The sequence below is a fragment of the Iodobacter sp. CM08 genome (assembly GCF_033446605.1).
Lineage (GTDB): Bacteria > Pseudomonadota > Gammaproteobacteria > Burkholderiales > Chitinibacteraceae > Iodobacter.
In genome coordinates this window covers 1-201,950 of sequence record NZ_JAWQUO010000002.1, presented here as the reverse complement: position 1 = coordinate 201,950, position 201,950 = coordinate 1, and the positions used below count along the sequence as shown (strand labels likewise).

152 protein-coding genes and 8 tRNA genes are annotated in these 201,950 nt (G+C 47.6%); 71 read left to right on the top strand and 89 right to left on the bottom strand.

From position 1 onward, the window contains the following. Nucleotides 1-394: 394 nt before the first annotated feature. Nucleotides 395-964 carry an ankyrin repeat domain-containing protein gene (locus tag R6242_RS01820; RefSeq protein WP_318423161.1) on the bottom strand — a complete coding sequence of 190 codons (570 nt, stop codon included), beginning with the start codon at nt 962-964 and terminating at the stop codon, nt 395-397. Between the two features lie 852 nt (nt 965-1,816). Here R6242_RS01820 and R6242_RS01815 point away from each other — a divergent pair. Beyond that, nucleotides 1,817-2,152 carry a DOPA 4,5-dioxygenase family protein gene (locus R6242_RS01815; RefSeq protein ID WP_318423146.1) on the top strand — a complete coding sequence of 112 codons (336 nt, stop codon included), beginning with the start codon at nt 1,817-1,819 and terminating at the stop codon, nt 2,150-2,152. Nucleotides 2,153-2,533: 381 nt separating this feature from the next. Here R6242_RS01815 and R6242_RS01810 read toward each other — a convergent pair whose 3' ends face one another. From R6242_RS01810 to R6242_RS01780, 7 genes are all read right to left on the bottom strand, one after another. Continuing rightward, nucleotides 2,534-2,995 (bottom strand): DUF4149 domain-containing protein, encoded by a 462-nt coding sequence (locus R6242_RS01810; protein ID WP_318423144.1) that lies wholly within the window; start codon nt 2,993-2,995, stop codon nt 2,534-2,536. 129 nt (nt 2,996-3,124) lie between these two features. Next, on the bottom strand, nt 3,125-4,093 hold the full coding sequence (gene lipA / locus R6242_RS01805; protein ID WP_318423141.1) for a lipoyl synthase: 969 nt from the start codon (nt 4,091-4,093) through the stop codon (nt 3,125-3,127). A 28-nt stretch (nt 4,094-4,121) separates the two neighbouring features. Continuing rightward, the gene (lipB, locus tag R6242_RS01800; RefSeq protein ID WP_318423138.1) at nt 4,122-4,754 is read right to left on the bottom strand and encodes a lipoyl(octanoyl) transferase LipB; all 633 of its coding nucleotides are present in this window, start codon (nt 4,752-4,754) and stop codon (nt 4,122-4,124) included. Further along, nucleotides 4,755-5,042, bottom strand: coding sequence for a DUF493 domain-containing protein (locus R6242_RS01795; protein ID WP_318423135.1), 288 nt, complete (start codon nt 5,040-5,042; stop codon nt 4,755-4,757). Then, entirely contained in the window at nt 5,043-5,921 is an 879-nt protein-coding gene (locus R6242_RS01790) for a D-amino acid aminotransferase (protein ID WP_318423132.1), read from the bottom strand. Between the two features lie 482 nt (nt 5,922-6,403). Continuing rightward, nucleotides 6,404-7,549, bottom strand: coding sequence for a D-alanyl-D-alanine carboxypeptidase family protein (locus R6242_RS01785; RefSeq protein ID WP_318423130.1), 1,146 nt, complete (start codon nt 7,547-7,549; stop codon nt 6,404-6,406). A gap of 194 nt (nt 7,550-7,743) precedes the next feature. Continuing rightward, nucleotides 7,744-8,571, bottom strand: a complete 828-nt coding sequence (locus tag R6242_RS01780; RefSeq protein WP_318423128.1) for a PhzF family phenazine biosynthesis protein — start codon at nt 8,569-8,571, stop codon at nt 7,744-7,746. Between the two features lie 208 nt (nt 8,572-8,779). Here R6242_RS01780 and pcnB point away from each other — a divergent pair, with 208 nt between their 5' ends. The 11 genes from pcnB to R6242_RS01725 all read left to right on the top strand — a co-directional run bounded on the left by pcnB (nt 8,780) and on the right by R6242_RS01725 (nt 23,960). Beyond that, entirely contained in the window at nt 8,780-10,105 is a 1,326-nt protein-coding gene (pcnB, locus tag R6242_RS01775) for a polynucleotide adenylyltransferase PcnB (protein WP_318423125.1), read from the top strand. 127 nt (nt 10,106-10,232) lie between these two features. After that, complete coding sequence (gene folK, locus R6242_RS01770) at nt 10,233-10,733, top strand: 2-amino-4-hydroxy-6-hydroxymethyldihydropteridine diphosphokinase (protein ID WP_318423123.1); 501 nt, start codon at nt 10,233-10,235, stop codon at nt 10,731-10,733. A gap of 51 nt (nt 10,734-10,784) precedes the next feature. Further along, nucleotides 10,785-11,576, top strand: a complete 792-nt coding sequence (gene panB / locus R6242_RS01765) for a 3-methyl-2-oxobutanoate hydroxymethyltransferase (RefSeq protein WP_293936823.1) — start codon at nt 10,785-10,787, stop codon at nt 11,574-11,576. Between the two features lie 104 nt (nt 11,577-11,680). Further along, on the top strand, nt 11,681-12,520 hold the full coding sequence (gene panC, locus R6242_RS01760; protein ID WP_318423117.1) for a pantoate--beta-alanine ligase: 840 nt from the start codon (nt 11,681-11,683) through the stop codon (nt 12,518-12,520). A gap of 182 nt (nt 12,521-12,702) precedes the next feature. Beyond that, the gene (locus R6242_RS01755; RefSeq protein ID WP_318423114.1) at nt 12,703-15,234 is read left to right on the top strand and encodes a serine/threonine-protein kinase; all 2,532 of its coding nucleotides are present in this window, start codon (nt 12,703-12,705) and stop codon (nt 15,232-15,234) included. An 89-nt stretch (nt 15,235-15,323) separates the two neighbouring features. Further along, on the top strand, nt 15,324-16,154 hold the full coding sequence (locus R6242_RS01750; RefSeq protein ID WP_318423111.1) for a Stp1/IreP family PP2C-type Ser/Thr phosphatase: 831 nt from the start codon (nt 15,324-15,326) through the stop codon (nt 16,152-16,154). 169 nt (nt 16,155-16,323) lie between these two features. After that, complete coding sequence (locus R6242_RS01745) at nt 16,324-17,007, top strand: FHA domain-containing protein (RefSeq protein WP_318423108.1); 684 nt, start codon at nt 16,324-16,326, stop codon at nt 17,005-17,007. 2 nt (nt 17,008-17,009) lie between these two features. Beyond that, nucleotides 17,010-19,220: an adenylate/guanylate cyclase domain-containing protein gene (locus R6242_RS01740; RefSeq protein ID WP_318423104.1), complete on the top strand. Its 2,211-nt coding sequence runs from the start codon at nt 17,010-17,012 to the stop codon at nt 19,218-19,220. 15 nt (nt 19,221-19,235) lie between these two features. Then, the gene (locus R6242_RS01735) at nt 19,236-20,000 is read left to right on the top strand and encodes a 3',5'-cyclic-nucleotide phosphodiesterase (protein ID WP_318423100.1); all 765 of its coding nucleotides are present in this window, start codon (nt 19,236-19,238) and stop codon (nt 19,998-20,000) included. Between the two features lie 7 nt (nt 20,001-20,007). Continuing rightward, nucleotides 20,008-22,362 carry a GspE/PulE family protein gene (locus R6242_RS01730; RefSeq protein WP_318423097.1) on the top strand — a complete coding sequence of 785 codons (2,355 nt, stop codon included), beginning with the start codon at nt 20,008-20,010 and terminating at the stop codon, nt 22,360-22,362. A gap of 8 nt (nt 22,363-22,370) precedes the next feature. Then, entirely contained in the window at nt 22,371-23,960 is a 1,590-nt protein-coding gene (locus tag R6242_RS01725) for an HD domain-containing phosphohydrolase (RefSeq protein ID WP_318423095.1), read from the top strand. A 23-nt stretch (nt 23,961-23,983) separates the two neighbouring features. On the opposite strand, the gene R6242_RS01720 is transcribed toward R6242_RS01725, so the two are convergent. Further along, nucleotides 23,984-25,555, bottom strand: coding sequence for a hypothetical protein (locus R6242_RS01720; protein WP_318423092.1), 1,572 nt, complete (start codon nt 25,553-25,555; stop codon nt 23,984-23,986). Then, nucleotides 25,552-25,968 carry an HIT family protein gene (locus R6242_RS01715; protein ID WP_293935786.1) on the bottom strand — a complete coding sequence of 139 codons (417 nt, stop codon included), beginning with the start codon at nt 25,966-25,968 and terminating at the stop codon, nt 25,552-25,554. Before R6242_RS01715 ends, R6242_RS01720 begins: the two co-directional genes overlap by 4 nt. Nucleotides 25,969-26,164: 196 nt before the next feature. Between R6242_RS01715 and cysS the strand changes: the two genes are divergently transcribed. After that, nucleotides 26,165-27,541: a cysteine--tRNA ligase gene (gene cysS, locus R6242_RS01710; RefSeq protein WP_318423088.1), complete on the top strand. Its 1,377-nt coding sequence runs from the start codon at nt 26,165-26,167 to the stop codon at nt 27,539-27,541. A gap of 449 nt (nt 27,542-27,990) precedes the next feature. After that, nucleotides 27,991-30,195 carry an OsmC domain/YcaO domain-containing protein gene (locus R6242_RS01705; RefSeq protein ID WP_318423085.1) on the top strand — a complete coding sequence of 735 codons (2,205 nt, stop codon included), beginning with the start codon at nt 27,991-27,993 and terminating at the stop codon, nt 30,193-30,195. Between the two features lie 300 nt (nt 30,196-30,495). Here R6242_RS01705 and R6242_RS01700 read toward each other — a convergent pair whose 3' ends face one another. After that, nucleotides 30,496-31,134 (bottom strand): TetR family transcriptional regulator, encoded by a 639-nt coding sequence (locus tag R6242_RS01700; protein WP_293935789.1) that lies wholly within the window; start codon nt 31,132-31,134, stop codon nt 30,496-30,498. Between the two features lie 121 nt (nt 31,135-31,255). Between R6242_RS01700 and R6242_RS01695 the strand changes: the two genes are divergently transcribed. From R6242_RS01695 to ntrC, 7 genes are all read left to right on the top strand, one after another. Further along, nucleotides 31,256-32,611 carry an MATE family efflux transporter gene (locus R6242_RS01695; protein ID WP_318423082.1) on the top strand — a complete coding sequence of 452 codons (1,356 nt, stop codon included), beginning with the start codon at nt 31,256-31,258 and terminating at the stop codon, nt 32,609-32,611. A 159-nt stretch (nt 32,612-32,770) separates the two neighbouring features. Next, on the top strand, nt 32,771-33,223 hold the full coding sequence (locus R6242_RS01690) for a GNAT family N-acetyltransferase (RefSeq protein WP_318423079.1): 453 nt from the start codon (nt 32,771-32,773) through the stop codon (nt 33,221-33,223). Between the two features lie 248 nt (nt 33,224-33,471). After that, on the top strand, nt 33,472-34,089 hold the full coding sequence (locus R6242_RS01685; protein ID WP_293935792.1) for an HAD family hydrolase: 618 nt from the start codon (nt 33,472-33,474) through the stop codon (nt 34,087-34,089). Next, nucleotides 34,089-34,382, top strand: a complete 294-nt coding sequence (locus R6242_RS01680) for a SelT/SelW/SelH family protein (RefSeq protein WP_293935793.1) — start codon at nt 34,089-34,091, stop codon at nt 34,380-34,382. Before R6242_RS01685 ends, R6242_RS01680 begins: the two co-directional genes overlap by 1 nt. Nucleotides 34,383-34,732: 350 nt before the next feature. Then, on the top strand, nt 34,733-35,212 hold the full coding sequence (locus R6242_RS01675; RefSeq protein WP_293935794.1) for a DUF4124 domain-containing protein: 480 nt from the start codon (nt 34,733-34,735) through the stop codon (nt 35,210-35,212). Between the two features lie 191 nt (nt 35,213-35,403). Continuing rightward, complete coding sequence (glnL, locus tag R6242_RS01670) at nt 35,404-36,456, top strand: nitrogen regulation protein NR(II) (RefSeq protein WP_318423075.1); 1,053 nt, start codon at nt 35,404-35,406, stop codon at nt 36,454-36,456. 38 nt (nt 36,457-36,494) lie between these two features. Continuing rightward, a complete protein-coding gene (gene ntrC / locus R6242_RS01665) occupies nt 36,495-37,901 on the top strand; it encodes a nitrogen regulation protein NR(I) (RefSeq protein ID WP_318423073.1) in 1,407 nt (468 codons plus the stop codon). 43 nt (nt 37,902-37,944) lie between these two features. On the opposite strand, the gene R6242_RS01660 is transcribed toward ntrC, so the two are convergent. The 6 genes from R6242_RS01660 to R6242_RS01635 form a co-directional block, all read right to left on the bottom strand. Continuing rightward, nucleotides 37,945-38,646: a glycine zipper 2TM domain-containing protein gene (locus tag R6242_RS01660; protein ID WP_318423071.1), complete on the bottom strand. Its 702-nt coding sequence runs from the start codon at nt 38,644-38,646 to the stop codon at nt 37,945-37,947. A 246-nt stretch (nt 38,647-38,892) separates the two neighbouring features. Next, nucleotides 38,893-40,512 carry a methyl-accepting chemotaxis protein gene (locus R6242_RS01655; RefSeq protein WP_318423069.1) on the bottom strand — a complete coding sequence of 540 codons (1,620 nt, stop codon included), beginning with the start codon at nt 40,510-40,512 and terminating at the stop codon, nt 38,893-38,895. A gap of 149 nt (nt 40,513-40,661) precedes the next feature. Further along, nucleotides 40,662-41,516: a Rossmann-like and DUF2520 domain-containing protein gene (locus tag R6242_RS01650; RefSeq protein WP_318423066.1), complete on the bottom strand. Its 855-nt coding sequence runs from the start codon at nt 41,514-41,516 to the stop codon at nt 40,662-40,664. Between the two features lie 146 nt (nt 41,517-41,662). Continuing rightward, entirely contained in the window at nt 41,663-42,124 is a 462-nt protein-coding gene (locus R6242_RS01645) for a DUF1456 family protein (RefSeq protein ID WP_293935800.1), read from the bottom strand. A 175-nt stretch (nt 42,125-42,299) separates the two neighbouring features. Beyond that, nucleotides 42,300-45,122, bottom strand: a complete 2,823-nt coding sequence (locus tag R6242_RS01640) for a valine--tRNA ligase (RefSeq protein WP_318423060.1) — start codon at nt 45,120-45,122, stop codon at nt 42,300-42,302. 69 nt (nt 45,123-45,191) lie between these two features. Next, nucleotides 45,192-46,109 carry a LysR family transcriptional regulator gene (locus tag R6242_RS01635; RefSeq protein ID WP_318423057.1) on the bottom strand — a complete coding sequence of 306 codons (918 nt, stop codon included), beginning with the start codon at nt 46,107-46,109 and terminating at the stop codon, nt 45,192-45,194. Nucleotides 46,110-46,247: 138 nt separating this feature from the next. Here R6242_RS01635 and R6242_RS01630 point away from each other — a divergent pair, with 138 nt between their 5' ends. The 3 genes from R6242_RS01630 to glnA all read left to right on the top strand — a co-directional run bounded on the left by R6242_RS01630 (nt 46,248) and on the right by glnA (nt 49,652). After that, nucleotides 46,248-47,018 (top strand): SDR family oxidoreductase, encoded by a 771-nt coding sequence (locus R6242_RS01630; RefSeq protein ID WP_318423056.1) that lies wholly within the window; start codon nt 46,248-46,250, stop codon nt 47,016-47,018. Nucleotides 47,019-47,227: 209 nt separating this feature from the next. After that, nucleotides 47,228-47,653: a hypothetical protein gene (locus tag R6242_RS01625; RefSeq protein ID WP_318423054.1), complete on the top strand. Its 426-nt coding sequence runs from the start codon at nt 47,228-47,230 to the stop codon at nt 47,651-47,653. Nucleotides 47,654-48,242: 589 nt separating this feature from the next. Further along, nucleotides 48,243-49,652, top strand: coding sequence for a type I glutamate--ammonia ligase (glnA, locus tag R6242_RS01620; protein WP_046350316.1), 1,410 nt, complete (start codon nt 48,243-48,245; stop codon nt 49,650-49,652). A 266-nt stretch (nt 49,653-49,918) separates the two neighbouring features. Here the strand turns inward: glnA and R6242_RS01615 are convergent, their stop codons facing one another. From R6242_RS01615 to R6242_RS01605, 3 genes are all read right to left on the bottom strand, one after another. After that, nucleotides 49,919-50,410, bottom strand: a complete 492-nt coding sequence (locus R6242_RS01615; protein ID WP_318423052.1) for a flavin reductase — start codon at nt 50,408-50,410, stop codon at nt 49,919-49,921. A gap of 180 nt (nt 50,411-50,590) precedes the next feature. After that, nucleotides 50,591-51,619, bottom strand: a complete 1,029-nt coding sequence (locus tag R6242_RS01610) for a methionine synthase (RefSeq protein ID WP_293934544.1) — start codon at nt 51,617-51,619, stop codon at nt 50,591-50,593. Nucleotides 51,620-51,641: 22 nt separating this feature from the next. Next, nucleotides 51,642-52,625, bottom strand: coding sequence for a DUF1852 domain-containing protein (locus R6242_RS01605; RefSeq protein ID WP_318423050.1), 984 nt, complete (start codon nt 52,623-52,625; stop codon nt 51,642-51,644). Nucleotides 52,626-53,347: 722 nt separating this feature from the next. Between R6242_RS01605 and R6242_RS01600 the strand changes: the two genes are divergently transcribed. Beyond that, nucleotides 53,348-53,761 carry a GFA family protein gene (locus R6242_RS01600; protein ID WP_318423048.1) on the top strand — a complete coding sequence of 138 codons (414 nt, stop codon included), beginning with the start codon at nt 53,348-53,350 and terminating at the stop codon, nt 53,759-53,761. A gap of 411 nt (nt 53,762-54,172) precedes the next feature. Continuing rightward, on the top strand, nt 54,173-54,499 hold the full coding sequence (locus R6242_RS01595; protein ID WP_318423047.1) for a hypothetical protein: 327 nt from the start codon (nt 54,173-54,175) through the stop codon (nt 54,497-54,499). 468 nt (nt 54,500-54,967) lie between these two features. Here the strand turns inward: R6242_RS01595 and R6242_RS01590 are convergent, their stop codons facing one another. From R6242_RS01590 to R6242_RS01555, 8 genes are all read right to left on the bottom strand, one after another. Further along, complete coding sequence (locus R6242_RS01590; protein ID WP_318423045.1) at nt 54,968-58,873, bottom strand: FAD/FMN-binding oxidoreductase; 3,906 nt, start codon at nt 58,871-58,873, stop codon at nt 54,968-54,970. A gap of 284 nt (nt 58,874-59,157) precedes the next feature. After that, nucleotides 59,158-60,732, bottom strand: coding sequence for a diguanylate cyclase (locus R6242_RS01585; protein WP_318423043.1), 1,575 nt, complete (start codon nt 60,730-60,732; stop codon nt 59,158-59,160). A gap of 118 nt (nt 60,733-60,850) precedes the next feature. Next, entirely contained in the window at nt 60,851-61,867 is a 1,017-nt protein-coding gene (locus tag R6242_RS01580; RefSeq protein ID WP_318423042.1) for a tetratricopeptide repeat protein, read from the bottom strand. A 61-nt stretch (nt 61,868-61,928) separates the two neighbouring features. Beyond that, the gene (locus tag R6242_RS01575; RefSeq protein ID WP_318423040.1) at nt 61,929-62,960 is read right to left on the bottom strand and encodes a tetratricopeptide repeat protein; all 1,032 of its coding nucleotides are present in this window, start codon (nt 62,958-62,960) and stop codon (nt 61,929-61,931) included. A gap of 298 nt (nt 62,961-63,258) precedes the next feature. After that, entirely contained in the window at nt 63,259-63,960 is a 702-nt protein-coding gene (mtgA, locus tag R6242_RS01570) for a monofunctional biosynthetic peptidoglycan transglycosylase (protein WP_293934529.1), read from the bottom strand. Continuing rightward, complete coding sequence (aroE, locus tag R6242_RS01565) at nt 63,960-64,766, bottom strand: shikimate dehydrogenase (RefSeq protein ID WP_318423037.1); 807 nt, start codon at nt 64,764-64,766, stop codon at nt 63,960-63,962. Before aroE ends, mtgA begins: the two co-directional genes overlap by 1 nt. A 130-nt stretch (nt 64,767-64,896) precedes the next feature. Further along, the gene (locus tag R6242_RS01560; RefSeq protein ID WP_318423035.1) at nt 64,897-65,850 is read right to left on the bottom strand and encodes an MBL fold metallo-hydrolase; all 954 of its coding nucleotides are present in this window, start codon (nt 65,848-65,850) and stop codon (nt 64,897-64,899) included. Between the two features lie 539 nt (nt 65,851-66,389). Continuing rightward, complete coding sequence (locus R6242_RS01555) at nt 66,390-67,007, bottom strand: LysE family translocator (protein WP_318423033.1); 618 nt, start codon at nt 67,005-67,007, stop codon at nt 66,390-66,392. 122 nt (nt 67,008-67,129) lie between these two features. Here R6242_RS01555 and R6242_RS01550 point away from each other — a divergent pair, with 122 nt between their 5' ends. After that, nucleotides 67,130-67,354 carry a hypothetical protein gene (locus tag R6242_RS01550; protein ID WP_318423031.1) on the top strand — a complete coding sequence of 75 codons (225 nt, stop codon included), beginning with the start codon at nt 67,130-67,132 and terminating at the stop codon, nt 67,352-67,354. A gap of 137 nt (nt 67,355-67,491) precedes the next feature. Beyond that, nucleotides 67,492-67,896: a hypothetical protein gene (locus tag R6242_RS01545; protein WP_318423029.1), complete on the top strand. Its 405-nt coding sequence runs from the start codon at nt 67,492-67,494 to the stop codon at nt 67,894-67,896. A gap of 106 nt (nt 67,897-68,002) precedes the next feature. Here R6242_RS01545 and R6242_RS01540 read toward each other — a convergent pair whose 3' ends face one another. After that, a complete protein-coding gene (locus R6242_RS01540; protein WP_318423027.1) occupies nt 68,003-68,452 on the bottom strand; it encodes a hypothetical protein in 450 nt (149 codons plus the stop codon). A gap of 132 nt (nt 68,453-68,584) precedes the next feature. Then, complete coding sequence (locus tag R6242_RS01535; protein WP_318423024.1) at nt 68,585-69,451, bottom strand: YicC/YloC family endoribonuclease; 867 nt, start codon at nt 69,449-69,451, stop codon at nt 68,585-68,587. Between the two features lie 86 nt (nt 69,452-69,537). Here R6242_RS01535 and R6242_RS01530 point away from each other — a divergent pair, with 86 nt between their 5' ends. From R6242_RS01530 to R6242_RS01510, 5 genes are all read left to right on the top strand, one after another. Continuing rightward, nucleotides 69,538-70,506, top strand: coding sequence for a serine/threonine protein kinase (locus tag R6242_RS01530; RefSeq protein ID WP_293934511.1), 969 nt, complete (start codon nt 69,538-69,540; stop codon nt 70,504-70,506). After that, nucleotides 70,503-71,408 (top strand): PP2C family protein-serine/threonine phosphatase, encoded by a 906-nt coding sequence (locus R6242_RS01525; RefSeq protein WP_293934509.1) that lies wholly within the window; start codon nt 70,503-70,505, stop codon nt 71,406-71,408. Before R6242_RS01530 ends, R6242_RS01525 begins: the two co-directional genes overlap by 4 nt. Before the next feature lie 3 nt (nt 71,409-71,411). Continuing rightward, complete coding sequence (locus R6242_RS01520) at nt 71,412-72,095, top strand: heparan-alpha-glucosaminide N-acetyltransferase (RefSeq protein WP_318423020.1); 684 nt, start codon at nt 71,412-71,414, stop codon at nt 72,093-72,095. 717 nt (nt 72,096-72,812) lie between these two features. Continuing rightward, nucleotides 72,813-73,529, top strand: coding sequence for a ribonuclease PH (rph, locus tag R6242_RS01515; RefSeq protein WP_293934499.1), 717 nt, complete (start codon nt 72,813-72,815; stop codon nt 73,527-73,529). A 283-nt stretch (nt 73,530-73,812) separates the two neighbouring features. Continuing rightward, entirely contained in the window at nt 73,813-75,081 is a 1,269-nt protein-coding gene (locus R6242_RS01510) for a nitronate monooxygenase (protein WP_318423014.1), read from the top strand. A gap of 94 nt (nt 75,082-75,175) precedes the next feature. Here the strand turns inward: R6242_RS01510 and tgt are convergent, their stop codons facing one another. Both tgt and queA read right to left on the bottom strand, forming a co-directional pair. Beyond that, on the bottom strand, nt 75,176-76,291 hold the full coding sequence (gene tgt, locus R6242_RS01505) for a tRNA guanosine(34) transglycosylase Tgt (protein WP_318423011.1): 1,116 nt from the start codon (nt 76,289-76,291) through the stop codon (nt 75,176-75,178). Nucleotides 76,292-76,423: 132 nt separating this feature from the next. Further along, on the bottom strand, nt 76,424-77,452 hold the full coding sequence (gene queA, locus R6242_RS01500; RefSeq protein WP_318423008.1) for a tRNA preQ1(34) S-adenosylmethionine ribosyltransferase-isomerase QueA: 1,029 nt from the start codon (nt 77,450-77,452) through the stop codon (nt 76,424-76,426). Nucleotides 77,453-77,657: 205 nt separating this feature from the next. Between queA and aroQ the strand changes: the two genes are divergently transcribed. From aroQ to accC, 3 genes are all read left to right on the top strand, one after another. Beyond that, a complete protein-coding gene (gene aroQ, locus R6242_RS01495) occupies nt 77,658-78,113 on the top strand; it encodes a type II 3-dehydroquinate dehydratase (protein ID WP_318423005.1) in 456 nt (151 codons plus the stop codon). A gap of 45 nt (nt 78,114-78,158) precedes the next feature. Beyond that, the gene (gene accB / locus R6242_RS01490; RefSeq protein ID WP_318423003.1) at nt 78,159-78,617 is read left to right on the top strand and encodes an acetyl-CoA carboxylase biotin carboxyl carrier protein; all 459 of its coding nucleotides are present in this window, start codon (nt 78,159-78,161) and stop codon (nt 78,615-78,617) included. A gap of 74 nt (nt 78,618-78,691) precedes the next feature. After that, nucleotides 78,692-80,059 carry an acetyl-CoA carboxylase biotin carboxylase subunit gene (gene accC / locus R6242_RS01485; RefSeq protein WP_318423000.1) on the top strand — a complete coding sequence of 456 codons (1,368 nt, stop codon included), beginning with the start codon at nt 78,692-78,694 and terminating at the stop codon, nt 80,057-80,059. A 67-nt stretch (nt 80,060-80,126) separates the two neighbouring features. On the opposite strand, the gene R6242_RS01480 is transcribed toward accC, so the two are convergent. Then, nucleotides 80,127-86,657 carry a response regulator gene (locus tag R6242_RS01480; RefSeq protein WP_318422996.1) on the bottom strand — a complete coding sequence of 2,177 codons (6,531 nt, stop codon included), beginning with the start codon at nt 86,655-86,657 and terminating at the stop codon, nt 80,127-80,129. A 274-nt stretch (nt 86,658-86,931) separates the two neighbouring features. Further along, nucleotides 86,932-87,129, bottom strand: a complete 198-nt coding sequence (locus R6242_RS01475) for a hypothetical protein (RefSeq protein WP_318422993.1) — start codon at nt 87,127-87,129, stop codon at nt 86,932-86,934. A gap of 91 nt (nt 87,130-87,220) precedes the next feature. Between R6242_RS01475 and R6242_RS01470 the strand changes: the two genes are divergently transcribed. Beyond that, entirely contained in the window at nt 87,221-88,141 is a 921-nt protein-coding gene (locus R6242_RS01470; protein ID WP_318422991.1) for a LysR family transcriptional regulator, read from the top strand. 75 nt (nt 88,142-88,216) lie between these two features. On the opposite strand, the gene R6242_RS01465 is transcribed toward R6242_RS01470, so the two are convergent. From R6242_RS01465 to alr, 9 genes are all read right to left on the bottom strand, one after another. Next, nucleotides 88,217-88,291: transfer RNA gene (locus tag R6242_RS01465), tRNA-Glu, on the bottom strand. 25 nt (nt 88,292-88,316) lie between these two features. Then, a tRNA-Arg gene (locus R6242_RS01460) sits at nt 88,317-88,393 on the bottom strand. A gap of 27 nt (nt 88,394-88,420) precedes the next feature. Continuing rightward, nucleotides 88,421-88,495 (bottom strand) — tRNA-Glu (locus R6242_RS01455). A gap of 24 nt (nt 88,496-88,519) precedes the next feature. Next, a tRNA-Arg gene (locus R6242_RS01450) sits at nt 88,520-88,596 on the bottom strand. Between the two features lie 76 nt (nt 88,597-88,672). Further along, nucleotides 88,673-88,747, bottom strand: a tRNA-Glu gene (locus R6242_RS01445). A 56-nt stretch (nt 88,748-88,803) separates the two neighbouring features. Continuing rightward, nucleotides 88,804-88,880: transfer RNA gene (locus R6242_RS01440), tRNA-Arg, on the bottom strand. A 7-nt stretch (nt 88,881-88,887) separates the two neighbouring features. Further along, nucleotides 88,888-88,980: transfer RNA gene (locus R6242_RS01435), tRNA-Ser, on the bottom strand. 248 nt (nt 88,981-89,228) lie between these two features. Continuing rightward, a complete protein-coding gene (locus R6242_RS01430) occupies nt 89,229-90,455 on the bottom strand; it encodes an aspartate kinase (protein WP_318422987.1) in 1,227 nt (408 codons plus the stop codon). A 227-nt stretch (nt 90,456-90,682) separates the two neighbouring features. Next, on the bottom strand, nt 90,683-91,756 hold the full coding sequence (gene alr, locus R6242_RS01425; protein WP_318422985.1) for an alanine racemase: 1,074 nt from the start codon (nt 91,754-91,756) through the stop codon (nt 90,683-90,685). Between the two features lie 132 nt (nt 91,757-91,888). Here alr and lplT point away from each other — a divergent pair, with 132 nt between their 5' ends. Genes lplT through R6242_RS01410 form a run of 3 tightly spaced genes read left to right on the top strand, consistent with a single transcriptional unit; the run spans nt 91,889 to nt 97,333 of the window. Next, the gene (gene lplT, locus R6242_RS01420) at nt 91,889-93,181 is read left to right on the top strand and encodes a lysophospholipid transporter LplT (RefSeq protein ID WP_318422983.1); all 1,293 of its coding nucleotides are present in this window, start codon (nt 91,889-91,891) and stop codon (nt 93,179-93,181) included. After that, nucleotides 93,174-94,280, top strand: a complete 1,107-nt coding sequence (locus tag R6242_RS01415; protein WP_318422981.1) for an efflux RND transporter periplasmic adaptor subunit — start codon at nt 93,174-93,176, stop codon at nt 94,278-94,280. The genes lplT and R6242_RS01415 overlap by 8 nt, the downstream gene beginning before the upstream one ends. Then, nucleotides 94,277-97,333, top strand: coding sequence for an efflux RND transporter permease subunit (locus tag R6242_RS01410; RefSeq protein ID WP_318422979.1), 3,057 nt, complete (start codon nt 94,277-94,279; stop codon nt 97,331-97,333). The genes R6242_RS01415 and R6242_RS01410 overlap by 4 nt, the downstream gene beginning before the upstream one ends. Nucleotides 97,334-98,017: 684 nt before the next feature. Here R6242_RS01410 and R6242_RS01405 read toward each other — a convergent pair. The 5 genes from R6242_RS01405 to R6242_RS01385 all read right to left on the bottom strand — a co-directional run bounded on the left by R6242_RS01405 (nt 98,018) and on the right by R6242_RS01385 (nt 106,832). Beyond that, entirely contained in the window at nt 98,018-99,331 is a 1,314-nt protein-coding gene (locus R6242_RS01405) for a sodium-dependent transporter (RefSeq protein ID WP_318422977.1), read from the bottom strand. Nucleotides 99,332-99,720: 389 nt separating this feature from the next. After that, nucleotides 99,721-101,034, bottom strand: coding sequence for a sodium-dependent transporter (locus tag R6242_RS01400; RefSeq protein WP_318422974.1), 1,314 nt, complete (start codon nt 101,032-101,034; stop codon nt 99,721-99,723). A 448-nt stretch (nt 101,035-101,482) separates the two neighbouring features. Continuing rightward, complete coding sequence (locus R6242_RS01395; RefSeq protein ID WP_318422973.1) at nt 101,483-102,799, bottom strand: sodium-dependent transporter; 1,317 nt, start codon at nt 102,797-102,799, stop codon at nt 101,483-101,485. 473 nt (nt 102,800-103,272) lie between these two features. Beyond that, a complete protein-coding gene (locus R6242_RS01390; protein WP_318422970.1) occupies nt 103,273-106,065 on the bottom strand; it encodes a collagenase in 2,793 nt (930 codons plus the stop codon). A gap of 179 nt (nt 106,066-106,244) precedes the next feature. Further along, nucleotides 106,245-106,832 carry a HutD family protein gene (locus tag R6242_RS01385; RefSeq protein ID WP_318422968.1) on the bottom strand — a complete coding sequence of 196 codons (588 nt, stop codon included), beginning with the start codon at nt 106,830-106,832 and terminating at the stop codon, nt 106,245-106,247. Between the two features lie 68 nt (nt 106,833-106,900). On the opposite strand from R6242_RS01385, the gene R6242_RS01380 reads away from it, so the two are divergent. From R6242_RS01380 to sbcC, 3 genes are all read left to right on the top strand, one after another. Further along, on the top strand, nt 106,901-107,269 hold the full coding sequence (locus R6242_RS01380) for a YkgJ family cysteine cluster protein (protein ID WP_318422965.1): 369 nt from the start codon (nt 106,901-106,903) through the stop codon (nt 107,267-107,269). Nucleotides 107,270-107,357: 88 nt separating this feature from the next. Continuing rightward, nucleotides 107,358-108,566 carry an exonuclease subunit SbcD gene (sbcD, locus tag R6242_RS01375; protein ID WP_318422963.1) on the top strand — a complete coding sequence of 403 codons (1,209 nt, stop codon included), beginning with the start codon at nt 107,358-107,360 and terminating at the stop codon, nt 108,564-108,566. Continuing rightward, on the top strand, nt 108,563-111,940 hold the full coding sequence (sbcC, locus tag R6242_RS01370; protein ID WP_318422960.1) for an exonuclease subunit SbcC: 3,378 nt from the start codon (nt 108,563-108,565) through the stop codon (nt 111,938-111,940). The genes sbcD and sbcC overlap by 4 nt, the downstream gene beginning before the upstream one ends. A 606-nt stretch (nt 111,941-112,546) precedes the next feature. Here the strand turns inward: sbcC and R6242_RS01365 are convergent. Genes R6242_RS01365 through R6242_RS01355 form a run of 3 tightly spaced genes read right to left on the bottom strand, consistent with a single transcriptional unit; the run spans nt 112,547 to nt 116,330 of the window. Then, complete coding sequence (locus R6242_RS01365) at nt 112,547-113,014, bottom strand: YfiR family protein (protein ID WP_318422957.1); 468 nt, start codon at nt 113,012-113,014, stop codon at nt 112,547-112,549. Between the two features lie 26 nt (nt 113,015-113,040). Further along, nucleotides 113,041-115,011 carry a TonB-dependent receptor plug domain-containing protein gene (locus R6242_RS01360; protein WP_318422955.1) on the bottom strand — a complete coding sequence of 657 codons (1,971 nt, stop codon included), beginning with the start codon at nt 115,009-115,011 and terminating at the stop codon, nt 113,041-113,043. A 2-nt stretch (nt 115,012-115,013) separates the two neighbouring features. Then, complete coding sequence (locus tag R6242_RS01355; RefSeq protein WP_318422953.1) at nt 115,014-116,330, bottom strand: diguanylate cyclase domain-containing protein; 1,317 nt, start codon at nt 116,328-116,330, stop codon at nt 115,014-115,016. Nucleotides 116,331-116,971: 641 nt separating this feature from the next. Here R6242_RS01355 and R6242_RS01350 point away from each other — a divergent pair. Then, nucleotides 116,972-117,298: an FKBP-type peptidyl-prolyl cis-trans isomerase gene (locus tag R6242_RS01350; protein WP_412099405.1), complete on the top strand. Its 327-nt coding sequence runs from the start codon at nt 116,972-116,974 to the stop codon at nt 117,296-117,298. 81 nt (nt 117,299-117,379) lie between these two features. On the opposite strand, the gene aceK is transcribed toward R6242_RS01350, so the two are convergent. The 4 genes from aceK to R6242_RS01330 all read right to left on the bottom strand — a co-directional run bounded on the left by aceK (nt 117,380) and on the right by R6242_RS01330 (nt 123,003). After that, nucleotides 117,380-119,161, bottom strand: a complete 1,782-nt coding sequence (aceK, locus tag R6242_RS01345) for a bifunctional isocitrate dehydrogenase kinase/phosphatase (protein ID WP_318422947.1) — start codon at nt 119,159-119,161, stop codon at nt 117,380-117,382. 234 nt (nt 119,162-119,395) lie between these two features. Further along, nucleotides 119,396-120,574: an acetyl-CoA C-acetyltransferase gene (locus R6242_RS01340; RefSeq protein ID WP_318422944.1), complete on the bottom strand. Its 1,179-nt coding sequence runs from the start codon at nt 120,572-120,574 to the stop codon at nt 119,396-119,398. 175 nt (nt 120,575-120,749) lie between these two features. Then, nucleotides 120,750-122,471 (bottom strand): class I poly(R)-hydroxyalkanoic acid synthase, encoded by a 1,722-nt coding sequence (locus tag R6242_RS01335; protein ID WP_318422941.1) that lies wholly within the window; start codon nt 122,469-122,471, stop codon nt 120,750-120,752. 238 nt (nt 122,472-122,709) lie between these two features. Then, nucleotides 122,710-123,003, bottom strand: a complete 294-nt coding sequence (locus R6242_RS01330) for a hypothetical protein (protein ID WP_318422939.1) — start codon at nt 123,001-123,003, stop codon at nt 122,710-122,712. On the opposite strand from R6242_RS01330, the gene pbpG reads away from it, so the two are divergent. Beyond that, nucleotides 123,002-123,784: a D-alanyl-D-alanine endopeptidase gene (gene pbpG, locus R6242_RS01325; RefSeq protein ID WP_293937816.1), complete on the top strand. Its 783-nt coding sequence runs from the start codon at nt 123,002-123,004 to the stop codon at nt 123,782-123,784. The genes R6242_RS01330 and pbpG overlap by 2 nt on opposite strands. Before the next feature lie 70 nt (nt 123,785-123,854). Here pbpG and apbC read toward each other — a convergent pair whose 3' ends face one another. Continuing rightward, nucleotides 123,855-124,946, bottom strand: a complete 1,092-nt coding sequence (gene apbC / locus R6242_RS01320; RefSeq protein ID WP_293937838.1) for an iron-sulfur cluster carrier protein ApbC — start codon at nt 124,944-124,946, stop codon at nt 123,855-123,857. Between the two features lie 303 nt (nt 124,947-125,249). Next, nucleotides 125,250-126,116, bottom strand: a complete 867-nt coding sequence (locus R6242_RS01315) for a penicillin-binding transpeptidase domain-containing protein (protein WP_318422935.1) — start codon at nt 126,114-126,116, stop codon at nt 125,250-125,252. A gap of 236 nt (nt 126,117-126,352) precedes the next feature. On the opposite strand from R6242_RS01315, the gene R6242_RS01310 reads away from it, so the two are divergent. Beyond that, the gene (locus tag R6242_RS01310) at nt 126,353-127,912 is read left to right on the top strand and encodes a hypothetical protein (RefSeq protein WP_318422932.1); all 1,560 of its coding nucleotides are present in this window, start codon (nt 126,353-126,355) and stop codon (nt 127,910-127,912) included. Between the two features lie 109 nt (nt 127,913-128,021). Here R6242_RS01310 and R6242_RS01305 read toward each other — a convergent pair whose 3' ends face one another. Together R6242_RS01305 and R6242_RS01300 are read right to left on the bottom strand one after the other, a co-directional pair. Continuing rightward, a complete protein-coding gene (locus tag R6242_RS01305; protein ID WP_318422929.1) occupies nt 128,022-128,300 on the bottom strand; it encodes a PsiF family protein in 279 nt (92 codons plus the stop codon). A gap of 25 nt (nt 128,301-128,325) precedes the next feature. Beyond that, complete coding sequence (locus R6242_RS01300; RefSeq protein WP_318422927.1) at nt 128,326-130,530, bottom strand: patatin-like phospholipase family protein; 2,205 nt, start codon at nt 130,528-130,530, stop codon at nt 128,326-128,328. 54 nt (nt 130,531-130,584) lie between these two features. Between R6242_RS01300 and R6242_RS01295 the strand changes: the two genes are divergently transcribed. The 3 genes from R6242_RS01295 to R6242_RS01285 all read left to right on the top strand — a co-directional run bounded on the left by R6242_RS01295 (nt 130,585) and on the right by R6242_RS01285 (nt 134,672). Beyond that, complete coding sequence (locus tag R6242_RS01295) at nt 130,585-131,259, top strand: glycerophosphodiester phosphodiesterase (protein ID WP_293932517.1); 675 nt, start codon at nt 130,585-130,587, stop codon at nt 131,257-131,259. Nucleotides 131,260-131,401: 142 nt separating this feature from the next. Beyond that, nucleotides 131,402-132,106: a substrate-binding periplasmic protein gene (locus R6242_RS01290; protein WP_293932518.1), complete on the top strand. Its 705-nt coding sequence runs from the start codon at nt 131,402-131,404 to the stop codon at nt 132,104-132,106. Between the two features lie 259 nt (nt 132,107-132,365). Continuing rightward, the gene (locus R6242_RS01285; protein ID WP_318422920.1) at nt 132,366-134,672 is read left to right on the top strand and encodes a Tex family protein; all 2,307 of its coding nucleotides are present in this window, start codon (nt 132,366-132,368) and stop codon (nt 134,670-134,672) included. A gap of 68 nt (nt 134,673-134,740) precedes the next feature. On the opposite strand, the gene R6242_RS01280 is transcribed toward R6242_RS01285, so the two are convergent. Beyond that, entirely contained in the window at nt 134,741-135,148 is a 408-nt protein-coding gene (locus tag R6242_RS01280; protein WP_318422918.1) for a hypothetical protein, read from the bottom strand. 75 nt (nt 135,149-135,223) lie between these two features. Next, nucleotides 135,224-136,537, bottom strand: a complete 1,314-nt coding sequence (locus R6242_RS01275) for an anaerobic C4-dicarboxylate transporter (protein WP_318422915.1) — start codon at nt 136,535-136,537, stop codon at nt 135,224-135,226. Between the two features lie 186 nt (nt 136,538-136,723). Between R6242_RS01275 and R6242_RS01270 the strand changes: the two genes are divergently transcribed. Then, complete coding sequence (locus R6242_RS01270) at nt 136,724-137,539, top strand: flagellin (RefSeq protein WP_318422912.1); 816 nt, start codon at nt 136,724-136,726, stop codon at nt 137,537-137,539. 47 nt (nt 137,540-137,586) lie between these two features. Here R6242_RS01270 and R6242_RS01265 read toward each other — a convergent pair whose 3' ends face one another. Both R6242_RS01265 and R6242_RS01260 read right to left on the bottom strand, forming a co-directional pair. Continuing rightward, nucleotides 137,587-138,495 carry a diguanylate cyclase domain-containing protein gene (locus R6242_RS01265; protein ID WP_318422910.1) on the bottom strand — a complete coding sequence of 303 codons (909 nt, stop codon included), beginning with the start codon at nt 138,493-138,495 and terminating at the stop codon, nt 137,587-137,589. Between the two features lie 84 nt (nt 138,496-138,579). Next, nucleotides 138,580-142,368, bottom strand: coding sequence for a response regulator (locus tag R6242_RS01260; protein WP_318422907.1), 3,789 nt, complete (start codon nt 142,366-142,368; stop codon nt 138,580-138,582). 180 nt (nt 142,369-142,548) lie between these two features. Between R6242_RS01260 and R6242_RS01255 the strand changes: the two genes are divergently transcribed. The 3 genes from R6242_RS01255 to R6242_RS01245 all read left to right on the top strand — a co-directional run bounded on the left by R6242_RS01255 (nt 142,549) and on the right by R6242_RS01245 (nt 146,086). Next, nucleotides 142,549-144,180 (top strand): flavin monoamine oxidase family protein, encoded by a 1,632-nt coding sequence (locus tag R6242_RS01255; RefSeq protein ID WP_318422906.1) that lies wholly within the window; start codon nt 142,549-142,551, stop codon nt 144,178-144,180. A gap of 10 nt (nt 144,181-144,190) precedes the next feature. Further along, a complete protein-coding gene (locus tag R6242_RS01250; RefSeq protein WP_318422904.1) occupies nt 144,191-145,231 on the top strand; it encodes a TRAP transporter substrate-binding protein in 1,041 nt (346 codons plus the stop codon). Between the two features lie 285 nt (nt 145,232-145,516). Further along, complete coding sequence (locus R6242_RS01245) at nt 145,517-146,086, top strand: DNA-3-methyladenine glycosylase I (protein WP_318422902.1); 570 nt, start codon at nt 145,517-145,519, stop codon at nt 146,084-146,086. 89 nt (nt 146,087-146,175) lie between these two features. Here R6242_RS01245 and R6242_RS01240 read toward each other — a convergent pair whose 3' ends face one another. The 4 genes from R6242_RS01240 to R6242_RS01225 form a co-directional block, all read right to left on the bottom strand. Continuing rightward, on the bottom strand, nt 146,176-147,828 hold the full coding sequence (locus R6242_RS01240) for a methyl-accepting chemotaxis protein (RefSeq protein ID WP_318422900.1): 1,653 nt from the start codon (nt 147,826-147,828) through the stop codon (nt 146,176-146,178). A gap of 239 nt (nt 147,829-148,067) precedes the next feature. Beyond that, on the bottom strand, nt 148,068-149,441 hold the full coding sequence (gene yegQ, locus R6242_RS01235) for a tRNA 5-hydroxyuridine modification protein YegQ (RefSeq protein ID WP_318422898.1): 1,374 nt from the start codon (nt 149,439-149,441) through the stop codon (nt 148,068-148,070). A gap of 408 nt (nt 149,442-149,849) precedes the next feature. Continuing rightward, nucleotides 149,850-150,119: a DUF2798 domain-containing protein gene (locus R6242_RS01230; protein WP_293932542.1), complete on the bottom strand. Its 270-nt coding sequence runs from the start codon at nt 150,117-150,119 to the stop codon at nt 149,850-149,852. Nucleotides 150,120-150,278: 159 nt separating this feature from the next. After that, the gene (locus R6242_RS01225; RefSeq protein WP_293932544.1) at nt 150,279-150,566 is read right to left on the bottom strand and encodes a hypothetical protein; all 288 of its coding nucleotides are present in this window, start codon (nt 150,564-150,566) and stop codon (nt 150,279-150,281) included. A 192-nt stretch (nt 150,567-150,758) separates the two neighbouring features. Between R6242_RS01225 and R6242_RS01220 the strand changes: the two genes are divergently transcribed. Next, nucleotides 150,759-152,201, top strand: a complete 1,443-nt coding sequence (locus R6242_RS01220) for a PLP-dependent aminotransferase family protein (protein WP_318422894.1) — start codon at nt 150,759-150,761, stop codon at nt 152,199-152,201. An 11-nt stretch (nt 152,202-152,212) separates the two neighbouring features. Here the strand turns inward: R6242_RS01220 and R6242_RS01215 are convergent, their stop codons facing one another. From R6242_RS01215 to R6242_RS01200, 4 genes are all read right to left on the bottom strand, one after another. Beyond that, a complete protein-coding gene (locus R6242_RS01215; protein ID WP_318422891.1) occupies nt 152,213-153,502 on the bottom strand; it encodes an HD-GYP domain-containing protein in 1,290 nt (429 codons plus the stop codon). 207 nt (nt 153,503-153,709) lie between these two features. After that, complete coding sequence (gene dxs, locus R6242_RS01210) at nt 153,710-155,557, bottom strand: 1-deoxy-D-xylulose-5-phosphate synthase (RefSeq protein WP_318422889.1); 1,848 nt, start codon at nt 155,555-155,557, stop codon at nt 153,710-153,712. Between the two features lie 117 nt (nt 155,558-155,674). Then, on the bottom strand, nt 155,675-156,568 hold the full coding sequence (locus tag R6242_RS01205; RefSeq protein WP_318422887.1) for a farnesyl diphosphate synthase: 894 nt from the start codon (nt 156,566-156,568) through the stop codon (nt 155,675-155,677). After that, on the bottom strand, nt 156,569-156,799 hold the full coding sequence (locus R6242_RS01200; protein ID WP_293932554.1) for an exodeoxyribonuclease VII small subunit: 231 nt from the start codon (nt 156,797-156,799) through the stop codon (nt 156,569-156,571). A gap of 285 nt (nt 156,800-157,084) precedes the next feature. On the opposite strand from R6242_RS01200, the gene R6242_RS01195 reads away from it, so the two are divergent. The 3 genes from R6242_RS01195 to R6242_RS01185 all read left to right on the top strand — a co-directional run bounded on the left by R6242_RS01195 (nt 157,085) and on the right by R6242_RS01185 (nt 161,625). Next, complete coding sequence (locus R6242_RS01195; protein WP_318422885.1) at nt 157,085-157,936, top strand: beta-1,6-N-acetylglucosaminyltransferase; 852 nt, start codon at nt 157,085-157,087, stop codon at nt 157,934-157,936. Nucleotides 157,937-158,030: 94 nt separating this feature from the next. Further along, a complete protein-coding gene (glmS, locus tag R6242_RS01190; protein WP_318422882.1) occupies nt 158,031-159,812 on the top strand; it encodes a glutamine--fructose-6-phosphate transaminase (isomerizing) in 1,782 nt (593 codons plus the stop codon). A gap of 157 nt (nt 159,813-159,969) precedes the next feature. Next, the gene (locus R6242_RS01185) at nt 159,970-161,625 is read left to right on the top strand and encodes a methyl-accepting chemotaxis protein (RefSeq protein ID WP_318422879.1); all 1,656 of its coding nucleotides are present in this window, start codon (nt 159,970-159,972) and stop codon (nt 161,623-161,625) included. Nucleotides 161,626-161,663: 38 nt separating this feature from the next. Here R6242_RS01185 and R6242_RS01180 read toward each other — a convergent pair whose 3' ends face one another. The 7 genes from R6242_RS01180 to R6242_RS01150 form a co-directional block, all read right to left on the bottom strand. Continuing rightward, entirely contained in the window at nt 161,664-161,930 is a 267-nt protein-coding gene (locus R6242_RS01180; protein WP_318422877.1) for a hypothetical protein, read from the bottom strand. After that, on the bottom strand, nt 161,927-162,313 hold the full coding sequence (locus R6242_RS01175; RefSeq protein ID WP_318422874.1) for a phage holin family protein: 387 nt from the start codon (nt 162,311-162,313) through the stop codon (nt 161,927-161,929). Before R6242_RS01175 ends, R6242_RS01180 begins: the two co-directional genes overlap by 4 nt. Nucleotides 162,314-162,315: 2 nt before the next feature. Next, nucleotides 162,316-162,615, bottom strand: coding sequence for a DUF883 family protein (locus R6242_RS01170; RefSeq protein ID WP_293932565.1), 300 nt, complete (start codon nt 162,613-162,615; stop codon nt 162,316-162,318). 260 nt (nt 162,616-162,875) lie between these two features. After that, nucleotides 162,876-163,709 carry a carboxylating nicotinate-nucleotide diphosphorylase gene (nadC, locus tag R6242_RS01165; RefSeq protein ID WP_318422871.1) on the bottom strand — a complete coding sequence of 278 codons (834 nt, stop codon included), beginning with the start codon at nt 163,707-163,709 and terminating at the stop codon, nt 162,876-162,878. Nucleotides 163,710-163,771: 62 nt separating this feature from the next. Beyond that, on the bottom strand, nt 163,772-165,118 hold the full coding sequence (locus R6242_RS01160; RefSeq protein WP_318422868.1) for a phosphomannomutase/phosphoglucomutase: 1,347 nt from the start codon (nt 165,116-165,118) through the stop codon (nt 163,772-163,774). Between the two features lie 12 nt (nt 165,119-165,130). Further along, nucleotides 165,131-166,129 carry a YheT family hydrolase gene (locus R6242_RS01155; protein ID WP_318422866.1) on the bottom strand — a complete coding sequence of 333 codons (999 nt, stop codon included), beginning with the start codon at nt 166,127-166,129 and terminating at the stop codon, nt 165,131-165,133. A 299-nt stretch (nt 166,130-166,428) separates the two neighbouring features. Beyond that, on the bottom strand, nt 166,429-168,033 hold the full coding sequence (locus tag R6242_RS01150) for an ABC-F family ATPase (RefSeq protein WP_293932574.1): 1,605 nt from the start codon (nt 168,031-168,033) through the stop codon (nt 166,429-166,431). Between the two features lie 776 nt (nt 168,034-168,809). On the opposite strand from R6242_RS01150, the gene R6242_RS01145 reads away from it, so the two are divergent. Continuing rightward, complete coding sequence (locus tag R6242_RS01145; protein ID WP_318422863.1) at nt 168,810-170,333, top strand: hypothetical protein; 1,524 nt, start codon at nt 168,810-168,812, stop codon at nt 170,331-170,333. 148 nt (nt 170,334-170,481) lie between these two features. Continuing rightward, nucleotides 170,482-170,571, top strand: a tRNA-Ser gene (locus R6242_RS01140). Nucleotides 170,572-170,725: 154 nt separating this feature from the next. Here R6242_RS01140 and R6242_RS01135 read toward each other — a convergent pair. From R6242_RS01135 to edd, 5 genes are all read right to left on the bottom strand, one after another. Beyond that, nucleotides 170,726-171,799, bottom strand: a complete 1,074-nt coding sequence (locus R6242_RS01135) for a porin (protein ID WP_318422860.1) — start codon at nt 171,797-171,799, stop codon at nt 170,726-170,728. A 284-nt stretch (nt 171,800-172,083) separates the two neighbouring features. Then, a complete protein-coding gene (locus tag R6242_RS01130) occupies nt 172,084-173,190 on the bottom strand; it encodes a porin (protein WP_318422856.1) in 1,107 nt (368 codons plus the stop codon). A 1,247-nt stretch (nt 173,191-174,437) separates the two neighbouring features. Further along, nucleotides 174,438-175,454 (bottom strand): type I glyceraldehyde-3-phosphate dehydrogenase, encoded by a 1,017-nt coding sequence (gene gap, locus R6242_RS01125; protein ID WP_318422853.1) that lies wholly within the window; start codon nt 175,452-175,454, stop codon nt 174,438-174,440. A gap of 228 nt (nt 175,455-175,682) precedes the next feature. Further along, nucleotides 175,683-176,306 carry a bifunctional 4-hydroxy-2-oxoglutarate aldolase/2-dehydro-3-deoxy-phosphogluconate aldolase gene (eda, locus tag R6242_RS01120; protein ID WP_293932585.1) on the bottom strand — a complete coding sequence of 208 codons (624 nt, stop codon included), beginning with the start codon at nt 176,304-176,306 and terminating at the stop codon, nt 175,683-175,685. A gap of 84 nt (nt 176,307-176,390) precedes the next feature. Then, entirely contained in the window at nt 176,391-178,217 is a 1,827-nt protein-coding gene (edd, locus tag R6242_RS01115) for a phosphogluconate dehydratase (protein ID WP_318422850.1), read from the bottom strand. 335 nt (nt 178,218-178,552) lie between these two features. On the opposite strand from edd, the gene zwf reads away from it, so the two are divergent. The 10 genes from zwf to R6242_RS01065 all read left to right on the top strand — a co-directional run bounded on the left by zwf (nt 178,553) and on the right by R6242_RS01065 (nt 191,808). Further along, entirely contained in the window at nt 178,553-180,007 is a 1,455-nt protein-coding gene (zwf, locus tag R6242_RS01110; RefSeq protein WP_293932590.1) for a glucose-6-phosphate dehydrogenase, read from the top strand. A 61-nt stretch (nt 180,008-180,068) separates the two neighbouring features. Continuing rightward, on the top strand, nt 180,069-180,770 hold the full coding sequence (pgl, locus tag R6242_RS01105; RefSeq protein WP_318422846.1) for a 6-phosphogluconolactonase: 702 nt from the start codon (nt 180,069-180,071) through the stop codon (nt 180,768-180,770). Nucleotides 180,771-180,854: 84 nt separating this feature from the next. Then, the gene (gene hexR / locus R6242_RS01100) at nt 180,855-181,706 is read left to right on the top strand and encodes a transcriptional regulator HexR (RefSeq protein ID WP_130106764.1); all 852 of its coding nucleotides are present in this window, start codon (nt 180,855-180,857) and stop codon (nt 181,704-181,706) included. Between the two features lie 18 nt (nt 181,707-181,724). Beyond that, nucleotides 181,725-183,371, top strand: coding sequence for a glucose-6-phosphate isomerase (gene pgi / locus R6242_RS01095; protein ID WP_318422840.1), 1,647 nt, complete (start codon nt 181,725-181,727; stop codon nt 183,369-183,371). Nucleotides 183,372-183,498: 127 nt separating this feature from the next. Further along, nucleotides 183,499-186,159 carry a pyruvate dehydrogenase (acetyl-transferring), homodimeric type gene (gene aceE, locus R6242_RS01090; RefSeq protein WP_318422837.1) on the top strand — a complete coding sequence of 887 codons (2,661 nt, stop codon included), beginning with the start codon at nt 183,499-183,501 and terminating at the stop codon, nt 186,157-186,159. A gap of 99 nt (nt 186,160-186,258) precedes the next feature. Continuing rightward, complete coding sequence (gene aceF / locus R6242_RS01085) at nt 186,259-187,866, top strand: dihydrolipoyllysine-residue acetyltransferase (protein ID WP_318422835.1); 1,608 nt, start codon at nt 186,259-186,261, stop codon at nt 187,864-187,866. Nucleotides 187,867-188,003: 137 nt separating this feature from the next. Continuing rightward, a complete protein-coding gene (lpdA, locus tag R6242_RS01080) occupies nt 188,004-189,773 on the top strand; it encodes a dihydrolipoyl dehydrogenase (RefSeq protein WP_318423158.1) in 1,770 nt (589 codons plus the stop codon). Between the two features lie 152 nt (nt 189,774-189,925). Further along, the gene (locus R6242_RS01075; protein ID WP_318422832.1) at nt 189,926-190,276 is read left to right on the top strand and encodes a lytic polysaccharide monooxygenase; all 351 of its coding nucleotides are present in this window, start codon (nt 189,926-189,928) and stop codon (nt 190,274-190,276) included. After that, nucleotides 190,273-191,220: a lytic polysaccharide monooxygenase gene (locus tag R6242_RS01070; protein WP_318423155.1), complete on the top strand. Its 948-nt coding sequence runs from the start codon at nt 190,273-190,275 to the stop codon at nt 191,218-191,220. The genes R6242_RS01075 and R6242_RS01070 overlap by 4 nt, the downstream gene beginning before the upstream one ends. 66 nt (nt 191,221-191,286) lie before the next feature. Continuing rightward, nucleotides 191,287-191,808: a glutathione peroxidase gene (locus R6242_RS01065; protein WP_318422829.1), complete on the top strand. Its 522-nt coding sequence runs from the start codon at nt 191,287-191,289 to the stop codon at nt 191,806-191,808. A 34-nt stretch (nt 191,809-191,842) separates the two neighbouring features. Here R6242_RS01065 and ahpF read toward each other — a convergent pair whose 3' ends face one another. Together ahpF and ahpC are read right to left on the bottom strand one after the other, a co-directional pair. Further along, nucleotides 191,843-193,387, bottom strand: coding sequence for an alkyl hydroperoxide reductase subunit F (ahpF, locus tag R6242_RS01060; RefSeq protein WP_318422827.1), 1,545 nt, complete (start codon nt 193,385-193,387; stop codon nt 191,843-191,845). Nucleotides 193,388-193,690: 303 nt separating this feature from the next. Further along, nucleotides 193,691-194,254, bottom strand: coding sequence for an alkyl hydroperoxide reductase subunit C (gene ahpC / locus R6242_RS01055; protein WP_318422825.1), 564 nt, complete (start codon nt 194,252-194,254; stop codon nt 193,691-193,693). Between the two features lie 207 nt (nt 194,255-194,461). On the opposite strand from ahpC, the gene R6242_RS01050 reads away from it, so the two are divergent. Next, the gene (locus R6242_RS01050; RefSeq protein WP_318422823.1) at nt 194,462-195,049 is read left to right on the top strand and encodes a TMEM175 family protein; all 588 of its coding nucleotides are present in this window, start codon (nt 194,462-194,464) and stop codon (nt 195,047-195,049) included. Nucleotides 195,050-195,248: 199 nt separating this feature from the next. Here R6242_RS01050 and R6242_RS01045 read toward each other — a convergent pair whose 3' ends face one another. Both R6242_RS01045 and R6242_RS01040 read right to left on the bottom strand, forming a co-directional pair. Beyond that, on the bottom strand, nt 195,249-195,524 hold the full coding sequence (locus tag R6242_RS01045; RefSeq protein ID WP_293933943.1) for a YkgJ family cysteine cluster protein: 276 nt from the start codon (nt 195,522-195,524) through the stop codon (nt 195,249-195,251). Nucleotides 195,525-195,554: 30 nt separating this feature from the next. Further along, nucleotides 195,555-198,236: a bifunctional acetate--CoA ligase family protein/GNAT family N-acetyltransferase gene (locus R6242_RS01040; RefSeq protein WP_318422818.1), complete on the bottom strand. Its 2,682-nt coding sequence runs from the start codon at nt 198,234-198,236 to the stop codon at nt 195,555-195,557. Between the two features lie 152 nt (nt 198,237-198,388). Here R6242_RS01040 and ppa point away from each other — a divergent pair, with 152 nt between their 5' ends. After that, nucleotides 198,389-198,916, top strand: coding sequence for an inorganic diphosphatase (gene ppa / locus R6242_RS01035; protein WP_318422816.1), 528 nt, complete (start codon nt 198,389-198,391; stop codon nt 198,914-198,916). A 528-nt stretch (nt 198,917-199,444) separates the two neighbouring features. Here the strand turns inward: ppa and fghA are convergent. Beyond that, the gene (gene fghA / locus R6242_RS01030; protein WP_318423152.1) at nt 199,445-200,278 is read right to left on the bottom strand and encodes an S-formylglutathione hydrolase; all 834 of its coding nucleotides are present in this window, start codon (nt 200,276-200,278) and stop codon (nt 199,445-199,447) included. 221 nt (nt 200,279-200,499) lie between these two features. Beyond that, the gene (locus tag R6242_RS01025; RefSeq protein WP_318423149.1) at nt 200,500-201,612 is read right to left on the bottom strand and encodes an S-(hydroxymethyl)glutathione dehydrogenase/class III alcohol dehydrogenase; all 1,113 of its coding nucleotides are present in this window, start codon (nt 201,610-201,612) and stop codon (nt 200,500-200,502) included. Nucleotides 201,613-201,950 lie beyond the last annotated feature (338 nt).

Sequence of the window (201,950 nt, the reverse complement as noted above, 5' to 3'; positions counted from 1 at the left end):
CGTATAAACGGTGCTGATTTAATTCAAGCGCCAATGAGCAAGCGGATTCGCCACGCTGATTACGTAAATAGGGGTCAGCGCCGTGTTCAAGCAGCCAGAGCGCTGCACTCACTTTTTTATTCACAAATAACTGGGGTCAGGGTAAAGTTAAATTTGCTTGCTTTGGCTCTGAGGATATTAAACATAACTCATAAGTCGTAATGAATTCCTAGGGCGTAATAAGTCTGGGCAATTTTCCAGACGCATTACACCGTATAAAGCAACGGCGGTGTAATGCGCTCTCGCTGGGCGACGTAAATGTTGCACCCAGAGCTTATTGGCATCCTACAAAAACCATACGACTTACGGCCTTGGGGAGGGCCGATGGGGGGCTAAATCAATCTGTTTTGGGTGGTCATTTACCTGCATGACGATCGGCCCATCCACTCAGTAAATCGTATAAACGGTGCTGATTTAATTCAAGCGCCAATGAGCAAGCGGATTCGCCACGCTGATTACGTAAATAGGGGTCAGCGCCGTGTTCAAGCAGCCAGAGCGCTGCACTCACTTTTTTATTCACTGTTGCCTTATGTAGCGCCGTCCAGCCCTCTTTACATTCAGCGTGAATAGCCATCATGCCGCATTCCGCAACGATGCGTTTCATCACCGCAACATGATCGCCTGCCGCCGCCTGCATCAGTGGCGTAATCCCTTTATTGCTGGTTTGCTGCGGATCTAAATCATAAGTCATTAAGAGCGTAACCAGATTGGCATTGCCATTGAGCGCAGCCCAATGCAGCAAGGTATAACCATAGCAATCTGTAAGCAAAAGATTGGCATTAAGCTCAATCAGCTCAATGACAATATCCATTTTCCCCGCAAAGCAAGCGTGCATAACAGGCGTCCAACCCGCCTCATCTGCCAGCTCAATCGGCATCCCCGCACGGATAAATTGCGGTAGCAAATTATAGTGGCGCTGCTCAATGGCTTGATGTAAACCATTGGAATTTACCCTAAACCCGTATTGAGCCAGAATGGCTTGGGCATTCAGACGGGCCTTGGCTTGCAGAGCGGCCTTAGACAGAGGAGTAGCCTTAGCCTCTGGATTAACTTTGGCTTCTGAATAACTGGGGTCAGAGTAAAGTTAAATCTGCTTACGTCAGCTATGAGCCCTTGCAGCCATGTAGGCCATGGTTAGGTTTATCAACCCGCCCTGAAATATCTCCACCAAACAAGCACTCGATTACTGCCCAGCTTGCCATACCTGAACGCGGGTTACGCCTGCGGCTAAGCCGCCCTACTGCACTAAACTCGTAAGTCGTAATGAACTCCTAGGCCGTAATAAGTCTGAGCGTTTTTGCAGACAAATTACGCTGTAGAGAGCAAAGCGGTAATCCGCTTACTTTTTAGTGCCTACGGCACATCGATTTTGGAGCGGTAGCCACCGCAGGGCCTTCCTTTCTTGCTTCGCCAAGAAACGAAGCCAAAGAAGGCGACCCCGGCCAGCACGAAACCCCTCACTGCGGACAATCGAGGCGGCGGCTGCGGGACTCGCTTCGCTCAAACATCCTCGCCGAAACCCCGCCCCGCTTGTTCCTCGCTTCGGCGTGCTTCAAGGGGACACTAAAGCCCCGTGCAAAGAGCGCGTTTATTGCATTCCCAACTGTTTGCTAATAAAAAAACCTAGATTTCAGTTTTAAACTATTAACTCAGATATAGCCAAAGAAAAACCATACGGCTTACAGCCTTACACCAAATATAAAATATGCCATTTAACTGTATAAATCCCGCATAATTCGCCCCCTTGAATCGCTAAGCCATATCTACGGATTTTTATATGTCTGTTATCTATCACGCCCACGTTTATTTTTTACCCGAGCAAATCATCGCCGCAGAAAAGCTGCACGCCCGGCTTCGAGCTGCATTAAGTACTGATTGCTGGATGGGTGAATTAATCCACCGCGAAGTTGGCCCGCATACTCAGCCGATGTTTGAAATCAATTTTGATGAAAGCTTACTAAGCGAAGTCCGCGCCCTGCTTGAAACGCAGCGTGGTGAACTATCCGTCTTGATCCACCCAGAGCTGAACGACGATGTAGAAGCCCATACCAATGGCGCAAGCTGGTTAGGCGAAGAGTTAGCCTTGAAAATCCATACGCTATCGCGGGGGTAGTGATTGTGGGACGGGTAAAACCCCATGTACGCTAAGCAGTTTGTTTTTGCATTAGCAAACAACAACACGACATGACACGCTCTCAGCATGGGGCTTACATCCCCCTTGAAGCACGCCGAAGCGAGGAATAAGCGGATCGGGATTTCGGAAAAGGGGTAGCGAGGCAGCGAGCGCGCAGCCTTTTTCGCCGAGCCGATTATCCGCAGTGAGGGGCCTTCGTGCTGGCTGGGGTCGCCTTCTTTGCTTACTTTCTTGGCGAAGCAAGAAAGTGAGTCCCAGCGGGGATGCCGCACCAAAATCGACGAGCCGAAGGCACTAAAAAGATCTTTTTGATTTTGCCTAGCGCACATAGGGCTTCTTCCACCCTGCATAAAACCCCAATCAAAACCAAGCCCCGCCATGCGCGCCCAGTACCCCACCGAATGTAGCAATCAGGCCCAAAGCCAGTAGGGCGTAATGTAAGCGTTGCAATAGCAGCAATGTGCCCTGTGGGTCTTGCTCTGCACGCCGGTGCAACCAGCGATGAATCACAAAGGGTTCTAGCACAAACAGCATCAGGGTAAACACTGCCCAAGTGATGATCATCGCCCACAGCCACCAGCTGTCTAATAAGCGACTCCAGCTATCCGTCAGCCACAACATGGCCACGCCAGACAACATAGCCAGCTGCGTCATCCACTTGGCCTGATGGCCAAAGCGATGCTCCAGCAGCTCAAAGGTGGCGTAATCCTGCTGATGGCGGCGCAATGCGGGCAGCAGCACCAACGTAACAAAAGCCACTCCGCCTATCCATAGCAAGATGGAGAGCACATGCACGGCGCGAAGTATGGCGTAGCTATTCATGATCATAAGATGGCTTTGCCTGAAAAAAACGAATTGTACCCATGTGCAATGATCCGGCCTTTGAGCTGGATTGAAGTTGGGCCAAAAAAAAACGCCACCTTTATAGGTGGCGCTTTTGATCGCTAACGCTTAAATCCCAGCGCCGTGCGCTTGCTCATCGGCATGGTAGCTCGATCGCACCATTGCGCCCACGGCGGCGTGTTTAAAGCCTAGCTCGTAAGCAAGTTTTTCAAACACTTTGAACTGATCCGGGTGTACATAGCGCAGCACCGGCAGGTGGCCGGTGGCCGTGGGTTGCAGATACTGGCCGATGGTGATCATGTCTACATCGTGCGCGCGCAGATCATGCATCACTTGGATAACTTCTTCATCGGTTTCGCCCAGGCCCACCATAATGCCGGATTTAGTCCGCACATCGGGGTACATGGCTTTAAAGCGTTTCAGTAGATCTAAGGAGTGCTGGTAATCCGAGCCTGGGCGCGCTTGTTTATACAGGCGCGGTGCGGTTTCTAGATTGTGGTTCAGCACATCTGGCAGCGCTTTAGCAAATAGATCCAAAGCAACATCCAAACGGCCACGGAAATCAGGCACGAGGACTTCTACTTGAGTCGCTGGCGATTGCACACGTGATTGGGTGATGCAATCTACAAAGTGCTGCGCGCCGCCATCCCTTAAATCATCGCGGTCTACCGAGGTAATTACCACGTATTTAAGCTTAAGCGCGGCAATGGTTTCGCCCAAATGCACTGGCTCTTGTGGGTCTAGCGGGTTGGGCCGGCCATGGCCCACATCGCAGAAGGGGCAACGACGGGTGCAGATATCGCCCATGATCATAAAGGTGGCGGTGCCCTTACCAAAGCATTCACCAATATTGGGACAGGCGGCTTCTTCGCACACGGTGTGCAGCTTTTGGCTACGCAGGATTTGCTTGATTTCGCCAAAGCGGCCATTTAAAGATGGCGCTTGCACGCGGATCCAATCTGGCTTTTTAATGCGCTGATCCAGCTGCACAATCTTAATCGGGATGCGGGCCGTCTTGGCTTCGCCCTTGAGCTTAACGCCCACTTCTTTCGATGGCTGTTTAGTGTCTTGAGTCATGGAGGATCGCTAGCTGAGCAGGATAACCCTACTCTGTTAAGGGTTTGATTTGTTGCGTGATTTTTTCGGCAAGTTTACCGGCAATTGCTGCTGATGTCGCATCGGCCACAAAATCGGCCAATTGTGTCACGCGCAAACCGGCATAGCCGCAGGGATTAATCCAATCAAATGGGGTTAAATCCATGTTTACATTCAGCGCTAAACCGTGAAAGCAACAGCCGTTACGAATCCGTAATCCTAGAGAGGCAATTTTTGCCTCGCCGAGCTCTGGATTAACATACACGCCAGGCGCATCCACCTTGCCGTAGGCGGTAACGCCATAATCGGCGAGGGTATCGATCACGCTTTGCTCTAGTTTGCGCACTAGCTCGCGCACGCCTATGCCTAGGCGGCGCACATCCAGCAGCACATAGGCCACCACTTGGCCTGGGCCGTGGTAAGTCACCTGCCCGCCGCGATCGATCTGCACCACGGGGATATCCGTTGCAGCAATCAGATGCTCCGGCTTGCCCGCTTGGCCTTGGGTGTAAACCGGTGGATGCTCTAGCAGCCAGATTTCATCGCTGGTGTCTGCGCTGCGGCTATCGGTAAAAGCCTGCATGGCCCGCCAAGTTGGCTCGTACTCCACCATGCCCAGCTGTTTCACAATGAGTTCAGGCACTCACATCACCATCTTCACGAGCGGATGCGCGCGTAGTGCGGTATCTAGCGCATTCACTTCGTCGGCAGATTGGTAAGTGGCTGATAGCGTTACCGAAATAAAGCTGCCGCCGCTGCTGGTGCGTATCGAAATCCATTCTTCTTTAAAATCGGTGATATGCAATACCGCCAGCTCTTTCACCGCGGCATGAAATTCATCATGCGGCACGTCTTTGTGGCTGATCGCTTTCATGGGTAGCTCGGCCGGAAACTCAACTAGATCGGCGAGATTGGGGGCATCCTGACTCATTTACTTATCCTTACCGAGGCGCATTGCCTCGTTTTTAAACACTTGAAAATAATCGTACATTATTGGGTAAAGCGGCCCCGGCAAGCCATTTGCAACCGGCTTGCCATCTAAAGACACCACGGCCAATACTTCTTTAGAAGAGGAAGTCAGCCATATTTCATCGGCATCCAGCACTTCTTGCTGAAGGATGGCGCGCACTTCAAGCGGCATATTATGCTGCTTAGCTAGCTCAATCACCAAATCATAAGTAATCCCCGTAAGCATTAGATTGCTTGGGGGCGGGGCCAGTAATACGCCCTCTTTGACTATTAAGATGTTGCTGGAGGCGCCCTCTTGCAAGTAGCCATCACGAAAAAGAATGGTTTCCGCCACGCCAGCGTCCACTGCCTGCTGCTTCAACAATACATTCGCCAGCAGTGAAATCGCCTTGATATTGCACTGCAGCCAGCGGATATCAGCAGCAGACACCGCCGCCACGCCGTTTGCTACCGCCTCTTTACTGGGTGGCAGTAATTCATCGGCAAACATAAATACCGTTGGCTCGGTTACGGTTGGAAAAGCATGATTGCGCGGAAAAGCAGGGCCACGAGTGATTTGCACATACACGCTTTGATCCGCAAAACTTTGCTGAGCGATCAGCTGTTGAATCAAGCTCGCCCACTCTGCGGCCCCATAAGGGTTGGGCATATTAATCGCCGCCAAACTGCCTGCCAAGCGGCGCAGATGTTCGGTCAACCTTAAAGGGTGGCGATTGTAGACAGGAATCGCTTCATAAATCCCATCACCAAACAAAAATCCGCGATCTAAAACAGAAATCTGTAAATCGGCCAACGGCGCAAAGCGACCATTTAAAAAGCCAACTAAGGGAGGGAAATCCATAAAGTATCTCCAAAAAAAGCTTAAAAAATTCTGTAAACACAGAGCGCGCAGAGAACACAGAGGACGGGGAGAAAACATTGTTGAGCATGCGCTTTAAAATCACCCTCAAGGGCATCTCAACACCGTCATCCCCGAGTGTTTTTATCGGGGATCCAGCAGCGTAACTGGATTCCCGCCAAACACATGCGGGAATGACGCGTTTCGCAGCGCCGTAAATTAAATACTAATCGAGTGCTGATTAGTATTTAACGCCCCATTCGTTTCTGCGCACTTGGTTTACCTCTGTGGCTACAGATCTTTTTCTGGCCGTTCGCGTGGGCACAAAAACGTGCCCACCCTACATGAGCAAAAAAACCATCCATCTTTAGCACGGAGAAAAACGAGTTAAAAACAGAAAACCCTCAAGGTTTTCTCCGTGAAACTCCGTGTTCTCCACGCTCTCCGTGGTTCAAGATTTGGGTTTTAAAGCAATCGTACCAACATCAACCAAAAATCGATTTAAACCACATACGGATTGAATCCCATGCGCGGCCAAAGATATTGGCTTCGGGTACTTCTGCTAAGGCCACCACCGGCAGTTCAACCAATTGCTTACCATTTAAGCTCACCGCCAGCTTGCCCACACTTTGGCCTACTTTAATGGGGGCAATCAAAGGCTGGGTGCTGGTAAACGCCATTTTCAGGTTTTTAGCATCGCCACGCGGCACGGTGATAAAGCGGTCTTCTAAAAAGCCCACATTTACTTTATCTGATTTACCTTTCCAAACCGCCACATTAGAAACCGCCTGTTTGGCAGCGTATAAACGCGGGGTTTCTTGAAATTGAATCCCCCAGTTAAGTAGCTTGCTCGATTCGCTAGCGCGCACTTCATCGCTAGCCGTACCCACCACTACCGAGATCAAACGGCGACCATCACGCTTAGTGGATGCAACTAAGTTAAAGCCTGCGCTGGCGGTATGGCCAGTCTTCATGCCATCCACAAAAGGATCGCGGTACAGCAGCAGATTGCGGTTTGGCTGCTTGATATTGTTGTAGGCGAATTCCTTCATCGAGTAGATGGGATAGAACTCAGGGAAATCATGGATTATTGCCGTGGCTAACTTAGCTAAGTCGGCCACCGTCATATAGTGATCAGCATCAGGCAAGCCGGTACTGTTTTTAAAGTTAGTACCATTCATGCCAAGGCGCTTGGCTTCACGTGTCATCAACTGGGCAAATACTTCTTCGCTACCGGCAATGGCTTCGGCTAGCGTAACGCAAGCATCATTACCACTTTGTACGATCATGCCCTTAATCAAATCATCTACGGTGACGGGCTTTTTAGGATCAAGAAACATGCGCGAGCCTTCGGTGCGCCAGCCTTTGTCCGAAACGGTGAGCTGTTGATCCAGCTTTAACTTACCTTCTTTTACCGCTTTGAAAGTCAGATAAGCCGTCATTAGCTTAGTTAAAGAAGCGGGCTCAACACGCGTATCTGGATCACGCCCAGCAAGCGCAATGCCGCTTTGATAATCAGTGAGTAAATAAGCCTTGGCTGCAATATCCGGCACCGGCGGTACAAAAGCCTGAGCAGAAGTTGCAATTAAGAGGGAGAAAATAATAGGTGCGGCAGAAAGACGGGAGATCATGGCGGGCGATTTCTATCAAGGCTCAGAAAAATAAGATTATAAAGGCAAGCAGCGGCTGATAACTGCCTGCCTTGCAGATTATGCTTTGATCTTTCAGGTAATAATTTGCCAATCTTTGTACTGGCAATTACGTAGGCATGAAATTCCCGTATTTCATGCCTATATGTAAGTAAGGCTAGAGGTGCAAAAGCGGGCTAAAGATCAAACTCCCCTCGCCCGATATTCACCACCCGCCCACCGACTTCTACTTGGCGATCTGCTGTAATACTCAAATGTAAGTGCGCTAATCGGCCCGCTGTATGCCCCTGAATCATGGTTGCCGCAAAGGGCAGCTGTACGCCTTGCTTAAGTAAATAAGCCCCCAAATTAGCGCAGGCCGAGCCAGTGCCGTTGTCTTCCATGATCTGCCCATGCTTCGACCAAAAATAACGGGCGATGATTTCATCATTTTGCCAAGCCCACACCAAGGTGCCATCACGATTGCGGCCTTGCTGCACCAAATCACTCAAACGCTTTGCATCGGGCTGGCATGCCCTTACATCATCAACGCTATTTAAAGGCACAATCAACTGCTCGGTGCCGTTATCCACCAATTGAGCGGCCTCTGCAAATGCGCTTAAGGGCAAACCCAATGTACTTGCCAGATCAGCAGATGATGGGCCAGCACGGTGCTCGGCCACGTTCGCCGTTAAAGTGACCACATCGCCATGGAAACGCAGCGGAATAATCCCTGCCTTTAACTCTAAAGAAACATTAGCCCGCCCGTCCCGAATCACCGCAGCCGTGCCTAAGCTAGGATGGCCAGCAAAGGCAATTTCATTAGTCGGGGTAAAGATTCTCACTTTGGCACTGGCCACCTTCGATGGAAAAACAAAGGTGGTTTCAGATAAATTAAGCTGCGCCGCCAATAATTGCATCGTGGCATCGTCCAGCCCCGTGGCATCGGTAAACACGGCAAGCTGATTGCCCGAAAAAAAATTCTCAGCAAAGACATTCACTACGCGGTATGAATAAGTAGGCATGGTTCACTCTGTTTGTTTACAAATAACTTGCACTAGCATGCAGCATTTATTAAATAAGTAACAGCTACAGATCAGACCAAAATCGGCGTAGCAGTAGAGGCAAAAGCAGCGCCCACAAAACAATTGCCAACGGCTTTATCAGACATCGGGGCTAAGGTCTGTATAATGCCGCCGGACGCTTCGCAATTCGCACTTACTTGGTTCAAAGATGATTCGTAAATTGATCGGCAAAGTTTTACGCCGCCCAGGCAAACGTGTGCTTCACGCAAAACACTACGGCATTCGCCGTGACCAACTTCATTCTGGCGCACTTAAAGTGTGTGACCGTCTGCAAGATGCTGGCTTTGAAGCCTACATCGTAGGCGGCGCAGTACGCGACTTGATGCTGGAAAAATCACCCAAAGATTTTGACGTTGCCACCAGCGCCACGCCAGAACAGGTGCGCCATGTGTTTCATCGCTCGCGCATTATTGGCCGCCGCTTTCGCATTGTGCATGTGCCTTTTGGTGAGGAAATCATCGAAGTCACCACCTTTCGCGGTGCCAGCGAAGCCCCGACCGATGCTTCTGGCCGCATTCTGCGTGACAATGCCTACGGCAATATTGAAGAAGACGCATCCCGACGTGATTTCACCGTCAATGCGCTGTATTACAACCCGCGCAGCGAAGAAATTTTAGATTTCCACCACGGTGTGGCCGATCTAGAAAACAAACGCCTCACCATGATTGGTGATCCAGATTTGCGCTACCGCGAAGATCCGGTACGCATGCTGCGCGCGATTCGCCTCTCCGCCAAGCTGGGCCTCACCATTGCACCGGCGACTAAAACACCGATTCTGGTTCACGCTAAGCTGCTAGAAAACATCCCGCAAGCGCGTTTATTTGATGAAATGATGAAGCTGCTGTTATCGGGTAGCGCTTGGGCTTGCTTGATGGCGCTGCGTGAAAACGGCCTGCATAAGCTGCTGTTCCCGCTCTTAGATAAGCTGCTTTCCAAGCCTGAAACCACTAAATTCTTGCGTATCGCGCTAGAAAACACCGATCAGCGCCTGAACGAAGACAAACCTGTTTCAGCCGGATTCTTGTTTGCAGCGTTGCTATGGCACGAGGTAGAAGCCGATTGGATTAAACGCCAAGCTGCAGGTGAATATCCTGTGCCAGCCTTAGTTGAAGCCATGAATACCGTGGAAGACAAGGTGCAAAAGCGTATGGCGATTCCGAATCGCTACGGCGCAGCCATGAAAGAAATCTGGCTATTGCAACCGCGCTTCGAGCAGCGCACGGGTACGCGTCCGTGGCGCTTAATGGAGCAGCAACGCTTTAGAGCCGCTTATGATTTCCTGATGCTGCGTGTTGAGTGCGGCATGGTAGAGCAATCACTGGGTGATTGGTGGACACGTTTTCAAAACGCCAGCGAAGATGAGCGCATGGCCCTGATGACGGCAGCAGCCGATAACGGCAAGCCTGCAGCCACCAGCAGCACCGCAGCGCGTAAACGCCGCCGCCGTAAGCCGACCGGCCCTAAGGCCGAATAAAGCTTTCTAAAACCAAGCAAAAGCCCCACTCTTTAATCACAGCGTTGACGCGCGTTTGTTATAAAACGCCCTATTCATCTCAACGCAGTGGTACAAGATTGGGGTTTCATTTTTTTACGGATACCTAATGAGTACGATCGCTTTTGTGGCTCTCGGTGCCAATCTTGGCAACCCAGTCAAACAGCTGCAAGAAGCCTTGGCCCTAATCGCCGCCTTGCCTGATAGCCAGCTGCTACTTCAATCTAGCTTTTATAGCAGCAAAGCCGTTGGTTACACCGACCAACCTGACTTTATCAACGCCGTTGCTAAGCTTGAAACCAGCCTAAGTGCCGCACAACTACTGCACTGCCTGCTAGAAATTGAAGCGCAATGCGGGCGGCAACGCACTTTTCAAGACGCGCCCCGCACGCTAGATCTGGATTTACTGCTCTACGGCAACGCCTGCATTGTGCAAGATCACCTGATTGTGCCGCATCCACGCATGCATCAACGCGCCTTTGTCTTACGGCCATTATTAGAAATTGCCCCTGATATCAGCATTAGCGGACTTGGCCCAGCGGCCGTTTTTTTAGCTCTGCTTGCTGATCAACAACTTTCCGTACTTACAGAGAGTAAGCCACTGGGGTAGACTTGCTGCATTGCGTCATCAACGCCAAACTCCCATGGACCATCCAATACCATGAAAACCACTGTTAGTACCTTGCAGAATATGAAGCAAGCTGGGCAAAAAATCACCATGCTCACTTGTTATGACGCCAGCTTTGCTACACTTTTAGACGATGCTGGGGTAGAAATTCTCCTGGTTGGCGATTCACTCGGCAACGTTATTCAAGGGCACAGCTCTACCCTGCCTGTTAGCTTAGAAGATATGGTTTACCACACCCGCTGTGTAGCGCGTGGCAGCAAAGATGCCTTAGTTTTGGCTGACTTGCCCTTTGGTAGCTATCAAGTATCCCCACAGCAAGCCTATGCCAGCGCCGCCAAATTGATGGCTGCGGGTGCTGAAATGGTGAAGCTAGAAGGCGGCATGATTATGGCCGAAACCGTGGATTTCTTGGTTAACCGTGGCATCCCTGTTTGCACCCATATTGGCCTACAACCGCAATCAGTGAATGTCTACGGCGGTTATAAGGTACAAGGTAAAAGCGAATTTGATGCCGAAGTGCTTAAACGCGATGCCCTTGCCCACCAAGCCGCAGGCGCTGCGCTGGTACTGATGGAAATGGTGCCCGCCCACGTTGCCAAAGCCGTGACCGAGGCGCTAATCGTTCCAACCATCGGTATTGGTGCAGGTGTGGATGTGGACGGCCAAGTGCTGGTCTTACACGATATGCTGGCCGTATACCCAGGCAAAAAAGCCCGCTTCGTAAAAAACTTTATGGCAGGCAGCCACAGTATTCAAGCTGCGGTAGAGGCCTATGTGAAAGCGGTCAAAGCCATGAGCTTTCCGGCGGACGAACATAGCTTTTAAGCACCTGTCACTCTACACCTAGGGTGGGTGAAATCCGCGTATTTTTCAGCATTACTCGCGGGCTGCACCCGCCCTAAGTTCTGTATTTCTAACCACGGTTATTTATGAAAATCATCCATAGCATTGAAGAACTGCGCGCTTGGCGTGCCACCGTTGGCAGCGTAGCTTTTGTGCCAACCATGGGCAATCTACACGCCGGACACATGACCTTGATTGATGCAGCGCGTGCAGAGGCTGAGCATATTGTGGTCAGCATCTTTGTGAACCGCCTGCAATTTGGTCAGGGCGAAGATTTTGAAGTCTACCCGCGCACCTTAGAGCAAGATGCGGCACTGATTGCCGCCCAAGGTGGCGTGGATGTGATCTTTGCCCCCGATGAAAAAGTGCTCTATCCCAAGGTGATTCAGCAGTATCAAGTTGAGCCACCCGCAATACAAGATGAGCTATGCGGCGCGTTCCGCCCGGGGCATTTCCGTGGTGTAGCCACGGTAGTCAGCAAGCTCTTCAATATTGTGCAGCCGAATGTGGCGTGCTTTGGCAAAAAAGATTACCAGCAGCTGTTTGTGATTAAAAGCATGGTGGAAGACTTAAACCAAGCCGTTAGAATTGTAGCTGTCGATACCGGCCGCGCCAACGATGGCCTAGCGCTGTCATCTAGGAACGGCTACCTCAGTGTCGAGCATAAGCAAGAAGCCACGCGCATCTACTATCACCTCAGCCGCATGAAAGCTGCCATCGAAGCAGGCGAGCGTGATTACGAGCGCCTCAGCGCAGAAACAACAAACGATTTGCTCGCGCGTGGTTGGGTCAGTGTCGATTACGTAGAAATGCGCAACGCCCTGAGCTTGAAGCCCGCAGCAGTAACAGATCACCAGCTCGTGATTCTCATTGCCGCCCGCCTAGGCCATACTCGTTTAATTGATAATATTGAAATTGCACTGTAGACAACCGCGCTAAGCGCAGCTAAAAACAGTGTTTTTTTAAAAGCAAGCCACGCGGCTTGCTTTTTTTTGGCTTGCAAATTTCTTAACCAAGAGAAAGCAAGATGATGCTTCTTCTACTAAATTGAAAAGGATATCGACAGCCTACGCAGATCCAGCATGTCTATTTTTATATTGATCTCACCATGAAAACGGCCTTTTGGAAGAAAGATTGGGTGATCGGTGTAGCCGTATTCTTGCTGTATATGGCGACCTTACTGTTTACCTCGTTGATTTCCAGCTTAGAGCAACGTGCTTACGATGCAGGAGTGCGGCTGACTACCCGTAATGTGGACGAGCGGATTGCGGTGATTGCCATCGATCAAACCAGTATCGACAATATTGGCCGCTGGCCGTGGTCGCGGGAGATTCATGCCGAGTTGATTGATAAGCTAGCGGGCGCTGGGGCCAAGGTGATTGCCACCAGCGTCTTCTTTACCGAGCCACAGCAAGATAAAGGCCTTGCCTATATCGAAAAGCTGCATCGTCTCTATAAAGAAGACGCCAGCGCACCTGATAGCGTCACGTGGGCGGCCATGGGATCGGTGTTTAAAGAGGCGGAGAGTAAACTCAATGTTGATCAACAGCTGAGTCTTAGCGTTGCCCATGCAGCTAATGTGATTTTGCCGATGCTGTTTGAGCTGGGAGAGGCTCAGGGCGAGCCAGATAAACCCCTCTTGCCTGCGGTTAAAAAATGGGAACTAGAAGCCAGCGGCAACCCAGCCAATGGCTGGCCTATGTCGGCCAAGGGGGCAACCCAGCCCTTAAGTAAACTCGCTGAAAGCGCGGCGGGGATAGGCAGCGAAAACATCACGCCCGATGATGATGGCGTGGTGAGGAGCATTCCCTTGGCGGTGCGTTATTTCGATCAAATCTACCCCACCTTCCCCTTAGTGGCCGCAGCCAAAATCCTGAATTTATCGCCTAAGCAAATCAAACTCAGTTTGGGCGAATCCATCACGCTGGCCAATGTAAAGCTCCCTATCAGCAGTAATGCCTCATTCCGGCCTTATTTCTATCCTAGCCCCAGTGGCAAAGCGGCTTTCCCCGTTGATTCTTTTTATGACGTCAAAGCGGGTAAGATTCCGCTGGAAAAATATCGTGGCAAGATTGTGATGATAGGCGCAACGGCGCTGGGCATCGGCTCGTCTTTAGTCACGCCAATCTCGCCCTCAGAAGCACCGGTGATGATTGCAGCACATACGCTCTCTAGCCTATTACAGCAGCATTACTATGTGTCCCCTAACTGGAACAGCCTACTCTCGCTAGGGCTTGCACTGTGTATCACGCTGTATCTTTGCCTGCTGCTGCCTAGGCTAAAGGCGGGCGCTGCCGCTATTTTGACCAGTGTTTTATTTGGCTTGCTGCTGATCAGCCATTTTGTGTTGATGACGCAAGCCATGCTGTGGATTCATCTGATGGGGCCCGCTAGCTTATTGCTGCTAGGGCATGGCTTGCTGACCACCAAGCGCTATCTGGTTAGCGAGCAAAAAGAAGAAAAATCCAGCGCAGAATCTGCCGAATCAAACCGCATGCTAGGCATGGCATTTCAAGGCCAAGGCCAACTGGATATGGCCTTTGAAAAGCTCTCTAAAGTGCCTTTAGACGATGGCTTAATGGGCGTTTTATATAATCTAGCGCTGGATTTCGAAAGAAAACGCCAGTTCAATAAGGCCGAATCGGTTTACCAATACATGGCAGGGCATAACCCCAAATACCGCGATCTAGAAGCCAAGCTAAAACGCGCGCATCAAATGTCAGAAACGGTTATCTTGGGCGGTGCAGGCGGCGGGGTAAATGGCAGCATGCTGCTCACCGATGGCAGTATCGAAAAACCGATGTTGGGCCGTTATCAGGTAGAAAAAGAATTAGGTAAGGGCGCGATGGGGATTGTTTATTTGGGCAAAGACCCTAAAATTGGCCGCGATGTGGCGATTAAAACCATGTCGCTCTCGCAAGAATTTGAAGCCGATCAGCTGGACGACGCAAGGCAGCGTTTTTTTAGAGAAGCCGAAACCGCTGGGCGGCTTAATCACCCCAATATTGTTACCATTTTTGATGCAGGTGAGGAACACGACCTTTGCTATATCGCTATGGAGTTTCTCAAAGGTAAAGATTTGCTGGCTTATACAAAGCCTACACAACTCTTACCTTTATTGGAATGCATCAGCATCGTCAGACAAGTCGCAGAAGCCTTACAATACGCCCATGGTCAGCATGTGGTTCATAGGGATATCAAGCCCGCCAATATCATGTATGAGCCCAACGAAAAAATCGTGAAAGTGACTGACTTTGGGATTGCTCGCATTACGGACTCCAGCAAAACCCGCACCGGCATGGTACTTGGCACGCCATCTTATATGTCACCAGAGCAATTATCGGGCAAGAAAATTGATGGCCGCTCCGATTTATTTTCACTCGGAGTAATGCTCTACCAGCTCAGCACCGGCAGCCTGCCTTTTACCGGTGAATCAATGGCGGAGCTAATGTATAAGATCGCCAACGACACGCCACAAGATCCTCGGCACTTAAACCCAAAACTACCGCCCATGTTGGCCGCTATTATTATGAAAGCATTACAAAAAGATGAAACAACCCGCTTTCAAACTGGCGCGCACTTTGCGGCAGCAATGGCTAAGCTAGAAGCAGGGCTAAAAACCAGAGAAGCGAATGCTTAATATTTCCAGAGCAATAGCCCATAACCATAACAGTAGCTATGCCGCAGCAAGGGCTCAGTTAAATACAGCTGCACAGACCAGAGAAGCGCATGCCTAATCTCTCACAAGCATTAGAAATGGCAGGATTAACCGATGCCGGCCTGATTCGTGACCATAACGAAGACACCATCCATTTCGATGCCGAAAAAGGCTTAGTGGTGCTGGCCGATGGCATGGGCGGCTATAACGCAGGAGAAGTGGCCAGCGGCATTGCCGTAGAAATGGTCTGTCATGTTGTACACGACGCCATGCAATCCAATGCCCCCTTACATTTACAAAGGCCAGATAGCCTCTGGCCTGCTGCCCACGATGTACTGATGGCCGCTGTGCACTACGCCAATCAATCTATTTATGGCACCGCCCAAAGTCAGCCACAATGCGCAGGCATGGGTACCACGCTCATTTGTGCTTTATTTTATGACTCTAGAGTTGCGGTGGCGCATGTCGGTGACTCAAGGGTTTATCGTCTGCGCGCAGATGAGTTTTTACAACTCACTCGTGATCACTCCTATCTACAAGAGCAAATTGATAGTGGGCTGATTACGCAAGACGAAGCGAAACATTCGGAGCATAAAAATTTAGTCACGCGCGCCGTAGGCATTGATAGTGGTGTACAAGCTGAGCTACACGAATACCCCGTACTACCAGGAGATATTTATTTATTTTGCTCTGATGGCCTTAGCGATATGGCCGATGAAACCGATATTGCCGATACCATCATTGCGTTTAATAATAATTTAGCGCTTAACGCGACACAATTAGTTCAACTTGCCAATGACATGGGGGGTAGAGACAATATTTCCGCTATCTTAGTCAAGATTAAAGCAGACTTTCCTGCTAGCAGCGGCCTTTGGTCAAAAATGAGCGCATGGTTTACTTAGCATGGATCTGATTATTTTTATGCGGTTCTCTCTTGTATCAATAGAGAAGCAAAAAATTTCCAGCAAGGTGCAGCAATAATACATCGAGTACTTTGAGGCGACACAACGATGCAAAAAAACATTCGTCTAAGCTAGGCAGTACAGGTTCAAATATAAAAGAGATAGAACAATGGCAAAAATAACACTTAGCCTTGATGGAAATTTAATTAAAGAAATTAAACTTAATCGTGAAATCTTTACGATTGGCCGTCGCCCAAATAATGATATACAAATCGATAACCTTGCGGTATCCGGTGAGCATGCAATCATCACAATGCGGGGTAGCGAGGCCTTTATTGAAGACCTAAACAGCACCAATGGCACTAAAGTAAACAATCAGGATGTACACAAACAACATTTAAAAGAAGGTGATGAAGTTTTGATTGGCAAACATATTTTGCATTATTTCAGTGAAAAACCAACTGAAAATACCGATTTTGAAAAAACCATGATGCTAGGGCGTCCGCCCATTGCCAGCACCCCCAAACCAGCAGCAGCGCCCCCCAAATCAACCATAGAGCCTCAAGCCGAAGCACCCAATTTCACACCACGCTTGGGCGTGATCAAAGTGTTGAGCGGCGGCAATACAGGCAAAGAGCTTGAGCTCAGCAAAAACCTCACCACACTCGGTAAAACCGGTGTGCAAGTTGCGGTGATTACCAAGCGTCCGCAAGGCTATTTTTTAACCCACGTAGAAGGCGAGCATCACCCCAGCGTGAATCAAAAAGAGATTGGCATCCAAGCACATCCATTGCAGGAGGAAGACACCATTGAACTGCTTGGCATTAAAATGATGTTCTTCTACCGCAGCTAATCATGAAAGCCAGCATACGCAAATATCTGCCACAAGTTTTACTCGGTAGCCTGCTGCTGCTGCTGGCCTTTATGCATGTGCTGGGCGCTCCACGCTTCCCCACCCTCAGCCAGATCGATGTTTATCTTTATGATGTACGCTTACGCCTAAGCATGCCAGGCGGCGTAGACCAGCGCATTGCCATTGTAGATATCGATGAAAAAAGCCTAGCTGAGCTTGGCCGCTGGCCTTGGCGGCGTGATCATTTAGCCAAATTAGTGGATCAGCTGTTTGATCATTACCATATTAAGGCGCTGGGCTTTGATGTGGTATTTGCCGAGCCAGACGAAAGCTCCGGCCTGCCGGTATTGCACCGCTTAGCCCAAAATGAGCTGCGCAACAACCCTGCTTTTCAAACCGAGCTAGCTCGGATGAGCCCCGAGCTAGACACCGATGCACGCTTTGCCAAAGCGCTAAGTAATCGCCCAATTGTTACTGGTTTTTATTTTAGCAATGAAGCCAAAGCGATTTCGAGTGGCGCCCTGCCCCCACCTATCCTTGGCAAGAGCGATCTAGCCGCTGTGGCCAAACATATTTGGGGTGGCAAAACCTACGGCGGTAATCTACCCAGCTTACAAAATGCGGCTGGCCACGGTGGGCACTTTGTGCCGGTTGTAGATAAAGATGGTGTAGCAAGACGTGTGCCGTTGGTAGCTAGAATTGGCGATCAATATTATCCAGCACTGGGGCTGGCATTAACGCGCATCGCACTGGGGCAAGAAAGCTTTAACCCCATTATTGAAGAAAGTGCCGATGGCACTTTTGCGCTAGAAGCCTTTCGCCTTGGCCATCGAAACTTACCCGTCAATGAAAGTGGCTGGGCGTTAATCCCTTACAAGGGGCCAGAAGGCAGCTTCCCTTATGTATCAGCCACCGATGTTATTTCTGGAACAGTAAGCCAAGCGGCACTGAAAGATCGTATCGTTTTACTAGGCACCACCGCTCCTGGCCTAAAAGACTTACGCGTTACCCCAGTAGGTGAAGCCTACGCAGGGGTAGAAGTGCATGCAAATTTAATTGCCGCTATTTTGGATGAAACCCTGCCACAGCACCCTGGCTATTTATTGGGTGCAGAGTTTTTACTATTAATGATTTTAGGCCCGCTATTGGTTTGGCTTTTGATTCGATTTTCGCCATTAATTGCCAGTATCACTTGCCTGATTTTATTGCTGCTGCTTTTTGCTGGCAATGTAGCCCTGTGGCGCTATGCCAATCTAGATATGCCCTTAGCCGCCTCGCTAATGCTGATCATTGGGCTCTATACCCTCAATATGGCCTATGGCTATTTCTTTGAAAGCCGCCGTAAACGTCAACTCACCCAGTTATTTGGCCAATACGTTGTGCCAGAATTAGTTGAGCGCATGAGCGAAGATCCAGAAAAATACACTATGGTAGGCCAAAGCAAACCACTCTCCGTACTGTTTACCGATGTAAGAAGCTTTACCCAAATCTCTGAAGGTATGCCCGCAGATGAGCTAAGCCGATTTATGAATGAGTTTTTAACTGAAATCTCAACAGTGATTCGCCATCAGCACTTAGGCACCATCGATAAATACATTGGCGATTGCGTTATGGCATTCTGGGGCGCGCCCGTGTTTGATCCCGATCATGCCCAAAACGCCGTTTTAGCAGCGCTAGAGATTCAAGTAGCCATCGATAAACTCAACCCCAAGCTTGCCGCACGCAACTGGCCTGAGATTTCTGTTGGAGTTGGCGTGAATACCGGCAATGTCACGGTAGGCGATATGGGCTCGCAATTTCGAATGAATTACACCGTCATGGGCGATGCCGTTAATTTGGCATCCAGAGTTGAAAGCCTTACCAAGTACTACGGCGTGAGTATTTTAGTCAGTGAATACACCCGCGCCGCGGCCCCTGATCTTGTCTACCGAGAAATTGATCGTGTGCGCGTGGTAGGCAAAAATGATGCGGTTACTTTATACGAACCGCAAGCCTTAGCTGCCAATAACGCCAGCCTCTTAGCGCTGTTTCATGAATGCCTCAAACTCTACCGCAAGCAAGAATGGGATTTAGCCGAGATGCAATTGCTTAATCTGCAAAAACTAAACGCCGATTGCAAAATTTACGCACTATATTTACAAAGAATTCAAAGCTTTAGGCAAAATCCACCTCCAGCAGACTGGGATGGTATTCATAACTTTGATAGCAAATAGCACCAAAGGCTGCTTATGCAATTACGAATACTGGGCTGTAGTGGCGGCATAGGCGGAGCAAACCGCACCACGTCTTTTCTAATCAACGATTCAATTTTAATTGATGCCGGTACTGGCGTGGGCGATTTAAGCTTTACCGCCCTCACCCGCATTGAGCATGTCTTTATCACCCATAGCCATCTCGATCATATTGCCTGCCTACCCATGTTGGTCGATACCATTATGGGCAGCCGTAGCGCCCCGCTCACGGTATATGCCACTGAAATCACCCTCAATGTCTTAAAAAAACATATCTTCAACTGGGCAGTCTGGCCAGACTTTAACAAGATTCCAGACGCCAAAACGCCCTTTATGCGCTACTCCATACTGGATCTTGGCCAGTCCTGCAGCATCGATCAATGCACCATAACCGCCATCCCCGCCGTGCACACCGTACCTGCTGTGGGGTATCAGCTAGATAGCGGTAAAAACTCGGTGATTTTTAGTGGAGACTCCGTCTGTAGCCCCGCGTTTTGGGACATCGTCAATGCCACCGAAAATCTCAGCCATTTAATTATTGAAACCGCATTTAGTAATCGCGAATATGAGCTGGCCAATGCCGCCAAACATTTTTGCCCGCTCACCCTACTAGAGCAGCTCAAATTTTTAAGCCGCCCCACCCAAGTACTGGTCACTCACTTAAAACCCGCAGACTCCGAACTCACCATGCAAGAAATCTTACGAGATAATTTGCACTTCACCATTAGCCGATTAGAGCAGAGCCAAATCATCACCTTCTGAGTAAATCATGAGTCAAAAAGACAATGCCTTGCGCTTTATGCATGAACTACAAGGGCTGACCAATCGCATTCATGCGACGCGGCATATCGATGAAATTTTGCTCGAAATCAGCGCGGAAGTGTGTACGGTATTTGGCGCAGAACGGCTCACTATTTATGTGGCCAACGATACCGGCAATGAAATGACGTCAAGGGTTAAAACAGGCTTAGAAGGCTTTAAAGAACTGCGAATTCCGGTGAATGACCGCAGCGTGGCGGGCTTTGTTGCCAATCATAAACAGCTGGTTAATATTAGTGATGTTTATAATTCAGAAGAGTTAGCCAGCTACAGCCCCACCCTACAATTTTTACAAGCCGTGGATAAGCAAACCGGCTTTCACGCTAGAGAAATGCTGGCTGCCCCCCTCTTGGCCGAGCTGGATGGCACCCTGATTGGGGTGGTGCAGCTGATCAATAATAAGCAACAACATCCCTTTGAAATACAAACCGAAGAAGGGATTCGGCTACTGGCTAAAACGCTGGCCATTGCTTTGCAACAAAGACAGCAGCAACCTTTCCCTTTTTCACCACAGCATAAATACGGTGGTTTAGTGGCCGCCAATGTCATCACCCAAGCCGCGCTACAAGTGGCACTGCGGGAAAGCCATCGGGATAAACTCGATTTAGAAGCACTACTCAGCGAAAAATACCAAGTACCCCTTGCTGCTCTCGGGCAATCACTCGCTGGCTACTTTGGGGTAGCTTATGAAACCTATAAGCCAGATAGAATTAAGCCCCAAGACTTACTGAAGCATATCAAACGGGAATACGCCGCTGAAAATGAATGGCTGCCGGTCGATGAAGAAAAAGAAGGCATTATTATTCTGACCACCGACCCAGAGCGCATCCGTGCCAGCCATACCGTAGCCCATGTTTTCCCCAATAAAAAAGCTATTTACCGCGTCACTACCAAATCAGAATTCCAACAAACACTGGATCTATTTTTTGGCGAGCAAAGCAGTGATAACAATATCGACGCATTGCTCTCCACGATGGGGGATGAAGAAGACGCCGAGCCCGTGTCGCCCGAAGAAATCTCAGCGGCGCAAGACAATGAGCTGGTTAAGCTGGTGAATCAAATTATTATTGAAGCCTATAAAACCGGCGTATCCGACATCCATATTGAGCCAGCTCCCGGCCACGAAAAAACCCGAATTCGCTTTCGCCGTGATGGCTCTTTAGTGGCTTACAAAGAAGTGCCTGCCTCCTACCGCAACCCCTTAGTCACCCGCATCAAAATCATGTGCGATCTGGATATCTCAGAAAAACGTAAGCCGCAGGATGGCAAGATCAAGTTTAAAAAATATGTGCCTGGCTACGATATCGAGCTGCGGGTGGCCACCATCCCTACCCAAGGCGGCGTTGAAGATGTGGTGATGCGGATTTTGGCCTCGGGCGAGCCACTGCCGCTAGATAAGCTGGCGCTTTCTACCCGCACCATCAGCAATTTAAAATCCGTGATTGCCAAGCCCTATGGCTTGTTTTTTGTCTGTGGGCCAACTGGCTCGGGTAAAACCACCACCCTACACTCAATCTTGAAACACCTAAACACGCCAGACACGAAGATCTGGACCGTAGAAGACCCCGTTGAAATCACCCAAAAAGGCCTGCGGCAAGTGCAGGTGAATAATAAGGCGGGGCTCACTTTTGCCACCATTATGAAAGCCTTTTTACGCGCCGACCCCGACATCATTATGGTGGGGGAAATGCGCGATAAAGAAACCACCAGTACGGGGATTGAAGCCTCGCTGACTGGGCATTTGGTGCTTGCCACCCTGCACACCAATAGCGCCCCAGAATCAATTATTCGCCTACTAGATATGGGAATGGATCCCTTCAATTTTGCCGACGCACTGCTGGGTATTTTGGCGCAACGCTTGGCAAAAAGACTCTGTAAATGCAAAGAAGCCTATATCGCAGAGCCTGCAGAAATCAAGTCCATGCTGCATGAATACAGCGCAGAACTACAGCAAACGACCGACTGGCAGAATGACCCCGAACTCGCCTTAGAGACCGTATATAAAGATTGGGTAACACAGTTTTCTAATAAAGAAGATGCTAAAAAACTAGGCCAATTCACCCTATATCGGCCCAAAGGCTGCGATGCATGTAATAACACTGGCTACAAAGGACGGCTTGGCTTGCACGAGCTATTAGTTGGCACAGACACCGTAAAAAAACAGATCCAAGAACACGCTCGAGTCGCCGAGCTACTGGCTACCGCTTTAGAGGAAGGTATGCGTACTCTTAAACAAGATGGCATTGAAAAAGTGCTGCAAGGCCTGACCGATATGGCGCAGATTCGCGCCGTGTGCATCAAGTAGGCCGCAAGATGTTAAGCCACGATATCCTTCACGAGCGCTTAGAAAAACTCAATGCCATTGGCATTGCATTATCTTGTGAAAATCATATCGACAAGCTAATGGAAACCATCCTCATTGCCGCCAAGCATTTAGTCAATGCCGATGCGGGTACACTTTATATTGTAAAAGACGGCGCACTCTATTTTCAGATTGTGATCACCGAATCACTGGGCATTGCCCTTGGTGGCACCACCGGCCACCCCACTAATTTACCACCAGTCATGCTACGCCACACCGATGGCTCGCCCAATTTTAATAATGTGGTGGCTTGTGCCGTTAATAAAGATATCACTATTAATATTGAAGACGCCTATACCGCCAAAGGCTATGATTTTTCAGGCACCAAAAACTTTGACTCCAGCACCGGCTACCGCTCTAAATCGTTTTTAACGGTACCCATGAAAAACCATGAAAGAGAAATCATCGGCGTATTGCAATTAATTAATGCAAAAGATCAGTATGGGGAATTAAGCTATTTTGATGAAGATAGCCAAAGCATGGCCGAATCGCTCGCCTCACAAGCCGCCATTGCTCTTACTAATCGGCGCTTAATTCATCAATTAGAAGAATTGTTTGAATCCTTTATTAACTTAATCAACTTAGCCATCGACGATAAATCACCCTATACCGGCGGACATTGCCAACGTGTCCCTGCACTGACCATTATGTTGGCCGAAGCGGTAAATCAAGCCAATTACGGCACATTAGCTGATTTTACAATGGACAATAGAGATCGCTACGAATTAAAAATTGCAGGGCTTTTACACGATTGCGGAAAAATAACCACCCCAGTGCATGTTGTGGATAAAGCCACAAAATTACAGACTATTTTTGATCGTATTCATTTAATAGACACACGTTTTGAAGTGCTAAAACGGGATGCAGAAATTGATTATTTACGTGGAAAATCTACAGAAATAGAATGGAAACAGCGGGTAGAACAAATCGAATCAGATCGATCTTTTTTGCAGCATGCCAATACTGGCGGGGAATTTATGCCTGATGCTGCTTGCGCACGGGTTAAAACAATTGGCCAGCAAATTTGGATCAATCCCGAAGGGGAAAGCAGTGATTTTCTTTCCAGTGAAGAAATAGAAAATCTATCGATTGCCCGAGGCACGCTCACCGGTGCAGAGCGGCAAATTATTAATCACCATATTGAAGTCACTATCGAGATGTTGGAATCGCTGCCTTGGCCCAAGCATTTAAAAAATGTGCCTGAATTTGCCGGTGGCCACCACGAAAGAATGGATGGCAAAGGCTATCCTCGGGGCTTAAAAAAAGAACAAATGAGCGTGCAGGCACGCATTATGGGTATTGCTGATGTATTTGAGGCACTTACGGCTCGAGATAGGCCGTATAAAGACGGCATGAAAATATCGCAATCCCTCACCATATTGGCGCGTATGGCGAAGGAGCAACATATTGATACTGATTTATTCGAGATTTTTGTGAAAGAAAAAGTATGGAAAAGCTACGCCGATTTATTTCTAGGCCCCACCCAAATTGATAGTGTTGACGAAGAAAAGCTATTACTCATTGCCAAAGGCTTGGATTAACAAATCGACGGCTTAGGCTCATATCAAAGAATCAACTCAGTAAAATAAACCCGTTCAAAATCACTGCCGCGCTCTAGTAAGGTTAGTAGCTTAATTTTAATCATACTGGTCCCATTCCAAAGCTCGCACTGCCTGCCCATTCGAAACCAGCCAATCGGCAATAGCAGTGAAGTAGGCGCTTTTAAGGCCACCATAGCGGGTAACAGCACCACATCGGTGTACGTTGCATCACTGCGAGTGGTTTCTGAAGGGCGAATCGCGGCAGGCTTTGGCAAACCAGGCAGTAGCACCATTCCCACATGTAACTGACCTTCGCTTTCTTCCAGCCAACGCACAGCTCCAGCTAAGTAACGTGACGATGTTTTAACCACCATCAATTGATTTAAGCTAATCCGCTCCCCCTGCTGCGCCCTGCGGCTTAAGCGTAACCCTTGAGCCGTTTCATTGATGACCTCCCATAATTCAATTGGGGGTAAAGCCTGCACCGCAGCAGCTTGCCGCGTAGAAGCTACATCACCAAAAAGGTGTAAATCCAGCAAATCACGGCTACCAAAACCGGCTTCATGTGGCGGCGCTTGATACTGGCCATCCATCACATAACGATGCTGCGCATGCAACCCTAAAATAACTGGTACGGTGCGGGCCGTGGCCTCCCTTGGGGCACGCTCTGTGCCGTGATCACACCAAAACCGATAAAGATCTAGCAGAAGATCCATCGTCACTTGCAAGCCAAATTCTTTACCCAAACCAAGCTCTTCTGGCATTTCACCTTGGCGAAGCTGCTTAATTCGCTTGGATAATACTTGCGCCAAAGCCAGCGTATCAATTTCACGCACGCTAGCCCCTTGCAAAGGTGCACCCATTCGCTGCGGAGGCGCTGGGTGATCTAAATCAATTTGCAAAGCTGTTTTTCCCGGCACGGCCGGTGCGGCAAGGGCGATACTGCTGCGCAATGCAAGCAACTCTAATCTTTGATCTATCCAGAGCAAACGCTTAAGTGTGTGCTGGCCTGGGTTTGCTGCAGACAATAGTAGGGCATGGATAAACACCGCTTGAGCGGTCGTTGTTTCCCCTGCATAAAGTAAGCTGTCTTTTACTTTTTGCTCACAAATATGTTGTTCTTCAGCCAATCGATAACAAGCAAAAGTCTTCTGCCAAATTACATCAGGCACTTTTTGCCCTACGGTATAAAACCCGCGAATCACAAAGCCCAAGCAACGCAAAGTACGTTGTGCCAATAAGGCTAAGAACTCGTGCACCACAGCATCTTTGATAACGGCAGCTTCCCAACAACGTGCATAGGCATCCGCCATGGATTCCCACATATCGCAAGCTGCCAGCCACTGCGCCTGCTCATGTGTGTTTAAAGGCAAAGGCTTGGCGGCGTATTCTGCAAGTAAAGCAAATTGCACATCGTGTACCGATTCACGCAATAGCTCTAAAGCTTTAAGCGATTCTAAAGCCGATAAATCACTGGTAGCTAAGGCACGCATGGCGTGGCTTAGCTCGGCATGGGCCACCGGCGTATTAATCAGCGGTAGTAAAATGAGCCAATCTTTGGCGCTGCGGGCATCGGTAAAAGGCAGTGAGTTCATGCTTGTAGGGCCTGTAATGCAATTTTAAGGGCTAATAACTGCTTACTTGAAATTTGGCTCTCTGCATCTGGGCGAGCAGCCTCGGCCCAAATGGGCGCGGGAAAATGGCGATCTTGTTTAAAACGGGGAATCACATGCCAATGTAAATGCGGCACCATATTGCCTAAGCTGGCCAAATTTATTTTATCCGGTTGCAAGGTGCTACGCACTGCCAATTCAACAGCAAATACCAATTGCATTAAGCGGTTTCTATCGCTGGCACTTAAATCACTAAACTCCGCCACATGCTGTTTCAAGATAACGCGGCAAAAACCTGCATATCCCGCTTCATCAACTAAAACAACACGACAAAAATCATCTTGCCAAAGGGTTTCACCACCACTCTCTTGGCAAAGTACGCATTCTGCATTCATTCACTGCCCCCGCTGATTTACGCCATTATAGACTGAGCACTCATCTAAATAGCAGCATGCTATTTTACTGCCCATAAGCTGCGCTATCCATCGCCAAGCTTTACATACAGAGGGTAACAAAACCCAGAGCGATTCAAGCCCAGCTTATCGCTATTCTCAGTACAATGTTTATTTAAGTTAATAAGGTATCAACAATATGCCGCTGTATCTATACGACAACTGGGAACGCCAATTAAGGCCATTTCAAGCCATCCGCAATGATTGGGTTGGCTTGTACTGCTGCGGCCCTACCGTATATGACTACGCGCATATTGGAAATCTGCGCACTTATTTATTTGAAGATATCTTACGCCGCACACTGGAGTTTAATGGTTATACCGTGCGCCATATTGTTAATATCACCGACGTTGGGCATCTGGTTTCTGACGCCGATGAGGGCGAAGATAAAATGGAGCGCGGTAGCCGTAAATCAGGTAAATCGGCATGGGAAATTGCCGATTATTACAGCGCGGTATTTAAAAATGATTTAACCACGCTCAATATGCTGGAGCCTACGCTCTGGTGCAAAGCCACCGAGCATATTGCCGAGCAAATCGCCTTTATCCAAGTCTTAGAGGAAAAAGGCTATACCTACGCCAATAGCGACGGTATTTATTTTGATACCGATAAACAAGACGATTACGGCTATTTAGCCCGCTTAAACCGTGAAGGTTTACATGCCGGTAGCCGCGTGGCGCTGGGCGAAAAAAAATCCATCACTGACTTTGCACTGTGGAAATTTAGCCCCGCAGATAGTGCTAGGCAAATGGAGTGGGATAGCCCTTGGGGCCGTGGTTTTCCAGGCTGGCATATTGAATGCTCGGCCATGTCGGCCAAATACCTAGAGCCGTGGTTTGATATCCATTGCGGCGGCGAAGACCATATCGCCATCCACCACAGTAATGAAATCGCCCAAAACCAAGCTTGCCACGGCACACGGCTGGCTAATTTCTGGCTGCATGGCTATTTCTTGCAACTAGACGCTAGCAAGATGAGTAAATCCAGCGGAGATTTTCTGCGCCTGCAAACGCTGATTGATAAGGGAATCGATCCGCTGGCCTATCGTTATCTGTGCTTAACGGCGCATTACCGCAGCCAACTGCAATTTAACTGGGATGCACTGAGCGCCGCACAAACTGCGCTAGGCCGCCTGCGCGAAAGCTACTTTGCCCTGCCCGATGGCGGTGAATATAACAGTGGCTATCTAGAGCGCTTTACCCATGAAATTAATCAAGACTTAAACCTGCCACGCGCCATTGCATTGATGTGGGAGCTCTTAAAATCAGACCTCAGCGCTGCCGATAAAAAAGCCACGCTGACACGCTTTGATGCTGTGTTTGGCTTAGATTTAGCCAACTGGCAGCCCGCTACCGTGGCCGAAATCCCCGCAGAAATTCAAGCACTGGCCGCAACCCGCCAGCAACACCGCCAAGCCAAAAACTGGGCGGCTGCCGACGAGGTGCGTAGCCAATTAAAAGCACGTGGCTATGAGGTGGAAGACACCGCCACCGGCTGGCTGCTAAAAGCGCTTTAAGCCTTTTGTAATCAAGAGGTGGATAAAGTGCTCAATCCGCTTTATCCACCTTCTCTTGCTCATTTTTTGTCGTTTACCTGAGATGATCGACATGAAGAGATATAAGCGTAGGGGCGCTGCTTGCTGCGCCCTAGCTGAGCAGGGCGCAGCAAGCAGCGCCCCTACAGCATATTGGCCTACATGCAATATATGGCTTTGTTTGAGCAAGAGACATAATCAGGTTCAGTTTTGCCATTTTTAATGTTGCAGCGCATACCGATGGTGTAGCAAACGGCCTCAGGCTCAGAAAAAACGCTAATACCAAACATCCGTTGATGATCAAGAAAATAGCTGGCGGCTAGCGCGGGCATTAAACCAATCAGCTGCCACTATTTATATGCCTAAGACTAGGGCGGAGAAAAACCGGATAATAGCGGCCAACTCACTGACTGCTATTTTGGAATACTCCCATGGAAATTAAGGTTAACTTTCTCGACAAGCTTCGCCTAGAAGCCAAGTTTGATGATTTCACGGTGGTGGCCGATCAGCCGATCCGCTATAAGGGCGATGGCTCGGCACCGGGGCCGTTTGATTATTTCCTCGCTTCATCGGCCCTGTGCGCGGCTTACTTTGTGAAGTTGTACTGTGAAACACGCAATATTTCGACCGAACATATTCGCTTGTCGCAGAATAATATTGTTGACCCAGAAAACCGCTATCAGCAGATTTTTAAAATTCAGGTCGAATTACCAGCGGATATTTCGGCCAAAGATCGCCAAGGTATTTTGCGCTCGATTGAGCGCTGCACCGTCAAAAAAGTGGTGCAAACCGGCCCTGAGTTTGTGATTGAAGAAGTCGAAAACATCGAGGCCGACGCGCAGTCTCTACTAATGCTCAATCCTGCCTCCGATGCCAGCACCTATATCGTTGGCAAGGATTTGCCGCTTGAGCAAACCATCGCCAATATGTCTGCCCTCTTGGCGGATTTGGGCATCAAGATCGAAATCGCCTCGTGGCGCAATATTGTGCCCAATGTGTGGTCGCTGCATATTCGCGATGCCCACTCACCGATGTGCTTTACCAATGGCAAGGGTTCAAGCAAAGAAAGCGCTTTGGCATCGGCCTTGGGCGAGTATATCGAGCGTATCAATTGCAACCATTTCTACGCGGGGCAGTATTGGGGGGACGATATTGCCAACGCAGCATTTGTCCATTCACCTAACGAGCGCTGGTTTAAGCCTGGCCCACAAGGTGAGCTACCAACAGAAATTCTGGACGATTACTGCTTAGCTATTTTCAACCCAGATGAAGAATTACTTGGTTCGCATTTGTATGACACCAACTCTGGCAATACCGAGCGCGGTATTTGCTCGCTGCCGTTTGTGCGCCAGTCAGATGGCGAGACGATTTATTTTCCAAGTAATCTGATCGAAAACCTATTTGTAAGCAACGGCATGAGTGCCGGCAATACGCTTGCCGAAGCGCAGGTGCAATGCTTATCAGAAATCTTTGAGCGAGCGGTTAAACGCGAAATCCTAGAAGGTGAAATCACCCTGCCCGATGTGCCACAAGCCGTACTGGAGAAATATCCGAGCATTCTGGCGGGCATTGCCGCCCTAGAAGAGCAAGGCTTTCCGGTCTTGGTAAAAGATGCGTCGCTGGGTGGCGTTTACCCCGTGATGTGCGTCACCTTGATGAACCCGCGCACCGGCGGTGTGTTTGCCTCGTTTGGCGCGCACCCAAGCATGGAAGTCGCCATTGAGCGCAGCCTCACCGAATTGCTGCAAGGCCGCAGTTTTGAAGGCCTGAATGATTTACCTCGCCCCACCTTTGTGAGCCAAGCCTTAACTGAGCCGAATAATTTTATTGAGCATTTCATCGATTCCAGCGGCATTGTTTCTTGGCGTTTTTTCAGTGCCAAAGCAAAGTTTGATTTTGCGGAGTGGGATTTCTCACGCCAAGGTGAGCACGCCAATGCCGAAGAGGCCGCGATATTGTTCGGCATTTTGGCGGACATAGGCAAAGAAGCCTATATGGCGGTGTATGAAGATTTGGGAGCCAAAGCCTGCCGCATTTTAGTGCCAGGCTATTCAGAAATTTATCCAATAGAAGATTTAGTTTGGGATAACACCAATAAAGCGCTGTTGTTCCGCGCCGATATTTTAAACTTGCATCGTTTGGAAGACGCCGCTTTAACAGCGCTACTTGAGCGTTTAGAAGACAGCGAGCTAGGTGATTATTCCGACGTTTCAGACCTCATTGGCATCAAATTTGATGAAAACACGGCCTGGGGTCAACTCACCGTGCTGGAACTCAAACTGCTGATTCATCTAGCCTTGCAGCAATTTGATGCGGCGCACGATCTGGTCGGCGCTTTCCTGCAATACAACGACAACACCGCAGAGCGCGGCCTGTTTTATCAGGCCTTGAATGTGGTGCTCGAAATCGAGTTGAACGATAAGCTAGAGCTGGCTGATTACGAGCACAATTTCCGCCGCATGTTTGGCGATGCACGGATGGACGCGGTGCTCGGCTCTGTTGACGGCAGTGTGCGCTTCTTCGGCTTAACGCCAACGAGCATGAAGCTGGAGGGCCTAGATCGACACCATCGCCTGCTCGATAGCTACAAAAAACTGCATACGGCACGCGCTAAAGCCAGCAAGGCAGCGGCTTAAAACACGCAGTAATAAAGAGCTGGCTTCTGGGAGGGGGTATAAAGGTAATCCCCTTGCGGCCCCTCCCCCACTTAAAATGTGATGTTACACAGCAAGATATAAAAAACACAGTCCACGAAAAACACATAAAGCACGAACAGGTGACGCGTTGTCATCATCCAATGCTTCATTCATATGCGAAGCCATTAAAGTCAAATACTTAAAACCAAGGCAAAGATAGAGTCAGCCAAACCGATGCGTGTTGCTTGGTTTTTTCGTGCATTTAGTGTTTTTAGTGGACTAAAATTCTTACACACAAAATCAGTTAATATCTTTTTTCTGAAAATGCGGCGCTTGTCGCAGGCTTTCTACGGCGGTACGTAGCATACGTTCGCAATCAGGCAGTGCGGCTTGGGGCCTATCGGGGTAAACATCTTGCAGCATGTCGTAAGTGCCATCAAAGACGGTATGCAAATAAAGATTACTCAGGCCTAAATCAAGGCTGGTGGGTAATTCCTGATTCTGTACGGCACGGCGCAACAGGCGCAGGCTGTAATGCATGGCTAGCTTAGTGATTAAATCTCGGTGCCTAATAAGCGGAGCGTTTTCTGCACTTCGCTCACACTTAAAATACAAGATCGCAATCACCGCTTGAATCGAGCCAGGCTGACAAAACAGTTTAAGGTAATACAAGCCTGTTTGGACCAAGGCCTCCATTGCACTACTCTGGCTAGGGTTATAGTGCATAGCTTGACAGGCCAACATGCGCTCACTCATGGCTTTACACACATCAATCTTATTCGGGTAATGCCCATAGACCGCACCACGGGAAACGCCAGCAGCATCGGCAATATCCGCCATTGTGGCTTGGGCCACACCCTTATCTAGAAACACCTGTTCTGCACCATCTAAAATGGCATCGCGGGTTTTTTGTGCATCTTCTTTCGTCTTTCTTGCCATGACTGCTCTCTAATAGTTCCCGGAATTATTCCATACATTTAATTAATCGTGCGTGATTGATTAAATGTTAGCATACTCGAATTATTCAATGACCCGATTCAAATAATCGCAAACGAGCTTTATGAACAACAAAAATATGCACGATCTAAACACCTTGCCAGTTAAAACCCTATTCTGGCGCTATGTCATCCCCTCCATTGCAGGGATGTTGGTGATGGGTTTATATATTGTGGTAGATGGCATGTTTGTTGGGCGCTATGTAGGGGCACACGCGCTGGCGGCAATCAATCTGGTTTACCCAATCATTTTATTGCAAATTGGCCTTGGGGCCATGATCAGCATGGGGGCGGCTACGCGTATTTCCATGCTGCAAGGCGCGGGCCAAATCAAGCAGGCACGGCAAGCGCTGGCCAATACTATTTTAATTATTGCGGCGCTCGGCATCGCCCTGCCTGTGATGGGCATTAGCCAGCAGGAAAACATCTTAAGCTTGCTCAAGGCAGATAGTGACCCTGCGGTGCTGCAAGAAGCCCGCTCCTATTTATCCCTGATGCTTTGGGGCGGCATGGTAACTATTGGGCAAATGGCGGTGATTTACTTAGTGCGCAATGATGGCCGTCCTAAGCTTGTTACCGCCTTAGTAACGGCAGGGGCATTAGGCAATATCGCGCTCAATTATTTGTTTGTGGTGCAGCTCGGTTGGGGGCTGGCTGGATCGGCAAGCGCCACCCTACTCATTGAAGGCTTGATTACACTGGCTGGCTTAGCTTATTTCTTTAGCCGCTATGCAAACTTACGCATGACTCTAGCTGAGCTGCGCCCGCACTGGCAAAGCATGCCATCAATGCTGGGACTGGGGTTTTCTAGCTTGCTGATGGAGGTCAACCTTGCCTTTCTCTTATTTGCCCATAACTATCAATTATTAAAATATGGTGAGGGGGCGGGTATTGCTGCTTACGCCGTGGCCGGTTATACCGAAGCGGTATTTATATTACTGGTACACGGCTTAGCACTTGGCATGCAGCCATTATTAAGCCATGCCACTGGTGCTGGGCAGCAGCAAAGACTGGCGCAAACGTTAATCTACGGATTAAAAGTCTGTTTATTACTGAGCTTTACACTGCTGGCTGTAGTGCAGTTTTTTCCACACACGATTGCTACGCTGTATGCGGGGCAAGATCAGGCCTTGATTCAGTCCGCCAGCCAAGCCTTACAGCTCCACCTGTTTGCCCTGCCTTTTGATGGCGTGATTATTGTGGGGGTGATTGGCTTGCAAGCCATGGCACTCACACGTTTATCGCTATTTGGCACCCTAGGCAAAACCTTAGCCTTAATTCCAGCGTTATGGCTGATGCCACAGTGGTGGGGAGTGAGCGGCGTCTACACCGCACTGCCCGTAGTGAATGTTGCCATCGGCATAGTAATTAGCGGGGTATTATGGCGTGAGCTAAGGCGGCTAAAAAATATAAACAGCTAGCTTGCTGCTAAGCCGTATAAAACCAAAGATTGCTATCCTCTGATGGGCTTTATTTCACTCGCCTACAAGCTGGGTCTATTCAGGGGTATATCTTTTAACAATACACAGCAAGCCAATGGCATAATTTGCGTTTATTAATTATGAATTAAGATTTCCAATATGACACACACGGTTCGCTACGCCCATTTAGATGATATAAATCAACTCGCCCCTTTGTTTGATGCCTATCGCGTGTTCTATCAGCAAGAAAGCCATTTGCAAATAGCCTATAATTTTTTGCAGCAACGCTTAGCACTCAATGAAAGCGTCATTTTAATCGCCACAAACGCTAATAATGATGCCATTGGCTTTATCCAACTCTATCCATCATTCTGCTCAATTAGCGCGAAAAGAATTTGGATCTTATCCGATCTATTTGTCAGTGAAGCCGCCCGTGGGCAAAGGGTTTCAAGTGCATTAATGGAAAAAGCACGTTTGCATGCATTGCAAACCAGTGCAATTAGACTTGAATTATCCACAGCGCATACAAATAATAGAGCACAAGCACTATACGAATCATTAGGCTATCAGCTTGATATCACTTACCGCTACTATGCCTTAGAGATTCAGTAAGTCCACAAGCATAGGCTTTATACCAATATCTGGCTTATCAACTCGATAAGACCAACTGTTATTACAGCTTAGCCATTCAAGTAAACCCACCCGCGTAGCACATAGCCAGCACAAGATTTACACCCATCACTGATTGATCTATTTAATGGTACTTATCGCTATTCCCTCTATAAATCAATGATTAACCCGCATAAAAGCAAAAGCAAGAGGTAGAATATGGCCTCTTGCACTTGCCTTGAGCGATGATCATGACCATTCGAGCCGTTGTATTTGATTTTGGTGGTGTTTTATTTGATTGGAATCCCGACTATCTTTATCGCAAGCTAATCAGCGATGAAGAAGAGCGAAAATTCTTCTTAAGCCACGTTTGCAATGGTGAATGGAATATCGAGCAAGATCGTGGCCGCACATGGGCTGATGCAATCGCCATCAAACAAGCCGAGTTTCCCGAGTACAGTGATTTGATCGCGGCATTTTATAGCCGCTGGCATGAAACGCTACGAGGCACTTTACCTGATGGCGTGGCCCTGATGGAACGATTAGAATCAGCTAATATTGCACTCTACGGCCTGACCAATTGGTCAGATGAAACCTTCCCCTACGCTTGGGAGCACTTTCCACTGCTACACCGCTTTAAAGATATTGTGGTGTCTGGGCGCTTAGGCTTAATCAAACCTGACCCAGCTATTTATCAGGCCATGTTTGAACGTATTCACTTACCTGACTTGCAGCCTAATGAGCTGGTGTTTATTGACGATGTCGCCAAAAATGCCCACGCAGCAAGCCAACTGGGCTGGCATGGTATTCACCATATCAATGCCAATGAAACTGCAAAGCAACTCCAGCAACTAGGTTTAAAATTTTAATGAAGCCAATCACTAAACCACGAATCAGCATTTTATATTGCACTCGATGCAATTGGTTACTACGCTCAGCATGGCTGGCCCAAGAGCTGCTTTCATGCTTCGCTGACGAGGTAGGGGAGGTCGCCTTGCAACCCGGTACTGGCGGCCTTTTTATTGTGCAGTGTATGGATACCATCATTTGGGATAGAAGAATCGAAGGGCGTTTTCCTGAATCTAAAGAACTAAAACAGCGCATTCGAGATTTAATTGCCCCAGAAAAAGCCTTGGGCCATAGTGATACCAAGCGCAATTAATCCAGCAATCATGAAGCATTGTATTTATTCTTGATTTAAGCGCTACCTCAACCCAGTTTTGCTAAGCGCTTGCTTGCTAGACGACTTACTAACTGATGTTACGCACAAGCGTGTTTAGTCTACGAAAAAAAGAAAGAAATACGCATGACTTTGGCTTAATTTACTTTCCTTTTTATGAGGCTAGTAAGTGCTTAATTTAAATCGATGATCATTTAAATTGAGCAATAGGTGATTGCAACGCGCCATCTGTTCGTGTTTTATGTGATTTTCGTGGACTACGCATTTTTTAATCTTACTGCGTAACATCCGTTACTAAACTACTTTAAACCTGTCTGTGTTAAGTTACGCCCATGCTTAAGTCTCTGCTTATTACCCTTGCCTGCCTTGCCCCACTGGCTCACGCCGATATTTATAAATATGTGGACGAACACGGCAATGTCACCTTTTCTAATATCCCCATGCGCAACGCACAACGCATCTTGGCCGAGCCTGGAGCCTTGATTCCTGCCCCTCGTTCGCGAGGCAATGCCGGCCCTAAGGAGCGCAGCCCACAAATAGCAACGCCGGGCAACTTTCCACGCGTGGATGCCGCTACGCAAAAAAGCCGTGATAGTAACCGCCAGTTGATCCTTAACGAAGAGCTAGCTAGCGAGCAAAAAAACCTGACCGATGCGCGTCGTCAACTCGCAGAAGCAGAAAATACTAAATCTGCCGAAGAAAAAGCCAGTCCGCAAAAGTATGTAGAAAAAATGGGCCGCATCCGCAATAACATGATTCTGCACGAAAAAAATATCAGCGCCTTACAATCTGAAATTAGCCGCTTGCGCTAAACTTTCCCAGTATCTACGCACCATCTACACCAGCAACGCACCACACTGGTGCGCTGCTGGTGTATGCTGATTGATAATCTCACCAACAATAGCCCCATCTAGCAGCCTCCCGAACATCGCTAACGCCGGATATTAGCTGGCCCGCAAATTGCTAGAACCCTATAGATAACGATCTACAGAGACAAGCCGCCATGAGCTATACCGCCTTCTCCGGTCTTGAGTTTCTGGACGATGCTGTCATTGCCGTTGCTGCAGACAGCACGCTGGTTTACGTTAACCCTGCTGCAACCGATCTGCTAGGCTTGCGCCAAGATGATATAGGTATGACATTATCGGCCTGTTTAGAGCCGCACAGCCCGATTGTGAGTGCTGTGATTACCGCCTGCACCGAAAACATCAGCATCACCGAGCACGAGCTTTTGCTCTCTACCAATCACGGCGATGTTTATGTCACACTCACCGCCAGCCCCATCGAAACCAGTGCAGCCGCAGCATTGGTTGAGATTCGGCAGATGGATCAGCAGCGCAAAATTGTGAATGAAGCACGCTTGCAAGCACAGCAACAAGCCAATCGCGAGCTGATTCGCAATCTAGCCCATGAAATAAAAAACCCCTTGGGGGGTATTCGAGGCGCTGCGCAACTGCTCTCTGTTGAGCTTGCCAGCCCAGCCCTAAAAGAATATACCCAAGTGATTATCGAGGAATCTCAGCGCTTACAAAGGCTGCTTGATCGCTTACTTACCCCGCATCGCCTACCTAAGCTAACCGAGCTAAATATCCATGAGGTATTAGAGCGTGTACGTAGCCTAGCCCTTGCCGAAACACCAAACGGCCTAGCGGTAAAGCGCGATTACGATACCAGCCTGCCAAATCTAATCGCCGATCAAGAACAGCTGATTCAAGCGGTGCTGAATATTGTTCGCAATGCCGTGCAAGCCATGGCGGGCGTAGGTGAGATTTTTTTGCGCACACGGATTGCACGGCAGGTCACGCTGAATCGCCGCCGTTTTCCGCTGGCCCTACAAATTCAAATTATTGATAACGGCCCAGGGATTCCTGAATCGCTAAAAGAAACCCTATTCTATCCATTGGTATCTGGCCGTCCAGGCGGCACTGGGATTGGCCTTCATCTTGCGCATACCTTTGTGATCCAGCACCACGGCACCATTGAATTTGAAAGCCGCCCCGGCCTTACCTGCTTTAGCCTGCTACTGCCACTGAATGGCTGGCAAGACGCACATTAACTGATGTTACGCAGCAATAAATAACACAAGGAAACCCCATGAGTGCTGTCTGGATTATTGATGATGACCGATCGATTCGTTGGGTGTTTGAAAAGGCCTTAGCGCGCGAAAACATCTCGCATGCCAGCTTTGCCTCGGCCACCGAAGCACTGGCAAAACTCTCCCAAGAACAACCACAAGCCATCGTTTGCGATATCCGCATGCCTGGCGAATCTGGATTGCAGTTTTTAGATATTGTGAAACGCGACTGGCCCGATTTACCCGTCATTATCATGACCGCCCATTCAGATCTAGACAGCGCCGTATCCGCCTTTCAAGGCGGGGCATTTGAATATATGCCCAAGCCTTTCGATGTTGATCAAGCCATCGACTTGATACGCCGCGCTATCCAAGAAAGCGAAAGATTTACCCATCAAGTAGGCGGCCCAATTGAGGCCGTTTCACCCGCGCCAGAAATCCTGGGGCAAGCCCCCGCCATGCAAGATGTATTTAGGGCGATTGGCCGCCTCAGCCAATCTGCTGCCACGGTGTTGATTACTGGCGAATCAGGTAGCGGTAAAGAACTAGTAGCCCGCGCCTTGCACCGCCATAGCCCACGCTCTGCTAAACCCTTTGTGGCGATTAACACCGCTGCGATTCCTAAAGATTTGCTGGAGTCCGAATTATTTGGCCATGAGCGTGGCGCATTTACGGGTGCAGACGCTCGCCGCCAAGGCCGCTTTGAGCAGGCTGAAAATGGCACCTTGTTCTTAGATGAAATCGGCGATATGCCCTCCGAGCTGCAAACCCGCTTACTGCGGGTGCTATCCGATGGCTTTTATTACCGCGTAGGTGGGCATCAGCCGATTAAAGCCAATGTGCGGGTGATTGCGGCTACACATCAACATTTAGAAGAGCGCGTTAAACAAGGGCAGTTTCGAGAAGATTTATTCCACCGCTTGAATGTGATCCGCTTGCGCCTGCCTGCGCTGCGGGAAAGAAGCGAAGATATCCCCCTGCTCGCGCGTTATTTTTTGAGTAAATCGGCCGCAGAGCTGGGCATTGAAGCCAAGCGCCTAACGGATGACGCCATGAACAAACTGGCCGCATTTAGTTTTCCTGGCAATGTGCGCCAGCTAGAAAACCTCTGCCACTGGATTACCGTGATGGCACCGGGTGCCTTAGTGCAAGCAGGCGATCTTCCGCCAGAATTAAGCACAGACGCGGGTGAAATCCAATTACGCGGCGGGGATTGGTTAAGCCATTTAGGCGCAGAAATGAGCATGCGTTTAAGCCGAGGTGATAGCCGCATCCTCGACGAAATGACCCCCGCCTTTGAGCGCATGGTGATTGAGCGCGCCTTGGCCCACACCGGAGGAAAACGCATCGAAGCTGCTGAGTTACTCGGCTGGGGACGCAATACCCTAACGCGTAAAATTCAAGAGCTAGGCATGGAACACAGCTAATTTAGGGCGCTATTTGCTGCGCCCTTTTGATCAAGCAAGCCTATTAATTACCTGTAGGCACAATGGTATCGCCGCTTAAGCGCACACGATCACCTTGGCTAAATTGTGGACGTTCCTGAAAACTGTAAGTGCGCTCACTATCATCATCAAACGACACACGAACTTCATATACCGTTACGCTACGATATTGTTTTTCTGCCTGATGGCCTGCCACAGCACCACCAATCGCACCCAGCACTTCAGCAACGGTACGGCCATTACCACCACCAATCTGGTGTCCAACTACCCCACCTAACACACCGCCAACGACCGCACCGCCACCCGAGCCTTCACCTTTTTTCTCGATAGTGCGCACTGAAATTACGCGGCCACAACTTTTACAAACTTCTTTAGCTGGCCAAACGATAGGAGCAGACTTGGCTTCTTCTGTGCTTTTTGCAACCGTCGCAGGGTGCTGTGTTGCTTTAGCATGTGGCTTAGCTGCCGGCGTATATACAACAGGCCTAGGCGTAGCAATTGGCGCGGCCGTTGGGATTACTGCTGCGATAGGTGCTGCAGTTGGCACAGGAGTAGCCACTAAGGCTAATACAGGCGCGCTAGCCACGCTAGGCACCGATGCCACAATCGCTGGCTCTACAGCAGGCTTACCAACAAAACCAAGCCAATTGGCAACGCCTACACCAGAAGCTAAGATCACAGAAGCGGCCGCAGCCAGAAACAGTGGATGGGTTTTAGGGGCTGACATCTTGCATCTCCAAAATAAATAATAGGTAGGCTTGCGCCCTGCATCAAACAGCAAGGCTTACTACCCTATGCCGCTATCCTGCCGTCTTTTGATAAAAAAAGCAGTGAAAATCGACACTAACACAGAGGTATTTTTCACCTGATAAATACAGTAAGGTATTGTTACTGAATGTGTTTTTACTGCTCGTAACATGCGGTAAAAAAGGCCATGTAGTACATCCTCTTTTAGGGTAAATCAGGCTGATTTTTACAATCTAAATTGCTTGATCAATACTTCTAACTGATCTGAAACTTGCTTAATCGATTGTGCTACCGCCACAGTGCTTTTTGATGCCTCTAAAGTCCCAGAAGAGAAATTAGCCACTTCATCAACATCATTACGAATCGCTTGGCTTGAGTGCACTTGAGCGGCCAAGGCCTCACCAATTTGCCCAACCACTAAAGCCGTTGCCGCAGATTCTTCACGGATCGCCTTCACCGCCTCACCACCTTCCTTGGTTTGACGAATCCCTTCTTTAAGCTGCACCACCATGCCATCCATACGTGATTTGGCAGTCTGGCCGCTATCTTGCACCGCATTAATCGTCTCGCCAATTTCGCGAGTTGCCGTACTAGTGCGCTCGGCCAATTTACGCACTTCATCAGCAACCACAGCAAAACCACGCCCCTGCTCACCCGCGCGCGCAGCTTCAATAGCTGCATTTAAAGCCAGCAAATTAGTTTGATCAGCCACGTCACGAATCACCGCAATCACGGCAGAAATACTGCCTACACGCTGCGCCAAATCATCAATACTACTTTGGGTTTCACCCACCGAAAGCTCAATATCTGAAAAACGATTCACCGCCGCTGAAATCACCGCCAAGCCTTTAGCGGATATCTCTGTTGCCGTCTCGCTTTGGCCCTTAGCTTGTTTGGCCTGTTGCTCGGCCCTTAGAGTTTGCTGAGTAAAGTCTTCGGCAGTTTGAGCAATACGCGTTGCCGCTTGGCTTTGCGCCCCCACAAATAAATTACTACTTTCCGCCTTAGCAACAATTTCATCGCCCGAAGTATGCAGGGTATGCACCACCGATGACAGCTGTGAAATCACATCCCGTAACGATCTACGCATACGCAGTACCGAGCCATAAATACTTTTTGGCGAAACATCTACAGCGCTATCATCAATGTGTAGATTGCCATCTGCAACCACTTGCACTAAAGCCATTACTTCATCAGGCTCCCCGCCCAAATCTCGCAATAGATTACGCACTGCCGACAGCATAATTGCCGCCACCAATCCCGCCACAGCCAAGCAAATCAATACCTGCCAGCGTGCATTGCCCCAAAAACGCGCGTCAGCCTCTGCAAAGCTGATGCCATTGCCAACAATCCAGCCCCAATGTGGAGTTTTTTGCGCCACAGAAAGCAAATCAACCACTTTGCCATCGCGTTTAGAAGTCCACCAATATTCAGTTAATGCACCACCTGATTTATCCAATGCCCTTTGTGCAATGGCACCGACGCTATTGCCACTTGCATCTTTAAAATCATTAAAGCTAGTACCATGCAATTGTGGATCAAGCGGCGTGGCAACAAAGTTTAATTTGTCATCAACCACATAAACATATTCAGATTTATGGTATTTATTTTCTCGCAATAATTGAGTGGCGATTTCTTTGGCCTGTGCTTCAGGTAGCTTCCCTGATGCGGCCATATTTTCTAGCTGCACAATACCATTATAAGTGCTGCCCATTAATTGCTTAATGCGGGCACTATTATCGTCATTACTGGCTTGGCGCATCGTCCATAGCCCCACTAACATAATGCCAATTAAAGCCAGCAAAATGCTTAGTGCTAATAAGTAAACTTTTTTGCGTAATGACATATATCTCTCTCCCAAGAGCTTTTTAAATCAACACTTATCGTTGCATACGGCTAAAGAACAGCCAGCAACATCAGTCCTATCGATTTAATATTTGAAATCTAACATCTATATAAACTAGCCTACTTTTACACCGAGTACCAAACGCTACTTTATGCAAAAATATGCTGTAAAGCGGCTTGCTTAGATTTACTAATATGAGCAGCAGCCAAATCAATCGTAGCCAGCCCCATACTCTGATAACAGCGCAATATAGTTGCGTCTTTTAATACCGCCAAATGCTTTTCTATTGTAGCCTCATCACCACGAACAATTGGCCCAGTTAATGCAGCTGCAGGGCCTAATACTTTAATATTGCTTAATGTTTGCTGCATTAGGTTAAAAATAAGGCTTTGGGCAATCTCATCCTCTATTCCGGCCATTTGCGCCGTTTTTAATGATAAATCCGCTAAGGTAACCAAATAATTAGCCGCCATTGTCAAGGAAGCATGATATGCCGCTTTTCCTCCTTTAACTAAAGTAAAAGGCTTGCCCCCTAGCGCCAACACAAAATCCTGCAAAATATCACAGGCCAATTGATCACCTTCTAAGGCGCAAAGGGTTGCATTAAAAGAGGCCACCGCCAGCGCTGGATCTGCAAAAGAAAAAGCAGGATGCACGCTCGCTAAATAAGCCCCAGAATCTTGCAGTGGCGCAAGTAAAGCCGCATCTGATACCCCGCTAGCGTGAAACACCACATTACCCGCCTTTACAATATGACAAGCCGCCAGCTCCCGCGCTACATCTGCAATTGCACCATCTGGCACCGCTAACAAATATAAATCAGCCGCAGGCAATTGATTTAGAGATGAGCAAAACTCACCCGCCCCAATAAAGGCAATGGCATCTGTAACATGCTGAGCAGATCTGGCATATACCCCAGCAATTTGGTAGCGCCCCGATTGCTGGGCTAAACGCGCTAATGATTTGCCAAGCCGGCCTGGGCCGATAATATTTAGAGTTTTCATTGATCAAGCCATTTGAGGTTGGCAGGAATATGGGGGGTTGAGATAGCAACAGCGAGCAGGATAAATAGGTATAGGGGGCAAGGGCGCTTTACCTTGCCCACCTTATAAATGCTTAGTGTTAGGGCTGAGTACCATGCAACAACAATTTAGCCACGCAAACGCAGGGTTAAACCTTTTAAAAAGTTTCTGAGTAATTGATCGCCACAGCTGCGATAGTGCTTATGATCTTTTTTACGGAATAAGGCACTTAACTCTGGTTTGGATACATCAAAGCCTGCCGCAGCCAAAATGCTGTGCATATCTTCTTCTTTTAATTCAAAAGCCACGCGCAGTTTTTTCAGCGCCATATTATTGCTCATCGGCAATTCAATCGGCTGAGCTGGGCGGCTTTCATCTTTACCGCGCTTATGGAACACGAGGCCATCTAAGAAATAAGCCATCGCCTCATCGCTGAATTCCAAATAGCCTTCTTCATCTTCTTTTTTCAAAAAAGCGGCTACGTCTTCTTTACTGATATCAAAATCAGCCAGCTTGGCAATAGCCACAATATGGGCATCGCTTAAATCCAGCATATAACGCACGCTGCGTAGAATATCGTTGTTAATCATGGTTATTTCCTTAATAAACTGCTTTTAATCAACAGGCGCATATGGCCATTATTGATCAATAAAAACAGGCTGAACAAAGCAGCCTGTGTATGCTTGAAGCATCGTAGGGCAGGTGCAAGCCGCCGTTTTTCAGCGCTGCTCGCGGCTTGCACCCGCCCTACGATTGATCTCATTTTTATTGCAACTTCACCAGCTGGCTTTGCAATTTAGCCAGTTTCTCGGTTTGATCTAGCACCAGCGCTTGGTCTTTTTCAACCAGATGTGCAGGGGCTTTATCCAGATAACCTGGTTTTTCTAGCTTAGCTTTGATTTTTTCTAAATTATCCGCCAGCTTGCCGATTTCTTTAGTTAAACGCGCCGATTCCGCTGCTTTATCAATCTCCACCTTCAGCATCAAACGTGTGCTGCCTGCTACGGCAACGGGTGCGTCGTCTTCTGGCAGTTTGGCAACGATGCTCACGCTGGCAAGCTTAGCCAGCGGCATCAAGTAAGCGGCGTACTGCTGCAGCTCGTCTCCGCCTTCTAGCAGTAGCGGTGTTTTTTGCGATGGCGATAAGCCCATTTCACCGCGCAGATTACGCACTGCAAAGGCCAGCGCTTTCAGCACATCAACCTGAGCATTGGCCGCTTCGTTCACCTTGCTTAAATCAGCCACCGGCCATGCGGCCACCACAATCGATTCTGTGGTCTTGGCATTGGCCAGCGGTGCTACCACTTGCCACAACTCTTCGGTGATAAACGGAATGATTGGGTGAGCCATACGCAGTGTGGCTTCTAGCACGCGCACCAAGGTGCGGCGGGTGGCGCGCTGCTCTGCTTCATTGCCCGATTGCAATTGCACTTTGGCTAGCTCGATATACCAATCGCAGTAATCGTTCCAAACAAACTCATAAATACCTTGCGCGGCCAGATCGAAGCGGAAGGTATCTAGCGCAACCGATACATCATGCTCAGCTTGCTGCAAGCGGCCTATCATCCACTGATCCGCAAAACTGTATTGCAGCGGCAACGATTCATCTTGGCCTACGTCTTTGCCTTCCACATTCATCAACACATAGCGGGTGGCGTTCCATAACTTATTGCAGAAATTGCGGTAGCCTTCGCAGCGATGCTGATCAAAATTAATACTGCGGCCTAAGGTAGCCAGTGATGCAAAGGTAAAGCGTAGTGCATCCGTACCAAAAGCCGGAATGCCTTCTGGGAATTCTTTTTTGGTTTTGGCCGCTACTTTAGGCGCGGTTTCTGGGCGGCGCAGGCCGGAGGTACGTTTTTCTAGCAGCGTTTCTAGATCAATCCCATCAATCAAATCCACCGGATCCAGCACATTACCTTCCGATTTAGACATCTTCTGGCCTTCGCCGTCCCGCACCAAGCCGTGGATATACACGTGCTTAAACGGCACTTTGCCGGTGAAGTGTTTGGTCATCATAATCATCCGGGCTACCCAGAAGAAAATAATGTCAAAGCCGGTCACCAGTACCGATGATGGCAAGAAAGCATCTAGCTCAGGCGTGCTTTGCCCCGGCTTCCAGCCCAAAGTAGAGAACGGCACCAGTGCCGAGCTAAACCAAGTATCCAGCACATCCACATCGCGGCGCAGGGTTTTGCCCGGCGCTTGTGCCTCGGCTTCCGCCTGATTACGTGCGACATAAACTTTGCCATCTTCATCGTACCAAGCTGGGATCTGATGGCCCCACCATAGCTGACGGCTAATGCACCAGTCTTGGATATTATTCAGCCACTGGTTGTAAGTGTTTACCCAGTTTTCTGGCACAAATTTAACTTCGCCGTCTGCCACAGCTTGCAGGGCTTTTTCTGTGATGCTTTGGCCGGTTTCATCGGCCTTACTCATGGCCATAAACCACTGATCAGTCAGTAAAGGCTCGATCACCGAACCAGTACGATCACCGCGTGGCACCATCAGCTTGTGTTTTTTGGTCTCTAGCAATAAGCCCTGCGCATCCAGATCGGCCAGCATGGCTTTACGCGCATCAGGGGCGGTCATGCCAGCGTAGGCAGCAGGCAGATCAATACTGCCCAGTGCATCGCCATCAAAGCTAAATACCTGCGCCTTAGGCAGAATCGTCGCTTCCAAGCTCATTACATTAATCAGCTGGGTGTTATGGCGCTTACCCACTTGGTAATCGTTAAAATCATGTGCGGGGGTGATTTTTACAAAACCAGTACCGAAGGCCGCGTCCACATAATCATCGGCGATCACAGGGATTTCACGGGTGGTTAGCGGTAATTGCAGTGTTTTACCCACCAGATGCTTAAAGCGCTCGTCATCTGGGTTAACCGCTACCGCCACGTCGCCCAGTAGGGTTTCAGGACGCGTGGTGGCCACCACGATAAATTCATCGCTGCCCACAACCGGATATTTGATATGCCACATATGGCCTTCTTCTTCCTCGGAAACCACTTCGAGGTCAGAGATGGCCGTGCCTAATTTTGGATCCCAATTAGATAAACGCTTGCCACGGTAAATCAGGCCCTGCTCAAACAGGCTAACGAATACTTCGGTCACCGAACCCGAGCATTGCTCGTCCATGGTGAAGTATTCGCGCTTCCAATCCACCGATGCGCCCATGCGGCGCATTTGCTGGGTGATGGTGGCACCGGATTCTTTTTTCCATTCCCAGATTTTTTCTACGAATTTCTCGCGGCCTAATTCATGGCGGCTAATGCCTTGCGCATCCAGCTGGCGCTCCACCACGATTTGCGTAGCAATACCCGCGTGATCGGTACCGGGCTGCCACAGGGTATTTTCACCCTTCATGCGGTGGTAGCGAGTTAAGCCATCCATAATCGTTTGATTGAAGGCATGGCCCATATGCAAAGTACCTGTCACATTGGGTGGCGGTAGCTGAATGCAGAACGATTCAGCAGCTTGCATATTCGGCTGAAAGTAACCAGCTTTTTCCCATTCTGGGTAGTAGCGGCTTTCGATCTCAGCGGGTTCGAAACTTTTTGCGAGTTCTTTAGGCGTGGTGCTCATGGGAAAAGGGCTCAGTCGTTCATAGATTAACCCGCGATTATAGCCTTAAGCGCCGGATTTCATGAAGCATTAGGCAGCGGGAATAAAACAAAGCTTGGGCAATTGCTCGGCAAGAACATGTTCAAGCCACTCTACAAAGGCCTGTACCCGTTGCGAGCTATTACGTTGATATGGATAAAGCACCGCTACAGCGAGCGCTGCAGCTTGATATTGCGGCAAAACTTCGACTAGCTCTCCAGCAGCAAGATGCTGCACCACATCATAAGAGGGCTCCTGAATCAGCCCAAGCCCAGCTAGGCCACAGGCAATATAGCTTTCTGCATTATTCACCGTGATCTGGCTAGCCATTGCTAAGCTGCAGTTTTCACCTTTTTCTGTGTATTCCCATACCGCATCCTGGCCATTTAACTCGCGGCTATAGCCTACCAACTGATGCTGTTTTAAGCCATCCAGCGTGTCAGGCATTCCCCATTTTTGGATATACGCAGGACTGGCGTAATTGCCCTGTGGGAAATAGCCCAAAGGCTTCGCCACTAGGCGCTCTTCACGTAAAGCCCCCACCCGCAGCACGCAATCCACCCCTTCACGCAGCAGATCAATCACATGGTCACTTATCCCCATTTCAAGGCGAATTTCTGGGTAACGCTGAAAAAACGCAGGCAAATTGGGGGTTAATAAGTTGCGAGCAATCCGCGTGGGCACATCAATCCGCAGCAAGCCCTGGCAGCCTGACTCCCTAAATGATTGCACCGTTTTATCGATATCACCCAGCAGGCGCTGACAGTGCAGATAATAGCTGCGGCCATCGCCAGTGAGCTCTAAATGGCGAGTGGTTCTGCTTAATAAGCGCGTCCCCAGATGGCTTTCTAGCTGCTGCAATGTAGTCGAGGCCACGGGGCGCGATAGCTGCATCAGTTCGGCGGCACGGGTAAAGCTACCACTATAGCTAATTTGCACAAACAGGCGCATTGCTTGAATCAAGTCCACTGAGGCTCCGATTGTTTTGCCAGACAAAATAGTGTTTTCATTTTAGCCGTATTTATCCATCGCGATCGGCGCAGCATACTGCATTCACTTCTTCTGAAAGCACACTTTCAGATCCTACTTAATAAAAGGAATGCAGCAATGTCTACACAATCACTCGCAGGAAAAGTTGTTGTTATTGGAGGTGGCGCAAAAAACCTCGGCGGATTAATCAGCCGCACTTTAGCCGCCGAAGGCGCATCTATTGTGGTGCACTACAATAGTGATGCAACTGCAGCTGCGGCAGCAGAAACCGTGGCAGCGATTGAAGCCATCGGCGGCAAAGCCTTTGCCATTCAGGGTGATTTAAGCAAGGCAGCCAACTGCGTGGCTTTGTTTGATGAAGCGGTAAAACGCTTTGGCGGCGTAGATATTGCCATCAATACCGTTGGCAAAGTGCTCAAAAAAGCCATTATGGATGTCAGCGAAGAAGAATTCGATGAGATGAGTAATATCAATAGCAAGGCGGCATTTTTCTTTATCCGCGAAGCAGGCAAGCACTTAAACGACAACGGCAAGATCTGCACCATCGTGACCTCGCTGCTTGCCGCCTACACCGGCTATTACTCAACTTATGCGGGCACCAAAGCCGCCGTTGAGCACTTTACCCGCGCGGCAGCCAAAGAATTTGGTGCTCGTGGTATTTCTGTTACCGCAGTGGGCCCAGGCCCAATGGATACACCGTTCTTTTATGCTCAAGAAACCCCAGAAGCCGTGGCTTACTTAAAAACATCGGCAGATTTAAGCGCTTTTAATCAATCGGGCTTAACTGAAATCCAAGACATCGTGCCTTTGATTAAATTTTTGGTGACCGAAGGCTGGTGGGTTAACGGCCAGACTATTTTTGCCAATGGTGGCTTTACCACCCGCTAATGAACGGGTGTTATACACAAAGACTATTTGTCCACGAAAAACACTCAATGCACGAACAGAAGCGGATCAAGCAAAAAGGTAATCGTCTGTTCGTGCTTTGTTAGTAAACGGCGTATTTTTTGATCTTGCTGCATAACATCAGTCATTTAGATGGCCACCAAAGCGCCAGCAGCTGGCTCTTTAGCGTACTCACACTCTAAGGATCCACCATGCGACTCCCTCTGCCCTTGCTGTTATTGGTCAGTATTGTGCACAGCCCGCTCAGCCAAGCACAAAGCATCGAAGGCTTGGATAAACTCAGCAACCCACTGGTAAAATCAGCCGTAAAAGCCATGAGCGATAACGATCGCGAAAGCTGGATGAAACTCTTCTCCCCCAAGGCCGTCATCAGTGACGAAGGCAAGGAGAGGGACTTTATTCAGTGGTCAGACAGCGAAATATTTGGCCGCTTACGTGCTTATATCGTACTAGGCAAATCGCGTGGCTACTTTAAACGTATCGATAAAGAAGATAATCAAGGGTTCAGCGTTTACGGTTTTTTCCACACGGATCGCTGGGGTGAGTTCAATACCTATATGCACTTTAAGGTAGAAAACAATCAGATTGTGCGGCTAGATGTGGGACAGATTAAGTAAATGTAGTGCCCTAGCAAAGCGACTTAGCCAAATAAAAATGAACCTTAGCTCACTGCTCCCCCTCTTAAAAACAGCAAAACCACGCCAAAGTTTTTTCCAACGATTTTATAAACTCAGTACGGGCGCTGCTTGCTGCGCCCTGCTCAGTTTTACAGCTCATCTTTTTTTAAACACTGCACAACATCGATACTGGCCATGAATGAACCAAATCACCGTGGTTTAATCGCATGAGCAGGCGCTTAATTAACAAAAAATTAATACAGCAGATTTCTTGCATGACCTAGGAATAAGCATTTAAAACAAAACGCCATGAGCACCGCACCAAAAAAGCTCGCACAGTGTATTTTAGTCACCATAATGGTGCATAAGTAATTACCCTAGGTTAGCGAGCCTTTAAGCTTAGTGCCAGCTTGTTGACGTTTGAAGCGCAGCTGCGCAGAATCAAACCTCAGCAGCCCTTAGGTTTATGGCACAATAGAATCACACGCTCTTTATGTTGGCATGGTTATTGCTGAATGAAATCTTAATTCCGCAAAGCCAGATGCTTTGTCCTTTCACCTTCATGCAATTAAAATTTGGAGAATTCAAGATGGCGGTAGCCGACGTTCTCAACCTTATCCAAGAAAACGGCCTTAAATTCGTTGACTTGCGTTTCACCGACACTATGGGCAAAGAACAGCACGTTACTGTTCCTTCGCACGTAGTGGACGAAGAATGGTTCACAACGGGCCATGCTTTCGACGGCTCTTCTATTGCTGGCTGGAAAGGCATTCAAGCATCTGACATGTTGCTGATGCCAGACGCATCAACCGCCAATATCGATCCTTTCTACGACGAACCAACATTGTTTATGACATGTGACGTGGTAGAGCCAGATACTGGTAAGGGTTACGACCGTGATCCACGCTCGGTAGCTAAGCGCGCTGAGCAATACCTGAAAGCCACAGGCTTGGGTGACACGGCTTACTTTGGCCCTGAACCAGAATTCTTTATTTTTGATGGCATCCGCTTTGGCTCCGATTTATCAGGCTGCTTCTACAAAATTGAATCCGACGAAGGCGCTTGGGCGACTGCAAATAAAGTAGAAGGCGGCAATAAAGGCCACCGTCCACGCCTGAAAGGTGGCTACTTCCCAGTTCCTCCTGTCGATAGCCACCAAGATATCCGTGCCACTATGGTACTGATCTTGGAAGAGCTAGGCGTGCCTGTTGAAGTGTTCCACCACGAAGTGGCGAACGCTGGCCAGAATGAAATCGGCACCAAATTCAGCACCTTGGTACAACGCGCAGACTGGACTCAAATCCTGAAATACGTGGTGCACAATGTAGCCGACCAATACGGCAAGACTGCCACATTTATGCCTAAGCCTATCGTTGGCGATAACGGCAGCGGTATGCACGTGCACCAATCGGTTTGGAAAGACGGCAAAAACCTGTTTGCAGGTAATGCCTACGCAGGTTTGAGCGAATTCGCCCTGTTCTACATCGGCGGTATCATCAAGCACGCAAAAGCACTGAATGCGATCACCAACCCAGGCACAAACAGCTACAAGCGTCTGGTTCCGCATTACGAAGCCCCTGTAAAACTGGCTTACTCTGCACGCAACCGCTCTGCTTCGATCCGTATTCCACACGTATCGTCAGACAAAGGCCGCCGCATTGAAGCGCGTTTCCCAGATCCATTGGCTAACCCATACCTGTGCTTCTCAGCCCTGTTGATGGCTGGCCTAGATGGCGTGCAAAACAAGATTCACCCAGGCGATCCTGCAGACAAAAATCTGTATGACCTGCCACCAGAAGAAGACAAGCTGATCCCTACCGTTTGCTCATCACTCGATGAAGCACTAGACGCGCTGGATAAAGACCGCGAGTTCCTGACTCGTGGCGGCGTATTCAGTAATGACTGGATCGACAGCTATATCGAATTGAAGATGCAAGAAGTAAACCGCATCCGCATGAGCACTCACCCAGTTGAGTTCGATATGTACTACAGCTTGTAATATCTGACGCCTGTTTTGTGCAGGCTTAGATAAAAAAAACCCGCAGAAAGCTTTGCTTTTGCGGGTTTTTTTATGGGTTTTATATAGGTCTTTAGGTAATCCCCACACAAAATCAGCTCATTTTTAAGTAGAATTTTATCGCAGTTTTTAAGTAGCTTTTACATGAAAGCCGTAGGCAATTGATAATGCCAGATTATGGCGATTTTAAAACAGGCCGAAGCTGGCTCGACCATTCCTGATCATTACCTATTAAGTAAAAATTGGGTTTAAGCGATTTCGGCCTGACCCACATGATGATAAGCACGATTAAAATAAACCAATCCCTGATCATGTTGACTTTGTTGAATAGCGACAATATGGCAAATAAAAATAGTATGTGTACCGACTTCTTGAGTTTGCTCAATCTGACAATCAAAACTCACCAAAGCATCATCTAAAACAGGCGCTCCCGTTTTTAATTCAGTCCAATTTCCATATTCAAAGCGCTCTGCTGAACTCAATTTGGATGAAAATACGCTGGAAATATGCTGATGATGTGCACCTAAAACATTCACGGTTAAAATTTTATTTTCTATAAAATGAGTATGTGACCTTGCCGCTCTATTCATACAGACCAATAATGTTGGCGGTGTATCCGTGACACTACAAACCGCAGATGCAGTGAATCCATGATGACCAGACGCCCCTGTCGTGGTAACGACATTAACCGCACCGCTTAACAACGACATTGCACTTCTGAAGTCCGTTGCTTCAACCATTATATTGTTCCTAAATTGAATCGTACTTCTTTAGATTTAGCGGTAGCACATGCTATTGAGGCGCGTAGGCAGATCATCTGAATAAGTTTTGATAAGAATTGATATTTATTTTTGCTTGAAATGAGGGTTACCGGCCTGATGAGAAATATCCAAGCGTAAAAGCTAACCCTGCATCATGCTTTAGGCCGAGAGCTCTTTGCGGACGATTTGCGCGCCAGCAGTTAAAGCATTGAGCTTGCCTCTTGCGACTTCACGCGGTAAAGGCGCCATACCGCAGTTGGTGCAAGGATAGAGCTTATCCGCATCAACAAACTGAAGTGCTTTTCGGAGCGTGTCGGCGACTTCTTCGGGCGTTTCAATGGTATGGCTTGCCACATCAATCGCACCGACCATCACTTTTTTCCCTCGAATGAGTTCAATGAGATCCATTGGAACATGCGAGTTTTGACATTCTAGTGAGATGATATCGATATTAGATTTTTGCAGTTTTGGGAAAGCGGCTTCATATTGGCGCCACTCTGAACCCAAAGTCTTTTTCCAATCGGTATTGGCTTGAATGCCGTAACCATAGCAAATATGCACTGCAGTTTCACATTGAAGCCCTTCAATTGCTCTTTCTAAAGTAGCAATACCCCAATCATTTACCTCATCAAAAAATACATTAAATGCAGGCTCATCAAATTGGATAATATCCACACCAGCGGCTTCTAATTCACGGGCCTCTTGATTAAGAATTTTAGCGAATTCCCAAGCCAATTTTTCACGGCTTTTATAGTGGCGATCATAAAGCGTATCGATCATCGTCATCGGGCCAGGCAAAGCCCATTTAATCGGCTGATTGGTTTGCTGACGAAGAAACTTGGCATCTTCAACAAAAACTGGTTTTAGTCGCGCCACAGCACCAACCACGGTGGGTACGCTTGCATCATAGCGATTACGAATTCTAACGGTCTCACGCTTCTCAAAATCAACACCACTGAGATGCTCAATAAATGTAGTGACAAAATGTTGGCGCGTTTGCTCACCATCGCTAACAATATCAATACCAGCGTGTAGTTGTTCTTGCAGTGACAAACGTAAAGCATCTTGTTTGCCGTCAATTAATTCCTGATCTTGCAATTTCCAAGGTGACCAAAGTTTCTCTGGCTCGGCCAGCCAAGAGGGTTTCGGTAAACTGCCAGCAGTTGAAGTCGGTAATAGTATTTTCATGGCAAATAATCCAGTATTTTAATTAAAGAATGCAATCAGCAGCCCATTCTTCAAGAATATTTTTATATGGCTTGATGAACTGCTCTTCAACAAACTTTCCTTGCTCAATCGCTAGTCGGCTACGTTCTTCTCGATCATAAACAATTCGAGTTAATGAATAATCCTGATGCTTCAAACTAGGTTGATAAAATTTTCCTGCTGTAGAATTTGCATTATAAATTTCAGGTCGATAAATCTTTTGGAATGCCCCCATCGTACTGATGGTGCCAATAAGCTCCAGATCCGTGTAATCAGCCAGCAAATCACCCGAAAAATAAAATGCCAACGGTGCAACACTATTCACAGGCATGAAATAGCGAACCTGCAAGCCCATTTTTTTGAAATAATCATCAGTTAGAGAATATTCATCTTGGATGTATTCAATGCCTAATACAGGGTGCTGGTTTTCAGTACGTTCATAGGTTCTACTACTTGAAACACTTAAGCAGATCACAGGTTTTTTATTAAAACTATCTTTGTAAGCATTAGAATTTACGAAACTTTTAAAGAGTTTTCCATGCAGCTCACCATAATTTTCTGGAGTGCTAAACTGGGGTTGATTCTTATTATGCTCTGACAGTAATACGCTAAAATCATAATCTCGCACATAAGAGGAAAAGTTATTACCTACAATACCGGCAATGCGTTCATTCGTTTTTCGATCAACAATATTCGTTTTCAATATTTCAATTAAAGGTAAACCTTTGCTACTGCTTTCAGCATCAATATTCAACTCAACTGAAATGATTTCAAGTTCGACAGCATAACGATCGGCTTTAGGGTTATCCCAATGCGCCAAGTCGTTGAAACGATTATTAATCATCATTAAGGTGTTGCGCAGGTTCTCTTGGCGATGCTCGCCTCTAGCCAAATTCGCAAAATTAGTTGTGATACGCGTATTGTCTGAGGGCTGATAGTTCTCATCAAAACTAATACTCTTAATTGTAAATGTAAACTCTTTACTCATTATGATCTGGTATCCTAATTTCTGAGATAAAACCTGAATTTATTTCATGCTCTTTTTGGACTTTCCAATTTTTTTCGGATCATCCCAGACGATCGTATTCCCAGTCTTTTCTGATTTTTGCCTAATGATACAAATCAGAATCAACTACAATATCGTCTATTGGTTAAGAGTGCAGTCTGATTTATACCTGAATCAGCACATGAACGAAAATGATCCTTTCTCAGCAATAGCATGAGAGAAATTCATGCCAAAAGGTTCTGCGGTATGAATGTAAGAATGAAAGCTAGAAAAGTTGGCTAAAAATCCCGCATAACTGATATGAGCTTGTGAGAGCGGGCTTATTCCCCAAGGGAAGTTGTTTTGGAGCGCGCCTTCGGCTAACCCGTCATACCTATCGAGGTATTTGATTGTATTAATGGGGGCCTCGAAAAACCTATATTTCTAAATAAGACAAGGCGCGTATTAAAAAAATCGACGCTGCATATGCTTGATATGTAAGGAGATTTTTTTAATGCGCAACGCAGTATTATGAGATCAGATGGGTTTTTCGAGGTTCCCTAATTTATATACAAGGCTTGGCGGGCAATACCTCGATATAATTTCTTGGATGGTAATCCCCCTACCTATTGCCACTGATTAATTAAAAATCAATATGGTCAGACCCTAGAAATTATTTCATTGGCCAAAATATTAAATTACTCAACCATCAAGAAGCACTCAATATGAAATCAAAATATGCGGGCGCTTGCCTTTGTGGCGAAGTACGGTATGAAAGCGATTCAGAGCCTGCTTTCTCAGGCAACTGCCACTGTAAGGACTGTCAGAGAAGTTCGGGGGGCTCGTTCACGCCTGCAATGTTTTTTGCTGAGGCCAGTGTTTCCATCAGTGGCGCACCAAAGTACTTTCGGTCAACAGGCGATTCCGGCCGTTTTATTGAGCGAGGCTTCTGCCCAAGCTGCAGATCACAGCTTTTTACCAAGCTGGAGATGATGCCTGGTGTGCTCGGTATTAAGGCTGGCACGCTCGATGATGCGTCGATGTTTAATCCCCGACTGGATTTCTACGTGTCCAGTGCTCAGCATTGGGATCATATGGATCCGAGATTGCCAAAGAGTGAGAAGTCCCCACAGGGCTAACCATCCATCAAGCGGGGTGGCACTTATTTTAGCCCGCAAGGCTTATTCAGTGGCATAAAACTGGAACAGGCTTTAGACACTGAACTCCAGTATCTTCCTGATTGATTCCGCCACAAACCCAGATGTAGGGGGGCAAGTAGGCTCCAGCTAAGTCGATTTGGCTTGCAACGCACTTTCTGCTTGCCGAGGTTGGCGGTGCGCTGACTTTTTCTATTGATGCCTTGTCCATGCTTTTGGTCACAACAGCCGCTACGCTATACTTGGACACTCGCTTGGAATGCATAGAAAGCTGCTACACAACAGCTATGTGTGCACCCGCTGGCTGGAGTACTTCTTTGTTCACCTTGTGGTTTGGCTGGCCCGATCGGCTTGATTAAGACGTATGATCACTGATTCAAGAATAAGGTAAAGATGAATATGCAATTTGCTTGGTTGATGATTACCATTCCAGGTTTTATAATTAATTTAATTATTCACAAATGGAGCATAAAAAAACAAAAAAATAAATCTTCTGAAATATGGCTACTCATTTTTAATGGAATTATATTATCTCCATTAATGGGGATTGCTATATTTTCAGGCTCAGATGGAGGCTATGGTGCAGGATTGGGAGCAGTACTTATACCGATGGCAAACACAGGTTTAAGTGTACTATTTATTATTTATGTTGCATTAAATGACAGTTCTGGGCCAGAAACGCCAACTGCTAGCGCTAAAAATCCTAAATCAGATCATTAGCATTTTGATTTATGTTTATGAAAATTAACCTATAAATTATTTACAAATTTAGGTTAATTTATTTTTTTCAATATAAAAAACTAAAAATTAAATTATGACAGGTCAATTTCCTTTAGTTGATTGTGGTATCACTTGCCTAGTGCCAATGATATTCACTGCATTTTGGCCAATAACAAGCATTACTCTTATTGGGATGCTGATGATTGGCATATTTCATTTTAAAAGAAATTCAGGGAAAATATTAATTACAAGCGCTATATTTCTCATTTTTTGGTGGACCAGTATTTTCATATGACCACTAAAAAATGCAGTCAATATGCATTTTTCAAGGGCACTGGCCCGCTCGAATTGCCAATAGACTTCTTACCCCCCTGATACGGCATAGTGCATTTAAAAAAAAATCCAAACTTATTATGCCCTATAGAGCCATAAAAAATGGGCACGATATTTCGTGCCCATTTAATTAAATTACAACAACACCCGCTCAATCCCGCCATTTCTAGCTTTTGCCACGTATTCTGGCATCCAGTTTTCACCAAGTATCGTTTTAGCAATTTCTACCACGATGTAATCAGCGGTGGTGCCTGCGTCGTCGTTGTAGCGGCTTAAGCCTTGCAGGCAGGATGGGCAGGAGGTGAGGATTTTTACGGGCGCAGGTTTGCCAGCTTTATCCACCAGCACGCCCGATTCGGCGCGTAATTTGTCTGCACCTTTTTTCATTTCCTCTTCTTTTCTGAAGCGCACTTGGGTGGCGATTTGCGGTTTGGATACGCCAAAAGTGCCTGATTCGCCGCAGCACCTATCATTCAGCTCCACTTTTTCGCCCATCAGCTGGTTCGCCACATCGATACCTTTGTACGTCTTCATCGGGGTGTGGCATGGCTCGTGGTACATATAACGCTCACCGCTTACGCCTTGTAATTTCACGCCTTTTTCCAGCAGATATTCGTGAATATCCAAGAGGCGGCAGCCGGGGAAGATCAGCTCAAACTGATACCTTTGCAGCTGATCCATACAGGTGCCGCAAGACACAATCACCGTTTTGATATCAAGATAATTCAGCGTGGTGGCAAGGCGGTGGAATAACACGCGGTTATCCATAGTGATCTTGTCGCCCTTGTCTTTCTCACCGCCCGATGTTTGCGGGTAGCCACAGCACAGATAACCCGGCGGCAGCACGGTGGTGGTGCCCACATGCCAGAGCATGGCTTGGGTGGCGAGGCCCACCTGACTAAATAAGCGCTCTGAGCCGCAGCCTGGGAAGTAAAACACCGATTCCTGCTCTTCATTCATCCTTTGCGGATCACGAATCACTGGCACCGTGCTTGCATCTTCCACATCAAGGAGGGCGCGGGCGGTTTTTTTAGGTAGGCCACCTGGCATGGGCTTATTAATAAAATGAATCACCTGCGTTTTAATCGAAGCCTTGCCCAGCGTGGCAGGCGGCGCTTTTAAGGCAGGCTTGAGCAGGCCCATGCGTTTGGCGATGGCATGCGCCAGCCGCTGGCCTTTATAGCCCCACTCAATAGTCACTTTGCGGATCAACTTGATAGTGGCAGGGTCTTTGATGGTTAAGAAACCCATGCCCAGTGCGGTAATCGGGTTAAATTTCTTTTTGCCTTCTTTGCGCAAGAAATTACGCATAGCCACCGAAACATCGCCAAAGTCGATATTAACCGGGCAAGGATTTAAGCAGCGATGGCAGACCGTGCAATGATCGGCCACGTCTCCTAGCTCATCAAAATGCTTGAGCGACACGCCACGGCGCGTTTGTTCTTCGTATAAAAACGCTTCGGTGAGTAAGCCAGTTGCCAGAATCTTATTGCGTGGGCTGTAGAGCAAATTAGCCCGTGGCACGTGTGTGCTGCACACTGGCTTACATTTACCGCAGCGCAGGCAGTCTTTGACGCTATTGCTGATCTCACCGATATCGGATGCTTCTAAGATCAGCGACTCAGCACCCAGCAAGCTAAATGATGGCGTATAGGCGTTGGATAAATCCGCCCCCGGCATCAGCTTGCCCTTATTAAAGTGGCCGTTCGGGTCTACCCGCTTTTTATAGGCCTCAAAGGGCAGCAGCTCTTCTCGACTTAAAAACTCGTACTTGGTAATGCCGATGCCGTGCTCGCCCGAGATCACCCCATTCAGGTTTCTGGCCACGCCCATAATCCGCGCCACCGCTTTATGCGCACGTTGCAGCATTTCATAGTCGTCTGAATTCACGGGAATATTGGTGTGCACATTGCCGTCGCCAGCGTGCATATGCAGCGCAACCCAAGTGCGGCCTTTCAGCACTTTTTGCTGAATGGCAAACACCAGCTCCATAATCGATTTATCCGTGCGGCCAGAGAACAGCGTTTCCAGCTCGCCCAGCAACTCGCGCTTCCAGCTCACCCGCAGCACAAAATCACGCAGCGCAAGGAACACGCTTTGTGGGATATCATCACCAATCAGCTCTTTTTCTAAAGGCATAGTCGGAAATGTGGCGCGGTATAGCTCAAAGGAGTCATCTAGGTGATCAAAAATCCACTGCCAGTGCAAGCGTGATTTCTCAATCAGCGCCAGTGCGCTTTCACGCCGATCGCCAATAAACTCTTCAGCACTCACCGGTGCATCCCCCCCATCCACAGGCAGGCGGCCGTGGGCAAAGAAGTCTTGCAGCTTATCCAGCAGATCCAGCTTGCTGTTTAAAGACAGCTCGATATTAATCCGCTCAATCGCGTCGGAATACTCACCCAGCCGTGGCAACGGGATCACCACGTCTTCATTCACTTTAAAGGCATTGGTATGGCGCGCAATCGCCGCCGTGCGGGCGCGATCCAGCCAGAATTTCTTTCTTGCCTCGGCCGTTACCGCCACAAAGCCTTCACCACCGCGCACATTTGCCAACTTCACCACATGGCTGGCAGCCTCACCCACGGCGTTTTCATCATCTGAGACTAAATCGGCTACCAGTACCATTTTAGGCCGGCCATGGCCCTTGGCCTTGGTGGCATAGCCCACGGCACGCACATAGCGCCAGTCTAAATGCTCCAGCCCTGCCAGCTGCACGCTTGGATGCGCGTCTAGATAATCTTTGATTTCTACAATCGATGGCACAGCGCGGCTGACTTCACCAAAAAACTCCAGGCAAACGGTGCGCACATGCGCTGGCATACGGTGCAGCACAAAACGAGCGCTGGTAATCAGCCCGTCGGTGCCTTCTTTCTGAATACCGGGCAGGCCAGAGAGGAATTTATCCGTTACATCCTTGCCTAGCCCCTCTTTACGGAACTTATTGCCAGGGATTACTAAGTTTTCATCGCTGATCAGCGTTTTGCCATCTGGCTTAAACTTGCGGATGCGAAAAGTGGCTTGCTTGGCATCATGGATCTTGCCCATATTGTGATCCATGCGCTCGATAAACATCCAGTTGCCGTCTGGATCAACCATCTTCCAGCTCACCAGATTATCCAGCGCCGTGCCCCACAGCACAGCTTTTTTACCCCCAGCATTCATCGCCACATTGCCGCCAATACAGGATGCATCCGCCGAGGTTGGATCAACTGCAAATGCTAGCCCAGCCGCCTCGGCGGTTTCCATGACGCGGCGTGTCACCACCCCTGCGCCGCACTGAATAGTGGCTACTTTGCCAGAAACACCCGGCAATTCACGGTATTCAACCCCATTATGCTGGTCGAGTTTTTCTGTGTTAATCACAGCAGAAAGCGCCGTCAGCGGCACAGCACCACCGGTGTAACCCGTGCCACCGCCACGCGGGATAATGGTTAAACCCAACTCAATACAGGCCGCCACCAAGGGAGCCATTTCTTCTTCGGTATCGGGGGCCAGCACCACAAAAGGGTATTCCACGCGCCAGTCAGTGGCATCGGTTACATGGCTAACCCGCGCCAAGCCATCAAAGCAGATATTGTCATTACGGGTAATGCGGCCCATTTTTTTGAGCACTTTACGGCGCAGCAGGGCCACATCAATAAACTCGCGCTCAAAGCACTCTACCGCCTCACGGGTGCGATCAATAAGTAGCGCAACCTGCGTGTTTTCTTGGCGACGTTTTTCGATCTCATGCACACGGTGGTGCATGGCCTCGGCCAACATATTTAAGCGCTTGGGGTTATCGAGTAAATCGTCTTGCAAATAAGGGTTACGCTTTACAACCCAAATATCCCCCAATACTTCAAACAGCATCCGCGCGGAGCGGCCGGTTTTACGCTGTTGACGCAAATCATCGAGCACCTGCCAGGCATCATCCCCCAGCAAGCGAATCACAATCTCACGATCGGAAAACGAGGTGTAGTTGTAAGGAATTTCGCGCAGACGATCATGCGCAGCATGCTGCTGAGGAGGGATGGGAGTATTAATAGGCTCGGCCATGGGGGACTCTTAGGGCTTGCGGGATCATGGGAGGATTGATTTTATCGGAAAACCCCCATTGTTATAGCCCCATTTTTTTTGGGGGCATACGCCAGCCCCCCTTAAACACCCGTTTTTAATGGCTTAGCCGCGATATACACCAATGTAAAAAAATAGCCGTAATGCAACAAAACGAACTATTTCTAGCGCCATTGCCTATATAAGATCTAGATTTAAGAATATTAAGGAAAAATACAACGTAGATAAACGGCTTAAAGCTAGCCCCAAAATAGCCAGAGCAGAGCTTAAACCACCACCCGATTGCGCCCCTGTTGCTTGGCTTGGTAAAGGCATTGATCAGAGCGATTAAGCAAGGCTTCTAATGAAGCATCATCCACAATACTGGCAATGCCCACGCTAATGGTGATATTTAGCTCTGGATGTATCCTCGACCAAATCCAAGCATCCACCAAGCTACGCAGCCGCTCCCCCACTTCGGTGGCCGCCACGCCTTCATGGTTAGGCAAGAGCACCACAAACTCTTCGCCCCCATAGCGCCCTACCAAGTCATCTTGCCGACAGCCAGATTTAAGTAAAGCCGCAATCTGCCGCAATACTTTATCCCCCACTGGATGCCCGCAACGATCATTTACCCGCTTAAAGTGATCTACATCAATCATTAAAACAGACAATGACTTCTGGCTTTGTGATTGGCGCAAAAACAGCTCACAACCCTGCTCTTCTAAACCACGGCGGTTTAAAATGCCCGTTAAGCCATCGTAACTGGCGAGCCGCTCTACCCGCTGGATTTCCCGATGCTGACTTGCCCGCTGGCGGCGTAAATCGTCATTTTCTAAGCGCGCGTTTTCCATTTCTAATTGCATTTTCATTGCATGTAATTTATGAGGAGAAAGCTGATTTTTAAACGTTTGTAGCCCCAAGCTAAAGCGTTTTAAATGCATAAATGCCACTTTGTAATCGCCACGCCGCTCCGCTAATTCCGCCAACAATTGCTCAAATTGCAATACCAAATTGACGGCATTTCTTTGCGCAGCGTTAGATAAACCAAAGGATAAATATTTCAAAGCTAATTTATCATCCCCCTTCTCTAAGCTCATCCGCCCTAAAGCTAATAAATTAACTGCAATACCCCATTGATGATTTAACTTTTGATTAAGCTTAAGTGCCATTTGCAAATTACTATATGCTGAATTTTTTTTCCCCAATGCCCATTCAACCTGACCAATCAAACATAAAGACTCTGAAACATACTCAAGATGATCCACTGTTTTAGCATGCCGCAAGCCATTTTTTAAAGATAATAAAGCTTTATCATATTGCATAAGCGGCAAATACACACCGCCTAGATTAATCAATAAAGAGGCCGTTAATTTATCATTATTAATTTTCGGTAAATAGTCAGCCGCTTGCTGATAGTGTTCTAATGCGCTTGGAAAATCATCATGGGAAAAGTAAATTTGACCTATGCCAATATGAGCTTGAATATATGCTTCATTATTAGCGATATTTAAGGAGACATCCAAGCAATAAGACCAATACTGTAAGGATAAATCATATTGGCATTGTGCATAATAAGCACCGGCAATTTCTTGCAAGCAATCCACTACATGCTCACGGAAAGAATGCTCTTCACCCAGCAATAAGCTATGCCGCATTAAAGCCATGCTTTCATCAAACGAGGGGCTTTGTGCCAAGGCTAAAGCGTGATTAAGCAATCCTTGGGCATAGCCCAAATTATATTTGGCCTGAGTGGCAAGCTGGCACGCAGTTTCTGCCAACTGAAGCGCATCCTGTTTGCTCACCAAGCTCATCTGGCGGGCGCGGATATTTATTTCGTCAATGGCATTATGAATAGGCATGCTAGCGCTTTTACTCTTAACATTAATCTACCATCAAATTAGGACATACTAATCCATTAGATCAAGGTAAATCGTATTAAATGAAACCACGGCTATCTTTCTTATTGAATACTCATGCTTAGCCCGGCACTAATAATGCAAGCTCCATAGAGCGCAGCTGTGCAGATGCGGATTGCTCTAAAAGTACCACGCGTAATTTTTTATGTGCTAATTCATGCTGCTCTTGTAAATCTGGAAAATTCATTTTTTGATAAACGAGCGAAAATATTTCGTGGATATCAGCTAATAATTTTTGTGATTCCATGACATCCGCTACCGTAAATGCGCGGTGTAATTCATCCAGCGCGGCTTCATATTCACCCCCTGCTAAAGAGCAGCGCCCTAAAGCCAGTAAATTAGCCGCTTCATTCCAAGTATTGATATGTAGGCGATTAATTTTTAAAGCTACCAGAAAATTCATTCTAGCGCGCTCTATATCGCCACGCTCTAATCGAATTAAGCCAAACACACTATAAACTTCGGCCTCTAGCTCATAATTACCCTCGGCGCGTACCAAAGGCAGCGCTTGTCTTGCAATTGACATTGCATCATCTAGGCGATTTAAACGGTAAAGATCAACTGCGATATTAATGAGACAGATACTTTGATAATTAGCATCATGCTCTTTTTTGGCTAAATCCTGCGCCATTTTATGATGAATAAGCGCGACTTCAAATTGCTCATGAGCATAATAAAGCTGCCCCAAGCCAATGTGGGCGCATAAACGCTGGGTGGTTTCTATGGCTTGCGTAGAGAGCTCTAAGCAGCGGCACCAATATTTCGCAGCGCTTTCATACTCGCCCAATGTGTAAGTATGCCTTCCCATTAATTGTAAGGCTTCCCCGCGCCAAACGCCCAGCTCATCGGTTTCTGCAATATCTAAAACCTTATCTAAGATCTTGATTGCTTCACGATGTCGGCCAAAAAGCTGCAATACGCTGGAATAAACAGTTAGGGCTGCGGCCTCACTTAGACGGCAACCAAGGTCTACCGCCAAGTCACACGCTTGCGTCGCAAACCCCAGAGAATCAACGCTGCGGGAAGAAATTAATTGCTTAGCTCGCTGAAGGAGCTGATCAACAGGGGACGCAAGCATTATGACACCAAATTGACATTTAGTTTACAATGCCTATCTTAACACTTGTAGGTATGACAATCTATGCACAGTGCAGCATTTCCAAACAATCCTTTTTAAATGTCAGTAATTTATTTATTTTTTGTAAGCATTCTGCTTGACTAGAGATGTCACCTCGCACGCAGGCAGCTTGATAGCAACCATAGGCATTCTCTGCGTTTTCCTTATCTCCCGCACGCTGGTAAGCCATCGAAAGTAAATGATAAGCCTTTAATATATGCTTACTAGCCCCCATCTCATTGGCGTTTTTCAGCGCTTGTTTAAAATAATAAATTGCGTCATCCAAACGGCTTGTGGCTAAAAAAATACGCCCCTGCAATAACTGCTGCTGTATTTCGCCCCATGCCCAAACCTTACAGCAGCGCTTAGCCTGCGCCAGCTTATGCCTTGCTGCATCCAAGTTATTTGTTTCTAAGGCAATCTGCGCCATATATAGATAAATCTCAGCAACAAATTCTTGATGATTAGCACCTTGGGCAAAAGGATAGGCCATCACTAAAGCATGTTGGCTTTCATGCCATTGCTTTAATTTAAAATAACTCGCCGCCAAATTTATCCAAGCCCGAGCATGGCTGATTGCGGGCATTTGATTATTTAGTAAGGAAATTGCCATTTTATGCTGGGCTAAAGCTTGCTCAATCTGGCCATAGGCAAAGTAAATCATGCCAATTCCAATATGCCCATTGAGTTTTGTTGCGGCAGAAAACTCAGTACTATTAATGCAATCCGCCCAATACTCTGCCGCCTCTTCATATTGGCCCATGCTGTAATAGCTTAGGGCCAGCTCTTGTAGTAAGCCCTCTTGCACGGATCGTTGATTCTCCACCTCGGCCTGCGTGAGCGCTTTAAGCAAGCAAGCAAGAGATTCTTCTAATCGGCCAAACGCAACGAGAGAGCGTGAGTATGCAAGCGTGACTCGCACAAGAAGTGGGGTATCACAACCCGCCAACAAGGCATAAGCCTCTTCTGCGTATTGCAGGCTTAGGCTGGGATCAAGATAAACAAGGCGATCACATTCAGCAATTAAGCTATTAATTTCAGCATGTTGTGCCATAGAGATAGGTCATTAGGAAGGATTGATGCAGAGTATTCTGTTTAACTCACTTACTCAAGCTATTTGACCTTAAACTGACTACTAATAACATATAAACGTCAGCTAAACACACTGCAAAATAATAACATCTAAAATAAATGTAAGTAAAACAACGGATATTTTTTATTTAAGCCGCCTCAAAACCCACAGCTCAAAGTAAATTATCAAATATAAATTTTATAAAACAATGAGATAAGCTAGCAATCATTAGCCGCTAACGCTTCTTGATTTTCAGCTGCAAGCTAAGGGTTAATAAAGCCTAGGGAACATCTGCATAGGGCATGCGGCGTAAAACGATGCTACTTTTACGTAGAAGCTTACGATCATTACGGTTTTTATCGAAATAACGCGGATTGGTTACCATCGAGGCCAATTTAGCACTCTGACTTGCACCTAAATGGGCGGCACTGGTTTTATAGTAATAACGCGCCGCTGCCTCCGCGCCAAAAACGCCATTGCCCCACTCAATCACATTTAAATAGATTTCAAAAATACGCCGCTTATCTAAAATGGCCTCTAGCATCACGGTGATAATGGCTTCCTCTACTTTGCGTAGCGGATTGCGGGCACTCGATAAAAATAGGTTTTTTGCCAGCTGCTGGCTAATGGTCGAGCCTCCCGCCACAATGCGGCCTTTCTTTAGGTTTTTCTCCCAGGCCACCTGAATCCCTTCCCAATCAAAACCTTCATGATCTAAAAACTTGGCGTCTTCACTCGCTACTAAGGCACGTTTAAGATTTGGGGAGATCTGCGCATAGGGCACCCATGTATGCCGCAACTCTGCATCTGGGTTATTTTGCTGCAATTGCCCCAACTGCTCGCTCATAAAAGAAGTAGCCGATGGATTAACCCATTTCCACATCAACACATGACCAACAATCCACAGATTCCAGAGCAAAAATAGCGCCAGCACGCCCAATATCACACGGCCTAGCCAGCCAGCGACGGATCGTTTTGCCATTACAAAGCCGCCCGCATTGCCGCCAACACGGGCACGATATCCGCACGTAAACCGGTCCATACATAAAATGCCTCAGCCGCCTGCCCCAGTAGCATGCCTAAACCATCGATGCATTGTGAGGCTCCAGCTAAGCGGGCCTGCTCCATAAACGGCGTTTCACCTTTGCCATACATCATGTCGTAAGCCACACAATCCTTAGCAAAGATGCTGCCAGCTAAGGGCAGCGCCTCACCAGATAAGCTTGCCGAAGTGGCATTGATAATCACATCAAATTCGCCCTCTAAAGCGTCAAAAGCCTGCGCGATTATTTTTATATTGCCGCTAAACTTTTCAGCAAGGCTCATCGCCCGCGCCACAGAGCGATTGGCAATGGTTAAGCTTTGCGGCATTTGCTCCAATAAAGGCAGCAGCACACCACACGCCGCCCCCCCAGCCCCCAATAGCAAAACGCGTTTGCCTGCTAAGCCGGTATGCCGCAATAGATCTGCCACCAAGCCCGCGCCATCGGTATTGTCGCCAAGCAGCACGCCATCCACACACTTGATGGTATTCACCGCGCCTGCAGCAGCGGCACGCTCGGTAAGCTTTGTACACAGCCGAAAGGCTTCTTCCTTAAACGGTAAGGTGATATTCGCCCCAGCACCACCTGCCTCTGCAAACTGCGCCACTAGCCCAGCAAAACCATCTAAAGGAGCCAAACAGCGCTCATAGCTAAAATCGAGCAAATTAAATTGAGCAGCAAACGCCTGATGAATTTGCGGGGATTTGCTATGCGCAATAGGGTGACCAATGACCAGATATTTCATTTACAGATAAGTCCGAAAAAGAGAGCTTAGATACAAAAATCACCATGTGTTGCAGCCAACAGACTGGGCAAAAACCCGCTGCTTTTAGGCCAAGGCAAAAAAATAGCGGGCTTATTCTTACTCACATCGCTTACTTACCATACATAGGCGAGTAATTCACTGGCAGCCAGCTATAGCCCTTGCCTACCTTACGTAAATGCCCAAGCCCTGGGAAGGATAAATGAGCGGAGCCAATCAAATAGCCTTGTTTTGCTGCGTCGGCGTAGGCTTGCTGGCGCTGCTTAGCGGCGGACTTGCTATCCGTATCATACTGAATCGTCACCTCAGGCATCGCAAATTGCACCGCGGCAACGTGCATTAAATCGCCCCAAAGCGCCAGCTTTTGCCCACGGCTTTCTACCATATAAATGCTATGCCCTGGAGTATGCCCATAGGTGGAGACCGACTTAACACCAGGGATTAAATCCGTATTGCCATCAAATGTCTTTAGCTTACCCGCCTTAACCCAAGGGCCAATTGACGCCACCGCACCTTTAAAAAAACCTTTCATCGCTTCGGGGGCCGCGTCCATATTGGCTTGGCTTAGCCAAAAATCAATATCACGCTGATCCACACGCAATACAGCATTAGGAAAAGCCAGCTGCTCGCCCACCATCAACCCACCCATATGATCGCCGTGCAAATGGGTGATATAAATTTCATCGATCTGCTCTGGCTGATAACCTGCGGCTTTTAAGTTTTCCATAAAATGCCCCAAGTTCGGGCCAAATAAACCGGCCGCCCCCGTATCCACCAGCACCAGTTTGTCGCCAGTATTAATCAAATAGGCATTCACCGATGTTTCTAGCGGGCTGCTTAAATAAGACTTTGCCAGCTCCTTATCGATCTTGCCCTTGCTGATTTTAGTAAGCAAGGTATTCACCGGCAAAGCCACCGTGCCATCTGAAAGCGCGGTAATTTCAAAATCACCCAGCATCACCCTATAAAACCCCGGTGCCGAAGTTTTAACCATAGGTGCGGCAGCTTCTGCCTGTAGAGCGCCCAAAACACAGATACCGAGCAGCAACTTTTGCAACTGATTCATTGTATTCTCCCGTAAGCGAAAGCCACCGCCCATGCAAGTGGCGCCGCTCTATACTACAGGCTGTCTGATAAATTACGCCAGATAGTGCAATAGGCTGAGTGCAAAAGCGACATGCTTGCCTTTAAGCAAAAAAGAAAACATTACGTCTTCAGCCTTATTTACTTCGAAGCCCCCTAGCCCGCGCATTCTGCCAGCCTTTTGGTAACAACCTGCGTGGGCAAGATAAAGCGCCTTGCCCACCCTACAAAACCATCAGCTCATCACCATTATCTATGGCTGGGCACGCTTTTGTGCCCACGCAAAGCTAAACATTTACCTGATTATGTCTCTTGCTCAATAGACTCTGCGCAGATGGGTTTCTTGAGTGTTGGGCTTGGTTTTTAAATGTGTAGGGCGGGTGAAACCCGCGAGCCATGCTGAAGAAATACGCGGGTTTCACCCACCCTACGATATTTATAATGAGATTGAGCAAGAGACATAATCAGGAACATTTATCCATCAGGGCACCGCTCAAAAATATGCAATATGCGATCGCACATTTACAACATCATCAACCGTGCCCCCAGCCCAGCAAACACCAGTGATAAGAAATATTGCGGCCAAGGGGATGGGCGATCGGATCGCAAGCTGCTTAATTTACCCGCAGCAAAAATCACCACGCCATTCACCATTAATCCAATCAGGTTTAATACCGTCGCCAGCAGCATGATCTGCACCGCCACCGCCCCTGCTGCAGGTTTTACAAACTGCGGAAACAGGGCGAGTACAAACAGCATCATTTTTGGATTAAACAGATTGGTCAGCAGCCCGCGTAGAAAAGCCTGCTTGGCTGATATTTTTGGCATAGAGGCATTGGGAGAGAAGGCCGTAGCCTTAGAGCGAAATGTTTTCCATGCTAAATAAAGCAGATACGCCGCACCGGCAAAGCGCAGTAAATCAAAAGCAAAGGGAAGGCGTAACAAGAGTTGTGACAGGCCCAAAGCTGCCGCCAGTGCGTGGCAGTAAGTACCCGCCATAATGCCCGCTAGTGTGGCAAAGCCCGCCCTTTTGCCTTGGCTAACGCTAGAGGAGGCGATCAGCAACATATCTGGGCCGGGTGTGGCAGTCAGCGCCAGCGCGGCAGCTAAAAAAATGAGCATCGTAGAAAAGCTAAGCATGCTGCTCCTTTTGCCATGTGAATGGCGAAAGGAGCAGCAGAGTAAGTGCCAACCATATAGTTGTCAATACGCTCAAAGACTATCAGTGGGCGGATCGGCTGCAACAAAAAAACTTGTGTTCGATGATGCCGATTTTTTGCCCACCAGAGCGCTTTCAACTCAAATCGGTGACGCAAGCCATTATTGAAAAGCCAGTGCAGCGCAAAAGCCTGATACGCCGGATCGAGGAATCCGGCATCTTTGATATCAGCGATGAAAAAATGTCATCAGGTGGCAGGTTGGCGCTGCTGTATGCATTAAAACCCGCTGCAGATCTGGTGAACTTTGGACGAAACGTAAGTTTGTAATTCAATCAACATATGCCAAAAGCATTAAAAAACAGATGGTTACACATCGCTACTAAAGCCTCATCGAACTCTGAATCCAGAGGGTAGATACTGAATTTGTCCGCTTCACTACCGACCTAAATTCAGGAACCCAGACCATGAACAAACTGCTCAAAACTATCGCTACCACAGTATTTGTTGCAACTACCGCCTTTGGCGTAGCAGCAGAATCTGCATCCACTCCGATTAAAGTTGAAACACACGCCACCAAGGTGGCCCCAGCAAAACATTCAAAACACCACGCTTCTGCTGCATCAGCAGTGCACAAAGCAGATGTAAAAAAACCAGCATCTGCCGCATCAGCCGTGCAAAAAGCGCAAGCTAAAAAACACGCAGCATCTGCGGCCTCTGCAGTACAAAAAACCCAAACTAAAAAACACGTAGCATCTGCGGCTTCTGCTGTGCAAAAAGCCCAAGCTAAAAAGCACGCAGCTTCAGCAGCTTCAGCAGCTTCAGTTGTTCAAAAAAAATCAGGTAATGCTTCTGCCTCATCTGTAATTTAAAACAGCCCTGCTCATCACACCGTTGATAAAAAAGCCCCTGCTTGGGTAAATCAAGCAGGGGCTTTTTTAATCACTATGCTCTAGCCCTCAAGCTAAAGCACCAGACTTAAGCATTGCTTATCAATGCGCTAAACGCCTGCTCCACATGGGGATCATCACTGTATGCAACATTAAATCGCATAAAGCGAGCAAACCGCTGATGACGGCTAAACAGCGAGCCTGGAGCCAGCAGCAGCCCCTGAGCCATTCCCTTCCTTGCCAATATTTCAGCATCCTCACCCTCTGGCAGCTGTGCCCAGATAAACATCCCACCGCTAAAGAGTGCAACACAGCCCAGACGTTCCAGCCACTGCGCTACCCGCCCCCCGGATTCCAGCAGGCGGTCAGCAATACGCTTGCGGTGCTTTTCATAACTGCCTTCTGTCAGCATTCGGCACAGCAGTTGCTCCAGCAGTTCGGATGTACCGCCACCACACATCAATTTTAAATGTCCCAGATCTGCCGCCAGCTGCGGTGCGGCAAGCACATAGCTGACCCGAGTATTTGCACTCAGCACTTTTGAAAAACCCGATACATAACTTACCTGCTATTTATCTGAGTTTTATAGCTTAGATCTAAAAAACAACAAAGCCCTGTATTTACAGGGCTTTGCATATTTAACTAAAGCGCTAAGATGTGGTTTAAGACTTTACTCAATATTTTGAATTTGTTCACGCATCTGTTCTATCAGTACTTTTAATTCAATTGATGCACGGCTGGTTTCGGCGCTGACGGATTTAGAGCCTAGTGTATTGGCTTCGCGATTCAGCTCTTGCATAAGGAAATCCAAGCGTTTGCCCACCGAGCCGCCTTTTTCTAAGATGCGACGAATTTCGCTAAAATGGGCATTCAGGCGCGATAGTTCTTCATCAATATCAATTTTTTGCGCAAAAATAACAATTTCTTGGCGCACGCGCTCATCGTCATTGGTGCCCAGTGCATCTAGAAAACGCGCCTTCATCCGCGCTTCATAAGCCGCCGCCAATTGCGGGATCAACGGCGTAATCTCATCAACAATGGTTTGCATACCTGCAATGCGTTCTAGCAAATGCGCTTTAAGCTTTTCACCTTCGCGGCCACGGCTGGCGCTAAAATCGAAGAGAGCTTCATCCAGCACTTCTAAGCAGGCTGCGCCTAACGATTCTGGCGCGGCAACTTGGGCGGATAACACGCCTGGCCAACGAAGTAATTCGCCCAGTTGTAATTCTGACGCCTGTGGTGCAATTTTCTTAGCCACGGCAGCAGCAGCTAAAAGCTGTTGTAATAATTCAGTATTAAGTTGTAAAGCGGCTTCGGCACCGACACGGGCATTCCAATTAACACGGCACTCAACTTTGCCACGTGCTAATTTAGCAGCAACGCGCTCGCGCATTCCTCCCTCTAGGGGGCGAAGCTCCTCTGGGGTGCGAAGGGTGAGGTCTAAAAAACGGTGATTCACTGAGCGCAGCTCAATACTTAGTGTGCCACCTGGCAATTCGCGCTGAATGGAGGAAAAACCAGTCATACTTAAAATCATTAGGGTTCCTTTAAAGGGAATAGCTTTACATTCCCTCAAGCTGAAATCAAAATTAACAGATACATCAGTATAACGAAAAGAGTCGGATGGCAACTCCAAGCAATCAACCGCTCGCACGCGGTTATCAACTCCAGAACTACACCATCGCCAAGTTATTGTCGGCGGGTGGCTTTAGTATTGTGTATCTGGCCCATGATGAGAATGATTATCCAGTTGCGATTAAAGAATACTTACCCAATTCTTTAGCGCTCAGAACCGAAGGTGATGTGGTACAAGCACGCAGCGAAGATAGCATTGCTTTATTTCGCCACGGTTTAAAATGCTTTTTTGAAGAGGGCAAAACCTTAGCTCATATTCAACATCCTAACATTATCCGGGTGCGTAATTTTTTCCGTGCCAATGATACGGTTTATATGGTGATGGAATATGAGCGTGGCCGCACATTGCAAAAAGAAATTCAGCTTAAGCATGGCAGAGAAGGGGTAGACGAAGGCTTAATTCGTCATGTTTTTTATCATTTACTCAATGGTTTACGCGAAGTTCATCTAAATAAGCTCTTACATTTAGATATTAAACCCGCCAATATTTATATTCGCAAAGATGGCTCACCGGTATTGCTTGATTTTGGCTCCGCACGCCAAACTTTAGCCCTAGAGCAAAGCAAGCTCACCCCCATGTACACCCCAGGCTTTGCTGCGCCTGAGCAATATAATAAAAAAGATCCGCACGGCCCTTGGACTGATATTTATGGCATTGGTGCTAGCTTATTTGCCTGTATCGCCGGTACGGCTCCACAACCTGCGGATTTACGCTTGAAAGAAGATAAGGTGATTAAATTGCATGATCGCTATGGGGATCGCTACTCGCCCGAACTCATCGAGCTTATTTCATTATGCTTAAGTTTAGATCCTAGCCTGCGCCCACAAAGTGTGCCACAACTACAAAAGCAGCTATTAGAGCGTGGCTCCGCGCCGCTTAAACGCAGCGGCATTGTGAGTACATTAAGACGCAAATGGGTCGAGTTTTCGAACAAAGGCCAGTTGGAAACAGAATGAAATTCACTGTATATCAAAATAGCCGCCAAGGCGGGCGGCAATATAATCAAGATCGCTTAGGCTATTCTTATAGCCGAGACGCATTGCTATTAGTGGTGGCTGACGGCATGGGTGGCCATTTACATGGCGAAATTGCGGCGCAAATTGCCGTTGAGCTACTCACTGATCAATTTCAGAAAAAAGCACAACCCTACCTCAGAAAACCAACGCAATTTCTGCATGATGCTTTACTGCAATGCCATAGTGCGATTTCTCATTATGCAAGCAATCATCAGCTACTTGAAATCCCACGCACTACCGTGGTCTGCTGTGTAATACAAGACGGTGTTTTGCATTGGGCTCACGTTGGGGATTCACGCCTATATGTGCTGCGTAAAGGCGAAATTTTGCTGCAAACCAAAGACCATTCTAAGGTGCAGCAATTGGTTAATGATGGCAAAATCACCGCCGAAGAAGCCTTAATTCACCCAGAAAGAAATAAAATTTATAATTGTCTGGGCGGAACCCTCAAGCCAGATATCGATCTAGGCAGCAAGATTCTCTTAATTGACAACGATACCCTGCTGCTGTGCACCGATGGGCTATGGGGCTCTGTGGATGAAAGCGATTTAATTCACTTTTTATCCTCATTTCCTGTTTTATTCTCTATACCCCAGCTTATGGATAGAGCCGAATTACGCGCGGGTAAGTTCTCCGATAATATCAGTGCGCTCGGCATTAATTGGCACGATGCGGATGAAAACGTTTTCTCCGAAAACACCTTCGTTTCCACTCAAAAACTAGACCCCAACACCATTACTACGCATATAGACCCTTTAAGCAGCAGCGCCAATATCACCGACGATGATATCGAAGCCGCTATTGCTGAGATTCAGGCAGCCATCCAAAAGTACTCTAAATAAATAATGTCATTAGTCCTTAGGCCCCGTAAACCTCTTCCTGATCTACTTCGAGGCATTGCCGTTGTCTTAATGGTGTTGTTTCATTTTTCTTTTGATCTGGCCTATTTCGGCGTTTGGTCGGTGCAAACTAATATTGATCCAGAATGGGTGGCGCTCCGCACCTTGATCGTCAGCCTATTTGCTGCAGTAGCGGGTCTTTGCGCTGGCGCGCAACCAAGCTGGCAACGTCAGTTAAGATTACTGGCCTGTGCAGGAGCCGCCACGTTGGGCAGCTGGTTTATTTTCCCCAATGCCATTATCTGGTTTGGCGTGCTGCACTTCTTTTTTGTGGCAGGCTTAATCGCCCCGCTGTTTAGGAATAAACCCCGCCTCTGCTTAGTTCTAGGATTGCTACTGATTTTGCTAGGTGTGCTGCTACAAGCCACGCTATTTGATCAGCCCGCACTGGCTTGGCTGGGCATGATGACTTACAAACCTAGAACTGAAGATTACGTGCCAATGCTGCCTTGGTTTGGCGTGGTACTGCTTGGCATCGCCGCCCAAACCATGCTGCCAGCTCAATGGCTAGCCCAAGGCGGCCAGCGCCAACTCGCCCCACTACGCTGGCTAGGCAAGCACAGCCTCATTATCTACCTAATACACCAGCCCATCTTATTTGGCGTGCTGGGCTTGCTGTTAAAAAAATAAGTGCTCTACCATGACGCGATTAAAGGCGACCTCGAAAAACCTATCTTTCTAAATAAAACAAGGCGCGTATTAAAAAATAGACGCTGCATATGATTGATATGTAAGGATATTTTTTAATGCGCAACGCAGTATTATTAAGATCAGATGCGGTTTTTGAGGCTGCCTATAGAGCAAAACAGCCGCTGGATCAGTAACTGATGTTACGCAGCAAAAACCCAAATCTTGAACCACAGAGAACACGGTGTTTCACAGAAGAAAACGTGGGCTAAATTTTGCTATTTTTTGGGTTTTTTAGCCATTTTCAAAGCCAGCTTCTTGCGTTTTTATCGCCACTCGTGGCACGGGGCTTAAACCCAATTCAATCAACTGAAGGGCACTATTGATTGTTAAACCTTAAGCGATCAACTTAGATCTATCTATTGCAAAGCGTTGAAACATCGTAGGGCGGATGAAATCCGCGTATTTCTTCAGCATGGCTCGCGGGTTTCACCCGCCCTACGATATTTATAATGAGATTGAGCAAGAGGTATAGTCAGGTCTTCTTATTGCAAGCAAACTCAGCCAGCAATCTGCCCTTGGATCAGAGCACTGCAACATATCAGTCACATCCAGTCTGTACTGTGTAAATGTGACTTATTGCAGGGCGTAAAATTGCAAAGCGATGGCAAGGCACAACATCGGTATAATCCGCCCAACTAAAATATAAAGAGACCCGCCATGCGCCCTTCCGCACGCCGTAACGACGAACTTCGCCAAGTACGCATTACTCGCCAATACACGCGTCATGCCGAAGGCTCGGTATTGATTGAATTTGGCGATACCAAAGTGCTATGCACCGCTTCGGTAGAAGAAAACGTACCGCCCTTTTTAAAAGGCAAGGGCAAGGGCTGGGTAACGGCCGAATACGGCATGCTGCCACGTTCCACCAATACCCGTATGCGCCGTGAAGCGGCACAAGGTAAGCAAAGTGGCCGCACCCAAGAAATTCAACGCCTGATTGGCCGCTCATTGCGTGCCGTAGTCGATATGGCCGCTTTGGGCGAGCGCCAAATTGTGATTGATTGCGATGTAATCCAAGCCGATGGCGGCACGCGTACTGCAAGTATCACCGGTGCTTTTGTGGCCATGACCGATGCCATCAATGGCTTGATTGCCGCCGGCAAACTAGAAAAATCGCCGATTCGCGAGCATGTCGCAGCCATTTCAGTAGGGATTTACCAAGGCGAAGCGGTACTAGATTTAGATTATCCTGAAGATTCAGACTGTGAAACAGATATGAATGTAGTGATGACCAGCAGCGGAAAATTCGTAGAAGTACAAGGAACCGCCGAAGGGGTAGCATTTTCACGCCTAGAAATGAATGCATTATTAGACTTAGCGGAACAAGGGATTAAAGATTTGATCGCCATGCAACAAAGCGCGCTAGCCAGCTGATTTAGATGATAAATTACGCTGCTTAACGATAGATAATTCCCTACAAACCACCGCAGGCTGGGGATTAAAAACGCAGAAAAAAGCGTTTGCGCAACAATTACCTAAATTCAAATGCTCATTTTAATTTGAATTTACCCGCAAAATCTCCACCCTCGTGGTGTTAACGCGATAAAAATATGCGGTGCCTAGGCTCTGCTCAAGCTGAACTTCAGTAATATGAAATCAACTTGAGCAGTACTAGAAGGTTTAGCCCCTTTTTGATTACTTGGTTAAAGTACAAACGATGAAACGTGTAGATGACTTCCGCCTTCGCTTCGGCAAAAAAGAATTAGTGCCGATCATGATTGGCGGCATGGGTGTTGATATTTCCACCGCCGATCTGGCGCTTGAAGCGGCTCGTTTAGGTGGCGTAGGCCATATCTCGGATGCAATGATCAACACAGTGACGGATCGTCGCTACAAAACCAAGCAAGTTAAAGAAAAGCTCCAACAATACAAACACAATGTAGCTAACTCGGATAAATCCGAAGTTCAGTTTGATTTAGGCCGCCTAGAAGAAGCCACCAAGCTGCATGTCAGTAAAACCATGGAAGCCAAACGTGGCGATGGCATGGTTTTTATCAACTGCATGGAAAAACTCACCATGAACGCCCCGAAAGAAACACTTCGGGTCCGTTTAAATGCCGCTTTAGATGCTGGTATTGATGGGATTACACTGGCTGCTGGCTTACACCTAGGTTCTATGGGGCTGATCGAAGATCACCCGCGCTTTCGTGATGCCAAGCTAGGCATCATTGTTTCATCGGTACGTGCCTTACAGTTATTCCTGCGTAAAAACGCCAAGCTGAATCGCCTACCCGATTATGTGGTGGTAGAAGGCCCGTTGGCAGGGGGTCATTTAGGCTTTGGTATGGACTGGGCACAATATGACCTAGCCACCATCGTGGCCGAAATTCACCAGTTTATGCTGGACGAGCATTTAGATATCCCCGTTATCCCTGCTGGCGGCATTTTTACTGGCACTGACGCGGTTGCCTACCTAGAGTCAGGCGCTGCAGCAGTGCAGGTGGCAACGCGCTTTACTGTGTCGGAAGAATGCGGCTTACCTGCCGATGTGCAGCAAGAGTATTTCAAGACCAGCGAAGATAATATTGAAGTAAACCAGATTTCCCCAACTGGCTACCCGATGCGCATGCTAAAAAACAGCCCATCGATTGGCGCGGGTATTCGCCCTAACTGCGAAGCTTATGGCTACCTGCTGGACGCCAAAGGCAACTGCAGCTACATCGAAGCCTACAACCGCGTAATCGCCATTGAGCCAGACGCTAAACGTATCAAAGTGATGGATAAAACCTGTCTATGCACGCATATGCGCAACTTTGACTGCTGGACCTGTGGCCACTACACCTATCGCTTGAAAGACACCAGCCACAAGCTGGAAAACGGCAACTATCAAACTTTAAGTGCTGAGCATATTTTCAATGATTACCAATACAGCACCGACAACAAAATTGCCCTGCCAGTTAAACTAGAGCTAGAACTAGCCAAGTAGGGGCACGGCATGCCGTGCCCAGCGAGGCATGCCCAGCAAAGCTTGAATAAAAAAAAACGGCACAATCTGTGCCGTTTTTTTATGACGCCCCGCTTCAATCCACCCCGCGCGCCCTATCCACGTGAAACTGAGCCACGTGCTCAGTAAAGCGGTCTTCTTCAATCGCGCTACGCATTTCCGCCATCACCACCTGATAGTAATGCAGGTTGTGAATGGTATTGAGCTGAGCGGCCAGAATCTCGCCCGTGCGGAACAAATGATGTAGATAGCCACGGCTAAAGTTTTTGCAGGTGTAGCAGGTGCAAGTTGCATCTAAAGGACGGGTATCGAGCTTGTGTTTGGCATTTTTGATTTTTACATCGCCAAAGCGTGTAAATAACATGCCATTCCTTGCGTTGCGAGTGGGCATCACGCAATCGAACATATCAATACCCTGACTAACCCCATACACGAGGTCTTCAGGCGTGCCTACACCCATTAAATAGCGCGGCTTGTTAACCGGCAGTTTGGGTGCGGTATGCGCCAAAATGCGCGCCATATCTTCTTTAGGCTCGCCCACAGACAAACCACCAATGGCCATGCCGTCAAAGCCAATATCGACCAAACCCGCAATTGATTCATCACGCAGGTCTTCATACATACCACCCTGCACAATCCCAAACAGCGCATTTGGGTTTTGCTGCGCATCAAACTCAGCACGCGAGCGCTTAGCCCAGCGGTAAGACATGCGCATCGAATCGCCTGCTTCTTGGCGGGTAGCAGGATATGGCGTGCATTCATCAAAAATCATTACGATGTCAGAATTGAGCACCGTTTGGATTTTCATCGATTCTTCGGGCGTTAAAAATAATTTATCGCCATTCACTGGGCTTTGAAACGTGACGCCTTCTTCAGTGATTTTGCGCATCGCGCCCAAGCTAAATACTTGGAAACCACCCGAGTCGGTCAGGATAGGCTTATCCCAGCCCATAAATTGGTGCAGACCGCCAAATTGCTCCACCACTTCTAAACCTGGACGTAACCACAGGTGAAAGGTATTGCCTAGGCAAATCTGTGCACCAATTTCTTTTAAATCACGCGGCGTCATGGCTTTGACCGTGCCATAAGTGCCTACCGGCATAAACACTGGCGTTTCCACCACACCGTGATTTAAGGTCATGGTGCCGCGACGAGCGCCGCTACTGGTGGCTTTTAATTCAAATTTCAACATTTTTTTTCCTAAACGCCGCCGGAAACACAGTCCGGCACGGGGCGCAAGATTACCGCCAAGCTACGGCCAAAGCAACGCGCTTACCCTATAAAAAATACCGGCACTGCGCCCCTTCACCGACAAGCACCCCGTTTATGCTGGGGCTTTGGGCTCCAGCAGCATTGCATCGCCATAGCTAAAGAATCGATACTCAAGCTCTACCGCATGCTGATAGGCAGCTTGCATTGTCTCAAAGCCTACAAACGCAGCCACTAACATTAAGAGCGTTGATTTGGGCAGATGAAAATTGGTAATCAGGCGATCCACCACTTTGAATTGATAGCCCGGCGTAATAAAGATGTTTGTGTCGCCAATAGGCTCGGCTAAAAATCCATTCTGTGACGCGGCCTCAAGCGCGCGCAAGCTGGTTGTACCCACGGCAATCACTCGCCCCCCAGCGGATTTCGTCGCTTCAATTAAGGTGACGGTAGCCGCAGGAATTGAATACCGCTCAAAATGCATAACGTGCTCACTGACGTCATCGACCCGTATCGGTTGAAATGTCCCCGCGCCAACATGCAGCGTGAGATAGCCCGTTTTAACCCCCATCGCGTGTAACTCAGCGAGCAGCTCCGGCGTAAAGTGCAAGCCTGCGGTCGGTGCGGCTACCGCACCTGGATCTCTGGCATAAATGGTTTGATAGCGCTTTGCGTCTTCTTCATCCGGCGTATGGGTAATATATGGAGGTAAGGGCAGTTGGCCTGCTTGCTCCAAGATATCTAAAACGCTCTCATCCCCATCAAAACGTAATTTAAATAGATCATCTTTGCGCTCGATCATAGTGGCGGGCCAACGATCTGCAAAAATCAACTTTGCCCCTGGTTTAGGTGCCTTGGATGAGCGGATATGTGCCAGTGCTGTATGCTCATCTAAAACACGTTCAATCAAGGCTTCAATTGCACCTCCTGAGTCTTTTTTACCAAAGACCCGTGCCTTGATAACCTTGGTGTCATTGAAAATAAGCACATCCCCAGCACGTAAAAACTGCGGTAACTGGCGAAAGTGTGAATCTTGCCGCGTTAAGCCATCAATATGTAAGAGGCGGCTTGCTCCACGGACTTCTGGTGGGAACTGGGCAATCAAGGATTCAGGCAAATGGTAATCAAAGTCAGCAACTTGCATGCAAAACAGCCTTTTTTATAAATGTAACAAAACTACAAAAAATGTATCCACTTGTACGATAAAACCCACGCTCAGCTTGGCTTGGGACGCTTTCAAACAAGTGTTTTAGAACGTATTTTCACCGAAATTGCCCACTTTTTCTGGACAAATTCGCACATACTGCGGCAAACTTCGCCCAATGATAGGCAACAACAGTGAACAGCGGATGCAAAACACACGCAGTATCCTCGTACTACATGGCCCAAATTTGAACCTGCTTGGCTCAAGAGAGCCACAGCATTATGGGGCGGATACACTCGCCACCATCAATACTAAGCTAGTTGAACTGGGACAGCTGCGCGCTGCGCGCGTTGACGCGTTTCAATCGAACCGCGAATACGAGCTGATTGATCGCATCCATGCCGCCCATTTGGACGGCACAGATTTTATCATCATTAACCCCGCCGCGTTTACGCATACCAGCGTTGCCATCCGTGACGCGCTGGCTGCGGTAAAAATTCCTTTTGTTGAAGTCCACCTATCCAATGTTCATGCTCGTGAATCGTTCCGGCATCACTCTTATTTTTCCGACCTTGCGGTTGGCGTTATTTGCGGTCTAGGCGCGTATGGTTATGAATGCGCACTGGAATTCGCACTCCGTTTTACTCCCCAAGCCAGCTGATTTAAATCAACGCTGATAAATTCTCAATATAGAGAGGAGACCCCTATGGATTTGCGCAAACTTAAGAAACTGATTGATCTAGTCGAAGAATCTGGCATTGCCGAGCTCGAAGTGACCGAAGGCGAAGAGCGCGTTCGTATCACCCGTGTCAATCAGAACATCCCTGCCTATGCGCAAGCAATGCAGTACCAGTTGCCACCTGCCGCGCCTGCCGCTGCCGCAGCACCTGTTGCAGTAGCCGTAGCTGCCGAAGTTGAAGCGCAACCTGAAGGCTTTGTGGCTAAATCACCGATGGTGGGTACTTTCTACCGCGCCTCATCGCCCGAAGCGAAAAACTTTGTAGAAATCGGCCAGCAAGTTAATGTGGGCGATACACTGTGCATTATTGAAGCCATGAAACTGCTCAATGAGATCGAAGCCGATAAGGCTGGCGTGATCAAGGCCATCTTGGTCGAGAACGGCCGCCCTGTTGAATATGGCGAGCCACTGTTTATTATTGGCTGATAATTCATCGCCGGTGAGCACTAAGCGGTGAGGCCCTTGCCCCGCTTAACTCCTCACTCCTCACGGAGTAAACCATGTTTGAAAAAATTCTGATTGCCAATCGCGGTGAGATTGCGCTGCGCATTTTGCGCGCCTGCCGTGAAATGGGTATCAAAACCGTAGTCGTTCATTCCGAAGCTGACCGCGAAGCAAAATACGTTAAATTAGCCGACGAATCCGTCTGCATCGGCCCAGCGTCGTCCACGCTCAGTTATCTGAACGTACCGGCTCTGATTGCCGCAGCGGAAGTCACTGAAGCACAAGCTATTCACCCAGGCTATGGTTTTTTAAGTGAAAACGCTGATTTTGCCCAGCGTGTAGAAGAATCCGGCTTTGCCTTTATCGGCCCACGCCCAGAGTCTATCCGCCTGATGGGTGATAAAGTCTCTGCCAAAGACGCCATGAAAGAAGCTGGCGTACCTTGCGTGCCGGGCTCAGACGGTGCCCTACCAGATGATCCTGTTGAATTAATGAAAATTGGTAAGGCCGTTGGCTATCCAGTAATTATTAAAGCAGCAGGCGGCGGCGGCGGCCGTGGTATGCGCGTGGTGAATAACGAAGAAGAGCTAATTGCTGCGGTTGAGCTGACTAAATCAGAAGCAGAGAAATTCTTTGGTAATGCCATGGTTTACATGGAAAAATACCTGCAAAACCCACGCCATATCGAAATCCAAATTCTGGCCGACCAACACGGCAATGCTATTTACCTAGGCGAGCGCGATTGCTCGATGCAGCGCCGCCACCAAAAAGTGATTGAAGAAGCACCAGCACCAGGCATTACCGATGCACAGCGTAAAAAAATTGGCGAAACCTGCACTGCAGCTTGCCGCAAAATTAATTACCGTGGTGCAGGCACATTCGAGTTCTTATTTGAAAACGGCGAATTCTATTTCATTGAAATGAATACCCGTGTTCAAGTTGAGCATCCGGTTACTGAAATGATTACCGGCATCGATATTGTGCAAGAGCAAATCCGTGTGGCCGCTAATTTACCGCTGCGCTATACGCAAAAAGACGTGAAACTCAAAGGCCATGCCATTGAGTGCCGGATTAATGCTGAAGACCCACTCAAGTTTATCCCTAGCCCAGGCAAAATCACCACCTACCATACCCCTGGTGGCCCTGGCGTGCGCGTGGATTCTCACGTTTACCAAGGCTATACCGTGCCATCGCATTACGATTCGATGATAGGAAAAATCATTACCTACGGTGATGACCGCGCCCAAGCCATGGCAAGGATGCGTATTGCCCTATCAGAAATGGTGGTACAAGGGATTAACACCAATATCCCATTACACCAGCAATTGCTTTTGGATGAAGCCTTTATTAAAGGCAGCACCAGCATTCATTACCTAGAACACAGAATGCCAGAAATCAGAAAACAGCTTGAAGGCAAAAACTAAACCTTTCACAAAAAAGCACCGTTTAAAATACGGTGCTTTTTTTATATATAACAAAGATTAATTTACATTAACTCAAAGTGCTATTTTCTACCCTCTGCACTGCAGTACAAAAGCTTTGCATGGCATGATCTAATTGATTAAGTACCATTAAAAATTCATCCCCCACCTCACCCCGCTTTAGTAAAGCCTCAGCTAAAGTTGCAAATTGTGTGGCATCATTCACCGAAAGATTAGCAGCAGCGCCTTTCAATGAATGTGCCGTTCTACACGCTGTTTCCATATCATTTTGCACTAAAGCAGCGCGAATTCGCTCCACGTTATCGTGCTCGGTGCTGGCTAATTGCTGAATAATCAACCAATATATCTCTGCATTATTGCCTAGCCTAGCCAAGCCATCTTCAATATCTAAACCTGCTACGCCCGCAAGTAATCGTAGTTTTTCTAAATCAGTACTTGGCGATTTTACGGCGGTGTTGTTTTTAACCGCAGATTCAAGCATCTCATGCTTTTCACTATCTGCCAAAATAATGGCTGGCTCACCAATATAAACTCGGCGGCTACCATCTGCATTCAAGCGATGCTGATGCCAATATTGTAAACGCTCAAATAACAGTGCTGGATCAATAGGCTTGGTAATATGTTCGTTCATCCCTTCTGCTAAACAACGCGCCCTTTCTTCATTAATTGCATGGGCTGTCATGGCAATAATTGGCAAACTATTAAATGCTTTATCACTACGAATCACGGCAGTGGCTTCATGGCCATCCATTTGTGGCATTTGTAAATCCATTAATACGCACTGATAATATTTAGGGCCATATTCAAATATTTTTTTAATGGCTTCATGCCCATTATTCGCCAAGTCCACGCTAATTTTTGCAGAGCGCATTAATTCAAGGGCTATTTGCTGATTCACTAAATTATCTTCAACTAATAAAACCCGCATTCCTTTTAGATCAGGTACAGCATCTGTACGGGTAAATGAAGCCACATCTCGTAAGAGCTCAGGCGCAAAAATAGTGAGCAAGGTATCGACCACCATAGATTGATTAATCGGTTTAAATAAAAATCCATCCACCAATGTTGATTCAGCTTCCACTCGAATATCTTCACGGGTATAAGCCGTTACCAAAACTACAGAAGGAATTTGATTTAATCGTTTATCCATGCTGATCCGGCGAGCAAGCTCTAAACCATTCATTTCTGGCATTTTCCAATCAGTAAATACCACGCTGTAAGCCTGCTCAATTGCATCAGCACGATGTAAATTAACCAAAGCATCCTCACCAGAGGCCACCACATCTACAGAAAAAGTTAAGCTTTGTAAGGATTCCTGCAAAATTTCACGTGCCACGGCATTATCATCCACCACCAAAATTCGCATGCCATGCAAATGATTAGGTAAGCGAGTTGAGCGATGAATTTGCGTCGCTTCCCGCTCAAAAGTGCAGCTAAAGGTAAATACAGAGCCACGGTTAGGTACACTCTCTACCCCAATACTCCCGCCCATCAACTCAACCAAGCGCTTAGATATCGACAAGCCTAAGCCAGTACCACCAAATTTTCTGGTAGTACTACTGTCAGCTTGGCTAAAGGGTAAAAACAGTTTTTTACATTGATCACTTGTCATCCCCACTCCAGTATCCCGCACCGAAAATCTTAGGGTTACCGTTTTAACATCACTGCTCAGCAAAGCACATGTAACATGCACCTCGCCTTCTTCGGTAAATTTAATGGCATTACTCACCATATTAATCAATACCTGCCCTAGTCTTAGGGGATCCCCCACCAAATAACGGGGCACATCAGGATGCACTTGAAACAGATATTCAATTTGTTTATCTTCTGCCTTCCCTGAAGTCAGCGTTGCAATATTAGCTAATACCTGATCAAGATTAAAATCAATTTTTTCTATTGTGAGTTTACCTTCTTCAATTTTAGAAAAATCCAAAATATCATTAATAATTCCTAATAATGATTGCCCTGCATAATGAATTTTTTGTAGATAATCACGCTGCCTATCATTTAAATCTGTTTTAAGTGCTAAATGGGCCATACCAATTACGGCATTCATTGGCGTTCTGATTTCATGGCTCATATTGGCTAAAAAAGCACTTTTAGCCTGCGTGGCTGCTTCTGCGCTTTGTTGGGCCATTTTTAATTCAGTAATATCAATTGAAATTCCACCCAATGCGTACACGCTGCCATCGATATCACGAATAGGAAATTTATGCGTGAGAAAAGTATGCAATCCATCGCTAAGTTGAATCTCTTCTTCAACTCGTACTGGGCGATTTTCTTCAATCACCAAGCGATCTTGTACCAAAAAGCGTTTAGCAACATCTGGCCCACTAACTTCTTCATCATTCATTCCGACTAATGATTGCCCAGAGCGATTATAAAGCTCCGCCAAACGCAAATTGTGGCGTAAATATCGCCCATTTAAATCTTTTAAAAACACCAAGGCAGGGGAGTATTCTAGAATTGATTCCAGCATATTCCGATTGCGCTCCAGCTCATCTGTACGCTTAGCCACTAAGGACTCTAAACCTTGATAGGTTTGGGCATTTTCAATCGAAATAGCTGCCTGCGCCGACAGCCATTCCAATACCTGTCTGCGCTGCATAGAAAAGGTATTGCTAATCGTGCTGTGCTCTAAATAAAGTACCCGCCGCACCGAGCTACTCCGCCCCAACGCACGGCAAAGAATAGAAGCTGGGCGCTGCTGAATAAAGTATGCGTCGCCACGAAACTCAGCAAATTGTGTCAGCTCATTGAGCAACGTTATTTGCCCAGTATTAAATACAAATCGCAATAAACTTTCTGGCAAAACGGCCTGTTCAAAATTTAAAATGGCCTCAATATGCAATTGATCGCCATCTCTAACCACAATTGCACCGCGCTCTGCGCCTGCTGCTTCAACAATAATTTTTAATAAACGCCCTAGTAATGGCTGCAAGCCTACTTCGCTAGAAATAGCCTGCACCGCACGTAAAATAGCCAAGGTGTCCAAGCTATCCAAAGCATGTAATGCATCAATATCGCTTTGGCTTTCATCTAATTCATGCCGTGGCAAAACTTTTAAGTGTAGCTCCACTCGCTCCATTAATGCCAAAGCATGGCACTGCCGATAGCAGCTGGCTGCTTGGCTTAATATTTGCTGAATAGGCTCAAAGGCATAATTTCTTTCTTCTAGCCATTGCCCTAATATTTCATGAAAGTAACCTTCATCTAATAAAAAGCCTCTTTGCTGCGCAAGGCGTATGGCATGCCGATATAAGAGTTCTGCATCTTCAAAATGATTATCTAGCCGTGCTTGCTCTGCACGCAAAAAAGCCAGTTTATGCTCAATATTATCTGGTGTGCCATCACGGGAAATATGCTCAAAATAATGAACAATCTTTCCCAAGGTATGCAATAAAGCTTGGCGTTTACTGCCAATACTTTGCCTTACCAGCGCAGCGACCGCCAAACCATAAGAAAATTGCCAAGTTAAATTTAAAACATAGGTAGAAGGATAATATTTGCCAATTTGCTCTGCCAATTGCAATGCCGCAGCAAATTCTTGGGAATAAACCAATAAAGTAAGCTGAGCAATATTCAGACCAGCCATCACAATAGGCACACCGCCCCACATCTTACAAAACTCATCGACATTAAAGTGTTCACCATTTAAATCACTTAATGCGGCAGTTTCACCATGCAAAGCTCTTGCCGCAGCCTCAAAAGGAAGCGATAAACTAACTGGAAATACCACATCATGAGTTAAACAATATTGAGCAAGTTGCTGATGGCTAGCAATCACATCCAACATGCTGCGGCCAAGCAGAAAATGATTCCATGGTTTAGCCACTAAAATATACGCACCATAAACTAGATCATGTGCTTTTAATGCCAAATTATAATTTTCATCTAGCAAGGGCAAAGTCGTTTCAGCGTGTAACGTCCAATGGTTAATATTCCATGTATAGTAAGTAAATGCGCGGTTATATCCCCATAAATCAAATAATTTTTCTCTGCTTAATTTTAGCCCTATATCCGCCATTTCTCGCGCATCACGATAATCTTTAAAATTAGCAATTAAAGTAATTCCCAACAATGTATAGCAGAGAGGGGAAAGCAATGCATTACCATAGACGATCGATCGATTAACACCCAATACTGAAATCAATGAAAACAAAGAATAATTAGTAAAAATAGCCGATTCAGAAATAGATGCAATGAGCCTTAAAATAATGTCTGTCTCTGCATCAAGTGCGAGCGGTAAATCGTATAAACTCGCAAAATTTTCATTTAAAAAATAATTTCTAAATATCACCATTTCTCTTTGAAATAACATATCCATAGCGGCACTATCATCGATAGCAGGAATAGCTAAACCAAATAAAATCAAGCCCTGCCTGCCAACTTCAATATTGTCAGCCATCCGGCCTTTCCGGCTATAAAAAACACTTTGCCGAATACGTACTTGTGCCTTATCTAAAGCGCTTAAGCTATGCAGTAATAATATATCTATCAACGCTTCAAAACGCACATCAAAATTACATAAATCACAGGATTCTGCTGCATTTAAATAGATATCAAAAGTAAGTTGATAATTTATTTTCCAAGTATCGCTTGGTAATAAAGAAATTGCGGTTTCTAAATAAAAAACAGCCGCTTGATAAGCCATTGCTGCCTTAGCCTTTGTCCCTGCACGTAAATTAAGCTGAGCATATGCAATGCGCTCTTGAGATAATTTAACTTTTTCTAGACCATAATTGAGTTGATCTACAATTTCAAACAATGGAGTTTCAGTTGCTTCTGATGAAATTTGCTGTAATAGGCGGCGGCCTATTTCTAGATGTAAAGAATTTAAATTTCTTTTTTTATCAATAGAATATGCAGCTTGCTGAACTCTATCATGTGCAAATTTGAATATTTTCTGTGTTCCACCCTCATTAACAGCCAATAATAAATCATCATGTAAAGCAGGTGCTAATCTAAGCAATGCATCTGCTTCAGAGCATTTTTCTACAATAGCTAATAAAGATAAATCAAATTGTTTACCAATGCAGGCGGCGGCTTGAAGCACAGACTGTGTTTCTAATAAAAAATGATTTAAGCGCTGCGTCATTAAATCAACCACATTATCAGCAGCATCTTGTAAACGTGCTTGATCTAGTTTCCAGTGCCATACATTATCAGCGTAATCAAAATAAAGTTGCCCTTTTACCTGCATGTTTTTTAGGAATTGTCGTGAATAAAAAGGATTCCCTTCTGTTTTGCTCATTAATAATTGGCTTAGCTCTGTAGCCCGCGAAATATTCCGACAAGTATCTTCAATCATTTCACACAGATGCTCAGCACGTAGAGGCGCAAGAGTAATTATTTCAATACATGCCTTTGTCTTATTTAGCTCATTAAGCATATTCATTATGGGATGGTTACTATCTACTTCATTATCACGATATGCCGCAATAATTAATAAATGAGAACCAAGGTTATCTCTAACAAAAGATTGTATTAACGCGAGCGAGGCAAAATCTGCCCATTGCAAGTCATCTAAAAACATAGTTAATGGATGCTGCTTACTTGCAAATAAACTAAGCAATGTAGAAAACAAATCATTGAAACGCCGTTGAGCCGCATCACCTCTTAATGGCAGAGCGGGTGGTTGGCTCCCCATAATGCGCTCTAAATCAGGTAAGACTTCTATAATTATTTGCGCATTTTCGCCCAAAGCAATTAATAATTTATCTCGCCAAAGAGTGATTTCTTCCTGTTTACTCGATAAAATTTGCCTTAATAGTAATTTTAATGCCTCAATTAATGCTGAATAAGGTATATCTCTATGATATTGGTCGTATTTTCCAATAATTAACTGTCCATCATGGCTTTCAATATATCCTCTTAAAGAATGAACTAATGCAGATTTACCTACCCCAGAATAGCCGCCCAGCATGCATAAAATAGTTTTACCATTAGCCGCACGTTGCACCATTTCTTTTAGATAACGTAATTCTTGCTCACGCCCATAAAGGTAATCTGGAATCATAAACTGCGAGCCAATATCCGCCTCACCCAGCGCAAATAAATAGATTTCACCTTTGGTTTCTAATTGTTTAATACAAAGTGAAATATCGGCAGCTAAGCCTTTGGCTGTGGCATATCTGGCCTCTGGTGATTTAGCTAATAATTTTAAAATGAGATTAGATACTTGCTGTGGTAATTGCGGATTAAGCAAAATAGGGGCTTGAGGTACAGAAGACATTTGCTGATGAGCTAAATCTAGTAAATCATCAGCAAAAAAAGGCACCTCGCCAAGCAGCCATTCATAAAAAATAATTCCAATGGAATATAAATCACTGCGTTTATCTAGTTGAGCTAAACGTCCTGCTTGCTCTGGCGAGGTATAACGTAAGCACAGCAAACTCAGTGCCGTTTCATCAGGATGGGGTGGGCTAATAATTAGCCCTGTTTCTGTAAAATGTAAATAATCAGGCCGCAAAGCACCGTGCACCCCTTTTTTATCGTGCCAGAGGGCAAGCTGCTCTACCAATTGCAATGCTTTATTTAAACAAGCCAGTAAGTCTGAACTGGAATAATTTATTTTCACCAACTCTTCCACCTTAAAAGGCAAGCCATCACTCAAAGAATGTTGCTGAGGCTCTTGTAAAAACCCTCAAAGCACAGCTTTTATTTTATAAAACATTAGAGCAATTTGCTCAAATGCTTAAGGTGAAACTAGATGATATTGGATTATCTAATTTATAGCTGACAAATAATCGTCCTCAAAAAATTAAGCGCTTTTAAAAAAAAACCACCGCCTTTCTTTTTATATAAAAAAATCCAGCTCCTCACGGTTTTGGTTACAAATTGATCGCTTATAACTAGCGCCGCCAGCGATCCCTTAATTGATCTAAGGCCTCAGACTCTTCGCGCAAAGCACGCCCACTTGGCTGCATTGACACCCACCATGCACGCCATAGGCCTTGATAAACACGTTTAAATAGTGAAATACGGCTGACCTTACTGCAGGCGACATTTGCTGCTGAAGGCCTGAATAACTGACTAAATTTATTTAACATTTTGACACCATCGTTTTAATAAATTAACAATGACATAGTAATTGGCAATTTATTTACGATAAACTAGCTAAACACGACACACTGTTTCCATATGAAAACAATTCTTCCTCCCGAAGCGCTACTTGCATTTGATGCTCTAGCTCGCACTGCTAGTTTTACTGCTGCGGCCGATTTACTTGGCTGTACTAAAAGCCATATCAGCTTGAGCGTAAAGCGCTTAGAAACCGAGCTCACTACCGTGCTGGTGCTACGCACAACTCGCCGTGTATCGCTTACCGAAGCGGGTATGCGCCTAGCCGTACATGCCGCAGCTCTACGCGAGATGCTGCAGCTTTCTAGATTAGACATTGAGGGATTGCAAGCCAAAGTGGAAGGCCCATTGCGCATTAGTGCAACGCAGTCTTTTGGGCAGTCCATTCTTAGCCCCATCTTGGTGGAATTTAGCCTGAAGTATCCAAATTTACGTATCGAGCTAGATACCGATCACCGTCTAAAAAATCCGATCAGCGATGGCGTAGATTTTTGTATCCGTTCACGCACGGTGGGTGATGAAAATTTAGTGGCTAGGCATCTAGGGCTATCACAGAAACGAATTTACGCCTCCCCCGCCTATTTAGCACAAGCACCTAAGCTAGAGCACCCATGTGATTTAGCTTCACACCGAATTTTATGTGAGCTGCATCAAGAGCAAGAAGGAGGTTGGTTATTAGAACGCGAAGGACAAATAGAACAGCTTGAACTACATAGTCAATTTTCTATAGATAGCTATGCCTGTACAGCCAGCGCAGTTGCTGCCGGTTATGGCTTGGCACTGCTCCCTAGCTATATGGCAGCGCCTTTTATTCAGCAAGGCTGTATGCAAGAAGTTTTAAAGGGCTGGCTAGCTGCCCCCTATCCCTTTTTTCTGGTTTATCCATATCGCCATCCACTGCCCAAAAAGTACGAAGCCTTTATCCAATTTGTAGTTCCAAGGATTCAGGCCCAACTTCAACGCACTTTGGATGTGAACTAAAGATTGGATGAAGAGTTTAAGACGTAAAAAAACCACTCAACCGGCAAGGTGAGTGGTTATTTACATTACTAATACTGGCGATCCCACGGGGAATCGAACCCCGGCCGCCGCCGTGAAAGGGCAGTGTTCTAACCGCTAAACTATGGGATCATACTTTTGATGCTACGCAAATACTTGGTGCGGCTGAAGAGATTCGAACTCCTGACCCTCTGGTTCGTAGCCAGATACTCTATCCAACTGAGCTACAGCCGCAACGTTACTACTATATACTAAAAATCTTGGCGATCCCACGGGGAATCGAACCCCGGCCGCCGCCGTGAAAGGGCAGTGTTCTAACCGCTAAACTATGGGATCATACTTTTAGTACAAACAGATTATTGGTGCGGCTGAAGAGATTCGAACTCCTGACCCTCTGGTTCGTAGCCAGATACTCTATCCAACTGAGCTACAGCCGCAGCTTATAATCTGTAGAAATAAAAAAGCCGGCTTAGCCGGCCTGATCATTCCGAACTTACTTTTCTTACTTAATCTTGGCGATCCCACGGGGAATCGAACCCCGGCCGCCGCCGTGAAAGGGCAGTGTTCTAACCGCTAAACTATGGGATCGTACTTTTAAATCTTTTTAGTATTACCGATTCACAAAAGTGAATTAGCAGAACTAATGGTGCGGCTGAAGAGATTCGAACTCCTGACCCTCTGGTTCGTAGCCAGATACTCTATCCAACTGAGCTACAGCCGCAAATGCTTGGCGGAGAGCAAGGGATTCGAACCCTCGATACAGGTTTTGCCCGTATGCTCCCTTAGCAGGGGAGTGCCTTCGACCACTCGGCCAACTCTCCGTCAAGGACCCGAATACTACGCAAACACCGCAGGGCCGTCAACCGCCAATCCGCAATTAATTTAAGTATTTAAGCCTTTTCCTTACACGCCCAGATCAGCCACAAGCTAGTAGTTTGTTTTGTAAGGGTAAATAACAAAGGGGCACAGAATAAAATATTCTGTGCCCCTTTGTTTAAATCTTAATCCCTGCAAAAAAACTGACAAACTTTGTTTTAGCGCAGAGAAAAAGCAATCAACTTTACTGGTTTTAAGAAATCGACTCTAAACCAAAAGCTTTGTGCAGCACGCGAACGGCTAATTCAAGGTACTTTTCATCCACCACGACCGAGATTTTAATCTCAGAAGTTGAAATCATTTGAATATTGATCCCTTCTTCAGCCAAAGTGCGGAACATCGTTGAGGCCACCCCAACGTGTGAGCGCATGCCTACGCCCACAATAGATACTTTACAGATTTTATCGTCGCCATTGATCTGACGAGCGCTGATCTGGCTTTGTGCGCCTTCTAATACTTTGATCGCACGGCCTAGATCATTTTTAGGCACGGTAAAAGAAAAATCGGTTGTGCCATCTTGGCCCACGTTTTGGATAATCATATCAACATCGATATTTGCATCCGCAACAGGGCCGAGGATTTGGTAGGCAATGCCCGGCTTGTCCGGTACGCCAATCACATTGATACGTGCTTCATCGCGATTAAAGGCAATGCCGGAGATAACGGGTTTTTCCATCTTGCTGTCTTCCTCGAAGGTAATCAGCGTGCCCTCGCCCTCTTCTTGGAAGGAAGACAAGACACGTAATTTCACATTGTATTTACCGGCAAATTCAACCGAACGGGTCTGTAATACCTTTGAACCTAGGCTGGCCATTTCCAGCATTTCTTCAAAGGTGATGGTAGAAAGCTTGCGTGCTTCAGGCACTACACGCGGATCAGTGGTGTAAACGCCATCTACATCGGTGTAGATCTGGCATTCATCCGCCTTTAGGGCTGCGGCCAGCGCAACGCCTGTGGTATCCGAGCCGCCACGGCCCAAGGTGGTGATATTGCCTTGTGCATCCACCCCCTGAAAGCCCGCCACAATCACCACACGGCCAGCGGCCAGATCAGCACGCATCGGTGCATCGTCGATATGTTGGATACGCGCCTTGGTATGCGCGCTGTCGGTCAGGATTTTGACCTGAGCACCGGTGTAGCTCACTGCGTCAACGCCGATTTCTTTCAGCGCCATGGCGAGTAAACCAATGGTGACTTGCTCACCGGTTGAGACAATAACATCCAATTCACGAGGATCTGGGTTGGCCTGAATTTCCTTGGCCAGTGCGATCAGCTTATTGGTTTCGCCGGACATTGCAGAAACGGCCACCACAATATCGTGCCCTTCTGCTTTGAATTTAGCCACGCGGCGGGCCACGTTTTTAATCCGCTCGGTAGTGCCTACCGAGGTGCCACCGTATTTCTGAACAATCAATGCCATGGATCAAACCTGCTGCTTGGGTAGGTTTTAAAAGGAAGGATCATTGTAAATGAAACCCGACCATCTTTTCGAGCAAGAAAACAGTTTAAGTCATTATTTATGCATGAATTGTTATGCTTGTTTGCTATAAGCATCACGAGTAAAGAATATATGTTTTAAACAGGGCCGTTAAGGCGTTTGATTGGCAACCTTGTTAAATGTGCAAACGCCCCCCTTCATATACTTAATTAATACTCAACAAAAATAGGCACACGAGCCGCCACGGCGCACATTAGCTCATAGCCTATCGTTCCAGCCGCGGTTGCCACGTCATCAATAGAGAGATTTGCTCCCCACAGCTCAACTTGGCTGCCCACCCCAGCTTTGGGCAGCTCACTCAAGTCTACGGCCAGCATATCCATGGAAATACGGCCAATTAAACGGCTAGCCACTCCATCCACCAATACTGGCGTGCCGGTTGGGGCATGGCGTGGATAGCCATCGGCATAGCCACATGCCACCGTACCAATCCGCATCACACGATCAGCAACAAAACTAGCGCCATATCCAACGGCATCGCCTGCTTGTAAATTTTGCACGCCGATCACTTCTGCGGTCAGCGTCATCGCCGCTTGCAGGCCTAACTCTTTAGCGCTTTTAGTGCTGAATGGGGATGATCCATATAAAGAAATGCCAGGGCGCACCCATTGATGATGGGTTTCAGGATAAGCCAAGAGCGCGGCCGAATTCGCTAAGGTTTTGGGTAAATCCAAACCCACACACGCCGCGTCAAAGCGTGCACACTGCGCCGCCACACCCAGCTCAGGTACATCGGCACTGGCAAAGTGGGCCATCAGCGTAATACTGGCCACATTGCTGCACTGCTTCAAGCGGGCCACAAGGGCTGGCGCTTGCTCAGCAGGAAATCCTAGCCGATTCATGCCAGTATTTAATTTTAAGAAAACATGCACTGGACACGCCAGAGCCGTGCTTTCTAGCCAAGCCAAGCCGCGTTCATCATGTACCGCTAGCCAAAAGCTCTGCTCAGCACAGAGCTGTAGCTCTGCCGCTGAAAATACACCTTCTAATAATAGAATGGGCTGCGTCACCCCAAGCGCTCTTAGGGAGCGTGCTGATGACATTTCTAAGGTGGCAAAAGCATCCACATTGGGCAAGGCTGCAACCATATTGGCGATACCATGTCCATATGCATTGGCCTTTACAACGGCAAATACTTGACTAGCTGGCGCGCACGCTTTGGCATGGGCATAGTTAGCAGCAAGCGCTGCAGTATGAATCACAGCGCGGATCGGGCGAGTCATGACAAAACCATCGCAAAGAAAAGACTAGAGTATAAACCTTGTTAATCATACGTAAGGCGCAAAAGCGACAATGCCGGCTTATGCTCTTTTGTGATATAAACCCCTTACTATAAAAATGGATATTGCTCCAAGATGGATCGCGGATTTTTCATTATTCTTGGCGCGCAATTTTTATCGGCGCTAGCAGACAACGCCCTTTTCTTTGCCGCGCTGGCACTCCTTAAGGAGCAAAGCTCACCCGAATGGCATTTATCTATGCTGCTGTGGTGCTTTACCGTTTCTTATGTAGTGCTTGCCCCCTTTGCTGGCTCTTTTGCAGACTCCATGCATAAAGGTAAAGCAATGATGATTTGTAATGGCATTAAGCTAGTCGGTTGCTTAGGGATGCTAGTGGGCATTCCGCCGATTATGGCCTATGCCTTAGTTGGTTTTGGCGCTGCCGCTTATTCCCCTGCCAAATACGGCATCATTACCGAATACCTTCCACATGAAAAACTGGTTGCTGCCAATGGCTGGTTAGAGGGGGCTACCGTCAGCGCTATTATTTTTGGCACCATCTTAGGCGGCTTACTGGCTGGATCTCATATTGCGCCTTGGCTAAAAACTACGCATCTAGCGGCTTACTTTAGCCCTGCCACCTTTGCTATTGCCGCAATTATTTTGCTTTATCTCGCAGCATCTTGGCTTAACTGCTACATCCCCAAATTGAATGTAGAACTCAAACCTCTACAGCTTCAACCTATTGCTTTAATCAAAGAATTTTGGTGCTGCGTTGCCAAGCTTTGGAAAGATCCACAGGGGCAGTTATCGCTGGGGGTAACCACCTTATTTTGGGGTGCAGGCGCCACCATGCGCTTGGTAGTATTGAACTGGGCCATCATTTGGTTGAACTTTTCTATGGAGCAAGCCACTCAGTTAGTGGCTGTCGTTGCATTTGGCATTGCAGCAGGTGCCATATTGGCGGGGCATTGTATTCCACTTAAAAAAGCATTTAATGTGCTGCCTGCAGGGATTGCCATGGGCATCTTGGTGATTGGCATGCTGTTTGTTCACAATGCTTGGCTGGCTGCGTTTTTGATGTTTATTGTGGGCTGCTTATCTGGCTTTTTTGTGGTGCCTTTAAACGCCATGCTGCAACATAGAGGCCATACACTGATGGGCGCGGGGCACTCCATTGCCGTACAAAACTTTAATGAAAATATTGGCATCCTAGTGATGGTTGGCATTCATGCCTTAATGGTGAAATACTTTAGCCAGCCCATCACCGCCAGCGCGAGTGCCGCCGTTACACACCAATTCCAAATCAGCGGAATCCCTCCTATGTACGCCATTATTACCGGCTTTGGCCTGATGGTGGCTCTGACAATGATTGCGATCACCGTACGATTCCGGCGCGGTGTTCGTGCTGGAATAATGAATGACTAAATTAAGCCTGACCCTGATTGTTTTGCTGCTTGCGGGCTGTGGCAAAGAAACCGCTAAAGAAAAAACCGAGCGCCCGCCACAGCAAGTGATTGCCACCACAACCCAGAGTGCAGATATTGCACTCAAGCTGAGCGCTCAGGGCCATGTGACTCCACTAGATCAAGTAGAGATCAGGCCGCAAAAAAGTGGTCTGATCCGCCAAGTTCACTTTAAAGAAGGTGATCAAATCCATGCTGGGCAGCTGTTATTTAGCCTAGATGCGCGGGAAGACGAAGCCAATGTGCGCCAAGCGGTAGCCAAACTGGCGCAAAGCCAAGCTCAGCTGGCCGCAGCAGAGCGAGACTATTCGCGCTCAAAAGAGCTGGCAGCGCAAAGTTTTATCTCTAAAACTGCACTCGATAACGCACAAAGCAAACTAGAAACACTACAAGCCACACTTAGCGCAGAACGCGCGGCAGTAGATGCCGCCAAGATCACCTTATCTTATTCACAAATCAAAGCACCGCTTAACGGCCGCGCCGGTCTGGTTGAAGTGCATACCGGCAGCTATGTGCAGCCCAGCATCGCCACCCCATTGGTGAGCATTAGCCAGCTCAACCCCATTACCGTGACCTTTAGCCTGCCTGAGCGCAACTTAAGCACCCTGCAAAATGCACCACGTCCTATCATCGTCAACGCGCAGCTTAGCGGTGATAGCAAGCTGCAAGGCAAGCTGAGCTTTATCGATAACACCGTGAATCCCAGCTCAGGCACAATTACTTTAAAGGCCGAGTTTGCCAACCCTAAAAACCAGCTATGGCCAGGCGCATTTGTGCCGGTAGAAATTGCTGCGGGCACCTTAAAAAATGCTGTTGTTCTGCCGGTACAAGCGGTACAAACCGGCCCAGACCAACGCTTTGTATTTGTGATTCAGCCAGACAAAACCGTTAAAGCGGTTCCAGTTGAGCTCTTGCAGGTAGAAAACGAGCGCGCCGTTGTCAGTGGTATTGGCAGTAATCAGCGCGTAGTTAAAGAAGGCGGGCAAAATCTGCGCGAAGGCAGCAAGGTCAGAGAAGCAAGTGCAGCCAAGGCTAAAAAACCAGCCAGTGCCGCAAAATGAATATTTCTCTACTCAGTATTAATAAGCCGATTGCCACCACCCTGCTCTGGCTGGCGGTCGTTGTTGCTGGGGTAGTGGCCTGGTTTAACCTACCGATTTCCGCCCTGCCGTCTTTTAATATGCCGACCATCGAAGTGTCTGGCAGCTTGCCCGGTGCCAGCCCAGAAACCATGGCGACATCGGTGGCCACCCCGCTAGAAAAGCAGTTTTCCACTATTCCTGGCCTCGCCGTTATTACCTCGAGCAGCACTCAAGGTAAGGTATCGATCACGCTAGAATTTGACGCCAACCGCAATATCGACGATGCCGCCGTGGATGTGCAAGCCGCGCTGTATCGTGCATCGCGTGGCCTACCTAAAGACATGACCAGCCCGCCCAGCTACCGCAAAGTAAACCCTGCGGATGCACCGGTACTGATGGTAGGAATTAACTCGCCATCGATGAGCTTGGCCGAGCTGAATGATTATGGTGACAACCTGATCTCACCCACGCTTTCTACCCTGAATGGCGTGGCGCAAGTGACGGTTTATGGGCAGAAGCGGTTTGCAGTGCGGGTGCAAGTCAACCCAGAGCGATTGGCGGCAAGGGATATGACGCTGGCGGAGTTATCCGCCGCGCTAAAATCGGCGAATGCCAATACCCCTGTCGGCCAGCTTGACGGCAATCGCCAAGTACTAGCGCTGCAAGCCAACGAACAGCTTAAAAACGCCGCCGACTTTGCTAACTTAATCGTCGCGCAAAAAAACAAACAACCGGTACGCCTCTCTGATGTGGCAACCGTGGAAGACAGCGTACAAGACGTGAAAAGCGGTAGCTGGATTAATGGCGAGCGCTCGATTGTGCTGGCCGTAATGCGCCAATCCGATGCCAATACCGTGGCCGTGGTTGACGCGATTAAAGCCGCCCTGCCCCAGCTTAAAGCGCAAATGCCTGAATCGGTGAATGTGCAGGTTTTAAACGACAGATCGCAATCTGTGCGCGAAGCCATTCACGACGTCAACCTCACCATGCTGCTGACCATGCTGCTGGTGGTGGGGGTGATTCTGCTGTTTTTACGCCGCGCCGCAGCCACGCTAATCCCTGCTTTATCGCTGCCCATTTCGCTGATTGCCACCTTTGCCTTGATGCACTGGCTAGGTTATAGCCTGGATAATATCTCGCTGATGGGGCTAACCATTGCCATTGGTTTGGTGGTGGATGATGCGATTGTGGTGCTTGAAAACATCATGCGCCATGTAGAAAACGGCATGAAGCCATTAGAAGCGGCCATTCAGGGCGCGCAAGAAGTGGGCTTCACCGTGGTATCCATTTCGGTGTCCCTCATTGCCGTGTTCATCCCAATTTTCTTTATGCCCGGCACCATTGGCCTGTTATTTCATGAGTTTGCTGCCGTTGTGACCCTCGCAATTATGGTATCCGCCGTGGTAGCGCTCACGCTGATCCCCATGCTGGCGGCGCGTTATATTAAGCATGAAGCGCCGGATGCCCATGTGCCTGCATGGAGCCGCTTTTTTGAACGTGGCTTTCATCGCGTGCTCAGCGGCTATCAGCGCACGCTGGATTGGAGCCTAGGCCGACGCAAGCTGATGCTGATTATCGCGCTGGCCACCTTTGTGCTAACAGGCTGGCTGTATCAATCCATGCCCAAGGGCTTTTTCCCAGAAGAAGATCTTGGCCAGATTCAGGCCAGCAGCGAGGGCCCACAGGATATTGCCTACCCTGCCATGCTGAAATTGCATACAGAAGTAGCCGAGCGCATCCAAAAAAATCCCAATGTAAACGTGGTGGTTTCCAGCTTATCCAGTGGCAATCGTGGCCGAATGTTTATTACCCTCAAGCCACGCAATCAGCGGCTTTCTATGGAAAAAACCGTAGCCAGCTTGCGTAAAGACACCAGCGGCATTACCGGCATCTCGGTGTTTTTTAACCCAACCCAAAACTTAAAAATTGGCGCGCGCAGCTCCAAAAGCCGCTATCAGTACACGCTGCAAGCCGTGCAATCTGGCGAGCTAGGAGACTGGTCTGAAAAGCTGATGCGGGCCATGCGACAAAACCCCATCTTTACCGAAGTCACTTCAGACACCGAAAAACGCGGCTTGCAAGCCAGATTAAATATCGACCGCGACAAGGCCCAAACACTGGGTATCGATATGCAAAATCTGCGCGAAACACTCTATGGCGCATTTGGCGAGCGCGAAATCAGCACTATTTATCTGCCGCAAGATAGTTACTCGGTACTGATGCAACTCTCTGACGATTACCGGCGCGATGAATCAGCGTTGAATAAGCTCTATGCCCGCAGCAATAGCGGCGTCTTAGTACCGATCTCAGCCTTTTCAAGTGTTGAGCGGATCATGACCAATAACGCCATCAACCATCAAGGCCAGCTGCCTGCGGTTACGCTATCTTTTAATATGGCCGAGGGCAAAACGCTTTCTGAAGCAGCGGCAAGTATTGAAGCGCTAAAGCAAGAAATCCAGCTGCCCGCTAAAGTATTTGGCGCTTTTGCTGGCGATGCAGCCGTATTCCAGCAGTCGCAAAACACCCAGCTCTGGCTAATTTTAGTGGCTGTGGCGGTGATTTATGTGATTCTGGGCGTGCTGTATGAAAGCTGGATTCACCCGCTGACTATTCTGGCAGGCATTCCTTCTGCGGCAGTGGGGGCACTCATTGCGCTGGATATCGTCGGCCTACCGCTGACCTTTATCGCAATGGTGGGGATTTTGCTGTTGATTGGCATCGTCAAGAAAAACGCCATTATGATGATCGACTTTGCACTAGAAGCCGAGCGCAAAGAAGGCAAAGCCCCACAAGAAGCCATCCGTGAGGCCTGTCTATTGCGCTTTCGCCCCATTATGATGACCACCCTCGCCGCCATTATGGGCGCCATGCCAATTGCCATCGGCATAGGTGCAGGGGCCGAGCTACGCCAACCGATGGGTGTGGCGGTAGTCGGTGGCTTGGTGCTATCGCAACTCATCACCCTCTACATCACCCCTGCGCTTTATCTGAGCTTTGACGGCTTGCAAAAGCGCTGGCAGAAAGCCAGATAAGACAAAGGCCAGCAGAGATGCTGGCCTTTGTCTTATCTGATGTTGCACACAAAAACTATCTTGATTATGTCTCTTGCTCAATTTCATTATAAATATCGTAGGGCGGGTGAAACCCGCGTATTTCTTCAGCATCGCTCGCGGGTTTCACCCGCCCTACGCATTCAAAAACCAAGCCCAACACTCAAAAAACCCATCTGCACAGAGTCCATTGAGCAAGAGACATAATCAGGAAAACTATTTATCCACGAAAAACACTAAAAGCACGAAAAAACGAATCAAGCATGAAAGATATTCTCTAGCACGATGTGTAAAGCTAATGATACAAATCAATACAGGGTGATGGTCATGCGGTTTCTATTCGTGCTTTTCGTGTTTTTAGTGGACTGCGTATTTTTTGATTTTGCTGCGTAACATCCTTAATCTTTATTGTTATGCCTGAAAGCCTGCTTGCTTAAAATTTAATCAGACCAAAAAGCCACCTACAGAACAAACACTTGCCTTACTTATCCACAGAGCACTCACAAGCTTGTGCCACTGTATCGGGGATAAACGGTAAGGTTTATCCAAACCGTCATGCCCGCGCATATTTATCAACAATTCAGTCGCTTGGCTGGATCCCCGATAAAGACATTCGGGGATGACGACATATCAACGTGGGCAATAAATTTATAGCAAGCCCCTCGTTTACAGGTTGTAAACCAAAATCAAAGCAATCAATGCCGGAGCTACCACGCGGCACATCCACTTCATTCCCCAGTTTAAAACCGGGCTAAGTTCTAGCTCGGCTTCAATCACCGGCCAGATTCTCCAGCCTGCAAACAGCGCCGTGCCGATTCCACCCAAGGGCAGTAGGATATTAGACGCGCTGTAATCCATCAGCTCAAATACATTGCGGCCAAACCATTTGTATTCACCCAGCACACCAAAAGAGAGCGATGCCGGGATACCTGCCAGAAACACGATCAAGGTAATGACACCGGTGGTGGCTTTGCGGGGCAGATTCCATTCATCTATTGGATACACCGCAATCAGCTCCAGCAAAGATACCGATGAAGTCAGCGCGGCAACCAGCAGCAGGGCAAAGAAAGCGGCGGCAAAGAACTGGCCAAAGGGCAGGTGGTTAAATACCACCGGCATGGTCATATAGGTAAGCCCTGGGCCTGCTGCTGCATCTAAACCAAAAGCAGTAATGGCGGGGAAAATCATCAGGCCAGCCAAGATCGAGGTCATGCTGGTTAAGCCTGTTACCCACATTGCGGCATTGGTGAGCTTTACATCCCGCCCAAGGTAGGAGCCATAAGCTAGCATGCAGCCTGCGCCCACCGACAGTGAGAAAAACGCCAGCCCCAGCGCATCAACCAGCATTTTTGAGTTTACTTTAGAGAAATCCGGCGCTAAAAAAGCCAGCACGCCGGCCCCAGCACCTGGCAGGGTTAAGGAGCGCACAATCAGCGCCAGCATCAATAAAAACAGCGCGGGCATCAGCACCTTGCCCGCACGTTCAATGCCTTTTTGAATGCCGAACATCACCACAACGAGAGTGAGCAGAGCAAACAGCGCATGAGTGATAATCGGCTCGATAGGGCTAGAAACATATTGGCCGAATAAAGCGCCAAGAGCCTTGGGATCGTTGCTCATCACCCGGCCATCAAGGGCACGCAGCAAATAGCCGATGGTCCAGCCGCCCACTACGCTGTAAAAGGAAAATACGATTAAACCGCAGAGCACGCCAATATAGCCAACCGCCGACCAGCCCTTGCCACCCAACTTTTTGAACGCGCCCACAGCACCACATGCTGCAGCGCGGCCAATAGCGATTTCGGCCAGCATCAGCGCAATGCCTAGGGTAAAAGTGATTAGCACAAAAATCAGCAGAAACGCACCGCCACCATTCATGGCGGTAACGTAAGGGAATTTCCAGATTGAGCCTAAACCGACCGTTGCCCCAGCAGAGGCAAGAATAAAGCCGAGTTTAGAACTCCATTGCGAACGAGACATGCGCTATTTCCTAGTAGCAGCAAATAAGCACTAAGGATGTGGCTCAAAATAATTTCCCGTTGGACCTATCAACGAAAAAGCGTCATCCCCGAGTATCTTTATCGGGGATCCAGCAGAGTAGCTGGATTCCCGCCAAAAGCACGCGGGAATGACGACATTTTGTAGTGGGAAGTTATATGAGCCAAGCCAAAAGCCATTTGCCAAGTAATTCTGCCACCGAATGCGCGAGCTAAGGCCACCCTTTCGGCGGCCCCATAGATCAAAGGTGCCGCTTTAATTAAAAGCGCCACCAGCCTGCAAAGGAATTGATCTTATTTATATTCATGCTTTTTAGAATGCCTTGTAAGGTGTGAGGCAGTCAAGCAGTAATTTTGCGTTGCAGCAAGCGGTTAGAAATTTTTTACCAGCACCGCTGTAATCAACACGGGTGCAAGGTAGCGGCAGGTAATCAGCCAAGCTTGCCTTTTCCAGCCGTGCAAGCCCACTTCATCCACCAGCGTGTCGCCTTTCCAACCTGCCAGCAGTGCTAAACCTATCCCACCTATGGGCATAGCCAAATTAGATACAAAGTAATCCATCGCATCAAAAATACTTTTGCCAAAGATGCGCACATCAGACCAGATACCAAACGACCAAGAGGCCGGAATACCGCAGAGGAACACTGCCAAGGCGATACCAATCAGCACAGGACGGCGCGGCAGTTTTAGATCGTCAATAAACCAGATGGCGATCAATTCCAGCATCGCTACGGATGAAGACAAGGCCGCGGTGGCCAAGAGGGCAAAAAAGGCGATCGCAAATAGCTGGCCAAACGGCAGATGCATAAACACCACCGGCATGGTCATAAAGGTGAGCCCCGGCCCGGCAGCTGGGTTTAAACCAAAGGCCGCCACAGCAGGAAAAATCATCAGCCCCGCAAGCAGCGCAATCATCACCGCCAAAAACACCACCCATAGCGATGCAGAAAGAATCTCTTCATTGGAATGCATATAAGAGCCATACGCCACCATCGCCCCCACACCTAAGGACAGCGAGAAAAACGCCAGCCCTAAGGCTTCCACCACCATAGAAGGATTGACGCGGCTCCAGTCTGGCGCTAAAAACTGCACCACCCCCGCCCAAGCGCCCGGCAGGGTTAAAGAGCGCAGCATCAGAATCAGCATGATGATAAACAGCGCAGGCATCAGTACCTTGCCCGCCCGCTCAATGCCTTTCTCAATCCCGCCCAGCACAATGCCTAAGGTTGCCAGCGTAAACAGCGCATGGGTAATCAGGGGCTTCACCGGATCAGACACAAAGCTGCCAAACATCGCTTCTAATGCTTTTGGATCGGCGCTGAGTACGCTGCCATCGATGGCTTTACCTAGGTAGGCAAACGTCCAGCCACCCACCACGCTATAAAAAGAAAACAACACAAAGCCAGCAATCACACCCAAGAGGCCCAAGAGTGCCCAAGGTTTACCGCCAATTTTTTTAAACGCGCCCACCGCGCCATTGGCGGCCGAGCGGCCCAAGGCAATCTCGGCCATCATCAGCGCCAGGCCTAAGGTGAAACTAAAAATCAGAAACAGCAGCAAAAACGCCCCACCACCGTTCATGGCGGTGACATAAGGAAACTTCCAAATCGCCCCCAGCCCAATGGCCGAGCCCGCCGCCGCCAGAATAAAGCCCAAACGTGAGCCCCAAGCATTACGTGTAGTCATAAAACATCCTGCGTATTTTTAATAAATGAGCCCGTGGGCACGATGCAAATCTAAAACAAGGCTTTATTAATTTAGTGCCTTTGGCACGGTGATTTTGGAGCGGCATCCCCGCGGGGACTCACTTTCTTGAACGGCCAAGAAAGTAAGCAAAGAAGGCCGCCCCAGCCAGCACGAAGGCCCCTCACTGCGGATAATCAGCTCGGCGAAAAAGGCTGCGCGCTCGCTGCCTCGCTACCCCTTTTCCGAAACCCCGAGCGGCTTATCCTCGCTTCGGCGTGCTTCAAGGGGGGATTTAAGCCCTGTGCAACGAGCAGAAATTTAAAAGCGCTTAAACTAAGATTGAAAATACTTAAACCCAAACAAAGAACTCAACTCAAAAAGGTTTTTCTCCGTGAAACTCCGTGTCCTCTGTGGCCTCCGTGGTTCAAGATTTGGGTTTTAGCATCACTTACAGATTCTTCACCAAAATCACTGCAATGGATAAAGGTGCGACCACGCGGCAGCTCCATTTCAGGCCGAAGAGTGGCAGGCCAGCTAGGCCCGAGTGTTCTTCCAATAGCGGCCATACGCGCCAGCCAGCAAAGAGCGCCACGCCGATTCCGCCTAGTGGCATCATCACATTGGAGACGCTGTAATCCATCAGATCGAAAATAGTTTTACCAAAGAATTTCACATCCGCCCAAGGGCCAAAAGACATCGAGGCGGGGATACCGCAGAGAAAAACAGCCAGTGATAAACATAGAATCACTTTGCGGCGTGGCAGTTTGTATTCATCCAAAAACAGCGTGGCGATCAGCTCGAGCATCGACACCGATGAAGTCAACGCGGCAACGGAGAGCAGGGCAAAGAAGGCGATGGCAAAGATTTGGCCAAAGGGCAGGCTGGCAAACACCACCGGCATGGTCATAAAGGTCAGGCCGGGGCCAGCACTAGGGTCTAGCTTAAAAGCAAATAGCGCAGGGAAAATCATCAGCCCGGCCAAAATCGCCACGGTGCAAGACAGGCCCACCACCCAAGCCGCCGAATGCAATACGGGGGTTTCTTGCTTGACGTAAGAGCCGTAAGCAATCATGCCGCCCGTGCCTAAAGACAAGGAAAAAAACGCTAGGCCCAAGGCATCCACCACCATGGCGGGGGTGAGCTTAGAAAAATCAGGGGCAAAGAAAGCCACCACGCCCTGCCAAGCACCTGGCAAAGTCAGCGAGCGGGCAATCAGAATCAGCATGATGATAAACAGGCCAGGCATCAGCAATTTGCTGGCGCGCTCGATACCTTTTTCGATGCCGCCAATCACAATCGCCAGTGTTGCCAGTACAAAAGCGCCATGGGAAACAATGGGCCAGTAAGGATTGGAAACGAAATGCTCAAAGGTGTCTTTCAGCACCTTGGTGTCCGTAGTGAGCACCGAGCCATCTACGGCCAGCGCTAGGTAGGCCAGCGTCCAACCGCCCACCACGCTGTAAAAGCTGTACAGCACAAAGCCCGCAAAAATCCCCATCATGCCAATCAGCGGCCAAGATTTACCCGCCAGCTTGCGGAACATGCCCACAGGGCCGGTTTGTGCGCTGCGGCCCAGCGTAAATTCCACCACCATTTGGGCAAGCCCCAAGGTAAAGCTAAAAAACAGAAACAGCAGTAAAAACACGCCACCGCCATTCATGGCAGTCACGTAAGGGAATTTCCAGATGGCCCCAAGGCCAATGGCCGAGCCTGCCGCAGCCAGCACAAATCCCAGCTTAGAGCCCCAATTAGAGCGAGTAGTCATGATGTGGTCCTTTTTTTTAAAAATCACAAGAACCAACAAAGTAGGCGAGCCAGAATGCAACAAGGCCGCCTAATTTGGCGGCCTTGGATGGTTCAATCTGTGTGCTTTAGATGAACGCGACCCATCGGGCTGCCAGTGGGCAAGCCAGATAATAATAAGAATAAACGCGGGTCAGTTTCAGCATAGTGGGCGCATAGTCAGCTTTGCAGCGCGCTGCTGTCAAGCACGCCTACAGGAGTAAAATCGCAGCGGCCACACCTAACCTCGGCGATAGAGTGGCTTGATAAAAAAACTCAAACAAACAAAAAAACGTAATACTTACAGCAACTTAACCATTAAACAGCCTATTAAAAATCCTGCTGTTTTGCGCTTAATTGATCGATCTTCGCCAGCGCTTTATGGTAATAAAACCCAGTATAAGCACAACAGCACAGCAGGACAACGCGCCCTGCTGCACTGATCTAGCGAGCGATTTAAGCGGCAGCCCAACACGCTTCTTCGCTTTGATCTACGGGCTTGGCATCCAGCACTACCCGGATATCTTGCTGCTGTTGGCCGCGATACAGGCGAACGATAATACTGTCTGCTAGCCCAAGCTGATCTTGATCACGGCGGTAAGTGAAGCTGCCGTATTCAGAGAAATTAATTCGCCCAAGCTTAGCCGAATTAATCAGCACAAAACGATCAACTGGCTGATTCGCCCCCAGCGTGACACGCAGGCAGCGCCCCGTACTGCTGTAGCGGGTTTTTAATAAGGCCAGCGTTGATACTGGTGGCTGAGTAGGTAAAGAAGTTGGCCGTGCAGTGGGCACCGTAGTTGGGCGCACCGGTGGGGTTGGTGTAGATGTCGGCACGGCAGTTGGACGAGCAGTGGGCTGCGGTATTGGCACCGCCGTAGGCCTAACTGGCGGCGGTGTGGTGGGGATGCCGGTTGGCGGTGGCGTTACAGCGCTATCTGCTGCCAGCGGGCCTTCGCAACGTAAGGCAGCACGGTGCATATCCAGCTGATAATCGCTGGCAAAGCAGTTCACCGCAATAAAGTTATTGGCTTTACCTTGCAAATTAAGCAGCGCTTTATTCAGCAGGGCATCACTTTCTAGATGGGCTGCGGTTAGCGTGGTGGCCCGAATAGCCGTCGAGCCAGTGCATTCAAAACGGCGCAGCTCGCTATCTACACCACTTGCCCAACTACGGCAGCTTAGGGGGAGCTCTCTTGCCATAAAGTTCTGAATAAGCACTGGATCTGCAAGCTGCCATTCAGACTGAGGCAGCCAGTCTTTACCTTTCAACGTGGAAGTGTCACCTAATTGCCCAGCACGCTGTAATGTAACCTGCTGGTCTACAAAAGTTTTAAAGCGAGCACCTAAAGCCACATCAGCCCCCAGGCGTTTCACCAGTGCATCAAAGCCTTTAACGTCATCATTACGTAATTGCTGTAACACGTCTGCCAAAATGCCTGGCTCATTGCGGTGTAAAAAGTAGAACCACAGTGCCGAATGGCTGTAGAAATCCCAGCCATCGCTATAGCTGGAACGCATAATTTGCGCTGGTGTTTGATAGCTGGCTGGCCAGTTAGCCGCCACAACCTCTACCACATGGCCACGTACTTTAATGCCCTCGCGCGAGGTGCTCCACGCCATAAACTCAGCAAAACCTTCGTCATACCAAGGCAAACGGCGGCTATCACGGGAGAATTCGCCCGTGCCCCACATGCCAGGCTGAATAAAACGCCCAGATAAATAATGCACGTATTCGTGGCGAACTAACTCCTCTAAAGACAACGAGCTTTCTTCGCTGGTGCGCTGGTAGGTGTAAAAGGTTGCACCGTTTTCAATATAAATGCCGCCGTTATCGGTAGATAGATCATTGAGCAGGCCCTGAAAACTACCGTAATCAGCCTTTGTGCCATACACCACCATACGTAAACGTGCATTCGGATCATTGCTAACAGGTTCGCTCACTCCGCTTACGCGTTTTAACTGTGCCTCTACCTGCTTCATAGCATAGTAAAGCGGCTCAACTTCATCACGGCTCAACGATGTTTCAAACACCAAATTGCCATTATCAAACTGCCAGCGATTCGGAAACAGCTTGGTTTTTAGCTCGGCTTCAGCATTACAAAGGTTGTAACGATCGCAAGGCACCTTGGCAATTTTCTTGAGCGCGTACACCGCCTCAGCCCATACCGCCGAGAATCGTTCCGCATTGAGGTGTAAGGCAACGGCAGGCTCGGCCAGTGGCGTGGTTTTGGGGTAAAGCATAAAGCGCCCAGTTTCACGCAGAGTATTTAAAAACATCTGCTCGTCTTCAAACGCCCCACGGCCTTGGCGTAATAAAGCAGCAAGGCTACTGACTAAGCTATCGAGCTGGCCAGCCGCAACCTGATCAGCAAATCCGCTCTGCCCATGCAGATTAAACAAGGTAGTTTGCATAGGGTGCAGGGCATGACGGGCATAGCTTTGCTTAAATTGGCGCTGGTAATGCGCAAAAAACCTTGTAAGCAAAGGTAAAGAAAATTCTGAATTACGCACAGAATCGGCCAGAATCATGGTTTCGCTTATGCTTAGCCTTGCATCATTCTGACGCTGCCAAGCTTCGCCAGATTGTGAAGCCTCTTCTGCTGGATTCAGCCACAGCGCTGGGTTCTCTGCCAGCGCACTAACAACCTGCATCACCGGCTGATCCACTACGCGCCCATAAGCGCCCACTTCCTGGGCATGGCTAAACTGCGTGTAATAGCCCGCCTTTAGAAAAGTTGCCAGCGGCCACAAACCATCTGCCTTACCTGGTTGCCAGCGTTGAGCACGCAAACGTGCCTCCTGCGCCACCGCCTGCATATTGCTTGCTGAAAGCAAAGCATAATTCGCTGCATTAGCTTCAAACAGACTATTCATGCAGCTACCTTCCAAGGTGGCTACATACTGTGCAAGGGCTGCTCCCGATAAAGTAATCAAATGCTTCTGATCACACGCTGCATACACGGGCACAGGCAGTGCCGATGCCCCTGCGGCCCGGCCAGTAGCGCCTGCTGGTGACGCAGTCTCTTTACCCTGACGCGGTGGTAAGCCATAAGGATTTTGAGGCGGATCAAGCAGCACCGGCGCATGTTCTGACTGCCCCTGCTGACGCCCAGCAGGTGATGGGCTGGTCGCCCCACTGCTCTGTTCACCTTCGCTCGTAACGCAAGCCACCAAGACAGTGGCGAAAGCCATTGCAAGCAAAATAGCTTGTTTAGATCGTTTATTTCTTAACCATTTTAAGTGCATCAGTCTATTCCAATTAAGTATTTTCATTAAATTAGAACATACTAATGTATTTATATGTTACAAAAATATTCAAACAACGTCATAAAAATACAGTTATATACATTGAATAACTTACAAAAAACAAACAAATAAAGAAATAATACTACCCTACCTTGCCAATTTTATTGAATCAAAATTCATCAGGCTTTATTTAGCTGCACCCCAAATAAACGCACTTCACCATAAGGCACCAGCAGCCATTGCCCACTATCACCCTCATCCAAATACAGACTATCAAATTGCTTAAGAACAAACTGCAGCTCGCCCTGCTGGCACAATAAAGATTCACCCTCAGCCAAAAAAAACATCCGCGCTTCTCCTTCAAGCACTAAGGTTTCAGGCTGGCTGAATCGCAGCTGGCTTAGCTTCTGCGTGTAGCTTGCACGCCGTGTCATCACATTAAAATCCAGAACTTCACCTTGCAGCAAGCTGGCAAAAATTTTCTCTTCCCCAGCAAAGCACCGCGCCTCATCCTGCGGCGTAAGATTAAAAGCAGCCCCACCATTGATCTCTACGGCAATGCCTGCACCGGCCAAAATCGCCAAGCTTCTGTCAACCCCGTAAAAATCAGAAAAGCCGCCGCTCTGCCCCACCTTGGCCATGCTGATCCGCCAATCAAAATCGGTAAGCCCAGCCCCAGCCGGTGACACAGCAATCTGATAAGTCTGCCCACCGCCGTTTTTCCACGGCTGTGCGGCCAAATCATCTTTCCTTAAAACATGCGCCATGCTGGTATTACCCCTTAAATAACTGACATTTATCTGACATAATATTAAATTATAATCATGGGCACGGCATGCCGTGCCCCTACATCTTACTTAATACACCCTCCTTCACCCATACGATGCATTGCCAAACCTGCGGCGCTTGCTGCGCTCACTTTCGTGTTTCTTTCTACTGGGGCGAAACCGATGCCGCCCCGCAGGGTAGTGTCCCCGCCACCCTGACCATCCCCATCAGCCCCCACTATGTTGCCATGCGCGGCAGCACCAGCAAACCTTGCCGCTGCATCGCCCTTGGCGGACAAGTCGGTGAAAGCGTCAGCTGCCAGATTTATGCCCAACGCTCCAGCACCTGTAAGAGCGTCAACGTAGGAGATGAGCAGTGTAATAAAGCTAGACTCAGCCATGGCATGTCAAGCATCGTTCCTGCTAGCGTAGCTTAAGTAGCCGTCTTATTTACGGCATGCTTATTCTACAAAGCAAAAAACCGCTACCATGCGTCAGCCTTCTCTCCGTACCCCGAGCATGACTATGAAAATCATCCACACCTCAGACTGGCATCTAGGCCAACATTTTATGGGCAAGACGCGTCAGGCGGAGCATCAGGCTTTTTTAAGCTGGCTAGTTGCCACAGCGCTTGAGCACGATGTGGACGCTATTCTGGTGGCAGGGGATATTTTTGATACCGGCTCGCCGCCCAGTTATGCGCGGGAGCTTTACAACCACTTTATTGTTTCCCTGCAAAAAACTGCGACCAAGCTGATTCTACTTGGCGGCAATCATGATTCAGTTGCTACTTTAAGTGAAAGTAAATCGCTGCTGGCTGAGTTAAACACTACGGTGATTGCCGGAGTGAGTGATGAGCTGGCCGAGCAAGTTTTAGTGCTGAAGCAAAAAGATGGCACGCCTGGGGCAATTATTTGTGCGATTCCGTTTATCCGGCCAAGAGATGTGCAGCAAAGCCTAGCTGGGCAAAGCGCTGAAGAAAAACAGCTCTCATTGCAAGATGGCATCTTTAAGCACTACCAAGCGCTATATCAACTGGCCTTAGCCAAACGTGCTGAATATCCACAAGCGCAGCTACCTATCGTCGCCACCGGCCACCTCACCACGGTAGGGGCCAGCGCCAGCGAATCGGTCAGGGAGATTTATGTTGGCGCGCTGGAAGCTTTCCCCACCAGCGCCTTTCCGCCTGCTGACTATATTGCTCTGGGCCATATTCATCGCCCGCAAAAAGTCGGCGGCTTGGAGCATATTCGCTATTGCGGCTCGCCTATCCCGCTTAGCTTTGACGAGGCAAAGCAGACTAAAGAAGTGCTGCTGATTACGCTCAACCATGGTGGCTTGCAGGCTGTCACCCCGCTGCCGGTGCCACGGTTTCAGGAGCTACTCAGCTTACGCGGCAACCTTGCCGAGCTGGAAGTGGCCATCAGCCAAATCACTGCCGAGCAAAATGTATGGCTAGAAGTGCTCGTCAGCCAAGACGATTACCTCAGCGATTTACCCAGCCGTATTCAAGCCATGATTGGCGACAAAAGCATAGAAGTGCTGCGTATCCGTAAGGAGCGTAATACGGCGGCAAGCTGGCAGCCAGGCCACACAGAAACACTGGCAGAACTCAGCCCCGCCGATGTATTTAGCCAACGCATCGCTGGCGAAGAGCTAGAGCCCAGCTTACAAAAACAGCTAGAAGGCCTGTATACAGAAATTGTTTTGGGCTTACAGGAAGCCAAGCCATGAAACTACTGACGCTGCGCTTAAAAAATATTAATTCGCTCAAGGGCGAGTGGAAGATCGACTTTACTGCTGCGCCGTTTAAAGACAACGGCCTATTTGCGATTACCGGCCCGACAGGTGCGGGCAAAACCACGCTGCTGGATGCCATTTGCCTAGCGCTATATCACCAAACGCCCAGAATGAGCAGCGTCTCCGCCAGCAGCAATGAGCTGATGACGCGCCACACCGCCGATTGCTTGGCCGAGGTGGAGTTTGAAGTCAAAGGCGCGCGCTACCGAGCATTTTGGAGCCAGCGCCGTGCGCGCAATCTGCCGGGTGGCGCTTTGCAAGCCCCTAAAGTAGAGCTAGCCGATGCATCAGGACAAATCCTCAGCGATAAGATTAATGAAAAACTTAGGCTAACCGAAACGCTAACGGGGCTAGATTTTGGCCGTTTTACTAAATCAATGTTACTGGCGCAGGGCTGCTTTGCTGCGTTTTTAAATGCCGATGCCAATGAGCGTGCCGAGCTGTTAGAAGAGCTCACCGGCACCGATATTTACGGCCAGATTTCGCAAAGTGTTTTTGAGCAGTGCAAAAACAGTAAGCAGGAGCTCGATCAACTCAAAGCCAAAGCCTCTGGCGTGGAGCTAATGAGCGAGGAGCAAAAAAGCAACTTGCACGCCCAGCTTAGCGAGCTGGCCAGCAGCGAGGCGGCACTTAAAAGGCAGCAGCTCAATAGCCAGAATAATAAACAGTGGTGCGAGGCGCTTAACCTTGCCCAGCGCCAGCTGCAAGATGCAGAGCAGCAGCGGCAACAGGCCGATGCCGAGCTCATCAGCAAGCAGGCAGAGCTGGCCCAACTGGCCAGTAGCCAGCCCGCCGAAAAACTCCAAGCCCCTTGGTCGGCGCTAGAAAATGCCCAGCTAGCCAGCCAACAAACCCAAGCAGAACTGGCCGCCTTGGCGCAGCAGCAAGATGAAACCCTGCAGTTACACAGCAAAAAGCGCTGGCAAGCGTATCAATACGCCACGCAAATAGCCGCCACTCAGCAACAACAACTGCACACATCCCAAGCGGCGCAAAACACCCTAAGGCAAGCCCAGCAGCCTGCGTTTGCCAAGCTGGGCGAACAACTCAGTGGCTGGCGTGTGGCTTTCAGCGGCTTAGCCAGCTTAAATAGCGACATCCAAAGCTTACAGACCGAGCTGGGCCAAGAGGCGAGCGAACAACTCGCCGCAACAGTAAAGCAGCAGCAGGCACAAGTGGGCAGCGCCCATAGCCATTACCAACACACCCTAGCCACTGAGCAAGCGCTACTCAATACCTGGCAGCAAACCCTTGCAGGCAAGGACGAAGCCCGTATTTGGGCCGACTGGCAAGCACTGCTAGCGCGTGGCGTAGATTTAAACAAGCTAGAAGAGCTGAGCAATACCCGTCAGCAAAGCGCTGCTCAAGCTAGCGCCGTGCAACAGCAGTTGCATGACTCCCAGCAAGCCTTTGCCAGCAAGGATCAAGATTTAGCCGCGCTTAGAATTCAGTTTGCCAGTTGCAAGCAGCAGCTCAATGACAAGCAAAAGCTACTAGAGCAAGAGCGGCGGATTACGGATCTAGAAGCGCATCGTCAGCAATTACAGGCCGACACCGCCTGCCCGCTGTGTGGATCGCTTGAGCACCCTGCGATTGCGGCCTACCAAGCACTCAATGTTTCCGCCACCGAGGCGGAGCTAGCCAATAAACAACTCGAGCTAGAAAACCTGACCGAGCAAGGCAATGCGCTTAGAAAAGAGCACGATCACTTAGATAACGTGATTAAGGGCCTACAAACGCAGCTGCAACTGCTACAAACCCAGCTGACCAATCAGGAACAAGCTTGGCAAACGCTGGCACAGCCAGGCGATCTGGCCGAGCTTAGGCAGCAGCACGATGCGGCGATTATTGCCACGCAAGCCACTTTAGAGCAGCTTAGCAGCAGCAAAACCGCCTTAGAAGCCGCAAAAACGGCTAGCCATGCCGCCGAAAAAGCTTGGGCAGAATGCACACAAGCGCTGACGCTTACCGAGCAAAAACTAAGCAGCGCATTACAAAATCGCCAAGATTTAGCCGCAAGGCTTAGCAAGCTGAGCGAGCAATACCAAGCCCAAGCCAACGCGCTACGCCTGTCTTTACCTGAGCAAATCCTCCCTGCCAACAGCACAATCTGGCTGGCCGAGCGCGAAGCAGAGTGGCATAGCTGGCAGGCAAACGAGCAAGGCTTGCAAGCGCTAACTCAGACTATTTATATCCAAGGCGAAGAAAACCGCGTGGCAAGCGAGCAAGCGGCGCACTGGCAACAGCAAGCAGCAGGCACCACAGGCGAGCCGCTACATTCAAGCCAGCCAGAGCGTGATCTAGCCTCCTGTAGCCAACAAATCAGCCAGCTGCAAGATCAAAAAAACCAGCAGACAGGCACCGCACTGGCCCTAAGAAAACGCGCCGCAGATCATACCCTAGCCCTCAATACCGCCACCGATCACTGGGCCACGGCGCTGGCTGCCAGCCCCTTTGCAGACCAAGCCGCCTTTTTGGCAGCAAGGCTGGATGAGGTGCAGCGAGCGGAGCTGATCGCGCTAAAGCAGCGGCTTGATACCGCCAAAATTCAGGCCAATGCCCTACTCACCCAAGCCCAGCAAGCCGAGCAGCTATTAAAAGCAGCGCCCAAAACCAGTCAAAGCTTAGCCGAGTTAGAACAAGAGCTGGCCCAGCTTGCTGCAGCCATCTGCCAGAGCAATCAGCAGCAGGGCGAGATTCGCGGCGCGCTCGCCAGTGATGCAGCCAGAAAAGTGGGCCAAGCAGCCTTATTTGAGCAAATCAATGCCCAAACAATGGATTACGATCTTTGGCAGCATCTAAACAGCCTGATTGGCTCGGCAGATGGGGCAAAATATCGCAAATTTGCACAGGGCTTAACGCTAGAGCATTTAATCCAACTGGCCAATCGTCAGCTAGAACGCCTACATGGCCGCTACCAGCTGATACGTAAAAGCAGCGGCGAGCTGGAGCTGGGAATTATCGATACTTGGCAAGGCGATGTGGCACGGGATACCCGCACCCTCTCTGGCGGTGAAAGCTTTTTAGTCAGCCTAGCGCTGGCGCTGGCGCTATCGGACTTGGTAAGCCATAAAACCTCGATAGACTCGCTGTTTTTAGACGAGGGCTTTGGCACACTGGATGGCGAAACGCTAGAAATTGCGCTCGATGCGCTCGACCAGCTCAATGCCAGCGGCAAAATGATCGGCATCATCAGCCATGTGGAGGCGCTAAAAGAGCGCATCCCCGTACAATTAAAAATCCATAAATCATCAGGATTGGGCATCAGCAAAATGGATAAGCAATATGCCTGTGCCAGTGAAGCCTGAAATAATCTAGGCTGGGCCAAGGCAATATATCTTGCCCATCCTTGATTACCTGATTAGTGGCTTTACGCTCAATCCTATCAACTTAAGCAATATGCCATTCGTAGGGCGGGGAAACCCGCGAGCGATACTAAAGAAACGCGGGTTTCACCCGCCCTACGCTGTTTCAACGCTTGTAATAGAGAGATCAAAGTTGATCGCTTAAGGTTTAACGATCAACAGTGCTCTTAAGTTGATAGGATTGGCTTTACTCTGCACGACCAGCGTCATTCCCGCGCAGGCGGGAATCCAGCTACGCTACTGAATCCCCGACAAAAACACGAGTATATGACGCTTTTTTAGCCCGCTGAAAATTCAAGAAAATTTAGCTTGGCGTTTAATACGGGGTCTACTGGTAATGCCGTTCACTTAAGGTGTTGGTTTTGCTTCCCTCTTTACAAAGGGGAAACTTAAGCAAAATATTTAAGTGAACGGCATTAGGGTCTACTGGTGTTTTTCGTGGACTGCGCCTTTTTTTACCTTGCAGCATCACGGCAGTTATTAAATGAATAGAATTGCTTAATAACACGCAAATTGTCTTGTTTGCCGTGAATAAAAAACCATCCGCACTCACCTTACCTCTTTTGCCAATTTAAGTAATTGTGCACTCATCACCAAGCCAACATTATTAGCTTGGGTGCGGTTTATTTTAAAGCTGATACGATTGGGCTCGGTAACCAAAACAATCACCGCTTTTTCTTCAAAAGCATCGGCACTATCGCCAATCACTAAAATAGGCAAAGGCCTTAACATAGGCATAATACTATTAAAATTTTCCCGTGCCCCAATAAAAACCACATTGCAATCTGTTGCAGTTTTAATAGATGGCAATTTAATCACACGTATAGAGTTACCATTTATTTTTCTATCTTTAAATTTTTCTAATTCATCAAAAATTTCTTTTTGCCCCAATACACACAGCAATGTTTCTTTATTAGGTGGCGGGGGCCAGCTCGTATATTGAGCAAACCTAAAAATAAAGGTAGCTTTCAACTCAAACTCATCTACAACCGCCCAAGCATTTGCAGAAATAAACAAGAATAATAAAAATAAGCGGCTCATGATCAATACCTCACATTGAGCTTAAGCCGAATATCACGACCATCTTGTTTAGCTGAAAATGAATCATAATTTGCAATGCGCGTTGCTTCTCTATAAGAAACATCGCCAATATTATGTGCAGTTAAAGAAATAGAAAAGTTTTTATTAAGCTCACCATTTAGGCTCATATCACCCAGCCATTGCGGATCTAAATGGCCAAAAAATATTTCTCGGCCGCTTAGATAGCGCAACTCACTTGCTAGCTTCCAATGCGAATCGAATAAAGGCACAGAGAATTTAAAATTAAGCATATGCCGAGGAGAGTTAAACACCTCATGACCAGCAATCGTGGTTCTTTGTAATGAATAAGCTAATTTTGCTTGAAGGCCATTTTTAAAACGCTGCTCCAGCTCTGTCTCCCAGCCTATGCTTTTTATTTCTTCCAGATTAAGGTAAACAAGACCTGTCTCATAGTTAGCCTGCCCAATTAAATCACTCATCCTATAGTGGTAGAGAGAGCTATTAAACTTAGTGCTCGGCGAAAAATAATGCTCAGCGGCCAACTCTATAGTGTTTATTTTCTCTGCATTGGCTACATGAAAAAAATTAGCTTCATTCTGTGTCTGTTCAAAAAAATTAGGATTGCGAAAAGCAGATCCATACAATAATTTAAAATTTGTTTTATCCTGTGGATTCCAAATTAGCCCTAATCGTGGATTAACATTACTTCCAAATTCAGTATAATCTAATCTAGCCCCAGCAATAAAAGTAAGCTGATCATTAATCGAGATTTCATCCTGCGTAAATGCCGCAAAACGTTGACTAGATTGCTGACGGTTAACTTGACTATCCCAGCCTTCAATATAGCTACGCCACGATTGCTCTACATTTAAACGCCCTTCAACCCCCAATAATATTTTATGCCCTTCCAGCCGATTATTAACGACCTGAAACTCACCATCCCACCAGCGCCCTATTGCATCTTCCTTGGCAATAAACATGGACGTTGGATCAAAGTAAAATGGATTACTGCCCTGATACTCTTCTTCGTGATAGTTTAAACGCGTTTGAAAATTCCAATCATTAAATAAACTAAACTCATAACTCATCCCAACAAATGCATGCTGGCTACTTGCAACTGATTTACCATTCATAATTAATAGCTGATCATTGGTAAAATTCATTAATACTGGATTACCTTTCTCTCTGTTACTAAATACGCCTGTTAATTGCAATCCACCTATAGAAAATTTAGCAAATATATTATTATTTATTTCATCATCTATTGCCGCACTGCCTTTAAAATCAGGTGCAACAACAGAATAATCCATATAGGCAGTAGTAGATGGCCCTCCACGATAAAACTGGCTGGCTGATAATAAATATTCAGCACCGTTATCTAATCTTTTTGCCACACTGGCACGTAATTTATGTGTATTAAAGCTGCCATATTCAAGCGATGCCTCGGTACCCCGTAGGCTTGAAGCTCCACGGGTTAAAATATTCACCACGCCAAAAAAAGCGTTATTGCCATAGATGGCCGATCCCGGCCCTGCTGCGTATTCAACCCTATCAATTAAATCAACGTCCAATGGAAATTCATTACCCACCAAAGCACTATCAAATACATTGTTATTTAAGCGAATACCATCAATTAAAATTAGCACGCGGGTATTATAATCACCAGGAATAGCAACCCCTCTTGCCCCTAAAAAAGTATTTACATAATCATAACTGGTATCAAGGCCAGGCAAACTGCGTAATATCTCGCCTAACGTGCGATAGCCATATTCTGCAATATCATCGTGGCTTAAAACACGCACTGCAGAAGGCGCTTTCTGAATTCTTTGTGAAAACTTAGAAGCAGTCGATGCATCTACATTCCTAGATGGGTTTAACAAGCCAGTATCCAATAGATCTTCCAGACTAGGATCGCCATCGGCTAAAGCATGATTAACATAAAATGCTAAAAATAAAATAAATAATTTTTTCATATTTATTCAGAATAAACGAAAGACATATTTTTGCCCATTTTTTTTGCCTGATACATCGCTAAATCAGCATAATGCAAGAGCATTTTTTCATCACGAGCATGTAATGGGCAGCAGGCAATACCAATACTTGCACCCACAGGCATAATATCCCCGTGAATAATAATATCTTGATTAACAGCCGCAACTAATCGATCGGCCAAATGGCTTACAGCTTCTATATTTGCAATATGAGGCAAAATAACAGCAAATTCATCACCTCCCAAACGGCAAGGCATATCAGTGCTGCGCAATAAAACATTTAAGCGCTGGGCAATAATAATCAGTACTGCATCACCTGCTTCATGCCCATATTGATCGTTAACATATTTAAAATTATCTAAGTCAATAAACATCAGTGCTGAAAACTGCTCAGTCACTAATGATTGCTCCACCATTTTTGCCAAGGCCTGATTAAAATAATGACGATTAGGTAACTTAGTTAAATTATCATAGTTAGCTAAAAGATCTAGGCATCGGGCCGATTCTTTACTTTGATCCAGCTCTGCACGAATATCCGTTTCCCATGCCTCAATTTTGGCCAACATTTGATTGAAGTGATAAGACAAACGCCCAAGCTCATCCCGTCCCCTTGGCTGAGCACGTAAACTATAATTACGCTCTGAAGCCACTTTTTCTGCAATAGCAGATAACTCAAAAATAGGAGCCAAGGCTTTTACTTGCAAACGGTTTAAAATAATGGAAGCAATCACAATCGCAATTGCAATCAGGACTAGCCCAAATAAGAAAAACTGCAGCGTTTCTGTATAAATAGCATCAAAGCCAATTTGTAATTTAATCTTGCCTAAAGGCTCTCCATCCAGTGCAACTGGCGTAAGCACAACAATATGGTCATAAGTCATTTCAACGGCTGAATGTGGCAGCAGTTTAATCAGGAATGGCGGCGGGCTATCAGCTGCAAGTACACCCCACTCTACAAAGGTTTTATTTTTGGTATTTACAATACTTAAATAGCGTAAATCTGGCATGTCAGTAAAGGAATGCACCAAGGTTTTTGCCGCTTTTTGATCGTTGAAAACCAGCATGGGTGCAACATTATTAGCCAGAATATGAGCATTGGCTAAGGCTTCACTTTTTAAACGCTGAGTTGCAATATAGCTATAGGATGCGGAAAAAAGTGCTAAGCAGACGAGCAAAGTGCTTGCAATGCCTAATACATTCAGTAGTAATAATTTCTTTGCAAGCGGCCAGCTTCCAATACGGCCAACGTGTAGGCTAAGCCCAATCTTTTTCCTCCACCAACGACTTGATTTTACTTGCATAAATATACCAATAAAAGAAGCTGCGCATAAAAATATAAGTTTATCATTTACTTCGCTAATATAGCTTCTTACTTAATAAAATTTTATAAATTTTCAACGCAGCTTTACGACGAGAAATCCCCATTAAAAGGATGAGCATGAAAAATTTAGCTGTTTATTTAGGTAACCTCGAAAAACCCATCTGATCTCATAATACTGCGTTGCGCATTAAAAAAATCTCCTTACATATCAAGCATATGCAGCGTCTATTTTTTTAATACGCGCCTTGTCTTATTTAGAAATATAGGTTTTTCGAGGCCCCCTTTAATCAAGCGGCTGAATAAAACCATTTAAAAATCAACTAAAAACTTAATTCCCACACGATATTAAATATATTTAAGCGAAGTACCCTTATTAAAAAGCATTTTTATACACGCCCGTTGATGCCTACGCACTATGCGCCTTAGTCACGCCACAAAACCCAATTTACTTACACTAAAATTATTTATGGACGTGTTATAGTTTACGCACAGTAAACTTAGGAAGCTTTATAAATGAAATCTCGCTTATTCTGTATTGCCCTAGGCCTTGCTAGCCTGAATGGCATCGCCCAGGCGGCCACCCCAGCTGCACTTACTACGGCCCCAAGTAAACTAGAGCAGATCGATGTAAAAGTAGGAAGTGGCAAAGAAGCTGTTGCAGGAAGCACAGTTACAGTGCATTACAGTGGCTGGCTTTTTGACGCTAAGGCGGAAAAACAGCACGGCCCCCTGTTTGATAGCTCGGTGGGTAAAAGCCCTTTTAGCTTTCCACTTGGTGCAAAACGCGTCATTAAGGGCTGGGATGCGGGTGTGGCAGGGATGAAAATTGGCGGCAAACGCACGCTCATTATTCCTGCAGATCTGGCTTATGGCGCACGCGGTGCTGGCGACGTTATTCCCCCAAATGCCCCTCTGGTGTTTGATGTTGAATTACTTGAGGTGAAATAAAAAGATTATCCAATTTTATTTTCACGCCACAAAATACACCCAAGCCATATTGTTTGGGTGTATTTCATGATTAGCATACATTTATGATTTATTTGGGAAACGCTTAGTAAAGCGCTCTTCCTGTGGGTAAGGAAAAAAATCTTCAATAAAGCCCTGCTTAATACGCTCTTTTGCATTCTTCCAAAAGCCCACGGTAAGTAAATCTGCATGATGCTTCATAAACGCTTTTTTAACATCATCCCTGCCCAATAGAAACGTGCCAAATTCTTCGGGATACACTTCATTAGGATTACCGCTAAACCAAGTGTCGCTGCTCATTTCAAATTCTGGAGCCGGCGGCGGGGGAATACGGCGAAAATCGCAATCGGTCATATATTCAATTTCATCATAATCATAAAATACTACCCGGCCCTCTCTGGTCACCCCAAAGTTTTTAAATAACATATCGCCAGGAAAAATATTGGCAATTGCTAATTCACGCAAGGCATTACCATAATCTTCAATCACCGCATTGATTTCATCATCACGGCGCTTTTCGATAAAGATATTCAATGGGATCATGCGTCTTTCAATATATAAATGCCGCAAAATAACTTTATCGTCGGTTTCCTCTAAAATAGACGGGGCCAGTTTTCTAATTTCTACTAATAAGTCTTCATTAAAGCGCTCTCTAGGCAAAGCCACATCAGAGAACTCTAGCGAATCGGCCATGCGCCCAACTCGGTCATGCTGTTTTACTAATAAATATTTAGCCTTCACAATGCTACGATCCACTTCTTTAGGCGGGGCAATAATGTCTTTAATAATTTTAAAGACAAAAGGAAACGATGGCAGGGTAAATACAATCATCACCATCCCTTTGGTGCCTGGTGCAAATACAAATGAATCGGTGGAATGACGTAGATGATGAAATAACTCACGGTAAAACATGGTTTTACCCTGTTTACCTAAGCCCAGCATGGTGTAAAGCTCGGCCCGTGATTTATCTGGCATCAGCTTTTGTAAATAGCGCACATAGGCCGATGGCACTTCCATATCCACTAAGAAATAAGCTCGGGATAAGGAAAACAAATGGCTGATTTGCCAAGGCTCAAATAAAGCAGCATCTAAAAATAATTGCCCTTCTGCATCGCGGCAAAGCGGTAAAGCAAAAGGAATTTCTAAATCTTCATGAATCGCTTTACCAATAATATAAACTGCTTTATTGCGGTAAAACGGCGAAGCTAACACTTGGATTTGGGTATTTAAAGCAAACTCTGGCCAACGGCCTAAAAATTTATGCAGAGCAAAGAGCAAGCGATGCACATCTCTGGCCAAATCAGCAAAAGGTAATTCTAAGTTAAAATCCGTAAACATTTTGGCTAGGGTTGCATTCAAGCCAGTTTGGATTGGGTAATAACTGCGATAAATAGGTGGCTCTGATTCTATATATTCAGTAGAGACTGCTGGGCGATAAAAAATAAAATCATTATGAAAATAAGTGCGATGCAAAATACGGCAGCATACTGAATTAAAAAAAGTTTCTGCCAGCTCTGGCTGCTGATGATTGATCAATAAGCCAATAAAATAAAGCTTAACTTTCGACCAAATAGCGTCTGGCAAGCTATCTGCATTAAAATCTAGTTTAAGCCGCTCTGCGGTTTCAATCACCCGTAAATCATAAAAAGCGATTCGATCACGCACTTCTGCACGCTGCGCATGAAAATCGCCATCTTTGAAATGAGTTCTAGCCTTGCGGCTTGATTCTCTAAATAAGCGATAGTGCCAATCAAAGCCTTCTTGCAAAGCCAAGGCAATTGCGGCCACTTCCCAGTGATCTGGATTAGGAAAATATAAGCTAGACTCTAATTTAACACCGGTCATGATTTTTTCCTTTAAAAACAAACAGAAACAAGGTATTAGCCCTTGCCATCATCTGCTTATTTATAGACAAAATACGGCCCAACTTTGCAAATCAGAATAAATTAAACATGCTTAATACTAAACGCTTATACAATATACAGCGCCCTGCGGATTGCCCCTATGGAACTTATAAAAACATTCTGAAAAAAAAGCCCTCAATGTGAGGGCTTTGATTAGACATTTAATTGCTAAGCATTAACGCTCTACGGCTAAAGCCACACCCATGCCGCCACCAATACATAGTGTAGCTAGGCCTTTTTTAGCATCACGGCGTTGCATTTCATGCAATAGCGTTACCAAAATACGGCAGCCTGAGGCACCAATTGGATGGCCTAAAGCAATTGCACCACCATTAACGTTTACTTTATTGGCATCCCACTTTAATTCACGCGCTACGCCTAAAGCCTGCGCGGCAAAAGCTTCATTGGCTTCAATTAAATCTAAATCTTCAATACTCCAGCCCAAACGCGCTAATACACGCTGAGTAGCTGGCACTGGGCCCATGCCCATAATCGTTGGGTCTACACCAGCAGAAGCGGCAGCACGAATGGTTGCCAGTGGTGTAAGGCCTAGCTGTTTGGCCTTAGCAGCACTCATCAACATTACCGCAGCAGCACCATCGTTAATGCCCGATGCATTACCTGCGGTTACCGTGCCTTCTTTATCAAAGGCTGCGCGCAGTTTGGCTAAAGATTCAGCGGTGGTGGCTGGTTTGATAAATTCATCTTTATCAAACACGATTGGATCACCTTTCTTTTGTGGAATCAGCACAGGGAAAATTTCTTCTGCAAAGCGGCCAGACTCTTGTGCTGCAGCGGCTTTCATTTGCGAAGACAGTGCTAAGGCGTCTTGCTCTTCACGCGTAATACCGTATTTTTTAGCGATGTTTTCTGCCGTAACGCCCATATGGTAGTTGTTGTACGCATCGGTTAAACCGTCATACACCATAGTGTCGATTAGCGTGGCATTGCCCATGCGAAAACCATCACGGCTACCTGGTAAAATATGGGGCGATGCCGACATATTTTCTTGACCACCCGCAATAACAATTTCGCTTTCACCAGATAAAATAGCCTGCATACCTAGCGCAACCGCTTTAAGCCCAGAGCCACACACTTGATTAATCGTTAATGCAGGAATTGAATCTGGCAGGCCAGCGCGGCGTAGTGCTTGGCGAGCGGGATTTTGACCAAGGCCAGCAGTCAGAACATTGCCTAAAATGACTTCACTGATTTGATCTGCTGCAATGCCGGTTTTTGCAAGCAAACCACGAATTACGGTCGCACCTAGCTCTGCAGCCGGCACTTTAGCTAGGCCACCACCAAAATTGCCTAAAGCAGTACGGCCAGCAGCAACAATCACGATCTCAGTCATGCGGTATTTCCCTTAAATAGGCTGTATCAAGAGTCGGCTTAAACACCTTAATAGCGATCGCTAAACAAGGTATTTAAGCCTGTCAGTGGCAAGATGCCGATCAACATACAAATTAAAGCTTTTAAAACCAACAAGATATCTAACAATTCTTGCTAAATGATGAATCTAAAATGCCTTAAGCCAAACGCTCTTTTACATAGCGGCCAGGTGCTGGTTCAATTGGTTTGAATGCCGCATTGCCGTGCGTTTTAGATGCTGCAACTTGCTCCCCCGATAAAGGAATCAGCCATTGGCTCCAATCCTGCCACCAGCTGCCTGGGCGAGATTCTGCCCCATTAAGCCAAGTTTCCGAATCACCCGATAAATCTTCATTCACCCAGTAATTACGCTTATTGGCTTTTACCGGATTAATCGCGCCTGCGATATGGCCGGAAGCCCCAAGTACATAGCGTAATGGGCCTTTAAAAATACGGGTGCTTAAATAGGCGGATTGCCAAGGCACAATATGATCTTCACGCGCAGCAAAAATATACGTTGGTGCAGTAACGGTAGTTAAATCAATAGGCACACCACAAAGACTAAATGAATTAGGCTTAGTGAGATTGTTTTCCAAATACATATTGCGTAGGAAAAAAGTGTGCATCGGCAAGGCCAAATTAGCCGAATCATTATTCCAATAGAGTAAATCAAACGGTGCTGGCGTTTTACCCTTCAGATAATTATTAACCACGTAGTTCCAAATTAAATCATTAGAACGTAATGCTGAAAAAGTACGAGATAGCTCTTTACCGCCAATCACACCACCTTCGCTTAACAAGGCTTCGCGCTTTTTAATCAGATTCCAATCAATAAAGTGCTTGATATCGCCAGGCTCGGTGTGATCAATCATCACCGTCATCAGCGTGACAGATTCAATCCAATCCAAACCACGCGCTTGCATCACCGGCATAGCGGTAGAAACTAATTCACCGCCAATGCAGAAAGACAGCACATTTATTTTTTCTGCCTTGCCAATCTTACGCACCACATCACAAGCGCTAATCACGCCATTTTCAACGTAATCATCCCACTCTAAGTGCCCCATCTCTGGCGTCACTGATTTCCAGGAAACCAGAAAGGTTTTAAACCCTTGGCTAACGGCGTAGGCCACTAAGGAGTTATCAGGCTGTAAATCCATGATGTAGAACTTGTTTACGCAAGGCGGAACAATCAATAAGGGGCGGGAATAAACTTGAGGAGTAGCAGGGGTGTATTGCAGTAATTGGAACAGCTCGTTTTCAAAAACGACTTGTCCTGGGCTGATGCCTAGATTTTTGCCGACCTCAAATTGAGATTCGTCAGTCATGGTGATAGTGCCTTTCTGCATATCCTCCATTAACTTTTTCATGCCTTCCTGCAGACTTTCGCCTTTACTTTCTAAAGCCAGTTTCATGACTTCTGGATTGGTAAAAGCAAAGTTTGCCGGGCTCATAGCATCGACATATTGGCGAGTAAAGAAACTCATTTTCTCGCGCGCGGCATCATCGGTGTTTGCTTGATCTACCAATTGCAATAACCAACGAGAGGTTACCAAGTAGTTTTGCTTAATGTAATCAAATAGCGGCTGTTCCCACTCTGGCGCATTAAAGCGGCGATCGCCTTTTTCGGGAACAACAACTGGCGCTTTTTCTTTAGCACCAATTAAGCCTAACCATAAATCAAGTTGTTGCTTATAAAAATCGCCATGCTGCGCTAAAAAGGGATTGCTTTGCGTCAATCCAGACATCATCTGATGCATTGGAGCTAGCTCGGCGACAGGTTCGCCAGGTTGAGCCAGATTTACCCAGCTTTGCAACAGTTTCTGGTTGGTCTCAGTAAGCTGCTTGAAAATTTCATCCATCGATTTGTTATTAAACATCGGTTTTCTCCGAAAGCAACTCGAAAGGAACACCATTCTAGCAAATTATTGCTGCACCGCAACAACAAACTTGCTGCAAAAAAACAAAATCACGAAAAAATACTCTAATCCGATTTCTATCAAATCCTACCGTACTATTTGATTTAACATGACATTTTTAAATTCATTGCGTAAAATAAAACCACAATTATGAAGGATGGCAGCGTCATATTTTTGCCGTCCCTAGCCCTTGGAGCCTCTATCTCATGCTGTACCGCATTTTCTCATGCTGCACCCTCGTTGCAGCGCTAGGCCTGGTCGTACCGGCCACTGCGGCGGCAAATACTGGCCATAAATCGGCCACAAAATCGTCGATCTCTAAAACCTCAAGCCACAGTGCTAAAGCCAAAGCTTCAGCGAAGAATAAGTCCGCCAAAGCAACGAAAGCATTAAAAACAACAAAAACGGCGACTAAATCAAGTAACAAACAGATTACCAATCGTGCGATTGCTAACGCGCGTAAAGATGTCACCATTTCACGCGCATTAGCCATGTCAACCACTCTAGATAACCCTGGTGTGCAATCCACGGGCGTGTTGGTGCTCAATGAGCAAAGTGGCGAGATTATGTTTGAGAAAAATGCCGATGCGGTTACACCCATCGCATCGATTACCAAACTCATGACAGCAATGGTTACGCTTGATGCGCAATTGCCATTAAATGAATTGCTAACCATTAGCCAAGCCGATATTGATACACTAAAAAACACCAGCTCGCGTTTAACGGTAGGCACTACCCTTACCCGTGGTGAGTTGCTGCTTTTAGCACTAATGGCTTCTGAAAATCGCGCTGCCGCCGCTTTAGCGCGCACTTTCCCTGCGGGCCAAGCTACTTTTATTCGCAAAATGAATGAAAAAGCTCAATCACTGGGAATGCGCACCAGCCGTTTTTATGATTCAACCGGCTTAACGCCCAATAATGTTTCTACTCCGCGTGAACTAGCTTTGATGGTAAAAGCTGCACACCGCTATCCAGAAATTCATGACTTCACCACCAGCAGTGAATACAGCTTTGTTTCTAACCAAACCGGCAGAAACTTGGCATTCCACAATACCAATCCACTAGTTAAAGCAGAAGACTGGACTATTGGTGTTTCCAAAACCGGTTTTATTAATGAGGCCGGCCGTTGCTTAGTGATGCAGGCCACCATTAATGGCACACCTGTTGTGATTGTTTTACTCGATTCAAATGGCAAATACACCCGTATTGGCGATGCACAACGCGTACGTAAATGGATTGAAACCACATCCGCTAGCAAATCACGCGCTGGTTAATCTTTGATATTCTGTCCATAAAAAAACCCGACATCATATGGTGTCGGGTTTTTTTATATCTGATGAATAATCAAGTATTTTTCTGAATCACAATCTTTGGAAATTTACTGGAGAAGTCTTGTGATTTAGCGGCAATTTTTACCGCTACTTTGCGTGCAATCGATTTATATAGCTCAGCAATTTTGCCATTTGGATCCGCCACCACCGATGGCTTACCGGCATCGGCATTGAGGCGTATCGACAAATCTAGCGGCAATTGGCCTAGCAATTCAATACCATAATCAGCACCCATTTTTGCCCCACCTCCTTCACCAAAAATAGGCTCGGCATGGCCACACTGGCTGCAAATATGCATGCTCATGTTTTCGACTAAGCCTAAAATCGGCACGCCTACTTTCTCAAACATCTTAATGCCCTTACGTGCATCCAGCAGGGCAATATCTTGTGGTGTGGTGACAATCACCGCGCCAGTTACGGGTACTTTCTGACTTAAAGTCAGCTGAATATCACCGGTACCAGGCGGCAAATCAATCACCAAGTAATCGAGCTCGCCCCACATGGTTTCATTCAAAAGCTGGGTTAAAGCTTGAGTAACCATTGGGCCACGCCACACCATAGGCTGCTCGGTATCAATTAAAAATCCAATCGACATCGTTTTAATACCGTGATTTTCAATCGGTAGAATGTATTTATTTTCTACGGCTTCAGGCTTTTGATCTGCAACCCCCATCATGGTTGGCTGCGATGGGCCATAGATATCTGCATCTAATAGCCCCACACTCGCGCCTTCTGCCGCCAGCGCTAAGGCTAAATTAACCGCCGTGGTTGATTTACCTACGCCGCCCTTCCCACTGGCCACCGCAATAATATTTTTAATGCCTTTTTGCAATGGCAAACCACGCTGCGCAGCATGAGCCACAATATGGCTAGATACAGAGGCTTGAGCCGATTTCACCCCATCCACCGCCAGTAAAGCCTGCTCCACTTGGCTTTTAATGGCCGCTAATTGGCTAGCCGCTGGATAGCCCAGCTCAATATCAAGGCTAACCGCCCCCTGCTCAGACTTTAAATTCTTGATACATTTGGCCGAAACATAATCGCGCCCTGTATTTGGATCAATTTCATTAGCAAGCGCGGCAAGCAGCAGATCGGTAGCGGGCATGGCAGATATTCCAGTGGTCTTGCTAAATAGGCGATGAAGAAAAGTCATATATTAGGCAGGGGATGATAAATAATAAGGGGTATTTTCACAATAGATTGGGATGATAAGGGCAAATTCAAGCGATATAAAGCCAGACTTTATTACGAAGCTGTCTTTGTAAACTTACTCAGATGAGCTGCATAGCGCTGCAAGCTATATATGACAGCACCGCCAATGCCTGCCAAGCTGCCTACGAAACACCAAAGTGAGCAAAGAGGCTGCCGATTTAGGCGGTGCCCCTTCGATATTTATGCCGCGCGGTCTTTAAGAGGAAAAATAACTATTCAACAATTTAAGTGAGATTTCTTTTGCAATGGGGCCACCCATTTTCTTATCATCTGCACTTGGAATATTTTCATCCGTAATATTGCTTACAAAAATATATTGTTTACCCGCATTTTCAACCAAGCCAATATACCAGCCATCACGCATTTTTTTGCTGTTCCCCCCTTTATCACTTCTATTTTTCCAGCCGCTACCAGTTTTTCCGTAAAGATCTGCCCCATGGTTTAATTTTCCCACATAAATGATTTTCTTGGTTTCAGCCATGGCTTGCTGGCTAAGTGGTAATGTGCCATTTGCAAACTGCTGCAATAAAGCCAGTTGCTCTTTTGCGGATACTTTTAAACTACTACTCAACCATGCATTACTTAAGCCATTATTTTTGCCTGGATCACCTGAAAAATCCTGATTTCCATAATTAAAATCAGCTAGATATTGTTTTATTTTATCCAAACCAAGCTGTGGTGTGATGTGCTGCGAGACCCAAACCACCGAATACTTCTCCCAGCTAGCTGGGTTTTGATCCTGATTCCAATCAAGAAGATCATAGCGTTGACCATTCCATTTAAATACCGTGTCTTTATTAATAAGCCCTGCATCAAAAGCCATCAGGGCCAAGGGAAGTTTAAAGGTCGAATTCACAGGAATGCGTTGTGAGCAACGATTATTTGGGTTGTATTCACTTAGCATTTTCTTGCTACTGTTATCGTAAAGCATAAAGCAGCCGTCATAGCCTTTAAATAGGCTTTTATAATCAGGCTGAAACGCATGTGCAGAATTAGCCATAGAAAGCAGTATTCCAGTTATAAGTAAATATTTCTTTAATAGCATATTTAATCCTCTATTCATTAATGTGTAAGCCAATCAAGTTACACATAATAATAAAAGCTACACCATTTGGTAAATATGCTATTTTGTAACATGTGTAACCAAGCTGAAGTTAATAAATTTAAATACACAAGCAGCTCGTTTATTATTTGAATGTGGTACTGTATTGCAAATTAAAATTTATTTACACATATTGCATACAGTGTATTTAAGTTATTTACTTCAACGCTTCATAGATTGTTTTATTTAAAGTATTTATGACTAAACCACTATCCCCAATTGTGATTGAATTATCTACGCCTTACCAGGCGGGGGATGAGCCCCTACGTTACCAATCCCTGTGGTTGTTAGTGCGCATGGTTTACGCTCAGCAAATCGAAAAACGTCTATTAACTGCCGCCATCATCCGCGCTAATTTTCCACAGGCACAAGCTATTCGGATGTTAATTTCACGCGCATTTGCAGAATATTCACGCCTACACATCACCGTGGGCTGGGGGCATGATCAACAGCTAAATGTCGCGATGTTAAATCCGGCACAACGCAGCCGAGGGCCGTTTTGGCTAACGCAGAAAAGCTTGGAATGCCTAAAGTTTACCCAGCAGGGCGTAAGCCTAGCCCCTAGCGATCTGGCAACCTTTTTAGGATTACAAACGCCTGCACTACCCAGAATGGGCATAACAGGTGAGCGCAAGGGTGTGGATTATGTCATGCAGGATATGAGTTTTTGGAAGCATCTCACTCAAGGAATGCGTGAAGGCCACGATGGCTTTGTCCGTCCAGCCGCTTTACGCATGAGTGATCCGTTTTTGCTTGCTCAAGAATGCGCCCACGATGATTTTCAGCGGGCGCTCGCTCTAATGAAAGCAAGTTTGGCATGGCGTCGCAGCGATTTATTACCTGAAAGCAAACAAGCCTTAAAGCGCTTTGAACATATTATTGCGGTGGGGCAATTAGCAAGTGCTCAGCCCACATTTGCGGCAATGGCACAAATCGTACACGCATGGGATCGCTATACTCATAGTGATATTGAAGCAGCACGCATGCTACTGCTTCAGCTAGAAGCCTCAACCACACTTGGCCCTGTGGTGCGCTACAACCCTCGCGTACGCTTTGAATACCTTAATTTAAGTGCTTTATTGTACAAATATGACGCGATGGCCGAAGGCTGTACGCTGCGGAAAGAATCCGCCGATGCCGCATTACAAGCGCTAAGCTATGCCTTAGAAGCCGCATGTGAGGCCGATTCTATTGATGCCGTACAACACGTGGCAGCTAATATTGGCTGGTGTTTATGGCTATTTAGCCAACTCAAATTATTAAAGCTCACTCAAGCAAGCGTGCAAGTTCAGGCCATGCGCTGGCTAGGCTTATCAGAATGGATTTGTGATCGGTTTGGTGTTGGTAGTGCCTCGGCTTGGAACACCATTTTTATCCTGCGCATTGCACGCGGTAATTGCTTGCCTGAGGGTGCGGCTTGCTTAGAGGCATTTCGCCTACAACAGCCTTTATCATTAACAGCAGCGGCCACGGCATTACAACCTTTCCCAGCCCCATTTTCAGCGAGTAAAGGCTTTAGCAATTGGTTTTCTTGGGCGCAATTTACGCTAGAAGAATACGACAGTGGCCGTGTCAACTTTCCCCCTTTACAGCTAGCCAATCTCTTACTAGAAGCAGCATGGTTTTGTGTATATGAGCAGGGAGCAAGCCTCATCGCCTATCAAATCATAGAGCGATTGCGCGCCTTGCTATTTGAATTACGCCCAAGCGAGCGAGTATTTTTTCGTGATGCTTTGACGTGTATTCCCCTGCCCTAATAAGTAAACGTGTGCCATATAGGGTACGGGGTGCGCAAAAAAGTGATCAGAAGAGGGACCTCCAGCAGCGCAACTCAATAACGGCCAGACTTTGCATCTGGCCGCTGGCTTATTTCTTCAAACAAGAGCTCATAAAGGCTTTACGCTCATCACCTTTTTTACCCGTTGCGTCTTTATTGCATTGCTTCATTTTATCTTGCTGAGTCATGGGCGCTGAGGCAGGGGCCGCCTTTAAACAGCTACTCATAAATGATTTACGTGCATCGCCCTTTAAGGATTGCGTGGCTGCATCTTTATTACACGTTGCCATTTTTTCTTGCTGTGGCCCCGCATAAGCAGTGCCAACACACAGCGCCAACAAGCTAGCTACTAAACTTAATTTCAACATCGCCATCTCCCTTTAAAAAAACAAATTAAAACTGATTTCCCAGCATCAAGTAATAACGCAGTTTTTTATTATCTCCATAAGCAGCGCCTAAGTAAAAAGGCCCAAGATAGGTGTCTGCAGCCCAAAACCCTGTTACTGAATTATGCCAACCATCTTTATCATCATTTAAGGGATTGAACGTGCGGCCTGCTTCAAATGCCGCCCCCAAATAGCTGCCCCCTACGCTCAACCCTAATAGAGTCACCGGTGAATAAATCTGCGCCTTGGCGTAAATGGTGTTTTCCCCAAGCAATTCATTTTTGCGATAACTAGATAAATTTAAAAAACCACCCAGCGACTGTGAATCTGGCAAAAATGGCGCGTCTTTATGCGAATAATGGCCGCGTACAGCAAAGTTGCCTCTTACACCCCCCACAGAAAACGCATGCTGAGCATCTAAGATCACTCGGCCATAGGGCTTAAAATCACCTTGCCCTTGTAAAGCATAATAGGAAGATAGATGAAATAAATTGCCCTTTGAGGGAAAATTAAGATTATCTAATTGATCATAATACATACTCATACGAACACCGTAATCCCCCATAACATCATAGGAGCCTAGGTTTTCTCCGATTTGCTTTACTGCATCATAATGCTGATACGCCACACCTAAGCGCACCTCACCAAAGCGCGTCAAACTTGATCCTAAATCAATACCAATGCCTGATTGTGTATAGCGATATTGAGCGATATTTTCGCCATTCCTCCAGATAGAAACAGGGCTAGATTTAAACTGAACAGAGGGTGCAATAAAAGCATAACCATCTAATTGCAATGGCTGATAAAACTCTGATTGAAACTCCATTGTGTCCCCAACCCTAAACGAGTTTTTCCACTCTGCCCCTAAAGAATTAATCCACGTACGGCGGTACATGCCCGTTAAGCTATATGGATTATTACCTTCAAAATCAGTCCCCATTCCCAAACCAAAGGAAAGAAAATTAGGTCCCCAATCTTTTTCTATTGGAATTAAAGTAAGACGCTGCGCACCATCGTGATCTGTAAGCTCATAATCTAACTGAGAAAAATCTCCTCGAGCGTAGACTTCAGATAAGCGCTTATGAAAAATCTCTGACTCTAATGGTATGCCAATTCGCACATCAACCGCTTCTTTCAAAACGTCAGGATTAATTTTGCGCATAGGCGTTACTTCAACCATTTGCACAGGCTGCGGTGCCATTTTTTTAGCTAATCTTTGCTGTTGCCAAGCTTTATATTCTGCCTCAGGCAAAGCATATTTACTCAACTGATATAAGCTGAGCGTTGCGGCCTCTTCTCCCTTGCTAATCAAATCTTTACCACGTTTAAAATCAGAAGAACTTAAGCCACCTAAATTAGGCGTAATCAAAATATCACGTGAAGTAAGGCTATCTAATTGCGGCTTTACATTTTGTGCCACCATTAAGCGCGTATATTGATCGGCAGTACTTAAAATACTATTAATGTCTTCTCTATTTAAAGGCTGAGCGCCCACATCCACGGCAATAATCACATCAGCACAAAGTGAGCGGGCTACATCCACCGGCACATTTCTCGCCAATCCCCCATCCACTAATAAACGCGAACCTTGAGCAACCGCAGGAAACAAGCCTGGCACTGCCATGCTTGCCCGCATGGCGGTTACAATATCCCCATCTTTTAGTACTACCATTTCACCGTTTTCAATATCAGTCGCCACCGCCCGATAGGGAATCGCTAGCGCATCAAAAGATGAAATCGTGCCGCCAAAAGTCATTTCACGTAGAAATAATTCAATTTTTTGTGTGCTAATTGCAGCAGAAGGCAGAGCCACTTCGCCAGAATCTCTAAGCCCCAACTCAATGCCCACTAAATTGAGCTTATCATCTTGTTTTTTACGAATAGCGCTTAATTGCCTAGGTAAACTAGAGCTTAATAAATCATCCCAATTGGCATCCGTTGCTCTTTTTTCCATTTCAGCCGGTGTGCGGCCTGCAGCGTAAGCACCCGCAACTAAGGAGCCAATACTGGTCCCCACGACGCAATCAATAGGGATTCGTGCTTCTTCAAGTACCTTCAATATACCGATATGGGCCAAGCCACGTGCGCCGCCGCCGCCCAGCACCAAGCCAATACGAGGACGATCTGCTGCAGAGGCAAGCTGCGATAGGCCCATCACTGCTAATAAACAAATAATGCCGGATTTATTCAGAAAACTTCTAGCACGAAGCATGCACCGCATCCTATTATTGAAACATCAATTTTTTTCAAGAGTGTAACCCATTCTATGTTGCGACTTGCACATCGCGGTTTACACCGTACAGCCCCAGAAAACACGCTTGCAGCCTTTGCATTAAGCTTAACGGCAGGTTTTAAGGGAATAGAGACGGATGTTAGGCTGGCCGCCGATGGCGAAGCCATTTTATACCACGATAGAAATGCCCCAAATGGCATAGCGGTAGCAGCATTAAGTCGGAATGAATTGTCTCATTTAGCCGGCTATTTAGTCCCTACTTTAGCCGAAGCGCTCGATGCATTTCCAGATGCTTATTGGAATATTGAAATAAAAACCCCATCCGTATTACCTAGCTGCATGAGCATACTAAAAAACTATGTTGATCATCACCAGCTGCTTATCACCTCTTTTCGCCATGAAATTATAATAAGTGTAGCTAAAGAATTAAAAATTGATTGCGGCTTGCTGATTGCTCACCGCCCAGCACAAATCCACGAACTCCTCCTCTCTGCTTTACCCTACCCACGTTTACGTACCTTAGTGTGGGATTACGAAGCCCTAGACAATGAGTTAATCCAACAAAGCCATGCGCAGGGGTTTAATAACTTTGCCTATGGCGCACAAACAGAAGCCGAGCACCTTATTTGCCAAACGTTTTCCTTACAAGGCATTATTACTGACTATCCAGAATTTATTGGCTTAACGCCTCCAATCGCACGGCAATAAGCCATATTGCTGGCGCTGGGCAAACAAAACCCACCGTTCTTATTTTTTAATGAGTTAGGTGAATAAAATGCGTTTAATAACTCGTAATTGCATATTAAATTTACTGTTAATCGTTAGCCCTCATCTTTTTGCTGCTAATGATATGATTAAAATTCGCCTTTCCAATCAAGAATGGGCTCCCTATATGGGGAAGAATTTAGCTTCTTATGGTATTTTTTCTAAGCTAGTTTTAGAGGCCTTTGCCCGAGAAAATGTTCAAGTTAGCTATGAGTTCTACCCCAATAATCGCACCTTAGAAGTGGCACGCAAGGGGATTTTAGATGGTAGCTTTGGCTGGGCCATATCGGCAGAGCGGCAATTAGATCTGCTTTATACCGATCCCGTTCTTTCTGCCAATATGGTTTTCTTTGAGCGCGTAGGTGCAAAAAAAAAATGGGAAAAGCTCAGTGATTTAAAAAAATCACGCATTGGCATTACTTTAGGCAATTTTTATTCTGAAGAATTTGCTCAACTCCAAAAACAACATGTATTAATAACGGATACCGGCACAGATGATATTACTGGCTTTCGCAAACTGCTTGCAGGTCATATTGATCTGTTTCCTATCGATGTAGAAGTAGGGCAATATTTATTGCAGCAAAATTTCCCCGCAGATAAACGTGCACAAATTACCTGGCAGAAACAAGCTTTTTGGATCGCCCCAATGCATGTGGTTATTTGGAACAAACACCCCCGTGCTGAGGAACTAATCGCCCGTTTTAATCTAGGCTTAAAAAAAATGAAGGACACTGGTGATTTTCAAAAAATTCTTGATGAAACTCGCAAGCAAATTAATCAAGAAAAATAAAGAAGAGGCTAAATTCACTCTCTTTTCTAGGGGCCTCAAAAAATCTATATTGCTAAATAAGACAGCACTTTAAAAAATAGACGCTGCGTATGTTTGATATGTAAGGAGATTTTTTTAAAGCAGAACGCAGTATTATGAGATCAGATGGGGTTTTCGAGGTTACCTTCTGTGCTTTTTGTAGATGCAAAATTGTTCTACATAACATCAGTGAAAAAAGCCGTAAAATGCAGATCTTCATGCCCTTATTAGAATCTGCCTTATGCTGCCTTCAATTCACCAACGTATTGCCAGCGAAATCGCCTGCCGCCCCGCCCAAGTTGCAGCGGCAGTTCAGCTATTAGACGACGGTGCCACCGTTCCTTTTATATCCCGCTACCGCAAGGAAGTGACCGGCGGGCTGGATGACACCCAGCTGCGTAATCTGGAAGTGCGCCTTAGCTATCTACGTGAATTAGAAGAGCGCCGTAGCGCCATCATCAGCAATATCACCGAGCAGGGCAAGCTTAGCCCAGAGCTAAATATCCAGCTGCTTAGCGCCGATAATAAACAGCGCTTAGAAGACCTCTACCTGCCCTTCAAACAAAAACGCCGCAGCAAAGCACTCATCGCCAGAGAAGCGGGCCTCGCCCCGCTGGCCGAACAGCTGCTGGCTAACCCTAATCTCAATCCAGAACACGCCGCCAGCACTTTCCTGAATGCAGATATCACGGACACCAAAGCGGCGCTAGAGGGCGCGCGCGCCATTTTGATTGAGAGCTTTAGCGAAGACGCCGAGCTCATTGCTAAGCTGCGTAGCCATTTGCATAGCCAAGCCAGCAGCAAAACAACCGTGATTGAAGGCAAGCAAGAAGAAGGCGCTAAATTTACCGATTATTTTGATTACCATGAAAAAATATCAGCCATGCCATCGCACCGTATTCTCGCGATTTTGCGCGGCAGAAACGAAGGCATTCTGCAATTATCGGTGCTGCTACCCGAAGAATTAGAGGCTGCTAGCCTGCGTAATGCGCCCCCAAATAGCTGTGAAATGCGCATTGCCGAGCGCTTTGGCGTGCAAAACTTAGGCCGCCCTGCCGACAAATGGCTGAATGACACCGTACGCCAGAGCTGGCGCACTAAAATCTTTACTAGCTTAGAGGCGGAGCTGCTCAGCCAGCTGCGCGAGCAGGCCGATATTGAGGCCATTAAAGTATTTGCCAGCAATATGAAAGACCTGCTGCTGGCCGCGCCTGCAGGGCCCAAAGTCACCATCGGTCTAGACCCTGGGCTGCGTACTGGCGTAAAAGTAGCCGTGGTAGACCGCACTGGCAAGCTACTCGATATCGCAACGATTTATCCGCACGAGCCGCGCAAAGCGTGGAACGAGTCGCTCGCGACCCTTGCTGCGCTAGCCAAAAAACACCGCGTAGAACTCATCTCAATCGGCAATGGCACGGCCAGCCGTGAAACCGACAAACTGGCGATCGAGCTGATCAAGCTACTGCCTGAGCTGGCGATGCAAAAGCTGGTGGTGTCTGAAGCGGGGGCTTCGGTTTACTCTGCGTCTGAGCTAGCTGCTAAAGAATTCCCTGAGCTGGATGTCAGCATACGCGGTGCGGTATCCATTGCTCGACGCTTGCAAGACCCGCTGGCCGAGCTGGTTAAGATCGACCCCAAAGCCATTGGCGTGGGCCAGTATCAGCACGATGTAAACCAAAACGAGCTAGCCAGAATGCTGGATACCGTGATCGAAGATTGCGTGAATGCGGTGGGGGTAGATGTGAACTCAGCATCAGTGCCGCTCTTGACCCGCGTCTCTGGGCTCACGGCCACTATGGCGGCCAATATTGTTAGCTATCGCGATCAGCACGGCGCTTTTGCTGAACGTAAAGCACTGCTAAAAGTGCCACGTATTGGCGATAAAAGCTTTGAGCTTGCAGCAGGATTTTTGCGCGTGATGGTGGGCAGTAATCCGCTAGATGCTTCAGCGGTTCACCCTGAAGCCTATCCACTGGTGGAAAAAATCATTGCTAAGGTCGGTAAAAATATCGGCCAGATTATTGGCGACAGCACGCTGCTTAAAAGCCTGAATCCAAACGAGCTGGCCGATGCGCAATTTGGCGTACCCACCATCGAAGATATTCTGAGCGAGTTAGAAAAACCTGGCCGTGACCCGCGCCCAGAGTTTAAAACCGCCAGCTTCGCTGAAGGCGTAGAAAAAATTTCCGACCTAAAGCTAGAAATGGTGCTGGAAGGCGTAGTGACCAATGTGACCAATTTTGGTGCGTTCGTGGATATTGGCGTGCATCAAGATGGCCTCGTGCATATCTCGGCACTGGCAAACCGCTTTATTAAAGACCCGCGTGAAGTGGTTAAAACCGGTGACGTGGTAAAAGTGAAAGTGCTAGAAATCGACGTGCCACGTAAACGCATTGCGCTCACCATGCGCCTAACAGATAGCGCCGCGCCAAGCACAGATATGCCTAAGCAAAGCATGACACCCAAGGATAGAAAAATAGTGGAGCGCCAGCCAGAGGCCCAAGGCGCAATGGCAGCAGCATTAGCTGCATTAAAAACCAAGCGTTAAAACCTAAATGCTAGCTTGGGCTAATCCGCCCAAGCTAGCAACAATGGCGTATTTAAAGCCAGTTGAAGCTAAGCCGTGGTGGCTAAGCCAGCGCCTGGCTCAGTATCCCCGACTGAAGAAATGGCCTTATAACTTGCCAAGGCATTTTCAATTCGTAGCGTTTGTTTGGGATTGAACGGCAGATCTTGTTTAATCAACGCTAGCTGAGTCCCGTAGATAGCAGGCGCCATCCAAATTTGCGACATCATCAATTGATTTTCTAGTGACTGACTAGCGGTGGTATTTCTAGCTTGCTCATCTAAGCGTATAGGTGCGCTGGCCACTTGAAAAGAGCGTTGGGTAAGCTGCTGCACCTCATTCTCTGCCTCGACGCGAGCAGCCATACTTTGCAGGCGAAACTGCTGCTTATGATGTGCAACATCAAGTTGATTGCGCGGGCTCCTAGCCGGAGCTGAGATTTGTATTTGGGCATCCATAGCCCACATCTTCAGCGATTTTTCTAAAGACCGGCCAGTTAGAATTACCCAGCATTAAAGGTAATATTCTTTGTATTACAAGAGGATACGTGCCAATGCGAAACCAGACCCCACGGAAACCGTTGAACAGACTAGCCCTGGCAACATAAAGCTATGATTCAGTAAATATTTGCCAATTCGTGTTGTACCCGTCCGATCAAAATTAATTGCCGCAATCACGGTTGGATAATTAGGGATAAAAAAGTAACCATTAACACTAGGAAACATGGCAATCAGCGCTGGGGCAGGTATGCCTAAGGCGATTCCCAAAGGAAGTAAGGCACGGATCGTTGCCGCTTGCGAGTACAGCAAGATCGACATACCAAACAAGGCAAAAGAGAATAACCAAGGTTGTGCTGTCACAATCTCTTTTACTGAGCCAGAAAACAGCGCCATATTGGCGTGAATAAACGTATCTCCCATCCAAGCCACACCAAAAATCCCAATCACAGCAGCAGAGCCCGCGCGGAATACCGATCCCTTCACCACCTCATCTGGCTTTACTTTGCAGAACAATAAAATCAGCGCAGAAGCAGACAACATCACAATTTCAATCGCTTGAGACATCTCAAGCTGCACGCTTTTACCCGCCACATCCCAACTAGGGCGCAAGGCTGGAAAAGTACCTAGCATCACCACCGAAATCACCGCAAGCAGAAAAACCCATACCGAACGGCTAGCCTCTTTAGGCAGCAGTACTTGTTCTGCCTTTTGCAGCGCTTGAATTTCACCCCGCTCTAATTTTTCGCGGTAAATCGGATCAAGCTGTAATTCGCAGCCTTGTCGGCTTGCTGCAAACGCCCCAGCCAAGGTCCCCAATAGCGTGGCTGGAATAGCAATCTGTAAAATATCGCCCAAATGAATCCCAGCAGGGGAAAGCAAAGATAGCAATGCCACCGTTGCCGCAGAAATAGGGCTCGCCGTAATGGCGGCTTGTGATGCAATCACCGCAATAGATAAAGGCCGCTCAGGCCGCACCCCCGATTCATGCGCAACTTCGGCAATCACCGGCAATACGGCGTAGGCAACGTGGCCAGTGCCTGCAAAAAGAGTAAAGCAATAAGTCACCAAGGGCGCATACAGGGTGATGCGCTTAGGATCTTTGCGCAGCAGCTTTTCGGCAATGCGCACCAAAAAATCCATCCCACCTGCGGCTTGCAAACACCCTGCCGTGGTGATCACGGCAAGAATCATAAGCATTACATCAATGGGGGCCGTGGTGGGTCGCAAACCAAAGATAAATACCAAGATTGCCAAGCCTAAACCGCCCATCACCCCAAGGCCGACTCCAGAGAGCCTTGCCCCAAGTAAGATGGCAGCAATAACTACCAAAAACTGTATAGCAATCACAATAAATATCCTTATAAAATTCCAATAAGCATACTGCCATGCCCATGCTGAAACTCTAATGAGGTAACGCAAACCTATTCCAAATTTTAATCGAGTGACCACAGGTCTGTGTTATGGCGTGCGATGATTGAAGCTATTCGCGGAGCAGAGTATGGTTAAGTAGGAACTTCTGTTGGAGAACACGTCATGGCTATCGGTATATCAACTAACCTGCCCTCGCTTAATGTGCAAAATAGCTTAAGTGGTACACAAAAAGCACTCGGCAATACGCTTAGTGAGCTTTCCTCTGCGCAGCGCAGCACAACAACAGACCCTGCTAGCACCATCCTGATTGAGCAGTTTGCGGCACAAATTGCCGGCAGCAATCAGGCTAGATCTAACCTTAATGATGGCATTTCACTCACCCAAGTTGCCGATGGTGCACTTGAAAGCCTGCAAGATAATACCCAGCGTATCCGTGAGCTATCTGTTGCTGCGGGCAACGATAGCCTCAGCAGCCAAGATCGATCCGCCATTCAAGAAGAAGCCAATCAACTGGCTTTATCTAATAACGATATCGTAAAAAACAGTAATTTTAACGGCCAATCTTTGCTGCAAGGCCAGGGGAATTTAAATTTTCAGGCGGGTGCTAATGCGGGAGACCAGTTGTCTATTTCAAGGCCAGATCTTACTCAACTCAATAGCAGCTCAGGGCAAATCAATTTATCCAGTGCCGCATCTGCTGGGCAGGCGCTATCTAGGCTGGATAGTGATTTAGCCTCGGTTTCTAGTGCCAGATCCGATTATGGTGCAGTCAGTAACCGACTCACGGCAAGCGCCGCCAATTTGCAAAACCGCGCAGAAAACCTTTCCGCAGCAAAAAGCCGGATTGCAGACACAGATTACGCAGCCAGCACCGCAAACCTAGCGCAGCAACAAATCCGCGCACAAGCCAATACCGCAGTGCAGGCGCAAGCAAACGCAGCCCCGCAACAAGTATTGTCTTTGCTTAAACCCGCTTAGGTTTGATTTGCAACGGTGCTGATCCATAAACCTTATCTAGGTAAAGCCTAGATCAGCGCCAGTTCATCTTGCACCACACAATTGCGGCCCGATGTTTTGGCAATATAAAGCTGAATATCTGCGCGCTGATACAGATGACTTGGGTCTGTGCCATTAGAAACTGCAACGCCAACACTCACCGTCACAAATTCAGAGATCGTTGAGGCTTGATGTGGCATTGCTAATGCTTGCACCGTTTGCCTGATACGCTCCGCCACCACATACGCGCCTGCTAAGGTTGTTTCTGGTAACAAACACGCAAACTCTTCACCACCGATGCGGGCAGTTAAATCAGCGGGGCGGCGTAGCTCGGTAGTAATCACCGCAGCAATACGTCTTAGGCACTCATCCCCTGCGGGGTGTCCATAGCTATCGTTGTATCGCTTAAAAAAATCCACATCGATTAAAACCAAGGAAAGTTGCCCACCCTGCCTTTGTAATCGCTGTGCCTCTTGTTTTAAAGCCTCATCAAAATGACGACGATTGGCTAGCCCAGTTAAAGCATCGGTAATTGCAAGACGATGCAAAAGCTCTCTGGTGCGCTTCATTTCAAGCTGATTGCGAATACGCGCCTTAATACTCAATGCTCGGCAAGGCTTCACAATATAATCAGCACCGCCTACGGCAAAGCCTTTTTCTTCTTGCTCAGGATCGCCCAAAGACGTCACAAAGATCACAGGAATATTGGCGCAAAGAGGATCATCTTTGATTCTTTCACAAATAGCATAGCCATTCATATCCGGCAGCATCACATCTAATAAAATGAGATCCGGTTTAGGCAACTCTTTCATTGCAATTAATGCGTCATGGCCGCTTACGGCAAATCTCAGCTCATATTGATCATCCAGCATGGCTGCCAACATTTCAATATTACTAGGCTCGTCATCGACAATAAGAACAATAGGCTGGTGAATCAAGACAAGCTCCAATACATTAGACGACTTCAAACTTGGTCATAAACTTTAAGAGCCCGATGCTCCACGCTCATTAACTTAAATAACTTATCCAAAATTACTTTTTATATCAAAGGATTGCAACGCATTCCTTGCCGCTTGAAAATCTAGCTGATCCAAGGCTTGTGCCATCACCAGCGCCTTACTTTTATTAAGCTTACGCAAGCTCGTTTGTAGCTCTAAAAAGCACTTACGCGCACGCAAACTTCTTACCCTAAGCAGCTCGTCTAGCTCACTCACTCTTACCAAGGTAAGCTCTTCGCCGCCACTTGGCACTTCAACAAGCAACTCATCCGAGCCCTTCTCCCCTAGCCAGGCATCAATACTTGCCACCACCACGGCCAGTGCGGTATTTAATTCAGTCAGCAAGGCATCTACCTCGGTATGCCCAAGGTGCAGCTGATCTTCTAATTTTTGAGCTAAATGATAGACAGGTAAAGCTTCTAATGTACCAGCCACGCCTTTAAGAGAATGAGCCAAACGCTCCGCCTCAAACAGCTCCCCTTTCGTGAGCAAGAGCAGTAGCCGTGGGGCTGTATCGGCGTATTGATCACGCAGCCTAGGTAACATGCGTTTTAATAATGCCAAACTACCTAGACGCTCTAAGGCCTTATCTAAACCAAGGCCTGCCAGCTCGGGCAGGGCCTCTGCTACATGATCAGTAGCGAATAACAAGTTTGTGTCGCTCACATTACTTCCTATCCAACGTAACAAGACTTTCAACAGATGCTGAGGATTGATGGGTTTTGCCAGATGGTCATTCATCCCTACTTCTAAGCAACGACGGCGTTCTGCATCCATGGCATGCGCAGTTAAGGCAATAATGGGTAAATCTACTGGGGATAATTTCATCCGAATAATGCGCGTTGCCTCCATACCATCCATTTCAGGCATTTGCACATCCATTAAAATCACATCGTATTTTTTTTTCTGCTGCAAAATAAGGTCAACCACCTCACGCCCATTATCAACGGAATCCACTACCGCGCCTAAGGAGCTTAATAGAGCCGTACTCATTTCACTTAATAATGGAGTATCTTCTGCTAATAAAATACGCATCCCCAGTAATGGCTCAGATTTAGGGGAAAGTATCATTTTTGAAATGGCAGCGTTGTTTAATTCCAAACTAGATTCTATTGTCGCATATAGTGAATGCGCAATAATAGGTTTACTTAAAGAATAAACAGGGGAATGCGGAACCCAACGGTTCATTATTTCATCATGACTTAATACAGAGGTCAGAAAAACCGTCGCCATTTTTGCACGGATATCCCATATTTTTTGCACCGCCTCTATATTCGTATTTTCTAATACATAAGCATCAATAATGAGCACATCATAAGGCTGCTGCACCCTTTCTAGCTCCTGCACTACTTCAACAGCAGTGCAAACACTTTTAACTTGCACGCCCATTTTATCTAAATACAAACACAACTGAATTCGTGTTGCCGTATGTGCTTCGGCCAGTAAAACTCGGCGCCCTATATATTGAGGGATGAGCATTGCAGCTTGATTACTTTGTTTTAAACAAAGTGAAAATTTAAAACTAGATCCTCTTCCAAGCGTGCTATCAACACTAATCCCCCCACCCATAATATGCGCCAACTGCTGGCTAATCGCCAATCCTAGGCCCGAGCCACCAAAGCGCCGAGTGGTGGATGAATCTGCCTGAGTAAAAGGCTGAAACAAACGGTTTAATACCTCAGGACTAATTCCAATTCCTGAGTCATGAATACTAAAATTAAACTCAAATTCTTGATTGCCTTTATTACAACAAGACACTGCTAATTCAACCTCGCCCGACTCGGTGAATTTAATCGCATTATTAATTAAATTAAGTAATATCTGCCCTAAACGCAAAGAATCACCAATCAGCCACTGAGGTGCATTCACATCCACACTATAAACCAGTACCAATTTCTTTTTTTCTGCCTGAATAACACCAACACCCGCTAGATTTTCTAGTAAGAGGAATAAATCAAATGGTGATTCTTCTAACTCTAATTTACCCGCTTCTATTTTTGAAATATCCAAAATATCATTAATCACCCCAAGCAATAAATTAGCCGATGATTGCACCTTTGCCAAGTAATCTCGTTGCCTATTGGCGAGAGGCGTATCAAAGAGCAAATGGGTATAACCCAGAATTGCAGTTAAAGGCGTTCTTATTTCATGACTCATATTGGCTAAAAAATCGCCTTTAACTTGCAAAGCGGCTTCTGCCTGATCCCTCGACACAACTAATTCTGCTGATTGAGCTCTTAATAAAACACTGGCATTTCTAAATACCAATAAGCTTTGTGCCATAACAGAAATTTCGTCTCGACCACTGGTGTTAATTTCCACATCCAAATGCCCATCGGCAATATTCTGCATATTGCTAGACAAATTGACTAATCTGGAGCTAATCCTCCTTCTGATATAAATAGAACCAATTCCAAGTGATATCAGCAAACTAAAAAATGTAAGCCCAGCCAAAAGCCATGTACTTTTAGTTAATCTCTGTGATAGCGTTGACATTTCTCCATTTAGCTCATGTTTTAGTGCATATTCAGTTGATTGTGCTTGATTAACGAGTAATTGAGTAGCCATCTGATTTTTTATAATAAGCTGCTGTAATTCATTATCTAACTTAATTTTTTTAAAGCTAACAGAAAACACTCCATCTTCTGCCTCGGCTAAAAGAATCAGACTATATAGCTCACGATGTAAATTTTTCAATTCATCGCTATGTTTAATTTCAAGCAAGGTTTTTTTAGCCTTAGCCGTAGCCTGCTCAAACATTTTTTTTATTTCTTCTAAGCGAATTAAACTTTGTGCGTTTGCAGCTTGGGCAATTAAACTAGCTAGCAGCACCACATCGCCCCGAAAATGCTGCACAGCACTTAAAGATGCCACCTGCTCAGCGACTAAAACCACCACGGCATTGGTGGAATCAAGCGTGATTTGATCACTGCGTGAAATCATTTTTAGAGTGGTTTGACTAATTAAGGGCACTAAAACCGCATCAAATGTCGCCACCGATCGTGCAACCTCCCGTCTTACATCAAGCAAAGGGCGATGCAAACTTGCCGCTAAGTTTTTTCCAGCCTCTTGAGCTAAAGGATCAGCGTGCAGTAAATTGGCTTGCATGCCCGCAAGTAAACTCATACCCCGTTTTGCCAAGCCCGTTTCACCTTGCTCACTAACCACCGCGGCCAAACGAAAGGCCTCAGCCCGCGCCTGTTGTAAGGCATGCAATTCTGAAAATTCGGTATCAATCAAAGAATGGACGGAGGCACCTGCAGCAATCGATGCTCGCCTCGTTGCCGAGAGCAAATCTGCATTTTTAGCCAGCAAAATAGGATCAATCGCCTGCAAAAATCGCTGCTGAGCGTCACCCGTGTTTTGCAAAATAATATTTTTTCGCTCGCTCAACAGCAATTGCTGAATCACCAGCTCATCCGTTGGAAGTACATTTTTTGATAATTCAAGTACTAAGGTAGTCAGCGTTTCAGCATCTTTTGTGCGGCTCAAGGCCAAAGCATCAATTTGCTTAGGTAGATCTGATAGCGCTAGCTGAACGCGGGATAAGGCGCTGTCTCGGGCTGGCAAATTTTGGGCATTCGCAAGGCTAGCTAGCGCGGATGAAAACTCCAAGCTACTGGCCTCTAAACGTGCGGAAGCAATCGCTGCAGGGAAGCTTTGTTTAGAAACCACCGAGTACGTGCTATCTACAGAATGAAACGCCCATAAAGCAGCGCCCGATGCAAATAACGTCGTTGCAGCAACCACACCAAAGGCTAAGCGAAGGCGCAGCGCAATCGACTGCCTAAATAATCGTTGTTGTGTGGGCATTACCCCCATCTCCAGCAAAACAGCCTAGGTTTCATTTCACTTTCTTGAATATTAATCTACCGAATAGAAACATTCTTTAAAATTTCCAATACCTTACATGTAAATGAGATATATGATTTTAAAATCATCTTTACATGCGCTATGACGTCAATTATGTGTAACCGTTATCTGGAGCCAAACATGCTAAACGCTTCGCTTATGTTCGCAAATATTCCCAGCAAGCAACCATCATTACGGGCAGCATATGAAGCTTGGCTTAAAGCTCGCGCAGCACAGCCTAAAATTGAAAAGCAAACTAATGCCAATCAATTAAGAGTGGGTATTATTGGTGCGGGCATGGCGGGGCTGTATGCGGCTTTATTGCTTAAAAGTCGGGGGATAGATTGTCATTTATATGAGGCACACCCCACTCGATTAGGCGGGCGCGTGTATACCCATCGCTTTAATCATGAACCCAATCAATATTTTGAAGCGGGTGCAATGCGCTTGCCAGAAACCCCTGAGCAACAGCCAGTATTTGATCTAATTGGCTTTTTAAATGAACAAGGAGCTCCCGAATCTAATATCGAGCTTATTCCTTATAATTTATATGATCCAAGTGGCAACTTAGTGTATGTCAATGGCAAGCGGGCTTTTAGTGGCTCCACGATGACTTTGGATTACGCCAATCAGCATCCAGAAGCGCTTGGCTTTAAGCTGCCACCCGATGAGTGTAACAAAACAGCCTCACAGCTACTTGATGAAGTGCTGCAACCCTTTTTCGACTTACTAGAAGTCGATTTCGACTTAGGCTTTGCCAAAATTGTGCAGTACGATAATTACTCGCTCTATACCTATCTAACAGAAATTGCAGGCTGGAGTATGGAGAAAGTTAATTATGTAGAGGTCATGACCTCGGCCACCAATCAGTTTCACAGCAGCTTTACCGAGCTGGTGATTGAAAGCATGGATTTTTCTGGTGCTAAATGGCGCACCATTGCCAATGGCATGGATAGGTTGCCTAATGCTTGTGCCCAGTTAATGGGTGAAGACGCCATTTCAATGGATACTCCTGTTCGGCAAATTGAAAATCTGACGGATGGCCGCGTTGCGGTGCATTACGGTGATGTGGGCGAATTCGCCATTTTTGACCGCGTTATTATGGCAATTCCACCTGCGGCACTGCGCATGATAGACACCCCACAGTGGTCTCCCACCAAGATGCAAGCGATTCGTGCTATGCATTACGAACCTTTGTATAAAATTGGCTTACGCTTTAAAACGCGTTTCTGGGAGCAGGTAGCACACCCCGCTATGGGCGGGCAGTCTGCCACGGATTTACCGATGCGCTGGTGCGTTTATCCCTCCTACGGCCTTGGCGATTCGGGAGCCGGTGTGCTGCTGCTGTATTCATGGATGAGTGATGCCTACAACTGGCTGCCTCAAAGCCAAGAAGAACGAATACGGCTGGCAATCAGAGATTTACAAAATCTCTACCAAGATACGGTGGATATAGAGGCCGAGTTTATCGAATCCTATGATGTGGCTTGGCCATCCGAATGGGCCACAGGGGATGCGATGTTTTTCCCAGGGCAATTTAGGCAGTTATTTAATAGCGCTCGGCAACCGGAGCAGCACATTTACTTTGCGGGAGAGCATTTAAGCGTGCATCACACTTGGATTGTGGGCGCTTTAGACTCTGCGCTACTCGCCTGCCAACAGCTACTGGGTGATGACTCACTCAGCCCATTGCGCGCCAGCGCCATGCCCGCCCTCAGCCCACATCAGCACGACTACAGCAAATGTGCCGCCGCCCCCGTGTTGCAGCGCTAAGGATTCCGAAATGTGGACTAAATTAACCATCATCGTAGCACTGCTCCTCAGCCCTCACCTTCACGCCGAAGAAGAGCCCGCCGCCGAGCCACTTAAAGCCATTGGCTCTTGGAGCATGCTGAGCCAGTTTAAAGATTATGAAAAACCTTTCTGGACCGAGCAACTCCCCAAGCAAAGCCAAGGCAGAATCAAAGTAAGCCTTAACGCGTTTAATGATGTGGGCTTAAAAGGCAGCGAAGTCTTGCGCTTGATGAAGCTCGGGATGACTGACTTTGGCACCACCATCTTGGCGTATATCTCCGAGCAAGATCCACGGGCAGAGGCTGTGGATCTTGCTGGGCTAACCATCAATGCTGAGATGGAGCGCAATGTAGTTAACAGCTACCGCCCCGTGCTCGAGCAGTATTTTGAACAAAAGCATGGCATTAAAGTACTGGCGATGTGGCCCTATTCTGCCCAACTCTTAATGTGCAATAGCCCAGTTAAAAACCTAGAGGGGCTAAAGGGCAAAAAAGTACGCGTTAGTATGCGTACCACCAGCGATCTCATCGAAGCCTACGGCGCAATCACGCTCAGTATTCCTTTTGATCAGGTATATAACAAAATGAAAGATAAGCAACTAGATTGCCTAATTACTTCGGCGCTAGCCGCCCACACGGCGCACTTTTATCAAGTGGCCACGCATATCTACAATCTGCCGCTAGGCTGGAGCGTGGTGATGCTTGGGGTAAATCAAGCCTCATGGGCAAAGATTGAAGAACGTGATCAAAAAAATATTGAAACAGGTATCAAAAAGCTCGCGGATGACCTGTGGCAAGCCGCTGATACCCAAACGGCCTTGGGGATCGCCTGCAACACGGGAAAAAACTGCAGCCTTGCCGAGCAAGGATCAATGACGCTCATCACCCCCAGCGCAAACGATGAAGCGCGATTAGCCAAAACAGTAAAACAAGTTGTACTTAAGCGCTGGGCCGAGCGCTGCGGCAAAGAGTGTGTGAATGAATGGAATAAAAGCATAGGAAAGTTGCTAAACATATCCTTAGTGGAATAGCTGTGTGCTTTTGATCCCCCGCGTGCCTGACTGAAGTCATGGTTCGCCATTCTTTATCAGCTTTAAAATCGCCGAATAACACAGTATCTTTACAAAACAATGACCGTTAAGTAGCGGCGCACAAAAAATAATCAGTTCTATTTATCTTCAAATAAACAGCAACTTAAGCACAACATCAACAGCTTATCCACAGCACAGCACTTGGTTTTAGGGGATAAAACCCAAGATATCCACAAGCCCCTCTAGTAAGCTGCAGTGAATCACTCATCTCATCCCTTGGACACCATGCCTCTTCTTTTAAACCGCTGCGCTTGGTGCAGCGACGATCCGCTCTACCAAAACTATCACGATCATGAATGGGGCGTACCGCTGCATGATGATCAAGCACTGTTTGAGTTGTTATGCCTAGAAGGCGCGCAGGCGGGGCTATCGTGGATCACCATCTTAAAAAAGCGTGCTCACTACCGCCTAGTATTTGATGGTTTTGACGCGCAGAAAATGGCCAACTACGACGCAGAAAAAGTCGCTAGCCTGCTGAGCGATGCAGGCATTATCCGTAACCGTGCCAAAGTGGCGGCTTTTATTGGCAACGCCACAGCTTATTTGAAACTTCGCGAAGAAACAGGCTCGTTTGCAGATTTTCTGTGGCAGTTTGTAAACCACCAAACCATCATCAGCCACTGGACAAGCCCTAAAGATGCCCTTGCCACCAGCCCTGAATCGGAAGCCATGAGCAAAGCGCTTAAAAAACGCAGCTTTAAATTTGTTGGCCCCACCATTTGCTACGCTTTTATGCAGGCTAGCGGCATGGTGGATGACCACAGCCCCGATTGCTGGAAGCGTCACCCTAGTTAAGAGCGGAGTAGCAATCAAGTTGAGATAAGAGGCCTCTATGAGGCGCTCTTTAAAAATCCAAACAGAAGAAAATTTGAACCCACAGTTACTTAGAGTTTGAAGCGCCCAACCACCAAGCGCAACTCACCCGCCAGCGCATTTAAATTAGCGATAACAACGCGGGCTTCTTGCAAAGAGGCATTACCCTCTAGTGCCATGGCGCTGATTTTTTCTGCAGAGCGAGCCATTTCAGTGGTTGCCGCTGACTGCTCATTGGCCGACTTAGCAATATCTTGGGTGCGCATAACCACTTCTTGCATCCGCTGGCGAATACTGCGAATTTGTAGCGAGGCCTCACCCGCCAAGCTTGCCCCGCCACGCACAGCACTATACGTGCTGCCCATACTCGTCACCGCCTGCTGCGATTGCTCACGCATGGCACCTATCATTTGCCCAATTTCTACGGTTGCTTGACCGGTGCGTTCCGCTAGCTTTCGCACCTCATCCGCCACCACCGCAAAACCACGCCCCTGCTCACCGGCTCGGGCAGCCTCAATCGCTGCATTGAGCGCTAATAAATTAGTTTGATCCGATATGTCTTTAATTACGCCAACAATGGTACTGATCTGCTCTGAGCGTTTATCCAGCGCATTCATTACAGCGGACAATTCTTCTACATGCGCGGCCACTCGGGCAATTTCATCAGCCACCCGCTCCACTGATTGCGCCGATTCCTCAGATAAATGCCCAGTACTCTGTACAACCTCATCCGCCTCACGGGTATTGGAAGCAATTTGATTAATACTATAGGTAATAGATTCTATGGTGTTTGCTGCGGATGCTGCCATATTACTCTGAGTATTAGCGTCACTAGACAAGGTTTGCGCCAACTCATCAATGCTGCGTACCCCCTCCACCAGCTTCACCGTTTCTTGCTGCACACTCAGAAACATCGTCCTGAGCTGTGACATAAACGTATTGACATGCAAAATAATTTCGCCGATTTCGTCTTGTGACTGCACCGGCAAGCAGATGGTTAAATCCCCATTGCCCTGAGTCAGGCTTTGCATCATGTCGCGTAATCGGGTTAGAGGCTTAGAGATTAAATTACCTAGTAAGGCAGACACCACTACAGCCAGAGCCAACATCACGGCCCCCGTTAGCACCGCGCTTAGTGCCGCCTTTTGCACCGAAGCGGCGATCACATCCGCATTCATATCGGCACAGGCCACATATGGCAAGCCTTTAGAGGTTTTAAGCGGCAAGATAATCGAACGCAAGTGCCCATATATTGGGTCATCTGTTTCTATAAATTGCGCCTTGCCTGTTTGTAAGGCCAACAAGACAGCGGGCTCTTCAGCCGGTACATCGCTTGGTTTAAGGTAGAAGTCAAATTGTTTATCGGCAACTTGGGCCTCAGCCATAGAGGCTTGGGTATAAAACACTTTGCCATCGATCACAGTAAAGCCATAGATATACATCACATCCATAAAGTGGGCCGCTTCGGTCAATAAAAGCGATTCACGCCGCTTGGCGGCAAGATCAACCTTACTTCTGTCTGGCAATGTATCGGGGTAATCGCGCCCAATAATATAAACATAGGCTTGAGCCGCAGCGGTCAGCTGAGCATCCACCTTATTTAAGGCCGCTTCACGGGTGAGTATCACTTGCTTAGCAGTGAAAACACCAATGGTTAGAAATGAGACTAGCAAAAAGGCCAGTTGCAATTTGAAGCGCAAATTAATACGCGAAAAAAAATTCATTTATGCCACCCCTATTGTCAACAGCAGCTTTAACGATAGCTTAAGTGCAGGGAGTGGCAAGGTATTAGATTAGACTTGGCTAATTTAATTAATGACTCAATAAAAAAGCAATCGGCACGCCTAGGGGCTGTTAGTGTTTGATTCACAACTGCGCTAAGACGAAAATCCAGCACGGATACTGGATCTCCGACTAAAACCCTCAGAGACGACGACTTACTCAGATCGCTCCTCAGTATTTATCACAAGGCAGCCATTTCTTCCGTGGTAAATAAGCGTGAAATCAAAGACTTTTCAAAGCCCTCTTCCATAGGAATAGAGATTTTCACGCCATTGCCTGCGGCGATATCGCAAGGCTTGCCGCTTTTATCACGCATTTCTGCCAAGGTAATAATCCGATTACCACTTGGGTGAATGATTTCTAGCTGATCGCCAACGGCAAAGCGATTTTTCACTTCGATTTTAGCCCAGCCATCTTTAATACTAATCACTTCGCCCACAAACTGGCTTTGTTTGGCTTTGGAATGGCCATCCAGGTAATTTTGCGCCTCGTGGGTGTAATGACGCTGATAAAAGCCATCGGTGTAACCACGGTTGGCCAAGCCATCTAGATCTGCCAGCAAGGCTGGGTTAAACGGACGCCCCGCCACCGCATCATCAATCGCTTGGCGATACACCTGAGCAGTACGCGCCACGTAGTAAAGCGATTTAGTCCGGCCTTCAATCTTTAGCGAATCCACACCAATCTTGCTGAGGCGCTCAATATGCTGCACCGCACGCAGATCTTTGGAATTCATAATATACGTGCCGTGCTCGTCTTCCAGAATCGGCATCAGCTCATCGGGGCGGCTTTGCTCGGCGATCAGATAAGTTTTATCAGCAGCAGGGTGGCGCTCAGCACCACCACAGGCGGCAAAGCTTTGATTGGCTTCTTCCATCGCCTTATTAAAATCAAACTGAATCACTTGTGGTTTTACATCGCCAGCGTCGTCTTCCACCGTGTCATTCATTTTGTAATCCCAACGGCAGGCATTGGTACAGGTGCCTTGGTTAGGATCGCGGTGGTTAAAGTAGCCAGATAAAAGACAGCGGCCAGAATACGCAATACACAGCGCGCCGTGTACAAACACTTCTAATTCCATATCTGGGCAAAGCTGACGGATTTCTTCGACTTCATCAAGACTCATTTCACGGGATAAAATCACCCGCTCCAGCCCCATCGATTTCCAGAACTTCACCCCAGCATAATTCACGGTATTAGCCTGCACCGAAAGATGGATGACCTGCTCTGGCCATTTCTCCCGCACCATCATAATCAGGCCTGGGTCGGCCATGATCAGCGCATCGGGTTTCATGGCGATCACTGGCTCCATATCCGCTAAATAAGTTTTTACTTTGGCGTTATGCGGCAGGATATTGCTGGCAACAAAGAATTTCTTGCCCCGCTGATGCGCCTCAATAATCCCCTGGCCGATTTGTTCAAGCTTAAATTCATTATTACGTGCGCGCAGCGAATAGCGCGGCTGGCCGGCGTAAACCGCATCAGCGCCAAAATCAAAGGCAGCACGCATTTTATCTAAAGTGCCAGCGGGGAGGAGAAGTTCAGGGGCTTTCATGGGTGTAGTGTCTCGTGCGGCCTGAATTATGCAATTCAAGCGAGGAAAAACCGCGATTATAGCACGGTCTTCTTTGCCTATTTTTTAATCAGCCGCAAAAAAACATCTGAAAACAGCAGCTTAATAGGCTTATCCACAAGCCATCCACGGACTTACAGGGTTATTTATTGGATAATAAAATGCGTTGCTTAAAATTTAAGCAACGCAAAAAAAACCTGCCAGAGCAAGGACTTGGCTAACTTGTCCACAGGACGTACACAGCCTTGTTCGCCCTGAACGGGGATAAGCGGTAGAAATAACGGCTAGAGGCTCAGCGAAACAAGCGCTGAGCCCCAGCTACAGCACGCCATACAAGGCTAATTTACTCAGCTTGGCAACAAAACCATCACAATACCAGCGTCTTAAAAATTAGTTCTTTACCAGCAAAACCGTTAGCTTTTTTACCAAGGGCAGCACCAATAAAAGCGTAGGAAATGCAACTAACCAAGACAGGCCCCATGCACTAGGCCATAGCTCAAACAGCCGATAGCTAAAGCCAACACCACGTAAAGTACTAATCAGAGAAACAACGCAGGTCATAAAAATAGAAAGTAAAAAAGGCAGCACAAAGTGCGCGTACTTAGCCGGAACTTTTAGCCCAGCTTTTGTAGCAAGAGAGGAAGAATTTGAAGATTTCATAGCAGACTCCATAAGCCGAACAAGCAAGCGCCCTCTTTTTGCTAATAGCAAAAGAGACAAGCACCGGACATGTCCGGCGGCTTTGGCGCGTTGATTGACGTAAACGCTTACGGCAAATCAAGAGATGATTTACGCAATTATCATATCAAAACATAAATATCACTGCAATAGACTTACCCATTGTTGAATTTTCCAAGTCCAGCGCTTAATCAACAATGGGGGGGTATAAATTATAAAAACACTATCCCCTGTGCAGCTCACCCAGCCAGCCTCTTCAATCAGGAACGCCTCACCCTCTGCTAACATCACAGTTTGAGGCAGCAATAACTCTCCCAAGTAATGCGATGTAAGTTGCAGGTGCAGCTTGCCATGCTGCACTACAATCTGTGTTCCAGCTCTCAAATAACCACGTAGCATCTGCCCTTTGCGTAATAACTGCTTTTCCATTGCGAAGCCCCCATGTAGAGCAAGCCATTTTATTGCGTAGCTAAATGCAAAAACAGCGACAAGATAGGGGTATCTGCTACGCAGCAGAAGCCTAAAATACACGCTGTTATGCTGTGATTTTTAGCCATCTATATCTATGGCAAAGGCATGATTTAAAGCATGATGGTCTTAAGATAAAAAGCAGAGGCAGCTATGGATTATCTTTATCAGCGTTGGGCCGCACATTATCTGGCCGCTATCGTGGCAGGTACACTCAAGGTTAGCGAGCGCATGCCATCCCTAAGGGAACTGATGCGCCTGCATGGCATCAGCCTCTCTACCGCTTTGCAGCTCTGCCGCCAGCTTGAATCAGATGGCTATCTAGAGGCTAGGCCACGCTCTGGCTATTTTGTTCGCCCACGCATGCAAATCAAACCCGTTACTGAGCCACAGCTGAATGTCGATCCAGCGCAATATGTGGGGATTCACGCCCGTGTTTCAGATTTTATTGCGCGAGGTAGGTTACAGCCCATTAAGCATAATTTTTCAGTAGCACGCTGCTCTCCCGATCTATACTCAGGCGAAGCACTTAAAAATGCTGCCATACGGGCGCTGCGGCAAACGCCCAATCTATTTGTTAATGCGGTCCCCAATAAAGGAGAGTTAGCATTCAGATCGGTGCTGGCCAAACGTGCCATGAAAATGGGAGTGCTCATCTCACCCGACAAGGTACTTGTCACCCACGGCTGTATCGAAGCATTGAATCTGGCGCTAAGGGCTGTGGCTCAACCTGGCGACACCATCGCGGTAGAATCGCCCACCTTCTATGGCCTATTACAGGTTTTAGAAACCTTAGGCATGCAGGCGATTGAGATTCCCACCAGCCCGCAAACCGGCATTTCTATTGAGGCGCTGGAGCTGGCTTGCCAGACTTACCAAAATATTAAAGCCGTGGTGGTGGTGCCACATTTGCAAAACCCGCTGGGCAGCATCATGCCCGAGGCACATAAAGACCGGCTGGCCGCATTGTGCGAAGCACGCAATATCCCGTTGATCGAGGACGATACCTATAGCGAGCTGGTAAACGATGACATCACGCTGCGGGCAATTAAGGCGCGGGATAAAACCGGCAATGTGATTTACTGCGCGTCGCTACATAAGATTTTGGCCCCCGGCATGCGCTTAGGCTGGATGACAGGTGGGCGCTGGCAGGCGCGAATTGAGATGCTGAAATATGCCCAAACCCGCGATAATGAGGCGTGGTCGCAGATTGCCGCTGCAGAATACATGGCATCCAGCGCTTATGATCGGCATTTACGTCAATTACGCAGCACGCTTAAAACCCAGCGTGAACGCACAGCGGAGGCGATTGCCCGATATTTTCCGGCGGGAACACGGCTAAATATGCCCAATGGTGGGCTAGCCTTATGGGTAGAGCTACCTGGGCAGTTGTCTTCAAAGCGGGTATTTGATGCGGCACTGAACAAAGGAATATTGATTGCGCCTGGGCTGATGTTTTCTAACTCTAAGCGCTTTGAGCACTTTATTCGCATTAACTGCGGCTGGCCATTTAGCCCAGAAATTGATCGCGCTTTGCAAAGCCTAGGTGAATTAATTAGCGCCATGAGCAACAACACTGCCGAACTAGCCTACTAAGCCCACTAGGCTTAGATTTCTCTTAGCTGCGCAATTAAATCTTTTAAGGCCTCTTGGGTAACGCCATCTAAGCTAGGTGCTCGCCGCTCAATTTCATTGGCTAAATCAAACAACATCCATTCCATTTCGCTCAGCATGGCCTGCAATTCCGCCAGCATTTCTGGGTCGTTTTCGCCAAAGGCATAAATCATTTTTACATCATCAGGATTTAACCCAGCCTGTAAAATCAAAGAGCGAATACTATCCATACGCTCAAATAAAAAACTCAGCGGAGAGTGGCTCACCCCGCCTGCTTTTACCTGCCCTTCTAGCATGGTATGCAAAGCCATCCATGCTTGCAGCAAGTCCGCAATATGAGCTAATTGTAAAGAAGCATCTTTACTCACCACCGGATAAGTCACCTCATGCGGCGATGAGCGCAGCAAATCACGTAACACTCGCACCGCCGCTGGATCAAAGCGGCATTGATTCAAAGTAAAGAGAACATCCAATCGTGGCAAATCAAACCGGCGTAATACGGCATCAGAAACATCAGCAATGGCAATAATCTGTGCCAGCGAGTGAATCGCTTCTTTACGTAAACCATAGGGATAGCCACTGCCATCTAGCCGCTCATGGTGGTGCAAAATAGCCTGTGCAGCGGCAATAGGAAACTGTGGTAAAGCATGCACCAGTACATAACTTGTAATCGGGTGAACGTGAATATAGCGCCGCTCTTGTGGCGTAATATGGTGGCCCTTGGTGAGAAGCTCTGGATCGGTATGCATCTCGCCTAAATCATGGCACAAAGCAGCTAAAGCGAGGGATTCATACTCAGCAGAAGATAAGTCCAGCTGCTGCGCCATCGCATTCGAAACAATACACATTCTAAGTGCGTGCTCAAATAACTCAGGCCGCTGATCTTGCATCACCGTTAGCCTAAATCGAATTGGCATCGGCAAAGATAATGCCGCGAGCTGATGCTTAATGGCTAAAGGATCACCCGCTCTAGTCAGCAACCTAGCCAAAGTTGCATCTTTTTCTAGTATTTTTCCAACCTCAAAAGCCAGCTGCCCACCATCAACAGGCCGATCTGTTACCAAGAGTTGGTCGATCGGCGTGGCTAATTTGTGCTTAGCCAAAAGATCAAATTGGCGACTATTAATCTTCGCCCCCTTGGCCAGCAGCTTCATCCCATTGGCGGCAAAAATATCTTGGTCCGCAACCACATCACGGTGATCTCCCATTTGCATAGCTGCACGCACGTAGTGAGGGTTTTCATCGGGCAATTCAGATAACTGAGATAAAGGGTCTGCCGTCATGATGGTGCAATTTAGCAAGAAGACTTCACTAGTCTAGGTCATTTAAAACCTTACAAAAACTTATCTTATTTAAATCAGATTGAATGCCCGATAGCCTTTCCCCATCGTCGCTAATGCCCCTAAATTTTGCTAGCAATAACACGTACTCTTTTACATATAAAAAAACGAGGCACCGCCTCGTTTTTTATCCGCAATCAAAGCAGCGCTTTATATCGCCCAGCGCTCACGAATGCTGGCTTCAATCCCTGCAGCATCTAAGCCACATTCTGCCCATTGCACCTGTTGCTCTGCATGCTCAATATAACGATCAGGAATCCCCAATTGCAAGCATGGCTTACAGCTATTCTGCGCCATCATGCTCTCTAGCACTGCCGAGCCTGCTCCACCCATAATCGAGCCTTCTTCAACCGTGACCAGATATTCATGGCTCGCTGCCAACTCAAGAATTAACGCTGCATCAATGGGTTTCACAAAGCGCATATTCACCACAGTAGCGTCTAGCGCCTCGCCTGCCTCTAAGGCCGCAGCAAGCACCGTACCGAACGCGAGGATCGCTACTCTACTGCCACGGCGGCGAACGTCTGCACTGCCCATGGCAATAGCCGTCATGCTGCTTTGCACCTCAACACCTGGGCCAGTGCCACGAGGGTAGCGCACCGCACTTGGGCCATCGTGCAAAAACGCCGTATATAGCATTTGGCGGCACTCGTTTTCGTCGCTAGGCGTCAGCACCACCATATTGGGGATGCAACGCAAAAAGGAGATATCAAATGATCCTGCATGAGTTGGGCCATCTGCCCCTACCTGCCCTGCGCGGTCAATCGCAAACACCACGGGTAGATTTTGAATCGCTACATCGTGAATCAACTGATCATAAGCGCGCTGCAAGAAAGTTGAATAGATTGCCACCACGGGCTTAAAGCCCTCACAAGCCAAACCAGCGGCAAAGGTCACCGCGTGCTGCTCGGCAATACCCACATCAAAGTAACGCTCAGGGTATTCTTGCTCAAAGCGCACTAAGCCCGAACCTTCGCGCATGGCAGGCGTGATGCCAAGCAGGCGTTGGTCTATTTTTGCCATATCGCACAGCCAATCACCAAACACCTTGGTGTAGCTGACTTTGGTGGCTTTAGCCCCCAACATGCCGTCTTCTTTTGCAAATGGGGTCACTGCGTGGTATTTCACCGGATCAGCAACCGCTTTTTTATAGCCCTCGCCCTTACGTGTCACCACATGCAGAAACTGTGGGCCTTTTAGCTGCTTGATGTTCGCCAGTGTTGTAACCAGCGTATCTAAATCATGGCCATCGATGGGGCCAATATAATTAAAGCCAAACTGCTCAAACATCGTACCCGGTGTCAGTAGACCTTTGACGTGTTCCTCACCTTTTTTGGCGAGTTCTTTTAAAGGCGGTACAACATCTAGCACACGGCCAGAAGCACTACGAATCCCGTTATAAAACTTACTAGAAAGCAATTTAGACAGGTAATTTGTCAGCGCACCGACATTCGGTGAGATCGACATTTCATTGTCGTTCAGCACCACCAGTAAATTCACATCACGATCACCCGCATTATTGAGCGCTTCAAAAGCTTGACCAGCGGTCATTGCACCATCACCAATCACGGCGATCGCATGGCGATCCTCACCTTTTAGCTTCGCCGCTTCAGCAAAACCTAAGGCAGCAGCAATCGAGGTACTGGAGTGACCCACACCAAAGGTGTCGTATTCGCTTTCTTCGCGCTTAGGAAAAGCAGCCAAGCCGTGCTGTTTACGCATGGTATGCATACGCTGACGACGACCGGTAAGAATTTTATGTGGATAACTTTGATGGCCAACATCCCAAACCAAACGGTCATACGGCGTGTTAAACACGTAGTGCAAGGCCACCGTCAGCTCAATAGCTCCTAAATTAGACGCAAAATGCCCGCCCGTCTGGCTTACCGAATCTAGTAAACAATTGCGTAACTCGTTGGCTAATTGTGGCAGATCATCTCGGGCCAGCTTTTTTAGCTCGGCAGGACAGGCAACCGTGTCAAGTAAGGGATAACTCATCTCTAGCTTCTTCATTTTTTATGCGTTCCACTGTAAAACCAGCCAGCAGACGCAATTTATGGGCTGTGGCAAGCTGTTCTTTGCGCGTTTGTTAAGCACAACGATTAAGGGGTGCGACTAACTAGAACGCTCCACAATAAAATCCGCCAGCATGACCAAGTAGCGTGCTTTCTCACCAAATGGTGCAATCGTCGCCAAGGCATCGGCCTTCAGTTCGGCTGCCTTCTCTTTTGCCGCAGCTAAGCCCAGCAAAGAAACATAGGTCGGTTTATTATTGGCCGCATCTTTACCTGCAGTTTTACCCAAGGTTGCCGAATCAGCTTCCTCATCCAAAATATCATCAACCACTTGAAAAGCCAGCCCAATACAGCGCGCGTAGTGATCTAATCGGCGTCTATCCTCATCACTGATCGCTTCGCCACAATAAGACCCTAATAACACTGCAGCCCGAATCAAAGCGCCGGTTTTTAAGCCGTGCATCCGTTCTAGCTCAGGCAAGCTCAAGGCTTGACCCACGCTGTAAAGATCAATCCCCTGCCCGCCGCACATGCCTAAGCTACCTGATGCGCGGGCTAAGATATTTACCATCGTGAGTTGATCGCTCGCCGAATCGGCAAGGGTATACATAGAAAGCAGATCAAACGCCACAGTCTGCAGCGCATCCCCTGCCAATAAAGCCGATGCCTCGCCAAAAGCCACATGACAGGTAGGCTTGCCACGGCGTAACACATCGTTATCCATCGCGGGCATATCGTCATGCACTAGGGAGTAAGCGTGGATCAGCTCCACCGCTGCGCCCGCATATTGCAAGCGCTCTAGAGGTGCATTCACGACCGCACCAGCGGCAAACGCCAGTAATGGGCGAACGCGCTTGCCACCATCCAACACGCAATAACGCATGGCCTTATGCAGCTCTACCGGTAGGACATCTTGTGCAGGTAGAACAGCCGCAAGGGTTTGTTCCATCTGAGACTGGACGCTTTGCATCCAGTGGTTAAATTCTAAAGTCATTTATGCATTATCCGCAGGGAAGGGCTTGAGTTCTGCGCCTTCAAGCACTCGAATACGTTGTTCTGCGTCTGCCAATCGGCTTTCGCAAAACTGCAGTAATTCTGTGCCGCGCTTGTAAGTAGTAAGAGCAGTTTCTAGCGGCAAATTGCCCGCTTCCATTTCAGCAATCAAGCTCTCCAACTCTTGGAGGCCTACTTCAAAGCTCTCGGGGGGTTTAGTTGCTTTCGGCATACGCTAACTTTCCCGAATAAAGTTGTAAACGATAGTCCTCAGGGACTACCCAGTCAATCTTGATAATTACGGTTATCTAAGCGCCACTACCGCCCATCAAAAATAGGCGAATTGCCGCTCATACCGCAATTTATAGGCAGCAGAGCAGGCAAACAGCTTAAATTCTTTCAATAGGCTGAAATGAACTCTTACAATAGTCAATACAAACTGCGCCAATTTTACCTCAAAAATTATTTATAAAATATTCGAGTTAGAATAAAGCGCTATTTATTTATGGTTATCTCAATGCGTATTGCCTATTTGATCCTTTGCCACGCCCATCCAGAACAATTAGGCAGGCTTTGCCAGCAACTTCAGCATCGTGATGCACGCATTTATATTCATGTGGATGGCAATACCGCGGATCAAACCGTGCAGGCCATGCACGCCAATGTGCCTGATGGGGCTCAGTTTATTCATCGGCAAGCTTGCCGCTGGGGTGGTTTTTCATTGGTCAGTGCCAGCCTTGAGCTTATTAGGGCCGCACTGAAAGATGGTTGTGATTATTTAGTTTTGCTTTCTGCTCAAGATTTTCCACTTAAAACGCATGAGCAGATTGTGGCAAAACTCAGCGGGCACGCAGGTTTTATTGAGTTTCGCCGCCAACCTGATCCCCATTTTGATATCCGTTACCGCTATCAAAGCTATCATCCTGAGCGGCTTAATGGCCGTTTGGCTGGCAAATTATTGCAAAAAATACAGCGGCCTTTAAACCGACTCGGCTTATTCAAGCGGCCATTACCCCCGCCATTAAAGGCGATTTACTCGGGCTCGCAATGGTGGTGCTTATCAGCAAACGCCTGCCAAACACTGCTTGATTATTGCGAAATTTATCCAGAGTTAATTCGCTTTTTTCGCCACACCTTGGTGCCCGATGAGATGTTTGTGCAAACCGTGTTAATGCACACGCCATTGGCCGATGTGCTGATTAATGATTCTTTGCACTATTTAGAATGGGAAACAGGCGCTTGGTCACCGCGTATTTTTGATCTCAAGGATCTGCCTTGCTTACAAAACAGCTCGGCGCTTTTCGCTAGAAAATTCTCTGCCGATGGCGAGTTAAGCAAGCAATTAAGCCAGTATTTAAGCCCTATATAATTAAGCACCAACTAACAATTCTTACAAAATTAGCCATGCCATTTTTTATTTTATGCCCGATAATTAAAAGATTGCATAAACACTGAGAAAAAATATGGGTGCTTTGATTGGAGTGATTGCCCAGGACAATGTGCTAAAAAACATCAACCAGCACCTCAGCCCCCTTATCGAGCAAGGTTATTGCAGCGCAACCTTGCTGCGGGAGCAGAGCACACCCCTTGCCTGCCCTATTCTCACCCTGCACTTACACTTAAATGATTTAAGCGCAAAACGCAGCTTGATCCGGCTAGATTGGGACAAGCCCAATAGCACAAGCATCGCTACCTGCCGCGAAACACTTTCAGTCTGCTGCCGTGGCCTGATTGAAAATACCGAAGAGCTACAAGACAGGCTCGCCATTTTGGGCTATCTGCACGATAAACCCAGCACGGCACAACTTGCCGCAGATCTCATCCATTGGCATTACCGTACCCAACATGATTTACTGCAAGCCGTGCATTTAGCCGCGAGTGAAATCATCGGGGTCTTTGCATTTGGCGTAGTTGCTAGTGATGATCCTGAGCACATCGTTTGCACCTCCAAGCATATCCCGCTGTTTATAGCCCAAGGTAAAAACACGGCAGGGTTTAGCGATCAAGCACAAGCATTGCAAAGCATTGCTCCTGAAATAGTGCGCTTAGAGTTTGGTGATACCGCTAGGCTTAGTAGCCATGACTGCCGTATTTTGAATCAAGAGGGAAGCCCTTGCCAAAGAGTATGTGATGAGGTTCAACAGGCCCAAATAAAGCTACACGGCTTTCATCACTATATGCAAAAAGAAATCAATGAACAGGCGGCTATTTTTGCCGACATTCTTGACCACACCCGCTCTGATGCCAACCTAGCCCAGCTACTTGATGGCGATGCGGCCAGTATTCTTTGCGATGTAGAAGGCGTTACCTTGCTAGCCAGTGGCAGTAGCTACCACGCCTCCCTCCTTGCGCGTTACTGGTTTGAATCTTTGGCTGGCCTACCCTGCTCGGTGGAATTAGCCAGCGAATATCGCTACCGAGAGGCCGTGCAGCACCACAATACGCTGATCATTGCGATATCTCAGTCTGGTGAAACCGCCGACACCATTGCTGCACTTAAATATGCACAAAGCCAAGATCATAAGCACACCCTTGCAATATCAAACGCCTCCCCCAGTACCCTAATGCAATTAGCCCGCTTTCAGTTTTTTTTAGCCGCTGGCCCAGAAATTGGCGTGACCTCCACCAAAACATTCAGCACCCAGCTGCTCGCTTTGTTTCGGCTTGCTCTGAGTTTTGGAAAATTACGCGGCCATCTTACCCCCGCCGCTGAAGCCAGTGCGATTGATGATCTGCAAAGACTACCCCGTGCCGCTAGCGATTTATTCTCCATCACCCCACAAATACAAGAATGGGCACATAGAATATATAAGAGTAAGCAGCTGTTTTTTGTGGGCCGCCATCTTTATTACCCCCTTGCACAGGAAGCGGCGCTAAAGATGCAAGAAGTGGCCTATATCCATTCTTTTGGCTTTCCTGCTGGCGAGCTAATCCACGGCCCACTAACCATGGTAAACAAAGACTTACCCGTCATTGCCTGTTTACCTTGGAACCGCTTAACTGAAAAACTACTGGCTAATTTACAAGAAGTACGTGCGCGCGGTGGCGAATTATTTATCTTATCCGATACCGGATTAGCCTCGGCGGATCACTTTAATGTGATTTGTATGCCGCATAATTTGCACGACTTAACCCCTATTCTCTACGGCATAGCCTTACAAACTCTTGCATATGAAACTGCAATATTGCAAGATAATGAAATAGATTCACCAAGATTTTTAAGTAAATCAGTAACAAAAATATAAGAAAAATTAAGTTTAAAAAATAATGACGACAGCTACGATTAAACAAAATAATTTGATCGGTAAGTCGTATTTTTCACTAATTTTTTGTCATAACAATGCAATGCAATAGTCATATTCTTCGCCGTTTTTCTACCTCACCTTGATCTAGAGACGCCCGATGAGAATGACCACGCAATTAAAATGGGTGAGTAGCCTAACTGTAACCGCCTTGGTTTTTCTTGCTGGCTGGATGACTTGGGAAACCAAAGCACTAGCCCATGATTTTCAATTTAATCGCGATAGCCAAAATGCAGTGACTGCACTGAATAAAATTCGCAACACCATGTTGATTATTTCACGGCTAGATCCACTTGCAGATACCGCTGCCAAACAATTAGATAACGCAGAGCAAGCAGTCTTAGCGGCCCTCCCCAGCATTAAAAACCAACTTGCCAGCGCTGAACAAAAGAAACTAGATATAGCCCTTGCTGAGCATTGGAGCAACTATCTCACCCAATTCAAAAGTGCCGTTAAGATTGCGGCAGACAGCCCACAAGACGCGTTAAGCATCCCAGAACAAATTTATAAAAATGATTTAGAGCCTACTTTAACCACCATAAATCAATTAGAAACCGGCCTACAAAGCCAATCACAAGCCGCCAATCAAGCCATTGATGCCCACATGACTCAGCTTTTACAGGCAGTGCTTCTCCCGCTGTTATTTAGTGCCTTACTGATCGTGGCCAGCCAATTGCATTTTGCCCGCAAACTTAAACAGCGTTTAAATGCCATGGCCATAGAAACAGCAAGGCTAGAAACCGGTGATTTAACCGGAAGAATGGCAGAAACCCCAGATGAAATGGGCGAATTAGGCAGCGGGATTAATCGCTTTTTAAACCAACTGGAAATCACGCTACAAGAAGCACGCCAAGCCTCACAACTTTCCCGCGATGAAGCCAGCCACGTCACTCATCTGGCCAAAGCCAATCACGAAGGCGCTACGCTACAAACCGATCATTTGCTAGAAATTGGCTCAAGCAGCGTATTACTGCAAGACTCTATCAGCCATATTAGTCAGCAAGCAGTTCGCACCGCTAGTATTAGCCAGCAATCTTTACATAGTGTGCAAGCAGCCAATTCGGCAGGCCAAGATTCAATGCTCAAGCTAGAAGCGCTGACTTGCGATTTCAGCCAAATTGAAACCGCCATGCAGGCCCTAACCGGCGCAATCTGCCAAATCGTTAGCGTTGCAACTATGATTGAGGATATTGCAGGGCAAACCAATTTACTTGCCCTAAATGCCGCCATTGAAGCCGCCCGAGCAGGCGAGCATGGTCGTGGCTTTGCGGTAGTGGCAGATGAAGTACGTAAACTCTCACATCTAACCGCAGGCTCTACGCAAGATATTCGCCGAATTCTTAAAGACACCCAAACCCGCAGCAAAGAAACACTGGATGCGATGCAATCTGCCGCATCCCGCGTAACAGAATGCCAGCAAGACAGCCATACCATCAGCCATGCTCTGGGCGAAATCAATCTAGCAGCCAGCCAAGTCAATAATATGATGGAAACGATTGCCAATGCGGTGGAGGAGCAAAATAGCTCAAGCGAAGCCATTAACGAGCGCTTGCGAGATATTGGAGGCAATGCATTAGCAAGTAGCCAGCGCAGTGAGCAGATGCTCAGTGAAATGAACGAGCTCACCCATGCGGCAAATCATCTAGATACACAGCTGGCTTTTTTTCAATTTCGCCGCCATGCACACAATAATAAAGATCATCGACGTATGATCAGTAAAACCCAAACTCCGCATGGTTTACCTTTAGCTGCTTAAACAAAAAGCCCCCAGTGTTGAAGATCTGGGGGCTTTGTTTAACGACGTATTTTTATGATAAATCGGGCCATTTGCAAGAGGCCCATGCCAATCGCAAGGTGTTTTTTCCAGCCTTCAGAGCGTAAAGCCAGCCTAGCTAATTTAAGCCAGCCTAAGATGCCCGCTTGAGGCTGGCTCATGGCTAAGCCCTCTTGCAGCACATTCATAGGCTGGGCCAAGGCTCTTAATTCTTGCCTCAGCTCTTGGCGCTGCTGCTCTGCTTTTAACTGCAAAAACTGCTTACGGTAGAAGCGCGCTAGTTTCATGCTTCATCCTCAGCCGTTTGGCGCAATAAAGCCTTGCGATCTCTCGCCAACTCAGCACATGTGGCTGGAAATAAATCAGCCGCATGCTTTAAGCGATAGCGCAGCCAACACATGAAAGCCAAGGCACTGCCGCCGTAAACCAGCATCAGCCCAAGCGCAACTGCAATGCGATGACTATCCCAAAAGATAATCAGCAGTAACACCGCAGCTAAGGCAAGGCTTAATCCACCCAAGACCGCTGCCAGTATGCCTAAAATTAAATGGCCCAGAAAACGCTGCGAAGCATCTTGCAGCTCTAAACCAAATAGCTCTAGATGCGTACCTGCCAAGCCCACAGCCTGTGCTAAAACACGCTGGATACCTGCCAAATAGGGCAAGGCCACAATTAGCGGCGCGAGATCAGCATGCCTACCAAAGCACCTACTGCAGCAGCCACGCCAATGGCTTGCCAAGGGTGATCGTGTACATATTCATCAGTGACTTTTGCAGCTTGCTTAGCCTTTGCCACCGCCACTTGTTCAACTTCAACTAAACGTGTTTTAGCGGAGCGCAAACGCTCAACAGCTCGTGCATACAGCGCCTCAGCATCTTTACCCCCCGCTTGCGAGGCCTCTAGCAAAAGCTGTTCAGCTTCTTGTAAAATATCTTGGGATTGGTCGAGTAAAGTTTCACTTTTGGTATTCATAAGAAAAGCTCCTTAGAACTACGTGAGAAAAAGACTGACACTGCATAGAATTACTTTTAAAGCAAAAGTTCCATTTACTTGTAATACATGGCAACCATAGCAAATAAACATCATTAACGACATATACAAAAATTACGAATAAATACAGCGAGCTTTATATAAATAAAAAGCATTAATAAACAATTTCATTATGCCAACTTATTTGATTTTTTTCGACTTTTTTTATCGTAAATAAAAATCGTTTAAAGCCTCATCAGCAATCAAGAAAAACGCATTGATAAATCTATTGCTTGAATATCTTTAGTTAATTTACCAATCGAAATTCTTTGCACGCCCGTTTCCGCGATTTCGCGCACCGTGTTTTCATCCACGCCGCCAGAGGCCTCTAAAACTGCGCTCTGCCCAGCTAAAGCCACCGCCGCACGTAAGTCAGTTAAATTCATGTTATCTAATAGCACCGACACTGCCCCTGCGTGCAAAGCCTGTTCTAACTCATGAATAGTTTCTACTTCAATTTGGATCGTTACATCGGCTGGAGCCAACTTTACTGCTGCAGCCAAAGCAGCCGCAATACTGCCCGCCGCCATAATATGGTTTTCTTTAATTAAGATGCCATCATATAAACCAATCCGCTGATTGAGGCCCCCGCCCACCGTAACTGCATATTTTTGCGCCAGCCTTAGCCCAGGGATTGTTTTACGCGTGTCATGAATCTTGGCCGAGGTATGTGCCACCAAATCTACATAACGGCGCGTCTCAGTAGCCACCGCAGAGAGGGTTTGTAAATAATTAAGCGCACTACGCTCGGCAGTCAGTAAGCTACGTGCTGGGCCAAGAATAAGGCAGAGTACTTGATCTGCCGCGACACGCTCGCCTTCTTCCACCATCCACTGTACTTGCACCTCATCATCTACTTGGCGGAACACTTCATCAAACCAAGCCCGCCCGCACAATACCGCACTCTGCCTTGCAATCACCGTGGCACTACTTTGGATATCTGAAGCAATCAGCATGGCCGTCCAATCACAGCGACCAATATCTTCCTGTAAGGCTGCAGCAACGTGAGAGGCGATGAGGTGTGAAGCAGGAATCATTGTTTTTCCAATCGTGGTTCAATTTAGGGTATTTATTAGAAACTTTGCAAAACATTATGGCATTAAATAGGAAGCTGTAGCGGTGCAATAGCCGCCGCTAATTCGGCGCGAATCCTCGCCAAACCCAGCGCAGTTTGCGATTCAATTCTGAGCGTTAATACCGGTGTGGTATTTGATGCCCGAATCAAGCCAAAACCATCAGCATATTCAATCCGTAAACCATCAATTGCAAAAATACGTAAGGCCAGCGGAAACACGGCTTTTTTAGCAATCTCAGCCACCAGTTGATGGCCATCTTGCGCCAGGCTCACTTGTAATTCTGGGGTAACTAACGATCTAGGTAAAGCTTGCAGAGCCTGTGCTAAATCTTGCTCTGACATCATGTGTAAAAACTTCGCCCCAGCAAAAAGTGCATCATCATCGGGCCAATCATTAAAGGCAAAGTGCCCAGACAACTCACCCGCCACCAGCGCCTTTGTGGCCTGTAAATGGCGCTTCATATGTCCATGCCCCGTTGGAATCGCCTCACAACTACCGCCTTTGCTCCTCACCCAATCTGCAATCAGACCGCTCGATTTTACATCGTAGAGAATGTGCCCAGGCTGCTTGGCTAAGGCGGCTGCGGCAAAAAGCATTAATAGCCTATCGCCTGCAATGCTATCGCCATGCCGTGTTACTACACCTAAGCGATCCCCATCGCCATCAAATGCCAAGCCTAAATCGGCAGCATGTGCTACGACGGCCCGTTTTAAATCAGCCAGATTTTCTTCTACCTGTGGGTCGGGGTGATGGTTGGGGAAAGCACCATCCACCTGACAATACAGCTCAATCACCTCACAGCCCAAAGCGCGATACAACGCTGGGGCAAACGCGCCTGGCACGCCATTCCCACAATCCACCACTACCTTAAAAGACCGTTGCAGAGGAACAGCCGCCGCCACAGCAGCGTAATAAGCTTGGCAGACATCTAAAGGCTGAACTTGGCCTTGACCCGCAATAAAATCATCGTTTTCTATACGCTGGCGTAAGGCTTGCAAAGCCTCGCCATCAATGGTTTCACCCGCCAAGGTCATTTTAATGCCGTTATAATCACTAGGATTATGGCTGCCGGTAATCATTACACCAGAACCATTACTATACTGACGGGCCGCAAAATACAGCAAGGGCGTAGCTGCCAAGCCCATATCCAGCACCGTGATCCCACTAGCAACTAGCGCATCAATTAAAGCGCGCGCTAAGGCGGGGCTAGAGAAGCGGCCATCTCTGGCCACCGCAATTTGCTGCACCCCCTGTGCATGCGCTTCCACCCCCAATGCCAGCCCAACAAAATGGGCTACCTCGGGGGTGAGTAATGAGGTTTTAGCACGAATATCGTAGGCTTTAAACAGACCATGAGCTAAGACGGGCACAAGCAAATCCCTTTAACGAGGCAACGGTAAATGGCACTGAAAAAAACGATGCAGTGTTTCTGGTAACCATTGCAATTGCCCAGGAATAGCACCCGACACAAAGCCAACGTGTCCCCCTTCCAATGTTTGCAATAAGGTAACGCTATTTGATACCTCTGCTGGCAAAGGCAAAGATTCAAACGGTACAAAAGGATCGTTTTTAGCATTGATAATTAAGCTAGGTAAGCGAATCAAGGGTAAATAAGGCTTACTGCTGGCCTCTTGCCAATAATGTTCTACGCTTTTAAAGCCATGTATCGGAGCCGTCAATAAATCATCAAATTCACGCAAGGTATTTACGCGGCGTAAGCTCTCTTTATCTAAAAAAGGATTATCAACCAGCTTCAGCTTAGCAAAGGTCTTCTTACGTAAGCTGCGTAAAAATTCACGTGTGTACACACGGCGATTAAAACCCTGATCCAAGGCCTCACCCGTGGCCGCTAAATCCATCGGCGCACATACCGCAGCGGCGGCATCGATCACTGCCGCTGCCGCATCGCCCTGCTCTCCCAGCCACTTTAATAAGGCATTGCCTCCGAGCGACACCCCTACTGCAAAAATAGGCACATCTGGGTTTTGAGCGCGAATCCGGCATAGTACCCAATCAATTTCGGCCGAATCCCCCGCGTGATAAGCCCTAGGCAAGCGATTTAGCACATTGCCACAGGAGCGAAAATGCGGCACCACACCACGCCAACCAAGCGGATACAAGTAATCAAATAAAGAGGTGGCGTAATGGCTGCGCGAACTGCCCTCCAAACCATGAAACAACACCACCAGCGGCGTACCCGCACGGCCATCCACCCAATCCACTACGATCGAATCTAAATCAGGCGTAATCCACGCTTCTCGTCGATAGATAGGCGTTTTTTTCCACATCAAGGTAGCGGGATACAAAGTTTGCGCATGCCCCCCAGGTAGCCATGCAGGGGCTGGATACTCGGTGGTTTCAAAGGGAATGGCACAAGACATAGCGATAAGAAGCCTAAATAAGAACCTGATTAGCTGCTCTACCCAGCACTAGCAGCGTTATTCCCGCGCAAGCGAAAATCCAGTCGCGGTGTAATCCCCCTAGCTCCCCGACAAAAACATTCGGGGATGACGCATTTTTCGTAGGTTTTAGTGCCCATTTTTTTTGCAGAGCAAAGCAGCTAATCAAGAATAACAATGAAATAAAGGGGCGAATAATCGCCCCTTTATTTTACTACAATCACTTACATACTACGTCAATTAAATACTAGAAATAGTGCAAGCACATTTGAGGTTTCAACTTAATCCAAACCACGGCTAGCCAAGTAATCTTCGTAACCGCCCACATAGTAGATATATGTGCCGTCGCCATTGAGCTCTAAGATTTGTGTCGCCAGCGAGCTTACAAAGATTCGGTCATGCGACACGAATAGCAAAGTGCCTTTATATAAATCTAAAGCTAAGTTTAAAGATTCGATCGACTCCATATCCATATGGTTGGTCGGCTCATCCATAATCAACACATTCGGCGTTTCTAAAATCAGCTTCCCGTACAGCATGCGGCCTTTTTCACCGCCAGACAGTACCTTAACTGATTTCTTAACATCGTCACCGCTAAATAACAGGCGACCTAGAATCCCTCGGATCACTTGATCATCTGTACCAGGCTGGCTCCACTGCTTAACCCAGTCAAACAGCGTGATGTCTTCTTCAAAATCAGCTTCGTGATCCTGAGCAAAATAACCCAGCTGTGCTTTTTCGGCCCACTTAATCTTGCCGCTATCTGGATTAATCACATCCATCAAAAGCTTCACTAGGGTAGATTTACCCACGCCGTTACCACCAATCACCGCAATCTTCTGACCCGCTTCTAAAATCAGATCTAAATTCTGTATCAAAGGCTTATCAAAAGACTTAGACACGCCAGCAAGCTCAACAGCCTGACGGTGTAGTTTGGCTTTTTCATCCACGTCAAAGCGGATATAAGGATTCTGACGACTAGAAGGCTTCACCTCTACCATCGCTTCCTTAATCTTATCTGCCAGTTTCAAACGGCTGGTAGCCTGACGCGCTTTCGATTTATTAGCAGAGAAACGCGCAGCAAAAGAATTTAACTCAGCTACTTTTTCTTTAGCCTTAGCGTTGTCTGTCAGCAAGCGATCACGTGCTTGCGTAGAAGCAATCATATAATCATCGTAAGTACCTGGGTAAATACGAATCTCACGGAAATCAACGTCAGCCACGTGCGTACACACTTGATTCAAAAAGTGACGATCGTGCGAAATAATAATCATGGTGGAATCGCGCTCATTCAACGCGTCTTCCAACCAACGGATGGTATTAATATCCAAGTTATTGGTTGGCTCATCCAGCAGCAATACTTCTGGATTAGAAAACAAGGCTTGCGCCAGTAATACACGTAGCTTCCAACCTGGTGCCACATCGCTCATTGGGCCAGTGTGCTGCTCAATAGGAATCCCCGCCCCCAACAGCAGCGCACCCGCACGCGCTTCAGCAGTGTAACCATCGTACTCGGCCACTTTGCCTTCTAAATCAGCCGCGCGCATATAATCATCTTCGGTGGCTTCTAAGTTGGCGTAAATCGCATCACGCTCAGCCAGCACCGCCCATAACTCAGTATGCCCTTGCATCACCACATCAATCACGCGGCAATCTTCAAAAGCAAACTGATCTTGCTTAAGCTTACCCAAACGAACGCCAGGCTCTAGACTTACATTACCGCCCGTTGGTTCTAGATCGCCACCCAAAATTTTCATAAAAGTGGATTTACCGCAACCGTTTGCGCCAATCAAGCCATAACGATTACCGTCACCAAACTTAACTGAAACCCTTTCAAACAAAGGTTTCGCGCCAAATTGCATTGTAATATTTGCAGTACTAATCATGGTTTGTTTACCCTATTGCTACCCAGATACATCGTTGTATTCTTTAAAAGAAATGGTAATTTACCTGCACAGCGCGCAAGCTCATCGTTACATCACGGATAAAAACTTATAAAAACTGAAATATTTTTTCCGCCTGATCGCGAGTTGGCTCCTGCACCGCTGCCAGCCGTAAAAAGCCCGTAAAAAAATCCTAACTATGCAGTTTACTCAGCCCAGATGACTGTTAAGGTACAAAACCAACAGCAAGCTAGGGATCGTTCTTTACAGGCAGTGAGTTTGATTTAAGCTACGTTTTTTCTCTTAACGATGCAAAAGCTTCGTCAAAAGTAAGAATATAGATTCTGCCCGCCTAGTTTTATTTCACACTACGCCAACAGAAAGGCGCTGATTTTATCACACCGCAGCGCCGCTATGCCCTTGCCGCACAGCGGAGGGTTTTAGTTTGCTATTTTTGTGGAAAAAGAAGCAAGCTGTAGCTTAGAAAAGCTAACAACACAGCAGCGTTTATGGCAGCGCTGCCGCTGCCGCTTGACTATACTCTGACAAAGAAAATCAAGATGGCTAGCAGGCGGTTTTGATTTTTAAACTACATACTTCTTTAATTTTAAATTACGAAAAGTGTAAAAAATATATAATCAAAGTTTACTTCAATTAAATATCACTCTCGCTGATTTTTAGCCATTTTATAATGCTGCTGTAAACAGTAATACCTTACTTGTAATGCAGAACTAGACGCTTTACTCTCAAAACGAATTAGTATCATTGGGTAAAAAAAGATGTTTGACATAAAAGGCCTTGTAAATTCACTCTTTCGCCCCGCCACGCAAGAAGGCGTGTTTGACCTTAAATCAGCAACTATATTTATGGATGAGCTGCCAGAAAGTGATATTTTGCAAGCTCAAATGGAAATCGTAAAAGCGCTGCAGCAGCTCAATCAAAATCCCCAAATCAGCAGTAATGAGCTTTTTAAAACCATCCCCTATCTGGATGAAAAAGCCGGCCCATTACAAAGCCATTTACTAGATATTTACCATGGGCGGATCATCGAAGAAGGTATATCACCCCATCAAGTACTGCCCACCATCTTATCGTTTTGGCAAGAAATGGCCACGGGCTACTTAAGCGGCATCAAGCTAGCAAGTCAAAAAATTAGTCGCACCCAAGACAAAAAGCTGCAGTTATTTACCCTAAGAGCCGTTGAACTCTTTGCCACGCAAGCACGCTATGCCTATTTGCGTCATATGGATCTAGACAATCATATTTGGCGAAACCTGAACCGCTTATATCACTTTGCTGAGCAAAATAATTTTGCAAAAACGCCACAAACCACTTACAGCAGCAGTGAACCTTCAAGCATTCAAGATCATTACATCCAAACGCTTATGTTATCGCTAGCTAACCCTGACAAAGTTCAATCCAGCCAAATTAACCTGATTGCTGCATGGTTAAAAAAATGGAGCCTGCTTATTGAGCTAGAGTCTGAGTTAAAACCACAACAACACCTATTTGCAATCAATATCACAGGAACAGGCAAACCCAAGCGTATACGCCGAGATATGGTGGGTGAAAACTGGCGTTATTGGTCTACCACCGCCGTTGCCGAGCAAATAACCCTGCTGATTACGCAGCTAAACCAAGGCCAATCCGCAGCTAATCTTGGCTTACCTGAAGAAACATCCTCACCTGCTAATTTAGATTTACTGCAAACTCTGAGTAATCTTTGGTCACGCGATGCGCTAACCCCAGTAAGGCAACATGAAAGACAAAACAATACAAAATCAATCCATGTGATTACGGGGATTCAAAAAATAGTCCCATTTATTATGCAACAAACCGCGGCAAGCAGCGCAGACCATTTGGAAGCTCAAAAATGGGAGCTAGCTGATGCAAGCGCGGGGGGCTTTGGCTTGAACTATCACAGCGACACTCCATTAGAAGTAGGCGAGTTTCTGGGTTTAGCCAACATTGGCCAGCACCCTTTTACGATAGGTATTGTGCGCCGGGTGAATCGCAGCCAAAAAGGCATGATGAGTATAGGTGTAGAAACGCTGACTCAAAGCCCTGTGATCGTCACCTTAACCCCTTTACTAACAGAAGATAGCTTTCAGTGTATTTATGCCCCAGAAGGCCCTAGTACTAACCCTGCACGCTTCCTCATTATTCCTAGCGCTTTTTTTACCGAGAACAGAGAATATAAATTCACTGCCCAAGATAAATCTTACCGTATTCGCTTATCCCCAGCGATGGAGCACACCGAGCACTGCGTATTAGCTAAGTTTGCAGTACTTGAAAAACTCTAAAGTGATTGTGTACCGCGCTTTATCAGCGTTTTTTTAAACATTTTAAGTATCCAAACAAAAAAAGCTATTTTCTATTCAAATTGTTTACACAAGCCTAAAAAAGCTGCTAGAATGCGTTCCTGTCTGAGTTGCAAGACAAAGACACAAAGGAAGTGTGGCCGAGTGGTTTAAGGCAGCAGTCTTGAAAACTGCCGAGGATGCAAGTCCTCCGTGGGTTCGAATCCGACCGCTTCCGCCAGGATTCAAAAATAAAGCCCCTGATGAAAATCAGGGGCTTTATGCGTTTGCGGCAAACACATCACCCAGTCTCTCCCAAGATACAAACTCCAAGCAATAAATGCAAAAAACCCCGCCTAAGCGGGGTTTTAATTTCGTTTAAGTAATTTAAACGATTAGAAGCCTGTCCATGTACCAACAACCAGACGTTGCATGCTGTCTTTGCTGCTATCGATACCTTGTGCTTGCCATGTGAAGCCCTCAGGCTTCAGACCTGCACCACCCAGTTTAATATAACGATACTGCACAAATGCCATAGTGTTCTTAGACAAATTGTAAGCAAGCTGAGTGCTTAGCTGATCAGCTTTTTTATCACCGGCGCCATTATCCTTGATATGCGTCCAGCCTGCATTCAGAGACAGTTTGTCATTGAAGCTATAGCCAACCTTACCGTGGATTGCGTCTTCTTTAACATCAGTGCGATCATATTTGTCATGCGCCCAATCTAAGCTCAAAGTCAAAGCGCCAAATGCCGCGCGGCCACCCAAGAAGAATGTGCTGTCATAGCCAGTAGCTGACAATGCAGGCTTACCTGCCTTGTCAATAGTACCGTCAAGCTTAAATGTTGCTTTCTCTTCATCAGCAGCATTTTTCTGAGCAAGATAAGAGGCATCAAAGTGGAATGCACCAAATGTTGCACCACCACCCAATTCATAACCCTGCTTACCGTTTTTCTTATCAGTAAAACCAGTACCCAGATCAGCAGATGCGAATACGTTAACAGCACCAAATGTGCCTTCGTAGCCAATCGCATTATCAAAGAAAGCGCTTGAGCCAACACCACGGTCTTCACCAGTATTGCCCGAGCCATCAGTCAGGTAAGGCCAGTCTTTTTGCAGGTAAGTTTGTTGGAAAATACGACCAAACTTAACCGAACCAAAACCACCTTTAGCACCGATGTAAGCTTCACGAGTACCAAATGCAGCTGGAGCAGTTGCTTTATCGCTACCGCCAGGGCCTGGCTTTTGCGAAATGCGCCAGATAGTGGACATACCATTGTCCCACTTATCCACACCGTCAAAATTCAGAATAACCGGTGTATCAATAGCAAATTTGCCCTTACCATCAGCAGTTTGATTGCTGTAGTACATAACATCCAGTTCTGCTGAACCACTAATAGTTACTTCAGCGTAAGCAGAAGCAGAGCAAGCAGCTGCAACAGCAGCCACGATCAGAGCACGTTTAAACATAATTCATCTCTCCTAAAGGCGAATTTGATTTTTTTAACTTCAGTACATCAAGGCATATATTGCTTGTGCTACCAGCCAAGAATACTCAATAGGTACAAACCCACGCAATATTGCGTCGTATATCCGCAACATTGTGTGTCCCAAACGCAACACCGATTTGCTATAAATGGCGCAGATGCTGGCACGCACAAAAAAACGCCACGATTTACATCGTGGCGTTTTTTAAGGTGGCTAAGCGCCTCACCAGCATATTGCCGGCGTATTGCTTATGAGCAGGTTCTAAATTAGAACGCTGTCCATGTACCTACCATCAGGCGTGTTGCATTTTTCTTGTCTGAACCGATAGCAAAACCATCAAGCTGTGAAGTCTTCTCTGTCATTACGCTAGCTTTACCAGCTGTATCTAGCATGTGATGACGAACTTGTGCAAAAGCAACAGTGTTCTTAGACAGCGTGTAGTTGTACTGAGCGTTAATAACATTCATGCCGTTATCAACTTTATTGCCATCAGTCTTGCTGTCTTGCACACGTTGATAGCCAAGGTTGAAGTTGTTTTTGCCCATAGTGTAACCAGCAGCAACCAAGAATTGGTCAACTGTAGTTTTTTGGCCAGCTACAGCCAAATTAACAGTGCCATTCCATTCGTTACGCTTGTAACCAGCAGCTAAATCAAACGCGCCAGTCTTGTACTTAGCATCGATATTGTAAGTACGCAGTTTGTTTTCTGCATTAGTACCTACAAGGAATTCACCTGAGTGGCCCCAACCTTTTTCAGAACCACCAAATGTACCCGCAGAAGAAGAAGCGTTCGCGCCGTTCTTCGCTTCAGCAGCACCAGCAGCAACATTAAAACCGTAGCCAGTGTAGTTTGCTGTCAATTCCATAGCGCGGGCTGAGTTACGGCCGTTACCTAGATCGTATTGACCAGCAAAGCTAAAGCCGCTGAATTTAGGTGAGAAGTAGCTTACGCCGCTTGCGTATTGAACTTGTTGCGAACCAAAGTCAGCCCACAAGTTGCCTGAACCATTGTTCGCGAAACCATCCATTTCAAGATATTGGTTAGAGAACTGGTTACCGAAGCGAACTTCACCGAACTTAGTTTCGTAACCGATCCAAGCTTCACGTTGACCGAAACTATCGTAACGATCTGGAGTTGCTACTTTTTGCGCCAGACGCCATTTTAGTGTGTCGCCAGTGTCCAGTTTGTCTGTACCGTCTACGTTGATCACAACGGCGATTTCTTCAGCAACTTTACCCTTGCCGTCTGTACCAGCTTGGTTGGTCTTGTACATCAAGTCCATTTCAGCAGAACCGCTGATAGTTACGTCAGCGAATGCAGGAGCTGCAAACATTGCGGATACGGCAGTAGCGATAAGAACGCGCTTAAACATACTGAAATTCCTTTATATTGGTTGAGCCACGAATTCACTGTGTGAATTCGGATCCATATGATTTTAAAGATCACCTTGTCGCGTTTTACTTAAAGCTAATTCATCACTACGAATCCGCTTATAAATAAATATGCGTACTAGGTGCTCCGAAGCCCATATATAAACACAGCGATTAATTTTGTTCTGCTGTAAAAATACCAAACCCTTATAAGTAAAAATACCAACAAAGAAAAAAGGCACTTATACTAAGTAATAAACCTTATTTTTAATAAACGAGCGCGTATATACAGATTAAAAATAAAAAAATCTCACAAATAAAACCAAATAAAAATTCAAAAATTACCAAGATATTAATCAAAAAATTTGATATGGAAATCAAAAAATACCCATAAAAAAATTAAAAATATTTTCATACCTGTAATGACAAATAGAAATAAAAACAGCCGGAAAATTCATTTGGCATTTAAAATCGTATTGGTAAATGATAAAACTCCGCCATTAAGCAAGAGCAGATGTTGTTGATCTGCAACATCTATTAGTCCAAAGCATGTAAAAAAACATCGTATAAGTGCTCCGCAATAAGTTTTTCAACATGAGGCAAATCAAGATTGCTCTAACCGCTTAAACGAAAGTGCAGCGATACACTAGGATCCCCGATAAAAACACTCGGAGATGGCGCTTTTTGGGCCGATCTAAAATGCAGCTTACTACTTAGCAAGCTCAAGAATTTGCCACCTAGCTACTACGCCCAAGCAAAAGCACACATGAAGGTCCAAGTTACCTTCTAGCCCAGCGTGCGCTACTTCTAAGCAAGCGCAATGGCCGTTTTAAGCCAAGGACAAACCCGTGCATCCAAAGACAACAAAGACCTACCTAATTATGCCTCTTGCTTAATCTCATTATAAATATCGTAGAGCGGGTGAAACCCGCGTATTTCTTCTGCATGCCTCGCGGGTCTCACCCGCCCTACTCATTCAAAAACCACGTCCAACACTCAAGAAATCCATCTACACAGAGTTCATTGAGTAAAAGGCATAATCAGGAAGACCTAAGCTAAAGCTATAAATCAACGATAGACTGGCTAGCTATGCATCAACTCGTGATGAACTTGAGGCGCTTATAGAGAGGCCTAGTGCGCCAAGCTTTAGATGCACGGGATTTTTATTTTTTTACATAGTCCAACAATAGCAGGCAAAAAAATACCCACATCGCTGTGGGCATTTTGTATTACAAGCAGTAATGGATGCTTATTTTGCGTTCCACAAAGCCTTAGTAGTATCCAGCATACGGTTGGAGAAGCCCCACTCGTTGTCGTACCAAGACAGTACTTTCACCAAAGTGCCACCGGAAACCTTAGTTTGCGATGCTTCGTAGGTGGAAGACGCTGGATCATGGTTGAAATCGATCGAGACTAAAGGCAGGTCGTTATAGTTCAACACGCCTTTTAGTGAGCCTTCCGACGCTTCCTTCATGATCTGGTTGATTTCTTCAACCGTTGTTTCACGCGCTGCGGTGAATGTCAGATCAACCAAAGACACATTGATCGTTGGTACGCGCACAGCAAAACCATCCAGCTTGCCTTTCAGCTCTGGCAATACCAAGGCCACAGCAGCTGCTGCACCAGTCTTAGTAGGGATCATGGAATGCGTTGCTGAACGAGCACGGCGTAGATCTTCGTGATACACATCAGTCAGAACTTGGTCATTGGTGTAGCTGTGGATGGTGGTCATCAAGCCAGAAACCAGACCGATTTTATCGTGCAATGGCTTAACCAGCGGCGCTAAGCAGTTGGTGGTGCATGATGCATTTGAAATCACGGTATCTGTTGATTTCAGTGTGTCATGGTTTACGCCGAACACGATGGTCGCGTCTACATCGCTGCCACCAGGAGCAGAGATGATGACTTTTTTCGCGCCAGCAGTAATGTGCGCAGAAGCTTTTGCTTTGCTAGCAAAAAAGCCAGTGCATTCCATCACCACGTCTACGCCGATCTCTGCCCATGGCAGATCAGCCGGATTACGCTGAGCGCAAACGCGAATTTTATCGCCGTTTACGATCATGAAATCGCCATCAACCGATACTTTGCCAGCAAACTTGCCGTGCACAGTATCGTATTGTGTCAGGTGAGCGTTGGTTTTAGCGTCGCCCAGATCGTTAATTGCCACAATTTGGAATTCATCAGTGCGGCCAGATTCATACAAAGCGCGTAGTACATTGCGACCGATACGACCGTAGCCGTTAATTGCGATACGAATTGCTGCCATTGCCTGGTGCTCCTCAGTGAGATCAGAAAAAGCGCTTACCTAGGGTAGGTAGGCATAAAAAATTGAATATAGAGCATAACCAACTGTCGTCTTGCTGACGATATGGCTATTCCCTATAAATAGTGAAATATTGATGCATATCTTAAGGCTGGCATATTTTTATGCCCACGCGAATTGAGCCATGCCATTACGCGTAGGTACAAAAGCCGTGCCCACCCTAAGTTTTAATTATTTAGCCAATGCTGCTGCAGCGCGGGCCAAAGCGGTAATACCCGCCCAATCACCCGCTGCAACCATTTCCTTAGGGGCCAGCCACGAGCCGCCCACGCAGCCTACGTTTGGCAAGGCCAAGAGCTTAGGTGCAGATTCAAGACTTACACCACCAGTTGGGCAGAATAAGATTTGTGGCAGCGGGCCACCGATGGCTTTAAGCATACCTAAGCTACCGGCTTGTTCAGCAGGGAATAATTTCAGCGCGTCAAAGCCTTCTTCCAAAGCAGCAATCGCTTCAGAAGGCGTCATCACACCTGGTAGTAATTCAATTTTTGCAGCACGAGCAGCAGCAGCTAGCTTAGGTGTAAGGCCAGGCGTTACGGCAAAAACTGCACCAGCCGCTTTCGCTTCAGCAAATTGCTCAGGACGCACCACGGTACCCACACCCACAATAGCACCAGGCACATTATCAACAATTGCACGCACTGCAGCCAAAGCCGCTTCGGTACGTAAAGTCACTTCAAGAACACAGATGCCACCCTCAACCAAGGCCTTGGCCAAGGGAACGGCGTGCTCTACTTTCTCGATGACCAAAACCGGCATCACCGGACAAGAGCGCATGATTTCGCGAATTTGCATGGGTCGTTCTTCCTGTTCTGTAGTAAATGATGAGATAAGTAGGATGGGTTAAACGCAGCTCCACCCATCCAACGTACAACTTAATTAATGAGCCAAGCCCATACTGATCGCGCCTTCTTCTGCGCCGGTTGCTGCACCACGGAAAGTCGCGAACAACTCGCGCCCCATGCCATGTTCGTTCGCAGATAAATCTGCAGTATCCACGGTTCGAGCAGCCCATTCAGCCGCATCAACCAAGGCTTCAACCACGCCTGCATCGGCATCTAAGCGAATCATATCGCCGCTTCTCACCTTGCCAAGAGGCCCACCGTTTAATACTTCGGGTGTCATATGAATCGCCGATGGCACCTTACCCGATGCGCCCGACATGCGGCCATCGGTAACCAGCGCCACTTTAAAGCCACGATCTTGCAATAGGCCCAGTACTGGGGTGAGCTTATGCAGCTCGGGCATGCCATTAGCACGCGGCCCTTGGAAGCGCAGCACCACCACAAAATCTTTCTCTAACTCGCCACGCTTAAATGCGGCCAGCACATCGTCTTGATCATTAAACACAATGGCAGGGGCAAGCACGCTGCGGTTTTCTGGCTTAACAGCCGAAATTTTAATCACGGAACGGCCTAAATTACCGGCGAGGAGACGTAAACCACCATCGGCGCTAAATGGATTACTGGCGTGACGAACCACATTGTCATCCACTGGCTCGGTAGGTGCAGCACGCCATACCGCCTTGCCATCTTCGCCAAGGAAAGGCTCATTGGCGTAAGGGCGCAGGCTCTTGCCTGCTACGGTCAGCACGTCTTCGTGCATTAAACCTGCATCCAGCAGCTCGCGAATCAAGAAACCCATACCACCAGCGGCATGGAAGTGATTTACATCTGCCGAGCCATTGGGATAAATTTTGGCGAGCAGCGGAATAATCGCCGACAAATCATCAAAATCTGTCCAATCAATAATAATGCCCGCAGCCCGCGCAATAGCGATTAAGTGAATGGTGTGATTGGTTGAGCCGCCGGTTGCCATCAGGCCAACAATGCCGTTCACAATACATTTTTCATCGACCACTTTACCTACAGGGGTAAACTCATCGCCCTTATAGGTAATGGCAATCGCACGTTGTGCTGCCGCAACAGTCAAGGCATCACGCAGCGGTGTATTTGGGTTTACAAAGGCCGCACCTGGCAAGTGCAGACCCATCACTTCCATCAACATTTGATTAGAATTGGCCGTACCAAAAAAGGTGCAAGTACCCGCACCGTGGTAAGAGCCTTCTTCTGAAGCTAATAATTCTTCACGGCCACATTTACCTTCGGCAAATAATTGGCGCGCCTTGGCTTTTTCACTATTAGCAATGCCAGAAGTCATTGGCCCAGCGGGAACAAACACCGTTGGCAAATGACCAAACTGCAGAGCACCAATCAATAAGCCCGGTACAATCTTGTCACAAACGCCTAAGCAAACTACGCTATCAAACACATTGTGCGATAGGCCAATTGCGGTAGACATTGCGATCACATCGCGGCTAAACAAGCTCAGCTCCATACCCGGCTGGCCTTGGGTTACCCCATCACACATTGCAGGTACGCCACCCGCAAATTGTGCAGTTGCACCCGCTTGGCGAACAGCTTCTTTAATCAGAGCAGGGAAAGTTTCAAAGGGTTGGTGTGCCGACAGCATGTCATTGTATGCAGAGACAATTCCCAAATTAGGTTGACGCATTTCGCGCATCATAATTTTGTCGTTTTCTGGCGCAGCAGCCCAAGCATGAGCCTGATTTGTACAGGCTAAACCTTTACGCGATGGCTCCTTACTCGCAGCCAACTCAAGGCGGGCTAAATAACGTGAACGAGGCCCTTGGCTTCTTGCAATAATACGGGCGGTGACTTCAGCAAGCTTGGGATGAACAGACATAAACAGGGGCTCCGAGTTACGGCGGCATCACGACGCCACGTACATTTCTATAAAATTGAGCGTAGTTTTACTACAAAGCATCTATAACTTCAACCGCATCGACTGGGAATTTCCATTTCGTTGCGTTGCATCAATAGTCAACATTTACACAGGGTTACCATTCTACGCTACGTGTTAACCCCCATCATTAACAGCCCTTGGCGAATTTCGTTTGCGCCACTATTTAGCTGTGTAGTAAGATTACAAAGTCTTACGCGCCAAGTAGGCTCAACTGTGTTTTGCAGAGCAGTTCTGCCAAGGGCCAAAAACCGACTCAAGTAAAAGGATTTTCGCGGATGACTCAGATCGACGCTTTCGACATGGTGCTGTTCGGCGGCACTGGTGACTTGGTAATGCGTAAGTTGCTACCGGCACTGTACCACCAACATCAAGAAGGCAATCTGCCGCAAGAAGGGCGCATTGTCTGTTTGGGCCGTAGTGTTCCTGATACCGCCGCTTACCTCAAAAAGGCGCATGCCCTAGCCACTGGCTACCTAGGTAAGCACTATAACGATGCCGATTGGGCCTCGTTTGCTGAGCGCATTGAATACCTGCAATTGGATGCCAATCATCCTGCAGAATTCACCAAGCTGGCCGATACGCTAAACGCCTTTCCAAAGCGTGTACGCGTGTTTTACCTCTCCACCGCACCTGATCTATTTGCGCCTATTTCCAAGAGTCTGTCCGAAGTAGGCCTTGCCGCTGGCAATGCCCGCGTAGTGCTTGAAAAGCCATTAGGGCACGATTTAGCCTCATCAAATAAAATTAATGATGAAGTCGGTGAATATTTCCAAGAACACCAAATTTATCGAATCGACCACTATTTGGGCAAAGAACCTGTCCAAAACTTAATGGCACTGCGCTTTGCCAATACCCTGCTTGAGCCACTTTGGCGCAGAGAATGGATTCGCGACGTACAAATTACTGTAACCGAACAAGTTGGCGTTGAATCCCGCGCGGATTTCTACGACAAAACCGGTGCGCTGCGCGATATGGTGCAAAACCATCTCTTGCAACTGCTCACCATCGTTGCGATGGAGCCGCCAGCATCGATCGATGCCGATGCGGTTCGTGATGAAAAACTCAAAATTTTACGAGCCTTAAAACCGCTCTCTACCGAAGACGTCCACACCAAAGTAGTACGTGGTCAGTATCGTGCAGGGGCGGTGGCAAGCAAACCTGTGCCTGGTTATTTAGACGAGCCGGATGTGCCTGCTGGCTCCAAAACCGAAACCTTTGTTGCACTTAAGGCAGAGATTCAAACTTGGCGTTGGGCAGGTGTACCGTTTTATCTGCGTACTGGCAAACGCCTTTCTGAGCGTCTTGCTGAGATCGTGATTAACTTCCGTGAAGCACCACACTCCATTTATGGCCGCAGCGCCAGCACGCCTAATCGCTTAGTGATTCAGCTGCAACCCGATGAATCGGTTCGCTTGTATATGATGGCAAAAGAGCCTGGTAATCAAGGCCGCTTGCGTCCTGTGCATTTGGATATGGATTTTAAAGAAACCTTTAAAACCCGCAGCCCAGAAGCCTATGAGCGCCTGTTGCTTGATGTGATTCGTGGTGATCTATCATTGTTTGTACGCCGCGATGAGCAACGTGCGGCATGGCGCTGGGTGGAGCCTATTATTGACAACTGGGAAAGCAGTACAGATGGCCCTAAGCCATACACTGCAGGCACTTGGGGGCCAGCAGCGTCTTCTGCCTTGCTATCCCGTGATGGCCTTTGCTGGCACGAAGAAGAGTAAATAATGTAACAAGCGGGCCGGTTTTCTGGCCCGTTCTTTCATCATCATTAAAGGTAACTACATGTCGTCTCTGTCCTGGCAGGAATTTGTCTCAAAAGATGAACTGGATCTTCAACTGGCTGACTTTATCGCTCAAGCATTAAGCGCGGCCATTGCTGCACGTGGCCAGGCAGGGATTGCGGTATCTGGCGGTAGAACGCCAGCAGGCATGTTTAAAGCGCTGCGTGTGAAAGAGCTAGATTGGTCAAAAGTAACCATCACCTTGGCCGATGAGCGTTGGGTCGCCCCCGATCACGCCGATAGTAATGAGCGCCTAACCCGCGAAAATTTACTGCAAGATAAAGCCGCTAGCGCCACATTTATCTCACAAGTTTCCAGCGCCCCAACGGCCCATGCAGGCCAAGCGACCATTGAAGCGCGCCTAGCTGCCCTGCCCGCTCCACTCGATGTGCTGATTTTAGGCATGGGGGACGATGGTCATACTGCATCGCTTTTCCCTGCTGCAGCAGAGCTGGAAGCCGCCTGCACCTCAACAGCACGCTGTGCTGCAGTCACCCCGCCAGCCGCACCGCATCAGCGTATTACGCTGACACTGCCCACCTTGGCAGCAGCCCGCTCGGTAATCGTACATATCACGAGTGATAGTAAAAAAGCATTATTGCAAGACGCTTTACTTGAGCAAAAAGCCGAAACCGAGCTATTTCCTATCCGCCGTGTGCTGGATAAATGTTTGGGGCTCAAACAGGTATTTTGGGCCGCATAAGAGATGTAGGGTGGGCATCCTTGCCCACGCGTTGATGTCAAAGTTCTGCGTGGGCGAATGCCCACCCTACAGTGAGAAAAATACATGCTCGAACGTATCAAGGCCGCACTCGATAGCCTCAGCAAATCAGAACGAAAAGTGGCTGAATTAGTCATTGAGCAACCTAATTTGGTTGCTAATGCCCCCATCGCCCAAATTGCCGAGTTGGCACTGGTTTCACAGCCCACCGTGATTCGCTTTTGTCGTTCACTCAACTGCTCTGGCCTGCAAGATTTTAAATTGCGGCTCACTCGCAGCTTGGTCTCTGGCGTGCCTTATGTGCACTCCATGGTCAGCCGCGATGACTCTGCACACGATCTAGCACGCAAATTATTTGATAACAATATTTCGCACCTGCTGCGTTGCCGTAATGAGCTAGACACCGATGTGTTGGAGCGTGCAATTACCATTATGTCGAATGCCAAAAAGATCGAAGTCTATGGTCAGGGGCAATCCGGCGCAGTGGCCATTGATGCACAAAACAAGTTTTTCCGCTTGGGCGTACCTACCGTTTCCTATACCGATCCGCATATGCACGGCATGAGCGCATCGATGCTTGGGCCAGGAGATGCGGTGGTTGCCGTATCAAACTCAGGCCGCACTTTAGATTTACTGCGTTCAGTAGAAATTGCCCGCGATGCAGGAGCCGATGTAATCGGCATTACCCATTCAAAATCGCCATTAGCCAAGCGTTGCACGCTTTGCCTCTATGCCGACACGATGGAAGACCCAGATCTATACACCCCAATGATTACCCGCATCGTGCATCTGGTGATTATCGACGTGCTTGCCGTTGGCGTAGCGCTCAGACGTGGGCCAGAACTCATCGACCAACTCGAAAAAATGAAGCGCAGCCTTAAAGAAAAGCGCGTTCGTGGTCATGATAATTACAGCTGATTAGATAAGGATAGCAAGATGTCAAACCTCACTCAAACACCAGCGTGGCTGGCGTTAGAAGAACACTTTAATGAAGTGTCGCCACTGCATCTGCGTGATTTGTTTAACGACGATCCACAACGCTTTGAGAAATTTTCGCTTGAATCAGGCGGCTTGTTTTTTGATTACTCAAAAAACCGCATCACCGCCAAGACCATGACTTTGCTGATGGATTTAGCACGTCAATCTGGATTAGAAGCGCGCATCAAGGCGATGTTTTCTGGGCAAAAGATTAATAGCACCGAGCATCGTGCCGTGCTGCACACCGCATTACGCAATCTAGACAAGCATCCATTGATCGTGGATGGCGAAGATGTGATGCCTAAAGTAAACGCTGTTAAAGAAAAAATCGGCGACTTCTCAGATAAGGTTCGCTCGGGCGAATGGCTGGGTTATACCGGCAAGGCGATTACCGATATCGTAAATATCGGCATTGGCGGCTCCGATCTTGGCCCGCTGATGGTTTGCCAAGCGCTGAAAGATTACGGCCACAAACGCTTAAAAATGCACTTTGTTTCGACCGTAGACGGCGACCAAGTGATGTCAGTGCTTGCAGAACTTAACCCAGAAACAACACTCTTTATTATTTCTTCCAAAACCTTTACCACCCAAGAAACGCTCACCAATGCCCGCACATCACGCGCTTGGTTTGTAAAAGCTTCGGGGGACGAAAAACATATTGCCAAGCATTTTGTAGCGGTCTCTACCAACGCCAAAGCAGTGGGTGAATTTGGTATTGATACCAATAATATGTTTGAGTTTTGGGATTGGGTTGGTGGCCGCTATAGCCTATGGAGCGCAATTGGTTTGCCGATTGCTATTTATCTGGGCAAACACAATTACCAAGACTTGCTGCATGGTGCCTACACCATGGATCAACATTTTTGCAGCAAGCCATTAGAGCAAAATTTACCGGTCATTATGGGCATGCTCGGTGTTTGGTATGTGAATTTCTTTGGCGCATCCACCCAGCTTATTTCCCCTTATAACCAGTCGCTGTATCGCTTCCCTGCGTATTTGCAGCAACTGGATATGGAATCAAACGGTAAAACGGTTGATTTGAATGGCAAACGCGTGAACTATCGCACCGGGCCCGTTGTATGGGGTGACACCGGTATTAACGGCCAACACGCTTATTACCAGTTATTGCATCAGGGCAGCCAAATCGTACCCGTCGATTTTATTGCCACCATAGAGCATCCAGATATTCCTGAGCCGCACAATACCATTCTGATGGCCAATGTATTTGCCCAGACAGAAGCGTTTTTACGCGGTAAAAATGAAGCCGAAGTACGGGCAGAATTAGATATTCAAGGCATTACTGGCGAAGCTCAAGATGCTTTAGTTCCACATAAAGTATTTGAAGGTAATCGCCCAACTAATACCATTTTAATGCAGCGTTTATCCCCGCGGCGTTTAGGTGCATTGATTGCTCTGTACGAGCACAAAGTATTCGTACAGGGCACGGTCTGGAATATTAATTCCTATGACCAATGGGGTGTAGAGCTTGGCAAACAATTGGCAAAAGCCATTGAAGCTGACTTAACCACCCCAGGCTTAACCACGAACCACGATGCTTCAACCAATGGTCTGGTGAATTATTACAAGCGAAATACACCCCGTTAAACGGGATGGATTCATTCTGGCCGATTACAATGCAGGCCTTTTAAAAGTAGGCTGGTCCACACAACCAGCCTGCCTTCGTACATTTAATTGTGCGAATAATCAACCCACTCACAAGGTAGAGAGACCAATGGCAGAGCAGCTTCATGACCTCGATCCCCAAGAAACGCAAGAATGGCTAGAGTCACTCGATAGCGTCCTCGAAAAAGAAGGCGCAGAGCGCGCTCATTTTTTGGTTGAAAAATTAGTTGATCACGCTCGTCAAGACGGCGTCAATATTCCGTATACCGCCACCACGGCCTACATCAATACCATTCCAGCGCACCTGCAAGCCAAGCACCCAGGTAAGCCTAATCTGGAAGAACGCATTCTGGCTTACACCCGCTGGAATGCGGCGGCAATGGTAGTTAAAGCCAATCGCGACGAAGCAGAGCCGGGTGGGCATATTTCATCTTTCGCCTCCGCAGCCACTTTATACGATATCGGCTGGAATCACTTCTGGCACGCGCCTTCAGAAAACCACGGCGGTGACTTAGTTTACTTCCAAGGCCACTCTGCGCCAGGCGTGTATGCACGTGCTTTTCTTGAAGGCCGCATTACTGAAGACCAACTGAATAAATTCCGCCGTGAAGTAGAAGGCGGTGGCTTATCGTCCTATCCACACCCTTGGCTGATGCCTGATTTCTGGCAGTTCCCAACGGTATCGATGGGTCTTGGCCCGTTGATGGCCATTTACCAAGCACGTTTTATGAAGTACTTGGACGATCGTGGCTTTAAACAAAAAGGCGATCGTAAAGTATGGTGCTTCTGCGGCGATGGCGAAATGGACGAGCCAGAATCACTAGGTGCCATTTCCCTAGCAGGCCGTGAAAAACTTGATAACCTGATCTTTGTGATTAACTGCAATTTACAGCGCCTTGATGGCCCAGTGCGCGGTAATGGCAAAATCATTCAAGAGCTGGAAGGCGATTTCCGTGGCTCTGGCTGGAATGTGATTAAAGTAGTCTGGGGCACAGGCTGGGATGCCATCCTTGCTCAGGACAAAAAAGGCCTGCTGCAAAAACGCATGATGGAAGCCGTAGATGGTGAATACCAAACCTACAAATCCAAAAACGGCGCTTATGTACGCGAACACTTCTTCGGTGCTTACCCAGAATTGCTCGACTTGGTTGCGGCCATGTCGGATGACGATATCTGGCGTCTAACCCGTGGTGGTAATGATCTGTATAAAGTGTATGCCGGCTATAAAGCCGCTTCTGAGCACAAAGATCAGCCTACCCTACTGCTGGTTAAAACCGTAAAAGGCTTTGGCGTTGGTAAAGCAGGCGAATCACAAAACGTTGCGCATAACACTAAGAAATTGTCTGACGACGATCTGCTCTACCTGCGTGATCGCTTTAATATCCCGCTGACTGACGAAGAAGCGATTGCATGTAAATTCTATCGCCCAGCTGACGACAGCCAAGAGCTCAAGCATATGCATGAGCGCCGTGCGGCACTCGGCGGCTTTGTGCCATCCAGAAAGCCAATCGATGAGCCACTCGAAGTGCCAGGTTTAGAGGCACTGCAAAGCCTACTGGGCAGCACCGGCGAAAAAGAAATGTCCACCACCATGGCCTTTGTTCGTATCTTGAACACCTTGGTAAAAGACAAAAAAATCGGTAACCGCATCGTGCCTATCGTGCCGGATGAATCGCGCACCTTTGGTATGGAAGGCATGTTCCGTCAGCTGGGTATTTGGTCGCACGTGGGGCAGCTGTACGAGCCACAAGATGCCGATCAACTGATGTTCTACAAAGAATCCAAAACCGGCCAAGTATTGCAGGAAGGGATTAACGAAGCCGGTGCGATGAGCGATTGGATTGCTGCGGCAACCTCTTACGCCAACCACGGCGTCACCATGATTCCGTTCTACATCTACTACTCGATGTTTGGTTTCCAACGTATCGGTGACTTAGCATGGGCAGCGGGCGATTTACGCGCTCGCGGCTTCTTGGTTGGTGGTACGGCTGGCCGCACCACGCTAAACGGCGAAGGCTTGCAGCACCAAGACGGCCATGGCCATCTGTTTGCTGAGTTTATCCCTAACTGCGTGTCCTACGATCCAACCTTCGCTTACGAGCTAGCGGTGATTGTGCAAGACGGTATGCGCCGCATGTATCAAAACCAAGAGAACATCTATTACTACCTGTCGGTAATGAATGAAAACTACAGCCACCCAGCGATGCCAGAAGGCTCGGCAGCGGGCATTTTGCGCGGCATGTATATGTTCCAAGAAGGCGCAAAAGACGCGGCACTGAAAGTACAGCTAATGGGTTCAGGTACGATCTTCCGCGAAGTAATTGCTGGCGCAGCCTTACTTAAAGCTGATTTTGGCATTGATGCAGATATCTGGTCTTGCCCAAGCTTTAACGAATTGCGCCGTGATGGTATGGCGGTTGAGCGCCACAATATGCTTAACCCACTGGCTGCACAGCAAGTGCCTTACGTAACCGAATGCCTGACTGGCCGTACTGGCCCAGTGATTGCGGCAACCGATTACAAACGCGCGTTTGCAGATCAAGTACGTGAATACGTTCCTGCTAAGTATGTGGTTCTGGGTTGTGATGGCTATGGCCGCTCTGATTCACGCAAGGCATTGCGTAGCTTCTTTGAAGTGGATCGCTACCACGTTGCGATTGCTGCTCTGAAAGCACTGGCTGACGAGGGCAAAATCCCTGCGGCGAAAGTGGCAGAAGCCCTAGAAAAGTACGGCATTGCAGCAGGCCGACCAGCGCCTTGGACCGTGTAAAGCAGTGAGACTTTGTCTTAGGCAACACGCTTAAAGACAAGGAGGAGGGACGCATCTCTCCTCTCCTCTCACTCCATACCCCTCACAGGATTCGTATATATGAGCACATTGATTGAAGTAAAAATCCCCGACATCGGCGGCCATGAGGGCGTTGAAGTGATCGAGGTTTTTGTAAAAGTTGGCGATACCATTGAAGTAGAGCAATCTCTCATTACTTTAGAAACCGACAAGGCCACGATGGAAGTGCCATCGACCCACGCCGGTGTTGTTAAAGAAATGAAAATTAAGATTGGCGATAAAGCCTCTGAAGGCAGCGTTGTTTTACTGCTGGAAGCAGCAGCTAGCGCAGCAGCACCTACTACGGCTCCAGTTGTTGCAGCACCTGCTCCGTCCGCCCCTGTTGCAGCGCCTGCTCCGGCAGCCGTTGCCAGCAGCATCGAAGTGCGCGTACCGGATATCGGTGGCCACGATGCGGTTGATGTGATTGAAGTATTTGTAAAAGTGGGCGATGTAGTAGAGAAAGAACAATCGCTGATCACGCTAGAAACCGATAAAGCCTCAATGGAAGTGCCCTCCCCTGAAGCGGGTATCGTTGAAAGTATCACGCTAAAAGTAGGCGATAAAATCAGCGAAGGCGGCTTGATTCTGGTTCTGAAAGGTACGGTCTCGGCAGCAGCTCCAGTAGCCGCAGCCGCTGCACCCGTCGCAAATATTGCAACACCGGCAGCGGCCGCTCCAGTTGCTCCAGTTGCTCCGGTAGCACGCAGCATCGACGAAACAGGCTTTAAAAAAGCGCACGCGTCTCCTTCGATCCGCAGCTTTGCCCGTGAACTTGGCGTAGATCTGACCCGCATCACCGGCACAGGCCCTAAGGGCCGCATTCTGCATGGCGATGTGCAAGCCTATGTGAAATCAATTATGAGCGGCGCTGCCGCTGCACCCAATGCAGCAGCTACAGCGGGCACAGGCTCTGGCCTTGATTTACTGCCTTGGCCAAAAGTTGATTTTGCCAAGTTTGGCCCAATCGAAACCAAGCCACTCACCCGCATCCAGAAATTGTCTGGCGCAAATCTGCACCGCAACTGGGTAGTGATCCCGCATGTGACGTTTAACGACGAATGCGATATCACCGAGCTGGAAGAATTCCGCAAATCCATCGGTAAAGAGTGGGAAAAGAGCGGCATGAAGCTCTCGCCACTGGCCTTTATTATTAAGGCTGCGGCTGAAGCATTGAAGGCTTTCCCAACGGTTAACGCTAGCTTAGATGGCGACAATCTGATCTTAAAACAGTATTACAACATCGGCTTTGCAGCTGACACGCCAAATGGCTTGGTTGTACCGGTGATCAAGAATGTAGACCAAAAAGGCCTGAAGCAAATAGCTAAGGAATTGACCGATCTTTCCGCCCTTGCGCGCGAAGGTAAGCTCAAGCCTACTGATATGCAAGGTGCAACCTTCACCATTTCTAGCCTTGGTGGGATTGGTGGCACTAGCTTTACGCCTATCGTCAACGCACCAGAAGTGGCCATTCTTGGCGTGTGCAAATCACAAGTTAAGCCGATCTGGAATGGCAAAGAATTTGTGCCACGCCTGATGTGCCCATTGTCCTTGTCTTTCGATCACCGCGTGATCGACGGCGCAATGGCTGGACGCTTCACCGTGCAACTCGGCAAGCTGCTAAGCGACATCCGCCGTTTAGTGCTGTAAGCAAGTAAATCAAAACCCGTAGGGTGGGCACGCTTTTGTGCCCACGCGTCAATCTCAGCCGATCCGCGTGGGCAAGGTAAACCGTTTTGCCCACCCTACAGTCAAATTGATGACGCCCAGATCAAATGGAATAAATGATGAGCAATCTGATCGAAATTAAAGTCCCCGATATCGGTGGCCATGACAATGTCGATGTGATCGAAGTCTTTGTAAAAGTCGGCGACACGGTTGCCGTTGAAGAATCGCTAATCACGCTAGAAACCGACAAAGCCACGATGGAAGTCCCTTCCACCCACGCCGGTGTAATTAAAGAAGTTAAAATTGCTGTTGGTAGCAAGGTTTCTGAAGGCAGCCTACTGGTGATTCTGGAAGTAGCAGCTGCTGCCACGGCGACGCCAGCTGCAGCGCCAAGCCCAGCTGCTGCTCCAGCACCACAAGCCGCCCCCGTCGCTGGCAGCCACAGCGGCGCAGCAGATTATGAATGCGAAATGGTGGTACTCGGTGGTGGCCCCGGTGGCTACTCCGCGGCTTTCCGTGCTGCTGACCTTGGCATGAAAACCATCGTCGTTGAGCGTTTTTCTAAGCTGGGCGGCGTGTGTTTAAACGTAGGTTGTATTCCTTCTAAAGCCCTGCTGCACAATGCGGCGGTGATTGACGAAGTGAAACACTTGGCGGCCAACGGGATTAAATTTGGCGAGCCAGAGATTGATATCGACGCGCTACGTGGCTTTAAAGAAAAAGTCATCGGCAAGCTCACAACCGGCCTTGCGGGTATGGCCAAAGCACGTAAAGTTGAGTTTGTACGTGGTGTGGCTCGCTTTATTGATCCTCACCATATGGAAGTAGAAATCACTTCAGGTGATGGCAAAGAAGTCACTGGCGAGACAAAAATCATCAAGTTCCAGAAAGCGATTATCGCCGCTGGCTCTTCAGTATTTAAGCTGCCTTTTGTGCCGAATGATCCACGCGTGGTTGATTCAACCGGCGCGCTGGAGCTCAAATCAGTACCAAAACGCATGCTAATTTTGGGCGGCGGGATTATTGGTCTGGAAATGGGCACGGTTTACTCCACACTGGGCGCACGCTTGGATGTGGTGGAGATGCTCGATGGCCTGATGCAAGGCGCGGATCGCGACTTGGTTAAAGTATGGGAAAAATGGAATGCCCATCGCTTTGACAACATCATGCTCAACACCAAAACAGTGGGTCTTGAAGCCAAAGAAGATGGCATCTGGGCGACTTTTGAAGGGGCTAACGCGCCTAAAGAGCCGCAATGCTACGACCTCGTACTGCACGCCACAGGCCGTGTGCCTAACGGCGGCAAAGTCGGCGCAGAAAACGCAGGGGTGATTGTGACTGATCGCGGCTTTATCCCTGTCGACAAACAAATGCGCACCAATGTGCCGCATATCTTTGCGATTGGCGATTTGGTTGGCCAGCCTATGCTGGCGCACAAAGCGGTGCACGAAGCGCACGTTGCTGCTGAAAATGCCGCAGACCACAAAGCCTTCTTTGATGCCCGCGTGATTCCTGGTGTGGCTTACACAGATCCAGAAGTAGCCTGGGTTGGCGTGACCGAAGATGAAGCCAAGAAAAATGGCATCAACTACGGTAAAGGTGTATTCCCATGGGCAGCATCCGGACGTGCCATTGCCAATGGCCGCGATGAAGGCTTTACCAAGCTGATTTTCGATCAAGATACTAAGCAAATCATTGGTGGCGCTATTGTTGGCCCACACGCTGGCGATATGATTGGTGAAATTTGCCTAGCGATCGAAATGGGTTGCGATGCGGTAGATATTGGTAAAACCATCCATCCTCACCCAACTATGGGCGAATCGATTGGTATGGCTGCGGAAGTATTCAAAGGGGTATGTACAGACCTGCCCCCGCAAAAAAAGAAATAAACCCAGCACTTGCTTTCATAAAACCCCGAATTTATTCGGGGTTTTTTATTGGGCAACCCTAATTGAGTTTTCTTAAATCTTTCAATAAGCTGATGATGTCAATTGGCGTAGATCAAAGACACTCTTTTATAAACTTGGATGGACAGACAACAATGCAAAAAAAATACATTTTAAGCGCAATTTTAACCAGTTTATTCACACCTCTAGCCAGTGCTCATGGCACCATGGAAGTACCTATTAGCCGGATTTTAAGCTGCTATAAAGAAGGCCCTGAAAGCCCCAAATCTGCAGCCTGCCAAGCAGCCGTAGCTGTATCTGGCCCGCAAATGCTCTACGACTGGTCAGGTGTAAACCAGTTGCCAAACGGCAATCACAAGGCCTTTGTGCCTGATGGCCAACTGTGTGCTGGGGGTAAATCTAATTACGCAGGGATGAATCTTGCCCGCACCGACTGGCCAGTCACACCGATAGCCGCTGATGCCAACGGCCAGTCACACCGATAGCCGCTGATGCCAACGGCCAGTTCGATTTTATCTACGCCGCACCAGCAACCCACCAAACACGCAACTGGCAGTTTTTTATCACCAAAGACGGCTGGAACCCCAACAAAACACTCGCTTGGTCTGACCTAGAAGACAAGCCATTTTGTACGCTAGGTAATACAACGGCCGTCGATAAAAAATACAAACTCAGCTGCCCACTGCCTAAAAAAACCGGCATACATATTATTTATAATGTTTGGCAGCGCAGCGACAGTGACGAAGCGTTTTATTCCTGCTCTGATGTCAATTTCTCTGGTGGCCTGTCTACCTATAAGGAACTAGGGCAAATCCGTGCTCAGCAGGATTTAAAAGCCGACAGCAAAATTACTTTCCGCCTGTTTGATAAAGATGGTCGCGACTTAGAAAGCTTCTCTATTACCACCGGCTACGACAGCCAGACCGGTGAAAACACCGCGCTGGCAGCAAACTGGCCTTTCTACTTGGCCCAAAAAGTAAATATCAGCTCAAACTATATTAGCGTGGGAATACTGGCAGCCAATGGCAGCGTATCGCCAGTTAAATCTGTGCAAGATAACCGCGTTTACGCCCGCAATAATGGTGAATACACCTTCAAAGTGGATATAAGTGGCGTCATTGTTCCAACACCGACTCCTGTACCAACGCCAGAGCCAACACCGAGACCAACACCAGTACCAACACCGGTTCCAACTCCGACTCCTATACCTACGCCAGTGCCAACACCGGTTCCAACTCCGATACCAACGCCTACGCCATCCACTAGCTGCGCACCAGATTGGAAAGCCACCAGCACTTATGCCACGATCAATACTAAGGTCAGCCAGAACCTGCATAACTATCAAAACAAGTGGTGGACTAGTGGTGAGGAACCCGCAAAAAGCGCTCAGTGGGGGGTATGGCAGGACTTAGGTAGCTGCAAGAAATAAACCATGCTGGGGCACGGCATGCCGTGCCCCTACAAATGAATCATGACAACAAACAGGAAAACCACCATGCGTGCACTATTACTCTTACTCGTCAGCGGCATCTGCAGCGCTGCCTGCCCGCCCTTGCTCGATTTTCAAAGCAAAACGCTACAAGGTAAATCCTTTGATTTGTGCGCCTACAGCGGCAAACCCATACTGGTGGTGAATACCGCCAGCAAATGCGGCTTTACTCCGCAATTTGAAAAACTAGAAAAGATCTACGCTAAATATAAAGACCAAGGGTTACTGGTGGTGGGCTTTCCATCCAATGACTTTAAACAAGAACTGGTCGATAACAAAGAAATCGGCGATTTTTGTAAACTCACCTACTTTGTAGAATTCCCCATGTTAGAGAAATCCAGCGTGCGCGGCTCAGATGCTAATCCACTGTTTAAAAGGCTCACCACCGCCTCTGACACCTCGCCCAAGTGGAACTTCTACAAATACCTGATCGCTCCAGACGGTAAAACAGTCAGCGCCTATAGCTCAGTGACCGAGCCAGACGATAAAGAAATTATTGGCAAGATTGAAGGCTGGCTAAAAAAATAAAAAATGTAGGGTGGGCACATGCCCACCCGCCATTTTAATGGCGCATTAAGTAATCAAATGCCCCCAACGATGCTTTGGCCCCATCACCCATGGCGATTACAATTTGCTTAAAAGGCACGGTGGTGACATCCCCTGCAGCAAACACCCCAGCCAGCGAAGTTTGCCCACGGTTATCGACTTCAATCTCGCCGTGTTTGCTTAAATCTAAGGTGCCTTTCAACCAATCGGTATTCGGCAGCAAACCAATCTGCACAAAAATTCCTGCTAGATCGACCTGATGCGATTCACCACTTTGCCGGTCGGTATATTGCAGGCCATTCACCTTTTGCCCATCGCCCAATACTGCTGTGGTTTGCGCTTGCGTAATCACCACCACATTCGGCAGGCTGTAAAGCTTTTTCTGTAATACCGCGTCGGCGCGCAATTCTGCGCCAAATTCCAGCAGGGTTACGTGCTCTACAATTCCAGCCAAATCAATGGCTGCTTCTACGCCAGAATTACCACCGCCCACCACCGCAATACGCTTGCCTTTAAACAGTGGGCCATCGCAATGTGGGCAGTAGGCCACGCCACGGCCACGGTACTCTTGCTCACCTGGCACATTCATTTCGCGCCAGCGTGCGCCGGTGGCGATAATCACCGATTTACTTTGCAGCGTGGCACCACTGGCGAGGCGAATCTGGCTGATGCCATTTTCATCTAGGCTCAGCGATTCGGCACGTTGCAGATTAATAATATCCACATCGTATTGCTTCACGTGCTGCTCTAGCGCGGTCACCAGCTTTGGGCCTTCGGTTTCTTGTACCGAAATAAAGTTTTCGATACTCATCGTGTCCAGAACCTGCCCACCAAAGCGCTCGGCCACCACACCAGTGCGAATCCCTTTGCGTGCGGCATACACCGCAGCAGCAGCGCCTGCTGGCCCACCACCAATCACCAGCAAATCAAACGGCGCTTTGGCAGAGATCACTTCAGCTTGGCGATCCGCCGAGCCGGTATCCAGCTTGGCCACGATTTCTTCTACGCCCATACGCCCTTGACCAAAGGCCTCGCCATTGAGATAAACCGAAGGCACCGACATAATTTGTCGTGCATTCACTTCATCTTGAAACAGCGCGCCATCAATCATGACATGGCTGATTTTTGGATTGAGCACCGCCAGCAGATTGAGCGCCTGCACCACTTCTGGGCAATTTTGGCAGGTCAGCGAGATAAAGGTTTCAAAGTGCAGCTCGCCAGGCAGCGCTTTAATTTGCTCAATCAGCGCCGCTTCAACCTTAGGCGGATGGCCACCCACCTGCAACAGGGCCAGCACCAAGGAGGTAAATTCATGCCCCATTGGGATACCGGCAAAGCGCACGCGGGGCGCTTCCCCAAGGCGGGCAATGCCAAAGGAAGGCTTGAGTGTGGCTTCTTGATAACTAAGCGTAATTTTATCTGATAATTCGGCAATTTCTTGCAGCAAGCTATTCATTTCGATGGCAGCAGGGCTTTCATCCAGCGCCGCCTGCAGCTCAATAGGGAATTGCAATTTTTCTAAATAGGCAGCGAGTTGAGATTTAATATTGGATTCAAGCATGATGAATTCTCCATAATGGTTTTTATTGAAAAAGCGCTTTGCGCTAAGAAGAAAAGTGCTTTTGCAATAAAAGCGAATGTTGTATGGCGGATGGAACGCTATATGCGCTAACAAAAAAAAATAATTATATGAATCAGTGGGTTAAATCTTAAACCACAGAGAACACAGAGGCCCACAGAGTTTCACAGAGGAAATAAGGCTTTGAGTCTTTCTCTGTGTACTCTGTGCTCTCACTATCTCTGTGGTTCAAGGTTTAGCACTATTTAGTTAACAGATATGAGTTGCACCCGCCCTGCGCATTAATTAAATCTTGCCAACTAAATCAAGCGATGGGGCTAGCGTTTCTGCGCCTGGCTGCCATTTAGCAGGGCAAACTTCGCCTGGGTGCTTGGCAATATATTGAGCAGCTTGCACTTTACGCATCAGCTCGGCAGCAGAGCGGCCAATGCCGTTATCATGAATTTCGCACAGCTTGATCTGGCCTTCTGGGTTGATTAGAAAAGTGCCACGCAGTGCCAAGCCTTCTTCTTCGATCATCACATCAAAATTGCGTGTCAGCGTGCCGGTAGGGTCAGCCAGCATTGGGTAGTTAATTTTCTTGATAGTGTCTGATGTATCGTGCCAAGCCTTGTGGGTGAACTGAGTATCAGTAGAAACTGAATAAACCTCTACACCCATTTTTTGGAATTCTGGGTAAAAGTCAGCCAGATCGCCTAATTCGGTAGGGCAAACAAAGGTGAAATCAGCAGGGTAGAAAAACACAATCGACCACTTGCCTTTTAGATCTGCCTCGCTCACAGAAGTGAATTTACCTACATGGAATGCGTTTACTTTAAATGGTTTAATTTCGCTATTAATCAAAGACATGGTGTAACTCCTGAGTAGAGAAAGTGTTGTTTGTGAAGCAGTGAAGTCATCTTAAGCCCCCCTCACGCTCAGGTCTAATTGATAGTTTAAATGATGAACATTGTTAAATGCTATTGATTAAAACTATGAAAACACGCTAGGGGCACCTAGGGCAGGAAGATGAAATCCGGCTAGAATGACATTTCAATATTCTAATAAGGGGATGGTATGGGAGCGATAGGCAAGACGCGTTTGGAGGCGTTTAGTGATGGGGTGATCGCCATTATTATCACCATCATGGTATTAGAATTAAAAGTGCCGCATGGCGAGGATGCCCATGCGCTTTTACCGATGATTCCGATTTTTTTGGGTTATATCTTCAGCTTTATCATGGTGGGGATTTACTGGAATAATCACCACCATTTATTTCATATGGTGCACAGAATTAATGGCAGCGTGCTTTGGGCCAATCTACACCTACTGTTCTGGCTGTCTTTAATTCCGGTGACCACGGGCTGGATGCAGGAAAGCCATTTCTCGCCGCTGGCCGTGGCGCTCTATGGTGTGGTGCTATTTATGGCGGGTATTGCTTGGCCAATTATGATGAATATTCTGATCAAGATTCATGGCTTTGATTCCCCTCTGGCCATTGCAATGGGCAAAGATAGAAAAGGCAAAATATCCGTTATTTTGTATGCCGTAGCTATTCCGCTGGCCTTTGTTAGCCGCTGGATTGCAATCGGGCTTTATATTGCGGTGGCGGTGATTTGGTTTATTCCAGACCAACGCGTCGAAAAAAACTTGCCGCATGATTAACGCTAAGCACTTCATCATAAGTTATCGAGTATGACGAAAATCAGCATCGTCATTCCGGCGCAGAGCCCGCCCTCAAATATTTTAGTCGGAAGCGGGAATCCAGCTACGTTACTGGATCCCCAACAAAAACACTCGGGGATGACGCTATTTTAGTCCGTTCAAAATTCATGAAAACTTGTTATTCACGGCTTAGCAGGCGCTAAATCTGCAGCAGCGGGATACGCTTTCTTTGCTCCATGCAATCAAAATCGCCCGCCTCATATTCGCGGCAAATCCATGGCCTTTGCTCGTAAATCGTGCAAAGCATGGTTTGCCGGTTTAGCGCTGCGCACCAGCCATCGCTCAGACGATGCATAATCTCGCCGCCCCATGCATCTTGTTCAATATATTGCGGCGGCACATCGTCATCACCAGCGATCAGCATCACTTCTAACTGGCAACAACAGGCTTTGCAAGTACTACAGGATATCGTCATTGTCTTCTCAGCTAAGCTGCACAGCCTCTTTTATAATGTTTTTACCACCCACTTCAGACCATTATCCTCTGGATGGGTCTGAATGGTGAAGCCAAGGTATTTCATAAACGCCAACATGGTTTTATTGCTGCTCAGCACTTCGCCCTCAATCACCGAGATGCCCATATCCCGTGCGGCGGTAAATAGCGCTTCCATCAAGCGGTTACCCAAGCCCTTGCCCTGCCAAGCATCGTCAATCACCACCGCAAATTCGCAGCTGTCTTTATCAGGATTAGCGGTAAAGCGTGCCACGCCAATAATTTGCTCGCCCTGCCCTGCCTGCACCGTGGCGGCAATCGCCATTTCTCTGGCGTAATCCAGATGGGTAAAGCGCGCCAGCAGACTTTGCGGCAGGGATTTAAGCACGCTCATATAGCGGTTGTAACGCGTTTCATCCGATAAGCGGCTCACAAACTGAATCAGTAGTTCGGCATCTTCCGGCCTAATCGGGCGCAAGATCATCGGCATGCCGGTTTTGAGCTGGGTGAGCTGCATCAAATGCGATGGATAAGGATGAATCGCCATATGTGCGTAGCGGCGGGCTTTTGGGTCCACCGCAGCCACAATAATGCTGGCATCCACCGCAATCACGCCGTTTTCATCGCTAATCAGCGGGTTGATATCCAGCTGCTGAATCTGTGGTAACTCACACACCATTTCAGAAACGCGCAGCAGTACATTTTTAACCGCCTCGATATTCACAGCGGGCTGGTTTCTAAACGGCTCAAGCATTTTTTTAATGCGGGTACGGCGGATTAAATGCTCGGCCAGATAGCCATTGAGCGGCGGCAAAGAAACGGCGATATCGTTAAACACCTCAACCGCAATCCCGCCTGCACCAAAGCTAATGACGGGGCCAAAGGCCGAATCATTGACTACCCCTACCATCAGCTCACGCGCATTTTTTTTGCCGTGCATAGGTTGCACCGTTAGCCCACGCACCCGCTCTACACCTAAGCTATCGTGCGCACGGCTCAGCATTTTATTCGCCTCGGTGGCTACGCTGATCAGGCTGCTTAGATTAAGCACCACACCGTCGATATCAGTTTTATGCATCACATCAATGGCGTCTATTTTCAGCACCACGGGCAGGCCCATGCCCATGGCTGCATTCACCGCATCATCGGCACTGCTTGCCCTGACCGTCAGCGCCACAGGAATATGAAACGCCCGCAACACCGCTTTGGATTCGATTTCATCAAGCATGCTGCGCCCAGAAGCCAGCGCATTATCAATCACCATGCGTGCCGTTTCCATATCCGGCGCAATCCACTCCCCCAGCGGCGCAGGCGTTTGCAGCAATAGCTGCTGGTTATGCTGCCATGCGGCCAAGGAGTAAAACACCTCTACGGCGTGTTCCGGCGCAGAAAAACTAGCACAACCCGCTTTATTCAGTAATTTACGGCTGGCATCAACTTTTTTGCCGCCTATCCATGCCATCAGCAGCGGCTTATCGCTGGTTTTTTTCAGCGCAATCATGGCTTCGGCAGTGCGTAAATGATCAGTCCCCGCCTGCGGGGTAAACACCACCAACACCCCATCGATATTAGCATCGGCCAACACCGCCTCCACCACCAGCTTAAAGCGCTCAGGGGATGCATCGCCCAGAATATCCACCGGATTATTCCGCCGCGCCTGCGCAGGTAGGTTTTTGGCCAACCAAGCCACCGTGCTTGCGGTTAATTCGGGCAGCTCCACGTGTAAATCACGCGCTCTATCTACCGCCATCATGCCCGCGCCAATGCCATTGGTGACAATCGCAAGGCGGCGACCCTTAGTTTTAAACGTGCCATTCAGCACTTTGGCAGCAGTAAATAATTGATTAATCGAGCGCAGGCGCAGCACACCGGCGCGTTTTAGCGCGGCATCAAACACATCATCACGGCCAATTAAGCGCTCAGAATGTGTGCGTCCATGCGCGGCAGAAGCGTCGTTATACCGCCCCACTTTTAGCGCCATCACCGGCTTAGAGCGGGCAGCAGCCCGCACCGCCGACATAAAAGTACGTGCCTCTTGTAGGTCTTCGATATACAGCAGAATGCTCTGGGTTTTAGGATCGGCCACAAGGTAATCAAGCACCTCGCCTACATCCACATCGACTGCCGAGCCTAAGGACACCACCGATGAAAACCCCACATCATGCGATTCGGCCCAATCTAAAATCGCCGAAGTAATCGACGATGATTGCGATACCAGCGCCATGCTGCCGTTTTTAAGCTTGCCCTGATAATTGCCCGCCATTAGCTTAGAGCTAACGCGGCACAGGCCAAATACCGTTGGGCCAATAATCCTCAAGCCATAATGCCGTGCCCGTTCCATGATTTTATCCAGCAGAAGCTGGCTTTTTTTATCTGTGCCAACAAAATCACAAGACATAATCACAGCGGCTTTAATGCCTTTTTTACCGCATTCTTCTATTAAATCAGGCAGCGTTTTAGCCGGAGTCGTGATAATCACCAAATCCACCACCATGGGTACTTTGGCGATCGATTTAAACGCGGCAATGTCCAAGACCTGCTCACGATGTAAATTAACAGGGAATAATTTACCGCTGTACCCCCCTTCCAGTACATTGGCAAAGACCGTTGTACCTACCGCCCCTGGCGTTTCAGAGGCACCAATCACGGCTATAGAGCGCGGATCAAATAATGGGGAAAGATAATGTGGCTTCATCGCAGTCAAATCATAAAAGATTGCCCCTAGTGTATACCGCCAAAGTGTTGGCTGCTGCGTAGGTATTACTTTTATGCATAAGCATTTGTACATGGCAGAGCTGCAGGCTTTATAATTGCCGCCGTTCTCAATTGAAACTATGGAATCATCAAATGGATATCAGCAAAATTGCCGCAGGCAAAGATTTACCAAACGATTTCAATGTCATTATCGAAATTCCAGCTAATGCACCACCAATTAAATACGAATTCGACAAAGCATCGGGCGCCATCATCGTTGATCGTTTTGTTGGCACATCCATGTCCTACCCAATGAACTACGGCTTTGTGCCGCACACCCTGTCGCTAGATGGCGATCCTGTGGATGTGCTGGTTCACACCCCATTCCCATTGTTGCCAGGCATGGTCATCAAATGCCGCGCGATTGGCGTATTGGGCATGGAAGACGAAGCCGGTATGGATGCCAAAGTCATTGCCGTGCCAGTAGAAAAAGTATGTGCCATGTATGCACACATCCAAACACTGGAAGACCTGCCAGAGCTGCTGCTAGCACAAGTTAAGCACTATTTTGAGCACTACAAAGACCTAGAAAAAGGCAAGTGGGTGAAGATTACTGGTTGGGGCGACAAAGCCGCAGCCCACGCAGAGATCATGGAAAGCTACGATCGCGCGCAGAAGTAATTAACTTCCAGCGGGAAAGCCCCGCTAGCAGATACGCAAAACGCGGGTTTCACCCGCCCTACAAGTTGATAAATCTTAAAGGGCGAGTGGGGCCCGCGTTTTTTATTGTGATTTGATGTGTCGAAAGCTATCTTTTTAGTGCCTTCGGCACATTGATTTAGGTGCGGGCGTCCCGCTGGACCTTCCTTTCTTGTGTGGCCAAGAAACGAAGCCAAAGAAGGCCACCCCACGAAACACGAAAGCCCCTCATCTGCGGACAATCGAGCGGCGGCTGCGGAACTCGCTTCGCTCAGACAGTCCTCGCCGAAACCCCGCCCGCTTGTTCCTCGCTTCGGCGTGTTTCAAGGGGAGATTTAAGCCCCGTGCTACTAGTAGTGATACGAATCCTAATTGCTGGGTTTTAAAATACTAAAAACTTACAAAACAGCTTAATTCAAGCCTTGTTTTTCTCCGTGAAACTCCGTGTTCTCTGTGGCCTCCGTGGTTCAAGATTTGGGTTTTAGTTCTGTTTAAGCGATCTAAAACCAACTACGCCCCTAAATGATCAGCATGAAAGCGTAGGTGCGCTTCAATAAAGCTGGCGATAAAGTAATAGCTATGGTCGTAGCCGGGCTGGATATTTAAAGTGAACGGCCATTGGCGCTCCCTTGCTATTTTCTCTAAGGCATCTGGCTGCAATTGCTGCGGCATAAAGCTATCTTGATCGCCTTGATCAATCAACAGTGGCAACATCTGCGTGGCGTGCTGCATTAAATGGCAGCTGTCAAAAGCCAGCCATGTGCTTCTATCATCCCCCAGATACTCGCTAAACGCCGTTTCACCCCAAGGCACTTGGGCGGGGTTCACTATCGGCGCAAAAGCCGAGGCGGATCGATAGGCTTGCGGGTTTTTCAAAGCAATCATCAAAGCGCCATGCCCACCCATCGAATGCCCGCTGATGGACTTACGATTAGTCACAGGAAAATGCGCCTCGATTAAAGAAGGCAGTTCGCTGACGATATAATCGTACATCTGGTAATGCCGCTGCCACGGCGCCTCGGTGGCATTCACATAAAAGCCCGCCCCCTGCCCCAAATCATAACGCCCCGCATCGGCCACATCGCTGCCTCGCGGGCTGGTGTCTGGCATCACCAAAGAAATCCCCAGCTCTGCCGCCACCCGCTGCGCACCGGCCTTGGTGGCAAAGTTTTCATCATTGCAGGTCAGGCCAGATAGCCAATAAACCACCGGCACCTTGCCCCCTTGTGCCGTTTGCGGCGGCAAATACACCGCAAACGTCATCTCGCACGAAGTGCTGCTGGCCTGATGCTTATAGCGCTTATGCCAGCCACCAAAGCTGCGGTTACTGCTAATCAGTTCCAGAGACATAACCATCCTTTCAATTAAATGAAAACCCAAACCTTAAAACACGGAGATAAGGAGGACGCGGAGATACACGGAGAAAACCCATAAACCTTGCCATGCCACTACTTATGCAGCTTGCAGCTAAACCTGAAAACCTAGCTTTCTACTTTCTCCGTGAAACTCCCTGCTCTGGGGCCGAAGTGTTTCAAGACTTGGCTTCCCTAAGCGATGACTGAAAATTAAAAATGGATCACCGAGCGGATTGATTTGCCTTCGTGCATCAGCTCAAAAGCGGTATTGATTTCTTCCAGCGGCATGGTGTGGGTGATGAAATCAGAAAGGGCAAATTCGCCTTTCATATAGCGATCAACAAAGCTTGGCAGCTCGCTACGGCCACGCACACCGCCAAAAGCTGAGCCGCGCCATACGCGGCCAGTGACCAGCTGAAATGGTCGGGTCGCAATTTCTGCACCGGCTTCTGCCACGCCAATAATTACCGATTCTCCCCAGCCCTTGTGGCAGCATTCCAAGGCAGAACGCATCACATTCACATTGCCGATGCACTCAAAAGAGAAATCCACCCCGCCATCGGTCATTTCTACGATCACATCCTGAATCGGCTTTTCAAAGTCCTTAGGATTAATCACATCCGTCGCACCCAGCTGTTTGGCGAGTTCAAACTTGCTGGTATTGATATCGATACCAATAATCCGGCTCGCCCCGGCCATGCGCGCGCCGATCACCGCCGATAGGCCAATCCCGCCCAAGCCAAAAATCGCCACGGTGTCGCCGGCTTTTACTTTAGCGGTATTCATCACCGCGCCCATGCCAGTGGTCACGCCGCAGCCCAGCAGGCAGACTTCTTCTAAAGGCGCTTCTTTATTGATTTTTGCCAGCGATATTTCTGGCAACACGGTGTATTCAGAAAAAGTAGACGTGCCCATATAGTGATAAATCGGCTGACCGTCTTTATAAAAACGCGTGGTGCCATCCGGCATCACACCGCGGCCTTGGGTCGCGCGGATTTTTTGACACAGATTGGTTTTGCCCGACGTGCAAAACTTACATTCGCCGCATTCTGGGGTGTAAAGCGGAATCACATGATCGCCAATTGCCACGCTGGTCACGCCCTCGCCAATCGCCTCCACCACGCCAGCGCCCTCATGCCCCAGCACCACAGGGAAAATCCCTTCCGAATCCTTGCCCGATAAGGTGTAAGCATCGGTATGGCAAACCCCACTCGCCACGATACGCACCAACACCTCGCCTTTTTGCGGCGGCATCAGATCAAGCTCTTCAATCACTAAAGGCTGATTAGGCCCCCAAGCAACAGCAGCACGTGTTTTAAGCATCTTCATAGCGAATCCTTGCGTTTTGATTGATCGTATTTTAACCATTACCCAATTAAAGATAATTAGCCAAATAAGAAAGATATTGTTACTGCTGTGCAATAATTGATGGAGTGGCGCTAAGGTTGATTAGTGGCGTATTGCACTTTCGCTGAACATTCGAGTTTGCACGCAGAGCTTCGAATACGCGCAATGGTGCTTTATTTCCCCCTTTGAAAAGGCTCTGTCTGCGTTAACAGTTGAAATACGTTCTTCTCGCTATACTGAAATATAGGTCGCAAGGAGAAAGCATCATGAAATCTTCTGTATTTCACGAATGGATGAAATCTTTGCCGCAATTG

What these genes read in the sequence shown, in the direction of transcription:
- R6242_RS01575 (WP_318423040.1), bottom strand. Translation starts at nt 62,960, where the DNA reads ATGGCACAACATGCTGAAATTAATAGCTTAATTGCTGAATGTGATCGC.
- pgi (WP_318422840.1), top strand. Translation starts at nt 181,725, where the DNA reads ATGTCAAACCTCACTCAAACACCAGCGTGGCTGGCGTTAGAAGAACAC.
- panC (WP_318423117.1), top strand. Translation starts at nt 11,681, where the DNA reads ATGAAAATCATCCATAGCATTGAAGAACTGCGCGCTTGGCGTGCCACC.
- R6242_RS01705 (WP_318423085.1), top strand. Translation starts at nt 27,991, where the DNA reads ATGGAAATTAAGGTTAACTTTCTCGACAAGCTTCGCCTAGAAGCCAAG.
- R6242_RS01790 (WP_318423132.1), bottom strand. Translation starts at nt 5,921, where the DNA reads ATGGATTTCCCTCCCTTAGTTGGCTTTTTAAATGGTCGCTTTGCGCCG.
- R6242_RS01745 (WP_318423108.1), top strand. Translation starts at nt 16,324, where the DNA reads ATGGCAAAAATAACACTTAGCCTTGATGGAAATTTAATTAAAGAAATT.
- pgl (WP_318422846.1), top strand. Translation starts at nt 180,069, where the DNA reads ATGTCGTCTCTGTCCTGGCAGGAATTTGTCTCAAAAGATGAACTGGAT.
- R6242_RS01215 (WP_318422891.1), bottom strand. Translation starts at nt 153,502, where the DNA reads ATGACGGCAGACCCTTTATCTCAGTTATCTGAATTGCCCGATGAAAAC.
- R6242_RS01530 (WP_293934511.1), top strand. Translation starts at nt 69,538, where the DNA reads ATGGCAACTCCAAGCAATCAACCGCTCGCACGCGGTTATCAACTCCAG.
- yegQ (WP_318422898.1), bottom strand. Translation starts at nt 149,441, where the DNA reads ATGAAAGCCCCTGAACTTCTCCTCCCCGCTGGCACTTTAGATAAAATG.
- aceE (WP_318422837.1), top strand. Translation starts at nt 183,499, where the DNA reads ATGGCAGAGCAGCTTCATGACCTCGATCCCCAAGAAACGCAAGAATGG.
- R6242_RS01630 (WP_318423056.1), top strand. Translation starts at nt 46,248, where the DNA reads ATGTCTACACAATCACTCGCAGGAAAAGTTGTTGTTATTGGAGGTGGC.
- lipA (WP_318423141.1), bottom strand. Translation starts at nt 4,093, where the DNA reads ATGACTCAAGACACTAAACAGCCATCGAAAGAAGTGGGCGTTAAGCTC.
- R6242_RS01225 (WP_293932544.1), bottom strand. Translation starts at nt 150,566, where the DNA reads ATGGAAAAGCAGTTATTACGCAAAGGGCAGATGCTACGTGGTTATTTG.
- tgt (WP_318423011.1), bottom strand. Translation starts at nt 76,291, where the DNA reads ATGTTGAAATTTGAATTAAAAGCCACCAGTAGCGGCGCTCGTCGCGGC.
- R6242_RS01655 (WP_318423069.1), bottom strand. Translation starts at nt 40,512, where the DNA reads ATGTCATTACGCAAAAAAGTTTACTTATTAGCACTAAGCATTTTGCTG.
- R6242_RS01695 (WP_318423082.1), top strand. Translation starts at nt 31,256, where the DNA reads ATGAACAACAAAAATATGCACGATCTAAACACCTTGCCAGTTAAAACC.
- R6242_RS01715 (WP_293935786.1), bottom strand. Translation starts at nt 25,968, where the DNA reads ATGAATGCAGAATGCGTACTTTGCCAAGAGAGTGGTGGTGAAACCCTT.
- R6242_RS01170 (WP_293932565.1), bottom strand. Translation starts at nt 162,615, where the DNA reads ATGAATACCAAAAGTGAAACTTTACTCGACCAATCCCAAGATATTTTA.
- R6242_RS01415 (WP_318422981.1), top strand. Translation starts at nt 93,174, where the DNA reads ATGACTAAATTAAGCCTGACCCTGATTGTTTTGCTGCTTGCGGGCTGT.
- aroE (WP_318423037.1), bottom strand. Translation starts at nt 64,766, where the DNA reads ATGAAATATCTGGTCATTGGTCACCCTATTGCGCATAGCAAATCCCCG.
- queA (WP_318423008.1), bottom strand. Translation starts at nt 77,452, where the DNA reads ATGCAAGTTGCTGACTTTGATTACCATTTGCCTGAATCCTTGATTGCC.
- R6242_RS01470 (WP_318422991.1), top strand. Translation starts at nt 87,221, where the DNA reads ATGAAAACAATTCTTCCTCCCGAAGCGCTACTTGCATTTGATGCTCTA.
- R6242_RS01660 (WP_318423071.1), bottom strand. Translation starts at nt 38,646, where the DNA reads ATGTCAGCCCCTAAAACCCATCCACTGTTTCTGGCTGCGGCCGCTTCT.
- R6242_RS01610 (WP_293934544.1), bottom strand. Translation starts at nt 51,619, where the DNA reads ATGAAAATACTATTACCGACTTCAACTGCTGGCAGTTTACCGAAACCC.
- ppa (WP_318422816.1), top strand. Translation starts at nt 198,389, where the DNA reads ATGGATATCAGCAAAATTGCCGCAGGCAAAGATTTACCAAACGATTTC.
- R6242_RS01700 (WP_293935789.1), bottom strand. Translation starts at nt 31,134, where the DNA reads ATGGCAAGAAAGACGAAAGAAGATGCACAAAAAACCCGCGATGCCATT.
- R6242_RS01315 (WP_318422935.1), bottom strand. Translation starts at nt 126,116, where the DNA reads ATGAATAGAGGATTAAATATGCTATTAAAGAAATATTTACTTATAACT.
- R6242_RS01750 (WP_318423111.1), top strand. Translation starts at nt 15,324, where the DNA reads ATGCCTAATCTCTCACAAGCATTAGAAATGGCAGGATTAACCGATGCC.
- R6242_RS01520 (WP_318423020.1), top strand. Translation starts at nt 71,412, where the DNA reads ATGTCATTAGTCCTTAGGCCCCGTAAACCTCTTCCTGATCTACTTCGA.
- R6242_RS01475 (WP_318422993.1), bottom strand. Translation starts at nt 87,129, where the DNA reads ATGTTAAATAAATTTAGTCAGTTATTCAGGCCTTCAGCAGCAAATGTC.
- R6242_RS01510 (WP_318423014.1), top strand. Translation starts at nt 73,813, where the DNA reads ATGAAACGTGTAGATGACTTCCGCCTTCGCTTCGGCAAAAAAGAATTA.
- R6242_RS01145 (WP_318422863.1), top strand. Translation starts at nt 168,810, where the DNA reads ATGTTTGACATAAAAGGCCTTGTAAATTCACTCTTTCGCCCCGCCACG.
- panB (WP_293936823.1), top strand. Translation starts at nt 10,785, where the DNA reads ATGAAAACCACTGTTAGTACCTTGCAGAATATGAAGCAAGCTGGGCAA.
- R6242_RS01430 (WP_318422987.1), bottom strand. Translation starts at nt 90,455, where the DNA reads ATGGCATTGATTGTTCAGAAATACGGTGGCACCTCGGTAGGCACTACC.
- R6242_RS01685 (WP_293935792.1), top strand. Translation starts at nt 33,472, where the DNA reads ATGACCATTCGAGCCGTTGTATTTGATTTTGGTGGTGTTTTATTTGAT.
- edd (WP_318422850.1), bottom strand. Translation starts at nt 178,217, where the DNA reads ATGTCTGTTCATCCCAAGCTTGCTGAAGTCACCGCCCGTATTATTGCA.
- R6242_RS01810 (WP_318423144.1), bottom strand. Translation starts at nt 2,995, where the DNA reads ATGAATAGCTACGCCATACTTCGCGCCGTGCATGTGCTCTCCATCTTG.
- R6242_RS01640 (WP_318423060.1), bottom strand. Translation starts at nt 45,122, where the DNA reads ATGAGCACCACGCCTAAAGAACTCGCAAAAAGTTTCGAACCCGCTGAG.
- R6242_RS01040 (WP_318422818.1), bottom strand. Translation starts at nt 198,236, where the DNA reads ATGAAGCCACATTATCTTTCCCCATTATTTGATCCGCGCTCTATAGCC.
- sbcD (WP_318422963.1), top strand. Translation starts at nt 107,358, where the DNA reads ATGAAAATCATCCACACCTCAGACTGGCATCTAGGCCAACATTTTATG.
- accB (WP_318423003.1), top strand. Translation starts at nt 78,159, where the DNA reads ATGGATTTGCGCAAACTTAAGAAACTGATTGATCTAGTCGAAGAATCT.
- apbC (WP_293937838.1), bottom strand. Translation starts at nt 124,946, where the DNA reads ATGCCCGCTACCGATCTGCTGCTTGCCGCGCTTGCTAATGAAATTGAT.
- cysS (WP_318423088.1), top strand. Translation starts at nt 26,165, where the DNA reads ATGCCGCTGTATCTATACGACAACTGGGAACGCCAATTAAGGCCATTT.
- R6242_RS01380 (WP_318422965.1), top strand. Translation starts at nt 106,901, where the DNA reads ATGCCGTGCCCCTACATCTTACTTAATACACCCTCCTTCACCCATACG.
- R6242_RS01270 (WP_318422912.1), top strand. Translation starts at nt 136,724, where the DNA reads ATGGCTATCGGTATATCAACTAACCTGCCCTCGCTTAATGTGCAAAAT.
- R6242_RS01260 (WP_318422907.1), bottom strand. Translation starts at nt 142,368, where the DNA reads ATGCCCACACAACAACGATTATTTAGGCAGTCGATTGCGCTGCGCCTT.
- R6242_RS01555 (WP_318423033.1), bottom strand. Translation starts at nt 67,007, where the DNA reads ATGCTTAGCTTTTCTACGATGCTCATTTTTTTAGCTGCCGCGCTGGCG.
- R6242_RS01255 (WP_318422906.1), top strand. Translation starts at nt 142,549, where the DNA reads ATGCTAAACGCTTCGCTTATGTTCGCAAATATTCCCAGCAAGCAACCA.
- R6242_RS01295 (WP_293932517.1), top strand. Translation starts at nt 130,585, where the DNA reads ATGTTGCGACTTGCACATCGCGGTTTACACCGTACAGCCCCAGAAAAC.
- R6242_RS01815 (WP_318423146.1), top strand. Translation starts at nt 1,817, where the DNA reads ATGTCTGTTATCTATCACGCCCACGTTTATTTTTTACCCGAGCAAATC.
- rph (WP_293934499.1), top strand. Translation starts at nt 72,813, where the DNA reads ATGCGCCCTTCCGCACGCCGTAACGACGAACTTCGCCAAGTACGCATT.
- R6242_RS01780 (WP_318423128.1), bottom strand. Translation starts at nt 8,571, where the DNA reads ATGCCTACTTATTCATACCGCGTAGTGAATGTCTTTGCTGAGAATTTT.
- R6242_RS01740 (WP_318423104.1), top strand. Translation starts at nt 17,010, where the DNA reads ATGAAAGCCAGCATACGCAAATATCTGCCACAAGTTTTACTCGGTAGC.
- eda (WP_293932585.1), bottom strand. Translation starts at nt 176,306, where the DNA reads ATGCAAATTCGCGAAATCATGCGCTCTTGTCCGGTGATGCCGGTTTTG.
- R6242_RS01755 (WP_318423114.1), top strand. Translation starts at nt 12,703, where the DNA reads ATGAAAACGGCCTTTTGGAAGAAAGATTGGGTGATCGGTGTAGCCGTA.
- R6242_RS01550 (WP_318423031.1), top strand. Translation starts at nt 67,130, where the DNA reads ATGATGCCGATTTTTTGCCCACCAGAGCGCTTTCAACTCAAATCGGTG.
- R6242_RS01150 (WP_293932574.1), bottom strand. Translation starts at nt 168,033, where the DNA reads ATGATTAGTACTGCAAATATTACAATGCAATTTGGCGCGAAACCTTTG.
- R6242_RS01045 (WP_293933943.1), bottom strand. Translation starts at nt 195,524, where the DNA reads ATGACGATATCCTGTAGTACTTGCAAAGCCTGTTGTTGCCAGTTAGAA.
- R6242_RS01605 (WP_318423050.1), bottom strand. Translation starts at nt 52,625, where the DNA reads ATGAGTAAAGAGTTTACATTTACAATTAAGAGTATTAGTTTTGATGAG.
- glnA (WP_046350316.1), top strand. Translation starts at nt 48,243, where the DNA reads ATGGCGGTAGCCGACGTTCTCAACCTTATCCAAGAAAACGGCCTTAAA.
- R6242_RS01340 (WP_318422944.1), bottom strand. Translation starts at nt 120,574, where the DNA reads ATGACTGAGATCGTGATTGTTGCTGCTGGCCGTACTGCTTTAGGCAAT.
- R6242_RS01615 (WP_318423052.1), bottom strand. Translation starts at nt 50,410, where the DNA reads ATGGTTGAAGCAACGGACTTCAGAAGTGCAATGTCGTTGTTAAGCGGT.
- mtgA (WP_293934529.1), bottom strand. Translation starts at nt 63,960, where the DNA reads ATGGCAAAACGATCCGTCGCTGGCTGGCTAGGCCGTGTGATATTGGGC.
- aroQ (WP_318423005.1), top strand. Translation starts at nt 77,658, where the DNA reads ATGCAAAACACACGCAGTATCCTCGTACTACATGGCCCAAATTTGAAC.
- R6242_RS01395 (WP_318422973.1), bottom strand. Translation starts at nt 102,799, where the DNA reads ATGACTACTCGCTCTAATTGGGGCTCTAAGCTGGGATTTGTGCTGGCT.
- pbpG (WP_293937816.1), top strand. Translation starts at nt 123,002, where the DNA reads ATGTCAACCACTCTAGATAACCCTGGTGTGCAATCCACGGGCGTGTTG.
- R6242_RS01690 (WP_318423079.1), top strand. Translation starts at nt 32,771, where the DNA reads ATGACACACACGGTTCGCTACGCCCATTTAGATGATATAAATCAACTC.
- R6242_RS01050 (WP_318422823.1), top strand. Translation starts at nt 194,462, where the DNA reads ATGGGAGCGATAGGCAAGACGCGTTTGGAGGCGTTTAGTGATGGGGTG.
- R6242_RS01795 (WP_318423135.1), bottom strand. Translation starts at nt 5,042, where the DNA reads ATGAGTCAGGATGCCCCCAATCTCGCCGATCTAGTTGAGTTTCCGGCC.
- pcnB (WP_318423125.1), top strand. Translation starts at nt 8,780, where the DNA reads ATGATTCGTAAATTGATCGGCAAAGTTTTACGCCGCCCAGGCAAACGT.
- sbcC (WP_318422960.1), top strand. Translation starts at nt 108,563, where the DNA reads ATGAAACTACTGACGCTGCGCTTAAAAAATATTAATTCGCTCAAGGGC.
- R6242_RS01600 (WP_318423048.1), top strand. Translation starts at nt 53,348, where the DNA reads ATGAAATCAAAATATGCGGGCGCTTGCCTTTGTGGCGAAGTACGGTAT.
- R6242_RS01230 (WP_293932542.1), bottom strand. Translation starts at nt 150,119, where the DNA reads ATGAAATCTTCAAATTCTTCCTCTCTTGCTACAAAAGCTGGGCTAAAA.
- R6242_RS01680 (WP_293935793.1), top strand. Translation starts at nt 34,089, where the DNA reads ATGAAGCCAATCACTAAACCACGAATCAGCATTTTATATTGCACTCGA.
- R6242_RS01240 (WP_318422900.1), bottom strand. Translation starts at nt 147,828, where the DNA reads ATGAATTTTTTTTCGCGTATTAATTTGCGCTTCAAATTGCAACTGGCC.
- ahpC (WP_318422825.1), bottom strand. Translation starts at nt 194,254, where the DNA reads ATGTCTTTGATTAATAGCGAAATTAAACCATTTAAAGTAAACGCATTC.
- zwf (WP_293932590.1), top strand. Translation starts at nt 178,553, where the DNA reads ATGACTCAGATCGACGCTTTCGACATGGTGCTGTTCGGCGGCACTGGT.
- R6242_RS01590 (WP_318423045.1), bottom strand. Translation starts at nt 58,873, where the DNA reads ATGGCCGAGCCTATTAATACTCCCATCCCTCCTCAGCAGCATGCTGCG.
- R6242_RS01675 (WP_293935794.1), top strand. Translation starts at nt 34,733, where the DNA reads ATGCTTAAGTCTCTGCTTATTACCCTTGCCTGCCTTGCCCCACTGGCT.
- R6242_RS01785 (WP_318423130.1), bottom strand. Translation starts at nt 7,549, where the DNA reads ATGATCTCCCGTCTTTCTGCCGCACCTATTATTTTCTCCCTCTTAATT.
- ahpF (WP_318422827.1), bottom strand. Translation starts at nt 193,387, where the DNA reads ATGCTTGAATCCAATATTAAATCTCAACTCGCTGCCTATTTAGAAAAA.
- R6242_RS01330 (WP_318422939.1), bottom strand. Translation starts at nt 123,003, where the DNA reads ATGGCTAATGCGCGTGAAATGGTGACATCTTTACGCGCGTTAGCAATC.
- R6242_RS01025 (WP_318423149.1), bottom strand. Translation starts at nt 201,612, where the DNA reads ATGCTTAAAACACGTGCTGCTGTTGCTTGGGGGCCTAATCAGCCTTTA.
- R6242_RS01205 (WP_318422887.1), bottom strand. Translation starts at nt 156,568, where the DNA reads ATGACTTTAGAATTTAACCACTGGATGCAAAGCGTCCAGTCTCAGATG.
- R6242_RS01730 (WP_318423097.1), top strand. Translation starts at nt 20,008, where the DNA reads ATGAGTCAAAAAGACAATGCCTTGCGCTTTATGCATGAACTACAAGGG.
- R6242_RS01200 (WP_293932554.1), bottom strand. Translation starts at nt 156,799, where the DNA reads ATGCCGAAAGCAACTAAACCCCCCGAGAGCTTTGAAGTAGGCCTCCAA.
- R6242_RS01720 (WP_318423092.1), bottom strand. Translation starts at nt 25,555, where the DNA reads ATGAACTCACTGCCTTTTACCGATGCCCGCAGCGCCAAAGATTGGCTC.
- R6242_RS01410 (WP_318422979.1), top strand. Translation starts at nt 94,277, where the DNA reads ATGAATATTTCTCTACTCAGTATTAATAAGCCGATTGCCACCACCCTG.
- R6242_RS01180 (WP_318422877.1), bottom strand. Translation starts at nt 161,930, where the DNA reads ATGAAACTAGCGCGCTTCTACCGTAAGCAGTTTTTGCAGTTAAAAGCA.
- ntrC (WP_318423073.1), top strand. Translation starts at nt 36,495, where the DNA reads ATGAGTGCTGTCTGGATTATTGATGATGACCGATCGATTCGTTGGGTG.
- R6242_RS01300 (WP_318422927.1), bottom strand. Translation starts at nt 130,530, where the DNA reads ATGCTTCGTGCTAGAAGTTTTCTGAATAAATCCGGCATTATTTGTTTA.
- alr (WP_318422985.1), bottom strand. Translation starts at nt 91,756, where the DNA reads ATGACTCGCCCGATCCGCGCTGTGATTCATACTGCAGCGCTTGCTGCT.
- R6242_RS01135 (WP_318422860.1), bottom strand. Translation starts at nt 171,799, where the DNA reads ATGTTTAAACGTGCTCTGATCGTGGCTGCTGTTGCAGCTGCTTGCTCT.
- R6242_RS01725 (WP_318423095.1), top strand. Translation starts at nt 22,371, where the DNA reads ATGTTAAGCCACGATATCCTTCACGAGCGCTTAGAAAAACTCAATGCC.
- R6242_RS01195 (WP_318422885.1), top strand. Translation starts at nt 157,085, where the DNA reads ATGCGTATTGCCTATTTGATCCTTTGCCACGCCCATCCAGAACAATTA.
- gap (WP_318422853.1), bottom strand. Translation starts at nt 175,454, where the DNA reads ATGGCAGCAATTCGTATCGCAATTAACGGCTACGGTCGTATCGGTCGC.
- R6242_RS01250 (WP_318422904.1), top strand. Translation starts at nt 144,191, where the DNA reads ATGTGGACTAAATTAACCATCATCGTAGCACTGCTCCTCAGCCCTCAC.
- R6242_RS01075 (WP_318422832.1), top strand. Translation starts at nt 189,926, where the DNA reads ATGCAAAAAAAATACATTTTAAGCGCAATTTTAACCAGTTTATTCACA.
- R6242_RS01625 (WP_318423054.1), top strand. Translation starts at nt 47,228, where the DNA reads ATGCGACTCCCTCTGCCCTTGCTGTTATTGGTCAGTATTGTGCACAGC.
- R6242_RS01560 (WP_318423035.1), bottom strand. Translation starts at nt 65,850, where the DNA reads ATGAATCAGTTGCAAAAGTTGCTGCTCGGTATCTGTGTTTTGGGCGCT.
- glnL (WP_318423075.1), top strand. Translation starts at nt 35,404, where the DNA reads ATGAGCTATACCGCCTTCTCCGGTCTTGAGTTTCTGGACGATGCTGTC.
- R6242_RS01525 (WP_293934509.1), top strand. Translation starts at nt 70,503, where the DNA reads ATGAAATTCACTGTATATCAAAATAGCCGCCAAGGCGGGCGGCAATAT.
- R6242_RS01290 (WP_293932518.1), top strand. Translation starts at nt 131,402, where the DNA reads ATGATTAAAATTCGCCTTTCCAATCAAGAATGGGCTCCCTATATGGGG.
- R6242_RS01595 (WP_318423047.1), top strand. Translation starts at nt 54,173, where the DNA reads ATGAATATGCAATTTGCTTGGTTGATGATTACCATTCCAGGTTTTATA.
- R6242_RS01385 (WP_318422968.1), bottom strand. Translation starts at nt 106,832, where the DNA reads ATGGCGCATGTTTTAAGGAAAGATGATTTGGCCGCACAGCCGTGGAAA.
- R6242_RS01400 (WP_318422974.1), bottom strand. Translation starts at nt 101,034, where the DNA reads ATGACTACACGTAATGCTTGGGGCTCACGTTTGGGCTTTATTCTGGCG.
- R6242_RS01390 (WP_318422970.1), bottom strand. Translation starts at nt 106,065, where the DNA reads ATGCACTTAAAATGGTTAAGAAATAAACGATCTAAACAAGCTATTTTG.
- hexR (WP_130106764.1), top strand. Translation starts at nt 180,855, where the DNA reads ATGCTCGAACGTATCAAGGCCGCACTCGATAGCCTCAGCAAATCAGAA.
- R6242_RS01335 (WP_318422941.1), bottom strand. Translation starts at nt 122,471, where the DNA reads ATGTTTAATAACAAATCGATGGATGAAATTTTCAAGCAGCTTACTGAG.
- R6242_RS01065 (WP_318422829.1), top strand. Translation starts at nt 191,287, where the DNA reads ATGCGTGCACTATTACTCTTACTCGTCAGCGGCATCTGCAGCGCTGCC.
- lpdA (WP_318423158.1), top strand. Translation starts at nt 188,004, where the DNA reads ATGAGCAATCTGATCGAAATTAAAGTCCCCGATATCGGTGGCCATGAC.
- R6242_RS01310 (WP_318422932.1), top strand. Translation starts at nt 126,353, where the DNA reads ATGACTAAACCACTATCCCCAATTGTGATTGAATTATCTACGCCTTAC.
- R6242_RS01535 (WP_318423024.1), bottom strand. Translation starts at nt 69,451, where the DNA reads ATGATTTTAAGTATGACTGGTTTTTCCTCCATTCAGCGCGAATTGCCA.
- R6242_RS01545 (WP_318423029.1), top strand. Translation starts at nt 67,492, where the DNA reads ATGAACAAACTGCTCAAAACTATCGCTACCACAGTATTTGTTGCAACT.
- lplT (WP_318422983.1), top strand. Translation starts at nt 91,889, where the DNA reads ATGGATCGCGGATTTTTCATTATTCTTGGCGCGCAATTTTTATCGGCG.
- folK (WP_318423123.1), top strand. Translation starts at nt 10,233, where the DNA reads ATGAGTACGATCGCTTTTGTGGCTCTCGGTGCCAATCTTGGCAACCCA.
- R6242_RS01735 (WP_318423100.1), top strand. Translation starts at nt 19,236, where the DNA reads ATGCAATTACGAATACTGGGCTGTAGTGGCGGCATAGGCGGAGCAAAC.
- R6242_RS01585 (WP_318423043.1), bottom strand. Translation starts at nt 60,732, where the DNA reads ATGCCTATTCATAATGCCATTGACGAAATAAATATCCGCGCCCGCCAG.
- nadC (WP_318422871.1), bottom strand. Translation starts at nt 163,709, where the DNA reads ATGATTCCTGCTTCACACCTCATCGCCTCTCACGTTGCTGCAGCCTTA.
- R6242_RS01580 (WP_318423042.1), bottom strand. Translation starts at nt 61,867, where the DNA reads ATGCTTGCGTCCCCTGTTGATCAGCTCCTTCAGCGAGCTAAGCAATTA.
- R6242_RS01305 (WP_318422929.1), bottom strand. Translation starts at nt 128,300, where the DNA reads ATGTTGAAATTAAGTTTAGTAGCTAGCTTGTTGGCGCTGTGTGTTGGC.
- R6242_RS01285 (WP_318422920.1), top strand. Translation starts at nt 132,366, where the DNA reads ATGCTGCCTTCAATTCACCAACGTATTGCCAGCGAAATCGCCTGCCGC.
- R6242_RS01185 (WP_318422879.1), top strand. Translation starts at nt 159,970, where the DNA reads ATGAGAATGACCACGCAATTAAAATGGGTGAGTAGCCTAACTGTAACC.
- R6242_RS01650 (WP_318423066.1), bottom strand. Translation starts at nt 41,516, where the DNA reads ATGAAAACTCTAAATATTATCGGCCCAGGCCGGCTTGGCAAATCATTA.
- R6242_RS01405 (WP_318422977.1), bottom strand. Translation starts at nt 99,331, where the DNA reads ATGTCTCGTTCGCAATGGAGTTCTAAACTCGGCTTTATTCTTGCCTCT.
- accC (WP_318423000.1), top strand. Translation starts at nt 78,692, where the DNA reads ATGTTTGAAAAAATTCTGATTGCCAATCGCGGTGAGATTGCGCTGCGC.
- R6242_RS01645 (WP_293935800.1), bottom strand. Translation starts at nt 42,124, where the DNA reads ATGATTAACAACGATATTCTACGCAGCGTGCGTTATATGCTGGATTTA.
- R6242_RS01355 (WP_318422953.1), bottom strand. Translation starts at nt 116,330, where the DNA reads ATGCAAGTAAAATCAAGTCGTTGGTGGAGGAAAAAGATTGGGCTTAGC.
- R6242_RS01280 (WP_318422918.1), bottom strand. Translation starts at nt 135,148, where the DNA reads ATGGATGCCCAAATACAAATCTCAGCTCCGGCTAGGAGCCCGCGCAAT.
- glmS (WP_318422882.1), top strand. Translation starts at nt 158,031, where the DNA reads ATGGGTGCTTTGATTGGAGTGATTGCCCAGGACAATGTGCTAAAAAAC.
- aceK (WP_318422947.1), bottom strand. Translation starts at nt 119,161, where the DNA reads ATGACCGGTGTTAAATTAGAGTCTAGCTTATATTTTCCTAATCCAGAT.
- aceF (WP_318422835.1), top strand. Translation starts at nt 186,259, where the DNA reads ATGAGCACATTGATTGAAGTAAAAATCCCCGACATCGGCGGCCATGAG.
- R6242_RS01155 (WP_318422866.1), bottom strand. Translation starts at nt 166,129, where the DNA reads ATGTCTTGTGCCATTCCCTTTGAAACCACCGAGTATCCAGCCCCTGCA.
- R6242_RS01130 (WP_318422856.1), bottom strand. Translation starts at nt 173,190, where the DNA reads ATGTTTAAGCGCGTTCTTATCGCTACTGCCGTATCCGCAATGTTTGCA.
- R6242_RS01360 (WP_318422955.1), bottom strand. Translation starts at nt 115,011, where the DNA reads ATGAAAAAATTATTTATTTTATTTTTAGCATTTTATGTTAATCATGCT.
- R6242_RS01220 (WP_318422894.1), top strand. Translation starts at nt 150,759, where the DNA reads ATGGATTATCTTTATCAGCGTTGGGCCGCACATTATCTGGCCGCTATC.
- R6242_RS01245 (WP_318422902.1), top strand. Translation starts at nt 145,517, where the DNA reads ATGCCTCTTCTTTTAAACCGCTGCGCTTGGTGCAGCGACGATCCGCTC.
- dxs (WP_318422889.1), bottom strand. Translation starts at nt 155,557, where the DNA reads ATGAGTTATCCCTTACTTGACACGGTTGCCTGTCCTGCCGAGCTAAAA.